This window comes from Acinetobacter sp. WU_MDCI_Abxb74, assembly GCF_025513915.1.
Classification (GTDB): Bacteria; Pseudomonadota; Gammaproteobacteria; order Pseudomonadales; family Moraxellaceae; genus Acinetobacter; species Acinetobacter calcoaceticus_C.
On sequence record NZ_JAHPRP010000007.1, the window covers coordinates 1 to 218877 of the forward strand.

Below are 218877 nucleotides of genomic sequence, written 5' to 3' on the forward strand. Positions count from 1 at the left end.
CGGCGTGATAGCTCAGTAGGTAGAGCAACGGATTGAAAATCCGTGTGTCCCCAGTTCGATCCTGGGTCTCGCCACCATATTCCAAAAAAACCTCATACATAGCGTATGAGGTTTTTTTTCGCGCTTATGATTTTATTTAAACAATTCATTTCCTGACTTGTGGGTAAAATGAGATTTATCCACAAGCACAGTCATTTATCCCCAAGCTCTGATTATTTTTCTTGTCATCCCAAAGTAATAATAAATAAGGTTCTAATCATGTGAACTATCGCTAATTAAACGTTTTCCTAAGCACACTGCTTCTACTTCGTCATAGCCAAGTTGTTCATAAAAATTCAGTACATTCAGATTATCTTTACGCACCAATAATTGAAGTTTTGGGCAACCCCGAGCAATTAGTCGCTTTTCAAGCTGCTGAACGAGCGCTGTAGCTATTCCTAAGCGTTGTTGGTGGGGGTGAACAGCCAAATAATTAATCCAGCCTCTATGGCCGTCGTAGCCGCCCATAAGTGTGCCAATAAGTTGCTCATCTTTAATAGCAACCAGAAATAAATCATCTTGTTGTGAGACTTTTCTGAAAATATCGGTTTCAGGATTATTCCAAGGACGAGTCAGGCCGCAGCTTTCCCATAAAATAACGACATCTTCCAGATCCGCATTTGTAAATTGACGAATAATAAACATATGGATTTCTACTTTTTGTTTTGATGTGCTGAAAAGATAAAATAAAAATTCGAGCTTGAGCAGTGTTTATTAATAATTTAAACAAATAAAAAAGCACCCCCGTAGGAGTGCTTGAATTCAATCAGTTATTTAAGCTGATTTTGCAATTGGTGTTGCTTGAAGCATTTGGCCTGTCTCTTCAAAGTTTGCATGCCAAGACAATGCCTCACGAAGTAAATGAGGCGTATGTCCACCTTTAGCACATGCACGATCAAAGTAGTCATTTAATGCATCCCGGTAAAGTGGGTGCACACAGTTGTCGATAACAACGCGAGCACGTTCACGAGGTGCTAAACCACGTAAATCAGCTAAACCTTGCTCTGTCACTAAAATATCAACATCATGTTCACTGTGGTCAACGTGACTCACCATTGGCACGATAGAAGAGATATCGCCGCCTTTAGCAATTGATTTAGTCACAAAGATCGCCAAGTGAGCGTTACGAGCGAAGTCACCTGAACCACCAATACCGTTCATCATTTTCGTACCACACACGTGAGTCGAGTTCACGTTACCGTAAATATCAAACTCAAGGGCAGTGTTAATGCCGATAATACCTAAACGGCGAACCAGTTCAGGGTGGTTAGAAATTTCTTGTGGACGAAGTACTAATTTGTCTTTGTAAGCTTCAATATTGCCAAAAACTTTCTCGCCGCATTTTGCAGAAAGCGTAATTGAGCTACCAGAAGCAAATTTCATTTTACCTGCATCAATGAGTTCAAAAGTACAGTCTTGTAATACTTCTGAGTACATGATGAGGTCTTCAAAGTCAGAATCTTTTAAGCCAGTTAATACGGCATTGGCAATAGAGCCGATACCTGCTTGTAATGGGCCAAGGCTTTTCGGTAAGCGACCTTCTGCAACTTCTTTATTAAAGAACGCGATCAGGTGGTTTGCAATGCCTTGAGTTTCATCATCTGGCGGAGTTACCGTTGATGGTGAGTCATGCGTATCGTTAAATACAATACCAACAATCTTTGCAGGATCGATTTGGATTGCTGATGTACCAATACGCTCATCCACTTTTGTTAATGGAATTGGAGTACGTGTTGGACGATAAGTTGGAATGTAGATGTCGTGCAAACCTTCAAAGCTTTCGCTTAAAGATGTGTTGATTTCAACAATAACTTTCTCGGCAAAAATAGCGAAGCTCGCAGAGTTACCTACAGAAGTCGTTGGAATAATGCCGCCATCTTCAGTAATTGCAATTGCTTCAATCACTGCAACATCAGGACGTTTAAGTTGTTGGTTACGCATTTGCTCAACAGTTTCAGACAAATGTTGGTCAATAAACATAACTTCGCCGTTGTTAATGGCACGACGTAAGGTATTGTCCACTTGGAATGGCATACGACGAGATAAAACACCTGCTTCCGTGAGTTGTTTGTCTAAGTCGTTACCTAAGCTGGCACCCGTAATTAACGTGATTTTTAACGGATTTTTCTTTGCAAGTTCTACAAGTGCTTGTGGAACAGCTTTAGCTTCACCAGCACGAGTAAAACCACTCATACCTACGGTCATTCCATCTTCGATGAATTGTGCAGCTTGTTCAGCACTGATGACCTTGTCATGAAGAGAAGCTAGGCGAATACGACTTAAAGACATTGGACATCCTCAGAATTGTCAAAACATAGGGGATTTTAGCTATGAAAAATTGAAAAGTGCATAGGTGTTAGGCTAAGGTCTAATTTTGTAAATAAATGGTGGTATAAAATATATTTATAGTTTTTATTTTATTGATTTTTAATTATTTTATTTGTCTTTAAAATGAGGCTTCCAATAACTAACTGGTGAAATTAAAAGCGCTCACTCAAAGTTTGTTTTATTTTTTCTAATGGGTTGATCGAGCTGTTTTCTTCAGTGCTTGGTTTCGGGATGGGTAAAGTAATAATCACTTCTAAACCACCTTGTTCACGGTTATGAATATGAATTTCACCGTGGTGAATATCGACAATACGTTTGACAATGGCCAGTCCAAGTCCACTACCTTGGATTGTTCTTGCTGAATCTCCGCGGACAAACGGTTGCATTAACTCTTCAACCTGATCTGCTGGAATACCTTCACCATGATCGGCAACCGTAATTAAAATATGTTCATTTTCAAGTTTTGCACTGAGTTCTATTGGTTCAGCGCCATAGCGCTTTGCATTGTTAATTAGATTGGCAATCAGTCGTTTTAGAGAAAGGCTGCGTGCAGGAATAATCGGGACATCCTGCATTTCGAATTGAATGTCTAAAGGTTTGAACTGAACAACAAGTTCTTGCAAAAGCATATTGATATTGGTGTCTTTCAACTCTTCATCTGAGCCATCACGCATATAAGATATGAACTGATTAAGAATTGCGTCCATATCATCTACGTCATAGACCAGACCTTCACGTAAAAACTCATCAGGTAACATTTCCGCCGTTAAGCGAATACGTGTAAGAGGAGTTCTTAGATCATGTGAAATGCCGGCCAGCATAATACGTCGTTCACGCTCAGTTTGGTCAAGCGTATAAACCATGCGGTTAAAGGCTTGGTTCACCTGACGAATTTCTAAGGGACCGTGATTGGTATCTAAGTAAGGTGCTGTTCCAGCTTTACTATATTCATTGGCAGCATTTTGCAAACGACGTAAAGGGCGGTTCATCTGCCTAACTAAAATCAGAATAATAATAGCTGAAAGTAATGGAACACCAACGATCCAACCAATTAATAGCTCAGGGCTATAATTGGCATAGGTTTTTAAAGGCTCGCGGACCCAATTCCCGTGCATTTCAGGTGTTTGAATCCAGATACGTGGACTAGGTTTAAACTGGAAGTAAACCGTAACATCCTTAGCCCCAATCTCATTTGCCAGTTTTTGTTCGATCTGATTGGTAAAAAACTCGGCAATAACTTTCTCGCGGACACTTGGATATTCTTTAGGGTTGGTAACATATTCAATACCAACACGATTGCGTAACCACGCATCAACATCAACTTCATTTTCGCGATGAAAAATCCGTATATCTGGATTGTTGACGAGCTCAAGTTCAACTGCAAGATAACGAGCATGTTGTTGAATTTCAGGTAAATAAAGAGTGCGCCAAAAGAACCATAACGACATAAATAAGCTAAAAAATACCACCAGCAGTACCAAAATAGTGGTACGCATGGCAGCAGAACGTGGCTTAATTTTGTCGAGAAAACGTTCCCACCGAGTTCGTTTCCGTTCAGAGTAGGTGGTGTAGTCAGTAAAGTTTTGTGGCGCGATTGGTTCTAAACTCACTCTATCTTATCTCAAGCTTATTCCGCACCATCTGGAACAAATACATAACCCACGCCCCATACCGTTTGGATATAACGTGCACGTGCAGGATTATCTTCAATTAAACGACGTAGGCGAGATACTTGAACGTCAATTGAACGTTCCATTGCACCCCATTCACGGCCACGAGCCAAATTCATAAGTTTGTCGCGCGTTAATGGTTCACGTGGGTGTTGTACCAATGCTTTTAATACTGCAAATTCGCCAGTCGTTAAGGTAACGATTTGACCTTCACGTGTCAGTGTGCGTGTAGACAAGTCTAAAGACCATGGACCAAAGCTCACAACTTCAACTTGTTGGCTTGGAGCACCAGGAACTTCACGAACTTGGCGACGCAATACAGCACGAATACGAGCTAAAAGTTCATTTGGATTAAATGGTTTTGGCAAGTAATCATCTGCACCAGCTTCAAGACCTGCAATACGGTCTGAATCGCTACCACGTGCTGTTAACATGATAATAGGTGTATCAATATTTGATTGGCGTAAACGACGGCAAATACTTAAGCCATCTTCAACTGGCAACATAAAGTCGAGTACGATAAGTGAAAATAACTCACGCTGTAATAAACGGTCCATTTGCGAAGCATCGTGGGCGGTTTTTACAACAAAGCCTTTATCTTCCAAAAAACGTTGCAAGAGGGTACGTAAACGCACATCGTCATCGACCACTAAAATACGTTCGACACGATCCGTTTCGTTGTGTACGGTTTCAGGATGTTCAGCAGGTACAACTAAACTCATGATGTACTCCCTTTTAAAGTCATAATTTATATATTATTGGGTCGGTGAGGCTTATTGCCAGCAAGCCCTCAGTATAATGCTGATGTTCTCGTTAAGACTATGTATCAATTTGCTCAAAATTACAATTTTCAAGGTGGTTTGAAACCAAAAAACAACATCTTAAGCCCATAATTTAGCAAAGACTGATCTAAAAAAACAAATACTTAAATATTTGATAATTTTTTAAACATTAAATGTTAATAACTAATTGTTTCAAATAGTTTATTTTAGGTAGATGAACTCGGTTGTTATAGCGCTTTTAATTGTTGTAGTAGGCAAGTAGCTGGGTTTGATAAAAGATGAGACGAATAAAATATTGTTGCAACTCTATCTTTTTAACTTTTCAGGAGTGTATCAATATGATCATTTTCTCATAAATTATAATAAAATTTTTACACCTTCATGACATAAGTTGCGCGTTTGTAATTTTATAAAGAGTAACGGCAGAAGGCAGCTTTGAAATTTTTAGACTTAAATACCTGTTTTTATGTGCTCTAGTTGCTCTAAAAAGCATAAATATCCAGAGTCAATAAAAAAAAACGTTTTGAATACGCAAACAAGTGTGGATTTTATGGGCTTGGTCTTTATAATCAGTGCTTTTAAACTTTATCCTTGTGGGATCAAACACGATGACTGACTTAGTTCAGCAGTTGGCAAGTGAGCTTGCCGTACGTCCAAACCAAGTAGAAGCTGCCATCCGCTTAATTGATGAGGGTGCCAGTGTTCCATTTATTGCCCGTTACCGTAAAGAAGTAACACAAGGTTTAGATGATACGCAGTTACGCCAATTAGATACTCGTTTAGCGTATTTACGTGATTTATATGAGCGCCGTGAAAAAGTCATTCAGTCATTGCAAGAACAAAATAAATTGAATGATGACTTGTTGGCGCGGGTGAATGCAGCCGAAACAAAAAATGCTTTAGAAGAACTTTATGCACCGTATCGCCCTAAGCGTACAAGTAAATCTTTTAAAGCAAAAGAAGCAGGTTTAGGACCAATTGCTGAAAAAATTATTGCAGAACAAGTTGACCCGACAGAAGCATTGGCTGGATTCAGTCATGAAGACTATCCAGATGTTGAAAGTCAGTTAGATGCGATTCAGCATATTCTGATTGATGACTGGGCACAAAATATTTCACTTACTACAGAATTAAAAACAACTTTTGCAAAAACTGCGGTTTTAAAAAGTAATGTTGCATCTGAAGAAAAGAAAGAAGTTGGTAAAAAATTCCGTGATTATTTTGAATTTTCTGAAGGTCTAAACAAATTACCTTCTCATCGTTTATTGGCGATGTTACGTGGTCGTCAAGAAAACGTATTGGGTTTGAAAGTAGATGGTGAAGATGATGCACCATTGGCGCGTATTGAAACTGAATACAACCTTGAGCAAATTCAGCCTCAAGCACGTCAGGACTTCTTAAAGCAAACTGCAAAATTATTCTGGTTAGGCAAGATTCGTCCTCAAATTGAGCATTCATTGCTGACAGAGAAACGTCTTACTGCCGAAGCAGAAGCAATGCAGGTATTTGCTGAAAATCTTCGTCATTTATTATTGTCAGCGCCAGCAGGTAGTCGTACTACTTTAGGTGTTGACCCTGGTATTCGTACAGGTGTGAAACTTGCAGTGATCAGCGATGCAGGTGACGTACTTGCTCACAGCACGATTTATCCATTTGCTCCAAAAGAAGATAAAGAAGGCTCAATTGCTGAACTTGCACGCCTATGTCGTGAATATAATGTAGAGCTCATTGCAATTGGTAATGGTACAGCTAGCCGTGAAACAGAAGCTGTTGTAGCTGAAATGATGGCTGCGAATACTGATCTGAATTTAACACGAATCACTGTAAGTGAAGCGGGTGCATCTGTTTACTCTGCAAGTGAACTTGCTTCAGCAGAACTCCCAGAGCTTGACGTTTCAATTCGTGGAGCAGTTTCTATTGCTCGCCGTTTACAAGATCCACTTGCAGAACTTGTTAAGATTGATCCGAAATCAATTGGTGTGGGTCAATATCAACACGATGTGAACCAGACTGGTTTGGCAAAAACACTTGATGCAGTAGTAGAAGACTGTGTGAATGCTGTAGGCGTTGATGTAAATACCGCTTCACCAGCAATCTTGGCTTATATTGCTGGTTTAAACAAAGCAATTGCTCAACAGATTGTTGAATACCGCAAAGAGCATGGCCGTTTTGATAACCGTCAAGCGTTGAAAAGCGTACCACGTTTAGGCGAGCGTACTTTTGAACAAGCGGCTGGTTTCTTACGTATTCAAAATGGTTCTGAACCTTTGGATGCGTCTTCTGTTCACCCAGAAAGTTATGGTCTTGTTGAGAAAATTGTTGCAGCAAAAGCAACAACTGTTAAAGACATCATCGGTAATACTGAAATCATTCGTCAAGTAAAAGCTGATGAATTTGTTGATGACAAATTTGGTTTACCAACAATTCAAGACGTTTTAGCTGAACTTGAAAAACCGGGTCGTGACCCACGTCCAGAGTTCCGTACTGCTAAATTCCGTGAAGATATTACTGAAGTTGGTCAATTGACAGAAGGCATGCAACTTGAAGGTGTGATCACTAATGTCACAAACTTTGGTGCCTTTGTTGATATCGGTGTGCATCAGGATGGTTTAGTTCATATTTCTGAATTAGCAAATGAATTCGTATCTGATCCACATAAAGTTGTAAAACCGGGCCAGATCGTACAAGTGCGTGTTATGCAGGTTGATGTTGAACGTAACCGCGTGAACTTAAGTATGCGTGCTGAAGGTTCTGCACCTGTAAAAGCTCAGCGTCCACCACGCCGCGAGCAAAATACAGAACAACGTTTTGAGCGTAAACCTCAAGGTAAACGTCCTCAACCGCGTAAAGATCAAGCTGAACGTCCTCAGCGCAGCAAGCAAGATAAACCACAAGAACAAAAGATTGGCGGTTTAGGCGCATTGTTACTACAAGCAGGGATTAAAGGCTCTAAATAAGAGTTTTTAATTGATAAAAAGGCCTCCAATCGGAGGCTTTTTTTATGGGTTAAAAATTATTTTTAACAATTATATAAAAGCAGATAAGAAAAAAATCGCAGTCGTAAAGATGAGGTGAATCTTAAGATCAACAAAAACGTTGTTAAATCTACAATCAACTATACAACGTTATAGCATAACTCAACTTTAATGAGATTCAGTTGTCCGACATCATCAACCCAGCCTTGAAGCAATTAATCACTTTCAGGCTGTAATAGTACAACTTTGCTTATTTCTTTATATTATAAATGGTTGTTTTATGTCGGTTTTAAACCTGAAAAATAGATTTCATTTAAAAGACCTCCTGTCCGGAGTTGTCGTATTCCTTGTGGCATTACCGCTGTGTTTGGGTATCGCTTTAGCCTCAGGAGCTCCCATTATCTCTGGCATTATTGCTGGTATTGTTGGCGGTATTATTGTTGGCTTACTGAGTGGCTCCCACATCAGTGTAGCCGGACCAGCAGCAGGACTAACTGCTGTAATTCTTGTACAGTTAGAACAATTAGGCGGCAATTATGCCGCCTTTTTATTATGTATTATTTTTGCTGGTGTTTTACAAATTCTCTTTGGATTATTCAAGTTAGGCTTTTTTGCAAACTTTATTCCAAATAATGTCATTTTAGGATTACTGGCGGCCATTGGTGTCATCCTGATTGCGACACAATTACCTTATCTGTTTGGGCTTTCTGATTTTTCATGGAAGCAGGTTTGGACTTCAACGCCAGACGCATTTCTTCAGCGTTTTGATGGAGGCGCTGCACTCATTGGTCTGCTCAGTTTATTCTTAATTTTAGCGTGGGATAGCAGTCCACTCAAAAAACTAGCTTTGCCTTCTGCTCTGATTGCAGTTGTGTTGGCAGCGGTTTTAAATTTTATTTTGGTGAGTATTGGCTCTCCATGGGCAGTGCAAGTTGATAACCTCATTCAATTGCCGAATATATTGCAAGCACCCGAAAAAGTATTAATTTTCCCTGATTTTAGCTATTTAGCTGAGCCTATGATTTACACAGGGGCAATTACGCTTGCTGTCGTTGCATCGTTAGAAACATTATTGAATCTGGAAGCGGCAGATAAAATCGATCCTCAAAAACGCTCTTCTCCCCCTAATCGTGAACTCTGGGCACAAGGCACAGGTAATATTATTTCAGGCTTAATTGGTGGAATGCCTGTAACCTCAGTGATTGTGCGTAGTTCAGTGAATGCAAATACAGGCGCGCGTAGTAAATGCTCTACCATTATTCATGGCGTATTATTGCTATTGGCGGTTTTGTTTTTCGTGCCATTAATGAACATGATTCCTTTGTCAGTATTGGCTGCGATCTTAATCGTGACAGGGTTTAAGCTTACCCATCCAAAACTATTTAAACAGCTTTATCAAAAGGGTTGGAAACAATTTTTACCTTTTATTATTACCTTAGTTGCAATTTTGCAGACCGATCTTTTAATGGGAATTTTAATTGGTCTGTTCACCAGTAGTGCTTTTATTCTTTATGGGAATTTTAATAAGGGTATTCGTGTTTATAGAGAGAAGCGCTTGCACGGCGTAGTTACTCGTATTGAACTTCCATCACAAGTCACCTTTCTTAATCGTTCTGCGCTTATTTCTGCATTAGAACATGTACATAAACATCAACAACTCATTATTGATGCAACTCAATGTGATTCGATTGATCCTGACATCTACCAAGTTATTCAAGATTATCAAAATGAAACTGCCATTAAACGTCAGGTAAACCTTAAACTTGTTGGGTTTAAGCAGCACTATCAAGATGTGGATGATGCAGTACTTGATATTGATATTAGTACAAGAGATTTACAACAAAAACTGAGTCCACAGCAAGTCGTGAATTTGCTTAAAGAGGGTAATGAACGTTTTGTAAGAAACGAACGCCTGCAACGGGATATTTATCGTCAAATTCGAGTTACCGCAGATGAAGGACAACACCCGATCGCAGCTGTTCTTGGTTGTATGGACTCACGTGCACCTACAGAAATGATTTTTGATGTGGGTATTGGTGATCTGTTTAGCTTACGAATCGCAGGTAATATTGCTGGGCAAAAGGTATTAGGCTCGCTTGAGTTTGCTTGTCAGGCTAAAGGCTCTAAAGTGATTGTAGTCTTAGGGCATACCGATTGCGGTGCAGTGACGAGCGCATGTCAATTACGCCTAGAACATAAGCAAGTGGCTGACGTGAAGGAAATGCCACATATTCAATATGTGCTTGGGCCTTTAATGCATTCGGTTGATAGTGTGTATGACATTATGCAGCCACGTGAACTCAGCAAAGCCTTTGTAAATCAGGTGACTGCCATGAATGTTCACTACAATATTCAATACATTATTAGCCATAGTAGCGTTTTAAAAGATATGGTTGAGCGAGGTGAGATTACAATTGTAGGCGCAATTTATGATGTAAAAACAGGACATGTTCAGTTCCTTGATGGATAGTATTTTTAGTTAAAAAAAGCGCCTTAAGTGAGGCGCTTTTTAAATTCTAAACTATATTTTTAGCCAGAAATTACCAGTGTTCACCTGGGAAAATTCGTGCATATGCTTTTTGTGCCCAGTTCAATTTCTCGGTTTCTTGACCTTTTGCTGCATCCGAACTTGGGAATAAGCGAAAGCCAATCGACATAAACATATTGTTGATGCTCGGTGCGACAGAATAAGTCATTGAAGCTAAACGACCCAAGTTGGTTGCCATACGTTTTGGACGTTTCACAATTGCATAAGCAATTAAGTCAGCAGCCTGCTCAGGTGAAAGTGTTGGTACATATTTATAAATTTTGGTTGGCGCAATCATTGGGGTACGAACCAATGGCATATAAATTGAAGTAATTGCGATTTTATGTGCATGAACTTCGGCCGATAGACAGCGGCTAAATGCATCAAGAGCAGCTTTAGATGCGACATAGGCAGAGAAGCGAGTCGCATTTGCTAACACACCAATCGAGCTAATATTAATAATTTGCCCATCTTGACGTTGAATCATGTGAGGCAAAATATTGAGAACTAAGCGCACTGCGCCAAAATAATTTAACTGCATCGTGCGTTCAAAGTCATGGAAACGGTCATAAGACTCATGTACGGCACGGCGAATAGAACGACCTGCGTTATTAATTAAAATATCAATGTGATCAACCGTTGCTAAAATTTCTTTAGACACTTGATCAATCATATCCATATCGTTGAGATCACATGGGAAAATTGATGCTTTACCACCACGACTTTCGATATCTGCTTTCACTTCTTCCAAAGTTTCTTCAGTACGTGCAACTAATAAGACATGAGCACCCGCATCAGCAAGTTTGTTTGAAATGGTTAAACCGATTCCGCTTGAGGCGCCTGTCACTAAAATGACTTTATCTTGTACCTTTTCCTGGAACAGAGCTTCTAATTTTTTATTCACAGCATTTTACCTAAGTAGGGGCAGGGACTATTTATTCCGGTATGTAATTTTTATTTTTTACAACCGTAGGTTCATCCAGATGAACTCATAAATATTGCTCATATCTTAATAGATGTTTAAAAATTGTCTAGTCTGTAAATATATGAAATTTAACAATTTATTTAGAGTAAAAACTCTAAAATAGTATCTTAATCCATTAATTGATTGTAGTGGTATAGTGCGTAAAAAAGAAAAAAGCCTCTATTTCCAGAGGCTTGTTGAGTAGTTTAAAAATTACACAGCTGAAAGCGCTTGTTCTAAATCGGCAATTAAGTCATCTATATGCTCAATCCCAATTGAAAGACGAACCATATCTTCACTTACACCAGCAGCTTTAAGTTCTTGTTCGTTGAGCTGGCGATGAGTTGTTGTAGCAGGGTGGCAAGCTAAACTTTTTGCATCGCCAATATTTACGAGACGAGTAAACAGTTGTAGGGCATCGATAAAACGAGTACCGCCTTCGAGACCATCTTGCACGCCAAAAGATAAAATTGCAGAAGGTTTACCTTTTACATACTTCTGAGCCAGTTGGTGCTGTGGGTGATCTTTGAGGCCTGCATAATTCACCCATTTTACTTTAGGATGATTTTTTAGATATTCCGCAATTTTTTGAGCATTTTCAGTATGGCGTTCCATCCGAAGGTTTAGCGTTTCTAAACCTTGTAAAATTAAAAATACACTTAATGGGCTAATTGCTGCGCCTGTATTGCGCAATGGAACGACGCGTGCACGGGCAATATATGCAGCTTCACCTAAAGCTTCGACATAATTAACCCCGTGATAACTCGGGTCTGGTGTGTTCAAAACTTTAAAGCGTTCCGGATATTTACCCCAAGGAAATTTACCGCTATCTACAATCGCGCCGCCAATACTATTGCCATGACCACCGATATATTTGGTGAGAGAATGAATGACAATATCAGCACCATATTCAAAAGGTTTTAATAAGGCAGGGGTGGCAACGGTATTATCTACAACGACTGGAACACCATATTCATGGGCAATTTTCGCAATGGCCTCTAGATCGATAATATTCCCAAGCGGATTTCCAATTGACTCAACAAAAACAAGCTTAGTTTTATCATCAATTAAGTTACGCAAGCTTTCAGGCTTTTGGTAATCAAAAAATCGGACCTCAATACCTTGTTTTGGTAATGTGTGGGCAAATAAATTATAGGTTCCACCATACAATGTTGAAACAGAGGCAATATTGTCTCCCGCTTCAGTAATCGTCTGAATAGCATAGGTGATTGCTGCCATGCCAGATGCTAAAGCTAAAGCGCCAATTCCGCCTTCTAGTGCTGCAAGACGTTGCTCAAGTACCGCAGTGGTCGGGTTCATAATGCGGGTATAAATATTACCCTGAACTTTTAAATCGAAGAGGTCAGCGCCGTGCTGGGTATTATCAAATGCATAAGAAGTGGTTTGGTAAATAGGGACTGCAACAGCTTTTGTGGTCGCTTCGGGTGAATAGCCAGCATGAATTGCTAAGGTTTCATCTTTATAAGTCATGATTACTTCATCTTCGTGAGTTAAATATTGAGCGAGTCTAGCCTAAAACGAATAGAGAAAATTGCTGAAATTCTGGTTTGTTTTCCTTTTTTAGGAATAAAGATAGAAAAATATACGCTGAAATGCTGTATAAATCTTATACATAAACATTTTGCAACTTATTGAAAAAGAAAATTGTTTGATAAATCCGTACGATGGAAATCATAACTTCAAGTCAAAGAGGTTTTCAGCGTATAATACGCGCGATTATTTATCGCTTATTGCGATGTACTGGTTTTTCAATTGAGGAGTCCTGCGTGGCCCAATATATTTATACGATGAACCGAGTGTCTAAAATGGTTCCGCCAAAGCGCGAAATCTTAAAAGACATCTCTTTATCATTTTTCCCGGGTGCCAAAATTGGTGTGCTCGGTTTGAACGGTGCAGGTAAATCTACCTTGCTTCGTATTATGGCGGGCGTAGATAAAGATTTCTCTGGTGAGGCTCGTGCACAACCTGGAATTAAAATCGGCTATTTAGAGCAAGAACCACCGCTTGATCCAACTAAAGACGTTCGTGGTAACGTTGAAGATGGCGTGCGTGAGGCTTTGGATGCTTTAGCTCGTCTTGATCAAGTTTTTGCTGAATATGCTGAGCCTGATGCAGATTTTGATGCACTTGCAAAAGAGCAGGAAAAATTAGAGTCAATTATTCATGCTTGGGATGCACATAACCTAAACAACCAGCTTGAAATTGCTGCGGATGCATTGAATCTTCCAGCTTGGGATGCAGACGTATCATTACTTTCTGGTGGTGAGCGCCGTCGTGTTGCACTTTGCCGTTTATTGCTCTCGAAACCAGATATGTTACTTCTGGACGAACCGACGAACCATTTGGATGCAGAATCTGTAACTTGGTTAGAACGTTTCTTGAAGGATTTCCCTGGCACTATCGTTGCGATTACGCATGACCGTTATTTCTTGGATAACGTGGCTGAGTGGATTCTTGAACTTGACCGTGGTATGGGGATTCCTTATCAAGGGAACTATTCTTCTTGGTTGGAACAAAAGAATGCTCGTTTAGAGCAGGAAAATAAACAAGAAGAATCTTTTGCTAAAGCATTGAAAAAAGAACTTGAATGGGTTCGTTCAAATGCTAAAGGTCAGCAAAAGAAAAACAAAGCGCGTATGGAACGTTTTGAAGAGCTTAACTCTAAAGAATTCCAGCAACGTAATGAAACGTCTGAAATCTATATTCCACCTGGTCCACGTTTGGGTAACAAAGTTGTGGAAGTGGAAGGCATCAGTAAATCATTTGACGGCCGCTTACTGTACCAAAACTTAAGCTTTACTGTACCGCCAACAGCGATTGTTGGTATCGTTGGTCCGAACGGTGCCGGTAAAACGACTTTATTCCGTATGATGACCGGCGAACAGCAACCTGATACAGGTACTGTGACCTTAGGTGAGTCAGTTAAAGTTGCTTATGTTGGTCAGATCCGTGACACTTTAGATAATAATAAAACTGTTTGGGAAGAAGTTTCTGGCGGTTTAGATATCTTAAAAATCGGTGATTACGAAATCGCGTCACGTGCTTATATCGGCCGTTTTAACTTTAAAGGTCAAGATCAGCAAAAACGTGTAGGCGAATTGTCTGGTGGTGAGCGTAACCGTTTACAACTGGCGAAGATCTTACAGTTAGGTGCAAACGTTATCTTACTGGATGAGCCATCAAACGACTTGGATATTGAAACTTTACGTGCGCTTGAGGATGCAATTCTTGTATTCCCAGGTACGGTAATGGTGGTATCGCATGACCGTTGGTTCCTTGACCGTATTGCGACACATATCTTGTCATTTGAAAATGAGCAGCCAGAATTCTACGCAGGTAACTATGCAGAATACGAAGCATATCGCCAGTCACGTTTAGGTGATGACGCTGCTCAAAAACGTACGAAATACAAAAAAATTAGCGGTTAATCTCTGTTAATTTAAAAAAACCAGCCTAAGGGCTGGTTTTTTATTTTATGCCTTTATGGGTTTTATTTATTAAAATCACTATGTAAATCTGACCATATTAAAGATGGTGCAATAACAATGACATCAAAGGTCATTGCTAATGGATATAAAACTTTACGAGTAACACGTTTAAATGGGTGCTTTGTGGTTGTTTCAATTTTTTCTTGTAATTCAATTGAGTAAGGGGTTGAGATTTGTTGTTGAATCTTTTGATTATCTGCTTTTTGATAAATCTGTCCTTTAAAGCGGATTATGGTGAAAGGATAAAAAACTTGTTGTTGATTTTCCATAGCCATGAATTGATTTTTAAAACCTAACGTCTTTAAAAGTTCTTTTTGTTTTTCATCTATTTTAGACATAGGGATATTATAACGAATCGTTATTTCTCCATGGAAATGGGTGGAATCATCCATCTCAAGTATAAGAGGTGATGGTGTTTTTATTGTTCTTTGTTCTGCTGGAATGCTTTTGATAATATTTAGAAGGTTTGAACTACCATCTGTCATTAAATAATTATAGTCTTGACCTATAAATACGAGTCCTTGTTCTTGCTGATTTTTAACTGCCTGACCTAGCGCAATAATTTGATCTTTTTTTAAAGTATTTGTTTGAACTTGAGTTGTTTCATCAGGTAAAGCCGATGATAGTATTGAAGTGGCACAGCCCGTTAAGCCAAGGCAAATGGTTAATATAGAAGCAGAAAAAAGTTTATACATAATCGTTACTCAAGAAGAAATTATTTTTGTCCCAAATAAGGTGTGATGGGTTCTAAATTAAAAAAATGGAAGAATTGACGAATCAGCCTTTTGTAATTTTATTACATAGCTCGTGCCTGTTATAGTGGCTTGGTTCAACTTTTAGCTTAATGGTGTGCTGTTGCCACGTTCTGCGATTTTTATGTCAGTCTTGTTTTGTTTGCTCATATTTCAGAGTTTATGGAATGTGGCAGCGGCATTTTGCATGCATGAAAATCAGGAAAAAGCATTGCATCATTTCGGACATCATGCGGCTTTGAATGTATATCAATCTTCACATCAAGCTCATACTGAACAGACGAGTATAGTAGAAAATTCTCATAAGGCTCCTTTGAACTTGCAAGATCATCATGATCATTTACCTTCATGTTTTCATATAGTAATGACTGAAATTGCAAAACAAGCCGAGGTGCCTGTTGTACATATACATGTATTAACGCCAATTTATTACTGGTCTAATTCTTACCAGTCACCACATCTTACTGCTTTAAAACCTCCTCCTGTTTTAACCCCGCTATAGGTGGGGTAGCCAAAAAAAGCCCACCGCATCTCTTATTTATTGCGGGGCAAAACATGTCTTCTATTTTTTCAAATCGAGTGAGTTTTACTTCTCACTTAGAGAGTAACGTTAAGATAACGTTAAAAAAAGTTTTAACCATCTCAAGCCTATCTATTGCCATGCTATTGGCTGGGCAAGTAACGATGGCTCAGTCTGATATTCAACAAGAACGTTATATTCAAAAAGCTGCCTTTACTTTTGAGCAAGCTTTAGAGCAGGTACAAAAATATCAAAGTCAGCAAGGTGTTTGGCAAGCACAGCAGCAAATGGCTGAGGCTAATTTAAAGCAAAGTCGTTTATGGGCTAACCCAAGTCTTTCCATTGAGCAAACAGGTTTCCAGAGTGATCAAGAAAAAGAACTCGCAATTGGAATCTCTCAACCTTTGGATATCTTTGGGCAGCGTAAGGCTGCGCAAAATTTGGCAAAAGTGGAAATATCAAAAATTGATTTGGCGGAACAGCGTTATAAGGCTGAGCTTGATTTAATTGTTAAATATTTCTGGTCACAAGTTGCATTACTTGAGCTTGAAAAGTCTCTCATTGGAGAGCAGCTATCCGTCAGCCAAGAAAATTTACTTGCATCTGAAAAACGTTATCAGGCAGGCAGTATTGCTCAGGTTGATGTAGACCGAGTACGTATGTCTCACTTGGAAAATCAGCGCTTATATCAACAAGTCAGTTTAAAACTAAATGTTGCGAAGCAACAACTGGTGAACTTGTGGGGTGGTGGTTCAAGTCAATTTCAACTACTCCAACGCCCAAACCAGTTATGGGCACTGGCAGCGAATATAGAACCAAGTCAAGATTCACAAAATAATTTGTTAGAGCGTTCCTTCCAATTAGATTCCCTTGCTCAGCAAGCCAACATTCAACAACTTAAAGCAAAAGCTAAACCATTACCTACGGTAACTTTAGGTGTGAATAACACTCGATCACCTGAACAAAGTACCGATAACCAAATTCGTTTAGGCGTCGCAATTCCTTTAAATCTTTTTAACCGACAGCAGTATGGAATCAAGATTGCTCAAGCCAAGCAAGAGTTATCTCAACGCCAGCAAAGCTTTTATCAAAAGCAAAATCAGATTGATATTGAAGCCCTAATGTCTGAATTGAAAGGCTTGCAAATGCAGTTTAAACAATTGAGTGATCAACAAGTTCCTCTTGCCATTCAAGTTCAGCAAAAAACATTACAAGGTTTCCGTTTAGGTAAATTCGCCGTAACCGATGTTCAGCAAGCCACCATGCAATTGCAAGATGTTCGGTTACGTAAAGTCGAGCTATTAAAACAGGCTTGGCAAAATTCAATTGAAATTCAAAGTTTGCGTCTAGGGTTAGAGCCAGAGCAAATCATGGCCAAAGATGCCTTAATGCAATTGAATCAACGTGTTTGGCAACAAAGTCAAACATTCCCAACTCAGGCAGGAGAATAAAAATGTCGGTAAATTTAAAGAAAAATTCTCAGTGGCTTTGGGTGGGAGTGATTGCTGCAATCACTGCAATATTAATCGGTTTGCTCGTTTTAAATTCAAAAAATAAACCTGCCTCTTCTGAAGCCTCAGAAGAGCATGAGCATGCTGAAGAAGAGGGTGAAGGACATAATAACGAGGGTGAAAAACCATTGATGCTCTCTGCTCAACAAATGCAGGAACAAAATTTAAAAATTGAACAGGCTGAATTAGGTGAAGTTGCTCAGCTTCAAACTTATCCAGCCAAGCTAGTTGTCAATACAGACCGTCAAGCTCATGTTTCGCCAAGTTTTAGTGGACATGTAGAAGCAGTGTATGTAGAGCTTGGACAACAGGTTAAAAAAGGTCAGGCCCTTGCAAGCTTATTGGTACCAGATTTAGTCGATCAGCAAGCCAATTTACAAATTGCACAGTCTAATCTTGATTTAATGCGTCAGGACTATGAGCGTGAACGCAGTTTATGGTCACAAGGAATCTCTGCCAAGCAAGATTATCAACGAGCTTATAACGCTTATCAGCAAGCCCAAATTCAAGTTAAAGCAGCTCGTTCACGCTTGAGTGCATTTGGCGCAGGTTCGGTCTCAGGGGGACGCTACACCTTAACAGCTCCAATTGCTGGCATGGTCAGTAATAAAGATATTGTGGTGGGTGAAAACGTACAGCTAGCAGATCAGCTTTTTATTATTAATCAGCTTGATCAGTTGTGGCTGGAGTTCATTTTACCAAGCACTGGTAATGTGAATGTGCAGCCTAACCAGCAGGTTGAATTTAAATCTTTGCAAACTGGGAATGTATTTACTGCACAGGTCCAAAGCTTAACAACTGAAGCTGATGCTCAAACGGGGCGTTTGCAAGTTCGTGCGAAAGTTTTGGCTAATAACAGTGAATTACGTCCAAACCTCATGGTGAACGTTGAGCTAAATTCAGGCTCAACACAAAAAGTGACACGTGTAAAAGCACAAGCGATCCAGCAGGTCGAAGGTAAAGACGTTATCTTTACGCCAAAAATGGTCAAAACAGGCTTTGAATTCGAACCGGTCACAGTACAGTTGGGACAACGTTCTACAGATGGTCAATGGGTCGAGGTTGTAAAAGGTATTAATCCAAGCCAGCGCTATGTTGCAGAAGGCAGCTTCTTGCTGAAATCCGAATTGGAAAAAGGAGAGGCGGAGCATGGACATTAATAAACCTGAGCTGCCCAAACCCGAAGGACTGTTTGACAGAATTATTCAGTTTGCTATTCAAAATGCTATTTGGGTCATGCTCTTTGTGCTGACATGGATTGGCGTTGGAATATGGAGTTATCAAAAGCTTCCTATTGATGCCGTTCCAGACATTACCAATACGCAGGTACAGATTAATACTCAAGCGAATGGATATACCGCTTTAGAGGTCGAACAACGGATTACCTATCCGATTGAAAATGCGATGGCCGGAATTCCTAATCTGGAACAGACTCGCTCCATTTCTCGTTATGGACTTTCTCAAGTCACCATTATTTTTAAAGACGGAACTGATATTTATTGGGCAAGACAACTGATTAACCAGCGTTTACAAGAGGCAGATGGACAACTACCTGAAACGGTTGATCCTGTCATGTCTCCTGTTTCAACGGGGCTGGGTGAAATTTACCAATGGGTTGTAAAAGCAAAAGCTGGTGCTAAAAAAGCAGATGGCACTACTTATACAGCTATGGACTTGCGTGAAATTCAAGACTGGATTGTGCGTCCTCAATTGCAGCGTGTGAAAGGCGTAGCCGAAATTAACAGTATTGGTGGCTACAATAAAACCTATATTGTATCGCCTGATTTAAAACGTTTGCAGCAGCTGCAAATTTCAATTAATGAATTTCAGACTGCTTTGCAAGAAAACAATGAAAACCGTGGTGCGGGATTTATTGAAGAGAACGGTGAGCAACTTACTGTTCGTGTGCCAGGCATGTTAAGTAGTGTTGAGGATATTCAAAACATTACTGTAAGTACCAAAAATGGTTTACCAATTCGTGTGGCAGATGTGGCGAATGTCTCTATTGGACATGATTTAAGAACAGGTGCTGCAACTTACAATGGTGAAGAAACTGTTCTTGGCATTGCCATGATGATGATGGGAGAAAACAGCCGTACCGTTGCTCAGGCCGTTGATAGTAAAGTTAAGGAAATTCAATCTACTTTACCCAAAGGGGTAGAAATAGAAACGGTTTATGATCGAACGATTCTAGTAAACAAAGCAATTGCCACAGTACAGAAGAACCTTGTAGAAGGGGCGATTCTGGTTATTGTGATTTTATTTATTTTTCTAGGAAATTTCCGAGCCGCTTTAATTACTGCCTGTGTTATTCCCCTTTCAATGTTATTTACCCTTGCTGGTATGGCTGAGCAAAACATTAGTGCTAACTTGATGAGCCTAGGAGCGCTTGATTTCGGGATTATTGTAGATGGGGCAGTTGTTATTGTAGAGAACTGTATTCGGCGTCTAGCAGAAGCACAGCATGCTTTACATCGACCACTTACGCGAACTGAGCGATTCAAAGAAGTGTTTCTTGCAGCGAAACAAGCCCGTCGACCGCTTATTTTTGGGCAAATGATTATTTTAGTGGTCTATTTACCTATTTTTGCCTTATCTGGCGTTGAAGCGAAAATGTTCCATCCAATGGCAATGACCGTGGTCATGGCGTTATTGGGTGCCATGATTCTTTCTGTGACATTTGTACCTGCGGCTGTTGCTCTTTTTGTTACGGGTGAAGTGAAAGAAAAAGAAACACGTTGGATGCAAGCTTTAAAGCAGAAATATCGAGATATTCTTGATCTGGCTTATCAACTTAAGATCGTTGTTCTGAGCTTTGCATTGAGTATTTTAGTGCTCACAGGCGTGTTAGCGACCCAAATGGGTAGTGAATTTGCTCCGCAACTCAGTGAAGGTGATTTCGCGTTACAGCAAATGCGCTCACCTAGTACTGGACTCGAGCAATCACTGCGAATGCAAGAAAATACTGAAAAGCTCATTTTGAAGAATTTTCCAGAGGTAAAGGCTGTTTTTGCACGAACAGGAACGGCTGAGGTCGCAACTGACGTGATGCCACCTAATATCTCTGATGCGGTCATTTTACTTAAACCTCATGATCAATGGCCAAACTCTAAAGAGACGCTAGATGAACTGCGTTCACGTATGCAGGCTTTCTTGGCAACATTACCGGGCAATAACAGCGAGTTCTCTCAACCGATTGAACTACGTTTTAATGAGCTAATTTCAGGTATCCGGAGCGATATTGGCGTCAAGATTTTTGGCGATGATATGCAAGTACTTAATGAACAGGCTCAGACATTGGCCCAAAAGATACAGACAATTTCTGGCGCTACGGCTGTTAAGGTAGAACAAACGAGCGGTTTACCAGTGTTGAGTGTCGAAATTAACCGTCCATTGGCTGCGCAATACGGATTATCTGCCAAAGCCATTCAAGATATTGTGGCGGCAAGTGTTGGCGGACAAAACGTAGGGCAGATTTTACAGGGTGATCGACGATTCGATTTTGAAATTCGCTTAGAGGATCAGCAACGGACCATTCAAAACTTAGCCCAACTTCCGATTCAGCTACCAAATGGCGGTCTAATCCAACTTCAAGATGTCGCTAAAGTTGAGCGTACTTCAGGCTTAAATCAGGTGGGGCGTGAAAATGGTAAGCGCCGTGTCATTATTACCGCTAACGTAGAAGGGCGTGATTTAGGCTCATTTGTTCAAGAGTTAAGAACAACTCTGGCAAAAGAACAGTTGCCAGCGGGTTACTGGTTGGAATATGGCGGTCAGTTTGAAAATCTGGCTTCTGCTGCCGCACGAATGAAAATAGTTGTTCCATTAGCGCTTGCTATGATTTTCATATTACTCATAGCCGTATTCCATAATATTAAAGAAAGCTTGTTGGTGTTTAGCGGTGTTCCGTTTGCTTTGTCGGGTGGACTTATTGCACTTTGGTTGAGAGATATTCCACTTTCAATGTCGGCGGGTGTCGGGTTTATTGCCTTGTCGGGTGTTGCTGTTCTAAATGGTCTGGTGATGCTGAGCTTTATTAAAGAGCTTAGAGAGCAATTTGATCTTCAAACCGCAACCTGGAATGGTGCAATCCTTCGTTTAAGACCCGTACTTATGACGGCTTGTGTCGCTTCACTAGGTTTTATTCCAATGGCTTTGGCAACTGGAACTGGTGCAGAAGTTCAGCGACCTTTGGCAACGGTAGTAATCGGTGGCATTATTTCATCTACGATATTAACGCTGGTTTTATTACCAGTCATTTATCGATGGATGAATGAAAGCAAGGCGAAAAGCGCTGAGCATTCATAATGTCATCGATTTGAGATATCTTTTTTGATTACAGAATCTGAGTCAAAAAAGTGTTTGAAAGAGGTAAAAGTAATGATGCATTCATTGTTACTTTTACCTCATCATAAAGATAAATAATAAGGAGTCCGCAACATGGGTGGACAACACGATCATAGTCATGCCGTAGTGACTGAAGGTAACGCTAAGAAACTAACGATTGCTTTAGCGCTTACTACAACGTTTTTAATTGTTGAGGTCATTGCAGGCTTAATCACACAAAGTCTGGCATTGCTCTCTGACGCTGCGCATATGTTTACAGATGCAGCTGCTTTGGCAATTGCTTTAGTTGCCATTCAAATTTCAAAACGTCCTGCCGATAATAAACGTACTTTTGGCTATCAGCGCTTTGAAATTCTGGCTGCTTTATTTAATGCGCTCATGCTTTTTGTGGTGGCAGTTTATATTTTATATGAGGCCTATATCCGCTTCTCTAAACCACCTGAGATCCAGAGTGTGGGTATGCTCATTGTGGCGACCATTGGTTTGATGATTAATCTCATCTCAATGAAAATTCTAATGTCGAATGCCAACTCTAGCTTAAATGTTAAAGGCGCCTATTTAGAAGTTCTAAGCGATGCACTAGGTTCAGTTGGCGTAATTATTGGTGCAATTGTTATCTACTTCACCAACTGGTATTGGATTGACACGCTTATTGCTGTACTCATTGGTTTTTGGGTGTTACCGCGTACATGGATTTTGCTTAAACAGAGCATTAATATTTTGCTCGAAGGTGTACCAGAAGAAGTGGATATTGAGAAGTTGCGTACAGATCTGCTTTCTTTAAAAGGTGTGGAGAGTATTCACCAACTTAAAGTATGGGCAATTACGTCTAAAAATATTCATTTAACGGTGCACTTATTTGCGCCTCAAGCGGACCGTACCAAGTTGTATCAAGATGCAGTTGAAATGCTTTCTCACGAACATGGGATTGCTGAGGTTACTTTGCAAATTGAAGATGATGCAGAAATTAATTGTCAACACACTGCCCAGCATGCTCCACATGAACATGCTGAGGAAAAACATTCACATCAGCATTAAACTGATGTGAATAATTTATTAGATTTCCCACTCATTATTGCAGTCACGGCATTTCCAATGTTTTTGTGACTGCATAAATGCTTGCATAGACAGTTTAAAGTCTGGCAAATCACGCCAGAACATAAAACCTGCCCCTACAGCCACAACAAAAACAACGACTGTTGCAATTTGAAGAGAGCTGCCTGCACCATTGCCAAAAATCCACATAAAAATGCTAATAACAACCAAGAGTAAAAGCATGAAAATTGCAGGAATTAAGATAACAAGGCTTTTAGGAACTGCTGGTTTTACGCTGTTAATTCCTTGGCTTACAGGCATAATTTTAACACTTTGACATTGAGGGCAACGGTATTGCATAGGAACTCCACATTCAGTTTGAATCTATTCTAACGGAAATGTCGAAAAAGAAAAAAATTTGTAAGATATCGATGAAGTACTTTGAATGAGCAAACAATTAATTTTGAATAAACAATGAAATAGAAAAAGCAGATGATTTATACGTACACATAAAAATTAAAATAATAGTGTAGAGCGTGCTAATCTACAGAAAAATGAAGTGTAATTAGCACTATAAATGAGCTTAAATACTCGTAAATAGGACGTGGAATAAATATAAAAAGGAGATAGGGACTTGGGTCAACAAGATGACAATGAGTCGAAGCCTACAACGACAGCATCAGTTGTAGCCACCCCAGATACTACAAAACCGTCATTATCTCGTCGATTACTGCATAAGACATTACAACATGCCCAAGATGCGGTCGGGTTCGCTAGTGATACGACACGTAATATTGCAGGGGTCGCGGATGCTGCATTAGATGCACTCGACCAAGTGACTACCCATACCAGACGTGGAGTTGTCGGAATGACAAATCTGGCAGCAGGTACTGTACGAGATATGGTGTCTGAAACCAGTGAAACTGCACGTCAAGTTGCATTGATCATGGCGCGTACATTTTTGGGGAAGAGCACTTTAACGCTGTATTTACCGGAAATGCTATTAAACAATCAAATTCGTAAGCGCATAGACCGCTCTGAAATTGATGATATTAAAATCAAGTGTGGTAATGACAGTTTTCAAGTCGAGATCGATGGGCATTACCACCGCTTCATGTATCGTTTAAGTTTAGATTTTAAAGTATTGGAATGTCGTATTGGGCAGGAAAAGTTTTTGCGCCTACGACAAATGGATGAAAGTCTTGATGTTCAGATACGGCATGGGGGAACCCTGTCAAATTGGGCTGTGCGCCGTATTGGTCGAGTTGGTTTTGAAGTCGTGAATATGTTGCCGATTCCATCACTTATTAATCATTTGATTGGCGATATTCCGGGCATCCAACGCGATGGCCACCGTATGTGGTTTATTGACCTAGAGCAAGCAGGATTTATTGACTTTATTAATAACCGTTCATGGATGGTTGAAAAGCTTCTGAGTTTGACTGATTTTAGTATTTTACCGGGTTTAAATATTTTGAGAGAAAGCCGAGAGTTGGTCCAGCAATTGGTAGATCAATTTGAAATTAGAGGACTACGAGTACAGTCGGGTCGCCTTGAAGTACAAGTGGGAATTGCGAGCTAACAGAGTATAGAAAAAGCTAGTCATTGATTGGCTTTTCTTTTTTTAGGCAAGAAAAAAGCCACTGACATTATGCAGTGGCTTTTTAGAATTTGGCGTCCCTACGGGGATTCGAACCCCGGTTACCGCCGTGAAAGGGCGATGTCCTAGGCCTCTAGACGATAGGGACATATGTGAGGCATACATCTGAAAAAATTACTGGCGTCCCTACGGGGATTCGAACCCCGGTTACCGCCGTGAAAGGGCGATGTCCTAGGCCTCTAGACGATAGGGACGTTTCAGAGGTGGGCGTATATTAGGTCGATTTAATAAAACTGTCAAATAGTTTTCTGAAGAAATATTAAAAAAAGCGATCAAGCGATTAAAAATAACCCAAATTGTAGAAAATATATACATTTAGCCATCATTTTTCTGAAAAGGTTCAATAATTGCCTTTATAACAGAGGGGTGTTGTAAATATCCTAAAATCTCATGTGGCTGGTTGGCAAAGGTAAAAATTTTCTGATTAATAATAGGTGGATCAAAGTTAAAAGGAGCTTCACATAATGGAAATGCAGTCAAAAAATCATCTTGAGAGTAGAAATTAAACCATTCACCGTCAATATGGGGTGGTCTGACAATTGGACTCGGGAGCTTACTTTGAATGACGCGAAAAGATAAAGGGGATGCTAAAGTTATAAATCGTTTAACTGAAAATTGATAAGAAGGGTCTGAAAGTAGCCGATAAGCAATGACTGAACCGAGGGAGTGCGCAACGACAATATAATCTTCCTCTTCTCGTATTTTCTTTAAAATTCGTTGATTTACTTCTTGCATAAATTCAGGATTAGATAAGTACATATAAGTTTCAATCAGAAACTGCTGTATCAAACTCTCATGCAATTTTGGAAAGTTGTTTAAAAGAACAACCAATTCTTTAAGTACTCGATCCTTTACTAGCTGAGAGGTGAGATAGAGTCGTTCTGAAAAGCTTTTTTCAGCTTGATCCGCTGATGGCGACAATAAAGGAATAAATGGAGTGTGTTCTTTGGTTGGGGGATTATTCTCATGTAAATGAATAGGTAAATAATTATTTAAAAATGTTTTAGGTAACAAGGTTGTAAGATCTAATTGATTACTTAATTGATATTTATTCATCAAATCGCCATAAAATGGCATATGAATATGAAGATCGCGTACATTAACTTTGCAAGGCATCTGTTTTAGGCCGAGTTTAAACACTCTTAACCAATGCTCTTTTAAGCGATGTGATGTGTAATTCTGTTGATTCATCCCGTGGATAAATATAATTTTCATTCTATACAAGGAATTGTTTTTAATATAAATTTTAATCTACAACGGTAAGTTATATAAAACCAGTGTGTAGACAAAAAAAAGTGTAGCTTTTTGCTACACTTTCATTGAATAAGGGTGGTTTAGACTTTATTGCGGTAAAAAATAAAATAGCTGACATAACATAAAGCTGTAAAAATAAGGCAGCCTACAAAACCAGCACGCATTTCAGGGTCTGCTGCCATACTCAAACACGTAATAAAGCAGAAAATAAAACCTAAAATCGGGACGATAGGGAATAATGGAGCAGCATATTGTAAGTCTTTAACTGTATGGCCAGATTTGTACCATTGGCGACGGAAATTAAATTGACTTAAACAAATGCTCATCCAGACAATAACCATAGTAAATGCTGCAACGCCAAGCAGATTTTTAAAAATAGTCTCTGGGGCAAACTGCTCTGATAACAAGCCTGGAATTGCTCCAAACATTGTTACAACTAGGGCAACAATAGGTGTTCCACTTTTTGAGAGTGTAGCAAATACGCCAGGTAGTAATTTTTGTTCCGACAGTGACCACATCATACGTGAAGCGGCGTAAAGTCCTGAGTTTGCTGCCGAAAGCAGAGCTGTAATAATTACAAACCTAATAATGTCATCTGCATATGGAATACCAATATAATTAAATACTGTAACGAATGGACTGCTACTAACGCCTTCACTGCCTAAGCCCGCAAGCTGGAAAGGAAGTAAAGCACTAATAACAATAATGGTCCCTACAAAGAAAATAAGAAGACGCCAAATTGCAGCATTAATTGCTTTGGGTACATTTTGAGCGGGATCTTTGGTTTCACCTGCTGCAACACCAATTAATTCAGTGCCTGAGAAAGCAAAGTTAACAATTAGCATGGTGGTAAAAATAGGAATTAAACCATGTGGGAACCAGCCTTGAGCTGTAAGATTGCTAAATAGCGGTGCAGTTTGGCTACCATTAAAAGGAATTAAACCAAAAATCGCTAATAGGCCCAGCACAATAAAAGCAATAACGGTAATCACTTTAATAAGAGCTAGCCAAAATTCAGACTCAGCAAAAATGCGAGTTGAACTAATATTTAAACCAAAAATAGTGATTGCAAAAACAATTGTCCAGATCCACATTGAAATATGTGGGAACCATTCCTGCATGAGTAATGCTGCAGCTGTAAATTCAGTTCCAAGCGTTGCAGTCCATGTCAACCAGTACATCCAAGAAATCATGTAGCCTGTACTAGGACTAATATATTTTTTGGCGTAGGCACCGAAAGAGCCTGAAACAGGCATGTGTACGGCAAGTTCTCCTAGGCAGAGCATGACCATGTAAGCGATCGCGCCACCAAGAATGTAGGCAATAATTGCGCCAATAGCTCCAGTTTGTGAAATGACTTCCCCTGAACCTAAAAATAAACCAGTTCCGATTGCCCCGCCTAGTGATAGCATAACAAGATGGCGAGTACTCATGGCTCTTTTTAAAGGTGCAGTACTGTTCTGATGCTGATGAGCATCTAGTTGATTGTCAGATGGCTGCATATTACACATTGAGAGAATTAAGAAAGACGCTATTTTAGATAAAATAGACAAATGTGCAATCTAGAAAGAGATAAAGAATAAACAGTAAGGTGACGATAGAGTCTTTTAATAATTTTTAAAGCAGAATTTGGCGTCCCTACGGGGATTCGAACCCCGGTTACCGCCGTGAAAGGGCGATGTCCTAGGCCTCTAGACGATAGGGACTTGATGAGGCAAACACAAAGGAGCGTGGTGGAGTCAAGCGGGATCGAACCGCTGACCTCTACAATGCCATTGTAGCGCTCTACCAACTGAGCTATGACCCCAGTTTGTGTGAGCGCAATACTAGGGTGAATGCGCTCACACGTCAACAAAAAAATGAATTAAGCTTCGCTAGTTGCTTCATTTTTCGGCAATTTTAAGCTCTCATTGAGTTTTTCCCAATTTTTAACTTCTTTTTTGCTTGGTCCACCCACAATTTCTAAAGCGCGTCGTAAACGAGCGAAAGTTAAATCAGGTCCAAGAGTGACCATCGACTGCATTACTGGTGTTGAGCTGGTTGAACCCGCAATTGCGATAAAGAATGCTGGCATAAAATCACGTAATTTAATGTCCATCTGGTTCGCAAGGTCCATTAGGGTTTGGCTAACAGTGTCATTATTCCAAGTGAACTGGCCTTCAAGACGCCAAATTGCAAATTGTAAACTTTGGCGAACTTGCTCTTGAGTCAATTTTTTACTTTCAAACATTTCCGCGGTAATTTGTGGCATATGATTAAAATAGAAACCAGCCCAATTTACAGCTTCTGAAAGTAAGTTAATACGTGGTTGAATGGCAGCTGCAATATCTTCTAAAGTGCTTCGATCACTCTTCCATGTGAGTAAACGATCTAACAATTGGCCTGGAGTTAATCCTTTGATCCATTGACCATTAAGCCAATTTAATTTTTCAACATCAAAAATCGGACCGCCGAGTGAAACACGTTGAATATCAAAGTTATCCATCATGTCTTGTAGCGTGAACACTTCTTTTTCGTCCGGCATTGACCAACCCATACGACCTAAATAATTTAACAAGGCTTCTGGTAAAACGCCGATATCACGGTAGTAGTTGATTGATGTCGGGTTCTTACGCTTAGATAATTTTGATTTATCTGGATTACGTAGCAATGGCATATGGCAGAGTGTTGGCATTTCCCAACCAAAATATTGGTAAAGCAACTGATGTTTTGGTGCAGATGGAAGCCATTCTTCACCGCGTAATACATGAGTGATTTCCATTAAATGGTCATCGACAACATTGGCCAAATGATAAGTTGGTAATCCATCATTTTTAAGAAGAACTTGCATGTCGACTTGAGCCCAAGGAATTTCAACTTCCCCGCGTAATAAGTCATTAAATTTACAAATACCTTCTTCAGGTACTTTCATACGGATGACATGAGGTTCACCCGATTCTAAGCGACGTGTCACTTCTTCTTGAGAAAGTTTTAACCCACGACCATCATATTTTGGTGTTTCACCACGTGCTTGTTGTTCAGCACGCATCTGGTCTAGTTCTTCTGCTGTAGCGAAACAATAAAAAGCATGACCTTTTTCAACAAGTTCTAATGCGTATTGCTTATAAATTCCCATACGTTCAGATTGGCGATACGGTGCATGAGGGCCACCCACATCTGGACCTTCCGACCAATTTAGACCTAACCAACGCAATGAATCCAAAATCATTTTTTCAGACTCAGGAGTAGAGCGAAGCTGATCTGTATCTTCAATCCTTAAAATAAATTCTCCGCCATGTTGTTTCGCAAAACACATATTAAATAAGGCGATGTAGGCTGTGCCGACATGAGGAAAACCTGTAGGGGAAGGTGCAATACGAGTACGAACTTTCATAGCTAATGGGTCAAAATAAAAATTGAAACTATTATAACGAAAAAGCCCAGTATTCTGACGTTTTATTTAACATCAGACTGGGCTAAAGCTGAAACGCTGAGGGGTGTTTCAGAATTTAAGATGCATGCGGCTGGAAGATTGCCTGAACAAAACGTGAAAAACGTTCGTGTTGAGCCGCAAGAAAGTTTTGAGTTGGGGTAACCCGAATTGAATTGAGTACTTTAAGCTCATCATTTGTAGAAGGTAACACGATAGGGTTACGTTTTTGCTGATCTAAAGCTTTTTCAATAAGTGAAGTCTGCTTATCTGCCCCAATTTTATTTGGAGTATCTTTAAGTGCCGCTGCTGCAGAAAACTGTGATGCCAAACTCAGCACCAAACTTAAGCTTAACGCTTTTCCATAATGAATTTTCATTATTAATCATCCCCTCTGTTCATTACATTTCATCTATTTTTTGAGTTTAACGAAATGTAAAATTACGGTAATGCTACGATTTAAACATAAATCTTAATAAAAAAGTGGAACTGTGTCACACTTTTTACAAAAATTATCTATATTTTAATCTAGTCGACCCAAATGTAGGCCATATGTATCCTTTGCGCTTCATTATTTAACAAATTAATGTGTAGATAAAGTGAAGGCCCTCATTAAGTTGTAAGAATAATTACAAAAAATTTCAAAAATGAAATAACTTAGACATCCTTATCTATATATTTTAAAGAGATTAATAAAAAATATATTAATATAAGTAATTGATTGTAAATTATAAAATTAAAAATATAGTAAAACTAAAACCAATGATGGATTTTGTAAATGAAAAAAATATCAATAATGGCTGTAGCTGTGTACTTGGGAGTGGCGGTAACAGCAGCTCAGGCTGCTACTTCTTTTTTAAACGTTTCTTATGATCCGACCCGAGAATTTTATCAAGAATATAATCAGGCTTTTGGTAAGTTCTGGAAACAACGTACAGGACAAGATGTTGAATTTAAACAGTCGCATGGTGGCTCTGGTAAACAAGCTCGGGCGGTAGCCACGGGTCTAGAAGCCGATGTTGTAACGTTAGCATTAGCTAATGATATTGATGAGATTGTGAAAGCTGGTTTTATCCAGCCAAATTGGCAAAAAGAATTTCCAAATAATTCTGCGCCTTATACGTCTACTGTTGTGTTCCTAGTGCGAAAAGGTAATCCCAAAAATATACGTGACTGGAATGATTTAACCAAACCGGGCATCGAGATTATTACACCCAATCCTAAAACAGGGGGAGCTCCTCGTTGGATTTATTTATCGGCATGGGGTTATGCCTTAAAACAACCGGGCGGAAATGATGCCAAAGCTCGTGAGTTAGTTAAAAAACTTTATCACAATGTAAAAGTACTTGATTCAGGAGCACGCGGTTCTCTAACAACATTTGCCGAACGTGGCATTGGTGACGTTTTATTATCATGGGAAAACGAAGCTTTATTGGCGACTAAAGGACCTGATAAAGATAAATATGAAATCGTTTACCCTTCAGTTTCAATTTTGGCAGAGCCATCAGTCGCAATTGTAGATAAAACCGTAGATAAAGATGGCAACCGAACTTTAGCAAAAGGCTATTTGAACTTTTTATATTCACCGTTAGGGCAGGAGTTGGCGGCTAAACATTATTTCCGACCGCGCAATGCGCAAGTGGCAGCAAAATATGCAGCCCAATTTCCAAAAATTAAATTATTTACCATTAATGATGTGTTCGGTGGTTGGGCGAAAGCTCAGAAAACTCACTTTGCTAATGGAGCTGTCTTTGATCAAATTTATGATGGGAAGCAGTAAATAAAATGATCTAAAAACAATATTCCAAAAAGAAAACTTAGAAGTTAAATATTCATAAAGAAAGCCAGCAAACTTAAAAAAGTGAGCTTGCTTTCTTTTTTTGCTTAAAAAGTGCTAACAAAACGGTTTTATCTATGAAAAATTAATATTTTCCTACAAAAAGCCGTTTGGCGTTGCCCATAAACAAGGTGATAATGTGCAGTTACATTTTCACGCTATGATTTAACACCTATGTCGCATATTTCTGTCTTACTTTCCGAGACCATTGAGAGCTTATTGGCAGATCGCACAACTGGGGTGTATATCGATGCAACCTTTGGAAGAGGTGGGCATACCCGTTTATTGCTTTCTAAACTTGATGAAAATGCGCGAGTGTACGCATTTGATAAAGACCCTCAAGCATTGGAAGTTGCTGCTGCTTTAGCACAAGAAGATTCAAGATTTACCATCATTCATGCCAGTTTTGCTGATATCAAAGAGAAGATGCAGGAAATTGGCGTGATGAGTGTTGATGGTATTATGGCTGATCTAGGGGTGTCATCTCCTCAACTTGATCAGGCAGAGCGTGGTTTTAGTTTCATGCAAGATGGTCCATTGGACATGCGAATGGATAATTCTAAGGGTTTAACTGCGGCTGAGTGGTTACTTAAAATTGAAGAAGAACAATTAGCGAATGTTATTTATCAATATGGTGAAGAGCGTTATAGTCGACGTATTGCTAAAGCCATTAAACTCGCTGGAAAACTAGAAACGACCGCTCAATTGGCGGAAGTTGTTAAAACCGCTCATCCAAAATGGGAAAAACATAAACATCCAGCGACACGTGCATTTCAGGCCATTCGCATTGCTATTAATAAAGAGCTAGAAGATATTGAAGTGTTTTTGCCGCAAGCTGTAGACTTACTAAAACCGAAAGGACGTTTGTCTGTTATTAGCTTCCATTCTCTTGAAGACCGACTGATCAAGCAGTTTATTCAAAAAGAATCTACGTTAGCAGAAGATTTCGGTTGGGGAATGCCTGAGCAGCGTGTAGATACAAGAAGATTAAAGAAAATTTCACGGGTTCGTGCGAGTGAAGAAGAAGTAAAAGCGAACCCTCGGTCACGTAGTGCATGGCTTCGGGTTGCTGAACGCTTGGAAGAAAAAGGCGCGTAATGAAAAGCAGTGATGAAATCGCAACCACAGAAAACAAAGTGGTTAAAAAATTTGTGGTGTATACAGTATTGGTGGCGCTTGTTTTTATAAGTGCCATGATGGTGGTATTTCAAGTATTTGAATATCGTCATGATTATAGAGAGCTTAGCTCTTATATGCGTGAACGTGATGATCTCAATGCTGAATGGGGGCGTTTGCTCATTGAGCAACAAACCTTTGGTGCAACGGCACAGATTGGTACGCGTGCTGTAACTCAGCTACGGATGTTTTCTCCACCGGCTGCAGAAACGGTGGTAATTTCTTTACCAATGACCTCAGAGCAAAATAAGTAAGGCCTTGCTGTATGGTAGATAAGCGAACAAAACAAACACGGAAAAAACAGCAGTCTATTTCGGAAAAACCAACTCTTGCCTTTGATATGTGGCGGTTTTATCTGCTCTGGGCAGTAGTGCTACTCTGTTTTGTTGTATTAATTGCGCGTGCATTTTATGTACAAATAATTAATAAGGATTTTTTACAAAACAAGGCCAATGCCAATATTTTGCGTACTGAGCGTGTGGAAGCGATGCGTGGCGTGATTAGTGATCGCCATGGCGTACCTTTGGCAATTAGTACACCGATCATGAAAATCGTAATGGATCCACGTGATTATTTCGATACTAAGCATTTATATGACCAAATTACAGCGGAATTAAAGAAAGATCCGAATAATCGTAAATTAAAAAGACAATTACCCGATAAAAACTTGAATCTTGATGAGTTGGCGGATGTCGTTGGTTTAGATCGTGCCGATCTTAAAAAACAGATGAATGCACGACCACGTTCTCGTTATCTGGTTTTGAAAAAAGAGATCCCACCGCAACAGGCAGACCTCATTACGAAGGGTAACTTTCAAGGGGTATATGCCGAGAAAACTTATAAGCGTTATTATCCTCAGCCCCAGCCAAATGCCCAGATTATTGGTTTAACCAACAGTGAAGGTCAAGGGATTGAAGGCTTGGAAATGCAGCTCAATAAACAGTTGTCGGGTGTGGATGGTGAACAAAAAATTATTCGTGATAAGCGTGGGAACCGTTTAAAAGTTTCAGAGGTTATTCGCGAGGGTGAACCGGGCGAAAACATCACTTTAAGTATTGACTCACGTTTGCAGTACATTATGTATCGTGAATTGACAGCTGCTGGTGTTGCAAATAATGCTCGTTCGGCAACCGCAATTGCTGTAGATGTTAAGACTGGTGAAATTCTGGCAATGACCAGTTGGCCGTCATATAACCCAAATGACAAAAACGGTTTATCTAATAAAGATGCCATGCGTAACCGCGGTGCGATTGATATGTTCGAACCGGGTTCAACCATGAAGCCATTTACGGTTTCTGCTGCATTGGAAACTGGACAATATACGCCAAATACTATTGTAAATACTTCTCCAGGTTCAATGCGTTTAGGTTGGCATACAATTCGTGATACCCACAATTATGGTGCTTTAACTGTAAGTGGCGTAATTATCAAGTCTTCAAACGTGGGTTCTGCAAAAATTGCATTGTCACTTCCAAAAGAAACACTGCCAAGCTTTTTTAATCGTACCGGTTTTGGTAAACGTTCGGCTGTGAAATTTCCAGGGGAAAGCTCAGGTTTAGTGCTTCCGGTAAGTAAATTAAACTCTTCTCAAATTGGAACCATGGCTTATGGTTATGGCCTGAATGCGACTATTCTTCAGTTGGCACAGGGCTATGCAATGCTCGCAAATCATGGCGAGAAAATGCCTTTAAGCCTCCATAAGTTAGATCAGGCGCCTAAAGGTGAACAAGTTCTTGCTCCAAAAATTGCTGATCAGGTTTTGCTCATGCTAGAGCAGGTGACTATGCCTGGTGGTACTGCAAAACAAGCTAATATTCCGGGTTATCGTGTTGGTGGTAAAACAGGTACGGCGCATAAACTTCGTGCAGACCGTAAAGGTTATTCAAATAATGAATACCGTGCTTTATTTGCAGGTGTAGCTCCAATTAGTGACCCGCGTTTAGCCGTTATTGTGGTTGTTGAAAACCCACAAGGCCGTTATTACGGTGGTTTGGTGGCTGCTCCTGTTTTTGCACGTATTATGCAAGAGTCATTGCGTTTAATGAATGTGCCGCTTGATAAACCCCTTGATACTTCAGTAAACCCTATTCGCAGGTAAGCCATGTCTGTTTCTTTTCAAGAAATTAATCCAGTCGAGATTGATGCACAGTGGTCTAAGCAGTCTTTCCATGGCTTTAGTCTGGACAGCCGTAAGGTTGAGTCAGGCCAAATCTTTATTGCTTTGACCAGTTATAGTCAACCTGAAAAAACGCGTATATTTGCTGAGTCGGCCCTTGCTAATGGTGCACTTGCTATCATTAGTGAGACTGAATTAGGTGTAGAAAATGAGTGGGTATGTCCTGATGTACGTCAGCGCATGGGTGAATGGCAAGAGCGTTATTTGCAACATATAGATCCTGTTACACCAGCACGTATTGTTGCAGTAACAGGCACAAACGGTAAAACGACGATTTCACGTCTAGTTGCTGAATTAATTAGTTCACAACAACAGCACTGTGCTGTGATGGGCACAACAGGTAATGGTATTTTGCCTGACTTAACGCCATCAACGCATACCACACTTGATGCTTTACAGCTACAAAATGCGTTACATGACTATGCTAAACAAGGTGCAACTTTTGCATCTTTGGAAGCAAGCTCACATGGTTTAGAGCAGGGCCGTTTAAATGGTTGTGCTATTGAAATTGCCGTTTATAGCAATTTGAGCCGTGATCATCTGGATTATCATGGCACTTTAGAGGCTTATGCTGAAGCTAAGGCTCTTTTATTCCGTTTTAATTCTTTGAAAGTAGCTGTTATTAATCTGGATGATGAATATGCTGCTCTAATGATCAATGCAGCAAAACAAAATCCTGCTCAGCCAAAGATTCTGACGTATTCGCTTACTCAGAATACAGCAGATTATTATATTAGTGACCTAAGTTACAGTTTGGCAGGGGCGACTTTTAATTTAGTCAGCCAGCAAGGTTCTTTTGCTGTTCAAAGTCCATTATTGGGACATTTCAATGTCGAAAACTTGATTGCAGCACTTATTGCTGCTGAGCAAGCAGGTTTTGATTTAGAAGCATTGGTTGCTTTTGTCTCTCAATTGATTGGTGCGCCGGGACGGATGCAGGTCATTCGTGATGGTGAACGTTTATTTGTTGTGGATTATGCACATACGCCAGATGCTTTGATTCAGGTACTTAAAACTCTAAAACGTCATGTATCTAATCAACTTTGGGCTGTATTCGGATGTGGTGGGGATCGTGACCGTGGTAAACGTCCACTGATGACTCAAGCCGCTTTAGACGGCGCAAATCCGATTATTTTGACTTCGGATAACCCAAGAACCGAAGATCCTGAACAAATTTTTGCTGATATGAAGCAAGGAATCGATTTTTCAGGACATCGCATGCAGGAAATTCATGATCGCCGTGAAGCAATTAAGTTTGTTGCACAGCAAGCTCAAGCTGGTGATATTGTTGTTATTGCTGGTAAAGGCCATGAAAACTATCAAGAAATTAATGGTGTGCGTCACTGGTTTGATGATGTTGTTGAAGTTCAATCAGCGATTGCTGCGCAACACCATACTGTAGACGCTGCTTACCCTGCACAATAGGATAAATTATGCATACTTCAACCACCAGTACCGTGCCTTTGGAACCGTGGACAGCTCAGCAATTACAACAGGCAACACAGGGCTACTGGCATAAAGACCAGATCCCTCAAACTGAAATTAAACGTATTTTGACGGACTCACGTCATGCAGAAACTGGGGATGTCTTTTTAGCACTTAAGGGTGAACGTTTTGATGCGCACGACTTTGTAGCTCAGGTTGCAGCGAATGGTTGTCAAATCGCAATTGTTGAACGCCCTTTAGATGTAGATATTGCCCAACTAGTTGTTGCCGACACTCGCTTGGCTCTCGGGCAACTTGGCGCTTATCGCCGTGAGCAAAATACTCAATTAAAAGTGATTGCTTTAACAGGTAGTAGCGGTAAAACCACAACTAAAGAAATGTTGGGAAGTATATTATTGCGTTTAGCTCCGACATTAATCACCCGTGGTAATTTGAATAATGACCTCGGTGTACCCATGATGTTGCTTGAACTGAGAAAAGAACATCAGTTTGCTGTAATGGAACTAGGTGCCAGTCATCAGGGTGAAATTGATTATACTTCTAAGTTGGTGCAGCCGCATGTTGCAGGCATTTTAAATATTGGGACAGCTCATTTAGGCGAATTTGGCGGACGTGAAGGTATTTGCCGCGCTAAATCAGAAATTTATCGTCATATTTTACCAAATGGCGTTGCAATCGTTCCACAACAAGATGACTTTACGGCTGAAATTCATAAAGCTGCAAAAGCACATCGCATTTCTACATTTGGCGTAGGGGGCGATATTTATGCAACAGATATGGAATTATTGCCTCAATCAACAAATTTTACCCTACATACGCCGCAAGGGACGAGTACCGTTAAACTCCCTTTTGCCGGTGAGCATAATGTTCAAAATGCGACCGCAGCTGTAGCCTTTGCTTTGGCGCTTGGTATTGGACTTGAAGATATTGCCCAAGGCTTAGAGCAAGCTCAGGGTGCTAAAGGTCGTCTTAACTTTATTCAAAAATCTCCTTACTTATTTATTGATGATACTTACAATGCCAATCCGAATTCTATGCGTGCTGCTGCACAAGTATTGTTGCAGCAACAAGGCATAAAAGTGATGGTTATGGGTGATATTGGTGAGCTGGGAGATAGCAGCTGGCAAGAACACCACGATTTAGGTCGTGATCTTGCCGAGCTTCCTTTAGATCATATTATTGCAGTTGGGCAGTTTGCTTCAGCCGCTCTCGAGGGTGCAGACTCTCATTCCAATAAAGTGAAAGCATTTCAGACACAAGCTGAGGCGCTTCCATTTCTAATCAATCTAATCCAAACACATCAACCGCAGTCCATGAGTTTCCTGTTTAAAGGTTCTCGCTTTACTCATATGGAAACGTTGATGGCTGATTTGATGGAGAAACTTTAAATGCTGTTATGGTTGTTTGAACAACTTGCGGGCTATCACAGTTCGTTTCAGGTCGTTCGTTATTTAACATTACGTTCTTTACTCAGTGTATTAACTTCACTGACCATTGGTTTGGTTCTCGGACCGATCATGATTCGTAAATTACAAGCGTTAAAATACGGTCAGGCAGTAAGTTCATTTGCTCCTGAAAATCATGCTAAAAAGATGGGTACGCCAACGATGGGCGGGATTTTAATTCTGCTTTCAATTGGGATTAGTACTTTACTCTGGGCTGATTTATCTAACCCTTATGTCTGGATTGTGCTTGGTGTAATGGTTGTGTTCGGTGCTGTAGGTTGGGCAGACGACTGGATTAAAATTCGCTATAAAGACAATGCAGGTTTACCTGCACGTAAGAAGTTTTTCTGGACTTCTGTTGCATCCCTTGGTGCTGGTATTGCGTTATATTTAATCGCAACTCAACAGTCCAATGCAGAACATACTGCAAATATGCTGGATTTATTGATTCCTTTCTTTAAGAATCTTTCAATTCCACTCTCAATTGTTCCTTTAGGCTTGGCATTTATTGTATTTACCTATCTGGTGATTAATGGTGCTTCTAACGCAGTTAACTTAACTGATGGTTTAGATGGCTTGGCGATCATGCCTGTTGTAATGGTGGCTACGGGCTTAGGTGTATTTGCTTACTTGTCTGGTGACATTCGCTTTGCTAACTATTTACATATTCCATATGTGAAATATACCTCTGAGCTTGTTGTGATCTGCTCTGCCATGATTGGCGCAGGTTTGGCATTTCTTTGGTATAACGCGCACCCTGCCCAAATCTTTATGGGTGATGTTGGTGCTTTAGCTTTAGGTGCGATGCTTGGAACAATTGCTGTCATGGTACGCCAAGAAATCGTATTTGCGATTATGGGTGGTGTGTTTGTAATGGAAGCAGTATCTGTCTTCTTGCAAATTGGATCGTTGCGAATGCGTAATAAACGCGTATTCTTAATGGCGCCGTTGCATCATCACTATGAAAAGCAGGGCTGGAAAGAAACCCAAGTTGTGATTCGTTTTTGGATTATTACAATTATATTAGTAGTTTTAGGTCTAATGACTTTAAAATTGCGATAGATCTTATTTTAGTGTCAATATAAAGCCAGTTCTACTGGCTTTTTTTATTGGAGAGATGAATGACAAAAGTTGCTGGTCTAGACCAATTATCTGTAATTAATCAAAAAGTGGTTGGTGAGGGTGAGGTGTTACCTCAGGTCGTACTTAAAGATGGAAGTCAGGTACAAACAGGAACTGTCGCTACAATGTTGCATAATATTGAATTATATAATGCAGGGCAAAGAGGACAGATTGAAGAGGAATTAAAGATCGCAATTCCAACTTTAGTCAAGGTTGGTCTGTTTGATTTATTTCAGGTGGACGAATGGATTAACGGAACAAATGCGGGGCGTACATTTGTGGGAATGCAGGCAAAGACTTATTTACAGCAAAAAGAACAAGAGAATAATTAAAAGTGACTAAGCAAATTTTAATGTGTCCTGTGTGTCGTCAATCTCTGGATTTAAATGAAAAAACTTGGCGATGTGAGCTGGGGCATAGTTATGATGTGGCTAAACAAGGTTATGTCAATTTACATGTTGTGCAACATAAACATAGTAAAAACCCAGGAGACACGCCAGAGTCAGTCGATGCGAGACGAGCTTTTTTACAAGGTGGTTATTATCAGCCTTTACAACATGCTGTAGTCGATTTATTGAAGAAGTTTGGTGTAAAAACCGTACTTGATATTGGCTGTGGTGAAGGCTATTACACAAGTGCCATGCAGCAAGTGGTTGAGCAATGTGTTGGTGTTGATATTGCAAAAAATGCGGTACAGCGCGCAGCAAAGCTCAATGCTGAAGTGACTTGGGTTGTAGGAACCGGTGCGACTTTACCGGTTCTTAATCAAAGCATGGATGCATGTACTAGTTTGTTTAGCCCAGTTCCACAGGCAGAAATTGCACGTGTTTTAAAAGATGATGGCTATTTAATTGTTGTCACGCCTGCATCTGAACATTTGTATGCAATGCGTGAGGCTTTATTTGAGCAGGTTAATCCTCACACACCAGAAAAGTTTGTAGAGCAGTTGCAAGATTTGTTTGAGCTAAAGCAAGAGCACATTATTGATGCCCCTTTTGTGCTTGATCAACAGGCTTTAAAAAATCTGATTGCTATGACGCCTTATGCATATAAAGCTTCTCCTGAGCGCCGTTTGCAGTTAGAGCAGCAGCTGCAATTAGAAGTAACGGCATCTTTTCAAATTTATGTCTTTCAGAAGCGTAATAAAGAAGCTAGCTAAAAGACTATTTTTGAAGCGCAAAAAAGAAGCCATCTGATGATGGCTTCTTTTTTGCTATTCAATCTGATTAATCAGATTTTCTAATTCATCTTTTTCTCGCTTAGGCGCGGATTCCTGTGAAGGTTTCATAGCAGGAGGCGCAGCTTTTGACGGAATAACAATTTCTTCACCAGGTAAATCGGCAAAGTCATTATTATTGTTGAGCTTCGGTTGCGGTGGTGCTGGACGATATAGCGGACGAGCCAATGGAGGAGCTGCGCGATAGGTTTTCTTATCGCTAACTTCTACTACCGCTTGATTTTTGTCACGTGAAATAGGTGCTTGAGCATCTTTGTCGAGGCGAACCCAGGCTGATGGTGTACCTTGCAATGCTTGACCCATAAAGTTGATCCAGATCGGTAATGCAGCAATACCACCATACTCACGACGACCTAGTGTCGTCGGTTGGTCAAATCCGACCCATGTTACAGTAACTAACTTCCCGTTGAAGCCAGCAAACCATGCATCTTTTGCATCGTTGGTTGTACCTGTTTTGCCGCCTAAGTCATTACGACCAATTTTAAGCGCGGCACGGCCTGTACCGTGTTCAATAACGTCTCGTAAAATGTTGGCCATGTCATAAGCAGAACTTGATTTTAAAATACGCTGTGCCTGACGATATTCACTGTTCACTTTATCAGTCTGTTTAAGATTAAGTTGCTTAGCAGCCTTTTCTTTCTGCTCTACATCTTTGTTTGTAACTTCAATCACTTCATCATCTGTTGTCGTAACTTTCTGCTCGTCATCAGTTGTTTCAGGTGCGTTAATACATGGAATACATGCATATTCTGGCTTAGCTTCATAAATCACTTTACCGTATGCATCTTCAATACGTTGAATAAAGTGCGGTTGAATGCGATAGCCGCCATTGGCAAAAGTCGAATATCCAGTTGCCATTTGAATTGGCAAGACTTGAGGAGTACCTAAGGCAATGGTGTAGTTACGTGGAATTTGATCTTCTTGTAAACCAAAATCCATAAATAATTGGCGAGTACGTTCAATCCCGACGGTCTGTAACAGACGTACAGATACGGTATTACGAGATAAATACAAAGCACGGCGTAATGGAATCATCCCTAAATAACGACCGTCTGAGTTTCTCGGTGTCCACTTACCAATCGTGATAGGACTATCATTAACCATACTGTACGGTGTCATACCGCGCTCTAGTGCCAATGCATAGACAAAAGGTTTAATCGTTGAACCCGGTTGGCGCCAGCCTTGTAAAGCACGGTTGAATTTCGATTGATAGAAGTTATAACCACCTACAATTGCTTCAATTGAGCCGTCGTTAGGATTGATTGCAATAAGTTGACCTTGAACTTTTGGAACTTGAACTAAAGACCAAGCGGTTTTTGCTTCATTTGGACGTAAGCGAACAATATCTTTAACTTGAACAATTTGAGATGCACGGGAAGGAGCACCACCTACACTATTTGCATTGCGATAGGGACGGGCCCATGACATACCTGACCACTGTACAGTAATGGTTGTGCCATCTTGCATTAATGCTTCAAAAGAGCTGCTATTTACCTTGGTAACTTGTGCTGGATAGGTGTTGGCATATGCTCTAAATTCACTTAATGGTTTATCGTGTGCTTCTGCACCACGCCAGCCATGACGACGGTCATAAGCTTCAAGGCCGTCTTGCACAGATTTCTCTGCAATCGCTTGGCGTTTAGCATTGATGGTTGTATAGACTTTATAGCCCGAATCAATGGCTTGTTCGCCAAAATGTTTTACGAGTTCTGAACGAACCATTTCGCCGGCATAAGGGTGAATATTGTTTAAATCCCGATTGGGCATATTGAGATTGATCGGTTCAGCTACAGCTTTTTGATATTCTGCTTGAGAGATATAACCTAACTGTAACATACGACCTAAAATCCAGTTACGTCTTTCAAGTGCACGCTCTGGATTAACCACAGGGTTGTATTTAGAGGGTGCTTTTGGCAAACCTGCGATCATTGCCATTTGAGCAATGCTTAGCTCATTAATGCTTTTGTTGTAATAAATTTTAGCTGCTGCTGCGATACCGTAAGCATTTTTTCCTAAGAAGATTTTATTCACATAAAGACTGAGAATCTCTTCTTTCGATAAATTTTGCTCAATTTTTCGAGCTAAAAAGATCTCGGTGATTTTACGTTTTAAAGTTCTTTCTGGACTCAAATAATAGTTCTTTGCAACCTGCATGGTAATGGTCGAACCACCAGTTTGCACATCAGAACCCGTCACGCTCTCACTTAAAGCACGCCCTAAACCCTTAAAACTGATCCCGCTATGTTCAAAGAAAGATGAGTCTTCTGCTGCTAAAAATGCATGAATAAAAGCAGGAGGGATTTGTTTGTATTCAACTGGAATAGAAAGCTTACCGCCATACTCAGCAATCAGTTGATTATCTGATGTATAGACCTGTAGAGGTTTTAAAAGCGGAGCTTTTTTTAGTGAACTCATTTCTGGGAGCGATGGGGCAATATAGAGATACATGCCATAAAAGCCCATCGGAAGTGAGACTAAGATAATAATAATGATCAAAAAAATTGGACGCACGAAGCCCAAACTGGATAGCTTTTTCATGATAAGTAAGCTTTAATAAGATCGAATACAAACTAATTATGGTCAGTATAGCCTTTAGACATGCGGATTGTTAGATGAGATATTGTATCCGTGTAAAAATAAAGACCTAGATTATTGGTTTGTAATTTTTTTTGGGGATAAAAAAATAATAGGACAATAGTGTGCTCAGGTTATATCGTAAACCGAATAAGGGGTTAATAGGTGTCGATATTAGTTCGACTTCTGTTAAGTTGTTAGAGCTCTCTGTTAAGAACGGTAAATATTGGGTGGAAAGCTATGCTTTGATGCCTTTACCCGAGAACAGTGTAGTTGAAAAAAATATCTTGAATCCAGAAGCGGTTGCGGAAGCTTTGGAACGGGCGATGAATTTAGCAAATCCCCAAACCAGTAACGCTGCAATAGCTGTTCCAACATCGACGGTTATTCATAAAACCATCGAAATGGATGCAGATATGAATGATGATGAACGAGAAGTTCAGATTCGATTAGATGCGGAGCAATATATACCGTTCCCTTTGGATGAAGTGAGCCTTGATTTTGAGGTTTTACCAGACCGACTGCCTAATCCAAACCGCGTGAATGTACTTTTAGTTGCAACAAGAACAGAAAATGTTGAAACACGAGTAGAAGTACTGGAACTGGTGGACTTAACGCCTAAGCTTGCTGATGTAGAAAGTTATGCTGTTGAACGCGCTTTTAGTGTATTTGCTGATAGCTTACCAATGGGTGCAAATACCATTGGTATTTTAGATATCGGTCATACCATGACGACATTATCGGTTATGCAAAATGGCAAAATCATTTATACCCGTGAACAAGTCTTTGGTGGCAAACAGCTTACTTTGGAAATTCAAAGCCGTTATGGTTTGTCTTTAGAAGAAGCGGGACGAGCTAAAAAAGAGCGCTCTTTACCAGATGATTATGATATCGAAGTCTTAGAGCCATTTTTGGATGCTGTAGTGCAGCAAGCAGCCAGATCTCTACAATTTTTCTTCTCTTCATCACAATTCAATGAAATTGACCATATTTTACTCGCTGGTGGGAATGCCAATATTCCTGGGCTTGCTAAATTGTTGCAGCAAAAACTTGGTTACCGTGTAACCATTGCCAATCCGTTTTTACAAATGGGTTTTTCTCCTCAAGTCGACGTTCAAAAAATGGAAAATGATGCTTCATCATTAATGGTGGCATGTGGCTTGGCTTTAAGGAGTTTTGATTAATGGCAACAATTAATTTACTCCCTTGGCGTGATGGGCTTAGGGAGCAACGTAAAAAACAATTTATTATTTTATGTTTTGGGGTCGTTGTTTTGGGGATCGCCACTGTATTTTCTGGGTGGTTTTATTTGAATCAAAAATTAAATGATCAAGAACAAGCGAATCAGCTCATTACCAGTACAAACCAGACTTTAGATCAACAGCTTAAAACCTTAAATGGTCTGCAAGAACAGCGTGATGCCATTATCGAGCGTATGAAACTTATTCAGGGATTGCAAAGCCAGCGTCCTGTTGTCGTGCGTTTGGTAGATGAATTGGTGCGCGTAACTCCTCCAGCGATGTATTTGACTAAATTTAGCCGAACTGGAGATAAATTTACTATTGAAGGTAAAGCTGAAAGTCCAAATACGGTTGCGGAGTTATTACGTAATCTCGAAGCATCATCATGGTATCGCAACGCTTTTATGAACTCTTTCTTGGCGACTGAAGAGAAAAAAGATAAGACTGCGAGTTCGCTGCTTCCTAGAGTGGAAGATAGCTATGGTAGTTTTGTTGTGACTGTTGATTTGGGCGAAGCGGGGGTGACCACAACAGATGATACCGCCAATACGTCTGTAAGTACGGATAAGGGGGCGGTTAAATGAGTCCGGATGAACTTCATGAGTTGTCGTTAGAGCAGGCGCCATCTAAGAAAAAAAAGATCACTTTAGAAAAATTTCTTCAGCAATTTAATACACTAGATATGAACAGTTATGGTAGCTGGCCATTATCTGTGAAAATTACTTGCTGGGTTTTTATTTTCTTTGCTGTGTTGGCTTTGGGATACTTTGTTGTTATTCAGCCAAAGCTACAAGCAATTGATAATGCACAGGCACAAGAAAGTAATTTGTTGAATGAGTTTCGAGAAAAAGATTCAAAATTACGTAACTTGCAGCAATATCAGCTTCAACTTCAAGATATGCAAGCAAACTTTAATCAGCAGTTAGAGCAATTGCCAAAAGAAACTGAAATTCCAAGCTTAGTTGAAGATATTAACTTAACTGGGGTGAATTCTGGCCTGAAGTTTAAAAATATCCGTTTAGAAGATGAAGTGAAGCAAGAAATCTTTATTGAACAGCCTATTACGATGGAAGCAACCGGCGATTATCACGCTTTTGGTGCTTTTGTCAGTAGTATTGCGGCACTACCACGTATTGTGACCATGCATGATTTTGTTGTAGAAGCTGCACCTGACAAAGATAGTAAGTCAGATATTCCTGTACTTAATTATTCTATTAAAGCAAAAACTTATCGCTATATGGGCGCCGTAGAAAATGCTGAACATCTGGAAAACAACGCTTCAGCTTCAGTAGCACCTGTTTCCTCTACTGCTAATACACAGTCGAAATAGGAACATTACAATGAAACTTAAGCAAATTTCTTTTTCTATTTTGGCGTGTTTAGTTTTAGTCGGATGTGACTCAAGAATCGACGCTGTAAATCAGCAAATGGCAAATATACGTAATCAGCCACCACAGCCGATAGATCCAGCACCTGTTTTCACACCTGTACCACAGTTTAATTATGCGGCCCATCAGTTAAAGAGCCCATTTTTACCAAGCTCACTGGCTGCTGAACTCAAAATTATGGCAGGAAAACGAGTCTATCCGAATTTCTCACGTGCACCCCAGCCTCTAGAAAGTTATGCATTAGAGTCCTTAAACATGAAAGGAAGCATCCGTAACAACCGTGGGCAAGTGCTGGCTCTTATCCAATCACCTGATCAGCAAATTGAGCGAGTACAGGTGGGGAACTATATCGGGATGAATCAAGGGCGTATTACCCATATTGGTCCAACTCAGATTGATCTGGTGGAAATTGTCCCTGATGGGCGCGAAGGCTATGTGGAACGACCAAGAACCTTAGTGTTAATTGGGCCCACACCCTAAGATTTAGGGAATAACAAAGAAAAAGTATTTTTAAAGATTATTTAATTGGGGATGGTCAGACAATGAATCACGTATTCCGTCAGTTTTCTATGGGGGCTGTAGCCATTGCACTTATACAGGTTGCCTCTGCACAGGTCAGCATGACCAATATTGTACCGACACAAATTGCAGGTCAGGGTACAGAAATTAGAGTTATGTTTAATGGTTTGCCACCGCAACCACAGGCATACCAACTTGAAAATCCTTCACGTTTGATTTTGGATTTTAATAAAGCTCAGCAGACTTTAACACAGTCAAAAGTGGCGATTGGTACAAATGAAGCGAGTTCGGTTGATGTAAGTTCTGACGATCAGCGCTCACGTTTAACTGTAAATTTAAAAGAGGCAGGTGCGTTTACAACACGTATTGAAGGCAATACTTTTATTTTAAAGATTAATTCAGCTCAAGCAGTTATTAAACCTTTACCAACAAGTACGGTTCAACCTCAGGGTGTTTCAAATATTGGTTTTCAGCGTGGTGGTCAAGGTGAAGGGCTAATTGTTATCGATTTATTGGGAAGTAATACTCCTGTTGATGTTCAACAACAAGGCAGCAAAGTTGTAGTCAGAACGTTAGGCTCTAAAATACCGACGCATTTAGCTCGTCGCTTAAACGTAAATGACTTTGCAACCCCTGTTTCTACAATTGAATCTTATAACGAAAAGGGCAATGGTGTTATTACAATTCAATCTACTGGTAGCTATGAATATATGGCTTATCAGGCGGAGAATAAACTCACCATTAGCTTAAAGCGACCTCAGGATAAAAATGTAACTTCTTTATATAAGACGCCTAATTATTCTGGGAATAAGCTTTCTCTTGATTTCCAAGATATTGAAGTTCGTCGAGTTCTACAGTTACTTGCCGATTTTACGGGCATTAATATGGTGGCTGCCGATAGTGTTCAGGGTAATATTACTTTGCGCTTGAAAGATGTTCCATGGGATCAGGCACTTGATATTATTTTAAAGACCAAAAATCTTGATAAACGCAGAAATGGTAATGTCATTTGGATTGCTCCTGTTACAGAGTTAATTAAGGCCGAAGAAGAAGAAGCAAAAGCTGTCGCGCAGAGTGTCAAACTGGCTCCATTGCAAACTGAGTATATTCAACTTAAATATGCACAAGCTCAGGATATTATGGGGTTAATTACTCAAGGCTCAAATAATAGTAATGGTTTACAACGGACTTCTGGTGGTGGAACATCAACTTCTACTAACTTAAATACGGGTGTTGATAGTTTAGGAAATAACGTAGGAAGTTTACTGAGTCCACGTGGAACGATTACTCAAGATGATCGTACCAATACCTTAATTATTAATGATACGGCCCAATCGATTGATCAAATTCGTAAAATGATTGATTTACTGGATGTACAAGTTAAGCAGGTCATGGTTGAGGCACGCATTGTAAGAGCATCTACATCGTTTACCAAAGAACTTGGTGTTAAATGGGGGATATTGTCGCAAGGGATTACAAATAATAATAATTTGCTGGTGGGCGGTAGTGAAACAACCCTGTGGAATTTGCGAGAGCCTAAAAAAGATGAGACTACAGGCGGCTATAAATATACGATTGAACGCCCAGATAACTTAAATGTTGATTTAGGGGTAACTAATCCGGCTGGAAGTATCGCCTTTGGTTTGATTAGTATGTCTGATTTTATGCTTGATCTTGAACTTTCCGCATTACAAGCCGATGGCTATGGTGAGGTTATTTCTACACCTAAAGTGATGACAGCAGATAAACAACCCGCGAAAGTTGCGACAGGTCAACAGGTCCCTTATCAAACCACGACTAATTCTGCTGCGGGTGCTACAGCAAGTACATCATTTAAAGATGCGCTGTTAAGTTTAAACGTGACACCAAGTATTACACCTGACGGTAAGATCCAAATGAAATTAGATATTTCAAAAGATTCCGTTGCAGGGGCTGCTCCTAATGGTGAGCTAATTTTAAATAAAAATCAGATTAACACTAATGTATTGGTTAATAACGGTGAAACGGTCATTTTAGGAGGGGTATTTGAACAGACCACATCTAACTCACAAACCAAGGTTCCTTTCTTCGGTGATATTCCTGTACTTGGGCATTTATTCAGAAAAGATGTGAAATCTGATGATAAACAAGAGTTACTGATTTTCGTTACGCCACGAATTGTTAATGACACTTTGGTGAGAAATCATTAATATATTTTTTAATGAAAGCAATTGAAATAGGTGGCGCCTTGCCAAGCAAAGCGTTTGAAACCCTGCCAAATATTTATTTGGTAGGGCCCATGGGGGCAGGAAAAACAACCGTTGGACGTCATTTAGCCGAAATATTAGGGCGTGAATTTTTAGATAGTGATCATGAAATTGAACGCAAAACAGGCGCCACTATTCCTTGGATTTTTGAAAAAGAAGGGGAATTCGGATTTCGTGCTCGTGAAACCATCGTGTTGAATGAGTTAACTTCCCGTAAGGCTTTGGTTTTAGCAACAGGCGGTGGTGCGATTACTCAAGCCCCCAATCGTGAGTTTCTAAAGCAGCGTGGTATTGTTGTTTATCTTTACACTCCCGTGGAACTACAATTACAACGCACTTATCGCGATAAAAACAGACCTCTATTGCAAGTTGAAAATCCTGAACAAAAATTACGAGATTTGTTAAAAACACGTGATCCTTTATATCGTGAAGTTGCTCATTACACGATTGAAACCAATCAGGGTGCTGCACGCGATCTTGCTCAAAAGATTTTGCAACTTATTTTGTCTAACACGCTAAAATAGCCAAACTTACTCGTGGTTTAATAAACTCATGCAAACTTTACATGTTGAATTAGGCGAACGCCGTTACCCTATTTTTATTGGCAGTCAACTTGATCCTAAGCAGTTGCTTGAGCCTTATATTCATGGTCAACAGATCATGATCGTGAGTAACGAAACGGTCGCCCCTTTATATTTGTCTCACTATCAAGAAGCGTTAAAAAGTTTGGGTAAAACTCTAGCTACTTGTATTTTGCCTGATGGTGAAAAATATAAAGATATTCAACATTTAAATTTAATTTTTGATGCATTACTTGAAGCTGGTTTTAACCGAGACTGTACGGTTTTAGCTTTAGGTGGTGGTGTTATTGGTGATATGGCGGGCTTCGCCTCAGCATGTTTCCAGCGTGGTGTATATTTTGTTCAGGTTCCGACCACACTTCTTTCACAAGTAGATTCAAGTGTAGGTGGTAAAACAGGAATTAATCATCCACTGGGTAAAAACATGCTTGGTGCATTTCAGCAACCTCAAGTTGTTTTGGCTGATATGGCTCAACTCAACACTTTACCAGATCGAGAGTTGTCTGCTGGATTATCAGAAGTTATTAAATATGCTTTGTTAGGTGATGCTGATTTTCTAGTTTGGTTAGAGCAAAATATGGATGGATTGGTTGGACGAGATGCTAATCTTTTAGCAGAAGCTGTTTATCGTTCATGCGCTCATAAAGCCCGTATTGTTGCAAACGATGAAAAAGAGCAAGGTGAGAGAGCTTTACTCAACCTAGGTCATACGTTTGGTCATGCGATTGAATCTTATCTTGGTTATGGTACTTGGTTGCATGGGGAAGCAGTAGCTACTGGCATAGTCATGGCAGCTGATTTATCACAGCGTTTAGGCTGGATTTCGAGCAATGATGTAGAGCGTACAAAAAAAATTATTCAACGCGCTAATTTGCCGATATCATGTCCGAAAATTCCATTGGATGAATTCCTTGGATATATGGCGCATGATAAAAAAGTACTCAATGGTCAATTACGTTTAGTGTTGTTAAAGCAACTTGGACAAGCAGTAATTACTAAAGACTTTGATGTTGAACTCATGAAACAAGCTATTTTAGCAAATCAACACGGATAATAAATTAAGGTAACACATGACTGTATCACGTACACTTTGGCAGAATGTTCAACAATATATCTGGTTGGTGGGTGGTATCGTCTGCTTGTTTCTGGCTTTTCTTTTCTGGGTAATGACTGATAGTAAGAAGCTTGTAGAAGTTGAAAAAGCAGCCGATTCAGACACACCAGTGCAAATTCAGCCAGAAAAAGTGGCAACAACAGCTAACTTAGGTGCTTTAGCTGATGAAGTTAGGCCTCTGGATTTAACGACTCGGACTGTTGTATCTGGTCAGCATGAGGCGGAGTTTCGCGGTACAAAATTTATTAGCGAAAACAAGAAACAATGGACGCTTGAGCTGTTCCGTGCATCTGACGAAGATATTATTAAAAACTTTTTAAAGAATCGTTCAGACCGAAATAAATTCATCTACTTCCGATTAAGTGGTGATAAGCAATCTGAACAATATGTTTTGACATATGGTGTATTTAAACGTTCTGAAGATGCAATTCAGCAGTTAACACAACTGAATCTTGATTTACCTGAATCGATTAAGCCACAACCTCAACAATTTTCGACTTATGTGCCACTCGTCAATGACTTGGGTGCGGATGAAATGAAAGGTGGGATTAGTCAAACTTATGAAGTGCGTTTACGTCCAGCTGCATTACCAAAAATTGATGAGTCTTTACTCATGAGCACAGGTGTAAATAGTGCTATAAGTGCGCAACCTAAAGTGGCTGCTCCAGCAACGAACTCTACAACTCGGACAACTATTATTCGCCGAGATGCAGAGGGAAATGTTGTGGATGTACATCAGTCTAATTCTGCTGCTGATACTGCTAAAAAGGCTCAACAAAATCGTGCAACTGAGACTCCTCCAAAAAATGCAACAAATGAGGGCATAAGAGAGAACTAATAGTAAGAATAATTCGCACAAATATAGTGCAATAATAAAAGACATATATATTTTTTGATCAAGTGTGGTGCATATTTGGTCATTTATTAAAATGATAACCAGAATAAAATCGATCTATTTTTAAGAAATATAAACACTTAAGTTGTAAAAACTATCTTGGCATATTTTTTGCTTTATTCTTGTGCTTATTAATGTACTGCTAACTATTTTGGCGCTCTAAAGAGTGAAGTCTATGCAGAGTCGTGGGGTCGAGCTGCTTTAAAAGAGTGCGAAATAAGTCAAAACATTTTTCTAGCAAAAACCAGTGTACGTAAAAATGGAACAGCGTATATTGGCTTATCAGCCCAAAATTTTTTTTTGCGAAACATTGAGCTAACTATCGTCCATAGGCAATATCGCAGAAATAAGTTGTTTGTTTGACGCTCGAAAGAGCCTTATTGAAAGAAGGGTACGCTATGCACATGCCATCGCCTAATACTGTAGCTCCCGCTCAAGGTTTATATCAACCTGATGAGTTTAAGGATAACTGTGGTTTTGGACTGATTGCCCATATGAAGGGTGAATCAAGTCATCATCTTGTAGAAACCGCGATTCACAGTTTAAGTTGCATGACGCACCGTGGTGGTATTGCCGCAGATGGCAAGACGGGAGATGGTTGCGGCTTATTATTGGCGATGCCAAAGCAATTTTTTCGTGATGAAGCAAAAAAACTGAGTGATATTACACTTAGCGAAGTTTTTGCTGTCGGTACTGTATTTTTAAATGTTGATCCGGCATTAGCGAAGCACTCTAAAAATATTTTAACTAAAGAAATTGAGGCTGATGGCTTACGCGTACTGGCTTGGCGTGTTGTCCCTACAAATAACGATGCACTAGGTGAAATTGCACTTCAATCTTTACCGGCTTTTGAACAGGTCATAGTGAACTGTCCAATGGGTGTAACAGAAGTTGAGTTTAACCGTAAACTATTTTTGGCGCGTCGCCGTGCAGAACAACAATTACTAAATGATTCGTCATTTTATGTGAACACGCTTTGTTCAACAGTAATCAGCTATAAAGGCTTGATGATGCCGGCTGCGATTGCTGAGTTCTATACAGACTTGGCAGATGAACGTTTAAAGTCACACATCGTCGTGTTCCACCAACGTTTCTCTACCAATACTTTACCGCGCTGGCCTTTGGCTCAGCCTTTCCGTTACCTTGCGCATAATGGTGAAATTAATACCATTACAGCGAACCGTAACTGGGCATTGGCACGTACGCCTAAATTTGAAAACCCATTATTGCCCGGCTTAACTGATCTTAATCCAATTGTGAACCGTACAGGTTCGGATTCTTCAAGCTTAGATAACATGCTTGAAATCTTGGTTGGTGGCGGTATGGATTTATTCCGTGCATTACGTATGTTGGTGCCACCAGCTTGGCAAAACGTTGAAACTTTAGATGCAGACTTACGTGCATTTTATGAGTTCAACTCTAAGCATATGGAAGCTTGGGATGGTCCTGCGGGCTTGGTAATTCAAGATGGTCGTCATGCCATCTGTATGCTTGACCGTAATGGTTTACGTCCGGCACGTTGGGTAGTTACCAAAAATGATTACATTACCTTAGCATCTGAAATTGGTGTTTGGGGTTATGAACCTGAAGATGTGGTTTCTAAAGGTCGTGTTGGACCGGGCCAAATTTTGGTCGTTGATACGTTAACAGGCAAAGTGCTTGATACTAAAGATGTAAATACACATCTTAAAAATATGCGTCCGTACCGCGAATGGTTACGTGATCATGCAATCCGCTTGAAAGCTAATCCTGAACTTGAAGAACAATTAGTTTATCAAGGTTTATCAGGTGATGCGCTAAAAGCTGCTCAAAAAATGTTTATGGTGACATTTGAAGAGCGCGACCAGTTGTTGCGTCCTATTGCTGAAAGTGGTCAGGAAGCTGTGGGTTCTATGGGTGATGATACGCCAATGGCTGTATTGTCTCGTCAAGTACGCCATGTGACTGATTATTTCCGTCAGCAATTTGCGCAAGTCACAAACCCTCCAATTGATCCATTACGTGAATCGATTGTAATGTCGCTCGAAACCTGTTTAGGTCGTGAGCAGAATGTATTTGAGCAGGGCCCAGAGCACGCAGACCGAATCATTATTTCGAGTCCTGTTCTGTCTAACTCAAAAATACAGCAAATCCGTAGTATTGATCGTGCAGGCTATGAGTCTGTTGACATCAATTTAAACTATGCTGAAGAAGAAGGTTTGCAAGCTGCGATTACACGTATTTGTGAAGAAGCGGCACAAGCAGTTCGTGATGGCAAAACTTTAATTGTTTTGACAGATAAAAATATTCGCCAAGGTTTCTTACCAGCAAATGCTGCGCTTGCAACTGGTGCTGTACATCATTACTTGATTAAAACTGGTTTACGTACTGATGCTAACATCATGGTTGAAACTGGTTTTGCACGTGATCCACACCAATTTGCGGTATTACTTGGCTTTGGTGCAACCGCGGTTTATCCGTACCTTGCATATGACGTGATTAATGATTTGATTGCTAAAGGTGAGCTTTTAGGTGATCCAATCCATGCGCAAGCAAACTTCCGTAAAGGGATTGAGAAAGGCCTATTAAAAGTTCTTTCAAAAATGGGTATCTCTACAGTTGCGTCGTATCGTGGCGGTCAGCTTTTTGAAGCAGTTGGTTTGTCATCTGAAGTAGTAGATCAGTGTTTCTTAGGTGTTCCAAGTCGTATTCAGGGTGCAACATTTGCTGACCTTGAAAAAGACCAGAAAAAATTAGCTGCTACAGCATGGTCAAATCGTAAACCGATTGATCAGGGTGGTTTGCTTAAATTCGTATTTGATAAAGAGTACCATGCGTTCAACCCAGATGTGATTAACTCATTACATACGGCTGTTCGCTCTGGTAAATATGAAGACTTTAAAGTATATGCTGAGTTGGTTAACAACCGTCCGGTTGCAACCATTCGTGACTTATTCAAGTTAAAAACAACGAATTCGATTCCAGTTGACCAAGTAGAGTCAGTTGCAGATATTTTGCCTCGTTTTGACTCTGCAGGTATGTCTTTAGGTGCTCTTTCTCCAGAAGCACATGAAGCAATTGCGATTGCCATGAACACAATTGGTGGTCGTTCAAACTCTGGTGAGGGGGGTGAAGATCCTGTTCGCTACGGCACAATTCGTAACTCGAAAATCAAACAGATCGCATCTGGTCGTTTTGGTGTAACACCTGCGTACCTAACTTCTGCTGAAGTATTGCAAATTAAAGTTGCTCAAGGTGCAAAACCAGGTGAAGGCGGACAGTTACCGGGTGGTAAAGTAAATGGCTTAATTGCACGTTTACGTTACTCTGTGCCGGGCGTAACACTGATTTCACCTCCACCACATCACGATATTTACTCAATTGAAGATTTGTCTCAGTTAATTTTTGACTTGAAACAAGTTAACCCGAAAGCAATGGTGTCGGTAAAACTGGTATCTGAACCGGGTGTAGGTACAATTGCCGCTGGTGTTGCTAAGGCATATGCAGACTTCATTACCATTTCTGGTTATGACGGTGGTACAGCAGCATCTCCACTTTCATCAATTCACCATGCAGGTTCTCCATGGGAGCTTGGTTTGAGTGAAGCGCATCAAGCACTCCGCGTTAATGACTTGCGTGGAAAAGTGCGTGTACAAACTGATGGTGGTTTAAAAACTGGTCTTGATGTCATCAAGGCAGCAATTTTGGGTGCTGAGAGCTTTGGTTTCGGTTCAACCCCAATGATTGCTTTAGGTTGTAAATATCTACGTATTTGTCACTTAAACAACTGTGCGACCGGTGTTGCAACTCAACAAGACCATTTACGTCAAGAACACTATATTGGCGAGCCACAAATGCTCATCAATTTCTTCCACTTTATTGCGGAAGAGACGCGTGAATGGTTAGCAGCATTAGGTGTTTCTTCATTGAAAGACTTAATTGGTCGTGTTGATTTACTTGAAGTGTTGCCGGGTGAAACTGAAAAGCATGCTCATCTTGATTTAAGTGCATTGTTAACATCTCATCCATCTGCTGACGGTAAAGCCCAGTACTGTGAAGTACAAGGTAATGCACCATTTGATAAAGGTGTATTGGCTGAAAGAATGGTTGAGGAAATGCTTCCTGCAATTGAATCAAGTGCAGGTGGCCAGTTCAACTTCAAAGTTGTGAACTGTGACCGTTCGATCGGTGCTCGTGTGTCAGGTGAAATTGCTCGCCGCTACGGTAACTTAGGCATGGAAGTACATCCGGTTGTCATGAACTTGACTGGTACTGCTGGTCAGTCACTTGGTGTATGGAACGCTGGTGGTTTACACATCCGTCTTGAAGGTGATGCAAACGACTATGTGGGTAAAGGTATGGCAGGTGGTCGTATCTCGATTTTCCCACCACAAGGTTCACCTTTCCAGACACAAAACACGGCAATTATTGGTAATACCTGTTTGTATGGTGCAACTGGCGGTAAGCTTTTTGCAGCAGGTACAGCGGGTGAGCGTTTTGCGGTTCGTAACTCGGGCGCATTTGCTGTAATCGAAGGCGCTGGTGATCACTGCTGTGAATATATGACAGGTGGTGTGGTGACTGTGCTTGGTAAAGTAGGCCATAACTTTGGTGCGGGCATGACGGGTGGTTTTGCTTATGTACTTGACCTTGACAATGACTTCGTAGATTACTACAACCATGAATTGATTGATTTAAATCGTATTTCAACAGAATCTATGGAAGACCATAAAGAGTTCTTGTTGCGTATTATCGATGAGCATATTAAAGAAACAGGTAGTGCCTGGGCTTATAAAATCCGCAATGAGTTCGATTTCTACAGCCGTAAATTCTGGCTTGTGAAACCAAAGGCTGCTAATTTGCAAACGCTTTTGAAAACCACACAAGCTGATCCACAATAATTCCACGACTGCAACGACATAGGCAGGTGCGGACAACAGTGAAAACCGCGCCTACCCACGGAGAGAGACATGGCAGAACGCCTAAATAATGACTTTCAATTTCTGGATGTAGCACGCCAAGATCCAGAGAAAAAAGATATTACTGTCCGCAAAGCAGAATTTGTGGAAATTTATAAGCCTTTTACATCGGAAACTGTTACTAATCAGACTCACCGTTGTTTAGGTTGTGGTAACCCATATTGCGAATGGAAATGTCCTGTACATAACTACATTCCAAACTGGTTAAAGCTCATCGCTGAAGGCCAAATTTTCCAAGCTGCTGAGCTTTGCCATCAAACCAACACATTACCTGAGGTATGTGGCCGCGTATGTCCACAAGATCGTTTATGTGAAGGTGCTTGTACCTTAAATGATGGTTTTGGTGCAGTGACAATTGGTAATGCTGAAAAATATATTAACGACACAGCCTTTGCTTTAGGTTGGCGTCCAGATATGTCGGGCGTGAAATGGACTGACAAAAAAGTTGCAATTATTGGTGCTGGTCCAGCAGGTTTAGGTTGTGCCGATATTTTAGCTCGCGGTGGCGTTAAACCAGTTGTATTTGACAAGCGTCCTGAAATTGGTGGCTTACTTACATTCGGTATTCCAGAATTTAAAATGGAAAAAGATGTCATGAAACGCCGTCGTGAAATTTTCACAGGCATGGGCATTGAATTCCGTTTAAATACTGAAATTGGTACTGATGTCACCATTGATGAATTACTTGCAGAATATGATGCGGTGTTCATGGGTATGGGAACTTATACCTATATGAAGGGTGGTTTCCCAGGTGAAGATCTTGCAGGTGTTTATGATGCTCTTGATTTCTTGATCTCTAACGTAAATCGTTGCCAAGGTTGGGAAAAAGACCCAAGTGAGTACATCAGCTTAGATGGTAAAAAGGTGATTGTTCTGGGCGGTGGTGATACAGCGATGGACTGTAACCGTACTTCATTGCGTCAAGGTGCTCATGATGTAACGTGTGCATACCGTCGTGATGAAAGCAACATGCCGGGTTCTGCACGTGAAGTAAAAAATGCCTATGAAGAAGGTGTGAAATTCTTGTTCAATCGTCAACCAATCGAAATCGTTGGCGAAAATGGCAAAGTGACAGGTGTAAAAGTGGTAACGACACAAATGGGTGCACCAGATAGTCGTGGCCGTCGTAGCCCTGAACCAGTTCCAGGTTCTGAAGAAGTATTGCCAGCAGATGCAGTTTTACTTGCATTCGGTTTCCGCCCAAGTCCAGCTGACTGGTTTGGTAATGTGAGTATTAATCTTGATGGTTCGGGTCGTGTTGTGGCAGCTGAAAAGCAAGAATTCAAATTCCAGACATCAAACCCGAAAATTTTTGCTGGTGGCGATATGGTCCGTGGTTCAGACCTTGTCGTGACTGCGATTTGGGAAGGTCGTCAAGCTGCTGAAGGTATTTTGGATTATCTCGGTGTTTAATAAAGTAGTTTGTTAAAGCACTCAAAAAAAGCCTACTTCAAGTAGGCTTTTTTTTATTGTCTACCATTAATCACTTTGATGCTTTTAGCAAAGACAATAAGCTTTTTTGCCCTTTTTAACCTTTAACCGTCACGACATACTCAAAGCTTCCTTCTTCAATACAATAGGTGTTGAATATGAACATCGCAGGTATGACGGCAGAAAAATCATATTTAAATCGTCGAAAAGCGTTGGGTATTACTGTACGTCGCCTTGAGTTTAACCCTAAGGCGATCAAGCGGCATTATTTTGCGAATTCACCTCTCATGTCTCACTTTTTAACTGCACTTTCCTCGACTTTTCCTGTTGGCGAGCAATTTTTTGTAAATAGCGTACGTAATGTGCGTGATAAAGTCTCAGACCCTCAGCTACAAGCACAAATTGCAGCTTTTATTGGACAAGAGGCAATGCACTCCAAAGCGCATAGTGAATTTAATGAAGCTTGGCGGCGTGATGACTATAATCTGGATAGTTTTCAAAAATGGTTAAATCAGCGCGATAAATATTTAAGAACGATTCCTCCTAAACTGCAATTGGCTCTTACTTGTGCTTTTGAACATTTTACTGCTCTACTTGGCGCATATGTTTTACAGCATCCAGAGTTATTAAAAACGTTAGATCAAGATGCACTAAAACTTTGGGTATGGCATGCGATTGAAGAAATTGAGCATCGTTCAGTCGCGTTCGATGTCTATCAGCATGTATATGGAGATGATCGTATTCGTCACTTACTCATGCGTAGTGTCACTACAGGATTTGCCAGTATTGCTTTTTATGGAACAACCCGCTTATTTTGGCAAGATAAATGGAATAGCTTACCTAAAATCGGAGGTAATTTATTTGGTTTATATTTGCTGGTTAAAATGCTTGTTCAGCTCATGCCCGAATATTTCGCATATTACAAAAAAGATTTCCATCCAAGTCAAAAGGATTATGGTCGTATGGTCGATTACTGGAAAAGTTCTTTAGCAGATGAATATCAAATGGCAAGTTTTCACCAAGAAAAAGACCAGTTATTAAATTAATAAATAACCGGATTGAAAAATCCGGTTTTTAAATCAATAAAATAAAAGCAACACAATAATGCCAAAATCATCATACAATCGAGGAAAGAGGTTAAAAATATAAAGAAAAACTTGAGGATAATGTGACGATGAAAACATTGAAACAACTCGCGATCGCGACGACACTTGCCAGTACCTTATTATTTTCAGGGTGTGGCTATAACACTTTACAAGTCAAAGATGAAGCAGTAACGGCAGCTTGGTCTGAAGTTCAAAACCAATATCAACGTCGATCAGATTTAGTACCGAACCTTGTAAATGTAGTTAAAGGGTATGCTAAGCATGAAGAACAAGTATTAACCGAGGTTACACAGGCACGTTCGAATGTTGCTGGTTTAAAAGTTGATAAAGAAGTTTTAGAAGATCCAGCGTTACTTGAAAAATATCAACAGGCTCAAAGTCAATTAACAGGGGCTTTATCTCGTCTGATTGCTGTTTCTGAAAATTATCCAGATTTAAAAGCCAATACCCAATTCCAAGAACTGCAAGTTCAACTTGAAGGAACAGAAAACCGTATTGCAGTGGCTCGTAATCGTTATATTACTACAGTGCAAGATTACAACGGATATGTCCGCCAGTTCCCGCAAGCAGTGACTGCAAAAGTAATTGGTATGCATCCAAAAGCCAATTTCGCTGCAGAAGCATCTGCACAGCAGGCACCAAAAGTTTCTTTTGATTAATTTTAAGAATCAAAGGAGAGCTGCATGAGAAATAATATATTGCTTCAGCTTAAGCAAATTAAGGTATTTATTGTTACCTTAATTTTGCTCTGTTGCGGTGTTCTTTTTCAGAATGCGGCATGGAGTGAAACTAATATTGCAACTGCTACTGATGAAACTGACACCATTGTAGCGGGCAAAATTATTCAGAAGCAGCAGGCTCAAGCTTCCGCTTCTAAAAATGAGCAGTCTGCTTCTGGCGTAGCTCCCCAAGCTCAAGTCGCCAACGATATGGCAGATGGTGAATCGATTCGTGGTTTGCCAACCTTAAATCAGCCTGTTATTGATCAAGCAAATATATTAAGCGAGGCAGAGAAGCAGCAGCTCGACCAAAAAATTCTAAGTTTATATCAACAAGGCAAAGCACAAATCGGTATTGTTATTGTTCCAACTACGGGCCAAGAAGATATTTTTGATTATGCATTACGAGTGGGTGAGCAGTGGCAATTAGGCTCAGCTAAGCGTGACAATGGATTACTCATTGCGGTTGCGGTAAATGACCGCCGTATACAAATTCTAACTGGCTACGGCTTAGAAGGCGTATTACCCGATATTGTTGCAAGTCGAATTATTCGAAACCAAATTACACCCTATTTTAAACAAGCCCAATATGCACAAGGTTTGAATGCAGGCCTTGATGAAATTGGAAGAATTTTAAACCTTGATCCAGAAGTTGCTCAGCAAGCTGCTCAAGATTTAAAAGAACGACAACACCAAGCTGCTGAAGAGCAACAAGCCAAACAAACAACACTCACGATGGCTTTATTTATTCTTGTTGCCGGAATTGTGGGTTCGTTTATTGTAGGGCGGCCTCTAAGCGCATCTACTGCGGGCGTTGCTGCTGCAGTGGCGGGTTTTGTAAATGGAGCAGGATTAGTAACTAGCTTACTACTTGGTTTTGGAATCTTCTTTTTACTCATTACTTCAATTGCGCAGCTTATTTTACAGGTTATCCTGAGTGGTGCAGGCGGAGGAGGGCGTGGTGGTGGCTTCGGCGGCGGAGGCTATGGCGGCGGTGGAGGTCGATTTGGCGGTGGAGGTGCATCAGGGTCATGGTAACAACATCAGAAACAACAGAAATCATTACTCAACCTAAAATTGAGGACTCTGTAGAACCGAGTCTTAAACGCTGGTTTAAGCATTTTTGTTACTTACCAGCCAGCAGTCGTTATTTTTCAAAGCAAGATAAGCAAAAGATTGCTGATGCTGTACAGCAGGCAGAACATGGACATGTGGGCGAAATACAAGTAGTAATTGAAGGTCACATTCCATGTTCACAGGCCTATCGGCAAAATACCCGATTAAGAGCACAGCAGTTATTTGCAGAGCTTGGGGTTTGGGATACCGCGTTAAATAGTGGTGTACTACTTTATTTGAACTTATGTGAACGTACAGTAGAAATTATATTTGACCGTGGTATCAGAAATGCCACTAATGAGCAAGTATGGCAACAGATTTGTGAGTCTATCGTTCAACAACTTAAACAAAAACAATATCAGCAAGCTGTAGTGATTGGCGTGCAGCAAATTGGAGAGGTGATGTCACGTTTTTATGATGAAAACATGCCAGATGAATCCAATGAATTGGGAAATGCCCCGATTATCATTAATTAAATTATTTTCTAAAATTCTTATATCTCATAGTTTTCTAAGTTTTCATTTTTAAAAGGTGACTGACAAAAAATGTCACCTATTTATTTATTTTTAAAGAGAATTTGTTCACAAAAACAAATATAAAGTTTGATGAGTTTAGTTTACTTTTTTTGATGTGTGATCTGTTTTAGCTGAAAGTCATGTGACGATTTTTGTCAGTTATTTACAGTGATTTTATATTTAGTAAATTGGGAAATTAATATAAGTTTTTGTTTTATAAATAAAATAAAAGTTGGCATGGATGCTGCAATATAGTTGATAGCTGAAAAAGCTTATATAAAAACATACATACAATCTTTGGGGAAAAAGGCTATGAATGCACAAAAAGGTTTTACATTAATTGAACTTATGATCGTGGTTGCGATTATTGGTATTTTGGCGGCAATCGCGATTCCTGCATACCAAAGCTATATTGCTAAATCACAAGCTTCTGAAGCATTTACATTAGCAGATGGTTTAAAAACAACAATTGCTACTAATTTGCAATCAGGCACTTGTTTTGCTTCTGGCGCCGCCGCCGCCGCCGCCGCTGATTCAATCGCTGGAAAGTATGGAACTGCAACTATTACAGCAGATACAACTGCGGGTGGTAGCGGTTGTGGTGTTAGTTATACATTTAAGGCTACTGATGTATCAGATAAATTAACAAGCAAAGTAATTGGTATGTCTGTAACTGAAAATGGTGTAATTAAGCCATCAACTGTTACAGTAACTGATACTACTCTAGCTGATTATTTACCTCAGTCTTTTAAATAATAATCTAAGTATTTGAAAATATTTATAGTTATTTTAAAAAAAACGCATCTTTAGGGATGCGTTTTTTATGTATAAAGCAATTGTAATCAACAATAATTAATTGGAACTTTAGATTCAGTTGACTAAGTTATCTGTATAATTCCCTGCAAGTTCTAAGTCTTTTCACTCGTCACTATGCAAGTATTCTTCCTATTCCTCGCTGCAATCCTGTTAGGTTTTGCATGGTTGTCTCCATTTCACTATAGTCCTTGGGTCATGTTCTCGAGTGAAGTGAGTACTTTTGGGGCTGGATTATGCGTATTAGCCGCTCTAATTCAGCAAAATATTAAAATTCCTAGAGCACAACTATTGTTGCTGCCATTTGCTTTCATTCCAATAGTGCAGTGGGGTTTTGGTTTAGTTTTTGATCTGAGCACAGCCTTATTGAGTTCATTTTACTTGTTAGGTTTTTGGTTTATGGTCTTGGCTGGCTACAACCTGTCCTTAGATCAACAAAAGCGAGATCAAATCTTTTCTGGTTTTAGCTTACTCGTAATTATTGTATCCGTTGCCACAAGCTTAATTGCAATTTGCCAATGGTTGAATATTGAGTCTAATATTCCCTATGTACTTAAGTTACAGGGTAATCGTCCTTATGGCAATTTTGGTCAACCCAATAATATGGCAACCTTTTTAATTATTGGGTTATTAGGGTGTTTGTATTTATATGAAAAGAACAAAGTAACTATCTGGTTATTATTGCCTTCAGCGCTCATTATTTTATTTACGGTCGCATTGAGTCAGTCAAGAACTTCATGGATAGTTTTTCCTTTTTTATTCATCTATTGGATGATTAAGCAATTTAAAAAGCAAAAAAGATTTGGACTTGCTCAAGGCTTTTTGTGGTGCTTAACATTTTTTTTAATTGCTGGCTTAATCTTACCTTATATCACTCAATTCATCGAATTCTCTACAAATACAGAGATTACTGAAACGAGTACGTTTGTTGCTCGTGCAGGCTCAGGGCATGAGCGTGTAGGTATGTGGATACAAATATTGCATGCTATCGCTCAGCAACCATGGGCAGGGTATGGATGGAGTCAAACGAGTGTTGCTGTAGTTGATAGTATTCAATATGGAACTGTACATGTATGGTTTAATAGTGCCCATAATGTACTGCTCGATTTAATTGTCTGGAATGGTATTCCATTAGCAGCTGTAATCATTGCTTACTTTACGTGTTGGTTCCTTTGGTTAAATCAACAGGCTAAAGAAACCATCTCAATTATAGCGATTATGATGGTTTGTGCCGTGTTGATTCATGCCATGTTCGAGTTCCCACAGCGTTATGCTTACTTCTTACTTACCTGTGGTTTTTTGCTTGGTATTATTCAGGCACAGACTCCTGTACTTACAGGAGTTGTACTTAATAAGCAAATTTTCCGCTTATTATGGGTAGTCAGTTTACTGCTTATTATTGGGATTTTACGTGATTACAATGTTTATGTTCTGAATAGTAATTTGCTTTATAAGAATAAACAGCCAAATGCAGAGTTCATGGGAAGCAGTAAAATTTTTGTTTTAACGCAGTTTGAGCAACGTTTAAAATGGATTGAACTTAATCCAGAAACTAAATTATCTGAAGCTGATTTAATCCAGTGGGGCAATTCAGTAAAGAATAAAGCAACTCCATATAATTTACGTAAATATGCAAAATTGCTGGCTTATAATGAAAAACTAGAGCAGGCACAGCAGCAAATATTAATTTTACAGCATCTCTATAAGCAAAAAATAACGCTGTCAGAGTTATTAAAAGAAAAGTAATAAAAAATCCCCTTGTACTCAAGGGGATTTTTTTATGAGAAATTACATCTGGCTTTGAATGTAATTTTCAATGCCAACGTTACCGATAAGGTCAATCTGAGTATCTAACCAGTCCCAATATTCTTCTTCTTTCTCTAAAATTTCTTGAACGAGATCACGCGTCACATAGTCTTGTTCTGTTTCAGCGAGTGTAACTGTTTTTTGAATCGCTTCTATATTTTCTTTCACTTTACGAATGTCACATTGCAGAACTTCTTCTGTATGTTGACCAATGTAAAGTTTGCCTAAATGCTGAAGATTAGGTAGGCCTTCCAAAAATAAAATACGTTCAATAATTTTGTCTGCATGCTTCATTTGACGAATTGATTCTTTATATTCGGCAGAGCCAAGCTGCTCAATTCCCCAATCATTAAACATGCGTGAATGTAAAAAGTATTGATTAATTGCAGTTAAATGATGATACAGCACTTGGTTGAGCTGATTAATCACATCACGATTGCCTTTCATTGTAGCTACTCCAAAACAATTTCTGCCTCAATTCAATTAAGGCAATCTATAAAACCATTTTAGTGAACAATCATGGATATGGCGAGTAGTTTATGGAACAGCAAATGAAAATCGCAATCAAAAACAACAAAATATTAGTAAAGGGGAATTTTTAGCCAAAAAAAACCGCTTGAATGAGGAACTATTAATGTTCAGCAAAAAGCGGTGGAGGAGCTAATAAATACTGTTAAATGTTTATAATTCTTTTACGCAGCGACGGAAATACGAGCGGCGATTTCTGCTAATTCTTCACTAATAATAGCACGTGCTTCTGGTGCACAGCGTCCACAGCAAGTACCGAGATCAAGCAAATCACGAATTTCGCGATAGCTTTCAGCGCCATTTTCAACAGCGTCTTTAATATCTTGATCGGTAATGCCACGACACAAGCAAACGTACATGGGAGTGATCCCCAAATATAAATGCGATAATAGATATTATTGATAATTATTATCGTTTGTCAATGAAATTCATTTAAAATCTCATTTATTATTATTGGGATTTTGGATAAAAAAATACCACCTGAGCGGAAATCCGAGTTGTGTTCAGATTTTATACAAAGGTGGTTCATGATTTGGAGCTAAGAATTTAACGGAAAATATTCAATATATTTTTATATCTTATTGATTAATAGCTACAATACCATCCATCTCTACTAATGCGCCTTTAGGTAGACTAGCTACACCCAAAGCTGCGCGGGCAGGATACGGTTGAGCAAAATATTCACCCATAATTTGGTTTACAAGTTGGAAATTTGATAAATCGGTTAGGAAAATATTAAGTTTAGCAATGTCTGCAAGTGAACCACCAGCAGCTTCACAAACCGCTTTTAAATTATCAAATACACGGCGAATTTGAGCTTCGATACCTTCTACAAGTTCCATACTGTATGGATCTAAACCAATTTGCCCTGAAAGATATAACGTATTGTCTACTAAAATAGCTTGAGAGTATGTGCCAATAGCAGCAGGGGCATTTTCAGTATGAATCACTTGGCGGGACATTTGGTTCTCCTTGATTAAATCTCATTCCATCATAATCGATGATAGGTTTGGACAAAAGTATCATCGATTTAACTGATTAAGTGGATTTGGAAAGTTTGATTTTGTTAAAGAAACATAAACCTGACCAATAGCTCTTGTAAAGACTTAGCTTACTTTTGAGACTTCCATTTGGGGATTAGGAGCATCCAAACGTTCAATACGCGGGAAACCATAATGCATACGTAAGTCACGGATGACTTTTGCAATATGTTTACGGTTGTTGACTACAATATTAACAAAAGTTCTTTGCTCATTTGAGTGAACCATTTCTACCCCTGCATTATTTTTACGGCATTGATAGATTAGGTCTGATACCTGCTCATCATTCATTGCCCTATCTATAGCGAGGTAGGCAGTAAAACGTACATCATCTACATCATCTGCTTTCCATTGAAGCGGCATAATATTTTCAGGGTGAAGATGTTGCTCATGTAGCAAGTTATGGCAGCGTATGCGATGCACAATTAACCCACGACGTGTTAAATGCCCTTGAATTGGGTCGCCTAGAACTGGATTGCAGCAATGCGCATATTTAACGTCGATACCTTCAGTACTTTGAATGAGTCGATCTGAATTTTCCACTTGTGGATGTTTGTCATGAGCAAATAGATGATTGGCTACGAGTTGAGGCAGTAAGTCACCAACAGCAATTTGTTCAAACAATGTATTTTTATTGTCGATGTGGCGCCATTGAAGTAAATCTAACCAGTCGGCTTCAGAAAGATCGTTAATCGAACGATTGAAGAGTTTCAGTGCTCGAGAAAGTGCTTGTGCACCGACTAAACGCTGTTCTTCAATGTCTTGGTCTTTAAGGACATGCTGTAATGCACGGCGAGCTTTTTGAGTATTAATAAAACTTAGCCAGTCTGGATTTGGTGTTGCTAAAACATCCGTAATAACTTCGATAACCTGACCGCTAATTAAGGGTGTCGACAGTGGTTTAATTTCACCATCTACTTTTGCACCAACTGCATGATTACCTAAAAATAAACTTGCTGAATAAGCAAAATCAACTACGGTAGCACCTTGTGGTAACTCATGGAGTTGACCATGTGGTGTGTAAACCCAAATTTTTTCTTGATGTAAGTAATCTAATAAATCATTAAAAGTCGTTTTTGCACATTCTCCATCGATAAGTGTATTCAGGTTTTGCATAGAGGCCTGAATGGCTGAACGACAAGTTTGTGGTGCATTTTCACCAAGCACTACGCCAAAGCGAGCAGCTTTGCGCATAAGCTCGGTCTGAATAGTAAGAGAGAGTGTGGTCTTTTCGCCTTTAAGTTTGATCAGCAAAGATTGGTTGCCACCAGGTAACGGACGACGGATATGGTCTTGGTATTGGATGACCTGAAAGTTTTCTCTTAATGCATCAACTAGGCGGTCACAGTCAGCAATTGTTTGTAAAACGATTTCAAAAGCATGACTATGGGTAAGCTCTTGTAAATCCATCTCATTTTTAACGAAATGGCGTAATAATTCGATATTGTTATTTTTCTTTTTAATGCGGCCTTGAATATGATAGTTATGGAGAAGTTCAGCGAGGTTTTGTTCCCAGATACTTTGATATTTACATCGCTCTGGTTTGGTTAGACGTAGTGCATTTTGCACGTTATCAAACATATCAAGATCAAGATTTTGATAACAAAGATTTTCTAGATTATCGCCCATTTCATTCATGCCGACTAATCTTGCCATTGGCACAAAGATATCAAGAGTTTCTTGAGCAATGCGGGCACGTTTATCGGGACGCAAAGCACCTAGCGTTGTCATATTATGATAGCGATCGGCTAATTTAATAATAATGACACGTGGGTCCTGTAGGGTCGCTTGCAAGATTTTTCGGAATGAGGCAGCTTTGTTATATTCTTTATCACTTGACTGGCTAAGTTTGGTTACACCGTCAACTAGTTCGGCAACTGTCAGACCAAACTTTTCAGTAATATCTTCTTTTGTATATTGCGTGTCTTCAATAACATCATGCAAAAGTGCTGCCATTAAGGTTTCAGCATCTAAACGCATGTTCGCTAGAATGCAGCTGACAGCAATTGGATGCAGAATGTAGGGTTCACCACTTTTACGTGTAATGCCAGTATGCGCTAGATCGGCAAAATCACAGGCAGCAAGCACTTTCTCGACCTCACTTACCGATAAGTAAGGGTCGATAATCAATTTAAGCTGTTGCTTGGCTTGGCTGACCTCTTCGCCTGGCATAAATCACCCTTTTTCCTAATGCTGAAAAACTAAATCTATCTACTTCTTAATGAAAAGCATATTGCGGAACTTGTCAATTTTTTCATTTGAAAAAGTGTATTTTTTTTTCAATGAAAATAATTGCTTTTTTCAATATCTTTAAATTCAAGACAAAGCCAAATAAAAAACCACCGCAGAAAAACGATGGTTTTTTTATAAAACAGAATTAGTTAGAAAGAAAAACCTTCTAAATTCAAGCTGTTTGTAGAAAGAGCAAGATCAAGACTAGAAGTTTGATAATCTTGTTCACGTTGTTTAAGAATTTCTTTCGTAACGTGTCCTGCCGCGATTTCGCGCAAAGAAACTACAGTCGGTTTGTCGTTATCCCATTCTACAGTTGGCTCCATGCCTTGACGTGCCAATTGACGAGCACGTTTACTTGCAACGAGCACAAGCTCAAAACGGTTGTCTACATGATCTAAACAATCTTCAACGGTGACGCGTGCCATAAAAGTTCTCGTTTTGGAATGGTGAATTTGAACAGACTAAACAGTATAAAAGGCTTTCGATCTAGACTCAAGTTATTCCTGTTTTGGTTGAGGAGTAATCAAGTCTTGAATTAATGTTTGATGACGTTTGGCTTGCTGAGATAATACTAAACGGTTTGCTGTAATCACAGCTTCAAGCTCATGTAGGGCTTTATTAAAGTCATCATTGATAATGATGTAATCAAAGTTCGTGTAATGCTGCATATCTTCAACTGCACAGCTTAAACGATGTTCAATGACTTCAACTGAGTCTGTACCACGATTAGATAAACGCTGACGTAGGTCAAACTGAGTAGGGGGTAAAATAAATATTTGTTTTGATTCAGGAAAAAGTTTTCGTACTTGCTCTGCACCTTGCCAATCAATTTCAAGTAAAACATCGTGCCCTTGAGCTAACTGTTGCTTTACCGTTGTTTGAGAAGTGCCATAGTAATTACCAAATACTTCAGCGTATTCAATAAAACCGTCATGGTTGACTTGGTCTAGAAATTCATCTTTTGTAGTGAAGTGATAGTGAACACCATCTAATTCACCTGGACGTTGACCTCGGGTGGTATGTGAGACTGAAACATGTAAATTGCTCACTCGGTCAAGCAGGGCTTTCACCAAAGATGTTTTGCCCGTTCCTGATGCAGCAGAAACGACAAACAATAGACCCGACATGATATTTTTCCTGATATGATAAAATATCTTCGCTATTGTAGTGTACCGTGCGTTTAAACTGAATAGTTTTAATTGCAAATATTCAAGAGAAATTCCCCTGTTTTATTAATTTTGAGGCTGTTATGGAAATTGTGTTAGCTAATCCGCGTGGTTTTTGTGCCGGTGTTGATCGAGCCATAGCAATCGTCAATCGGGCTTTAGAATGTTTTAATCCGCCTATTTATGTACGTCATGAAGTTGTACACAATAAATTTGTAGTAGATGACTTACGTCAAAGAGGGGCAGTTTTTGTTGATGAGCTTGATCAGGTTCCGGATGACTCAATTGTAATTTTTAGTGCGCATGGCGTTTCAAAAGCAGTTCAGCAAGAAGCAGAGCGCCGGGGCTTAAAAGTTTTTGATGCCACTTGTCCTTTAGTTACCAAGGTTCATATTGAAGTGACTAAATATGCACGTGAAGGTACTGAAGCAATTTTGATTGGTCATGAAGGGCACCCAGAAGTTGAAGGAACAATGGGTCAATATGACAAATTAAAAGGTGGTGAGATTTATCTTGTTGAAGATGAAGCTGATGTGGCTGCACTTGCAGTAAGACATCCTGAGAAACTTGCATTTGTAACCCAAACAACTTTATCTATTGATGATACAGCTAAAGTCATTGATGCTTTGCGTGCAAAATTTCCTCATATTCAAGGGCCACGTAAAGACGATATTTGCTACGCAACTCAAAACAGACAAGATGCTGTGCGTGACTTGGCTGAACAGTGTGATGTGGTGTTGGTTGTAGGCTCACCTAACTCATCAAATTCAAATCGTTTACGTGAGCTTGCAGAGCGTATGGGCAAAGCTGCTTACCTTGTAGATAATGCTGATCAGCTAGAACAGTCATGGTTCAATGATACTTGCAAAATTGGTGTGACAGCGGGTGCTTCAGCGCCAGAAATTCTGATTAAGCAAGTAATTCAACGTTTACAAGACTGGGGCGCGCAAGCACCTAAAGAATTAGATGGACGTGAAGAGAACATAACCTTTAGTCTTCCTAAAGAATTACGCATTCACGTGACTCAAGCATAAAGTGTGACTTATTTAACATACTGATTTTAAAATAGTAAAACAGATAATTGTTGATGTGACGATTATCTGTTTTTTTATACCCTTTATCTGCTTTGTATTTGTTTTGTAAATCTAAACCGTAAAATTTAAATAATAAATAAAAAATTCTTAAGTTTATTTGGGGTTTAAGGGGATGAGGGGAATTATTCCACAAGAAGGGTTCACCTTGGTTGAGCTTATGGTGACGATTGCAGTAATGGCGATTATTGCAATGATGGCTGCGCCGTCTATGTCAAATTTATTGGAAAATAAACGACTAGAGGGAAATCAACGAGACCTAATCAATGCTTTGTCGGAAGCGAAGAGCCAAGCAATACTTGGTCGACAAGACGTTTCTATTAATTTGAATTCAACAGCTTTAAATACACCCACTTCTTTTAATTGGAAAGCTGCTTCAAATAATACTCTTGAGCTCAAGAATATAGCTGCTGATAGCACACAAAGTTCCTTAACAACGACAACCTTGACCTTTAATGCGAATGGAATGGTAACTAATATTACCCAAGATACGCTTTTATCTATTTGTAATTCAAAAATATATAAAAAGAAAATTCTTATTTTAACAAAGCTTGGCACATTAATTTTTAAAGCTGAGGAGACATGTTAATGGGGGGCTCTAAACAACAAGCTCAAGCTGGGGTTGGCTTATTAGAAGTGTTGGTTGCTTTAATTTTACTTGCAATAGGGATTTTAGGATATGTTGCCTTGCAAATTCGGGCTATGGATGCTTCTTCAGAGGCTTTAAGTAAATCTCAGGCTATTATGATTATGAGAGGATTAGCAGAAAATATTCGAGTAAATAGTACTCAAGCTAGCCAATATCCTATCTTTGTTCGTAGTTATAGCAATTATTCATCTACCACCACAGCCCCTACGTTGTGTTTCAACACAATTTGTACCCCTTCTCAACTTGCACAATTTGATGCTTATCAAGCAGCAAGAACTGCAGATCAACTAGGCATGAAAATCACAATGTCAAATTGTCCTGGGGTCACAACTACAATGGCCCAGCAGAGACAGTGTCTATTTGTTTTTTGGGGCAAAACCACTCCAACACTTACGACAAATGGGGGCGTCACGAGTGTGGATGTATCGAGCTGTATGAGTACGAATGGTGTTTATACCAATAATTCGAATTGTTTAATGATGGAGGCATATTAATGACTCACTCATTTGTATCGTGGAAGCAACGAGGCTTTACATTAATTGAGCTTATGGTTGCATTGGCTTTAGGCCTAATTTTGGTCGCTGCGGCAACTCAATTATTTATTGGTGGACTTCTATCAAGCCGCTTGCAAAAAGCAAATGCTGAAATACAAGATAGCGGTATTTTTGGCTTGGAATATATTGCACGTGATATACGTCTTCTAAATTATGGAAATGTAATAAATCCAATATTAACGGATACCACGCCTTGGGGAGGTGTTGTATTAACTGGTTCAACAGCAACTAATAATGACAGTGTCAATTTTGTTCCTAATGTTGGCACAAATACCTATATTGCTGAGACACTATTAAGTCGTGGTGTGGGAGATACGGTAAGTACCGTTAGTAATCACTGGAAAGGCCTTTCAAATATACAGAATAGTTCAAATGCTGCTATGCAAAGCGATCAGCTGACTATTCAGTTTATTGCTCCTACAAATATGACAAATTGTGAAGGCGTGAATGTACTTGCTGGAGATTTAATTGTAGAGCGGTATTTTTTACGTCTTGATACGAATGGTAGTTCTCAGCAAGATTATGCGCTTGCATGTGATGCAAATACTCCCTCTAGCGTAGCTACGGCACAACCTACCACTGTGTCTGGATTAGGAGATGCTGGTCAAATTATATTGCCGCGTATTGACCATTTCCATGTGTTATTCGGCGCAAAGAATACTGCTGGCAATTTTGCTTATTACACAATTCCCCAATATCGGGCTGCCGCACAGGCTGCCCGAGATGCCACTCCACCAGTAATGGCACCTAGAATTCTTTTAATACAAATATCGGTGTTAGCTCGTTCTACTAACAATGCCCAAAATAAAGCAATAGATCCCACACAGTCGTTTCTTATGTTGGATCAAACTGTACATGCTTCTGATAACACAACTCGATTTTTGCGCCGTGTTTATAGCGTAACAATTGCTCTACGTAATGCGATGGGGGAAAGTCTATGACCCATTTAATTCATGAAAATATTAAAAGGAAATCTAAGGAAAAAGGAGCAACCCTTATTGTTGTGCTGATTATTTTATTGGTTGTTGTTTCTGTAGGTGTTTTAGCAATAAGAGTGGCAATTGTTTCTTTAAAAGTTGCTACTAACAGCCAAGTTAGCCAATTAAATTTTCAGTCATCTGATACGCCTTTAGAACTCATTGTACAGATGAATCCTACTACCCTAACTAATATTACAAATGTGATTGGTGCTGCGCTCAAAGAGCATGAAAGTAACCCAGGTGCAGAATACAACTTTTGTTATAAACCTGTTTCTACATCAACAAATTTTGCTCAGACCCGAGGCGCAAGTTTACTTCGAGCAGGAAGTGCTAATAATGCAGTCGTTGAAGATGGGGGAGTGGCAGGTTTTTGTGATTTAACAAGTGACTATGGAAGTAGCCGTCAAGCGGTAGTTACTCAAGTTGCTGTCAGTATTCCTACAGATGCTGCAAGTGATATTCCTGGCTCTAATTTACCACGAGGAACAAACACCTCCGAAGGCACACAACTACCTAAAAGCATGCTATCTACGCAACGTATTCGTGTTATTACCACTGCTTTTTTACCAGCCTATGCATCTACCTCTATAGAAACTTTGCAAAGTAATTGTTTAAGCACGAGTTCAGCGAAAATTAGTGACAATTTTGATAGCGCATTAACGGCTAAACAAACATTAGCTGAGTGTTTGGCAAATTATAACGTGCCTTTTAGTACTCAAGTTCAAGAATTTAACTATACCAATAAGCTTACTCAAATTACGGCACCAGGTTCATAACGGGGAATATCGTGAAACTAAAATTGAAGAATTTTAAGCCAAATAATTTATGGTATGCCATCTGTTCGAGTTCGGTTGCTTTTACATGGCTAATCACAAGCTCTGTCGTGCAGGCGAGTGATTTACAAATTTATGCATCACCTACAGCAGGTAAAAAAACGATTGTAATGATGTTAGATACTTCGGGGAGTATGACATCTAATAGTTATAACGAAAATCGCTTGGCCATGCTTAAAAATGGTATGAATGCTTTTTTAGCCAGCAATAATTCCGTTTTAAATGATACTCGTGTGGGTTTGGGGAATTTCTCTGCAAATGGTGATAGCCGAAGTGGACAAATTTTGGTGGCCGCTGCGCCTTTAGGGGATGCAAGCACTTTAAATACGGTAGGTTCTCAGCGTTATAAATTAAAACAGGCCGTTGCAAATTTAACTGCTGGTGGATCAACGCCCTCAGCACATGCTTATGCGGAAGCTGCGGCTTATTTGATGGGTACAACGACCTATTCAGAAACAAATTATCTTATTCGAAAAGATAGTTATATAAAGCGTGTCCGGAAATTTGATAATAGAACAGAATACTCATATTGTACGAATTATCGCGATTCACAGATTGATACAGCGAATTTATGGCAGCCTTGTCGCTCTAGTAGCTATTGGAGTAACTGGTCAACTTCTAATCCGGGTGTAAATACGGCAATTGCTTATGATACTTCGTCTGATTCAACCTATTCTTATACTTATTACTACACCACTTTTAACTATGCGATAGCAAACGCAGATAGCGGAACTCCAAAATCAAAAACAAATGATACAACAAGCAATCCTAATATTGTTGTAGATAGAAATGCCCCTAACTTAAACGCCGTTTATCAATCTCCTTTGCCAGCGGTGGCTAATCGTCAAAGTTGTGATGGGCAAGGTATTTACTTTTTATCAGATGGTGAGCCAAACAATACAACAAATACACGTTCGGCAAGTGTTATGTCGACTGCTTTGGGAAGTACGTTGGGAGCAGATTTTAATTGCTCTGGAGGTCTTTCTAATACCTCATCAGATTCTGGCTGGGCTTGTATGGGGGAGTTTGCGAAACGACTATTTGATAAAACAAAGAATCCTGCTGGAGTTTCTATTCAAACAGCATTTGTCGGTTTTGGTAGTGACTTTTCTAGTTTAAGTTCTTCTGATGTAAAAAATGCCTGCCGTTTAAGTTCGAGAACCCAATCTGACCGAAAAGGGGATGACTCGTGTTCTCCAAATCAATCTACTAATGCAGTAGCTACTCCCGGTTATGGAAATGGGGGGTTTTTCCCTACACAAAGTGCGCAAGGGGTAACAAACAGCGTTATCTCTTTTATTAATAATTTAGATAAAGTCCCTTTAGAACCTTTAACAACAGGCGCTATCTCGGTTCCTTATGATGCTTTAAATCCAAAAAATTTACAGGAATATGGGTACTTACGTGCTTTTGAGCCTAATCCAGCAAATACTTATTTAACATGGCGAGGAAATCTAAAGAAATATCATGTTGTTTTATCTGGTACTAATGCTGGTGCTTTTGAGGCCAACGCGGGTGGGCTAGTCTATAATGCAAGTGGGGCATTTAGAACGGGTACCAAAGATTACTGGAATAGCTCGAATTACAATGATGGAGGCAAAGTCTTTTTTGGTGGTTCATATGCAAAAGTTCCTTTACCAATTGCTGGACAAACTGAAACACGTGATGAAGAAGGAAATATCACAAAATATTATTATGCAGTACAAAGTAAAATTCGAAACTTATTTACCGATGTTTCTGCAGTTGCAACAGATGGTAGCCTGACCAAGATATCAACCTCTGGAACTAATTTACTAAGAATTCCAGCAACTCCTGCGGAGGGAACCAATCCTTTTGATAGCGCAAGTAACACAGCAAGCTATGTATTAGGAAAATTTGATGCATCAACTGGACAAGATATTTTAAAAGCTTTCCCGATTAGCTTGAAATTAAAAATATTAAATTATCTAGGTTACTCAACTGATATAGGTGCTGCGTCTTTACCTTCATCTTTGGTTACATCGAATGAACCGTATTTATCGATGGGCGGAAGTATTCATTCTTTACCGGTACAGCTTACCTACAGTGGGACATTAGATGGAAATGGGAATTTAACATCTGCACGTGAACAATCCATTCTCTATGGAACGATGGAGGGTGGTTTACATATTGTGGATGCTTCAACTGGTGTGGAACAAATGGCTTTCGTTCCTGCCGATATATTAAATGATCCAGTCGCATCAAAGGCTTTAGTTGTTGGTCAAAGTGATGCTACAGCACCTGCTCATGGTATGGATGGAGCTTGGGTATCGGATCCAGCATATAGTATTACTACCACAGGAAGTGGTAGTGCTGCAGTTTCAAAAGTGACTGCAAAGCAAATGTATATTTATGGTGGCATGCGAATGGGTGGTAGCAGTTATTATGGCTTAAATGTCTTAAATCCTGCTTCACCTAAGCTCCTGTTTAGAGTGGGTTCAGATCAAACGGATTATAATCGTATGGGACAGAGTTGGTCTAAGCCTGTACTTGCAAATATTCGTTATAACGGCACTATTAAACGGGTCATGATTGTTGGTGGTGGCTACGATCAATGTTATGAAAAACCGAATATTACCTTGAGCGACTCTTGCTTTACGAATGCAAAAGCAAAAGGAAATGCTGTCTATATTATTGATGCCAAAACTGGGGAACGTTTATGGTGGACTAGTGATACTGGCTCTAATATAGATAACTCTAATATGAAGCATAGTATTGTTAGTCGTATTAGTACCTTAGATCGAGACGCTGATGGTTTGGTAGACCATTTATATTTCGGCGATTTAGGGGGGCAAGTTTTCCGTATCGATCTTAATAATAACCAGACAAAAACAAATTCAACTTATAGCAGTTTCGGTATTCGAGTTGTTCGATTAGCCAATTTGGCAACGAATGACTCAACTTATGATAGCTCGAACGATTATATAGGTGGGAATGCGCCGCGTTTTTATGAACCGCCAACAGTGACAATTCATGATTATGGAATCCGCACTTTTATTACTGTAGGTATTGCTTCAGGTGACCGTAGTACCCCATTGGATGTTTATCCGCTTACAGGGCGTGAAGGTATGTCACCTAGCACAGCATTAAGCGGACGCCCTGTAAATAACGTCTATGGAATTATCGACAAAGACTTTATTAAAAAGAATTTAATGTCTTTAACTGATAGCCAACTTGAAACAAAAGATATTACTCGATCGGCTCTTAGAAAAAATCCACAAATTTTACGATCTGGAGAAACACGAGTAGCACAAATTTTCTTTCCAAATACAGGGACGGGCCAAGGTGGATGGTATCGCTCACTTTCTAGTACGAGCGGTGGTATAGAGAAAGCCAATAATAGTTTCCGTATTAAAGGCGGATTAAAAGCTTTTGAAGAGCCAATGGCAATTACGGGGACTTTAATTGTGCCTGTTTATGACCCGCAGGGAACAGGCATTGTGGCAGCAGACCCATGTTTGCCACGTGTGGTAGGTGAAACGGATCAGCAGACTTATTGTTTACCATTTGGAGCCTGTCTTAATTCTGATGGATCAATTGATCCGAATAAAGAAGATCCTAGTGGGTTTGAAACACAAACAGGTGGTAACTGCCCAGTAGGAGTTTCTGAATGTAATAAAAAAGTAATTGGAGCAGGTATCCGTAGCATTACATTTGTACCAACTGAGGATAACCCACCAGCTACAAATAGTTGTGGGAAGTTAAAACTTTCTGGTAATGAGCAAGGAACTGGGCAGTGGCAATGTACAAGTCATTTGGTTCCTATGCGTTGGTATGAGCGCTATCGCTAAGGGATTATTTATGAATAAATACTATATCCAGCGGTTTAATCAGGGCGTTACCTTGATTGAACTCATGGTTGTCATAGTGATTGTTGCTATTTTCGCTTCGATTGCTATCCCTTCATATCAAGGCTATACCCGTAGAGCGACTGCTTCTGCCGCCAAAAGTGAAATTTTAAAATTAGCTGAACAATTGGAAAGACATAAATCCAAGAACTTTACCTATAGAGGTTTTACTACCACATCTCTAACGTTGCCTCGTGGCAGTTATACGATTCAGATTAGTGATGATACAACGACAGGAAATTTATTGACGAATAATGCTGCCAATGGACAGACATGGGTCATTAAAGCGACGACTACAGATTCAAGAAACTTTAATTTTATTGCTAAGAATTCAGGTTTACGTTGCCAAAGTTTAACAGCTACGGCTGTTGATAATGACTGTGGTGGAACAGCCACTTGCAATGTATGTGAAGCAAACAGTGAGACTTGGCAATGAAGAATGGTTTTTCCTTAATAGAGCTTATGATTGTAGTGGCGATAATTGCAATTTTAGCAGCCATAGCTACACCTTCATATTTACAATATTTACGTAAAGGACATCGTACAGCTGTTCAATCTGAAATGATGAATATTGCCCAAACATTAGAATCACAAAAAATGGTCAATAACCGTTACCCATCCAATGCAACTATAGCGTCGATTTATGGCTCTAATGTGAGTCCTCAGCAAGGTCCGGCCTTATATAATTTGACGTTTGCTAGCTTGGATGATTCAAGCTGGGTACTGACAGCTACACCTATTTCTACTACTTCTCAGGCCAGTGATGGGATCATTTGCCTGAATGATCAAGGGCAAAAATTTTGGGCAAAAGGTGCAACTGATTGTGCGTTATCTGCTGTATCAAATTGGTTAGAGTAGCTTTAAATTCAAAACTGCGGATAACTCAAAATTTAATCTTTCTTTCATGGTGAAAATCACGTAGAATGTTGCCCTCTATGAAAGGGGTTTGAAGTGTTGCCGATGGTCGGCGCAGGGAAAATCCGTAAGAATTATAAGGCTTTTATCATGGTTGTTATTCGTTTAGCACGTGGCGGCGCAAAAAAACGTCCATTCTATCAAATCGTTGTGACTGATAGCCGCAATGCACGTGATGGTCGTTTCATCGAGCGTATCGGTTTCTTTAACCCGACTGCACAAGGTCAAGCAGAAAAACTTCGTTTAGATGCAGACCGTTTTGCTCACTGGGTTTCTCAAGGTGCTCAACCTTCTGAACGTGTTGCTTCTTTAGCTGCTCAAGCTAAAAAAGCTACTGCATAATTTTTTTGTAGTAGGTAACCCATGACATCAACACAGAATGTTCCCGAAGATCGTATTCAGATTGGACAGTTACGTTCAGCTTATGGATTGAATGGGTGGCTCTGGGTGTATTCAAATACAGAACCCATGAGCAATATGTTTGACTACCTGCCTTGGTACATTGAGACCAAGGCAGGTTGGCAAACAATAGATGTAAAACGTTGGAAACCACATGGCAAAGGCCTAGTTGTTGCTTTGAAAGGTGTGAGTGATCGCACTGGAGCAGAAAATTTGGTTGGCGCTAATATCTGGGTTGCTAAGTCTCAACTGCCAAAAGCAGATGTAGATGAGTACTACTGGTCAGATTTAAAAGGCTTAACAGTGTTAGGTCTGGATGATGAAGAACAGGAAATAAACTTAGGTAAAATTCATGAGTTGTTTGAAACTGGAGCCAATGATGTGATGGTGGTGCATGCTACCCCAGACAGCATTGATTCAGAAGAACGCATGATTCCTTGGCATAAAGATGTAGTACAACGTGTTGATCTTGAAGCTGGTCGTATTTACGTCAATTGGGGCGTAGATTATTAATCCTTTTAGGATTAATACAGCAGGAAAATAGAGGAGTCTGTGATGTTTTTTGCAGTCATTACGCTTTTTCCTGAAATGTTTGAAGCGATTACAGCCTACGGCATCAGCGGACGTGCGGCAAAACGGGATATAGTACAAGTTACTTGTATTAATCCTCGTGATTTTGCTGAGGGAAACTACAGAAGAGTGGATGAACGTCCATTTGGTGGTGGCCCTGGGATGGTAATGATGGCTGAGCCTTTGGCGAAAGCAATTGCACATGCCAAACAGCTTGCCTCACAAGCAGGACATGTTCATGTTCCTGTAGTGTATATGTCTCCACAAGGCAAAACCTTAAATGAACAGGCGGTACAGCAGTTTGTTGATTACGACGGCTTAATTGTACTGTGTGGACGTTATGAGGGAGTGGATGAACGTTTGATCCAGCAATATGTTGATCAGGAATGGTCAATTGGTGATTATGTTTTATCCGGTGGTGAACTGCCCGCTATGGTGTTACTTGACAGTATTATTCGCCGTTTGCCGAATGTAATGTCAGATGAACAGTCAGCAGTACAAGATTCTTTTGTTGATGGTCTTTTAGATTGTCCACAATATACAAAGCCAGACCATTTTGAGGGGCTGGATGTACCAGAAGTTTTAAAATCTGGACATCATGGCAATATCGAAAAATGGCGCTTTTTGCAGCGCTATCAACGAACTTTAGAACGTCGACCAGAGTTGGCTGAAAAAGTAGAGTTGAATAAGCAGCAGAAAAAATGGCTAAAAGATACGCAAGGGAGTGGTGGTAATTCTTAACCGCTATTCTCAGGAACGAAAGTTCTGCAACAAGACGAGAAGCAATGCTTCGAGTTAAAGCATGATTCTATTTAATAGATAGTTTTATGTATATTCTAAGGCTCTTTATAGACATATTGTCATAAAGGGAAAGATAAACGGGTTGATATGCGTTTTAGCCTCTATCCCCAGCGGAACCTCAGACCTCTTCTGACTCCGCACATATTGGAGATTCCCACAATGAGTGGTAAACATCCTTTAGTTCAAATTATTGAAAATGCACAGTTAAAAACTGATATTCCTGCTTTTGCTCCTGGTGACACTGTTATTGTCCAAGTTAAAGTAAAAGAAGGTGAGCGTGAGCGTCTTCAGGCATTTGAAGGTGTTGTAATCGCGAAGAAAAACCGTGGTTTAAACTCTGCATTTACAGTTCGTAAAATTTCTAGCGGTGTTGGTGTTGAGCGTGTATTCCAAACTCACTCTCCAATCGTTGCTAAAATCGAAGTGAAACGTCGTGGTGACGTTCGTCGTGCTAAACTTTACTACCTCCGTGACTTGTCTGGTAAAGCTGCACGTATTCGTGAAAAATTACCAGCTCGTAAAGCGTAAGCTTATACCGAGTAAAAAAATGCGCCTTTTGGCGCATTTTTTTGTTTAAAAATTATAGTCCTTGAAGTTTTAATCGGTTTGCATGTTGACGGTAAACCGAGACAGGCTCTGAAGCAAAAATAGAGCGTATCCCAAGCACTTGGTTCACTTCATCTAAATGATTCCAGTTGTAGTCATCACGAATTGTTTTACCAAATTTGGCGCTACATCGGGAAACAAGACCATCATTATCACCAAACGGATCTACCACTAAGCTACTGCCTGTAAGGGCAATATCAAATGGGTCTAATGGATTAGTCAGCGCTTTATTTCCTGAGAAAGAATACATATAAATGCCCTTCTCTTGATATGCCCCCTCACCACAAGAAGTAGTTGGCATACCCATAGGAAATTGAGCATTAAATTGAGCTGAACCTTGAGTTGATAAGCTATGAGCACCTGCTAAAGAGTCGTGCGGATAGCTTGTCGGATCTAGACCTCCTGCCCAAGTAATTGCTGCTGAAAACCAGTTTACTAATGTTGCCAAGCCTGAAAGAGGAGTACCCTCAACATTCAGAATGACATCTGCCATTGGTGATCCCTTGTGGGGTGCGCCAATCGTAGTGAGTGAGGCCACCTTTTCTGGCATGATACCAGCCACATAGCGAATTGTTGGCCCCCCGTGGCTATGACCGATTAAATTGACTTTGGGCTTACCGGTAATGGCAATAATCTCTTCGACTTGCTGTGCAAGTTGTTCTCCACGCACTTCTGTTGAGTTAAATGGTGAGACTCTTGTTGCCCAGACATTTCCTCCATTACGGGCAAGATCAGGAAGAATTTGGTACCAATAATCGAGACCAAGCGTGTCTGTTCCAACTCGGCTAAAGCCTGCCATACCGTGATTAAAAACCAGTGGATATTTTGTTTGAGCGTAAGATGAATATACGAACGAGCTTTTAACATGTTCAGCATTTGTTGCATGGGCCGCTGAAATACTCAGTCCTGAGAGCATTGCAGCGCAGAAAAACATTAACTTCCTTTTCATTTTTTACTCACTATTTTTATTTTGTATGAAAAGCAGCTTCTTACTGCTAGTGAATGTTAGCCAGTTCCCAAAAAAGGAAAGGCTTAGTAATTAAATGGCAGTTCACCTCCCTGATCATGGACCGTTTCAAAAGTTCGAAGTCTTAGTTGTTCTTGTGATGAATTGAATTGTTGTTGGCGTAGCTGCTGAATCGCTTGGTTTTTGGCGCTATCACTCATGTTACTTTTAATAATTTCATCTCGACCATCGAGGTAACTGGTGACCCTTTGTTGCCAAGCATTCCGTTGCGTATCTAACGTTTCTAACCTTTGAGTTGCCTCGGCTCCAACAAGTGCTGTACGCATCTGCCGAAGTTCTTCTGCTGAACCATTGCGTGCTTTAATTTGTTTGGTCAACGTATGTAAATCATCAAGTTTGGAGAGTTCTTGTAGGTTTTGTTGCCAGTCTTCTGGAAGCTCTTCAAAACGCTCTTTAAGCTTTCGTGCTTTTTCAATTTCGCTTAAAGAAGAGTCCTCAAGTATCTGCATTCGATCTAGCGTATAGTTCTGATAGATATCCTCGCTAGAGAAAAGTCCTTCAATTTCAGAAGCAGAAAAAAAGCGTTTTCTTATATCTTGGATCGAGCTAAATATCTTTTGAAAATAATTTTTATCTTGTTGTTTTGCTGAAGGTGCTTGGATTTGAGCAAGCTGTTCACGATATTTTAAATAACGGGTCCATAAGTCTATAATTTGTGAGCGAGCTGGCTCTAGATATTGTCCTTGAATAAATTTCCCAAAGTGAATTTTGATTTGTTCTAAATTATTTTCCCCATATTGGGTAATAAAATATTCAAAGCAGTCACGGGTTTGACTATTCACGACCAAATGTTGAGAACTATCAATTTTTAACTGGCAGTTAACTTCGGTGTCTTGCTGACTTTTACTATGGTACGCATCTTCGTTTAGCGATGGATGATCTGTATGAGGAGATGATGCTAAATTTTGACCTTTATTTTCACTCATCTGAGCTGATGTGTTTTTTGAGTCAGGACTTAACCAATATACACATGCAATGAGACTCAAAATAAAAAATCCGAGCACACACCACAATACCTTCTTCTGCATCCCTTGCATAAAGATATCTTCCTTAAGTTTTAATTTGTTGTTTTTTTACTCGATAATTAATGTGCCATAAAATAAGTGAAAAGGCACCTAAATATTGTGAAAATATCTTGCCAAATTTGCTAACATGTCGGCACTTTTTTCTAGCTTTGTGTTCCAGTAAAAATGACGACAAAAAATCAAAAAATTTCTCGTCGCCATATTAGTGGTGTATTTCTATTAAATAAACCATTAGGGCTCAGTTCAAATGCGGCTTTGCAAAAAGTGCGTTGGTTATATCGCGCCCAAAAAGCAGGTCATACAGGAGCTTTAGATCCTTTGGCGACAGGGTTGCTTCCTATTTGTTTAGGAGAGGCCACTAAGTTCTCACATTATTTGCTGGACTCAACAAAGCGCTATCAAACCACCGTTCGATTGGGGCAAACCACAACGACAGGGGATGTGGAAGGAGAGATTCTACAAGAACGCTCTGTCCCTGTTCTGAGCCAAGAGCTTATTGAACAAGCCTTAGAAAAATTTAGAGGTGATATTCAACAAATTCCGCCAATGTACTCGGCTTTGAAAAAAGAAGGCAGGCCGTTATATGAGCTTGCCCGAAAAGGTATCGAGATTGAGCGTGAAGCACGTCCAATCACAATTTATGCCTTAGAGTTAATTGAATTTACCGAAAATAGTATCACTCTAGATGTAACTTGTTCTAAGGGAACATATATTCGTGTATTAGGCGAAGACATTGGTGAGGCACTGGGCTGTGGTGGGCATTTAACAATGCTAAACCGGACTCAAACAGGACATTTTGAACTTATTCCGAGTTATACCATTGAATATCTGGAAAGCTTAACCGAAGAGCAAAGAGAAGCATTGTTACTTCCTGTTTATGCTCCAGTTGAACATTTCTTAAAAATTCAGGTGCCTGAAGGGCGTGAAAAATATTTTTGCAACGGTTTAGAAAGCAATATTGAGCATTCTGCAGAAGCAGAAGTTTTGGTTTTTTCGGGTGACCGCTGTTTAGGTTTAGCTGAGATTACCGATAAAAAACGGTTGGTACCTAAACGTATCTTAAATTTGTAGTAGCTGTAGAGTATAGAGCATGGGCATGGAATGGGATGTTATCCTGAGTTTGATCTTTTTTGCGTTTACTGCGGGAGCGATTGATGCTGCTGTTGGGGGCGGCGGACTTATCCAGATTCCAGGCCTTATGAGTACTTTCCCGACCATGCAGACTGCAACGGTGATTGGTACTAATAAGCTTTCTTCAATTTTTGGTACAGCATCGGCTGCTTATACTTTTGTGAAAAGAGTGAAGTTGCAATGGAAACTTTTAGCAGTCATTGCTATTTGTGCTTTGATTAGCTCTTTTGCTGGTGCTGCTTGTTTATCCTTAATTCCTCAATCTGTATTGCGTCCTTTCATATTTGTGATGTTGATTGTGATAGCAGTTTATACCTTGGTTAAAAAGAACTTTGGACAGGTTCATACAGAACAAAAAATTACTAATAAAATGCTAATTTTGGCAGGGATTGGTAGTTTGGCGATTGGTTTTTACGACGGTATTTTTGGCCCGGGAACGGGTAGTTTCTTTATCTTCTTCTTTATCCGCTTTTTACAAGTCGACTTCTTGCATGCTTCTGCCTTATCCAAAATTGGTAATTTTATGACCAATTTGGCTGCATTGAGTTTCTTCATTCCGACAGGTCACGCTATTTTGCACATTGGCTTAATGATGGCAGTCGCGAATGTATTGGGTTCTATTGTTGGGGTGCGTACCGCGCTTAAATACGGTAGTGGTTTTGTCCGTATTATCTTTTTAATTTTAGTCAGTATCCTGATTTGCCGTTTGGGTTATCAAATGTTTGTAACAGGCTAAATATTTCGAAAAGTATGAACTGATCAGGAGGCGAAGTTCATACTTTTTGCGATGCCATTCAAAATCATAAATATAAAAATAATTACAGAAGCTTACTAGAAAGAAAACAGTGTAAAAAATAGTCTCATTTTAAGCTACTTAAATAATATAAATTTCAACGTATGATAAACCTTGAAATAAAAAAGATTTTTTAGCTAAAAATGAGGAAGAGAATGAATATTTTCGAAGCATTAAGAGAAAGCCATGAAAATCAACGTAACCTCTCTGAACAACTTATTCAGACACATGGTTTAACAGAAGAAAGAAAAGAATTATTTGATGCATTAAAAAATGAACTCTATGCCCATTCTGTTGCCGAAGACCGTTATTTATATATCCCTTTAATGTTTGATGATGTCGGTTTAGATATTACGAGACATGCTTTATCTGAGCATCATGAAATGGATGAATTGGTCGAGCAACTTGAAAAAACGGATATGAGCAGTCCAAGCTGGTTAGCGACCGCCAAACAGTTGAGTGAGAAAGTCCATCATCATTTAAAAGAAGAAGAGCATAAATTTTTCCAACAGGCGGGAAAAATTCTTAAAGACAGTGAAAAAGAAACGCTTGGTAATAAATATTTAAAGGAATATAAAAAGTATAAAAAGCAGCAATAGTATTTAACTATGCTACTTTTTTAGTACTTCTTAAAGTAACCCCAATCGACGCTAGCATTACACAAGCTAAAGCCACCCATTGCAGCATGCTGATTTCTTCGTGAAGTAATAAGAAGCCCGTTAATGCTGCTAATGCTGGTGCTAAACTCGTTAGAGTACCGTAAGTTAATTTATTGAGTTGTTTGAGTGCCATTAAATCAAGTGCGTATGGAATAGCAGTCGCTAAAATAGCAATAAGTAACGCTTTACCCCAGTACTGCGTCTCAAGTAATGCAGGAGCATTATGCCAGATGCCAATGGGTAGTAAGGTCAGGGCAGATAACCCAATTCCGATGGTTAAAGCATGCATGCCTATATTTTGGGTCACAACTTTCTGACCAAAATAAATATAGAAGGCCCAGCAAAATCCAGCACCTAGCGCACATGCAGCGCCTACATAGGAAAAGTGGTGTTGTGTTGGGTCTTGCCAAGGTACCATCAGTGCAATACCTAACATCGCAAATGCGACCCAAATGTAGTCACTCTTTTGTTTAATAGAAAGTAGAGCAAGACCTAATGGGCCAATAAACTCTAAGCCCACTGCAATCCCTTGAGGTAACTTTCCAAGCGACGTATAAAATAAAATATTCATGAGACCTAAAGATGCGCAATACATCAATAAATCACGCCATTTTAAATAGGGTAAGCGCGACCAGATTTTCCACGAACGGAACATGATAGCGACAATAACCGTTGCAAAGCTCAGCCTTAAAACTGTAACGGTGAGAGGGTCTAATATTGCAATGAGCTGCTTAGCAAATGAAGCACTAATTTGATATGAGACCATCGACAGAATCATATAGAGCACAGCAATAATGGGAAGATTCTGCATGAAAAATACCCGAGGGCCTCATCTAATATTATTTAAAATAACAATGTTCAATTATAGCGAATGCCATGTTCCAACTTGCAGTTTTAGTCGATTTAACTGACTGTTTTTTCACGTTCCTGACGTGCTTTTTGGGTGGTTATAGTGCAACCGACGGAAGCTGCAATAATTGTTGCGAGTGCTAGCCATTGATTCCATAATAAATATTCACCTAAAAAGATAAAACCAGAAAGTGCAGCAACTGCGGGTTCCAAGCTCATCAATGTTCCGAAACTTAAAGGTGTTAAATTACGTAGGGCTAGCATTTCTAAAGAGAATGGTAATGCGCTGGCTAAAATTGCTAAGCCAATAAAATAAAAAAGATAGGGGAGCTCTATCACTTGGCTTATTGACCCTGAAAAAAAAGTAATCGGCAGCAAGACACATGCGCCTACAGTCATTCCTAAGCACACAGTGTGATTACCTGATATACCTGAAGGCTTTTGACCAGCAATAATATAAAGCGCCCAACATGCGCCCGCACTGACTGCAAATAATACTCCGATCCAATCCAGACTATGAGCCTGATTAAAAGGGAAAAGTAAAACAAGGCCAACAATCGCTAAACTGACCCAGACAAAATCATATTTTTGGCGTGCATGATATAAGGCTACACTTAAGGGACCAATAAATTCAAAAGCGACGGCAATACCAATCGGTAATCGTTCAATCGACAGGTAAAAAAGTGCGTTCATTCCTGCAAGCGCAAAGCCATAAGCTAAAATAGCTTTCCAGCGGACCTGACTATAATTAATTCGCCAAATTTTAAAAATAAAGGCAAGAATAATTGCACCTAAGCATAAGCGCATTGCAGAAACAGTAAGTACAGGAAAGCTCTGGAACAGAATTTTGGCTAAAGATGCGCTACTTTGTACGCTCAGCATAGCGAGAATAAGAAAGCCCAGTGCATGTAGCTGAGATTTTTGGTTCGAACTGGACATTTTATTATTTGATCGATTGGTATACTTTTCACATGATAATGTAAATGTCCATAAAAAAGCCACAGACAATGCTGTGGCTTTTAAATTTACAGTTCGTATTAGAACAATACACGCACGCGAATTGTACCTTCAACTTCATGCAACATATCTAAAGCTTCATGAGAAGCAGAAGCGTCAACGTCCATTACGAGGTAACCGATGTCACCTTTAGTCATGAGTGATTGACCAGAAATGTTGATGCCTTGCTCAGCAAACAAATTGTTGATTTTAGACAATACGCCCGGTACGTTTTTGTGGATGTGCAATAAACGGTGTTGGCCAGCAGTCAATGGTAACGCGATTTCTGGGAAGTTCACCGCAGAAAGCGTCATACCCTTGTCAGAGTAAGCAACAAATTTCTCTGCAACTTCTAAACCGATGTTTGCTTGCGCTTCCATGGTTGAACCGCCAACGTGAGGAGTCAAAATCACATTGTCTAAGCCGCGAAGTGGAGAAACAAATTCTTCACCATTTGCTTTTGGTTCTTTAGGAAATACGTCAACCGCTGCACCAGCAATATGACCAGACTTGATTGCATCTGCTAAATCTTCAATTACTACACATGTACCACGTGCAGCATTTAGGAAGATTGCGCCTTCTTTCATTTTTGCAAATTGTGCTTTAGTGAAGAAGTTGCGTGTAGATGGAACATCAGGCACATGTAATGTAACAACATCAGCAGTCGCTAAGAGTTCGTCTAACGAACCAACTTGGCGAGCATTACCCATTGGTAATTTAGTCACTGCATCGTAATAAATCACATGCATACCTAAGCTTTCAGCAAGAACAGAAAGCTGAGAACCGATGGAACCGTAACCCACAATACCTAAAGTTTTGCCACGAGTTTCAAAAGAACCCACAGCAGATTTGTCCCAACCACCACGATGACAAGCCGCTGACTTTTCAGGAACACGGCGAAGAAGAAGAATCGTTTGAGCAAGTACAAGTTCTGCAACCGAACGCGTATTTGAATACGGTGCGTTAAATACAGGAATACCACGTGCCATTGCTGCTTTAAGATCAACTTGGTTTGTTCCGATACAGAAACAGCCCACTGCGATCAATTTATTTGCAGCTTCGAAAATTTCTTCAGTCAATTGGGTACGCGAACGAATACCAATAAAGTGAGCATCTTTAACCGCTTCTTTTAGCGCTTCGCCTTCAAGTGCAGTTTTGCGATAGTCAATATTGGTGTAACCCGCAGCGTTTAGAGTATCGACTGCGTTTTGGTGAACGCCTTCTAACAAAAGGAAACGGATTTTATCTTTAGGTAGTGAAAGATGTTGGCTCATTACGGCTCCGCTACAAAGGCCAAATTTGGTGGCGCTATCATAACATAATGGTCGGTACTATAGATATTTCGTTTGCGCCGTGATCTTATGGCAATTTTATCTATATCTAATCACTTCTATTTATGGCTTGTTGACAGTCTCAAAATGTACTTGTCATTTTAACTTAAAAAATATTGATACTTTGAAGGTTCATAAAAAGTCATTTATGAACGTTAAACATGTTTTGTAGTGACAGTATCTCTATTCTGAACTTTATCGCTTGTGCTGTTGCATGTAGAATATAGTTGTTCCCAGAACATTATGGCTCTTATTCGGGTTTAAACCGTAAGAAATAGGGCGCCATAGTCCCACCACAGTTTACTTCTTGCTAGGTCTGCAAACGATGAATGCTCCAGTCGCTTTAACACCTGAGTTACTTACCCAATTAACAGCAATCGTCGGTGAAAACCGCATTAAAACCGATGCTGATAGTCTCGAAAACTGGGGTAAAGATCATACTAAGCATTTTAATCCGAACCCATCGGTCATCGTTTTTCCATCGACCACTGAGCAAGTTCAAGCTGTTGTGAAGCTTGCAAACCAGTTTAATATCGCAATTACGCCTTCAGGTGGCCGTACTGGTCTCTCTGCTGGTGCTGTTGCAACCAATGGTGAAATTGTCATTAGCATGGACAAGATGAACCAGATTCTTGAGTTCTTCCCAGCAGATCGTATGGTTCGAGTGCAAGCTGGTGTTGTGACTGAGCAATTGCAGAATTATGCTGAAGAACAAGGCATGTATTATCCAGTTGACTTCGCGTCAGCGGGTTCTAGCCAGATTGGCGGAAATATTGGAACTAATGCCGGTGGTATCAAAGTAATTAAATACGGCATGACACGTAACTGGGTACTTGGTTTAACCGTTGTCACTGGTAAAGGTGATATTTTACGTTTAAACAAAGGCATGGTTAAAAATGCAACGGGTTATGCATTACAGCATTTATTTATTGGTGGCGAAGGTACATTAGGTTTAGTGACTGAAGCAGAAATTAAACTTGAGCGTCAACCGCAAAACTTACAAGTTTTAGTTTTAGGTGTTCCTGATTTTGATGCAGTAATGCCTGTATTACATGCTTTCCAAAAAGATATCGACTTAACTGCATTTGAGTTCTTTGGTGAACTTGCGATGCAAAAAGTTTTAAATAATGGTCATGTACAACGCCCATTTGAAACTGAATGTCCGTTCTATGTATTGCTTGAGTTTGAAGCTCCATATGAGCCGATTATCGATAAAGCAATGGAAATTTTCGAGCATTGCATGGAGCAGGGTTGGGTACTTGATGGTGTAATGAGCCAGAGCCTAGACCAAGTAGAAAGCTTGTGGCGTTTACGCGAAGATATTTCTGAATCAATCGCGCCGTTCACTCCATATAAAAATGATATTTCAGTATTAATTACTCACGTACCTGCATTTATTCGTGAAATTGATGCAATTGTTCAAGACAACTATCCTGATTTTGAAATTTGCTGGTTCGGTCATATTGGTGACGGTAACTTGCACTTAAATATTTTAAAACCTGAAAATTTAACCAAAGATGAGTTCTTTGCGAAGTGTCAGGTTGTGAATAAATATGTGTTCGATACCGTTAAAAAATACGATGGTTCAATCTCTGCTGAGCATGGCGTAGGCATGACGAAAAAACCATATTTGGAATATTCTCGTTCAGCTGAAGAAATTGAATATATGAAAGCATTGAAGTTGACGTTTGACCCGAACGGGATTATGAACCCGGGTAAATTATTTGATCTTTAATACTTGGTTAGATAAAAGAATCTCTATTAAAAGCGTATCGAAAGGTGCGCTTTTTTTTAAATCTATCATTTTTTATAAGCTTTCCAACCCGTCAAAATATGATAAATCAGCGGTAAAAGACAAAGAGCAAAGAAACTACAAAGTCCAATGGCCCATACAGGCAAATTGCGCGGATTACCTAAAAAGAAATAGGCAAAAATAGTATAAGACAACATTGCAAACATCGCCGTTGTGCCTAACGGAAGCGTTACTCTAAAAATTAAAATGCTAGCAAATGTTTTGTAGGTTTCCATGTTCCGATTGAAGCTATAGGCAATAATCATGAGCAACACATAACCTAAAATAAACAGCATAAATAACGCGGCTGTAAACAGTAGAATAGTGCGCCAACTCTTTTCTTGCGCGGTGTGATCACCATTTTCATAAACAACAGTAATATGTTCTCCCACTACCGGTACATCACCGGAGCGGACTGAATTATCTAAAGTTAGTGTTTTGTTTTGATCATCTTTGAACTGAACCTGAGCGGTGTGCATGAGGGTTTTAGTTTTATATTTACGCCCATTGGAGTCTGTACGTTCAGTATCGACCCATTCAGAGGTATAGTTCACTACAGTTGCATCGTAACTTGGTTTAGTCGCTAAACCATATACTGCTTGCGAAACCCAATACGTAAAAGGGAAAAATAAAGCGCTAATACTAAAAACGACTGCGAATAAATATGCGAATTCAAATTTACTGCTTTTACGATTTTTAGCTAAACGCTTGATCCAAAACTTGGTAAGCACAAATGACCAAACCATTAAAATTGCAACGACTACCAAGAAAACTTGCCCTGCATAAGTCAATTGCATGGATGATCCTATTTATTAGAGGGAATAGAAATTAATTTTATCAAATCATGATCATTAAGGTTGGGTGAACAGGATAAATTATTTGATCTTTAAGTGATTAGTCATCTTTAGAACTACATAGTTTCTATAGAGTAACCGATCAAGGCATAGCATCATAAAGCTATGGCTTCTGTTTTTGGTGATAAAAATGCAACGTTTATTTTTAATTTCAGCTCTCTGTGCTGGACTTTTCACTGGGTGTGCGACAACCAGTAAATTCATACCTTTTGTGGGGGCCGAAACCCCAATGCAACAAGTACTTAAATCTCAACCTGAGATTGTAAAAGAGCACAACAATACCTCAGTTCAGCAAGTGTTTAACCGTGTGGAATCACCAACTGTTTCTCGTATTACTGTCATTCAAACAGGTTTAATGGACGACTCTGTTTCTGCAATTCGAACAGAGTATGCATTTAAATTGGTTGATGAAAAGTGGCAATTGCAAAATAAGCAAAAGAGCTATCAATGTGCGAGAGGTAAAGGCTCTAGAGGGTTCCAAACACAGCTTTGTTCTTAAAAATAAAAAAGACGATAAATATATCGTCTTTTTTATGGGCTAAATTATACGCCACTTTCTAAAATTTTAATTTTCACATCAATTACATCATCTTTAACTGCTGCATGATGTGCTTGCATATGAGGTGTAGCCAAATGTGCTTCAAGATGGGCAACGCTTGCCCATTTTTCTAACATCACAATTGTATCAGGCTCTTTGGTTTGGAAACTGGCATGTGATATGTGATCAATCAAAGGCTCATAGCCATGGCAACCATCTTCTGCTAAAACAGTTGGAATGATTTTTTGAAATGCATCCAATACGTTTTGGCGATGCTGTCCACCCGATTTAGTATGAATTTCCGCAATAATAGTAAGCATGGATTTTTCCTTATTAAGCTGCTGCAAATACGCTATTTAAGTGGGCTTTATATTCTTCAACATAACTATTAACGTCAGGCATTTTAATTACGTCATTAACAATAAAGGTAGGAAGTGTGTCCATACCTAAAAACTGGTTCGCCTTATGAAATGGCAAATACACACCATCTACACCCACGCCGTTAAAAAATTGATCTGCATCATCAAATGCTTCCATCGGGGCATTCCATGTTAATGAAAGCATATATTTTTTGTCATGAATTAAACCACCTGAACCATATTTTTTTGCGGCATCAGAACGGCTACGCCCATCGTTTGCATAGAGTGAACCGTGACCAACGGTAAATACATCATCAATATATTTTTTTACAGTCCAAGGAGCGCCCATCCACCAGCCCGGCATTTGATAGATCACGACATCAGCCCATAAGAACTTTTCGACTTCACTTTCTGCATCATAATTGCTATCTGCACGAGTGACTTGAACTTCATGTCCGAGTTCAGTGAGGTGTGAGGTTGCTAGTGTGGTTAATGTGTCATTTAATTCGCCATTTGAATGTGCAAATTGCTTGGCACCATTAATCACTAAAATCTTACTCATGGGAGTTACTCTAATTAAATTCTTCAATACGCAGCGTACTTTACGGAATTTACTCTTATAGAAAAATGCATGAATTGGAAAAATATTGTTGATTAAAAATCAATAATTAAATATAAATTTTAGTTGTTAAATAAACTTAATTGAATAATATCAAGAGATTTGATCTTACTTACAAAGTGCTACGGAAAAAAATATTTGTGAGCTTTAGCATTAAGTTTGAGTAGAGCGAAGAGATTACATATGAGAAAAATGAGTTTATTGGTTATTTTTAGTCTAACCATGCTAACAGCTTGTGCTCCAGCTAAAAATTCTTCTGCTCAACTTGCTGATAGCCCGATACAAGCCGTATTACTCGATCAACCCGATCTTCTAAATGATGCAAGTAATTTGGACATTTCACAGCAAATGAATGCTGCCGATGATCCCTTGAATGCACAAGTTATCATTTTGAAAACAGAACCTAGTCCAGATGCGGTGTCAAAAACACGGACTGAATATTTATTAAAGCGAGATCAGCAAGTCTGGAAAATTGTGAATAAAAAGCAAAGTTATCAATGTACGAAAGGACAGGAAACCCCAGATTTCCAAGTTAATCCTTGTCCTTAATGATTAATTTTTATTAAAGATGTGGATAACTCTAAGGTTATTCACAATAAAAAAGTATGGCTGTCGGTAAAAGAATAACGTTTAAACTTCTTATAATTGTCTGATTGCTGAGCAATTCAAAAAATGCTATTGTTGCGCTCGGTAATTATGCCAACTGGTAAAAATTATCAAATCTCACGCCATATAATTTTTCTATTCTTAGACACCCTGTGAATACGGTGTTTCACATTCTAAACATGCACTCTCACGGCATATAAAAACTTAATTAAAGATTGATTGACCATACTGTCATCATCATGACTACATCCTATTTTATATGTAGTTGTAGAGACATATGGCCGCTATTTTGAAGTGTACAACTCATGAAAAATATTCAAACGACAACGTTGAACCGTACAACGTTGATGTTTCCTTTGGCCTTAGTGCTATTTGAATTTGCGGTTTATATTGGTAATGACCTGATTCAGCCAGCGATGTTGGCAATTACTGAAGATTTTGGTGTAAGTGCAACTTGGGCACCGTCTTCAATGTCATTTTACTTATTAGGCGGTGCCTCGGTTGCATGGTTACTTGGGCCTTTGTCAGATCGTCTCGGGCGTAAAAAAGTCTTGTTGGCAGGAGTTTTATTCTTTGCTTTATGCTGCTTTTTAATTTTACTAACGCGACAAATAGAACAATTTCTGGCATTAAGGTTTTTGCAAGGAATAGGCTTAACCGTAATCTCAGCCGTTGGTTATGCTGCCATTCAAGAAAACTTTGCTGAACGTGATGCAATTAAAGTCATGGCACTCATGGCAAATATTTCATTGCTTGCGCCTTTGTTGGGCCCCGTACTCGGCGCTTTCTTAATTGATTATGTGTCTTGGCATTGGGGCTTTGTAGCTATCGCTGTATTGGCATTACTCAGTTGGATCGGTTTGAAAAAACAAATGCCAAATCAGCAGGTCAGTGTTACCAAGCAACCTTTTAGTTATCTTTTTGATGATTTTAAAAAAGTGTTTAGTAACAGCCGCTTTTTAGGTTTAAGCCTTGCTTTACCTTTGGTGGGTATGCCTTTAATGCTTTGGATTGCTTTATCTCCAATTATATTGGTAGATGAATTGAAGCTAACGAGTGTGCAATATGGTTTAGCTCAATTTCCGGTATTTCTAGGCTTAATTGTCGGGAATATTGTCTTAATTAAAATTATTGACCGTTTAGCTTTGGGCAAAACCATCCTGATTGGTTTACCTATTATGCTGATTGGTACTCTGATTTTGGTCTTGGGCGTGATATGGCAAACCTATTTAATTCCTTGTTTGCTTACGGGCATGACACTCATCTGTTTTGGTGAGGGAATTAGCTTTTCAGTTTTATATCGCTTTGCTCTGATGTCATCTGAAGTATCAAAAGGAACCGTTGCGGCAGCCGTTTCGATGCTACTTATGATGAGCTTCTTTGCCATGATTGAGCTAGTACGTTATCTCTATACGCAATTTCATTTATTAGCTTTTGCTTTATCTGCATTTACATTTATTGCGCTCTGGTTTACCCAGCCACGTAATGCTTTAAAACAGGAAATGCAAGAAAGAAAGCTGCAAGGGAATGATTAATTTAAAAATACCGGAATTTATATTCCGGTATTTTTTTTAACTATTCTTTTAACATTTTTTCCATTTCTTCACGGTCTGTTTCATAGGTACAACCTAATAATGTCATCGGACTTTTTCCGGTCATTTCTGATAAGTTGAGATTATGATAAACAGTAAAAGAATCTGCTGTTGCAGGCTCTGTCTTGACGGTGCGAACACCTCTAAAAAAAGGTAATGTTTTAAAGTCCGGATGTTGAGGTATATCAAATTTTTTCGAAAGTTGATTAACATTTGCATTTCGGAAAACGGCGACTATGCCTTGACCCGCCAAAGCAATTTCATGAGTTTTAATACCAAATAATTGAATGGGCTGAGCTGCTTTATATAAATAGATGAAAGGCTGTTCTGGATCCTCAACTTTTTTAAAACCAAGTGCTGATAAATTTTCATCATATTCAGAAGTAAAATTGGTATAAGTTTCCTGATCTGATTGACACTCTATAATCTTTTTTAAATCATTTATTTCAAATGCATATGATGTGCTACTCAGCAATAAAAAAGTGGCACAAAGAAATTTATATATCTTTGGAAAGTACATTTTTATCCTCAATAAAGTGTTATAGCTATTTAATTTCTTGCTCTAAAAGTTTGTCTTTAAGCATTAGCAATTCTGGTAATGTTTCTAATAATAAACTGATTTGTTTCAAGACTAATGTATATTTCTCGGAAAGTTGTTCATGAGTGGTTAGGCCTCGAATTTCTTGCAATGTTTGCTCAATATGTGTGTTGTCGGGTAGTGACTGCCCAAGTACGCTTTGACTAAGAATTTGCTGACAACGCAGTAATAATTGTAAAACTTGTTCTTCATCAATTTTTTGTCGTTGACTGCCTAACGCTGCCACATAGCTGAGTTGACTGTGGCTATAAACCAAATAACGGAAAGCATAATGAATGAGCTCTGGATTAGGATTGGGCTCGGCACTTAAGCTTGAGATCATGTTTGATAGCTCAATTTGAGCATTATGGGCAGCACGACGAATTCGACGGTACTCTAGGTCTTGATTTTTGCCATATTGGTATTGCTCCACAATCACATTGAAATAGTCAAGCGTCGCTTTGCTACTTTTCTTAATATTGTTAGGAATATTGCGAAAATTCCAATCAGGCCATATAAAACTTACAGCGAGCCATGCAATAAAACAGCCTAATAGCGTATCTATAAGGCGAGGTAAAATAATGCTATAGCCTGCACCCTTTAAATTAAAAATTAATAGCACCATGAGGGTAGCCATAAGGGTGGCCAAGGCATATTTCTTTTGCCGTAAGTAAAAAAAGCATACTCCACAAATAATCGTAATGATTAACTGGCCTTCAATACTCGGTACAAAATATAAAATGGGTATTCCTAATAAAACACCGATTAATGTCCCAATTGTTCGAAGCTTAAGGCGGCTTTTAGTTGCAAAATAAGTAATCTGACAAACAAATAAACTAGTCAGTAAAATCCAGTAGCCATGCTGAGCAAAGGGTAATAAGGAAATGGCATAGCCCGCGGCGAAAACGACTGCAATTCGTATCGCATGTCTGAACAATGCAGATTGTGGGGTAAGCTGTTGCCGAAGTTTCAAGATCAGATCTGAAAATCCTTGAATATCATCATCAAGTAAATTTAAGTGCTCTTGCCTTGTTTGGGTATTATTTTCAGGGAAGGGCTGTGCATATTGCAGTTGTTCAAACTGTTCATGCATTCCTTTTAAATTATCAAAAATGAGCCTTAAATTTTTAACTTCAAAATTTTGTGGATGTTGTTGTATCCAGTCCTTTAAAGAACTCTCAAGGTGATTTAATCCTGTCTGGCTTTCTTGCGATGGCTGATATGGCCGATTATATAAAATACACTGAGCTAAGTCCTGACAAGCTTGTGCTTGTAGGCGCAGATTTTTTTGGAAACGGAAAATAAGATCACTACGGCTAAAATTCTGTTGAATATGTTCGTAATGTAAGTAATTAGAGGTGGCTTGTTCGTGAATGTCTCGTGCAAAAAAATACAGGTTTAGCCAATAAATACTTTTATTACTCACCCGTGAAGCCTTCAACCGAGTGAGTAGGGAGCTGCGTATTTGATTCAGACTTTGAGCAACTTGTGTATTCTGTAGGGATAATTCATATAAGAGCTGTTCTACATTTTCTTTATTGTCGGGATCAAACAAACGTGCTTTGGCTTGAAGTAATCCAGAAATTTCTTTAAAAATTTGTGAGAGTTTATCTTGTAAGGGAAGTGTAGGTTTAATAATAAAAAATAAAATAGAGGTGAAACCGTACCACAAAGCTCCATAAACAAAGTAGGTGGGTTGCTGATACCAATGAGCATATTCTCCTAAACCGAACATGCTGTAAATGGAAAGCAAAATAGTGCCAAACGAAATTGTGGCATAACGTTGCCCTAACGCTCCTAATAAAATGAAAAAAGCACTTGAAAGAGAAAGATATAAAATAAAGAAAATTTTGTAGGGAGCGAGAAATCCAAGAATGCTACTGACTGTAAAAAATAGCAGGCAGACATAGACTAAGTTGCGTAATCGAATACTTAAACGGTCATCAAAGTCGGTTAACGCTGCTGCAATTGCCCCTAAAGTCACAGGAACAATAAGCTCGTTATGGCCTAGTGAAAGCAAACCTAAAGTTGTGCCTGTGAGTACAATCAAAATTTGCAGGCAATAAATTAAAATCGAGTTCGTCTTAAAACTATTAAATATTTGGGTCAAATAATTCACGGCTTTTGTTCTAAATTAGAGAATACGTGAGAAAGCAGTATGTAACTTTAAATTTTTATTACTTCAAAAATATTATTCTTTTTATCTATAAAAGTCAGTCAATTTTTTAAGATTTTATTATGAGTAAAGGAAATGATAGTGATCAATAAAGTAACAAAATTGTGGATATCTTTTTAGATACCCACAATGTAATAGATAAATAAATTATTTAATCACGCCACATGCAATTCGTGCTCCGCCACCGCCGAGAGGTAGAGGTGAGTCAGAGTAATTGTCGCCTCCCGCATGGATCATGATTGCGCGGCCTTGAATATCTGCAAGTTTCAAGCGAGGTGCAATTACAGCAGTGGTTGCAACACCAGTATTATCGACCACTAACGCGGGTAGATCGCCTAAATGACCAGTCGTTGGGGTACCGTGATGAGGAGCTTGGTTAGGATTATAGTGACTACCAGCAGCTAAAGCCGCTCCAAGTTTTCCATCTTTCTCAGCAGGTGCACAAGAAGCATTTTCATGAATATGGAAACCACGAGTACCGCTTGGTAGGTCAGCTAAAGCAGGGGTAATAATTAAACCTTTGTCGCTATCTTGAAAGCTAATAGTACCTAATTTTTTACCAACACCATTTGCTGTAACTTCATTTACATCTACCACTTTTTTCATATGCATTGTAGTTAACGCGTGAGCCGTATCGGATACAGTTTTTGTGACTGAACTACAGCCGACTGCAAAAAATGCTGTAAGCGCAAAGACTGCGCCAATTTTATTAAAAGTCTGCATGATTGGATGTCCTTATAAATATATATGATTGTTTGATTCAAACAAAGGAAGGCCTAGCCTACAAGTTAATTTAAATAGTCACTTTGTATCTTGAAACATTTTTAAATTAAATAAGTATGTCACTCTTTATGATTAGAAGATTCGCTCTCAGGATCATAAATCATGGTTGTTTTGGGCATTGGTTCAGGTTCAATAGTTTCATGTAACCATTCACGCCAAATTGCCAATAAAACAGCCAAAATTACAGGACCAATAAACAAACCTACCAATCCGAAACTAGCAATACCGCCCAACACACCAAACATAATTAGTAAGAATGGAATTTTAGTCGCGCCCGAAATAACAAGAGGCCGAATTACGTTATCTGAACTACTAACAATTACCACACCCCAAACGATCACGCCAATGGCTTCCATGGTTTGTCCCTGAGAGAACAACCATAGGCCGACGCCTAAATAGGAAATTGGTGTACCAAATGGGATTAAAGCTAATATGAAAGTAGCAATGGTGAGTACCATTGGGTTTGGTACGCCTGCTACGAAATAACTTAATCCAGCTAAAAAAGCTTGAGCAATGGCAGTTAAACCGACGCCATAGACTACCGCACGAGTCGTTTCAGAAATCGTATCAAGATAATGGTGAATGCGGGGACCGATAACCATTTCTAATGCTTTACTCACCTGAGTTAAGATGAGTTGACCATCACGGTAAAAGAAAAAGAGACTAAATACGGCAAAGCCAAGTTTAACAATATTTTTACTAATTTCACCAAGCAGCACACGGCCATAACTTAAATGGCTTTGTACCCAAGCTGCAATGTTCTGAATGGTACTATTAGGATCGTTATTTAACTCATTGAGGGTGCGAGAAATTTCTTTTCCAACAAAAGGAAGCTCGCGAATAAAATCAGGAACACTTAAATGTCCTGAAAAAACCTGTCGTTGTAAGTCAAAATATAAGTTGCGCCCTTCATGCTGCAAAATAAAAATAGCACATGTAAAAGGTACACCAACAACCAAAATGACTAGGCTAATCATTAGTGTTGCATTTAAAGTATTACGGGTTTCTCCAAAAAAACGCTGAATTCTTAAATAAATAGGCCAAGTCATATAAGCAATGATGGCAGCCCAAAGTACAGGAACAATAAAATATTTCAGGATATTAAATCCTAAAAAAATCAAAATAAAAAACAGCCCAAACAATAAAACGCGCTGTAAATTAGGAGCGTATGGATGCACGAACGATATTTCTCTAATTTTCTACGTAGAATAAAGTCATATTAACTGAAAAATAACCTGAGGCAAATTTTAAGACCGTAATGTAAAGAACCTTATACAACTCTTTTTAGAGGCTAAAAGTCACTTAAAACCACTCAGCTTTGTCTTCAACTAACTTGTTTAGAACAGGTTGCCATTGATCTTGAATACTAATAAAGTTTTTTTGCGATTTATCAAAAACACTTAAACCCTGCATAGCTAAGCTACCGTAAGCGGTGCGTTCGGCAATCCACGCAACAGGTTCCTGTTCAATTTTTTCGAAAAACTGTTGAATATCTTTTGAGCTGGCACTATTCGGTTTTACACGATTAGCAAGAAGTAAAATTTGTACTTTGCCTTTACGAATCCGCTTAATATCTTGTAAATGCTTCAAAAAGCGACGAGTACTGTCTATATCAAAAAATGAAGGTTGAAGTGGAGTAATAATGGCATGAGCTTCGCTGATGAGTTGTTCAGCATGTTCACCTGAAAGTGCACCAGGCGCATCAATAATTAAATAATCCAGATTTTTAGGTGCATCACCAATTGATTTTTCATGACGCCAGTCGAGACTTTGAATCGTTGCGACGCTATCGGGACGCTGTTTTAACCACTGTAAAGCCGATTTTTGATTGTCCGAATCTGCTAATGCTACTTTATATCCTTTTTGTGCCAATGCTGTTGCCAACGTAATGGCCGTCATGGTTTTTCCGCATCCGCCCTTTTGATTTGCAATAAGTATCGTTTTCATAAATTCAGTTATTTTCAGCAGCACATTTGTTTATGTTTTATACCTTAGCATCTTTTTATGTGAAGGAGATGACCACATTTGACAAAAGTTTAAGCTGTTTCGTTATTTTAGATATGATTAGATCTGTAATTTTGATTCGCGCTTTTTAAGGAAAATTTATGTCTGTATGGCTTGCCATGCTTATTGGTGCTGGAATTGGTATCATTATCACTACTCTTATTTTATCAAATACTCGTAATGGCCGAATTAAGGCTGAATATGAGCAATATATTGCTGAACTTGAACTCGAGCATCAACAAGCCCTTACTCAAGCACAAAAGAGAAGCGTGAATACAAGCCGTGCGGTATTGAAAGGAAAAATGGCAGAACAATTTGCCCCCATTTTGCCAGAATTTCAGTATCTACCGAGCGATGCAAAATTCATGGGCGATCCAGTGGATTATATTATTTTTGATGGATACACCGATTTTCGGGATGGTGACGGTGCGGCAGAAGACATCAATATTATTTTACTTGATGTAAAAAGTGGTGGTGCAAGGCTCACTAAAGGCCAACAGGCAATTGCGCAAGCTGTCCAACAAGGCAATGTTCGTTTCGAAACTTTAAGAATCCAGTTAGACGATTAAACAGAAATTTGAATGCACAAAAATAGACGAAATTAAGCTGTATTGTTACTAAATTCCGATATTTTTTTCATGGCTTAAGGCTACTATAAATTGAAGATCTTTTTAATTTGATCTAGCAATATTCGAGGTGTAAAGCGATGAAAAAACAACGTTTAATGATGGGCTTGTTAGCTGCTATTAGCATGAGTTCAGCATTTGCATCGACCTCAAGTGAGTATAATATTGCCAAAGGTCTGAGCCCCGTTGAAAAAGACCAGTCAATTTCTGTATTGCAACCTTTTCAGGGGAATTTCAGAATACTCGGTTCAAAAATATATCACACTGATGAGCAAGCAAAGTTTTCACCTATTGACTATGCGGTAAGTTGGGGGCTGTTTGCACAGCCTGAGATTGCACGTCATATTTCAGTTAAACAGTATGACCGTTATTTAAACTGGAAAATTCCTAAATTACCTGTTCCTGCAGACCAAGCAATGCAAATGGTGTCTAACATGCACATCATTCCTGCAAACCCTGAAATTGCTCAGCAGATTAAACAGGTTAAACGTGGTGATCTGGTCTATCTCAAAGGTGACCTTGTCGAAATTAAAGATAAAGATCTAGTCTGGAAATCTTCACTTACCCCAACTGATACAGGTGATGGTGCTTGTGAACTATTCCGTGTGCAATCTATTCATTGGGTTGAAAAGCAAAATATATAATTTAAAAAAGCCTTCATAAATATGAAGGCTTTTTATTAAGGAATGGAGTATTTACTTCTGTTGTGATGCTTTCCAATATTTTAATTGGTTTTGTGCTTGTAAGTAGTCAGCAAGATCATTGATCTGCTCATCTTTAGTCGCTTGCTTATCACTATAGTGTTTTTCTTGATTTTCCCAATATTGATAAAGTAAGCCTTGTATATAACGGCCTTGTTCAGTCTTTAAATCTAAATCTTTTAACATGGTAAGTGCAGAGCGCACATTATCAAGAGTACGCTTTTGCTCAAACTCTGTGGTGAGTGTGCCAGCCTCATGCATTTTGGCTAATTCAGTTTCCATCTCATCGCTCATTTCTGTAAAGCGGCGGTCATAGTCCTCTAAAAGCCCAATGTCGTGCGCATCATCAGCCGTTGCTGGAAAAGTCTTAACAGGTCTTTCATTCAGTTTTTCTAAGACCTGATCGGTAGATGAGGTGGCAGAAGGTTGCTCAGTCTTAGCAGGCTCATCCGCCTTTTTACAAGCAGTAAGAAATAGGCTAGAGCAAAGCAAAGACATTAATATGATTTGAGGTGTTTTCTTCATAACTTTCAACCAAACCTATTCACTAATTATTTAACGGGTAACGTACTTTTCTGAAAGTGATATGCATATGTGACATATGGAAAATCAATCTGATCTTGAGGACCTAATCCCGTAAAATCATAAACAATTTTTTCGAACTGTGCTTTGAGCTGTAACTGATCTTTTTCAGTCATTGCAGCAATAAAACTTGTCGAGAGTAATCGTTTACTCACCACTTGTTCGACACTACCACGTTGTGACTGTGTAAATGTTTGGAGTCTGTCAAATACAAATAAATTCTGTTCTTCAAACACACGTTTCCACTTTCCACTATGATAACGAGGCGTGTCCCCTTCAAGGGGAAGTAGAAAATCAGCTAAAGCTTTGACCCAATCCGTACGCTCATCGCGTTGATTCCAAACCAACCCTAAATGTCCTTGGGGTTTTAAGATTCTATACATTTCTGTTAGGGTATCGAGGTTGTCAAACCAGTGAAAAGATTGAGCACAAATAATGGCATCAATTTTATGGTCTGCTATAGGAATTGAATTGCTAAAAGCCTGTAATGTTTTGATATCAGGATAAACTTGTTGAAGCTGCTGTAACATCTCGCCAATTGGCTCAACCGCAATAACATCTGCATGTGTTTGTTTTAAGTAGGGTAAGAATTTGCCAGTACCTGATCCAAGATCGATAACAGTAGAGTTTTCCTGTATTTGGAGGCAATTTTGCAGCCAACTTACTATTTCTGCGGGATAATTAGGTCTAACTTGCTGATAAAGTTCAGCAGCTGAGCTGAAGCCTTTTTGAGCGGCAGGATGTAAGGATTGTGTCATATTTTGCGCTTTTTAATCTGACTGGCATCTATAAAATAAGATACTCCGCAATCATAAATTGGCAAAACACCTATTTTGTTTCATTTTTGACATTGTATGTGGGAGTAAATTTTCTTTCGGTGTGAGCATGGATAAGCAAATTATTTTTGAAGACGAACACATTAGAGCCATTTTTTTACCAGGCGATTCTAATACATTGGTTCTCTCTTTTGGCGATTTGATTACCCGAGCGAGTGGCTTATCTGTCAATGCTGAAAAGTCCCTAGTTAAATACCAATACAATATTATTGGAATAATGCCAAAACAAAAATCATGGTTTCCTCAAGCGAGCATGATTGAGCTGGCGAAAACAATTTCGCCTGTTCTTCAGGGTTTTAAAAATATTGTAGGTTATGGCGGTTCGATGGGCGGCTATGCAGCAATCAAATATTCTAATTTATTGAATATGAACCGTGTGATTGCATTTGTACCTCAATATTCAATTGATCCTACTCAGGTTGAAGACCGACGCTATGCTGAGTTTTTCGATGCTGTAGCAAATAAAGACATGCAAATCCAGCTACCAGATGTGGATGCAGCGCGTGAATACGTCATTGTTTATGACCCTTATTTCTCAATTGACCGCGAACATTACCTAAAAATAAAAGAGCTATTACCAAACTTACATACGATTCATTTGCCATTTACTGGTCATGAAGCATTGTCAGTATTAGCAAGTTCAAGTTTATTGCATGATTTTATTGAGCATGAGTTTGACGAAATTTATTTCTATCAACAGGTTCGTAAGGTCAAAAAGCAAAGTAAATTTTATTTCCGTAATGTACTTGCACATGTTCTTACGCATCATGATGACATGTTGTTAAAAATATTACGCCAAAATGATTTTCAGCTTGATGAACGTTATTTTGATAATCAACTTAAACAGGCTATTACCCGTAGTCTTATAAAAGCAAAGCAGGCAACTGAGCTAGACTTCCAAAAACTGGGTATTAAGGTACAACAAACTCAGCAAGAGGTGAATTATAAAGAGGGGTTACAGAACAGCTTCGGCTCAATTTTGGTATTCAACCTCATTAATTCAAAGTTTGAGAGTTATGCTCTAGATGTTCTGTTAGCAAATAAGTCTTATTTAATTCCAATTGTGGCTGAACACACTGGTGTAGTGCACATTGAATTAAATAATGAAACTTATTTGTTAGGGATGAATGATCGCAAAGTCATTAAATTGTTCAAGCGCGAAGAGCCTTTAACATCTGATATGAGTCCATTTGTAATCAAAAAGTATTCCGACTTTTTTGCAATCAGCTATAAACAATTAAATTTATCTTGTGACGAACATGGGATGTGTGAATTTATAGAAGGTTCAATCCAGCCTACTGAACAACTGCTCTCAATCAGCTATTAAAACGCTATAGTGGTTAAATAAAGCTCAAGTCTAAAGATTTGGGCTTTATTTTTTGCTTAAAAAATATTTTTTTATTAATTTATTTGTATATTAAATTCAAAGTCATTATTTAAATAAATGATGTGTTTGTTTTGTGAATATATAGCGTATTAAATACAAGCATTATAAATTAGTGGAAAAAATATCATGCTTTAAAGTAAATGATCTTTGTATATGTATAAGTTAAATAAATGATTAAAGGCTAATTAAAATACAACTATAACTTTGAATTTGAATAAGTATTTGTTTTTTATTCATATATTATTTATGTGCTGAGAGGTTGTTTAAAATAAGTTCACTCTTTAAAGATAATTGCATATTTATTTTTTTATCCTAAAATGATTTTTTACTAAATTGTCGTTACAGTTTTTTATATGCAATCATTAAATTATCGGAATAATGATGCATCGCAACATGGAAGTTCTGCACCTTTGAAACGAGCAATGAGTACTCGACATTTGGTGATGATCTCCCTTGGCGGTGCCATAGGAACAGGTCTTTTTTTAGGGTCGGGTGATGTAATTTCCCAAGCTGGCCCGATTGGCGCAATTATTTCTTATTTTTTAGGCGGTTTAATTGCTTATACCGTGATGTTATGTCTCGGTGAACTTGCAGTTCATGTACCCGAATCGGGTTCTTTTGGCGAATATGCCCGCCGTTATATCGGTCCCGGTACGGGCTATATGATTACTTGGCTGTACTGGTTAACTTGGACTGCCACTTTGGGAACTGAGTTTACGGCCGCGGCTTTATTGGTTCGTGAATGGTTTCCAACTACTTCAGTTTGGGCGTGGACTTTGTGTTTTGGTGCGTTAGTTTTTTTCCTGAATGTTAGTTCAACGCGATTGTTTGCCGAGTCAGAATTTTGGTTGGCACTGGTCAAAGTTATTACAATTATCTGTTTTATTGGTTTGGGCTTGTTGGCAATTTTTGGTTTTATTCCTTTCCACGGACATGAGACAGCACCATTATTTAGTAATTTGACTGCACAAGGTTGGTTCCCTCACGGTTTATTTCCAATTTTTGCAACTATGCTGATCGTTAATTTCGCATTTTCGGGTACTGAGTTAATCGGCGTGGCGGCTGGTGAAACTGAAAATCCTGAAAAGACTGTTCCAAAGGCGATTAATGCAGCCATTTGGCGTCTATTAATTTTCTTTGCTGGCACAATTGTTGTGATTACTTCGCTATTGCCATTCGAGCTTGCCGGGTTGAATGCAAATGAAGTGAGTAATAGCCCCTTTGTGACTGTTTTTAATTACATTGGTATCCCTTATGCAGAAGACATTATTCGCTTTGTAATCATTACGGCTTTACTCTCAGCTGCCAATTCTGGTTTATTTGCTGCTTCACGTATGATGTGGTCACTTTCAGTAAAAAACCAATTACCAAAAATATTTTCAAAGCTTACTCCTTCAGGAACGCCAATCGTTGCTCTTATTGTGACGATGTTTGGTGCAATACCTGGATTGCTTTCAGAGCAGTTTGCCCCTGAGACGATCTTTAAAAATTTATTAGGTGTTGCAGCATTTACTATGGTGGTTGTGTGGATTGCAATTTGTGTATCTCAATTCAATTTCCGTAGACAGTGGTATAAATCTGGTAAAACAGCAAAAGATTTACGTTTCGCTGCCCCTTTATTTCCTTTGACTCCAATTGTGGGTGGTCTGTTCTGTGCTATTACGTGTATCAGTATGGTGGCTGATCCTTCGATGCACGTCGGCTTTATCTGTTGTATTATTTTTATTCTTCTATGTTATGCCAGCTACTTCATTTTTTATCACAAGAAAGATGTGGTACAGAGCTAATCCGTATATGTCTTCTCAAGCGTAGTCTAAAGGTCCCATTTGGGACCTTTTTTATGTTCTGTAGGAAATTAAAAATGGGTGAATTATATATTTTTTAAAAAAATGTTTTTTTGTTTTTAATCATGGAAACAAATGTTGTTTTGTAAATTTACCATTTGTCAGTTTTTTATTAATATTTATTTATTATAAATATTTGATTAAGTCTATGTTTAGTCTTGTTATTTAATTAATAGGTATTTTTAGTTTTTTAAAGTGGATGGGTAGGGGCGTTATAATATGGGTTTATTGTGGAGAATAGTTGGTTTTTTGGTGATTTTTAAAAAATTAAATTTATTAAGTCCCTGTTATTTAATATAAAAATTTTTTACATTTTTTAAATTTATGAGTTTTTAATTTCTATAATTTTTTTTTATTAGAGTTAAGGGTTTTTTAATATTTGTTGTTTTTTTATTATAAAAAATAATGCGATTTGATTATTTTTTCTTTGCTTATTTATTTTAAAATGTTCTAAATGAGCGTGCTCTATGCTATATTTATTGGAAGATTTTATATCTATGCTGCGGCTTAATTTTAAGTCGTATGTGTAGAAATAATTAATCTGTAGGATTATTGAACAAAGTTTATTTTTAAAAAGACTAATGGAGGGATCTATCGATTAGTCAAAAATAATTTTATGGACTCATGGTTTTTGTGAATCATGGTTCTTTTTAACTCCCAAACGGTTATGTCTCTTCTTTTGTATTCATATTTCAGCCGGCTGGTTTTAGTGGGTTGTGGTGAGTTTTTGCTTTTATAAAGCTTTCTTTATAAAAGCAATTTAGACAAAAGAAAACTTGTAAAAGATATCGATATATAAAAGTAGATCGTACTTTTAGTATCAACAAATGGAATTTAAAAAGTCTGATGCTTTAGAAGGGCAAAAGATTTGGTAAATAAACTAAGGCATTGTTATTGCAGAGTTTTAGTTGCTAAATAATAAAGATTGCAGATTTATCAAATCTGAATCTATGAAGGTATATAGGAAAAAAGATGGCAGATCTTTCATACGTAAATGAAAACAGCGATGCTTGGCAAACTTACTTGGCACAAATTGACCGTGTTGCTCCATATTTAGGTCACTTGGAAGAGTTTATCGACACTTTAAAACGCCCAAAACGTGCGCTTATTGTAGATGTGCCAATTGTAATGGATGACGGTTCTATCCAGCACTTTGAAGGTTACCGCGTACAACACAACTTGTCTCGTGGCCCTGGTAAAGGCGGTGTTCGTTACCATCCAAATGTTGATTTGAATGAAGTGATGGCGTTGTCTGCATGGATGACAATTAAAACTGCTGTTTTGAACTTGCCATTTGGCGGTGCAAAAGGTGGTATTCGTGTTGATCCCCGTAAATTATCAAATCGTGAATTAGAGCGTTTGACTCGACGTTATACGACTGAAATCGGTCACATTATTGGGCCTCAAAAAGATATCCCTGCTCCAGACGTTGGTACAAATGCCAACATTATGGGCTGGATGATGGATACTTATTCTACGAGCCAAGGTTACACAGTAACAGGTGTTGTAACTGGTAAACCAGTTCACCTAGGTGGTTCTTTAGGTCGTGTAAAAGCGACTGGTCGTGGTGTATTTGTTACAGGCCGCGAAGTAGCTGCAAAAATCAATTTAGCAATTGAAGGCGCGAAAATTGCTATTCAAGGTTTTGGTAACGTAGGTAGTGAAGCTGCTTTCTTGTTTGTTGAATCGAAAGCGAAAGTTACACACGTTCAAGACCATACAGGCACTATTTTCAATGCTGATGGTATTGACCTTGAAGCGTTACGTGATCACGTAAATGCAAATCAAGGTGGTGTTGGCGGCTTCGCTGGTGCGCAATCAATTGCTGATGAAGATTTCTGGACAGCAGAAGTTGACATTATTGTTCCTGCTGCATTGGAAGGTCAAATCACTGTTGAACGTGCTCAAAAACTTAAAGCTAAGTTGATTTTAGAAGGTGCAAACGGCCCGACTTATCCTAAAGCTGAAGATGTGTTAGTTGAGCGTGGCATTGTTGTAGTACCTGACGTTGTATGTAACGCCGGCGGTGTAACTGTAAGTTACTTCGAATGGGTTCAAGACATGGCGAGCTACTTCTGGACCGAAGAAGAAATCAATGAGCGTTTAGACAAATTGATGGTTCAAGCTATGGATGACGTTTGGAACGCAGCGAATAGCAATGCTTGTACTTTACGTACAGCAGCTTACATCTTGGCATGTGAGCGTATTTTAAAAGCTCGTAAAGAGCGCGGTATTTTCCCAGGCTAATCTGCGGAAATTACTTTTAGAAAAAGTGGTCTGAGCAAATATAAAGGATGTTATAGGGTCTATTTGTTCAGCCGCTTTTTCTGAATTATTAAAATTCAAGTGATATCGAATATATTAAATAAATACTGAGGTAAGCATGGAACAGCCAATTTCTGTAACTCGAAGCAACTTTAACGACTGGATGGTTCCAGTTTTTGCACCGGCAAATTTCATTCCTGTACGTGGCGAAGGTTCACGTATCTGGGATCAAGAAAATAAAGAATACATTGATTTTGCAGGCGGGATTGCAGTAAACGCATTAGGTCATGCGCATCCAGTGGCAGTAAATGCTTTAACAGAACAAGCAACAAAACTCTGGCATGTAGGCAATGGTTATACCAATGAACCTGTTCTACGCCTTGCAAAACAACTCACCGAAAATACGTTTGCAGACAAAGTTTTCTTCTGTAACTCAGGTGCAGAAGCTAACGAAGCGGCACTAAAACTTGCACGTAAAGTGGGTTTAGACAGTGGTGTTACTGGTAAAAGTGGCATTGTGGCATTTAAAAATGCTTTCCATGGTCGTACCTTATTTACCGTTTCGGCAGGTGGTCAGCCTAAATACTCACAAGACTTTGCACCGCTTCCAAATGGTATCAACCATGTTGCCTTTAATGATTTAGACGCAGCAAAAGCGGTAATTAATGAGCAGACATGTGCAGTTATTGTTGAACCGATCCAAGGTGAAGGCGGCGTTATTCCTGCTGACATCGAATTTTTAAAAGGTCTGCGCGCACTATGTGATGAGTTTGGTGCCTTACTTATTTTTGATGAAGTACAAACTGGTGTAGGCCGTACAGGTTCACTTTATGCCTACATGAATACCGGTGTTATTCCAGATGTGCTTACAACTGCAAAAGCACTAGGTGGTGGTTTCCCAGTCGGTGCAATGTTAACAACTGATAAATTTGCTCCGCATTTTTCAGTCGGTACGCACGGTACGACTTACGGTGGTAATCCGTTAGCAAGTGCAGTTGCAGGTGCAGTATTTGAATTTATTAATACACCTGAAGTGCTTGAAGGCGTAAAGCATCGTTATCAATATTTCCTTAACGCACTTAATACTTTAAATACTGAACATCAGATTTTTGAAGAAATTCGAGGTCAAGGTTTACTCATTGGTTGCGTATTAAAAGCTGAATATGCAGGAAAAGCGAAAGATATTACGACTTGGGCAGGTGAGGAAGGATTACTTGCTTTAATTGCAGGTCCAGATGTTGTTCGTTTTACTCCGTCTCTCATTATTCCTGAACAAGATATTGATGAAGGGATTGCTCGTTTAAAAAGAGCATTGGCAAAATTGGCTAAATAAAAAAAAGGAAAGCTAGCCATGATGATTGTCCGTCATGCCGAGTTTCGAGATCTTGAAGATATTTATAAATTAGCAGGTAAGTCGGGTGTAGGCCTGACTTCCTTGCCACAAAATATGGATACACTTTCGGCTCGAATTTCACGTACTCGCAATACTTTAAATGGCAATGTCCATAAAAGTGAACAAGGCTATTTGTTTGTTCTTGAAGATACAGAAGCTCAACGTGTTATTGGGTTAAGTGCAATTGAGGTTGCTGTAGGACTCATGGAACCTTGGTACAACTTTCATGTTGGAACACAAGTGCACGCTTCAAAGGCATTAAATGTTTATAAGTCATTACCGACTTTATTTTTAAGTAATGACAGAACAGGTAGTAGTGAACTCTGTACATTATTTTTAGATCCAGAGCGTCGTGAAAACCAAAACGGTAAATTCTTATCGAAAATCCGTTTTATGTTTATCGCTGCCTTTAAGCAATATTTCGAGAAAAAATTAATTGCCGAAATGCGTGGTTTCTCAGACGAAAATGGATGTTCTCCATTTTGGGATGCGATTGGTCACCATTTCTTTAATATGGATTTCTCAACTGCCGACTATTTAAGCGGAATTGGGCAAAAAGTATTTATTGCAGAGCTTATGCCACGTTTTCCGGTCTATGTAGATCTCTTGCCAAAAGATGCGCAAGAGGTGATTGGAAAAATGCATCCACAAACTTTGCCTGCCTATCATGTGCTTGAGTCAGAAGGTTTACGCTATCAAGGATATGTCGATATTTTTGATGCGGGTCCAACGGTTGAAGCCAATATTGATGAATTACGCGCAGTAAAAGAAAGTCAGTTATTAAACGTCAAAATTACAAGTGAAGCTGCGGTCGGTAAGACCCAATATCTCGTTGCTAATGATAATTATCATGACTATCGCGCAATGCTGATGAAGCTTGATCTTGTTGATAACACTATAAATTTAACGCATGAACAAGCTGAGAACCTCGGTGTACAAGAAGGTCATGTTGTTCGTGTGCTATCACTCAATCCAATGGAAGTATCCTGATGTCAAACTCTTTATTTATAAACGGTGTCTGGTTACAAGGCAGCGGCACAACATTTGTAAAAACAAATCCAGTTGATAACCAAACTGTATGGTCAGGTGCTGAAGCAACTGCTGCTGATGTAGAGCAAGCTTGCCAAGCTGCGCGTACTGCATTTCCAGCATGGGCGCGTTTACCTTTTGCAGAGCGTGTAGCGATTGTTGAAAAGTTTGCAGCTTTGCTTGAAGAAAATAAAAAGCACTTAGCAGAAGTGATTAGCCAAGAAACCAGCAAGCCATTTTGGGAAACGCTAACTGAAGTTCAGTCAATGATTGGTAAGGTTGCGATTTCAATTCGTGCCTATCACCAGCGTACAGGTGAAAGCTCAACTGAAATGGCTGATGGTGTGGCATCTTTACGCCATCGTCCGCATGGTGTGCTTGCAGTTTTTGGTCCATATAACTTTCCGGGCCATTTACCAAATGGGCATATTGTTCCTGCATTACTTGCAGGCAATACCGTGGTATTTAAACCAAGTGAATTAACACCTTGGACTGCTGAAGAAACTGTAAAACTTTGGCAGCAAGCGGGTTTGCCAAATGGTGTGATGAACTTGGTGCAAGGTGGTCGTACCACTGGTGAAGCGCTAGCTGCTTCACATGAAATTGATGGTTTATTGTTTACCGGAAGTGCGAACACAGGTTATCACCTACATAAACAAATGGCGGGTGCTCCAGAGAAAATCCTTGCGCTAGAAATGGGTGGCAATAATGCATTGATTATTGATGAAATTATCGATATTGATGCTGTGGTTAATCTTACTATTCAATCTGCTTTTGTTTCGGCGGGTCAACGTTGTACATGTGCACGCCGCATCTTGGTAAAAAATGGCCCAGAAGGTGATGCATTTATTCAACGTTTTGTTGAGGTTGCTAAAAACCTAAAAGTTGGTCGTTGGAACGATGAACAACAACCATTTATGGGTGGTGTGATCTCTTCAGTTGCTGCAACAAACATGATGCTTGCTCAGCAAAAATTGCTTGAGCTAGGCGCAAAAAGTTTATTGCCAATGACGCGTCCGCAAGATGACAGTTCACTACTTACGCCGGGCATTGTTGACGTAACAGGTGTGACAGATATTCCAGATGAAGAATATTTTGGTCCACTGACAACCATTCAACGTTATGACAACTTTGATGAAGCATTGAAAATTGCAAATGCAACTCGCTTTGGTTTGTCTGTTGGTCTGGTTTCTCCAAAACGTGAATTGTTTGATCAAGTACTTATTGAAGCGCGTGCCGGTATTGTGAACTGGAATAAGCCATTAACAGGTGCTTCAAGTGCTGCGCCATTTGGTGGTGTAGGGGCATCGGGTAACCATCGTGCGAGCGCCTTTTATGCAGCTGATTATTGTGCTTGGCCAATGGCTTCACTTGAAAGTGACAGCTTAACCTTACCAGAAAAATTATCTCCAGGGATTGTGTTGCCTTAAACACTAGGGAAAGAAAAATGAAAGGATATGAAGTAAATTTCGATGGTTTAGTGGGACCAACACATCACTATGCGGGTTTGTCGTTTGGGAATGAAGCATCGACAAAAAACCGTAATAATGCCTCTAATCCAAAATTAGCAGCTAAACAAGGCTTGCTAAAGATGAAAGCCTTAGCTGATTTGGGTATGAAGCAGGGTGTACTTGCTCCGCATGAGCGTCCTCATGTTCCAATGTTACGCCGTTTGGGTTTTACAGGAGATGACATTAGTGTTGTTGCTCAAGCAATGCGTCATTCACCTGAACTCTTATCATCGTTAAGTTCTGCTTCGCCAATGTGGACTGCAAATGCAGCAACAGTTTCACCTTCGGCAGATAGCCAAGATGAACGGGTACATTTTACCGCAGCGAACTTAAATAATAAGTTTCACCGTTCGATTGAAGCGGAAACAACAAGCCAAGTTTTACAAGCAATCTTTAAAAATGAACGCCATTTTGTACACCATGAAGCATTGCCACAAGTGGCTTTGTTTGGTGATGAAGGTGCAGCAAATCACAATCGTTTAGGTGGTGATTATGCTAAGCGTGGGGTTCAAGTTTTTGTTTACGGTCAACAACATTTAAATAATGGGTTGCCGGGACCAAAACGTTATCCTGCTCGTCAGACACGTGAAGCAAGCGAAGCAATTGCGCGTTTGCATCGTTTAGATGATGCACATACAGTTTTTGTTCAACAAAATCCGGATGTGATTGATCAAGGCGTTTTTCATAACGATGTTATTGCGGTCAGCAACCAACAGGTTTTATTCCATCATCAACATGCCTTTTTAAATCAAGATCAGGCTTTTGCTGAAATTCGTCAAAAAATGGCAAGCATCGGTGAAGACTTTATCTCGATTGAAGTTCCTGAAAATCGCCTTACCGTTGACGATGCAGTAGCAACATATTTATTTAATAGCCAGATTTTGACACGTCCAGATGGTGGAATGACCATTGTTGTGCCAGAAGAGTCGCGCCAGAATAAGGCAGTGTGGGGTTATTTGAACGATATGGTTCAGATGGGTACACCAATTGATGCTATTCAGGTTTATGACTTACGTGAAAGTATGCGTAATGGCGGTGGTCCGGCATGTTTACGTTTACGCGTAGCTTTAAATGAAACCGAGTTAAATGCTGTAAATCCAAAAGTATTAATGAATGATCAATTGTTTGGCACACTCAATCAATGGGTAGATAAACATTATCGTGATCGTTTAGCTCAAGAAGATTTAGCTGATCCGCATTTATTGATGGAAAGCCGTATGGCGCTTGATGAGCTGACCAAAATTTTAGGTTTGGGTTCGGTTTATCCTTTCCAAAAATAATGAGGAGGTGACATGCAAGACTTTCTAGCATTAACCTTACAAGGTGAGCAGCCAGCAACACGTGAAGGAAAACAAGATAATTTTTCTTGGCGTTGGTTGGGTGAGGGAATTCTTGAATGTACCCCACATGCACAGTACGACAAAGCCGTTGTACTGTCAGCTGGGGTACATGGTAATGAAACAGCACCAATTGAATTGTTGTCTCATCTTTGCACAGATTTATTTGCCGGACGCTTAAACCTTGCTGTAAGGTTGCTGTTTGTACTGGGTAATCCCTATGCAATGCGTCAAGGTAAGCGTTATGTGCATGACGATGTGAACCGAATGTTCTGCGGTACATATAAAACTCTGCCAGTGACCGAAGAATCGAAGCGAGCTGAGGTTTTAGAGCAAGTGGTGACAACATTCTTTCAAGAAAGTTCAAGCCAAGCAAAACGTTATCATTATGATTTGCACACAGCCATTCGAGCATCTTTATTGCCGACGTTTGCTTTGTTTCCCTATCAAACGCATGCTTATGATGTTGATTTGACGGCAAGTCTAGAAGCGGCCGATTTAGATGCTTTGGTTTATCACAATGCGGTAGGCAAAACGTTTACACATTTTACCAGTGAGAATTTTAAAGCAGCCAGTGCAACTTTAGAGTTGGGTAAAGCTTTGCCATTTGGACAAAATGACTTGAGTCAGTTTGCCGCAATTGATCAAGTTATTCGTCATGTCGTTTCTGAGCAGGCTTTGCCGACACGCAATAAAGTGAAAATTCGAGTGTTTAAAGTATCGGACTCTTTAATTAAAAAAGATGAAGATTTTCTGATGAACTTATCAGCTGAAGCTCCAAATTTTTCGACTTTTACAAAAGGTGAAATCATTGCGACACAACCTTCTGGTAATTATGTAGTAGAGCAAGATCAGGTCTGGATTTTATTTCCAAATCCAAATGTGAAACTTGGTTTACGTGCAGGTTTGGTTTTAACTGAAACGAGCTGAATGGTTGATTTCAAATAAATAAAAAAGGGCGATTAATCGCCCTTTTTTGTGCATCACTTATTAGTTAGTACCGAAAAGACCTTTAATCCAAGATTTCTTTTCCGCTTTTTGTGTAGACGCTTGCGCATCTGCATTTACACTTGCATTCATTCCAACAGGGGCAACATTAACACCAACATTTACGCCAGTATTAGCATTGATTGCATGCGCTGGTTGAGCAGCATTTAACTGTGCTTGAGCATCTGCTTTTGTGTCTGCAACAAACTCTTTTTGCTCAGCTTGATTTTGAGCTACGCGAGTTTTTACAGCATCTACATGCGCTTGAGCATCAGCTTGTTTTTCAGCAGTAAATTCTTTTTTGTCAGCTTGTTTTTCAGCAAACTTAGTTTTTACAGCATCAACACTTGCTTTTGTATCTGCTTTAGCTTCAACTGCTAGGTTTTTAGTACCCGTTGCAGCTTTAGTTGCTAAGTTTTTAGTACCTGTTGCAGTTTTAGTTGCAAAGTTTTTAGTACCCACTGCAGCTTCAGTTGCTAGGTTTTTAGTACCCGTTGCAGCTTTAGAAGAAAGTTCAGTAACTTTACCAGTTGTTTTTTTAGTTGCTTTAACCGTAGTGTCAGCAGCGACATGACCAGCATGTTTTGCCGTTTTACCTACAGTATGTGCAGTATTTTTGACTGTGTTGGCTACGCCACTAACAAGACCACCTGGTTGTACATTGACTTGGGCAGAAGCATCTGCATTAACGCCCGCACTTTGTGCAAAAATAGAGGCAGAAGCAAGAACACTTGCAGTAACGATAGCTGTTTTCATCATTTTCATTGCGATATCCTTCAAAGAATATACCTTTTTAGTGAGGTATTTCATAAACGCTAGGGCATCATAGCCAACACTTACAAGCTTGGGAATTGTCTTCATCAAAATGTTACAACAGTGTTACGTTGAGTAAACACACTAGGGGTAAATTGTGAAGATTAATAAAAATTAATAATAAAGTGAAAAAGAATGTTTATTTGTTAGTTATTCTAATTATATTGGCTTAATTTTATCTTTTTATTTTTTAAAAAATTAAAGTTCAAATTTTCTTGAAGTTACTCTTCTTTTCATCAGGTACTGATATCTCTAATTGTGATTTGAGTCTCATTATTTATTAGTGGGGGACGGCATAGTTATTGCTTATTATAAGAATAAGATGCTTTTTAGCACTTTTTTGAACCGCCTTCTGTCAGAAATATAAATGTACAGGGCAGAACAACATTTTTGCTTATTCGGTTGTGGATATTTCTACTTCTCTTGTGGGTATATATTTCATTCATTAGATTTTTCACATGAAATATATTTTAAGAAATGCCTCTTTGTTTCGAATAATCAAAAATAAAAATAGATGTCTATAAACAAAAGAACAGAGATCTTAAATGATGAAAATTATTGCTTCCTTTCTTGTATTGGTCGGCTTGGTCGCCGTTGTTCTCTATTTTAAGCCCACAAGTGGTGCATCTGATGTGTTCAATTCGGCTTTACGTGAATCGAATTCAGCACAACCAGATACATCGTCTTTTCTTTCTAAACTTAAGGAGCCTACTCAACCTAAAAATCTATCTCAACATTCAACTCATCCTCAAGTGGTATCAGTGGATACCGTTCCTTTTTACGACACAAAAAGTGATCTTTCGATTCAACCGATTGATCCAGAAAAAGATCCAGCAAATGAAATAAAAGCGAAATAAACAAATTGTTAGTTGAAAAACTACGGAGAAAAATAATGCAAAGTAAAACGTTATTTCTATTAGGTCTATGTACGATTTTAAGTACAACTGCATCCGCTCTTCCTTTAGATTCTAAAGGTGCTAAGCAGCGATTAAATCAAGCAGCAAAACAAAAAGTATTTCAGGGTAAAATCGATTTAGATGCCTTGGTCAATAATGATTCGAATGATCTTATTGTCGAATATAATATTCCTTCGGTGAGTGTACCTTCAGGTTTAGAACGGCGAAGTTATATTGCAACAAATAAGAAGAATTTACAGGCAAGGTTTAACCGCGCTGGTGGCGTTCAAGTACTTCGGGACTACAATAATTTGCCTTTAGCTTTTTATCGGGTGAGTAACCGCGAAGCATTAGTTACTTTATTAAATGATCCGAATGTTAAAGCAGTTTATCCAAATCGTATTAATCAAACCACGACCAACGAAAGCTTACCTTTAATTAATCAACCACAGGCAAACACCAATGGTTTTACTGGAGAAGGCTCTAGTGTGGCAGTGATTGATACAGGTGTGAATTATCTTCACTCTGATTTTGGTTGTACGGCAGTGAACACACCTTCAAACACTTGTCGGGTTGTTTACTCATTTGATAGTGCACCAGATGATGGCACTTTAGATGATGATGGACATGGTAGTAATGTTTCAGGCATTGTGTCGAAAGTTGCGTCTAAGACTAAAATTATTGGTATTGATACCTTCCGACGTGTTCGAGTGAATGGTCAGTGGGGGAGTACTGCTTATGACAGCGATATCCTGGCGGCTTTAAATTGGACTGTAAATAATGCGCAAACTTATAATATTAAAGCGGTGAATTTAAGCCTTGGTGTGCCAGGTGTTAAATATACTTCAGAGTGTAGTAATAGCAGCTATGCAACCGCATTTGCCAATGCACGTGCAGCAGGTGTGGTTCCGGTTGTAGCATCAGGAAATGATGCTTTTTCAGATGGAATTTCGTCTCCTGCTTGTGTTGCTGGTGCAGTAAGAGTAGGGGCTGTTTATGACAGTAATATTGGTGGCGTGTCTTGGGGAAATCCAGTGAAATGTTCTGACCCAACTACCGCCGCAGACAAGGTGGCATGCTTTAGTAATGGTGGCAGCCTTGTAACTTTACTAGCACCAGGTGCAATGATTACGGCAGGTGGATACACCATGGGTGGTACATCTCAAGCGACACCACATGTGGCGGGCGCGATTGCTTTATTACGAGCAAATAGTGTGAGTCCAACTGAAAGTATTGATCAAACCATTAGCCGTTTAAAAACGACAGGTAAGCCAATTACTGACGCAAGAACAGGCTTAATTTTCCCGCGTATTGATTTGCTAGCAGCAACAAATGGCTTGATTGCTAATTAAATAGCTTATTTATAATTTTTAAAATGAGGTCCAAGAAATTTTAAAATGGCTATAGCCCGTTGCAAAAGTTAGCTTCTGCAACGGGTTTTCTATGAAAGAGTATTAATTACACTTTGCTAAATTAGCTGCATTAAAATTACTTTGGAGCTTTTTGAAATTATTTTGAATTTCTGGATCTTGAATATTAAAGGTGGTCGAGCTTTTGGTTGTCGTGTTAGTTGCTTGATTTAATATGCCAGACTCATCAGGATATTGTTGGGTGAATGATGTGGCTGAAATTAGACCTCTATCATTAAATATCCAGTGTTCAGTAACGTGTCCGCCCCCTAAATATCCCGTAAACTCAATCATACAAGCTTGCTTATCTTGTTTAATTAATTTGGCTACATTACCTGTAGTTGATGGATAAGCTTCGATATTTGTATCTTGCTCTAAAACTTGTGCCTGAGAATAAGAAGAAACAGGTGCTGAGGTTGCACATGCAGTTAAAGCCAAGCAGCATAGTGTTGAAAAGAGAAGTTTTTGACTATTCATAAGGCAGATTCCTAGCTCTTTATAGTGAGTGGTATTTATGTCTAGATTGATATTTGTATTTTATATTAAAGCGCGAAGTTATCGCGCTATCCAAAAAAATTAGTTAACCGTAGTGCTAGATTTACTTAACTCACCTTGTTCTATTGGGATGTTTTCACCGTTTCGGCTACTGGTAATATTTTGCTTAGCTTGATCTATTTTTGTTTCAGTAAAAGCTTTTGCTGTATCCGCTTTTTGTTGAACGACTTCTGCCTTTTCAGCAGTAAATTCTTTGGTGTTTTTCCACTTTTCACTAATTTTATTTGAGGTTTTTTCGGAAGCACCTTGAATATTGTCTCCTAAATTTTGTATGCCTTTTCCTGTTTTGTATAACAATACACGACCTAAACTTGGGTTATCACCATATGGTTGTGCTTTAGAAGTTGTTTCGCCCACTTGTTGTGGTTGCGTTGTTTCTGCAAATAAGGTTGATGAAGCCAACATAGAGGTCGCAATACATAAAATTTGTATGGTTTTCATTTTGGATAAATCTCCCCAACCAGAATCAAAAGATGAAGTGGTGATCTTACTGTTAAAAATAAAGCTTGTACTGCAATGAGATAAAACCCATACGATTTGATTACGATAAATCATCATTTCAAATATAATTAAATACCGTATCTAAATTTCTAGAATGATCTGGAGCCTCAAGTGATACAAAACATTGAATTAAAATGGTTATATGACCTGATTGTTCTAGAAAAATACCGAAATTTTACAGTCGCTTCTGATATTAGAAATATTTCTCAGTCTTCGCTGAGTCGTCGTATTCAAGCCTTAGAAAGTAGTCTTGGTTTTGAAGTGTTTGATCGAGAAACTTCTCCTTTACAGTTAACGGAGAAGGGGAAGCTTTTTATATTACATGCTAGAAATTTACTAGATGATTTTGAGTTTAATATAGATCAAATTAAAGGTGACAATCATGTGCGAAGCAAAGTCACGATTGCTTCTGCGCATTCTTTGGCGGGTTATATTTTTCCTAAAATTTTAGGAAATTTAAAAAATTACCAAGAAAAGATTTTTCATGTTGAAGCAATCAATGTGAATGAAACCGTAGATTCTCTTAAAAATGGTCAATGTGACTTTATTGCATCTTTTTATGATGATGACTTAATGAATCCACAATTTTTGTGCCATAAGTTGTTTTCTGCAAAGCTTTATTTAGTCACGGCTCCAAATCATTTAAGTCGACCTAAATTTTCACTAGAAGATACTTCAATTCCACTCATGAACTATACCGATGACAGTTACATGGGGAAAAAGGTAAATAAATTTCTACAAGATCATCATCCGGACAAGTTTGAGACAAATTTTGTGTCTTCAATGAGTCTATTACTTAAGGATATGATCAAAGGTGGCTATGGCGTAGGGTGGTTACCTGATTACAGCATTCAAGATGAGTTAAAACAAAATCAGTTGATGATCGTACCAATGAAAGAGTCAGTACTGTCTGTCGATATTTATTTATATCGCAGTAGTGCTAGGCTTAATGCGACTTCTGAAGGATTATGGAATTTTGTGAAGGCAATTGATTGGACCATTGCCTAAATTAATTATGCATAATTTGCATTAAATTTTATTTAATCATGCGGCTGATGCTGTTAATGAGTTCTGATACCACGCAATCGCATTTTTAATGAGTAAATCGGTAGCATCAACAAACAGTTCAGGATTTTCTTGGATACTGTCTTGTAAGATGAGTGGAATTTCAGTACACGCTAATAAGAATTTTATGCTTTTGTTTTGTCTATAAAAATGAATAACCTCACTCATAAGTTGTTTTGATTTTTCGATATTTCCTGCTTTGTATTGATAGATACTTTGCATCACTTTGTGTTGCATCTCAACAGATGGGGTAGAGAAACGAATATTGTTTTGGATGAACTGGCTTTGATAAAGCTGAGTGCTTATGGTGGCAGACGTCGCAAGAATACAAACTTCAGCAATTTGGCTGTCTTGGATAAAATGAACCGCAGATTCAATAATACTAATCATTTTGGTTTGGGTACGTTGCTGTAACTGGTTAAACCAAAAGTGGGCAGTATTGCAGGGAATAATGATACAGCCGACCTGTGCCGCTTCTAAAATTTTAAGATATTCAGCCATTTTTTCGAGTGGTTTATCATCATGATTGATAATCGATTGTGTTCTATCTGGGATGTCTGGAATAGAAACCGTGATGACAGGAATATGCTCTTGATCGCAATGTGCTGGCGTATTTTTAATAATTTTATCCATGGCATCAATCGTGGCTTGTGGACCCATACCACCTAAAATTCCAATTGCTTTATTCATGTTGAATGACTCAAAAAATACGTTATGTACTTAGCATCTGCTTCTTTTGAGTGATGTCGTTGCAAAAAGCGGATGGGTCATGCAGTTTATGTTTTTATAATTAATTCTTAATTTTTAATATGATTTTGTTTTATATAAATAAAATTAAAATATTTAAAATGTCGCGATGTGTTTTATGCATCATTATTTTATGTAAAGCATAGCGTTTTACATAGATAATTTCATTCGAATGCACAGCTAAGCTATAAATTCTGACTTAATTAATTCTAAAAACATATCTCTCGCTTTGTGGTTGCTCACATTCTTATGCCAGAAAAACTGATTTTGCATAAAGGCAAGATGTTCAAATTTATAACCTCGAATGTTGGTTAAATTTTTATATTGCTCAAAAAGACTCTTTGGTACTAAAGACACGCCGGAGCCTGCACTCACACAACCAATAATGGTGGCATAACTGGTAATGCTGGTAATTGGAAGTGAGATATTTTTGAGCTTAAGCCATTCTTCAAGAGCAGCGCGGTAAGGGCAACCTTCAGTCCACATAAAAATTTCTTTACCAATCAAGTCTTCTTGGCAGTGGATTTCACCGAAAGATTCGGGGGCAATTAAAATAATTTCTTCTTGATAAATACCGAGTTTATTTAACATTGGAAACTCAATATTACCAGCGACAATAGCCCCGTCGAGTTTATGCTGAGAAATATCAACTAATAGCTGTTTCCATGTGCCAGTAATAATTTGAATGGAAACCTCTGGATAGCGTTGATGATATTTCGCGAGTAAGTTGGGTAAACGGGTTGTGGCAGAAGATTCAATAGCCCCAATTTTTAGTGGGCCAGACGGCGGTGCGTCAGGATGAATACTACGTTTGGCTTCATCACATAGCGCCAAAATTTTATGACAATAATTAAGAAAAATTTCTCCAGATGGAGTGAGCTTTAAACTTTTTCCTTCACGATAAAACAAAGGTGAACCCAGTTCTTCTTCAAGTTGTTTAATGCGTGTCGTAATGTTGGATGGGACACAATGCAGTTGCAGTGATGCCTTAGTCATCGTGCCACACTCAACTACAGTCTGAAACATTTTTAACTGAGCGATATCCATATTTTATCATTCACTTTTAATGAATATTTAACTCAATATAAGTTAATTTTATTCAACTATCCATGCGCATATGATGAAAGAGTTCCTTTCCATTAGTGCAGACTTAGCATGGCAATTTCTCTTGCTGCTGAAACACAGCCTCCGGCAATTAAGCTTTATTTGTGTATTGCTGTGACCGTCTTTTGTTGGGGTTATTCACCTATTGGCGTACATAGTGCTCTGCATTCATATACACCGCAGCATATTGCTTTGCTCCGCTTCTTGATTGCCTCAGTTTTCTTACTACTTTTGGTCATGAAAAAAGGAATTCAGCCTTTAAAGTGGAAAGATATTCCTGCACTTGGTGTATTAGGATTTTTCTCTGTGACCTTGCATCACTTACTTATAAATACGGGACAGCAATATGTGAGTGCGGTTGCATCCAGCATTTTGAGCCAATCCATTCCGCTATTTACCTTTATTATTTCAGCTTTACTTTTTAAAGAGCAAATCCGCTTCAAACAGTGGTTGTGTATTTTATTGGGGCTTTGCGGTGCTGTATTAGTGGTCAGTGGAGATCATGGTCTTGGCGTGCCAAGTCCTTATAGTTTATTGATTGTTTTAGCTGCAATTGCATGGGGCCTTTATTTTAATTTATATAAAAAGTTTGCTTTAAATTATGATGCCCTGAGCATGATGTGCTACATCATTTGGTTCGGAACCATTCCTTTACTATTTTATAGTGCTCATTTACCTAATGAAATTTTACATGCTACTTGGCAAGCCAATATGTCGATTGTCTTATTGGGTATTTTCCCAAGTGCGATGGCTTATGTATTTTGGGGATATGTACTTAAAAATATGCCGCTAACGATTGCATCGAATTTTTTGTATTGCTCGCCAATTATCGCAATGAGTTTGGCAGTTCTCTTCTTAAATGAAAAACCATCAATGATTGTGCTATTAGGTGGAGTAATTATTGTAGGAAGTTTGGTGTGGATGAATTGGGGGAATCGGCGTACCATCGAATAAGCTATAGATAATTAAACGATCTGTAGATTAATGCTATGTCATGCGCTAGTTGCTTTAAGAGAATGAAATGATTGTTGTTACCTTGACCTATAAAAAACCATTAGCCGAAGTTGATGCTGTACTAAAAGGGCATATTGCATTTTTAGACCATTACTATGAGCAGAGGAAATTTTTGGCATCGGGGCGTCGAGAAAATAGGGTAGGTGGAGTGATTTTAGTTTTAAGCTATTCAATTCAAGAAGCTGAAGAAATCATGAAAAATGATCCGTTTTATATTCATGATGTGGCTGATTATGATTTTATGTGGTTTGAGCCATCGAAAAGTTTAGAAGAAATTAAAGAGTTTGTTTAATTAAATGAGAGAACTGCTTAAGCTTAAGTAGTTCTCTATTATATTTATTTGATATTAATTAGTAATTTTATTATTGTTCAACGATATAAATATTATTTTGAAATACATCCCCTTTGCTTGTTTTAACTACACCAACACATAAATTGTCAGGAGTTTGAATAAAAGAAACTAAGGATGTATCTGCATTAGTTTTACAGTTCTTTTGCTTGTTCTCATCAAATGCTTTTAAATTTAATTGATGTTGTAAATCTAAAGTGAATACTTGGCTAAGAGCACTAAATGCTTGATCTGCTTTTTGCATAAATAACAAATTATTTTGAGCATCCCACTCAGATAAAGAAATACGTTCCTTACTCACATAGTGATATAAGCGTTTTGTATCTGCATTATTATCTGCCGCATTTTTAAATTGAGTCTTTAAACCAAAATTTACTTTTACAATTGGTTTTTCACGAAAAGAAAGACGTGAATAAGGCACAATTTTGACTTCTGATGCCTGATTTAAACCTAGCAGTTTGAGTGTGGGATCTGCTTTATTTTGGGTAAAAGAGTCGGTAATTTTTTGTTGTATTAACTGGTCAAATTTAATAGGTTGATTAAGAGAGCTTTTTTCAATGGCTGAACTATTTGCACTTTTGTCAATTGCCATCGCAACACCTACTCCAATAAGACCAAACATTCCAGAAGCTGGGCTGGCCGAAGCATTGCTTGAATCACCAACTAATATTTGGCTGTTCTTTACAAAGTAATCGCCTGCACCTGATTCTGTCATTGAAGAAAGTTGTTCTGAAGAAACAGAAATAGATGTTTGTTTACCCGCAGCTGGATATTGAATAGACTTTGTTGTTGCACATCCAGTAAATAATAATGTTGATATAAGTAATAAATTTAAGTTTTTCATTGCAATGGCACTTTGTTAAGTTTGGTAATTATTTGTTCTAGTTTATTGAATTATGGATTAAATGTGAAGGTAGTAAATAATTCTTATTTATTACTTGATTGCAAAATAATCGTTTATAATTTTACTGAGCGAAATTCTTCAATAAGAAATCATTAAAAAACCATGTTTCCGATTTAAATCAAAAACATGGTTTTAATAAGACTTAATTATACAAAAATTAATTTCTATATAATTTTAACCCTGTAATACACTTACATCAGCGATAGCAGTAAACAGGTTGCGTAACTGAGCCAATAAGCGTAAACGGTTTGCTTTCAGGTCAGCATCATCCGCCATTACCATGACACCATCAAAGAATGCATCAATCGGAGCACGAAGTGCTGCAAGCTTAGAAAGAGCAGCTGTGTAATCTTTTGCGGCAAGTAATGGCTCAACCACAGGTGTCACTGCTTGAAGCTCAGCAAATAATGCTTTTTCAGCATCTTCAACTAAGTTTGCTTCAACTACAGAACCTTCTGGCGCTGCTTCTTTTGCAAGAATGTTAGCAACACGTTTGTTTGCAGCAGCAAGTGCAGCAGCTTCAGGCAGAGCACGGAAGTGGTTTACAGCATTTACACGCTTGTCAAAATCAAGTGGAGATTTTGGTGCAAGCGCTTGAACGGCTTGAAGCACATCAACAGCAACGCCTTGGTCTTCATACTTGGCACGGTAACGACCTTCCAAGAATGCAACAGCATCAGCACGCGTTTTGTCGTGGTCTTTAACGATATCGCCATAACCTTGAAGTGCGAGATTTACCAGTTCTTCAATCGTTACGTCCAATTCATTTTCAATGATTAAACGTAAGATACCAATTGCTGAACGACGAAGAGCAAACGGGTCTTTAGAACCTGTAGGCGCTTGTCCAATACCGAAAATACCAACCAGCGTATCTAAACGGTCAGCAAGGGCAATCGTTGTACCAGTTTTGGTTTTTGGTAAAACATCGCCAGCGAATTTTGGTAAATATTGTTCGCCTAAAGCTTCTGAAACTTCAGTGTTTTCGCCTTCAATGCGTGCATAATAAGTACCCGCAATACCTTGAAGTTCTGGGAACTCACCAACAAGCTCTGAAGTTAAGTCGCATTTAGCAAGTAACGCAGCTTTTTCAGCATCTGCTGGGTTTGCACCAGTGATTGCAGATAATGCGACAGCAAGTTTTGCAATACGTGTCGATTTGTCCCAAAGCGTACCCAATTGTGCTTGGAATACCATGTTTGCCAATTTTTCTTTACGAGATGCAAGCGGTTGCTTTTGATCTTGTAAAAAGAAGAATTCAGCATCAGACAAACGAGGGCGAACAACTTTTTCGTTACCTTCAATAATTTGAATCGGGTCTTTAGACTCAATATTTGAAACAGTAATGAAGTAAGGTTGTAATTTACCTTCCGCATTGATCAAACAGAAATACTTCTGGTTGTCTTGCATTGTCGTAATGAGTGCTTCTTGAGGAACAGCAAGGAAGCGCTCTTCAAAGTTTGCACGAAGGGCAACTGGCCATTCAACGAGGCTTGTTACTTCATCAAGTAAGTCACTTGGAACAATCGCAGTTGCGTTAACTTCATCAGCTAACTTTTTCACTTGTTCTTGAATGGTCGCTTGACGCTTTTCAAAGTTTGCAACCACATATGCTTTTTCTAAAGCAGCTAGGTAGTCATTTGCATGCGCTAAAGCCACAGCTTCAGGTGCATGGAAACGGTGGCCATAAGTCACATTACCAGCTTTATGATCTTGAATAGTCGCGTCAACGATTTGGTCGTCTTTCAGTAAGAGAACCCATTTCACTGGACGTACAAATTCGGTACGGCTTGCAGCAGAACGCATACGCTTAGCAATTGGTAAGTTATCTAGCGCAGTTTGTAAAATTTGTGGCAGTAAAGCATCAAGGCTTTGACCTTTCACATCTTTTAAATAGCAAACTTTTTCAACTTTACCAGCTTGGAAAGTAGAAAGTTGGTCAACAGTAATCCCTTGACCACGCATAAAGCCTTCGAGTGCTTTAGTTGGTTTACTTTCTGCATCGTAAGCCGCTTGAACAGCAGGGCCATCAAAACGTTTTTGTGTATCAGCTTGAGCAGCATCGATATCAACAATTTTAAGCGCTAAACGACGTGGAGCTGCATAAGCTTCGATAGATGCAAAATTTAAGCCCGCATCTTTTAAGCCTTTTACCGTTTCTGCTTGTAATGCATCACGTAAGTTTTTTAAACTTTTTGGTGGAAGTTCTTCACAGCCAAGTTCGAATAAAACAGTATGTTTGCTCATTAGTTTTTCTCCGCCTTTGCTGCTTCACTTTCAGCTTGTGCTTTTAGCTGTGCCAATACTTCATCACGTAAGTGTGGTTCTGCCATTGGGAAGCCAAGCTCTGCACGTGCTTGTACATAACTTTGTGCAATTGCACGAGCTAAAGTACGGACACGTAAAATGTAGCGTTGACGCTCAGTCACAGAAATTGCGCCACGTGCATCAAGCAAGTTAAAAGTATGAGATGCTTTAACCACTTGCTCATAAGCAGGAAGAGAAAGTTTTGCTTCAATTAAACGATTTGCTTCTGACTCATAAAAGTCAAAGAGTTCAAATAGTTTTTCAACTGGAGCATATTCAAAGTTATAAGTCGATTGCTCAACTTCATTTTGATGGAATACGTCGCCGTAAGTCACAGTACCGAATTGGCCTTTCGTCCAAACAAGGTCATAAACCGAGTCAACACCTTGAAGGTACATTGCAAGACGTTCTAAACCGTAAGTGATTTCACCTGTTACTGGATAACATTCAACGCCACCGACTTGTTGGAAGTAAGTGAACTGAGTCACTTCCATACCGTTAAGCCAAACTTCCCAACCTAAGCCCCAAGCACCTAGCGTCGGAGATTCCCAGTTGTCTTCTACGAAACGGATGTCGTGAGTAAGTGTATCAATTCCAATTGCTTTTAAAGAATCGAGATAAAGCTGTTGGATGTTGTCTGGGTTTGGCTTAAGTACTACTTGGAACTGGTAGTAGTGTTGCAAACGGTTCGGGTTTTCACCATAGCGGCCATCTTTTGGACGACGTGAAGGTTGAACGTATGCAGCATTCCAAGTTTCAGGCCCTAAAGCACGTAAGAATGTTGCGGTGTGGAATGTTCCAGCGCCCATTTCCATGTCGTACGGTTGTAGTACGACGCAGCCTTGTTCGGCCCAATAGTTTTGTAGGGCAAGAATTAAACCCTGAAATGTATCAATATGCGATATAGCACGACTCATGGTGCATCCACTGGAATCAAACAAAAATTGTGGTTAAGTATAAGGATTTTGGTGGTGAGTGGCAAAGGCTAGTTGGGGGATTACGTCCCGTTTTTTAAATGCTGTTTGAGATCTGCTCTGAGTAGTAATATCCAATAGATGACGGCATAGGTCAACGAAAATGGACCTAATACATAGAAGAATTCAATCATAAAGAATTCAAACTGTTCTAGTGGTGCGAATATCAACATAAGTAAGGTTGGAATGACGTACGTAAGAAACAGCGCGCTTAGAATGACGGTAAAAAAATTAATACGATGATACCTATGTAATTTAAGTTGAACAAAAATGGCAGGAAAAAATACGAAGATGTAGTAGATAAGGAGTAAGAATCCAATAAATAATCCGAATTGAAAGATAAAGTTAAAATCAGGCAGTTCAAATCTAATAATGTTGGGGTAAAACATAAAAATAAGAAAAAAGATATAAATAGTGATGGAAGCATAGAGAGGAGTAGTCAATGACAAACATCTCCAAATTTGATCTTCATTTACATTTAAATTACGAATGAGAAGTTTAAAAAAAGAAAAAATGGGATTCAGCATTGGTGTTGTACCCATACAAAAAAGCGAACCTCTTTTTTATATCACAGCTTATCTGCTCAATTGCGATATTCCGTTTTATTTTTCGGGGGATTGTCACGTCACCTCATGACGCTTAGCGTACTTCACTAGATTAAATTTAAGAATGCAAAATGATATTTTTTAAACGATGCCATAAATGAGTCGTTTAATATGTCTGATCGCATTCGAGAAAAACTTCAAATTCTTGCACATGCTGCTAAATATGATGTGTCTTGTTCATCAAGTGGCAGTGACCGTAAAAATAAAGATAAAGGTCTAGGTGATGCCAGTCATTCAGGAATTTGCCATAGCTACACCGAAGATGGCCGCTGTGTATCTCTCTTAAAAATTCTATTTAGCAATGTTTGTATTTTTGACTGTGCTTATTGTGTTTCACGTCGTTCTAATGACGTTCAACGTGCAGCATTTACAGTGCAAGAGGTGGTGGACTTAACCATTAATTTTTATCGACGTAATTATATCGAGGGCTTATTTTTAAGTTCAGGTATTTTTAAATCGGCCGACCATACAATGGAGCGTATGCTTCAAGTCGTGAAGAAGTTGCGCCTTGAAGAAAATTTTAATGGCTATATTCACCTAAAAACCATTCCGGGAGCATCGCCTGAACTTATTCATGAAGCAGGTTTATATGCTGACCGGATGAGTATTAATTTAGAGATGCCGACCGAGATTGGATTAAAGACTTTTGCACCGGAAAAATCCCATCAAGAAGTACAAAAAGATTTAGGGTTAGTACGTGACAGACTCATCCAGCTTAAAGATGAACGTCAAATCATTAAGCATGTGCCGAAATATGTGCCAGCAGGGCAAACCACCCAAATGGTAGTTGGTGCTCATCAAGAGTCAGACCAAGATGTCTTGTTTATGGCAGACAAGCACTACAAAGAATTTAAACTTAAACGAGTCTATTTTTCGGGTTACATTCCAATTAATACCGAAAATAATTACTTGCCAGCAGTTGGTTCTGCACCGCCGTTACTTCGGGAAAATAGGCTTTATCAGAGTGATTGGCTGATGCGTTTTTACGGTTTTCAGGTCAATGAAATCGTCAATGAAAAATTCCCAAATTTAGATCTAGATGTAGACCCAAAATTAAGTTGGGCTTTAAGACATCCTGAGCAGTTTCCGGTAGATTTAAATTGTGCAGATTATCAAATGATTTTACGTGTGCCGGGCATTGGGGTGAAATCGGCTAAGAAAATTGTTCAGGCTCGTCGCTTTGGCAAAATCCACATCGATTTACTTAAAAAGTTAGGTGTCGCCTATCAGCGAGCAAAATTCTTTATCCACTGTGAAGACAGCCCAAAATTCCAAAAAGAACTGTCTTCAAGTTTTATTCGGCAGCAGATTTTAACGCAGGGATCTTCGAAATATGTGCAGCAGCTTTCGCCCCAATTAAGCCTTGGGTTTTAGCGATGTTTAATGATGAAGTGGCTTACTATTTTGATGGTTCAATGGTTGGGCTGCTAAGCTGTATTTTTCGTGCATTTCAATTTAAAGAATTACAGGTCAGACTCTGTTTGAACGATGCTGCTCAACATGGTTTATTTGCCGATAAAATTGAGGTTGTAAATAACGAGGAACATGCTGAGCGTGTTTGGTCCGCGCTGCAAAAAAAGCTGTTATCTTCTTCGTTAAGACAATTTTATTTTGCTTATTTATCTGAGTCTTTAGATGCCTATCAGCATTTATTTAATTATTGTATTTATGTGTTTAGTAGCCATGCATCAGTAGAAAAAGACTATTCGCACTCAAGTGTTTTGGCTATTGCACAGTGGACGAAAAAGGTCGGACGAGAAAAGCATCGGATGGAAGCTTTTATCCGTTTTAAAAAAACCAAAGATGAGCTTTTTTTAAGTCTGGTTCGGCCCGATTTTAATGTTTTACCGCTTATTCAGCCTCATTTTAAACGACGTTACCAAGATCAGCGTTGGCTGATTTATGATGAAAAACGTAGGTTCGGGCTTTATTATGATTTACAGGAAATACATGAGGTTTCACTCGAAGCTTCTGAGGTTGACCGTAATTTAAAAAATGGAATGAGCCAAAGCTTTCAGCTCGAGCTAGATGAGCAAGAAGTTTTATATGACCAGCTTTGGAAGGATTATTTTAAAAGCGTTAATATTACAGAACGCCAAAATATAAAGCTTCATGTGCAATATTTACCAAAACGCTACTGGCGCTATTTAAATGAAAAATTAATTGAATATTAAAGTTTTAAAAGGGCGAAAGTTGGTTCAACAGGTTTTCTTCTCTTTGAAGATATAATTTAAATGCACTTTATGTGGCTTTGGGCGTATACTTTTGCCCGTTATAAATGACGGCATATCCCCAAAGGTGTACTGTGAGTGTTATACAGCGACAATGGTTACAGATTTTAAAACCGAATTTTAAGGTTTTACCTTTAAAAGAACGGTTGCTTTGCGGCGTTGGAGCATTGTGTGGTTTAGCAATTTCTTCCTTAATTAGCTGGTATGTTCTAGGCGGAATTAATGCTTGGTACATTGCACCTATGGGTGCCTCATCTGTTTTATTGTTTGCTGTGCCGACTAGTCCCTTGGCTCAACCGTGGAATGTGCTTGTCGGTAATACTTTGGCTGGAATTATTGGGGTTGCTTGTGCGCAGTGGATTCCTGATCTAACCACGGCTTTTAGTGTTGCAGTGGGTTTTGCCATATTTTTAATGATGACCACTGACTCTTTACATCCACCAAGTGGCGCCGTGGCCATTACGGCTGTGTTAGGTGGGGTTGCAATTCATAAATTAGGCTTTTATTTTGTTTTTTACCCAGTTTTACTTAACTCTTTACTTTTACTCGGTTTCGCCGTCTTTTTTAATAGATTAATTGGAAGACATTATCCGGTTACTGCTCATCTTAATGAGCGTAGTAAAGACCCAACACCTACTCAAAAGGTATCAATTCAGCCGAAAGATATTGAGTACGCATTAGAGCATCACACTGAATTGCTAGATATTAGTCAGTACGATTTAGAAAAGATCATTTTAGAAGCTCAAGAACATGCCAATGAGCGCATAGTCAATCAATATACCTGTCAGGATATTATGAGCCGTGATGTGATTAAGCTACATGAAGATGATGATATTTATCAGGCGCTAGATAAGTTTAAACATGTCAATTTAATGAGCTTGCCTGTTGTAAACGCTGAAAATCATTTAGTGGGAACTTTAGCTTTATATGAAGTTGTTGAATGGTTTAAAGGTGCAGCAGACCCACGAAACTCTTGGCAGCACTATGTAAGACAGATTATGAGCCGGAGAGTGGTCACAGTATTGCCAACACAGCCCATTCAAGATCTTGTGCCATACTTCGTTGAAAAGTCGTTTAACTATATTCCAGTAGTTGAAGATCGCAAGCTTATAGGAATGATTAGCCGAGCCGATATGATTGCTGCACTACAGCAACAGTTAAATCGAAAGTTATAATTTTTAAGAATAAAAAAAAGCTACGGTTGATTAGGGGATGCAACCGTAGCGACCAAAATTAATTAACGTGTTTGCTCTTCATGTACAGTTCGGACGGCTTGTCGATAGCCTTCAATATGTTCTGGCTGCTTTTTCGGAATGACTACCCACAAAACCAGATAAACTAAGATTCCGGGAAAGGCCGCACTCATAATTGAAATCACAATAAAAATAATGCGTAATAAAGTCACGTTCCAACCAAAACGTTCAGCAATACCACCCATTACACCAGCGATCATGCTATGTCGGTTCGAGCGATATAAACCAGAACTGGCCATCTAATTCTCCTTAAAGATAAAAAGTTACAAGGAATTGCTTATTCTCTTGCTTAATAAAAATATGGAGACGAAATAACGGGTTTAAAGTCTTCTAAAAAGTAAAATGGTTAAAATATGTAAAGGATTGAAAAGAAAGAAACCAACATCTAATAAAATGCACCCTTTCGGGGCTTAGAGGTTTATGACAGCAATAAAGCTAGTGCCTGAAATCAATGTGAACTTGGTTATTGCTGTTATCTGTGAATAATGTATATGTCTTTGAAGTGGTCTGGTTTTGTAGTTAAGCATTTGGCTGTCGCGGCTATGATGTGTATGACACTTAGTGCTTGTGATATAAACCATACCAACTCAAAAGATCACTCTAGTGCAAGTTCTAATTCTATGCATGAAGAAAATTTAATAAAAAATAGCACATCTACAAAAACATTAGACTATGTAGCAGGACGTACTTTTTTACCTCAGCAAAATTTAGATCAAACTGAAAAATTAAGCGGAATTGCATTGCAGTATGTAGGGCGATATCACACTCGAATTTCATGTGAGGATGCTTTTGCCGATTGTGAATCAGGCGAAGCGGAGTACATTTTAAATTTATTGCCCAATGGATCGGCTTATTGGAATGTGATTCATTTTGGTCGCGTGGGGAGTAAAGATGGAGCCAAAAGCGCTGCTGTAAATGAATTGTGCCCTTCTTTAAATTGGAAAGTAGATGAAAGAGAGCATGAGTTAACCATCCACTGTCCTTTATCTAACGTTAATTTTTATTTTAAGACTGATTCAAGAAAAAGATTGGTTATGAATCTAGAGAAACTGTTTTATAGCGATTATGGTAAAAATCGTGAATTTTTAGAGCAAAACTATTTTGTTCCAAAGCAAGCTTATGTTCTGACTAAAGAATAAATATTCAATTTTTACTTGAATAAAAAGAGCGCAATTCATATTGCGCTCTTTTCATTTTACGATTTAAAAATCATTAGTAGTCGAAGCTGAAGTGTTCAACTGGTAATGATGTTAATGTGCGAGAAGTTGTCACCATCGACTCTGCATGACCTTGAGTTCGAGGTAACATACGGTCAAAGTAGAAGTCTGCAACTTTGATTTTTGCTTTATAGAATTCAGGCGTTTCTGCACCGTCACCTGCTTCAAGTTTCTCAGAAGCAATGACTGCTTGTTGCGCCCAGAAGTAAGCCATCATCACGTAACCAGAGAACATTAAAAAGTCTACAGAAGCAGAAGATACGATGTCACGGTCTTTACGTGCAGCAAGCATGATACGAACAGTTAAAGTGTTCCACTGAGCACAAAGCTTAGTTAAATCCCAGGCAAAACGACGTAAGTATTTATTACGTGCGTGTGCAGCACAGAATTTTAAGATTTCAGCAGTGTAATCACGAACCACTTTGCCTTTTGAACTAAGCAATACTTTACGACCAATCAAGTCAAGTGCTTGAATGCCTGTTGTACCTTCATATAGTGTTGAGATACGAGCATCACGAGCGATTTGTTCCATGCCCCATTCTTTAATGTAGCCATGACCACCGTAAACTTGCATACCGTTGTTTGCAGCCTCTAAACCAAGTTCAGTTAAGAAACCTTTCAAAATTGGTGTGTAGAAACCAAGTTTGTCATCGTAGTCTTCGTAAGCAGCTTGATCACCACGTGTTAATGCATCTGTCATTTTGTCTGCAAGTTTTGCAGCATGATAGATCATTGAACGGCCACCTTCAGCAATTGCTTTTTGAGTCAGCAACAGGCGACGTACGTCAGCATGATGAATGATTGCATCAGCAACTTTGTCTGGATCTTTCTTGCCAGAAAGTGCACGCATAGACATACGATCTTTCGCATAAGGTAGCGCACCTTGGAAAGATAACTCGGCGTGAGCAATACCTTGAACAGCAGTACCAATACGTGCTGTATTCATGAAGGTAAACATTGCGTGTAGGCCTTTGTTAACTTCACCGATTAAATAACCAGTTGCATTATCAAAGTTTAGTACAGCCGTTGCAGAAGCTCGGATCCCCATTTTGTGTTCGATTGAACCACAAGTTACTGCATTGCGTTCACCGATACCACTCTCAGCAGTAGGGATGAATTTAGGTACGATAAATAATGAAATACCACGAGTACCAGCAGGAGCATCTGGAAGGCGTGCAAGTACAATGTGAATAATATTTTCAGTTAAGTCATGTTCACCGGCAGAAATAAAGATTTTCGTACCAGAGATTTTATAAGTGCCATCTGCTTGAGGTTCAGCTTTAGTTTTAACTTGTCCTAAGTCGGTACCACATTGAGGTTCGGTTAAGCACATTGTGCCGCTCCAAGTACCTTCAACAAGTTTAGGCATATACGTTTGTTTTTGCTCATCGGTACCGAATTGTAAGATGGTGTTCATACAACCTGAGCTTAAGCCAGGGTACATCGTAAATGACCAGTTTGCCGTACCCATCATTTCCGATTTAATCAGATTTAATGACATTGGTAGACCTTGACCACCAAACTCTTCTGGATAAGAAAGGCCTTGCCAACCGCCCATTACGAACTGGTCGTAAGCTTCTTTAAAGCCTTTAGGTGTAGTTACTTCGCCGTTGTCAAAATGGCAACCTTCTTCATCCCCAGATTGGTTAAGTGGCGATAATACGTTTTCACAATAATCTGCCGCACCTTCAAGAATCATATCAACCGTATCTGGATCTGCATTTTCACCATTTGATAAAGTTTTGTAGTGAGCAGGGTAATCTAATACTTCATTCATTAAGAAGCGAATATCGTGTAGCGGGGCTTTATATGCTGGCATGGCTTTAATCCTAATTTTGAATCATTGTGGGATTATCTGAATCGATGATTTGATTATTCACTCGCATGATAAAAATACAATGATAATCACATCCGAAAGAAATGTCAGAAAAGCGAATTTTGTCGAAAATAAATACACCTGAAAATACATTTTCTGCTACATTCAGGACTTATACTTTTATGTGAAAAAACAACTATTTTTTATTTTTAGCAAGTTTTGCTAAAAAGATAAAGCGATAAGGTTTTAAAAAAGGTTATGCATTTAAAATATCTCAGTTTATGTTTATTCAGTTTGGGTTTGACCGCTTGTGCGCAGCATAACCTACGCCCCTCAGTGGCATCTGCTAATTTAGATCAAAAAGTCATTCAGGGTATGAATGCAATGTATGAATACCCAAGCTATGACTACCGCGGGAATTTTAAAGTTAATGTTGATCCAAATCAGCCCAAGAAAATAAGTACTGTAGAGAGAACGGCTCAGCTTGATGAAGAAGTGCAAAAAAAAGTAGATCAATATTTACGTGAACAAAAAATTAATTTGAATAAAAAACAAAAGCAGGCGCTTTATGCTGCAATTGCAAATGAGCAATCAGCTTCGGGTGTATCAGGCGAATCTCGTTCAGAAAAAGTGAATGCCGTATTAATCAATTTATTAAATGACCTCCAATTTAGTTACGATGGTTCAGTTCATTATCGTCAAAAAATGGGATCTTTTAATCTCACTGCAAGATATGAGAAACCGACCTTGTTGGTGCAGGCAAAATTGCCAATGGTACTTGATCTGAAAGACTATAAATTTTACGTTAATTATTTCGGTTTAATGCCTTATCTGGTAAATAAAGATAATCAAAACAACTTAGCTTATGTCGATTTTTCAAAATATAAAAATCTGTTTACGAACGTCGATATGAAGAAGTTTATTGAATATGCGAAAGCTTCAAGTGCGGTATCTTATCGTCTAGCTGAACCACAAAATTTACAACGTTTATCTATTACAGATGCTGACCGTAAAGCAGGAATTGTCGAAAAAATTCGTTTAAAAGGTACGGTTGAAGAGTTACTGCTGCAATCGGAACTCTATGGTCAAGTCAATGAAAAATATCTACAAAAAAATGTTTTAGGGTTTGATGACCAAAAGATTGCTGAATCTATAGCAACTGAACTTGCTACTTCTGAAGCTAAGAAAAAGGCGGCTGGTGCTGAGGGGCAGAAGGTTTCGTCTGAAGATGCAGCCGCAGTCAGCCAGCAACTTTATTCACTCATTAATGCTCATTTTGGCGGTACATTGGCTTCTGAAGAGGGCGATGAAGAACAAGCGAGTGCACAAGAAGCTACGGCAGAGGAAGCTTCTGACGCAGCTCAAGCTGAAGACGTTGCTGTAGCAGATGCTGAAGAAATCGCACAAGATGAAGAAGACCCAACCCTTACACAAGAACAATGTGTTGAGTTACAGACTCTTAAAAAACCAGTAGTTTTAGGGGATGTTAATTACTGTCAAATATATGGTGTTGATGTTCTTAATCAAAGTGTTGAAAGTACCCAGAAAACTCAGATTAAGGCCCGCCAAGCTGCACTAAAACAAACTTTTGCTGCTTATGATCAGAGCCTGTTTGTTAGTGATGAAGCATTCAAAACTTTATGGTTAAAACATAAAGTAGAGATTGAACAAGCTTTACCAAAACAAAGAAATCCAATTGCAGTTGATGTGGGATTGGATGAAAAAGGCCGTTTAGTCAACGTAGACTATGACGTTGCATATACACCAGCCGAGTTTAATCATCGCTTTAATATTAAAGCAGACATGCAAATTTTAAATTATGGTAAAGCAACTTCAATTGACCAGCAGCAGCTTAAACAAGCTAAATCAGTTGCTGAAGCAAGTAAGGGTTCTTTATTTGAAAACTTTGTAAAAGGCTTTAGTGAAAAACTTGGGCAAAGTGATGTTTCTGAACATCCAGTTGGTTCACATAGCGATGTACAAGATCTAGATTCGAGTCTGGCGCTGTTGGCTAACCAAACTTATGATGCAACGCATGCTTATGACAAAACGTATAAGGCTGTGTTTATTGCAAAATTGACTGCCGAAAAACCGTCATATATTAATTATTACTCAGTTCAACAGTTGCAAGAAATTGCGGAAGTTTATGCTTATTGGTTCTCAGAAGAAGAAACCTACAACCCTCAAGGTAAGGCTTTAGAGCATATTGAGGGATTACAGAAAAAGCATCATCTTGAACAAGAAGACCAATTTGATAATGAGTTAGGTCGTGCTGTAGACCGTATTGTGATTACAACGATACAAGGTAAAGCAGGGCGTGAAGCATGGCAAAAATTGCAGAAACAATATAAACAACCTGAGCAGCTTTTCTCGAAACAATATCAATTAGAATTTGAACAACAAAATGGTGCTTCTGCTGAAGAAAAACAATTGTTGTCACAAACTGCTGATATTTTAGGGAAGGTGTATGTTGCTGCACGTAAACAACAGCTTACGGAAAAAACAATTCAGAATTTAAAACCTGAACATAATGAGTTTATTGATTATGAGATTTTCCGAGATGTTTATCAGCAAATGGTTGCGACCAAAAAATAATAAATGAAATAAAAAAAGAACCTACTTAAAGTAGGTTCTTTTTTGTTATAGAAAATCTTTTAATTCAGGTCTTACGCCATTCCAGATATAGAAGGCTTCAATTGCCTGCCCCACTAACATGCCGAAACCTTCAGAGTAGGGCACATTGCGTTGTTTAGCTTGATCAAGGAAGGTAGATGGTTTGCCATATGCCATTTCATAGGCATGTTCGAATTGTAAATTTTCAGGAAGCTGTAGGGCATCACCCGAGAGGCTTGCAGAAGTTGCATTAATCACAATGTCAAATTTCCCTTCTAGCTCATTGAGGGAAATTGCTTGTAATTGAGTTTGTGGAGCTGCAGCTTTTAAGTCATCTACAAGTTGTTCAGCACGGGCTTCAGTGCGATTTGCAATCACAATCTTCTTCGCGCCAGCCTGTACGAGTGGGTAAATAACACCACGAGTTGCACCACCAGCCCCTAAAATTAAAATAGTTGTATTTTCTAGATTCCAATCTAAAGCTTGAATCGCGGCAACTAAGCCCTGACCATCAGTATTATCGCCGTGCAATTTGCCATTTTCCATCCATAACGTATTCACCGCTTTCGCAATCTGAGCACGTTCGGTTAACACATCGCATAAAGCAAAAGCCTGTTCTTTAAATGGAACAGTAACGTTCATGCCACTTCCGCCTTCTGCAAAGAAACTACGCATACTTGGCTCAAAACCATCAAGAGGGGCAAGACGTTTTTGATAGTTCAGGTCAACACCTGTTTTTTGAGCAAAAGCATGATGCAATTCAGGAGAACGTGATTGTTCGATCGGGTTGCCAATTACTGCAAACTGTTTGGTCATTCTTATATCCAAAATTTTAAAATGGCATGAAGCAGATAAAACCTATACTGAATATTCAGCAGGCTTCACTATAAGCCAAATTGAAATCAGAAAAAATATTTGAATAGAAACAAAGAAGTTGAAAATAAAAAAGGAGATTCTTTAGGGTGGAAGCCAAAGAATCTCCAAAAAGCAAAAAATTAAGCGACTTTTTCTTTTGAATTTAGCCAGTCACGTGGTTTTAGGTAATAGTCAGTTAAACGTTTTTCTGGAGAGTCTTCATCCCATTCAGGACGATAAGACCAACCTGCAAGGTTAGGTAGACTGACTAAAATAGATTCGATACGTCCACCTGTTTGTAAACCAAACAATGTTCCGCGGTCATACACTAAGTTGTATTCAACATATCTACCACGACGGTAAAGCTGAAACTCTCGTTGGGCTTCGGTATAAGGTTGTTCACGATGTTTTTCAAAAATCGGCAAGATGGCATTTAAATAGCCATTACCGACAGCTTGAATATATTTAAAGCAGGTTTCGAAATCCCAGCCATTGAGATCATCAAAAAATAAACCACCGACGCCACGTTGCTCATCACGATGTTTTAAATAGAAGTAATCGTCACACCATTTTTTATGTTCAGCATAGACATTGTCACCAAAAGGCTGACATAAGTCGTGGGCGGCTTGGTGCCAATCTATAACATCTTGTTCATCTGGATAAAATGGTGTTAAGTCAAAACCACCGCCAAACCACCAAATTGGATCTTGTCCTTCAGGCTCTGCAACGAATAAACGTACATTGGCATGAGAAGTTGGAATATTGGGGTTTTTAGGGTGAATCACTAATGACACACCAAGTGCTTGTGCTTTAGCACCAGCAATTTGAGGGTGACGTTCTGTAGCAGAAGCGGGAAGTTTACTAATGTTGATGTGAGAAAACATCACACCACCTTTTTCAATCACTGTACCATTTTGCAAAACTCGCGAACGGCCACCGCCACCTTCTGGGCGCTCCCAATCATCAATAATAAATTCACTCGTACCGCCGCCAGCTTTTTCTTGTTGTTCTAAACCAACACATATACGGGCTTGTAAATCGAGGAGAAATTCGCGGACACGTTGAATATCTGTGGAAGTCGGATGTTGCATAGTGACCCTCAAAGATGATTGAGATAGGAGATAGATACATCAAAGCACAAAACCATAAAAAAAGTAAGGGATTTTTAAGAAATGTCTTAGAAATCCCTTCCAATTATTTTTAAATTTATAATTTTGGTTTAAAAATCATCTTTTTGATAAAGGTGATCCATACGTTCACGTTTGGTTTTTAAATATTCTTCATTAAAAGGGTTGCGCCCAACGGTTAATGGAACGCGGTCAACAATATTAATTCCTTGATCTTTGAGCGCCTGAATTTTCAAAGGATTATTGGTAATTAACTTAACTTCTTTCACTTCTAAATGATCTAGCATGATGCTACACATATCGTAACGACGTGCATCGGCAGGTAAATTTAAAAGTAAGTTAGCATCTACGGTGTCATGTCCCTGATCTTGTAAAGCATAGGCGCGAATTTTATTCGTTAGTCCAATACCACGACCTTCTTGACGTAAATATAAAATAACGCCTTGGCCTGCATCGTTGATGAGCTTTTGAGTTGCCTGCAATTGAGGACCACAGTCGCATTTTAATGACGCAAAAGCATCACCTGTTAAACATTCTGAATGTACACGAACTAAAACAGGGCCTGTGGGTGGTTTTTCTAACCCTTTAGAAAGTGCCACATGTTCTTCACCTGATACCGGATCTTGAAAAACAGAAATATTGAATTCACCAAAAGCGGTCGGGAGTTTTGATGTTGCAATGAACTCTATAGGCACAGATTAACTCATCTTTTAACCGAAAACGGTTTAAAGTATAGCGTAATGCTGGGAGATTGGTCGAATTGTCATAATCATTTTGCGTATGAAGGTTTTCTTTTTTGTATAAAGAAGACGATAATAGTTGATAAATAGTCAGATTATTCAGGATAATCTGCCAACCATACCCATGATGTATGAGAGACTGCTTTGCATGACCTCGTTCGCAAATGTGGCTGATTGAAGGTGACTTCATTCGATTGTATGATCGACCCATTTTGACCCAGCTTAGGATTTGCCAGGCTTATAAAGGCTTTGCCACATATGTTGTATACCGAAATTCCAACTCAACGCCCTGTTACGCCATTGTTAGATGCAATTGATCATCCTCAACAATTACGTCAGCTCGAGCATAGCCAATTGGTTCAAGTGGCTGATGAGTTGCGTCAATATATTTTATATGCAGCAGGCCAGAGTGGTGGCCATTTCGGTGCTAATCTCGGCGTGGTTGAGCTGACGGTTGCGCTGCATTATTGCTTTAATACTCCAAATGACCGATTAGTTTGGGATGTAGGACATCAGGCCTATCCGCACAAAGTCCTGACAGGTCGTCGTGAACAAATGACCACGATTCGATCTAAAAACGGTTTAGCCGCATTTCCAGCCAGAGAAGAATCAGTTTTCGATACATTCGGCGTAGGACATTCATCAACAGCAATTTCAGCTGGGCTAGGAATGTCGTTAGCACGTCGTTATCAAAAAGACCCGTGTGAAGTCGTTTGTATTGTCGGTGATGGTGCAATGACAGCAGGTATGGCATTTGAAGCCATGAACGATGCTGTTGCACATAATGCCGATTTAATTGTTGTGCTCAATGACAATGACATGTCAATTTCTTGTAGTACAGGTGGCTTTGCTAAACATTTGGCTGCAATTTGGGAAAAAGGCCATTTAGTTAACGTTAATGAAGATGGCGAAGCATATATACAGCCGCATCCAAAATGGACTTATAACTCTCGTTTGCATCAATCAGCAACAGATGCTGCCGATAACTTATTTAAAGCAATTGGTTTTGATTACTTTGGTCCATTCGATGGTCATGACGTAAATCAACTGGCCCAAGTATTTAATGCTCTGAAGAAGCGTAAAGGTCCACGTTTAGTACACGTCTATACTAAAAAAGGTAAAGGTTTTACTCCCGCAGAAGCGGATCCGGTTACCTATCATGCAATTAGCAAAATTAATGCAACCTCAGCAGGTAAAACACCACCTAAATATTCTGATGTATTTGGTCAGTGGTTATGTGATGAGGCGGCCCAAGATGAGCGTCTACTCGCGATCACACCGGCGATGTGTGAAGGCTCAGGCATGGTTCAGTTTGCTAAAGAATTTCCACAGAGATTTTTTGATGTTGCGATTGCTGAACAGCATGCTGTAACGCTTGCAGCAGGAATGGCTTGTGAAGGCTTAAAACCTGTTGTTGCAATCTATTCAACGTTCTTGCAGCGTGGTTATGATCAGCTTATTCATGATGTTGCATTACAAAATCTTGATGTGACTTTCGGGATTGACCGTGCAGGTTTGGTTGGTGAAGATGGTCCAACTCATGCAGGTGCATATGATTATGCATACATGCGTACAGTTCCAAACATAGTCATCATGGCGCCTAAAGATGAAAATGAATGCCGTCAGATGCTTCATACAGCCTATACCTATAATGGGCCAGCTGCGGTACGTTATCCACGTGGTGCTGGTGTAGGTGTTGAAATTCAGCAAGAGTTGACCGCTATTGAATTAGGCAAAGCTGAAATCGTTGCTGAAGTAAAGACGAGCTGTGAAGAGCAGATTACAATTTTGGCATTTGGTAGCCGAGTGATGGTAGCTGTAGAGGCTGCTGAACAATTTGCACAAAAACATGATGTGGGTGTGCGTGTTGTAAATATGAGGTTTGTGAAACCACTGGATGAAAAAATGATTCGTGGTTTAGCTGAACACACTCATTTATTTGTCACTGTTGAAGAGCATGCTGTTATGGGCGGTGCAGGTAGTGCGGTTAATGAATTTATGGCGCAAGAACAAATTGTGAAACCTATTCTAAATTTAGGTTTGCCAGACTTGTTCTTACAACAAGCTTCACATGGACAAATGCTACAAGATTGTGGGTTAGATGCTAAAGGTATTTTGAGCTCAATTGAGCGAGCTTGGCTTAAGCTAAATCAGGTAGTTTAAGCCTTCATAAAAAATTTGAAACATTTTCCCCCTAAAAGCGCATATATTTGCTAAAATATCTGCGCTTTTATGCATTATTCTTTGTCAAAATCTTCAAATTTGTCTAGTGGGTGTTCAATGGAACCTATGGTGGTTATGGCTGCGCGTGCGGCTCAAACAGTTGGTCAAGAGCTTTTAAAAGCGCATCAAAATCGTCATAAACTCGATTTACAAGTTGAAGAGAAAGGCATTGATGGCCCGGTAACACGTCTAGATCGTTATTTAGAACAATTAGCGATTGATACGTTGCGTAAAAGTTATAAAAACCATAGCTTCTTAGGTGAAGAGTTTGGTTTACAAGAAGGCAAAGGCCATGATGCAGAGTGGTGCTGGGTAATTGACCCGCTTGATGGCACACAAAACTTTATTAATGGTTTCCCTCATTTCTGTATTTCTATTGCAGTTCAGCATAAAGGTGTTACTCAACACGGCGTAATCTACGATCCAGTACGTGATGAATTATTCTCTGCTAGCCGTGGTCGCGGTGCAGTTATGAATCAACGCCGTATTCGTGCCAATGTAAAAGATAGTTTAGAAAATACATTCTTGGCAGTAGGCCACCCTTACCGTGCTAAACGTGATGGTGAAATTGTATCTTATGCCGAGCAGCACTTCGCATCATTACTAGCGGTTACTCAGGCCGGTGCACAAATCCGTCGTGGTGGTTCAGCTGCTCTAGATTTAGCATATGTAGCTGCAGGTCGTTTTGATGGCTTCTTTGAGCTTGGTTTAAAGCCATGGGATATTGCTGCTGGTGAACTTATTCTTAAAGAAGCAGGCGGTGCGGTTGTTGATGCACGTGGTGGCAATAACTCATTTGAAAATGGTCAAGTACTCGCATGTTCGCTTAAAATGCTAAAACCGTTAATGCAAACAGTTGTTCCAGCTTGGGATAAAGCTGCAAAATAATTTAGTGTATTATTGATAAAACCCTCTTTAATCAGAGGGTTTTGTGTTTTTGGTAAAGAGTAAAATTAAATTAATTCTAGAAATATATATAAAGTTGATTAAAACACATGACTTTTAATTTATTTCTGCTATAATCCGCCAACGCACTTAAATTTCCGTTCATTACCTGAACATTCTGTTCTATTCATTGTAAGCGCACGCTGTCCATAGAGAGGACCATTTCTTGCGCCCCGATCGCTCAGCGATTCTTCAGGTTCGGCCGTAATCAAGCATGCGTTTAGTCCACATCGTCGTTACTCGGATTGCCGCTGAATAAAAGTTTCAGCTCTTTTTGCTTTGCCGCTTTTTGCCGATGTCTATTTTGTATTTATTAAAAATGGAGCACCCACAAGGGTGAAACTCTCTATGAGCAAATCTTTTGCCGAATTTTCTTTGCATGAAACCTTACAACAAGCGCTTGAAGGTTTAGGTTTTACTACCCCAACTGCCGTGCAAGAACAAGCAATTCCTGCTGCTTTAGAAGGTAAAGACCTTCTTGTATCAAGCCAAACTGGTTCTGGTAAAACTGCAGCATTCTTACTCCCAACATTAAATGCTTTAGCTGGTCAAGAGTCTGCTGTACCGTTCAAAGACCGTATGAAAGCAGTGACTCAACCGAATATTTTGGTAATTTCACCAACTCGTGAATTGGCACAGCAAGTAAGTCAAGATGCAATTGCACTTGTACGTCACATGAAAGGTGTTCGTATTGCTGCCATTATGGGCGGTATGCCATTTGCAAAACAAATTCAACAATTAAAAGGCGCGCAAGTTGTTGTTGCAACACCTGGTCGTTTACTTGACTTGGTGAATCGTCGTCAAATTAAATTAGATCAAGTAGATGCTTTAATCGTTGATGAAGCGGACCGTATGCTTGACCTAGGTTTCTCTGAAGACTTAGAAGCAATTAGCGAATTAGCGGCTAACCGTAAACAAACATTAATGTTCTCTGCAACATTTGCTGATCGTATCATTCGTCTTGCATCATGCATGATGAAAGATCCTATGCGTATCGCAATTGAAACAGGTCATTCAACCAATACAGATATTACACAAACATTGCATTGGACTGATGGCTTTGAACATAAGAAAAAATTACTTACACATTGGTTAAGTGATGAAAGCTTAGATCAAGCTGTTGTTTTTGCTAGCACGCAAGAAGATACAGATATGTTGGCAGAAGAACTTGCTGAAGCAGGTCATTCTGTTGTTGCACTTCATGGTGCAATGCCACAAACAGTTCGTAACCGTCGTTTACGTAGTATTCGTGAAGGTCGTGCAAAAATCTTAGTTGCAACTGACGTTGCTGCTCGTGGTCTTGACGTTCCGACTATTTCTCACGTAATTAACTTCGGTCTTCCGATGAAGCATGAAGATTATGTACACCGTATTGGTCGTACTGGTCGTGCTGGTCGTACTGGTCAAGCAATTACTTTAGCGACTTATCGTGAACGCGGTAAGATTCGTGCACTTGAAGAATACTTAGAAGCACGTTTGAGTGTTTCTGAAATTGAAGGCTTAGAGCCATCTCCACCTCCTGCTCGTTCAGGTCGTGATGGCGGTGGTCGTGGCCGTAGTGGTAATGGCGGCGGTGGTCGTGATGGTCGTCGTAGTGGCGGCGGTGGTTTTGGTGGCGGTCGTCGTTTTGAAGGCGAAAGCAACTTTAAACGCCGTGAAGGTGGTGGTCGTGATGACCGTCCACGTCGTAGCTTCGATGATAAACCACGTGGTGAACGTCCAGCGTTTGGCGGTGGTGAAGATCGTCCGCGTCGCGAGTTCAATTCAGACCGTCCACGTCGTGAAGGTGGTTTTGAAGATCGTCCACGTCGTGAGTTCAGTGCAGATCGTCCACGTCGCGAAGGTGGTTTCAATGATAAACCGCGTTTTGAATCGAATGATGACAACCGTGGTAATCGCGTAGATTATAAACCACGTCGTGAAGGTGGTTTGAGTGACCGTCCAAAACGTAGTTTTGGTGGTGAAGACCGTCCACGTCGTAGTTTTGATGACAAACCACGCGGTGAGCGTCCAGCGTTTGGTGGTGAAGATCGTCCGCGCCGTAGTTTTGATGACAAACCACGTGGTGAGCGTCCAGCGTTTGGCGGTGGTGATGATCGTCCAAAACGTAGCTTTGGTGGTGGTGATGATCGTCCACGTCGTAGTTTTGATGACAAACCACGTGGCGAGCGTCCAGCGTTCGGCGGTGGCGATGATCGTCCAAAACGTAGCTTTGGTGGTGGTGAAGATCGCCCACGTCGTAGCTTCGATGATAAACCACGTGGTGAACGCCCAGCGTTTGGCGGTGGTGAAGATCGTCCGCGTCGTAGTTTTGATGATAAACCGCCGCGTCGTAAATTCGACCGCTAATCAATATTTAGTTTGAAAAAAGGCCAGTAAAAATACTGGCCTTTTTTATTTTTCAGTTTTGTTATAAACTAACAAAATGTGAATTGGTTCAATTTTTTATTAAATAATGCGTAAAAGTAAACGAAAAGAAACAGTAATGGCACAATTGAAGAACCTTTTGCTTCAGCATGGTTTGCCTTATCTTTTTATTGCACTCGTTTTGTGTAATGGTGTTTACTTTGCCTATGCTTTTATAAATGGAAGTTCTGTTGAGCAATTCCAAGCTTCTGAATTGACCTCTTTTTACGAATATACTTCTTCTATTTCTATAAAATAAGTTCGATTTGCTTTTGTCAAAATTACAACAAGTTTGCTAATTTTCAGTGTTATAGTATGCGTGCATAAAAGTGCAGGAACGATTGCCATTATGAATAATAAAACTCCTCTCTCGACTCAACCACTTATTGAAGTGAAAAACTTGAGTTTTAACCGAGGGGAACGCGTCATTTATGACAATATTAGTTTAAATATACGTCGAGGCCAGATTACGGCCATTATGGGACCTTCTGGTACAGGTAAAACAACTTTATTACGTCTGATTGGTGGACAATTAGTTCCAGATCAGGGGGAAGTTTTACTCGACTCTAAAGATATTGCCAAAATGTCTCGTCAGGAACTTTTTTCAGCCCGTGCACGTATGGGAATGTTATTTCAGAGTGGAGCTCTATTTACGGATATGTCCGTTTATGAAAATGTGGCGTTTCCAATTCGAGCGCACACAAAGCTTCCTGAAAATCTCATTGCTGAACTGGTTGCATTAAAACTTGAATCAGTAGGTCTACGTGGTTCTGAACAATTAATGCCGACAGAACTTTCAGGTGGTATGAATCGTCGTGTGGCATTGGCTCGCGCGATAGCACTTGATCCCGATTTAATCATGTACGATGAACCTTTTGCAGGTCAAGACCCAATTGTGAAAGGTGTTTTGACACGTTTAATTCGTTCACTACGTGAAGCGTTAGATTTAACAACAATTATTGTTTCGCATGATGTCGCAGAAACATTATCGATTGCTGACTACATCTATGTGGTAGCTGAAGGAAAAATTCAGGGAGAGGGTACACCTGAAGAGTTGCAAAAATATGCTTCTCCATTTGTACACCAATTCTTAACAGGTTCGGCAGAAGGACCGGTTGAATACCAGTTTAGTCATCAAACTTATTTAAATAACGAGGTTCGTCCATGAATACGATTGCCTGGTTAGGTAGACTCGTTATTGAGCGGATTCGAGGCATTGGTGCTGCGGCACATATGCTCTTGCAGATTATTTTTTCATTTCCTACCAAGGGTGGTTTCGGTCGTTTCGGTTACCAAATGCACCGCGTAGGTGTGATGTCCTTACTTATTATTACCGTTTCTGGTTTGTTTATTGGTGCGGTTCTTGGCTTGCAGATGTATAGCATTTTGGTCACTTTCGGTGCTGAGTCGATGTTGGGTACAGCGATTTCATTAACACTACTCCGTGAGCTTGCTTCTGTGGTTGCTGCATTGCTATTTGCAGGACGAGCAGGTTCTGCATTGACTGCCGAAATTGGTTCAATGAAGCAAAGCGAACAGCTTGCCAGTATGGAAATGATTGGTGTTGACCCTTTAAAGCAAATCGTATCACCACGTCTTTGGGCAGGTATTGTCAGTTTGCCAATGTTAACTGTGATATTTGCAGCCATTGGTATTATTGGTGGCAAGATGGTCGGGGTTGACTTTTTAGGTGCTGATGAAGGCTCCTTCTGGAGTGGTATGCAAAATACAGTGCGTTTCTGGCATGACATTTTCAATGGCACGATTATTAAAAGTATTGTTTTTGCTTTGATTTGTACATGGGTTGCCGTATATCAAGGATATGCGTGTGATCCGACACCAGAAGGCATTGCAACGGCAATGACCCGGACGGTTGTGTATTCTTCATTATGTGTTTTAGGTTTTGATTTCGTGTTGACTGCGGTCATGTTCGGAGGGATTTAATGAAATCACGTAGTAGTGAACTGGCCGTTGGTGTCTTTGTTATTATCTTCGGTATTGCATTGTTTTTTTTAGCGATGAAAGTCAGTGGTCTTGTTGGTACGAACTTAAGTGATAGTTATACCATGAAGGCTCAGTTTGATAACGTCAATGGGCTAAAGCCGCGCGCTAAAGTGACGATGAGTGGTGTTACAATTGGTCGTGTTGATTCAATTACGCTTGATCCAGTTACGCGTTTGGCTACCGTAACATTTGGTTTAGATGGCAAATTGACAAGTTTCAATCCTGAACAATTAAAAGAAGTTCAGAAAAATGCACTGGAAGAATTGCGTTATAGCTCGGATTATACGCAAGCTTCTCCAGAGCAACAAAAAACAATGGAACAGCAACTGACCAGTAACATGACGTCCATCACTAGTATTGATGAAGATGCTTATATAATGGTAGCAACGAATGGTTTGTTGGGTGAGAAATATTTGAAAGTTGTACCTGGCGGTGGTATGAACTACCTGAAACGAGGTGACACGATTTCAAACACTCAAGGAACTATGGATTTAGAAGATTTAATTAGTAAATTTATTACTGGTGGCGGGGCTGGTAAAGTTGCTGCCGGTTCAGGCTCAACAGAAGCAGATGCTCCTGCAAGCAGTGCACAAGCATCATTTGTTGAGTAAAAGATTATTTGAAGGAGTGGTTCCTGGTGAATACGTTGTTTAAACAAACCCTGACAGCAAGTCTTTTGTCTACTATGATTGTCGGTACAGCTTTTGCTGCACCTTCAGAAGCACCGCCTGAGTTCATCAAGCGTGTTGCTGATGGTTTGATTACTCGTTTAAAAGCTGATCATGCAAAATTGCAAAGTAATCCAGCATTAGTGAAGAGTATTGTGCGTCAGAATTTAGACCCGTATGTTGATTCACAAGCATTTACACGCATTGTGATGGGTACTTATGCAACAAATCAGTATAGTACAGCAGCGCAACGTGCTCAGTTTGAAACAAACTTCCGTAATACATTAATTGAAAATTACGGTACTGCATTTGCTAAGTATACGAACCAAAGCTATACCATGCGTCCTTACAAGGCAACGGCGGGCAAAAACCCGGTAGTGACATTGGACTTTAATCACAATGGTGAAAAAATTCCTGTGTCTTTCCAGTTGGCTGATAAAGGTACACAATGGAAAATCCGTAATATCAATGTTTCTGGTATTGATTTAGGATTACAGTTCCGTAACCAGTTTGCTGCAACTGTGAAGCGTAATGGTGGTGATTTAACTAAAGCCATTGCAACCTTCCAACCTGATGCAGATGCTGCTGTAAATCAGAAAAAACAGAAATAAGTAGGTGACGAGTGATTCAGTATCTCAACCAGCAATTGGTTGTTTCGGGAAAAATTGATTTTGAAAATGCGGAACAACAGTATCAAGCAGGTTTAGCTATCATTAAGAAGCAGCAAAGCTTCCCTTTGGTGGTAGATTTAACACAGCTTGAGCATGGTAGTACCTTGGCATTGGCTGTTTTAGTCCAATGGTTACGAGTGACTCCACAAAAAGCTGGTTTACATTTTAAAAATGTACCTGAAAAAATGCTGAAGATCATTCAAGCTTGCCATTTGCAGGAAGATCTACATCTGATTTGATCTGTAAAATATAAAAAAGCACCTAAATATAGGTGCTTTTTTATGCTTAGAATTAGCATTTTATTACAAAGCTTAGATCCATTTTTTCCAGCGGAAGTAAATGATGGGACCAATAAAGAAGCCCATAATAATGAGTAAAACAATAAAGAAACTAGTCGTACCATGTGCGAAAGGTAATACATCTGTGTTCATGCCATAGATACTGGCAATGAGCATAGGTGGAGCTAACATACTTGGTAATATCGAGAATCGACGGATCGTGTCATTCTGCTCGGTATTAATGAATCCAGACGTTGTATCAAGCAAGAATCGTACTTTTTGGAACAAGAAAGCATCATGTTCTACGAGTGAGCGAACATCCTCACTAAGTTCTCGAATATCCGCGTCATAAATATGACTGCCTAATGCGCGGGGACGTGATAAAAAAGTAAGTACACGTCGCAAATCAATTAAACAGAGCTGCGCTTTTCCTAGCATATCTTCTTGTTGAGCTAGGCGTGTAATCATGTCATCAAGATCTAGAATTTGTTCACGTTGGTGGTTATTGAGAACTTCAGTAGAGTATTTTTCTAAATCTTTGTGGATATCTTCTAAGATATCCGCAAGCTCATCGAGTTTTGCCTCAAGAAGACCTAATAAAATCCATGTGGGGTCTTTATAGTCCATGTCGTAGTCGTTGCGACGAGCGCGTGCACGGAAGGCACGAAAAGCCACTAGTTTTTCGCCACGCATTGTAAATAGACGGTCTTTATGTAAGATAAATGCAACCGTTTGCACCATGGCTAAAATATGTGATGAGTCTTCTGCATCGCCATCAACTTGATAATTTTTATTTTTCGTTAAAAAATAGGTGCTGATATGCAAAATACCGTCATCATCACGGTAAAATCGTGCTGAGGATGAAATATCTTCAAGCGACTTTAGTGTGGGTAAATTTTGATCATAGGCATCTAAGACCCATTGTTGCTCTTCTTGAGAGGGGGCAATAAGATCAAGCCAGACTAATTCGGGATGTAGATCAAATCCACCATTGATGGTGGCATCTTCCAGACTTCCGCGTTCTGTGGCATAAAAGGCTTCAAGCATGTGTCTTTTTTCCTCACGCAGTCTGATGGAAATGGATGGGTGTATTTTAGACAAGGATTTGCCGAAAAACACTTGCTAATACGCTATTTTGCAAAAAAAAACTCTATCGATAGTTTAGTTTGTCAGCATGACAGTTCAGTAAAACGGTTTTTATACTATGAATTCAATTTGTATTTTCTGTGGTTCATCTCTTGGTTCAGACCCAATTTTCCAACAAGTTGCCCAAGCTACAGGCGAGGCAATTGCAAAACAGGGTAAAACCTTGGTTTATGGTGGTGGTCGTTCAGGCTTAATGGGTGTTGTCGCTGATAGTGCCTTACAAGCTGGTGGACAAGTCATTGGCGTAATTCCTCGTGCTTTGGTCGATCGTGAGTTAGCTCATCCGGGCTTAACTAAATTATATGTGGTCGAAAATATGCATGAGCGTAAAACCAAAATGGCAGACCTTTCCGATGGTTTTATTGCTTTGCCAGGCGGCGCGGGCACATTAGAAGAAATCTTTGAACAATGGACGTGGGCTCAATTAGGTATTCATCAGAAACCATGTGCTTTCTTAAATGTAGCTGGCTTTTATGAAGATTTACTTAAAATGATTCAAGGTACAGTGGATAATGGATTTAGTCAGGCGCGCTTTGTCGATAAGTTAATTGCTTCTGATCAAATTGAAACCATTCTAACTCAATTTGAACATTATAAGGCGCCGCAACCCAAATGGATAAATGCTGATGTTCAGCCATAAAGAGGTTAAATAGGTGAAAACAATTACGGTCGCTGCTGCAGTGATCTTGAACGAGAAAAATCAGTTGTTGCTCGTAAGAAAGCGTAATACCCATGCTTTTATGCAAGTGGGTGGTAAGCTGGAACCGAATGAGGCACCAGAGATCACAATGCAGCGAGAAATTTTAGAAGAAGTTGGAAGTTCTTGTGTAATTGAGCAATTTCTTGGACGTTTTGAAACAGCAGCGGCGAATGAACCAGATCATATTCTGGTAAGTCATTTATATCTTGTTCAGCTCGATCAAGCTCCTAAAATTGCAGCCGAAATTGCAGAAATGAAGTGGATAGAGCTAAATGATTCAGAAACTCACCTCGCACCCTTGACTCGTGAAGTTGTTATTCCTTGGTGTGAGCAGCATCTATCTACAGTTTAATGAACTTAGCTCGTTAAAGTTGCTGCTAAACAAGCTGCATGAATGGATGTACATCCGAGTTGTTTTATTGCCTGACTGAGGGCATAAATTGAGCTTCCGGTTGTGACCACATCATCAATAATGAGAATGCGGCGATAGCGCCGTTTTTCATGAGTGAGTGCAATAAATTGCTGTTCAATATTTTCAAGTCTTTCTAAGCGTGAAAGCCCTTTTTGCGAATGCTCGGCAAGGCGTTGTACTGGCTGCCAAATAGGTGTTTTTAATTGCTTGCTTAAGATATTTGCGAGTAACAAAGACTGATTGAAACCACGTTCAATTAAGCGTTGATTCGAAATTGGCATAGGTACAATAGCCTGTACTTTAGGAAATTTTAGTTGCTGTAGAATTTCACCTAACAAGATTTGATAATGTAATTTTTGTTCATATTTAAACTGCTGAATGATCCGGTTAACTGGATATGCATAATCACAGGCTACAAGAACTGATTGGTTATTGCGCTGAATTGTTTGTTTAAGCCAAGGTAACTGTCCCCAACAGTCCTTGCAGAGCGAATGTTTTTCTCGCACACCTGACTCACACAACAAGCAAGGTGAGAGTGAATGGATAAGATGTTGCGGATTTAAGAAACTAAACATATGCGTAGCGAGGCGCTTCTGGAAGCCAACGTTTTAATAATGCATCTGCTTGTTCTGGGTAATCTTTTAATACTTGTTGAGCTACATAATGAGCTTGACTGAGTAAGTGATCATCTCGCTCTAGATGAGCTACTCTAAATCCCATATCTCCAGTTTGTTTAGTACCCAGTAATTCACCTGGTCCGCGTAATTCCAGATCTTTTTCTGCAATCACAAAGCCATCATTACTCTCTCTTAAAATAGAAAGCCTCTCTTGCCCATTTTGTGAAAGGGGCGTTTTGTATAAAAGTACGCAAAAACTGGCTTGAGCGCCTCGACCTACACGACCACGTAACTGGTGTAACTGAGAAAGCCCTAAACGCTCGGCATTTTCAATCACCATAATAGAAGAGTTAGGAACATCTACTCCAACTTCAATGACCGTGGTGGCAATAAGAAGCTGTAATTCATTATTCTTAAACGCTTGCATGACCGATTGTTTTTCGTCGGCTTTCATTTTGCCATGCACCAAGCCAATGTGGAGCTCAGGAAAGCGTTCTTTCATTTCTTGATAGGTTGCTTCAGCTGCTTGAGCATCTAAAGTTTCAGACTGTTCAACCAGTGTGCACACCCAATACGCCTGTTTCCCATCTCTGCAATTCGAAGCAATTCGTTGAAGTACTTCCTCACGACGATCAAGCGGAATCGTAACCGTTTGAATTGGGGTACGACCCGGTGGTAACTCATCAATAATTGATGTGTCTAAATCACCATAAGCACTCATTGCCAGTGTTCTTGGAATAGGAGTGGCTGTCATGACGAGTTGGTGCGGGGTGAACTGCTCAGCACCTTTATTACGCAGAGCTAGGCGCTGATCTACGCCAAACCGATGCTGTTCATCAATAATCACTAGACCTAATTTTGCAAATCCAACGGTATCTTGAAATAACGCGTGTGTACCAATAATAAGTTCAGCATGACCTTCTTTAATTTGCTGCTCTGCTTGAGCACGCGCTTTACCTTTTTGTTTTCCAGACAACCATGCGACAGTAATACCTAATGGTTCAAACCAACGCTTAAAATTCAAATAATGCTGTTCTGCAAGAATTTCGGTAGGAGCCATTAACGCAACCTGCCAATCAGCTTCTAAAGCATGGCAAGCAGCTACAGCTGCAACCAAGGTTTTTCCAGCGCCTACATCGCCTTGTACTAATCGCAGCATTGGTTGGTGCTGTTTTAAATCATTCAAAATTTCTTTAGATACACGTTTTTGTGCATTGGTCATTTGAAAAGGCAAAGCTTCTAATAACTTTTTAGCTAATATTTTACTACTTGAAAAAGCCGGAGATGCAATTTGACGGATATAAGCACGGCGATTAAGTAAACTAATCTGGTGTGCAACCAACTCTTCAAAAATAAGCCGTTGTTGGGCTGGGTGTGAACCTTCAGCCAATTGAACCATATTGGCATCAACTGGCGGCTCATGAATGTAATACAAAGCCTCTTTAAGCGCATAGCCATTGGTATATTGTTTTGGGAGCAGCTCTGGTAAGGCATCACTATGATGTTTTAATGCTTGTTTTACATACTCACGTAATTTTGGTTGGGTTAGACCCTCAGTACTTGGGTAAATTGCTGTAAGTTGGGTCTTTGGTAGGGGAGTATGTTCATTCATGAGGTGAATTTCAGGATGATACATCTCAAGGCCACGCGCCCCTACGCGAACTTCACCAAAAATACGTAAGCGATGACCAGGTTTTATTTTATCAGTGAGGTTTTTATAAATATGATAAAAGCGTAAGGTGACTTTACCGAATTCATCCTGAACCAAGGCTGCCATAGATTTTCGTTTTCCCGGAGGGAAATCAATTGATCTGACCTCACCTTCGAGTAAATAGCTACGCCCAACCACCAGTTGATTCATTGCAATAATCGTACTGCGGTCTTCATAATCACGTGGCAGATGAAACAGTAAATCATCTGTGGTAAAAATATTTAGTTTTTCGAGCAGGGCTGCTGAAGCCGATCCAACGCCTTGTAACTGATGGACTGAAGTCATGTCCCCTCAACGAGTATTCTATGCATATATTATTTATCGGTTATGGTAAAACATCTCAGCGTGTTGCTAAACAACTATTTGAGAAAGAACATCAAATTACCACAATCAGCCGTAGTGTAAAAACGGATAGTTACGCAACCCATCTAGTTCAAGATATCTTTAAACTTGATTTAAGTAAAATTGAACCTGTAGATGTCGTATATATTTTACTTTCCCCGACAGAAGGTACGGTTGAGGGCTATCAGCATACGTATGTAGATAGTATTGAACCGATTCGAGATGCATTAAAACTACATCCGGTCAAAAAAATAATTGTAGTCTCTTCTACGCGGGTATATGGTGAAAATGCAGGAGAGATCATTGATGATTTTAGTGAAGTTCAACCAAGCGATGCACAAGGCCATATCTTACGCAATATGGAGTTGCTTTGGCAGAAGCATTATCCAAACCAATGTGTAATTGTTCGTCCAACTGGCATTTATGGAACTTCCGTCGTCCGTTTAAAGAAAATGGCTGAAAATAGTCAAAGTTATCCAAATATCCATTATAGTAATCGAATACATATTAATGATTTAGCAAGCTTTTTAGCTTTTATGGCTCATTATGAAACTGATCAAGCGAGCTATATTGTGACTAATAATCAACCATTGCCCTTGCATGAAATTATCTTATGGTTTCAAAAACAATTGAGATTGCCAGAGTTAACTTTAGAATCGAACCACACTTCAGGTAAAAGAATTTATGCTAAACATTTGCTTCAAACAGGTTTTCAATTAGAGCATCCAATTTGCTTTAATGACTATTTATTATGTTTAAATGTTCATGGTACAAAATAAAATTTTGATTAAACTTTAAATAAGAATAGAAATACCTGATGAGGCAGCCAAATTGCCGATAAAGATAAAAAGGTTGAAAGTGAAAAAAATTTGCTTAGCTCTTATTTTGAGCATAACAACAGCTTATAGTTGGGCCGAGGATCAGGTGTGGTGTGCATATGATCCGATTGGTTCCCAAGGGGATATCACACGTCGTTTAAATGACATTCGATTATATGCCCAGCAATATCAAGTCAAATTTAAAGTGGTTACCTATCAAAAGGAACAACAGGCCATACAGGCTTTTGATGAGGGTAAATGTTCAGGTTTAGCGGCATCTAATTTTAATACTTATCGTTATAATCAGTTTATGGGGAGTACCGCAGGTATCGGGCTCATTCCTAATAATCGTACCGCTAAAAGCTTATTGCAGCTTTTAAATCATCCAACAGTCGAGAAAAGGCTCATTTCTAAGGACTATGAAGCAGTAGGGATGATTCCTATTGGCACTGCTTATATGGTCCTAAAAAATAAGAAAATTTCTAGAGTTGCTCAATTAAGAAATCAACGTATTGGCGTATTACCAAATAATCCACCACAACAGGCATTGGTACGAAGCGTGGGTGGTCAGCCAGTTTATGTTGATTTATCTAATGCAATTGTTCAGTTTAAGCAAGACAAAATCGATATTGTTCCAGCTCCTATATATGGATTATTGCCCTATAATTTACAGAAAGAATTTGGGCCAGATGTCCAAGTCATTAACTTTCCTTTGGCATATTTCGGTGTCAATTTAATTATTAAGCCACAAGCTTATCCTGCTAATTTTGGCCGAAAAATTCGAGGATGGTTTGTTCAAAACAGTCAATTACTGACTAACCGTGCGACCCAGTGGGAAAATCATTTACCTGCTTATTATTGGGTAGATGTCTCTTTTTATGAAAAACAGAGCTATGACGTTATGGTTGCAAAAATACGCAATCAGTACGTACTTTCAGGTTATTACGATGCTTATTTTGTTCAACTGATGAAGCGTCTGCGTTGTATGGATGATCCGCGCTATTTTGAATGTCCAATTCGCTAATAAAATAAAAGGCAACATTCGTTGCCTTTTATTTTGATTCAAAATCTTAAGATTTTTTACGCTTTAGACGTCGTTTTGCTTGTTGAGATGCCATAGCTTCAAGAGCATCTTTTAATTCTTCGTCGGTAAAGGTCGTGATGTGCTGTAACATTTGTAAGGTTACTTCATCAAGAACCAACTGTGCACCCGCAGCCATTTGACGGAAATTATCATCAAACTCGATTTGGCCTTGGTCATTGGTTCGAATGTAGTTTTGCTGTGTAAGTACTTTTAAGAAGCTTTGGAATAAAGCTTTGTCGAAGAACTCTGGCGAATTAAATTCATATAGAACTGACAAACGTTGTCCGAGTAAATGACTTAATTCTTCAACCTGTTTAGCAGAAATATTACCCGAACCACGTTGAGTAATGAGCGCAAGCGTCATGTAGTAACGCTCAAGGCTTTGCTTAACAGGAGTAGCTAAAACAACAAGCTGATTGTGCTCTTCAGTATTTGGTGCAGAGCTAATCAAGTTACCTTCATCGTCTTGTTGAATCAGTTTCGATTGAACCAACGCATCTGCATATTGCTCAATTTGTTCTTTAAGTTCGCTACTCTTCCATTTAAGGAATAACTCTGCCTTCAAGAATGGATAAAGGGTATAGATGACATTGGTTAAATCTGAACGGCTAATTTTTCCATTGTGTTCAACAAGTGATGCAACCAATGACGGTAAAACAAAGGCGTGCAAAATGTTATTACGGAAATAGGTCAGAAGAACAGCTTGGTTATCTTCAATCGCAATAATATCGCCGAGTGCATGCTGAACTCGTTTAATGAGTTTAAGCTTTAAACCATAAGCAATAATTTCTTTACCAGAAAGTGGGGTTACTTCCATACGTTGGTCATATGGAAAGTTTGATGCCAGATTGCGATAAGCTTCAAGTTGCTTAATACAGATTTCTTCATCAAGCGTATGCTTTGGAGTTGCAAGCAAAATAATAGAAAGTAAAGAGACAGGGTTAATCACCACAGCTCGGTTAATATTTTCTAAAATTGCATGTGCAGAGCTATTTACTGCATCTGAAACCGCTTGAGGAATTGGGTCGTCATTTTTCTCGATATAAACATTTTCTGCATTATGTTGCTTAAGCAGATCATCAAGGAAAACAGGTTCACCAAAGTTCACGTGGACTTTACCGAAAATACGTTCAATCTTTCTTAATGTTTTCACAATACCAAAAATTGATTCAGCTTCTTTCGGTTTACCTTGCATTTCGCCCACGTATGTCGAGCCTTCCATCAGTCGTTCATAACCAATATAGGTTGGTAAGAAGACGATAGGTTTAGCACGGCCACGTAAATGGCTGTGAACTGTCATGGCAAGCATGCCAGTTTTAGGCGGTAATAAGCGTCCTGTACGTGATCGTCCACCTTCAATAAAGTATTCGAGTGGCGTGTTACGTGACAAAATACTATATAAATATTCTTTAAATACTGTTGTATAAAGGCCATTTCCACGGAAAGAACGGCGGATAAAGAATGCACCGCCTCCACGTAAAAGTTGCCCTACAAATGGTAGATTTAAGTTATCACCCGCAGCAATATACGGAACCATTAAGCCACGTTTATAAATCACGTAGGATAATAATAAATAGTCAATGTGACTGCGGTGGCAAGGTGTATAAACCACTTCATAATCTTTTGCCAGTTCACGAACAGTGCTGAAGTTATGCACTTCTACGCCGTCATAAAGCTGGGTCCATAAGCGCGTTAAAGCAAGATCGGCAAAGCGTACTGCTGAGTGTGAATAATCCGATACGACTTCGTTCACATAACTAATCGCACGGCGTTCAGCTTCAAGCATACTAACTTTCCCGCGAATACTTTCACGGCGAATAGCTTCTTGGACATCTCGAGATTTTACAACCGACTGCATAACATTACGGCGATCCGATAAATCAGGGCCTAATACCACTTCACGCTGACGGTCTAAATAATCATTTAATGTACTTACAATATAAGTTGCTGGTGAAAGGTTTGGATAATGCTGCTGTGCATATTCAACCAGTTCACGTAGCGATTGCGGTTCATGAAATTCTAAATACGACTGGCGACCATGTAAGCCAATGTTGACCAATTGCTTAACGGTGCTTGGTGTAGCCCAAGTATCTGAAAATAATAGCTTAAACCAAGAATCTTCTTTATCTGGCGTGCGGCCCCATAAAACGGTAACTGGAACAAGCTCTATATCAAGTTCAGGATTTTCTTGTAAGACTTCAATTAATTTTAGTAAGCGTGGTGGAAAAGCATGAGGAGGAGGATTCAGGAAATTATTTTCATCATTATGCTGTAAAAATAAAACCGATGCTTTTTCCTGATGAGTGCCAACAACTAATGGGTCTAACGCAGGTTTTAAATTTAAACGACGCGTTTCTCCATCAACCACCAAAGCATTGCTTCGAGAATGGTTTTGTAAGACATAACATACCACTTTCTTGCGGTCAGTCTTTGCTTCTGTTTCTGATACTGGTTCAGTAGGAACTTCCCCAAGAACATGTGGTGTTACCACGAGGTCAAGTAGTTTACTCGAAAGCCGACGATACATTTGACCAAACCCACTCTTGGACATAAGAACTCCTACTTCTTAAAGACAAATCCCAGCACCAAATGCGGAGGGTAATTATTTTGAGGCATTTATTGAAAAAAACAATATGCTAATAGCTTATAAATTATAATGCTTTTGGCATATTTTATCGTTAAAAATCGTATTTTTAGCTGTTATATGACCAATGTTCGTCATAAGTTGACTGATTGTTCCATGTTCAAATAGTTTTTTATGGCACAATAGATTCTACACATCTGTCCTTTAATACGATTTTTTACCTGAAACATGAAGGTATCTCTCATGAATGCGTTAACCCAAGAACTAGTCGAGCTTCTCACTTTAGAAAAGCTAGAAGAAAATATTTACCGTGGCATGAGCCGTAATCTTGTCGGTAAACGTGTCTTTGGTGGACAGGTTTTGGGTCAGGCTTTACGTGCAGCATCTTATACTACTGATCGCCCAGCGCATTCTTTACATGCATATTTTTTGTATGGCGGCGATATTAATGCCCCGATTATCTATGAAGTAGACCGTTTACGGGATGGGAAGAGCTTTGTAAGTCGCCAAGTTCGTGCGATTCAGCATGGGCGAGTCATATTTTCAGCGATGGTTTCTTTTGCCAATCCAGAAGAAGGTTTGAACTATCAGCATCAAGAACCTGAGTATCCTGCACCAGAAACGCTTAAATCTGAAAATGAGCTGAAACAGGGTATTCTAAACTTTGTACCTGAAAATGTTCGTGCGAGTTTTATGCGTGAGCGTCATGTAGAAATTCGCCCAATTGATCCAGTAAACCCGTTTCAGCCGCAACCCGAAGCTCCATATAATGCGCACTATATCCGTACGCATGACCGTATTCCAAAACAATTAGATGATATTGCACTGCATCAAGCGATTGTTGCCTTTTATTCAGACTTTACCTTAATGACAACGGCTTTAAGACCGCATGGGCTGAGTTACATTTCTCCAAGTTTGCAATGTGCAAGTATTGATCATGCGATTTATTTCCATCGTCCACTGCGTGCGGATGAGTGGATGTTGTATGACATGGAAGCAACCGTAAGTGCGGCTTCAAGAGGTTTAAACTTCGGACGTATGTGGCAAAATGGTCAGCTTGTATGCAGTACAGTACAAGAGGGTTTAATCCGTTTACGGGAAATTGAAACTCAATAGGCCTTTTAAAAAAGCCATCTAATCAGATGGCTTTTTTTATTTTTAATGGGAACGATGTGACAAAAAATTTCTCGAATGAAAAGCAAGCTCATGTCATATTGTAAATAGGTACGCCAACTGAAAAAAATAATGCTGATATGAACTTAAATACACAAATTCTGATTGCCGCCATTTTAGGTTTGGCCTTTGGTTTCCTACTCACAATGTATCCAGATACAGCTTTTGTAAAACATAGTTTATATGGGCTTGGAATATTAAGTAGTGTTTTTATTGGGCTGCTTAAAATGCTTTTGGTGCCTTTAATTTTTAGTTCGATTGTTGTAGGTGTATCAAATCTAAAAGCAGGCGGACAGTTAGGACCAGTCTGGAAAATTACATTTTTATGCTGTTTAACTACCACGACTTTAGCCCTAATTTTAGGCATTAGTTGTGCTCATTTATTTGAAGTAGGACGTGGCATAGATATTTCTATTTTTCAGAACTCTATACAAAATTATCAAGCACCAGATAGTTTAAACCCCGCAAGTTTTTTCACGAATTTTATTCAAAATACTTTAATCAATCCATTTAAAGCATTTAGTGATGGTAACGTTTTAGCTGTCGTGGTCTTTGCTTTATTTATTGGTGTCGCTTTGGTGCAGGGTGGCGAGCGTTTCAAAAGTATTCGTGTATTGAGTCACCAGTTCTTTGAAATGATGATGCTGTTGGTTGGCTGGGTCATGAAATTAGCGCCTTTGGGTATTTTTGCTTTATTAGCAAAGTTAATGGCAACAGAAGATATTTCAGTATTAAGTCGTTTGGCTGAGTTTGCAGCCGTTGTAACGGGTACAACTATTTTTCATGGTGCCGTTGTTCTACCACTACTTCTTTGGATTTTTGGCCGTATGAGCCCGTGGACCTTTTTTAAAGGAACGCGTACAGCACTGATTACAGCATTTGCAACTAGTTCTAGCTCTGCCACTATGCCGCTGAGTATGAAATGTGCACAAGAAAACTTGGGTGTACGTCCTCAAACCGCAGGATTTGTTATTCCACTAGGCACCCAGTTAAACATGGATGGTACTGCTTTATATGAAGCAGCAGCTGCACTGTTTGTAGCAAATTTAGTGGGCTTGGATTTAAACCTGACACAGCAAATTATAGTCTGTTTAACAGCAATGATTGCATCACTTGGTGCGCCAGGAATACCTAGCGCTGGCATGGTCACCATGATTATGGTTTTACAGTCGGTGGGTTTGCCCGCCGAGGCAATTGCAATTCTGCTCCCGATTGACCGTTTATTAGATACAGTAAGAACGGTGGTAAATGTGCAGGGTGATATGATGATTAGTGTGGTTGTAGACCGTTATACCAAAGATAAAGATATCAGTGTCTAATATCTATAAATCAAAAAAAAGCAGGATTTAAATCCTGCTTTTTTATTTTAAGCGGCTTGTAGCTCTGCTCTTTTTGCTGCTGGAGATTGCGATAAATAACCAACCGCATCTTCAGTGTTGCCTTCTTTGACTGGATCATACCAAGGCATGAGGTAATCAATTTGTTGAGCAATAAGCCAGATAGGATTTGGTAAAACCTGATTATCTTTACGGCTAATTTTGTACCATTCTACAGCAACCCAAACTGGGAAAAATCTAGATTTAGCAGCATCGGCAAAACGTGGGTCTTGCTTCATAATATGTGCTGCACCGTCTACCCATAATCCGAGTACCAGTACAATCACTGCAAGACTTAAGTAGTAACGTGGAATATAGCCACCACCAAGATGACGATATAAATCAAAGGCTACGGTACGGTGTTCAATTTCTTCTGAACCATGCCATTTAACCAGATCGACCATTTCAGGATCGGCACCTAATTCTTCCCAACGCTTGTTATAAAGTGCATATTTACCTAACACACAGGTCATGTGTTCGACTGTGGCAACAACTCCTAAACGGAATAAATCCCATTGGTCTTGTAAAAAATTTGGAACTTCTTTATCAAATGGTTTATCTGCTAAAGCTTTATTAAATAAATAATTCATAATGTCCAGATTTCTCTGGATATCAATATTACGGACGCTTAAATATTCTTTGTTTGCAGAAGTATGTGCGTTGGCATGCATAGCTTCTTGACGGATAAAAGCTTGGACATCTTGTCTAAGTTTTTCGTCAGTAATACTTGGTAAAACCTTGTTGTATAAACGGCAAAACCAGAACTCTCCAGCTGGCAAAATATTATTAATTTCATTAATAAAATAGCTTGCGAAAGGCTGATTAGGAATCCAGTCGACAGGGGTATCTTTCCAGTCAAATTTTACTTTACGTGGAAGAATTTTATAATCAATAGAAGAACCTAAAGCCTTGTTCTTCAAAAAAGATAACAATTTCATCATTTAGTCCTGATTTTTAACTCGATGAAGTTAACAACGAGTATAAAAAAAGCCCCTACATTTGTGTTTAGCAATAGGGGACAATTGAGTATAAATTTAACGAAGAAATTGTATCTGTAGGGATAATTTAGCTTTCAGCATCCTCATCTGCTGCTTCAGGGATTGAATCGACATCAAATTCTGGCTGTTGATCCAGTGTGAAATGTAGACGCCCTGCCATAACACTTGCTAGCTCTTCTAAGCCTATCTTATTAAGTGAGGAGAAAAGTTGAATAGAAAAATCAAGCTTCATCTTTTTAAGTTGTTGCTTAACTTCTAGTAGAACTTTGTTTGCAGGGCCGCGATTAAGTTTGTCTGCTTTTGTTAGTAGTATATGAACAAATAGATGACGTGAATAAGCCCACTCTAGCATCATCATGTCGAAATGCTGTAGAGGATGGCGAATATCCATAAGTAACACTAAGCCTTGTAAGCTTTGGCGGTGGATTAGATAGTTTTCTAATTCTTTTTGCCACACCCGTTTCATATCTTCAGGTACAGCTGCATAACCGTAACCTGGAAGATCGACTAAGCGTTGATCAGGGTTGCCTAGACTAAAGAAGTTAATCATCTGAGTACGGCCAGGTCTTTTAGAGGCGCGTGCTAGTTGTTTCTGATTAGTTAAAGCATTAATCGCACTAGATTTACCAGCATTTGAGCGTCCTGCAAAAGCAATTTCGTAGCCGCTATCTTCAACACAAAGTGCCAATTTAGGTGCACTCATTAGGAACTCAGCTTGGCGTAACCAGTTTAATGATTGCACAGCGTATGCTGTGATCGCCGGATCTGGTGCTTTTTCATAGCTGATCTTTTGCTTGGGTGCGAGTCTGGCTTTGGTGTCTTTCGATTTTTCACTACGACGCATAAAAAATAACTTTTTAAATGAGAGGGCTCGTGCCTAGTATAAAGGAGCTTGGTTGTTCTTGCTAATTTTCAATAGATTTAACCCATAAAGGGTATTTATTAGATTTGCAAAAAAGCGATAGGAGAATTAGGTGGGGCAGACTTTGATTGCTGCAAAACCTCTCCAAGTGTGTATTGGTCTAGACTTTGGTAAAAGCTTTCTAAAGCTTGGTCAAGAATACCTTTTAGACCACAATGAGCACGTAGCACACAAGGCGGTGTATTACATTCAACAATTTGGTGGTCGCCCTGTAAGATTCGAACAATTGAACCTAAATTTGAATTAAGGGCTTCTGGATTTAAACGAATTCCACCACCTTTTCCACGAATAGTAATGATCCATTCTTGTTTACCCATAAAGTGGACAATTTTAACCAGATGGTTTTGTGAAACATGCAAATCTTTCGCGATTTCTGCAATCGTGTAGGGTGCATCACTTGGGCGAGCAACGTACATTAATATTCGTAATGCATAATCGGTAAATTTATTAAGCTGCATGATCACCAAAATGGGAAGAATAAAAAGGATGATCATCTTAGCCTGAAAGTCTAAATAAGAAAACTTTCAGGCAAGAGGTTTTTATATTAGAGCGTTAAAGGCGCTGAAACTTGAACTTGATCGCCAACTCTATAATGTTCAAGCAAGATGTTTGAAACTGAGAATTCAGTATGATTTTCTTCAGGCTGAACTTCAAAATGATATGAGTTGTTTTCCTGAGCTTCTGTAAATTTAAATGCTTTTGGTTGCTCAAGCTGTTGTTCTGGAACTTGTACTTTAACCGAGATAAAAGCATTCGCAGGACCGCTAAGTACATCTTCATGGTCAGTTGCTTTTAAGGTAAAACGTTTCCCAGATTCTAGAGGATCGATTTGAGTAATTTCAAATGAACGCCAGCCAGCCCATCCACCGTTTAAGTTCTCAAGTTGTTCATATTTTTGTTTTTCAACACCAATCAAGATATCTGCCAATTGTAAATAAGCCTGTTTCCACGCTTCGATAAGCTCAGACTCAAATGGAACTTTGAGTACTTCACTAATTGAATGAAGTAAGTTGTCGCCAACAATTGCATATTGGTCGGGTTGAATATCTAAGCTCACATGCTTAGTTGTAATGCGTTCAACTGCTTTAGCTAAAACAGAAGGGTTCTCAATATTTTCTGCATATGCAAGTACTGCGGCTGCAAGAGCGCGAGGCTGACGTAAGCTAGTTTGGTCATCTAAGTTAAAAACATTTTTTAATTCAGGATTGTTATTAAGCATACGCTTATAAAAGTATGTGGTAAGCGTAACACCGTGTTCACGTAAAACAGGTACAGTAGATTTAACGAGTTCAATTTGTTGTGGAGTCATGGCTAGACCTTATTTATCTGGCTATATAAGATGTATTTAAAATACATCTTTAAAAAAGTAATCGCAATAGATTTTTTATAAAAACCATAAAAAAATTAGGGAATATAAAATTCCCTAATTTAAAAGTGATATATCTCTAAGAAAGTTATTTGCCAAATAGTGAACCAAGCAGGCCTCTTACTAATTTTTGACCTGTACTTCCCCCTAGACTACGTGCGGCACTTTTTGCAAAAGTACCCACAATATCTTGCGTAAGCTTGGCTCGTTCACGTGCTAATCGTTCTTGTTCCTTTGCTTGCTGCTTTGCTAAAGTTTCTTGCTCTTTTTCTTGTTGTTTAGCAAGTTCAGTATTTTGTTGTTGTTGCTCACGTTCAGCGACTTTATTTTGTAGCATTTCATAAGCGCTATCACGATCTACAGCTTGTTCATAAATACCAGCAATAATACTTTGTGAGATTAGAGTTTGACGCTCTTCTGGAGTAATTGGTGTAAAAGCCGAGTAAGGAGGCATCACCCAGCCACGTTCTACAATTTGTGGCGTACCTTGTTCATCAAGACAACTAATTAGCGCCTCACCAACAGCCAGTTCGGTAATGGCTTCATCAACTTTAAAGTTTGGATTGGCACGGAAAGTATCAGCTGCGGTTTTTACTGCTTTTTGATCTTTAGGGGTAAATGCACGTAGTGCATGTTGAATGCGATTGCCAAGTTGACCAAGAACACTTTCTGGTAAATCGAGTGGATTCTGAGTAATAAAATAGATGCCAATACCTTTGGAGCGAATTAAACGTACAACTTGTTCAATTTTTTCTTGTAATGCTTGGCTGGCATTGTCAAATAATAAGTGGGCCTCATCAAAGAAAAATACAAGTTTCGGTTTGTCTAGATCGCCGACTTCTGGCAGTTGCTCAAATAACTCCGAAAGCATCCACAACAAGAAAGTAGCATATAGCTTAGGCGTATTCATGAGCTTGTCGGCAGCAAGAATATTGATATAGCCGTGCCCATTGGCATCTGTTTGTATAAAGTCCAGAATATTTAAAGCAGGCTCACCAAAAAATTGTTCTCCACCTTGGTCGGCAAGAGCGAGCAAATTACGTTGAATAGCACCTAAGCTGGCTGGAGATAAATTGCCATATTCAGCTTTAAACTCGGCAGCGTGCTCACTAACAAAAGTGATCATGGCTTTTAAGTCTTTAAAGTCGACTAACAGCAAACCTTGATCATCGGCAATACGAAATACGGCTGCTAAAACACCTTCTTGTGTGTCATTTAAGTTGAGCATGCGAGCCAATAAAATTGGCCCAATCTCAGAAATAGTGGTGCGAATAGGATGGCCTTGTTGGCCGAATAGATCCCAAAAAACAACGGAGTTGGCAGCAAAAGGAACGCTATCAATCTGTAAAAGCTTTAATCGGTCATTAAACTTATCTGAAGCTTCTCCTGATTTTGCGAGGCTCGAAACATCACCTTTTGCATCGGCAAGAAATACGGGTACGCCAATTCGAGAAAAACTCTCTGCTAGAACTTTCAATGTAACTGTTTTACCTGTACCGGTGGCACCCGCAATTAGTCCATGGCGGTTGGCAAACTGGGAAAGCAAAACAATTTCTTTTGATGTGTCATTAATATTTTTAGCAATAACAATCGGTGTACCCATATATTTTTATCCTTTGGTGCGAGCCACTATAATGTTGTCGTTTTACAAATGTTTTAGTGCGTTTTCGATATCTTGTATTAAATCTTGTGGATCTTCTAGTCCTATACAGAATCGAACCAATAATCCTTGTTGTAAATGTGTATTCTCAAGTTTTCTCATCATTTTTAAATCATAAAGCATGATCAGACTAACTGGTCCTCCCCAGCTAAAACCGAGCTTAAATAACTCTAATGCATCGCAGAAGCGACGTACTGCTGCAATGTCATAATCTGGTTTGAAAATAACACTGACTAAACCTGCACTTTGACCATTTGTGCAGATTTCTTGCCAATATTGATAACTTGGGGCGGTCTCATCACTTGGATGTAGAACTTGTGCAAATTGAGGTTGGCCTTTTAGCCATTTAAGTAAAGTTTGAGCATTAGCAGATTGTTGTTCATAGCGTAAAGACATATGAGCAAGACTACGTTGAATTTGAGCAGCATCATCTCCTGAAACTGCAATACCTAAAATGGCATGTGTGCGGAACAGACGGTGATGGAGTTTATCATCACGAGTTACAATGCTGCCCATTAGGATATCACCGCCCCCACTTGGATATTTGGTTAGTGCATGGACGGTTAAATCGACTGCTAGATTTTCATCAGAAAAATTAAAAGCATTAAACGCAAGCCCAGCGCCCCAAGTGTTATCTAGCGCTGTTAATACGCCATGCTTTTTAGCTTTTTTAACTAAATTTTTAAGATCAGGGAATTCTAGAGTAACTGAACCCGCAGCCTCTAACCATAACAGTTTGCTTCTTTCCGTCGGTTGAAAACTTGAAGCATCAATGGGGTTATATACTTTAACAATAACGCCATATTGATTTTGTAGATAATTTAAATGTTCTAGGTTCGGTCCATAAATGTTATCTGGTACCCATACTTCATCATTAGTGCCTAAAAATGCTGAGTTCACAACATTAATTGCAGATAAACCACTCGGTGCAAGCAAACAATGCAATCCACCTTCAATTTGCGCAATATTGTCGCCTAATGTGAAGGTAGTGGGGGTGCCATGCGTCCCATAACTATAGTCATAATCATCAGTCCAATGACGATCAAAAAGGTGCGAAGTTGATTTAAAAATAATAGTGGATGCACGAAATAAGGGTGGTTGCACTGTTTCAATAAATTGCGGAGCCTTTCTTTGTGCATGAATGAGGCGAGTCTGAAAGTCGTTATGCTTTTTCATAGTGCGTTGCATTTTAAATAATAAAGTTAGATTAAGAGAAATTTAGATTATTGGCTATATTTACGAAATTTTATAAGACGTTTCGTTACAGTAGACCCATAAAATAAAAACTTGGCTTTATTTTTGCAAAGACCACTACAACATTCTAACAACAATAGGTTTAAGCGCATGAAGTCGCATTTACGAGTTCACTATTTTCAACACATTGCTGGTGAGGGATTTGGAAGTTGTTATTCATTTTTAAAAGCTCACCACGCGACCATTAGCTCTACAGAGTTTTTTGCACTTCCAGTTGATCGATCACTTGAAATAGAGGCTTTACCCAAAATCGAAGAGGTTGATTTGTTATTGGTCATGGGTGGAACCATGAGTGTAAATGATGAGGCAAACTATCCATGGCTAAAGATAGAAAAAAGGTGGTTACGTCGTTATTTAGCGGCTGGAAAACCAGCTATTGGTCTTTGCTTGGGAGGGCAATTGATAGCTAATGCATTGGGTGCAGCGGTGAGTCGTAATCGCTATCAGGAACTTGGATGGTCAACAGTGCAGAGAGTTGCAAATTTACCTCAAGAAAGTTTTCCTTTACCTGAGAATATAAAGGTTATGCAGTGGCATAGTGAGACATTTGAAATACCTAAAGGCGCTATACATTTGGCTGAAAATCGGGCTTGTCGCAATCAGATGTATCAGATTGGAACAAATGTGCTGGGTTTTCAGTTCCATCCAGAGATGACACCAGCAACTTTAGCTCTTTTACTTGAAGATGAAGAAGAGTTGTCTATTTTTGATGGAGAATATGTTCAATCTACGCATGATTTACACTATTCCGAAGCACAAAAATTTGAGCAAGGTAATCAACTTCTAAATAAAGCTATTGAATTTGTAGTAAATGCCTAAATGAACTCTCAATGCTCGATCAAAGCAGGTTTTGTGGAGAAAATAGAAAAAGAGAATTGCATAAGAGTTAAACAATCGTTATAATGAGCGACCCTCAAGAGGAGGGGCATTTGCTGCGAAGAAAGTGGTAAATGTGCATTACAGTCGTGGCATCGATCATGACCTTAGTGATTTTCACTGCCTTTGACACTTACCGATAGGTGAGATGCGTCAAGGGTGATTCTTTATATGTTTGGCTTGGAGTTTACTGGTATGTCTAACCAGAGAATTCGTATCCGTTTGAAGTCTTTTGATCATCGTCTGATTGATCAATCTGCTCAAGAGATCGTAGAAACCGCTAAGCGTACTGGCGCACAAGTTTGTGGTCCAATTCCGATGCCTACTCGCATCGAACGCTTCAACGTTCTTACTTCACCGCACGTTAACAAAGATGCGCGTGACCAGTACGAAATCCGCACCTACAAACGTTTGATCGACATCGTTCAACCTACAGATAAAACTGTTGATGCATTGATGAAATTAGATCTTGCGGCTGGTGTTGATGTTCAGATCGCTTTGGGTTAAGGCTTTCGGTTGATTAACTTTTAAGTTAATTAGGCCGCTTTTTTAGAGGTTTATGCACATGGCTATTGGTTTAGTCGGTCGCAAATGTGGTATGACTCGCATCTTTACAGATGCAGGTGTTTCTGTACCTGTTACAGTCATCGAAGTCGATCCAAACCGCATTACGCAAATCAAAACACTTGAAACTGATGGTTATCAAGCTGTTCAAGTAACTACTGGTGAACGTCGCGAATCTCGCGTAACTAACGCTCAGAAAGGTCACTTTGCGAAAGCTGGTGTTGCTGCTGGTCGTTTGGTTAAAGAGTTCCGTGTTACTGAAGCTGAGCTTGAAGGTCGTGAAGTTGGCGGTACTATTGGTGTTGATTTGTTCACAGTTGGTCAAGTTGTTGACGTAACTGGTCAATCAAAAGGTAAAGGTTTCCAAGGTGGTGTTAAGCGTTGGAACTTCCGTACCCAAGACGCTACTCACGGTAACTCACTTTCTCACCGTGTATTAGGTTCTACAGGTCAAAACCAAACTCCTGGTCGCGTGTTCAAAGGCAAAAAAATGGCTGGTCACTTAGGTGATGAACGCGTAACAGTACAAGGTCTTGAAATCGTATCTATTGACGCTGAACGTTCTGTTTTAGTTGTTAAAGGTGCAATTCCTGGTTCAACTGGCGGTGACGTGATTGTACGTCCTACCATCAAGGCCTGAGGGGAAATACCGTGAATTTGAAAACTGTTTCCGGCTCTGCTGTTGAATTGTCTGAAGTTGCTTTCGGACGTGAATTTAACGAAGCTCTTGTACACCAAGTTGTTACTGCTTACTTAGCAGGTGGTCGTCAAGGTACTCGTGCTCAGAAGTCACGTGCAGACGTTTCTGGCGGTGGTAAAAAACCATTCCGTCAAAAAGGTACTGGTCGTGCTCGTGCGGGTTCTACTCGTAGCCCTATCTGGGTTGGTGGTGGTAAAACTTTTGCTGCTCGTCCACAAGATTGGTCTCAAAAAGTAAACCGTAAAATGTATCGCGGTGCAATGCAATGTATCTTAGCTGAACTTGTTCGCCAAGATCGTCTTGTATTAGTTGAAGAGTTTGCTATTGCAGCTCCAAAAACTAAAGAATTGCTTGCAAAGCTTGGCGATTTAAATGCCACTCGTGCATTGATCGTTACTGAAGCTGTAGATGAGAACTTATATCTTGCAGCACGCAACCTTCCACATGTAGATGTGGTGGATGCAACTGCAATCGATCCTGTAAGCTTGATCGCGTTTGATAAAGTTGTTATGTCTGTAGCTGCTGCTAAGAAAATTGAGGTAGAACTCGGATGAACAACGAACGTATCTATCAAGTCCTTAAAGGACCAGTCTTCTCAGAAAAGGCACAAGTTCTAGGTGATACTGTTGGCGTTCAAGTATTTAAAGTAGATATTAATGCTACTAAACTTGAAGTCAAAAAAGCAGTTGAAAAACTTTTTGGTGTAGAAGTTGTTAAAGTTAACACTACTATTACTAAAGGTAAAACTAAGCGCTTTGGTAAAACATTAGGACGTCGTTCTGATGTTAAAAAAGCATACGTCACCCTGAAAGCCGGCCAAGATGTTGAAATGGCTGACTTGGGCGATACCGCTGAAAGCGCAGCGGAATAAGGACGAAAATTATGCCGATTCAAAAATGTAAGCCAACGTCTCCAGGACGTCGCTTTGTAGAGAAAGTGGTTCATGATCACCTTCACAAAGGCGCGCCTTACTCACCGTTGGTTGAAGCAAAAAAACGTACTGGTGGTCGTAATAATAACGGTCACATTACAACTCGTCACGTTGGTGGTGGTCATAAGCAACACTATCGTATCGTTGACTTTAAGCGTAATAAAGACAGCATCCCAGCTGTTGTAGAGCGCATTGAATACGATCCTAACCGTACAGCACATATTGCTTTGTTGAAATATGCTGATGGTGAGCGTCGTTATATCATTGCACCTAAAGGCTTACGTGCTGGCGATAAAGTACAATCTGGTAACGATGCTCCAATTCGTCCAGGTAACTGCTTGCCACTTCGTAACATGCCGATCGGTTCTACACTTCATAACGTTGAACTTAAAATTGGCAAGGGTGCGCAATTAGCGCGTTCTGCTGGTACTTCTGTTCAGTTGTTGGGTCGTGATGGTTCTTACGCGATTGTTCGTCTTCGTTCAGGCGAAATGCGTAAAATTCATGTTGAATGCCGCGCTGTAATTGGTGAAGTTTCTAACCAAGAAAGCAACCTTCGCTCATTGGGTAAAGCTGGTGCTGCGCGCTGGCGTGGTGTTCGTCCTACCGTACGTGGTATGGCGATGAACCCAGTTGATCACCCGCACGGTGGTGGTGAAGGGCGTAATAAAGGTATTCAACCTGTAAGCCCATGGGGTCAAAAAGCTAAAGGGTACAAGACACGTACCAATAAGCGTACGACTAAGATGATTATTCGCGACCGTCGCGTCAAGTAAAGGAATCTGACTAATGCCTCGTTCTCTGAAAAAAGGCCCATTCGTCGATGCGCACTTGTTCGCTAAGGTTGAAGCGGCTGTTGCTAGTAACTCTCGCAAGCCGATTAAAACTTGGTCTCGTCGTTCGATGATCCTTCCGGATTTTGTTGGTTTAACAATTTCCGTTCATAATGGTCGTAATCACGTTCCAGTAATTGTTACTGAGCATATGGTTGGTCATAAACTCGGTGAATTCGCGCCAACTCGTACCTATCGTGGTCACGGTGTTGACAAGAAGTCTAAACGTTAATAGGTGTCATGATGGAAGTAACTGCTAAATTACGCGGTGCCGCTATCTCGGCACAAAAGGCACGTTTGGTTGCAGATCTTATTCGCGGCAAATCTGTTGCGCATGCTTTAAATATTTTAAACTTCAGCAATAAAAAAGCTGCTGTTTTAGTAAAAAAAGCATTGGAATCTGCGATTGCAAACGCTGAACACAATAACAGTTTAGATGTTGACGATCTTAAAGTTTCTACGATTTACGTTGATGAAGGTGTTAGCCTTAAACGTATTATGCCACGTGCTAAAGGCCGTGCAGATCGTATTACGAAGCGTACTTGTCACATCACCGTTAAGGTAGGGGTTTGATATGGGTCAGAAGGTTCATCCAATCGGTATCCGCCTAGGTGTTGTGAAACGTCATAACGCTAACTGGTATGCGAGTCCGAAACAATACGCTGAATATTTGCTTAAAGATCTTCAAGTTCGTGAGTTTTTAAATAAAAAACTTAAGAATGCGATGATCAGTAATATTCTTATCGAACGTCCATCAGGCGCTGCTAAGGTAACAATTAGCACAGCTCGTCCTGGTATCGTAATCGGTAAAAAAGGCGAAGATATTGAGAAATTACAGCGCGAACTTACCAGCATTATGGGTGTTCCTGCGCAAGTAAGTATCAATGAAATTGATCGCCCAGACTTAGATGCGCGTTTAGTTGCTGAAGCAATTGCTTCTCAATTAGAAAAGCGTGTAATGTTCCGTCGTGCTATGAAGCGTGCGGTTCAAAACACTATGCGTGCTGGTGCTAAAGGTATCAAAGTTGAAGTGTCTGGCCGTTTAGGTGGTGCAGAGATTGCTCGTACAGAATGGTATCGTGAAGGTCGTGTACCTTTGCATACATTACGTGCAGATATTGACTATGCGACTGTGCGTGCAGAAACAACTTACGGTACGATTGGTGTTAAAGTTTGGATTTTCCGTGGTGAGATTTTAGGTGGCATGAAACAAGTCATGAACCCTGCTCCTGCTGAAGATCGTCCAGCTAAACGTGGTCGTGGTCGTGGTGAAGGTCAAGAGCGTCGTGGTCGTCGCGGTGACCGTGCTGCTGACAAGGGAGAATAATCCATGTTGCAACCTAAACGTACCAAATTCCGTAAGGTGCACAAAGGCCGTAATACTGGTCTAGCGCATCGTGGTAGTACAGTATCATTTGGTTCGATTGCAATTAAAGCAACTGAACGTGGTCGTATGACTGCGCGTCAGATTGAAGCTGCACGTCGTACTATTAGCCGCCGTATTAAGCGTGGTGGTAAAATCTTTATTCGCGTATTCCCGGATAAGCCAATTACTCAAAAGCCTCTTGAAGTGCGTATGGGTAAAGGTAAGGGTAGCGTGGAATACTGGGTTTGCCAGATCCAACCAGGCAAGATCCTGTACGAAATTGAAGGTGTGAACGAAGAATTAGCGCGTGAAGCATTTGCTTTAGCTGCTGCTAAACTTCCGTTTAAAACCACTATCGTGACTCGGACGGTAATGTAATGAAAACTAAAGATTTACGTGAAAAGTCGGTAGAAGAGTTGAAAGCTTTGCTTGATGAGCAACAGCTTAACCAATTCCGTCTTCGTATGGCGAAAGCAACTGGTCAGTTGGGTAAATCGCACGAAGTGCAAGTTGCTCGTAAGACAATTGCTCGTATTAAGACACTCCTTACCGAAAAACAGGGGAACGGACAATGAGTGAAAAAACAGTCCGCACGTTAACCGGCAAAGTCGTAAGTGACAAAATGGATAAATCTATTGTTGTTCTTATTGAACGCCGCGTTCAACACCCGTTGTATGGCAAGTCAATTCGCCGTTCAACTAAGTTACACGCTCATGATGAGAATAACGTCGCTAAAATTGGTGATGTTGTAACCATTAAAGAAAGCCGCCCAATTTCTAAAACTAAAGCTTGGACTTTAGTGGAAGTAGTTGAAGCAGCTGCTGAGTAATTCGACGTTCTTGTTGCATCATCGGACAATTTCGAGTACTCTTTGAGCCTTTCGAAATTGTGACCGGTGATGCTCGGTTTTGGAGTAGGGCAATGATTCAAACCGAAACTATGCTCGACGTAGCAGACAACAGTGGTGCTCGCCGCGTACAATGTATTAAAGTACTTGGTGGTTCACATCGTCGTTATGCTTCTGTTGGCGACATTATTAAAGTTACTGTAAAAGAAGCAATCCCACGCGCACGTGTTAAAAAAGGTGACGTGATGAATGCGGTTGTAGTTCGTACTAAATTCGGCATTCGTCGTCCAGATGGTTCTGTGATCCGTTTTGATGATAATGCTGCAGTTATCCTGAACAACAACAAAGCTCCGATTGCTACTCGTATCTTCGGACCAGTGACTCGTGAACTTCGTACTGAACAGTTCATGAAAATCATTTCATTGGCTCCTGAAGTTCTATAAGAGGCAATCATGGCTAAGATTAAAAAAGGCGATCAAGTTATTGTGATCGCAGGTAAAGAAAAAGGCAAACAGGGTACTGTGTTGTCTGTTTCTGAAGACCGCGTTAAGGTTGAAGGCCTTAACTTAGTGAAGAAGCATCAAAAGCCGAATCGTGTAACTGGCGCTGAAGGCGGTATTGTTACTCAAGAAGCTTCGCTTCATATTTCAAACGTGGCAATTTTAAATGCTACAACCCAAAAGGCTGACCGTGTTGGTTACCAAGTGATTGATGGCGTGAAAACTCGCGTTTATAAATCAAATGGTGAATCAGTGGCGGTAGCGAAGTAATAGGTTGAAAAGGCAATGGCCAGACTTAAAGCACGTTACAATGATGAACTTAAAGCCAAGTTAAAAGAAGAACTTAGCGTTAAGAACGTGATGGAAATTCCACGCATCACAAAAATCACCCTAAACATGGGTGTGGGCGCAGCTGCAACTGATAAGAAATTATTAGATGGTGCTGTAGTCGACATGCAATTAATTGCTGGTCAAAAACCAGTAGTTACACTTGCTCGTAAATCTATCGCAGGTTTTAAAATCCGTGATGGGTGGCCGATTGGTTGTAAAGTTACTTTACGTGGCGACCAAATGTACGAATTCTTGGATCGTTTGATCTCAATCGCAATCCCTCGTATCCGTGACTTCCGTGGTTTCTCTTCGAAATCATTTGATGGTCGTGGTAACTACTCAATGGGTTTGAAAGAGCAAATCGTTTTCCCTGAAATCGATTTCGATAAGATTGATCGTATTCGTGGTATGGATATTACTATTACTACGACTGCTCGCACCGATGACGAAGGCCGTGCGCTTATGCGTGCATTCGGCTTCCCGTTCAAATAAGAGGTCGATATGGCTAAGAAAGGTATGATTAATCGCGAATTGAAACGCGAAAAAACAGTTGCTAAATACGCTGCAAAACGTGCTGAATTAAAAGCTACTATTGCAAACGTAAATGCAAGTGAAGAAGAGCGTTTCGAAGCGACGTTAAAGTTACAGGCATTGCCACGTAATGCATCTCCGGTGCGTCTTCGTAACCGTTGTGGTTTAACTGGTCGTCCTCATGGTTACTTCCGTAAGTTCGGTTTAAGCCGTAACAAATTACGTGACACAGTAATGCAGGGTGATGTACCAGGCGTTGTTAAGGCAAGCTGGTAAGGAGCGACTAAATGAGTATGCAAGATACCGTTGCCGACATGCTAACACGTGTTCGTAACGCACAAATGGCTAAGAAACAAACCGTTTCTATGCCTTCTTCTAAGTTGAAAGTTGCAATTGCAAACGTTCTTCAACAAGAAGGTTATATTTCAAATGTAGAAGTTGCTCAAGAAGAGACAAAATCTACTTTGACAATTACTTTAAAATATTTCGAAGGCAAACCAGTTATCGAAGTGGTTAAGCGCGTAAGCCGTCCAGGCCTTCGCCAATACCGTGGTAAAGATAAACTTCCAAGCGTTAAGCAAGGTTTAGGTATTGCAATTGTTTCTACAAGCAAAGGCATCATGACTGATCGCGCTGCACGTGCTGCGGGCGTTGGTGGTGAAGTTATTGCTTTTGTTTCTTAATAGGTGATTCCTCATGTCTCGTGTGGCTAAAGCCCCAGTAACTGTACCGAATGGTGTGACAGTTACTCAGAACGGCCGGCAGGTCGAAGTGAAAGGCAGCAAAGGTACGTTGTCTTTCAACCTGCATGCGCTGGTCGAGCTAAAACAGGAAGAAGGTAAACTTCAACTTGCTCCAGTTAAAGAATCGAAAGATGCTTGGATGCAAGCTGGTACTGCTCGCGCTGTATTGAATAACCTTGTAAAAGGGGTTAGTGAAGGCTTCGAACGTAAGTTGCAGCTAGTTGGTGTTGGTTATAAAGCTGCGGTTAAGGGTAGTGTTGTAAACCTTAACCTTGGTTTTTCACACCCAATTGACTACGCTTTACCTGAAAGTGTAACAGCGGAAACTCCAACTGCAACTGAAATCATTTTGAAATCAGCAAACAAGCAGTTGTTAGGTCAAGTAGCGGCAGAAATCCGTGCGTATCGTTCTCCTGAACCATATAAAGGTAAAGGTGTTCGTTATTCGGATGAAGTCATTCTTCGTAAAGAAGCTAAGAAGAAATAAGGCGCGAGGTTCTTATGAACGAAAAGAAACAAACCCGTTTGCGTCGTGCGAAAAGCACACGCTTGCACATCCGTGCATTGGGTGCGACTCGTTTGTGTGTAAACCGCACTCCGCGTCACATCTATGCTCAAGTTATTTCAGCAGATGGTGGCAAAGTTTTAGCGCAAGCTTCAACTTTGGATGCATCTTTACGTAGCGGTACTACAGGTAATGTAGATGCGGCTACTAAAGTAGGCACTTTAATCGCAGAGCGCGCGAAAGCAGCTGGTGTAACTAAAGTTGCATTTGACCGTTCTGGTTTTAAATATCATGGTCGTATCAAAGCCTTGGCTGATGCTGCTCGTGAAAACGGCTTGGAGTTCTAATCATGGCTAAAGTTGAACAAAACGAAGGTCTTGTTGAAAAGCTGGTTGCCGTTGATCGTGTAGCCAAAGTTGTTAAGGGTGGTCGTATCTTCTCTTTCACAGCATTAACTGTTGTGGGTGATGGTAATGGTCGTGTTGGTTTCGGTCGTGGTAAAGCACGTGAAGTTCCAGCTGCTATTTCTAAAGCACTTGAAGCTGCACGTCGCAACATGATTACTGTAGACCTTGCAGGTACTACTTTACAACACCCTGTGAATGCTCGTCATGGTGCAAGCCGTGTATACATGCAACCTGCTTCTGAAGGTACCGGCGTAATCGCTGGTGGCGCAATGCGTGCCGTTCTAGAAGCTGCAGGCGTGCATAACGTACTTGCTAAATGTTATGGTTCTACTAATGCTGCAAACGTAGTGAACGCAACTTTCAAAGGTTTGCGTGATATGACTTCTCCTGAGAAAGTCGCTGCGAAACGTGGTAAATCAGTAGCAGAAATTCAAGGGTAATGAATCATGAAAACGATTAAAGTTACCCAGACTAAATCTTCTTCACATCGCTTGAAAAATCACAAGCTTTGCTTACAAGGTTTAGGTCTGCGTCGTATTGGTCATACTGTAGAAGTGCAAGATACGCCTTCTAACCGTGGTATGGTCAACAAAGTCTACTATATGGTTAGTGTAGAGGAATAAGCCATGACTCTGCGTTTAAATGAGCTTGCGCCTGCAGAAGGTGCAAAACGTGAAAACCTTCGTTTAGGCCGTGGTATCGGTTCTGGCGTTGGTAAGACCGGTGGCCGTGGTGTCAAAGGTCAAAAATCACGTAAAAGTGGTGGCGTTCGTCCAGGCTTTGAAGGCGGTCAAACAGCGATTTATCGTCGTTTACCTAAATTCGGTTTCACTAGCCAAATCGCTTTAAAAACTGCTGAAGTACGTTTATCTGAGTTAAACAAAGTGGAAGGCGACATCGTTAGCCTAGAAACTTTGAAAGCTGCGAATGTTGTTCGTCGTGACCAAATTCGTGCTCGTATCGTACTTTCTGGTGAAATCACTCGTGCATTCACTGTTCAAGGTGTTGCATTGACTAAAGGCGCTAAAGCTGCGATTGAAGCAGCTGGCGGCAAAGTCGAGGAGTAATCTCGAGTGTCTATGTCTCCTAGTTCTTCAGGTCATGTCAACATGATGAAAGGTCAGCCATTTCATGTGAAATATCGTGAAATTATTCGCCGGATGAGTTTTCTAATCGGTGCATTGCTGGTCTTTCGACTAGGAGCGCATATTCCAGTACCAGGCATTAATAATGCTGCGTTAGAAAATTTATTTCAAGCGAACCAAGGAACTATTCTTGGGCTATTCAATATGTTTTCTGGCGGTGCTTTAGAGCGAATGTCTATTCTTGCTTTAGGGATTATGCCTTACATTTCTGCATCAATTATTGTGCAGTTAATGTCTACAGTAATTCCTTCACTAGAAGCCTTGAAAAAGGAAGGTGAGCAAGGTAAGCGTAAAATTAATCAATATACGCGTCAGGGTACATTATTGCTTGCAGTGGTTCAGGCAGTTGGTATGTGTGCAGGTTTGATTGGTCAGGGTATTACTCTGTCAGTTGGTCTTGAGTTTTATATACCAGCAGTTACATCACTTGTCGCTGGAACTATGTTCTTAATGTGGCTAGGTGAACAAATCACTGAAAGAGGTATTGGTAATGGTATCTCAATGATTATTTTTGCTGGTATTGTTTCTGGTTTGCCTAACTTAATTATGCAATCAGTTTCATCAGTAGATAATGGTCAGACAAGCTTAATTGGTCTTGTGATCTTTGGTCTTTTGTCTTTAGGTGTGTTGGCTGCCATTGTGTTTATTGAAAAAGCACAACGTCGTATTCCAGTAAACTATGCACAAAAGCAGCAAGGTCGTCGTATATTTACAGCACAGCAGACGCATTTGCCATTGAAAATTAATATGGCTGGTGTGATTCCTGCGATTTTTGCAAGTTCTTTACTCTTGTTCCCAGCGAGTCTTGGTCAATGGGTAGGAAGTGCAGATGCAAATGCTGGATTAATTAAGCGTAGCTTACAAGATTTAGCTTTAGTATTGTCGCCTGGACAGCCTTTGTATTTGGTGCTCTTTGGTGCGTTAATTATCTTTTTCTGTTACTTTTATACGGCTTTAGTATTTAGCCCTAAGGAAGTATCAGAAAATCTAAAACGCAGCGGAGCTTATGTGCCTGGTATTCGCCCAGGTGAGCAAACTGCTCGTTACTTAGATCATATTCTTAATCGTTTGACGTTTATTGGTGCGATTTATATTACGGTCATTTGTCTAATGCCAATGATTCTACAAAGTTCTTTTGGGATCCCATTCTCTTTGGGTGGTACCTCATTACTAATCGTAGTTGTCGTTGTTATGGACTTTATGGCTCAGCTACAAGCGCACTTAACATCTCATCAATATGATAATCAAACATTAATGAGAAAAACGACTGCTCATCCTAAGGGATAAGCGCACTTAGAGGTTTCATCATGAAAGTACAAGCTTCTGTAAAGAAAATTTGTGGTAGCTGTAAAGTTATCCGTCGTAATGGGGTTATTCGCGTAATTTGTAGCGCAGAACCTCGTCATAAGCAGCGTCAAGGTTAATCTAATCAAGACCTGTTGATTTCAGTAGGCGAATTGGGTTAATATCCGCCCCTCAAGATTTTGTGGGGCGGTTGATTATCTCTACTGCCTTTTTGGAGAAAGTGAATGGCTCGTATTGCCGGTGTAAACATTCCGGATAACAAGCATGCTGTTATCTCCCTCACTTACATCTTTGGTGTCGGTCGCCATACTGCTAAGAATATCTTAACAGCAGTTGGTATTACTGAGACTACTAAGATCCGTGAGTTGGACGATGCTCAGCTTGATGCGATTCGTGCAGAAGTTGCTAAGGTTCCTACCGAAGGTGACTTACGTCGCGAAATTTCCATGAACATTAAACGTTTAATGGATTTGGGTTGCTATCGCGGCCTTCGCCATCGTCGCAGCTTGCCTGTCCGTGGTCAACGCACCAAAACTAACGCACGTACCCGTAAAGGTCCGCGCAAACCGATTAAAAAGTAAGATTTCTGGAAGCTAAAAGATGGCTAAAGATACTCGCACACGCAAGAAGGTCACCCGTACCGTCTCTGAAGGTGTTGCACACATTCACGCGTCTTTTAATAACACCATTGTTACGATTACTGATCGTCAAGGTAATGCATTGGCTTGGGCCACCTCTGGTGGACAAGGCTTCCGTGGTTCACGTAAATCAACTCCGTTTGCTGCTCAGGTAGCTGCTGAAGTTGCTGGTAAAGCAGCTTTAGATTACGGTTTGAAAAATCTGGATGTCCTTGTAAAAGGCCCTGGTCCAGGTCGTGAGTCTGCGGTTCGTGCATTAGGCGCAGTGGGTTATAAAATTAACAGCATTACCGATGTGACGCCAATTCCTCACAACGGTTGCCGTCCACCTAAAAAACGTCGCGTGTAAGGAGAAACATTCATGGCTCGTTATATTGGTCCAAAATGCAAACTCTCTCGCCGCGAAGGGACAGACCTGCAACTTAAATCTGGCGTTAAACCTTTTGACGTCAAAACTAAAAAAGCTAACAAAGCACCTGGTCAACATGGTCAGGCACGCGGTGGTAAGCAATCTGAGTATTCACTACAATTACGTGAAAAACAAAAAGTCCGTCGTATTTACGGTGTGTTAGAACGTCAATTTAGTAACTACTATAAAGAAGCAGCTCGTGTTAAAGGCGCAACAGGTGAGAACTTGTTGAAATTGCTTGAAAGCCGTCTTGATAACGTTGTTTATCGCATGGGTTTTGGTTCTACACGTGCAGAAGCTCGTCAGTTAGTAAGTCACCGTAGCATTACTTTGAATGGTCGTCGTGTAAACATCGCATCTATTCAAGTTAAAGCTGGTGATGTAATTGCGGTTCACGAAGGTGCTAAACAACAATTGCGTATTAAAAACGCGATTGAGTTGGCTGCACAACGTGGTATTCCAGCTTGGATCGATGTTGATCATTCTAAGCTTGAAGGTACGTTTAAAGCTGCACCAGATCGTGCTGATTTACCTGCTGAAATCAATGAAAGCTTGATTGTAGAATTGTATTCTAAATAATCCTTGAGGTAGCAATAATGACGCGTACTGCAAACGAGTTTCTAACTCCGCAAGCGATCAAGGTCGAAGCGGTTAGCGGGACCTCGGCAAAAGTGATTCTAGAACCTTTAGAGCGTGGTTTTGGCCACACTCTAGGTAATGCTTTACGTCGCATTCTATTGTCTTCTTTACCTGGCGCTGCTGTGGTTGAAGTTGAGATAGAAGGTGTCGAGCACGAGTACAGTACTTTAGAAGGCTTGCAGCAGGACATCGTCGAGCTCTTGCTGAACCTAAAAGGATTGTCTATTAAGCTGTTCGATCAAAATGAAGCATATTTAACATTAGAGAAACAAGGTCCTGGCGAAATTACTGCTGCTGATCTTCGTTTACCCCATAATGTTGAAGTGGTTAATCCAGAACATCTAATAGGTACTTTGAGTGCTTCAGGCTCATTAAAAATGCGCTTGAAGGTTGCTCAAGGTCGTGGTTATGAAACATCTGATTCTCGTTTCCCTGAAGGTGAAACACGTCCTGTTGGTCGTTTGCAATTAGATGCTTCTTATAGCCCGATTAAGCGTGTTTCTTACACCGTTGAAAATGCGCGTGTAGAACAACGTACCGATTTAGATAAACTGGTAATCGACCTCGAGACAAATGGAACGGTTGATCCTGAAGAAGCAATCCGGAAAGCGGCAACAATCTTGCAACAACAAATTGCAATTTTTGTTGATCTTCAGAAAGACCAAACTCCAGTTGCTCAAGAGCCTCGTGAAGAAGTTGACCCAATCTTGCTTCGCCCAGTAGATGATCTAGAGCTTACTGTTCGTTCTGCTAACTGTTTGAAAGCAGAAAATATTTACTACATTGGTGATCTTGTTCAACGTACTGAAGTTGAGTTGTTAAAAACTCCTAACCTTGGTAAAAAATCGTTAACAGAGATCAAAGATGTTTTGGCATCGAAAGGCTTACAACTCGGTATGCGTCTTGAAAACTGGCCACCAGCTAGTCTTCGTATGGACGACCGTTTTGCCTATCGTAGCCGTTAATTAAGTAGGACTATCACCATGCGTCATCGTAATAGTGGTGTGAAATTAGGCCGTACAAGCAGCCATCGTAAAGCGATGTTCCAAAACTTGGCTAATTCTTTATTTGAACACGAGTTGATCAAAACAACTGTGCCTAAAGCTAAAGAATTACGTCGTGTTGCTGAGCCTTTAATCACTCTAGCAAAAAACGATACTGTAGCAAATCGTCGTTTAGCATTTGCTCGTACTCGTAATGCTGCAACTGTAGGTAAATTATTTACCGTACTCGGCCCTCGTTACAAAGAACGTAACGGCGGTTATCTACGTGTTCTTAAAGCGGGCTTCCGTGCTGGTGATGCAGCGCCGATGGCTTACGTTGAGCTTGTAGATCGTGAAGTGAAAACTTCAGCTGAATAATTGATTTTATTCAAAAAAGACCGGTTTTATACCGGTCTTTTTTATTTCTGCTAATTAAATAAATTATAAAAATGTCCTCAACTGACATAAAAAAACGGATAAACGGTCAAACTTGACATTGTGTATTGTCAAAATTGTGCTTTAATAAACTTATATTCTCAACAATGGGTATAAAAATAAAATGGAAAAGCAAGTTGATATTTTAATCATTGGCGCAGGTATTTCAGGAATAGGAATCGCTGCTCATCTATCAAAAAATTCTCCACAACGTCAATTTGAAATTTTAGAGCGTCGTGAATCTTTTGGTGGAACATGGGATCTTTTCCGTTATCCAGGCATTCGTTCAGACTCAGATATGTCCACATTTGGTTTTAATTTTAAGCCATGGTGTAAAGCGAATGTATTAGCTGATGGTGCTTCTATTAAAGGGTATTTAGGCGAAGTAATTGATGAATATAAATTAAAAGAAAAAATTCACTTTGGTCATCGTGTGCTTTCTGCTAATTATGATTCTGAATCAAAGAAATGGCAGGTTGTAATTGAAGATGGGAAGAAAAAACAACAAACTTGGATTGCTAACTTTGTTGTAGGGTGTACTGGTTATTATAACTATGATCAGGGATATGCACCTTCTTTCCCAAATCAAGAAGCATTTAAAGGGCAACTCATTCACCCACAGCATTGGCCTGAGAATTTAGATTACACAGGTAAAAAAGTCGTTATTATTGGTAGTGGTGCAACTGCCATTACTTTAGTACCAGCAATGGCGAAAGGCGGAGCGGGGCATGTAACTATGTTGCAGCGTTCACCAACATATATTGCTAGTGTGCCGTCTATCGACTTCATCTATGAAAAAACGCGTAAATTTATGTCTGAAGAGGCAGCTTATAAATTTACCCGTGCACGTAATATTGGTATGCAACGCGCTATTTATGCATTATCACAGAAACATCCAAAGACTGTGCGTCGTTTACTCTTAAAAGCAATTGAAGTGCAGTTAAAGGGTAAAGTTGATATGAAGCATTTTACTCCTTCATATAATCCTTGGGATCAACGTCTATGTGTGGTACCTGATGGTGACTTATTTAAGATTTTGCGTGAAGGTAAAGCTAGTGTAGAAACAGATCAAGTTGAGAAATTTACCGAAAAAGGTATTTTACTTAAATCTGGTAAACATCTTGATGCGGATATCGTGATTTCTGCAACTGGTTTACAAGTTCAGATTATGGGCGGCGTTCAAGCTACTATTGATGGGAAAGCAGTTAATTCATCTGAACATATGCTTTATAACGGTGTGATGTTAAGTGATGTACCAAACATGGCTATGATTATTGGTTATGTAAATGCATCTTGGACCCTTAAAGTTGATATCGCTGCAGAATATATTTGTCGCTTGTTAAATTATATGGATAAAAATCACTATGACGAAGTGATCCCATCTGGTGATAAGACTGAAATGGAAGAAGATACTGTAATGGGTAAATTGTCTTCAGGTTATATTAGCCGTGCGGCACATGAACTTCCAAAACAGGGTAAGCATGCTCCATGGCAAGTCACTAATAACTATTTAGAAGACAAAAAATCGCTAAAAAATTCAAAATTTGAAGATGGTGTTCTGCATTTTCATAAACGTTCAGAAACTAATGAGCGTAAGCCAAAACTAGTGTCTTAATAGATATTAGATAAATAAAAGGGGCGTAATGCCCCTTTTATAATGAAGCTATTAAAGTGTTCTAGAAATTAATTCTTTCATAATTTCATTGGTACCTGCATAAATTCGATTTGCTCGATGATCTATGTAGGCACGTGCAATTGGATATTCAAGCATGTAACCATAACCCCCATGTAATTGAAGGCACTCATCTACAATTTTTGAGAACATATCTGAAATTTTATATTTAGCAGCTGCCGCAGCTTCTACACTTAATTTTTCTTCAAGTTGTAATTCCATACAACGATCTAAATAAGTACGGCAGAAATCTATTTCTGTTCTCAGTTCAGCAAGTTTAAAGCGCGTATTTTGAAATGCACCAATATGTTTACCAAATGCTTTACGGTCTTTCGTGTATTGAACCGTATGTGCAAATGCCGCTTCTGCTCCTGCCTGACAAATAATAGCAACTAGCATTCGTTCCCAAGCTAACTCTTTCATGAGCATAATAAAGCCCATGCCTTCCATACCTAAAAGATTTTCTTTAGGGACACGAACGTTATCGAAAAATAATTCGCACGTATCTTGGCCTTTCATCCCAATTTTATTAAGAGGCTTACCTTTGCTAAAGCCAGCTCGGTCTGCTTCAACAATAATGAGCGATAAGTTTGCTGAACCTTTGTCGTTATTGCCAGTTTTACAAACCACTACGACCATGTCACATAAATAGCCATTAGTAATGAAAATCTTTGAACCATTAATTACATAATCGTCACCATCAAGTACGGCTGTAGTTCTTACTGCTTGTAGATCAGAACCAGTGCCAGGCTCAGTCATCGCAATAGCTGTGACCACTTCTCCTGTGGCCATTTTCGGTAACCACTTTTGTTTTTGTTCTTCATTACCAAAGTTGTTCACGTAATTGGCAACAATATCTGAATGCAAAGAAAAGCCAGTACTAGAGTCCATCGCATAAGCTTGTTCTTCAATTAAGATCATGCTGTACAAGCGGTCTACTCCAGAACCACCATATTGCTCAGGCATTGTGGTACACAGTAAACCTAAGTCTCCGGCCTTATTCCAAAGGTCACGATCAACATGTTGCTGTTTTTCATATTTTTCAATATTCGGAACAACTTCTTTTTCATAGAATTTACGCACTGTTTCACGAAAAGCCTCATGCTCTTCATTAAATAGTTGTCTTGGTAACATATTTGGAATGGGACGAATAGCGCCAGATTGCATTTGTATTTCTTCCTTGGTTTAGGCGTGATGTTATGAATCTAAACATACGTAAGCATTCCTTGCGTAACAATGTGATGAATGCTCAATTATGAGCACAAGATGATAAATTTGGTCAATTTGATATTTTTAGCGATCTTTGGAATGTGATCAGGTAAACTAAGCGCACTATCAATGCAGGTGGGGAAATAAATGTCTGACGAAATGACCTTGGAAGAACGTAAAGTAATTTATCGAGCACGCCGCGGCTTAAAAGAAATTGACGTCTATTTTGACCCTTATGTAAAAAACTATTATCTAAAAGCAGATCCAGCAGAGAAGGTTTTATTTGCAGAATTAGTTGAACAAGAAGATCCGGATTTATTAGATTGGTTCATGGAAGTTTCTGAACCTCCACGCACAGAATTACGTGAATTTATTTATAAATTAAAACAGTATGTACATGGCTAAACTGTTTTGATAAAAGAATTGAATTTTGAGCTGAAATATAGTCGTTTCTCGATAATATTTCAGCTTTTTATTGGCTTGAGTTTAGCAATCCTACTTTATCAATTGTTATCACCAATTTGGTGGTTGATTGCTCTCATTCTTTTGTCTATTAGTTTTCTATTTTTTTTGAAAAAATCACGAATTTCTCAAATTGCATATTTAGACCAAAAATCGTGGTCAGTTGCATACTCTTCGCAAAAGATGATTTCCCGTGTAGAAATCACTAAAATAATTAATTATCAGTTATTTATGGTTATTTATTTTGAGGGGGCCCCTATGAAAGTAGCCATTATTTGGTTTGATCAACTTCCTTTGCAGCATTGGAAAAAATTAAAAGTCTTACAGAAAGTTTATTAATTGTTAGACAATTCTACATTTGTATATTTATATAAAAATTATTAAAAACAAAAACTTAATTAATATATTTTTCTTAAATTTTAGATTGTCTAGTTAAAAGTTAGAAAAAAGACAGAGAAATATGATTGTCTGACAATTTCAACGATGAGTCTTTATTCCATCGGTTAAAGTACAAACACCAACGTAAAGTGTGTCGGAGGTCTCAAAATGGAGATGCCAACATGGTCGTTCTTGGTCATTGCCATCATTTTGGCAGTGGTGATCGGAAGAGCAGGAACTTTACTCAGGGAACATCTTAGCAAAGTTAATTTTAACAAAGTTAAGAGACAGAGGATGCAAGGTCGTCGATCAGTCAATTATTAAATTGGTTAGTCGATTAATTCCATCAAGTGTTCAGTTTATAACTGGGTGCGATTGTAGTAAGGAGGTCTCTCATGGAGATTTCAATGTGGATGTTTCTGTTAATTACAGTGCTTATGGCTGTGGTAGTAGGAAGAGCAGGAACTTTACTTAAGGATTATCTAGAACAAAAATAATATAAGCCGTTAAAAGCTTATCTCAGTTAATAAGTAGCATGTGCTGAACCGTCGCAATGCTACTTTTTTTTGCCTAAAATTTCTGTTTTCTGAAAAAACTGTCAATTTTATCTACTGTGAAGTATGTCAAAGTATAAGCGCTACAATTAGAGTAATTACTCTTTTATTCAAGATATGCATCTGCTAATGTACATCTGAAAAGGAAAAAACAAATTACATAGAGGACAGGAAGATGTCTAAAGTCCAAAAAATAAGCCAAGGTTTGGCGATGAGTTTTCTAGCAGCTTCAGTTTTATCAGGTTGTTCATACGTCGTGAAAACCGGAGCAAATGTTGCTTTAGGTTTTACGGAAAAGCACGTCGTTCCGCCTATTCTAGCAATGCAAGATGCTGAAATGGTTTGTAATACTGGTAGTGCATTAACACCTGCAATCATGTCTACTAAAGGTATGGGTGCAGATCCAACGCGTGTTGCTGTATTAATGTATGCCGCATCAGGTGTATGTGCAGAGAACCAAGCGTTAGAACAGGAATTACGTTATTTACGTGCATCAAAAGCAGGTCAAGTAACCGAAGCTCAAGATGCTCGTATTGCCCAGAAACGTTGGGCAGCCATTGCTGCTGAGCGTCAATATACGGGCTATAAGTTGTTTGCTGATCGTTGGGAATCTAAATATAAATATCATTTAGGTGATTCTTGCCCAACCATGCGCAGTGATACTGATCAAACTGTTTATTTACTTGGAATGATTAGTGGCCTTCAGGCTGTAACCAATGACATTAACTCTGGTGGTGCAGTCAATGTTCCAAAAGATATTGCTGCTATTGTAGAGCGTGGCATGGTCTGTCTAGATAATGAAAAATTCTGGGGCGCACCTAATGCAACACGTGCTGTGATCTGGACTTTATTACCAGGGGCAGATGAAGGGAAACCTGACCCATATCAAACGTTAAAACAATCAGTACAAATTGGTGAACAAAAAGGTGTTCGCTTGTCTCATGCTTTGTATGCGGTAGCTGCCCAAGCAAGTGGTGATGATGCAAAAATCCGTGATGCATTAAGATTATATGCGGCATCTCAAGCTGATGATAAGCCTGTCAATCCGAACTTTAAGTTAATCGATAGTATGGCAGGTCTGATTATACGTGGTATTTCTGACCGTTACTGGACAGAGCATACTGGTGTGCGTACCGGAGATGATGGTATGTCACATTTCTGGGATGATAAGAATGAAGGTGCAGCAGAGTTAGATGAATTGTTTGATGGAGGGGCCGCATCTGAAGCTCCAGCAGATTCATCTGCTCCACAAGCAGCGCAGTAAAAATATTTGAAAGGTTAACTTCTTGCGAGCCTGTTGTTTAGTTTTACAATAGTAGCAAGAAGTTTAATTTCAAGGAGTGTGCCATGAAGGATCATGTACTGAATCATAAAGTGCTTTTGGTCGCAGTGTGCATTTCTGTGTCTGCCTGTCTACAGGTGTTTCCTGATACATTTATTTATTGGCGTGAAAGCCTACTTGGCGAATTCTGGCGTTTGTGGACAGCGCACTGGGTACACGTTGGGTGGATTCATTTCCTTTTAAATATGATGGCATTCGCCTGTTTACCGTTTATCTTCCCGCATACCAAAGCGTGGCATCTTTTAAGTCTGCTTTTTCTTTTGCCACCGTTCATTAGTTTGATTTTCTATTTTTATTTACCTTATATCGAGGCATATGCTGGTTTGTCTGGTGTTTTACATGGGCTATATACAGCAGTTGCTTTAGTTTACTTGCAATATCGTAAAGAACGGAATTTTGCTTTTCTGGTTTTAGGATTAATTATTGCAAAACTGATATGGGAAAATACCTTTGGGCAAACAGGAACTGCCCAGTTAATAGGGAGTCCGGTTTTAACTGAAGCTCACTTATATGGAGCAATTGGTGGTGCAATCTTTGGTGGCTGCTATTGGTTTGCTCAAAGATTAAAAAAGAAATATTGACAATACAAACTGTTAAAAAAGTGATTTTAGTCATTCTTTATTAATAAAGTTTGATGCAAATTTGATCGTTGAATAAAGGGATTGGTAGAAGGGGGATGGAATTAACCCCTGACCAAGAAAATTGCATGACTCAAGCTCCTGTTTTCAGGTTTTTGAGAGAACAAAATTGGAATATTTATGCAAGAATATCAAGAAAAAAGATCTGGATTAGGTCTGTTGGGTTATATCTGGAACGAATGGATCTCAACATTTGTCATCCTCACTCTGCTATTAATGACTCTAATCATTGGTACTGGGGAAATGATCCACGGGCAATTATTACGTATCGGGGAGCGTCTTTATGGTGACCCTGCGGTAGGTATGCAATATTCATTTTTGCGTGCCGAACCTGAAAAGCCGACTTGTGATCGACATCCAAATATCGATGCTCAAGTAAAAGAACAAATGAAAGCGAATGCATCTGATGACTTCGCGAGCTTCTTTGGTGCTGCATCGGAAAGTGATGTCCGTGCATCACTACTCGCAGCTCAGCAGCAATGTGATGAGAAGTATCAGTTTTATGATAAAGCGATTACTTATATGGATGCACATCCGAGTATTCGTACATATAGAACTGTGGAAACATCGTTTTTTGGTCTCTTTAAATTTGGTACAGAGAACAGAGCGATGCTTTTGGTTGTTATGGTCGTGTTAGCTGCAATAACAGCTACATTAAAGACACATCATATTGGTTTAAGAAGTCCCGCTACCAGAATAGACTTTCGTGTTTATTCAATTGCAATGTTACTTGCGAATGGTTTGTTAACATCTTCAACAATTAGTCAATATCGCTCAGTAACGGGGTCTGGTGTACCTGTTACTTTAGAGCTGCAAGTTATTTATTGGCTTTGGATTATCTTATTCGGTATTTTAACTTTAATTAGTTTATTTAAACTAATTAAGTCCCCTACACCAACAAAAGAGGGGGGGAATATCGGTTTAGCTTTTTTAAGTATTCCTTTATATGCTTATATGGCGATTATCACTGGTGTGGCATTTACCTTCTTTATGGATTACCCAATGGGACAAGGGATTTACCTTGGTCAGTTGGTTGAGTTTTCAAGTATCTTCCTAAACCTTGCTCTTTTTATTTGGGCAGGGATGTTACTTAAACAGACACGCATCGTTGATTTATTTTTAAATATTCTTCGACCATGGAATCTTGCTCCAGAAACGTTGACTTGGTTAATTTTGATTGCAGCGGCATTACCGACAGCTTATACAGGTGCGTCAGGTATTTTTGTTATTGCGGCAGGTGCAATTATTTATAAAGAAGTCTGGAATGCGGGTGGACGTCGTCAGTTTGCTCTAGCAGCAACGGCTATGTCTGGTTCATTAGGAGTCGTATTACGCCCGTGTTTATTAATTGTTGTTGTCGCATCTTTAAATAAAGAAGTTACAACTGATATGCTATATCATTATGGTATATATACTTTCTTATTATCTTCAACTTTATTTTTAATAATTTCTTTATTCTTTGCTGAGCAAAAGTTCCGGATCGCACCTGTAAAAGTTGCGTTTCCAAATTCGTTACGTGCATTTGTTCCAGTATCGCCGTATATCGTAATTTTCATTTTAATTTGGTTGTTTTATAAACATGCCTTAGCAACAGATTTAAATGAGTTTACAGCACCAGTTATGATGCCTGTAATCTTATTATTAATGGTGTTATTTGATAAGTTACGTAGAGAACCTGCTCCATTAGCACCAGTTGGACATTGGGATAGTACTCTTAATGTTTATACTGCTCCAGCCGATGGTTCTCAGCCTGTACCTCAAGTAAAGCCTATAGATGATCCACGTAATCCTGAACGTAGAGTGTCTTTCCGATCAGCTTTACACACAGCTACAAGTGAAACTGTTGGGCATATTGGTGCATTAGTTATTCTAATGGCATTGTCTGTAAGTGTTGGTGGATTCTTGGAACGAATCGAAATTATGGAGGCTTTCCCAACAGATATTAGTAGTCTATTTGTTGTGATCTCTTTGATTGTGATTCTCATGGTATTTGTCGGGATGATCATGGATCCATTCGGTGCTGTTATTTTAATTTCAGCAACCGTAGCCCCCGTAGCATATAAATACGGAATTGATCCTGTGCATTTCTGGATGATCGCATTAATTGGTTTTGAGCTTGGTTATATTACTCCTCCAGTTGCTTTAAACCACTTATTGGCGAGGCAAGCAATTGGCGACGATGAAGTATCTGAAGCAGATGCAGAAGTTCGTCATAAATCGTTCTTCTACCGCTTCGAGCGATGGGTTTTACCATTGATGGTCATGATACCTGCAATGTTAATTATTGCTTACATTCCATACTTCTTTAAGTTGTTTGGTTGGTATCAATAAGTGAGATTGGAATACATATAATGTGAAAAAGCCTTCCTAAATGGAGGGCTTTTTAGTAAGAGACTTTAGTAAATTTAGGAAAAGATGACTGGAATTATTTTAATTAGAATAAAAAAGCTAAAGATAGATAACTTTAGCTTTTTTAAGTTCCAATTGAAAAACTATTGCTGTTTGAGTTGAGCTTCAAGCAATTTAACTTGTTCTTCTTTGAGTTTGGTTAATTGATCAGCATCAGCATGCTGAGCTTTTAAAGTTGCTTCCTGATCTTTTAGCTGGCTATGGATGTCATCGAGTTTAGACACTTCTTCTTTAGCTAAAGACTCTTGGGCAGGTACAGGCTGTTTAAGCACATCTTCATTCACCAGTTGTTGGGAACTCGCAGCCTCTGCTACTGGTTCGGAACCTGATGATGGATCAGTGATTTTAGCAGGTGCAGGTGTCGAAACAGGTTGAGGATCAACCATTGGTGCGGATGACTCGGTTTTTTTGAAAAACCATTGCGCAGCTAAAAAAAGCACTACAAGAATGCTTAAGCCCCCAATTAAAATCCACAATAGTTTTGAGTTTTGTTTTCTTTGTAGTGGCATCTCTAAGACCTTTAGTCAGGACGACGAGGCTTGAACTGTATTACTCCAACTTCATCAGGTACAGCGGGTGCTTCAGGCTCATCAATATGAGTCGGACGATTTTCGCTATAACCGCATTCGATACATTCAATCCATTCGTCTTCAGCGGTGGTTAGCATGACAATCCGATCGGTTGCTTCACATTTTGGACATTTAGCCCCAGCAATGAAACGTTTTTTCATCTTTATCACCCTAACCACACGATCAATTTAGGCCTATAGTTTAAGCGGTTTTGCTGTCATTCGTCCAACCTTGATGACGTAACAATGCATCAATTTTTGGTTCACGACCACGGAAACTAACAAATGCTTCAAGAGCAGTGTCTTTACCACCTACAGCTAAAATAGCCTGACGGAATTCTTTACCTGTTTGAGTGTTGAAAATACCTTCGTGTTCAAAACGATCGAATGCATCACTCGCTAACACTTCTGCCCATTTGTAAGAGTAATAGCCAGCCGCATAACCACCAGCAAAAATATGACTAAAACTGTGTTGGAAACGGTTGTATCCGACAGTAGGAACGACAGCATATTGACTACGTATTTCATTTAGAGTTTGCTGAATTTGCTCACTGTTCAGTGCTGGTATTTTGGTGTGAATTGTTAAATCAAACAATGCAAATTCAAGCTGACGTAGAGTTTGCATGCCGGACTGGAAGAAACGAGCATTTAGTAAAGCATCAAGCAATTCTTGCGGTAAGGTTTGTTTACTCTCAATATGCTCACTTAAAACATCTAAACTTTCTTTATCCCAAGACCAGAACTCCATGAACTGGCTTGGCAGCTCGACAGCATCCCAAGCAACGCCGTGAGTGCCTGCAACCGAGATATTATCTACTTCGGTTAACATATGATGTAAGCCATGTCCAAACTCATGGAATAAGGTAATGACTTCATCATGGGTGAGTAAAGCAGGCTGATCTCCTACTGGAGGAGTGAAGTTACAGACCATGTAGCAAATTGGCTTTTGTAGACCGTGAACAGTTTGCATGCGTGAGCGGAACCCATTCATCCATGCACCACCACGTTTGCCTGTACGTGCATAGATGTCAAAGAAGAATCCACCAATCACTTGGCCTTGGTCTTCTAATTCAAAATAACGTGCATCTGGGTGCCAGACAGGTGCTTGTCGTTCGATGATGTTAATACCATATAAGCGCTGCACGATCTGGAATAATCCCTGAATGATTTTAGGTGCAGGGAAGTAAGGTTTTAATGCTTCTTGAGATAAGTTGAATTGTTGTTGTTTAAGCTTTTCAGAATAATAAGTGCTATCCCAAGGTTGAAGTTCATCTACGCCATCTTGTTTAGCAATATCTCGAAGTTCCGCAACCTCTTGAAGTGCAGGAGCACGGGCATGCTCAGCGAGATCAACCAAAAACTCATGAACTGTTTTTACATCTGGCGCCATCTTGCTCGCAAGAGAATATTCAGCATAGTTATTGAAACCGAGTAATTTCGCCATTTCCTGACGAAGGCTCAAAATTTCTTCCATAATTTTGCTGTTATCAAACTCAGTTTGTTCGGACTGATCAGATGCACGAGTGACATAGGCTCTGTAAAGCTCTTCACGCAATGAACGGTCATCTGCATAGGTCATGATTGCAAAGTAAGCGGGAAAGTCCAGAGTTGCTACAGCTTGGTCGAGTTCACGTTGTTTACCATACTGTTTTAATAGCTCAATATTACTTTCTGGAAGACCTTTTAGCTCAGCTTCTGTAAGGGGTTTAAAATAAGCTTGTGTCGCATCAAGTACATGATTAGAAAAGTCAGAGGAAAGCTGTGAAAGACGAGCAGAAATATCTGCATAGCGTTTTTTCTCTTCGCCCTCTAAAGCCACACCAGAAAGTTTGAAATCACGTAAAGCAAGACGAATAGCACTTTGTTGGGCTGGACTAAGAGACGTATAGCCCTGACCATCATTGAGATGCTGATAAGTTTGATAGAGCGCCGTATGTTGACCAAGCTGAGTATAGTATTCACTTAAGGCCGGTAATAACGATTGATAGACTTCTCGAGTTTCAGCATTGTTCATCACAGCATTTAAATGTGACAAGATACCCCATGACTCACTCAAATTATTTTCAAGCGTATCAATTTGTTCAAGTACTGCAAGTTGTTGAGCTGTATCTGTAGGTGCGGCCGTAAGGGTATTTAAAAACTCTTGTCCAGCTTGAATTGCTTGCTGGATATCTTGTTTTAAACTTTCTAATTGAATTTGATCAAAACGCGGAGTTGGTAAAGTCGCTTGCTGTAAAGTCATTGCTGTTAGCCACATTATTTTTTAAACATAGTATTAGATGTAGGTCTTGTCAGGTAGGAAATCAAGTTTAATTTGCAAAATAAACACTATAAGAAGAATTAAGCCCCACATTGGGGGCTTAATTTTAAGTGAGTACTATCATTTTTTGAGTTATTCAGCCTTTGATTTTGCATTGGCCTTTTTCTTTTTAGGCTTGGCCTTTTTCTTTACCTTTTCTGGTTTACTCTCAGCTTTTACGGAAGTTTTTTTACCAGGTTTTTTAGTATAAGAACTAGGCTTGGCTTTTTCTTTCTTTTTGTGAACAGGCTTTTCGCCATCAGTACTGACAGTTGGTTTGCTGAAAACTTCTTCAGTTGCTTGTGGGGAAGTTTTGGTTGTGCGTGGAGCTCGGCTACGAACTACTCGGCCTGCATGTGTCACTTGATTAATAAGCTGGAAGTCAATCTTACGTTCTTCAAGATTTACACCAGCAACCTGAATTTTCACTTCATCGCCTAAGCCAAAAACTTGACCTCTATTTTGGCCTACCAGATTTTGACTGGCTTGATCATAAATAAAGAAGTCATCACCGAGTTGGCTAATATGAATCATGCCATCGACATATAAGTCTTTAAGCGTGACAAATAAACCAAACTCAGTTACGGCACTCACAATACCAATAAATTCTTCACCTAAATGCTGTTGCATATAATGACATTTCAACCAAGTTGTTACGCTACGAGATGCTTCATCAGCGCGGCGCTCTGTTTTAGAGAAATGTTCACCAGCATCATCTAGCGCAGCGCCAGAAAGTGGAGAAGGTTTATGTTTTAGATGAGCTTTAATGGCACGGTGTAACAATAGATCTGGATAGCGACGGATTGGCGAAGTAAAATGAGTATATGCTTCATAGGCCAAGCCATAGTGTCCTGCATTTTTGGCACCATAATAAGCTTGCATCATCGAACGTAATAAAACAGCATGAATACTTGGCGCATCTACACGGTCTTTAGTTGCTTCGATGACTCTTTGATAGTCTGCTTGAGTTGGCTGGTCTGGGAAGGGTAGACCCAACAATTTCACAAAGTCTTTTACTTTTTGGATACGTGAGAACTCAGGTGCTTCATGTACGCGATACAACATTGGAATATCATTTTCTAATGCATATTCAGCTGCAGCTACATTGGCAAGCAGCATGCATTCTTCAATAAGCTTATGTGCTTCATTACGGGTACGTGGCAAAATTTCTTTAATCCCGCCTAGTTCATCGAATGTCATGTACGTTTCAATGGTTTCAAATTCCATTGCATGACGATCGGCACGTAAGTTTTTCAAAATTTGATAAAGCTGGAAAAGCGTATTTAATGATTTATGAACATCGCGATCTTTTGGAATCGCATCTGTTGTTCCGTCAAAGTATTGTGCTACTTGGGTATAGGTCAAACGTGCTTTTGAGTGCATGACCGATGGATAAAACTCAAAGCCAGTTACACGTCCAGTGCGCGAGAGTTTTAGGTCACAGACCATACATAGACGATCTACATGTGGATTCAAAGAACATAGACCATTTGATAAGGCCTCTGGCAGCATTGGTAAAACAAAGTGAGGGAAGTAGACAGAAGTACCACGTTCCTCAGCTTCTTCATTAAGTGCTGAGTCCAAGCGAACATAATGGCTTACATCTGCAATTGCGACTACAACACGATAGCCGCCGCCCGGACGTTTTTCTGCATAAACAGCATCGTCGAAATCGCGCGCGTCTTCACCATCAATCGTAACTAATGCTAAATCTCTTAAGTCAACACGACCTTCACGGTCTTGAGCAGATGGCTCTTTAAAACTTTCTGCTTCTTTTAATACCTGATCTGGAAACTCATATGGCAAACCAAATTCAAGAATGGTTTGTGGAATGATAATTTCTGTATCAGCTTTGTCCGCCATAGACTGAATAATATGAGCTGTAGCAAATTCTTCACGGGTCGGATAACTATCAATTGCAACACGTAGCATATCGCCAACATTCGCTTCAGCGTGTTTAACCAACTCTTTTTCTAATGGAATAGGCTGATGCTGATTAGGATTGTTGGGTTGAATAAAATATTCGCCATCATGAACTGACAATTTACCAATCATTTGTTTGACGCGGTGCTGTAGAACTTCTGTAATAAAGCCCCAAGGTTTACCTTTACGGTCTACCGAAGTCTGGCGTACTCTAACGCGGTCACCATTAAATACTAAACGTAATTCACGTTCAGGAAGTAGAAGGTCAGTTTGACCATCAATATGTGCTGTACCTAAACCTTTACTATTAATATAAACAGTTGCTTCATATGTTGGTTGATCTGCCACCAACTGAAATTTAAAACCGTCTTTCATGATTTGACCGTCACGAACCATAGCACTTAAACGATGACTTAAAGCTTCGATACTTTTTTGGTCATGAATATTAAAATGATCGACAAGCTCTGCATGAGATTGTGGTGTTTGTACCTGCTCCAATGTATCTAAAATGAGAGTACGGCTTGGAATAGGGTTGTCATAACGTTCAGCTTCAGCTTTCGCTTCAGGGTCAGCCCAGTTTTTTGTCATGTCGTTTGGTTTCACGCTTGGCAGATAAGTTTAGCATAAGCCATGCAGACCCGAACTGCACGTTTAGGTTTGCAATAATGTGTTATGCACTACAGTATTTTGATGAAGAAATAATATCTATCTTAACAAGCGTTTGATCGAAAAAGACGAAAATAATGAATAAATTGCTTAAAAAGTAATTCATTGAACTAAAAAACAAGAAAATTTCAGTATGATGACTTGATCAATGTGGTTTTAGTTTGTATTATGGCGGCTCGTTCCGGTGAGGTGGATGAGTGGCTGAAATCACTTCCCTGCTAAGGAAGCATACCTATTACTGGTATCGAGGGTTCGAATCCCTCTCTCACCGCCATTACTTAATGCGCTCATAGCTCAGCTGGATAGAGCACTTGGCTACGAACTAAGGGGTCGGGAGTTCGAATCTCTCTGAGCGCACCAACTTGAAGAATTAACCGCTTTTATAGCGGTTTTTTTGTGCTTATTTTTTAGTAATTTTAATAAAATCTAAATTTATAACTTTTTAATTATATTAGAGATAATCATAAATGAATCTAGCTTTATTTGATTTTGATGGCACCATCACTCACAACGACACATTCAGCTTATTTCTTAAATTTTCATTGAACAGAAAAACTCAAATAGTCGGTGGTATTCGACTTGCGCCATATATAGCCGGCTATAAGCTTGGTTGGGTAACAGATAAAACTATTCGAACCAAGCTCTGCCAAGTTGGATATGTGGGCTATGACGCGAACTTCCTAAAAGATAGGGGACAAGAGTTTGCTAAAAAGGTGCTTCCTACATGTGTCCGTGAAAATGCTCTGGAGCGTATTCTCTGGCACAAACAGCAAGGTGATCAGATTGTTGTTGTATCTGCATCATTAGGCGTTTATTTAGAAAGTTGGTGCCATTCTTTAGGTTTAGATGTTATATGCAATCAACTTGAAATACATAATGGTATTTTAACAGGTCATTTTATTGATGGTGATTGTGGTTATTTAGAAAAAGTAAATAGAATAAAAAATAAATATGATTTAGCCCAATATTCTACAATTTATGCTTATGGTGATACGCCTAATGATTATGCAATGCTGGAGTTAGCACATAAAAAATATTATAGATGGCAAGAGATTGATTAGTATTAATTAATATTTAGAACTATATTAAAGCAGAAAGCCACTTTTATAAGTGGCTTTCTTTTGATGATATTAAACAGTATGGAAAGAATTATCTAAGAAGTTATCAGTAAGTAATGACTGAGGTACGATAGTGTGTGTTGTATTGGTTACGCTAGATACTGTAGAAGTTACTCCACCGAGTAAACTGCCGCCAGTTAATCCACCCAGTAAATTAGAAATGACATCTAAGCCACCTTGACCAGTTACACCACCAGTTAAGCTGCCCACGATATCTGTTACGATACCAATAGGGTTGTCGCCACCCACACCGCCGGTAACTCCTCCTGTTAAACCACCAAGAAGATCAGTTACTACACCAAGAGGGCTATCACCACCAACGCTACCAGTTGCGCCACCAATAGTTCCTGTCACTCCGCCAAGGATTTCTGTTAATAAGCCTGTTGCAGTAGAGCCATTAGTAATAAGTGTACCCAGAATGCCAGTCGCTGATTCAGTTGCGCCTTGAATATCACCACCGACTAAATCAGAAACCACTTCAAGAGCACCATTTACTGTGTCGCGAGAAGTCTCGAAAGTTAACGTACCGAGGTCTGCAATTTCAGAAACAGGATGCTCTACTTGTGGAAGGATACCGATAATTGTGTCAGCAACTGTGTCAATACCAGTGTTGATAATTTCAGTTTTTAAGCTTTCGACACCTTGAAGAATATCAATACCGCCTTGAACTACGTCAATCACTGGAGAGATTGGAGACGTTCCACCACCGATACCGCCAGTTACGCCACCGATGATGTCAGTAATCACTTCAAGTGGGTTACCGTCCACACCACCAGTTACGCCACCTATGATATCAGTGATCACTTCAAGTGGGTTGCCGTCCACACCGCCAGTCACGCCACCAATAATGTCAGTAATCACTTCAAGTGGATTACCGTCAACACCGCCAGTTACGCCACCAATGATGTCAGTAATCACTTCAAGTGGATTACCACCAACGCCACCAGTTATCCCGCCAATAATGTCGGTTACTACGCCAAGAGGGCTATCACCACTGGTTACACCGCCGATAATATTATTGACAATTCCTGTTGCAGTTGTACCGTTGGTGATAAGTGTACCCAGAATGCCAGTCGCTGATTCAGTTGCACCTTCAATATCACCACCGACTAAGTCAGAAACAGTTTCAAGTGCGCCGTTTACTGTGTCGCGAGAAGTTTCGAAAGTTAATGTACCAAGATCTGCTAGGTCTGAAACAGGATGTTCAGTTTGTGGAAGGATGCTAATGATTGTGTCGGCAACAGTATCGATACCTGTATTAATAATTTCAGTTTTTAAGCTTTCTACGCCCTGAAGAATATCGATACCACCTTGAACGACATCAATTACTGGAGAGATTGGTGATGTGCCGCCACCGATACCACCCGTTACACCGCCGATAATGTCAGTCACGACTTCAAGAGGGTTACCACCAACGCCGCCGGTTACGCCACCGATAATGTCAGTAATTACTTCAAGTGGGTTGCCGTCAACACCGCCGGTTACGCCGACGATAATGTCGGTAATCACTTCAAGCGGGTTGCCATCAACACCGCCAGTTACGCCACCAACAACATCTGTAACACTTCCAACAACACCAGTCACAATACCAGTAGCAGTCGTACCGTTGGTGATAAGCGTATCAAGAATACCAGTAGCAGATTCAGTTGCACCTTGGATGTCGCCACCAACCAAATCAGAAACAGCTTCAAGAGCGCCATTTACTGTGTCGCGAGAAGTTTCAAAAGTTAATGTACCCAAGTCAGCAATTTCAGAAACTGGGTGCTCAGTTTGAGGAAGGACGCCGATAATAGCGTCGGCTACAGTTTCAATACCTGTGTTAATAATTTCAGTTTTGAGGCTTTCTACACCTTGAAGAATATCGATACCACCTTGAACAACATCAATAACAGGAGCGATTGGTGAGGTTCCAAGATCAATACCGCCCGTTACGCCACCAATAATATTAGTGACAGTGTCAACAGGGCTTGTAGAACCGATACTACCCGTAACCGTACCAATAGCATCGGAAACAAGGCCAGTTGTGGTTGTTGTAATAGTATTTGTTACTGTAGATAGAGTGTCTGAAAGTAGGCCAGAGGTTGATATGTGACCATCAACCGAAGATCCACCAGTTACGTTAGTGTTCACCGATATAATATTACCTAAGTCTTGAGTAATATTTGATATCGAAGAAACAAGAGTTTTTAGTAAGAACATGTTGGTCTATTTCCTATATAATTATGTATTTTTAAGTAAGTATTATTTATTGCGCTACATAATTAATGAGATGCGTATCTCAATAATTGGAATTTAGTATTGGATAGATCTCAAAAGCTGTCAATGTGTATTTTTAGTCACATTTTTTAATATTAAATAATATTTAAACACATAGTAATTCATTGCATTTAGACGTAAAAATAATAATAATTTTTATATAATATTTTTTTGATTGCTTGTGTTTTTACTTATATTTTCACTTAATTGAAGCATTATATGAGGTAAATTTTACTTAGGTCTATAATGTTAAAGCTCAACTATAAATATTTTATTTCTATAATGTTGACTAAAATAGTCGCCTTTAACTTGTAGTTGTATGGCTAAATACTTCAAAAAAACTATAAAACTTATTTGAAAAAAAATATTTCAAATACATCTTAAGTGAGAAAAACCTCAATAATTTTAGGTACTATTTTGTATAAACTAGAGCGCTGGCTAAGAACTAGACGGTTGATGACAGAAAGATGAAAAAAGGCTTCCTAAGCTTTAAAAACTGCGTATAATGCGCAACATCAAGTACGCGCTCATAGCTCAGCTGGATAGAGCACTTGGCTACGAACTAAGGGGTCGGGAGTTCGAATCTCTCTGAGCGCACCAACTTGAAGAATTAACCGCTAGATATAGCGGTTTTTTTGTGCCTGAATTTTTATATTTATTAATAAAGAGCTGGTGCTTAAGGCAACCAGCTTTGAAAAGAATTAAAGGGGGAAAAGATTAACCAAATGTTTTAAAACGGCTTTCATCTTCAATAAAAGCTTTTTCACTTGCTTCGCCTTCGATTGAACCGAATACTAATTGAGCTCTTAATTTCCAGTGAGTAGGAACATTAAAAGCTGCATTAATTTTCTCATCAATGATTGGATTATAGTGTTGCAATGAAGCGCCAATGCCTTGTTCAGCCAGTACGTTCCATACTGCAAATTGTGCAATTGCTGTTGAATGCTCAGACCAGATTGGAAAGTTATCGGCATATAGCTCGAATTGCTCTTGTAGACCTTTAATCACATCTTGGTCTTCAAAAAATAAAACTGTGCCTGCGCCTGCCGCAAAACTTTGAATTTTCTGTTCAGTTCCAGTCAGGGCTTCTGCCGGAATAATAGTTTTTAATACATCTAGAACTATATCCCAGAAATTTTGGTGTGATTGATCAAATAAAACTACAACGCGAGAAGATTGGGAGTTAAAAGCAGATGGGCTATGTTTTACAGCCTCTTGAATTAGTTTTTCAATTTCAGTAGGAGAGTGTTTTAAGTTTTTTCCTATTGAATAAATAGAACGGCGTTTTTTAATTAATTCTAAAAAGCTTGTTTCATTGGGAAGATTCGTCTCTTGAGCGGTTTGCGTAACCACATCTTTTGAGACGGTTGCTTTTTGATTTAAGCCAAATAATTTTGCAAAAAAAGACATGAGACATTCCACTAAGACGGTGATGCTCTTATTGTAGAAATTTTAAAAAGTGAAATAAGCCCAATAAATATGAATCTACGTTCCATATATGCAACGAAAAATAGTTTTAATCTCGCTACTAAAGCTACTTTTGGGCAAAACAAAAAATAGCCTTTGATTCATTTTAAAGCTGAAATGAATATGCTCTAATAGTTCCGATTTATTGAGTATTGATGCAGTGCAATGACTGAGCAAAAAACAGCTTTATCTTTACGTTACTATTTGAATTTAGAAGAATCACAAGATGGATTTTCATTAGTGACATTTGGGAAAAAACAATTTACCCGGTTTTTAACACCTGCGATTAGTATCGCAATTATTATTTGGGGACTTTATTTAGGTTTCTCTGGGGTTGGCCGATATTATGTTGGGCTAGGTATTTTTTTTCTGGTGATGCAAGGGCTGATGCGTTATTGGCTTTTACCGATGTTATTTAAACGTCAATTTGTTCGTTACCAGTTTGGAAAGAGTGAGCAGGGAATCGACCTCTATCAAGATTATTTTGAGCTTTATGCCAGCGGTCGTAAACAAGTGATGCAATATTCAGATGTGCAAACCTTTGCTAAAGGCAAGCTGACTTACATGCTTGAGCTAAAAAATAAAACTGTAATTATTGTGCCAAAGCGAGCTTTTGCACAGGTTTCAGATCAAACTATATTTGAAAATACATTTAAGAAATAAATTATTGGAATTATCAGCCGCAACAACCAAGGAAGCCTCATGAATACACGTCCTTCAAAAATCGTTTGCGTAGGCAGAAGTTATGCCGATCATGTCAAAGAATTAAATAATGCTATGCCTGATAGACCTATATTATTTATTAAACCACCTAGTAGCTTGATTGGTTTAAATGACGGTATTTCATGGAATCCAGCTTGGGGCAGTTGTCATTTTGAGTGTGAATTAGTTTTACGTATTGACCAGCCTTTAAAAGGTGAAACGGACCCTGAGAAAGCATTAAAAGCGATTGGGGCAGTGACTTTAGGTCTTGACTTAACAATGCGTGATTTACAGAATGACCTGAAAACTAAAGGTCACCCATGGGAGCGTGCAAAAGCTTTTGATGGTGCTTGTGTTTTGGCAGACTGGGTCGATTTGAGCGAAATTACAGATTGGCAAGAAACTAAATTCACGTTCCATATTAATGATGAGTTACGTCAAGATGGGAATACTGAACTATTAATGTTTACTATTGGTAATCTGTTAACTGATATTAATCAGGTTTTTTCATTAGAGCCGGGTGATGTGATTATGACAGGCTCACCTGCGGGTGTTGGACCATTACACTCGGGTGATCAGTTGAAAATGACATTAAAGGGTGCAACACAAGATTTTGTCTGGGAAACTTTTGTAAAAGCGTAATTTTATTTGCGCCGCTAGATATTTTTAACCCTATTATTTTTCAATAATAGGGTTTTTTTATGAGCTAAACATTAGAGTGCAGCTAATTAAATGAGAAGCTGCTGCCTACTTATTTTTCTTCAAGAATTGTGGAGAGGGGGATAGAAAGTTTTGCAGCTAGATAGTCATTAGACTCAACTAAAGCTGGGCCAATTTTTTCCATCCATTCATCGTCATCATGCACATTTTGGACATCTTGGCGTAAAGGGAGTGGATATGGAAGAGCCGTAAAAAAGCTCCAGAAGTCGACTTGAGACAAATTGCGAACTAAAACATATTCATCTTTATCTGTACGCTTAATCAAATTTTGCTCTTCAAGTAGAAGTACATAAGAGGGCCAGCGCCCAACTTCTCCTCGGCCTAAAATTTCTAAGGCTTCTTTATCACTTACACTTTCACCCAGTTTTTGCTTTTTATAAAACAATTCAAGAATATCTAATAACATGAGAACAGGGTGCCGTTTTTGTTCTTTACCTGAGTGAAAAGCAGTTAAAGCAAAACTGACTTCTACTCCGAGTAAAATAATATTCCATGAGAGAAAGATCCATAACAGGAAAATAGGCACTGCTGCAAATGCGCCATAGATAAGTTCATAACTGGTGAAATTTGACATTACAAAGCTAAATAGGTTTTTGAGTATTTCAAAAAGTACAGCACTTAAGCACGCCGCTATACCAGCTGCATAAACTGGAACTGTTCGATTCGGAATAGTCCAATACAAAATAAAAAAGCCAACAATGGTCAATAGAAATGAAATCAGCCAGAGTATGAATGATCCATCAAGTTGATATCCTGCAAAATTATTGCTGAGAATGTTCATGGAAGCGACCGTCGAGGAAATGACGAATGCACTTCCTAAAATAATCGGACCTAAAGAGATGATCGTCCAGTAACGCATAAAACCCATAATGCCGCTACGAGTTTCTTTTACACGCCAAATACGATTAAAAACTGTTTCAATTGACGTGAGCATTAAAACGGTAGTCACGAATAAAAACAGCACACCAATAACGGTGAGGTTACTGGATTTCTCTGTGAAAGCATTCAAGGCTTTATCAAATGCAATAGTACTTTTAGGTAAAAAATTACTATAGATCAAATGTTGGAGCTGTTGTCTTGCAGGTTCTAACGCTTTAATTGAAGAAATAATAACTAAAAAAACCGTTAACATCGGTACAACTGCGAATAGTGTTGTATAGGTGAGAGAACCAGCTTGTTCGCGGCACCGATCAGCTTCAAAACGTTTAAATACATATAAAACGAACTGAAACCAGGTTTTATTATAAAAAGGAAGCTTACTTAAAAAACGTTGTAACATGCGTCGTCTATCCCGATTTTTTTAATCATCATGTGGGGCGATTAATAGCTTATCAAAGTATGAGCTTAAGAACTCAAATCGTAGATTAAAGCAAAAGAATAACTTATAGAATTAAAGTCGTTCTGTAAGTTTACTATGCGCTATAGAAAAAATTGTAGCCCTAATCTTTTTAAAAAAGTTGGCTTTCTGTTGTTTGGGCATAGATTCATCAAAAGTCGGTGAATCTTTTACTCAACGAATTTGAGAAATTTGCTCGTGTTACCTTTCATGCTACGTAATCAATCACCTCTAGAATTTCATAAGATTGGTTTCGCCAAAAAAATAAAAAATACCGTATAGTGTTCTTTTTAACAAAATTTATGAAACCGATGCAACCTTACATTCTTGTACTCTATTACAGTAAATATGGCTCTACAAAAGAAATGGCACATTTAATTGCCAATGGTGTTGAGTCTGCGGGTATGTCAGTGAAAATTCGGACAGTGCCAAATATTGCTCCAGTCGTCACAATCGCTGAACCAAGCATTCCGGCAGAAGGCGATATCTACTGTACGTTAGATGATCTAGCGAATTGTGCGGGTCTGGCATTAGGTTCCCCAACTCGCTTCGGTAATATGGCAAGTGAAATGAAATATTTTTGGGACCAAACGACTAGTCTTTGGCTCAATGGAGCATTACATAATAAACCTGCTTGTGTTTTTACTTCTTCTGGATCGATGCATGGTGGGCAGGAGAGTACTTTACTCACGATGTTACCGCCGTTATTTCATCACGGCATGATGATTCTGGGATTACCAAATGCAATTCCAGCTTTATCTAATACTAAAACAGGTGGAACACCGTATGGGGCAAGTCATGTAAGCGGACCCCGCCATGACCAGAACTTAAGTCAGGATGAAAAGATTTTGTGTGAAGCGCAAGGTAAACGCCTAGGTGAGGTTGTTAAGAAGCTTTCAGCTGTACTTTAAAATAAATAAAAAAAGAGCGGATATTCGCTCTTTTTTATTTATAAATCTTATTCTTTTACAAAGATAACTTTGCCATCTGTAAGAGAATGAACGCGTGCTAATGATTCAACACGATAGCCTTTTTCAAGCAATAAATCACGGCCCGGTTGGAATGATTTTTCGATCACAATACCTACGCCAACAACTTCTGCATTGGCTTGGTGAATTAAATCAATTAGTCCTAATGCTGCTTGACCATTCGCCAAGAAGTCATCAATAACTAATGCTTTATCAGTTGAATGAAGGTGTTTGTTTGAAATCGCAATCGTACTTTCAGTCTGTTTAGTAAAACTAAACACCTTAGAGCGATATAAGTCATCTTTTAATGTCAATGACTGATATTTACGAGCGAAAATTACAGGTACACCAAGTTCTAAACCTGCCATGATTGCAGGTGCAATACCTGATGCTTCAATGGTAATAATCTTGGTAATCCCTGCATCTTTAAAGCGAGCGGCAAATTCTTTACCAATCTGCTGCATGAGTACAGGATCAATTTGGTGGTTTAAGAAAGCGTCGACTTTCAAGACTTGATCAGATAGAACGATACCTTCTGTTAAGATTTTCTGTTCTAGTGCGTGCACGGGAGAATCCTCTAGACGGATGCTTTTTAAAGCAAATGCGTATTTTAAAAAGCATCCGAAAAAATGCAAGCTTTAATTCGTCTTACCTGTATAACTTGTTAATAACAAGCCATAAGAAGTTTTACCATCAATATGGCTGACTTTAACTGGTAAATAATCTAGTTTTGGGGCTAACCAAAAGATTGTACTGCGTTCAGGTTTGTTGTGTTGTAAAACGACTTTAATGGTATCGAATGTTCCATAAGAGGTTTTAATTTTTTCATTACCTTGTTTTACAAAGCGACGATTTTCAACTTCTTTTGCATCGGCAAGTAGATAAGAGGTTTTAAGTGAACCATTTTTTAAATCTTCACGAACTTGTAATTCTGCATTTAACTCATCAAGAACGCCGGCCTGCCAAGCAAATGAACGAGCTTTGTCATCTTTCTTGGTAGAAATAGTTTTGCTGTTTGGATTAAAGTTAATATTCATAGTGTTGTTATGAATCAAAATTTTGCTGGTACGGCTAAAACTTTGAGAACCAATTTTACCATTAGCAAAACTAAATTTACTGGTTTCACTTGCAGAAGCAATTCCACCTGCTTTTGCAGTAAATTTATAAGTCCAATTATTACCTTGCTGGCTTAAGGCACGTGTCGCCGAACCCATACCTTTATTATTATAAATAAACTGATAATTTGCCTGAAATGGGCTCATGGCAAGTGCATGGCTTGAGAAACCTGCGAAAAGCAAAGTTGTTGAAATACCTGTTGCGATGCCAAACGATTTCAGAAATTTTGTTGCCATAAGTAAATATCCTTGTACAGACTGAAAAGTCAGTGCTGATGCATCTATAACTTGAACATATTATGCCTGTTGATCATGGAGAAAAAATCAGAATTTATGCTAAATGTGTAATCTATTTGTGTTTTTTGGCAGTTAATTCATTTTTATTCATCACAGCGCTATACATCTTTTTGTTGGATTGGCGTGACTTCAGAATCTACTAATTCATCTTCAAAATCATCGTCCTGATCACGGTAAAGCAGGGCGGCTAAATTAACATTTCCAAATACGACTAACTCAGCCTCACGAACTCGTGCGTAATTTACATGCACTTTACCTAGTGTCTCGATGATACTGGCCTTTTTACCAAACCAGCGATTGAGGTCAAGAAATATGAGTTCATCACGTTCTTCAGCAACATTAAAACGTTCAAGAATCATTCCCAAGGGATCTTTTTTCAAAATTTTATGGTAATAAAAAACTGCAGCTTTTACGGCAATCTTTTGCCAAATGTTTTTATATTTAGCTTCAATAATTTGTGTATTACTAATTTGTTCAAAAACCAAAAGCTGTTGTTCTTTGTTAAATTCCATCTGAATCAGTTTTAAATCAACAGATAATGTCGTCTCTAGGCCTTTTACATGCATGGTTGCATATAACCTTAACCAGTCATGATAAAGATCAGCATGGAGGTCATCTAAAAACTCAACATTATTGGTGACATAACGTTGTAAAGTCGCATTCAGAAAGGTTTGTGATAGCGTAAAATCTCTTTCTTCTTCAATGAATGCTTCAGCTTTTTGGTAGACTTTTTGAAGGCGTCTGACTAATGAGGAAAATAGCGTTTGCATAAAAGAACTTCCAGAAGATAATTTACTTAAGAACCAACACAATCTTTATTATGATAAAAAACGAGTTTTGATATTGCAGTGTAACAAATTTAATTGATACATTTTGACAAAATGAAAATGGATAAAACTCGATATTTGAAGTGAATCACACTTTTATCCAAATTTGAATATTAGTTTATATTTTATTCGGTATTAAACCGTGGGGAAAAGGCATGTATATGCTTTTAAAATTATGTTGAATAAACGAAGTCTATCCATAGAGCCTTTTTACCATTGGTGGCAAGATCGAGTCTTTATTGCTGCGACAATATTGGCAATCTTACTGCATATTTTTGTGTTGCTCATTCATTTTGCGATGCCTAGCCCATCAGAGCAATCGACTAAAGAGATTGCAATTTCAATTCGATCAAGCAATGAGCCGGTTCAGCAGGCAGACTTTTTGGCACAAGCGGACCAGCAAGGTTCGGGCACATTTCGTGAAGCCCACCGCACCTCTAGCGATACACCAAATCCTATGCCTAATGATACTTCAACTGGAGATGCACAGTTAGAAAGTTTGCAAAAGGTTCAGCAACAAAGAGAGCTTAAATTTGAAGAAAAAGTCTTAATGACTATTTTGAGTTGGCAAAAACAAGCTGATGCAAGTCAAAGAAAAAAACAATTAGAACAATTACAAAGTCAATTTCAGGCAAAAGCTGCGATGGTTGCGAGCCTTGAAGCACAATATTTGCAACGTAGACAAGATTTCAGCCGCCAGCAAAAAATAAAAACAGTAGATGGAATTCAGGCGAAGAAAGATGCCTCGGCTGCTTATTTAGATAAGTTCCGTGAAAAAGTGGAATTGTATGGTAATCGCTATTATCCAGAAGAAGCCAAATTGCAACAGTTGAAAGGCGAAGTTCGTTTAATGGTTATTTTAAATGCTCAAGGTGGAATTCGCGCAATCCGGTTACTTGAGAGTTCGGGGTATTCGGTATTGGATGAAGCTGCAAAATCTTCAGTACGTCGTGGCGCACCATTTGGACATTTTGATACCAATATGAAAGATATTTCTGAATTACGTATTGTGCGTACTTGGCGTTTTGATCCGGCTCAAGCAGAATTTGAAGTGCATTAATAAAAAATGTGGATAAGTTTTAGCTTATCCACATTGATTTGAGTTAATTAGACAAAATCTCACTTGAAGGTAGACGATATTTTTCATCTAATTAGAAGTGGTTAGATCTGTTCTTGGTAGGGATTGTCTATATTCAGCTTTGCTAGAATTTCAACTTCAAGCCCTTCCATTTCTTCAGCTTCTTCGTCACTCGTTTCGTGGTCATAACCGAGTAAATGCAAAACACCGTGTACTAATAGATGTGCAAAGTGTTCTTGAGCTGTTTTCTTTTGTTCAATTGCTTCTTGCAATACAACTGGAATACAAATGACTAAGTCACCCAGAGGAAAGGCATCAAGCATTGGTAAAACTTCTTCGGGAATATCACTTGGAAAAGATAAAACATTGGTCGGTTTATCTTTCTCTCGATATTGCAGATTAAGTTGTTGGCTTTCTGCTAAATCGACACAAGCAACGCCAATTTCGCAATCTTCTTTATAACCAACGTGGCGTAAAGTTGTCTCAATAATTTTTTTGAGTTGAGCTCGTTTGAGCTCTAACTCAGGTAATTGAAGGTCTTGCTGTAAACTTAAACTGATTTTCAAAATGAATCCTTAGGGTCTGTTGAACATTCACAGATGATTGCGACATCGAGTGTTTTTTAGATGATACTAGGCGTGGACTATGAAATTTAGTTATTCTAAATGAATAGTTCACAACGACGTAGCAGCAAGAAACACTCTTGTCCCGAAGGGTTGTGGCTAAAATTATCTCAGACTACGTTATGAAACTTGGAAAGGGGGCTCGCCATTCCCTACATTTCATGCCTTGCCTGCTCAATTTTAGCCGACAACGCAATCCAATTTTGAATATTCAACAAACCCTAGGCATCCTGATGTTGCAAGTCTGCTGCTGTATCGTTCTCAGCGACTAATGCTTCTTGACGTGCTTTGCGTTCAGCACGAGCTTCAGCATTAAGACGATGTTGTTCTCCATCCCAACCTTCATACGCTTCAACAATTTTTTGAACCAGTTGATGACGTACAACATCGCGGGAATGGAAACGGGTAATATGAATTTCGGTAATATTTTCGAGTACGCGAAGAGCGTGTGCCAAACCAGATTGTTGACCTTTAGGTAAATCGACTTGAGTAATGTCACCTGTAATGACTGCACGAGAGCCAAAACCTAAACGGGTCAAGAACATTTTCATTTGTTCAGGTGTTGTGTTTTGAGCTTCATCCAAAATGACAAATGAATGGTTAAGTGTACGACCACGCATATATGCAAGAGGCGCAACTTCAATTACTTGACGCTCGATTAACTTGGCAACTTTTTCAAAGCCAAGCATTTCGTAAAGGGCATCGTAAAGAGGGCGTAAGTATGGGTCAATTTTCTGGGTTAAATCACCAGGTAAGAAACCCAGCTTTTCTCCAGCTTCTACAGCAGGACGTACAAGTAAAATCCGCTGGATTTCGTTACGTTCTAGCATATCTACGGCGGCGGCAACTGCTAAATAGGTTTTACCTGTACCCGCAGGGCCTACACCAAAAGAAATATCGCTTTGTAAAATACGTTGTACATAACGTTTTTGATTGGCACCACGTGGATTAATGCGGCCTTTTCGGGTCTGGAAATAGACATCAAGCGGCGCATCATGCTCATCCATTTCATCACCAACCAACTCAAAATTGCGTTCAGTTTGTGAAGACTGAATGAGGAGGTGTAATAGATCGGCACTGATTTGCTGGGATACTTCGGACTCTTCGTAGAGTCGTTGCAATAAAGCTTCGGCTCTCCCAACAGCATCTATTTCACCATCTATGTGAAAAACATCTCCACGATGAGTAATTTTGACATCTAAACGCTGTTCAATTTGCTTCAGGTGCCCATTATAGGCACCTAGAATGCTCTTTAAACGTTCCATTGAAATTTCAGGAAATGTTACGGTACGTCGAATCGCTGCAGTCAAGAGAAAACCTTTCAGTAGACTTTAGAATACCTCTACATTACGCCACGTCAGGTTCAAGATTCAAGAGTTCACCGTAAACAAAATTTAAAGTTTTAATTTCAGTAATCTCGATCTCTGCAAAACGGCCAACCCAAGTTGCATCACCCACAAAAGTGACTAGACGTGTATTGTCAGCAGTACCAATTAAAATATTAGGGTCTTGATCAGATACTTTTTCAATAAGTACACGTTCAATTTTGCCTAACATGGCATCTGTTTTTTCAATACTAGACTGTTTAATTACTTTTTGAACTTGAGCTAAACGTTCTTTTTTAACTTGCTCAGGTGTGGTGTCTGGCAAGTCTGATGCTGGCGTACCAGGGCGTTTTGAATAAACAAAACTATAGGAGTGATCAAAGTCTAAGTCTTTGATAAATTGCAATGTTTCTGCGAAATTTTCATCGGTTTCACCTGGGAAGCCAATAATAAAGTCACTTGATAAATGCATATCTGGACGAATTTTGCGTAGCTTCGCAATTTTATCAATATAGACATCAATCGTGTGATTTCGCTTCATTGCCTTTAAAACATCATTCGAACCACTTTGTACCGGCAAGTGTAAATGTGACACCATTTGAGGTAAATCTTCATAACACTGAATAAGCTCATCAGAGAACTCAAGTGGGTGCGATGTTGTATAGCGTAAGCGTCCAATACCCGGAATTTCTGCAACGAGTCGTAACAATTCAGGGAATGTACAGATGCCACCTTCAAAGGTTTCACCGCGGTAACCATTTACATTTTGACCAAGAAGTGAAATTTCACGGACACCTTTTTCAGCAAGCCCTGCAATTTCTGCAAGTACATCATCTAAAGGTCGAGAAACTTCTTCACCGCGTGTATATGGAACTACACAGAAAGAACAGTATTTAGAACAGCCTTCCATAATAGAAACAAATGCTTTAAAGCCTTCTACACGTGGTTCTGGCAAAAAGTCGAACTTTTCAATGTCTGGGAAAGAAATATCAATCAGTTTGATTTTATCTTTTTTGGGTTTTTCTACTTGAGCATTATGTTGATCAAGCATTTGCGGTAAACGGTGTAATGTTTGAGGGCCAAAAATCATGTCGACATAAGGCGCACGTTTTTGAATATTGTCACCTTCTTGAGAGGCAACACATCCACCGACACCAATCACAAGATCAGGATTTTTGTCTTTTAGTTTGCGCCAGCGCCCTAATTCACTAAATACTTTTTCCTGTGCTTTTTCACGAATAGAGCACGTATTCATGAGCAGGATGTCTGCTTCAGTAGGGTTGCTCGTTAAAATGTAACCGTGAGAGTCCCCTAAAAGGTCTGCCATACGGTGACTGTCATACTCATTCATCTGACACCCTTGAGTTTCAATATAAAGTTTTTTTATTGAAACATCAGTGGTGTGCGTTGGCTGGGTAACAGTGTTTTCTGAGGCAGCTTTGGCACCATTGGGAATGAAGGTTTGAACCGTCATGCAGGCTCCTAACAGATCGATCTAAAAAAGAATAAATTTGCCCAAAATGGGTCAAACCATTCATTATAGCAGTATTTGGACCGAACCGATAACAGTAAACCTTCAGAACATGACACGGTTTTTTTGAAGTAAATTACGTAAATTTTAATGATGTTGAATCAGAGAGTTACATAACACAACAAAAGAAAGCATGAAGACTAATTAAACTATGCTCTGAAGGTGAATAGTCAGGGTTTAACACATTTATGAGACCAAGTAGAAAGAGCTCATCCATCCATAGTCATGTAATGAAAAATAAATATATGCATCGTAGCTGGTTAGGAGCTATGTGTTTACTTGGTTGTTCATTTACCTATGCTGCCGAAGAGCAGTTTAATGATGCATTGAACGCTGCAAATAGTGGCAATACCGCACTATTAGACCAATATCAGCTTGCCATGCAAAATGATGTATTAGGGTACTATCCGGAATATTGGAAACTTAATACCAATCTTGGCTTTCAACCTTCAGCTTCGATTGTAAGTTTTGCTCAACGTTACCCTCAATCAGCAATGGCTGAGAAATTAGCAGCCGATTATGTTGAAGAAAAAGTTAAACAAGCTGACTTCGCATCTGCACAACCTTTACTATCTTATGTAACTAACCCAGATCAGGCCGAAAATTGCGCATTGGCACAGGTGAGAGCAAGAACTGGTGATGCATTAGTTTTTGCTGAATATAAAGATGTGTGGCTTGCAACCGAGTCACAACCAGAATCTTGTATCGGATTAGGACGCATGATGTTGTCTAGTCCGTTAATGAGTGCACAAGATAAACAACAGCGTCTTTGGGTGCAATTACGTTCTGGCTTAACAGGACAAGCTTTGGCAACTGCACAGACTTTGGGTATGAATTTGTCTTTGGCTCAGCTCAATCAAATTCAGGCTAATCCACTCAATTATTTGTGGACTGCACCTAAAACAAATGATACAGACTATGCTTATTTGATTTTTGCATTAGGTCGTTTGGCTAATAATGACTTAAGCAACGCTTTTGCGAATGTCCAACGTGTCGCTCAAGGTACACCAGAGAATATACAAAAGTATTTATATCGAACCGTGGCTTATATTGGTGGCACCACGGTCATGAAAAATAATTTCAATCGTGAAGTTCTTCAATATTTTGATGCAAGTTATGGTTATCCTCTAAGTCCAGAAGAAGCTGAAATTTATGCGCGTCAGGCAATTCGATTTGGTGCGTGGGAAAGTTTAATCCGTGCCATTGATGCTATGACCGTGACACAAAAACAAGAAGATCGCTGGCAATATTGGCTCGCTCGTGCAACTGAGCAGCGCAGTGATAGTGGTTCGAAAAATACTGCACAACGTATTTATAAAAAATTGGCTGAAAGTGGTGATGACTATCACAACCTTTTAGCAAAAGATCGTTTGGGTGAACGTTATAATCATCAGCCTTACGATGATCAGCCCACTTCAAGTGATTTAAGACGTTTAGATCAGAATGTTCACTTTAATCGTGCTTTTACTTTAAGACGTATTAATGCAAATCCAACCTATACTAACCGAGAATGGAACTGGGCAGTTCGACAAGCTTATCTTCAACATGATGATGGTGTGTTGTTAGCTGCGGCAAAGCGTGCTCATGACATGGGGTGGTATGACCGTGCAATTTATGCAGCAGATCGTACAACAAATAAACATAATGATACGTATCGCTATGTGACGCCGCATAAGACTAATGTTGTAAGTCATAGTTACAATGCAGGAATTGATCCAGCGTGGGCGTATGGTTTAATGCGACAAGAAAGCCGATTTGTTACCTCCGCGCGTTCTCATGTTGGAGCGGGTGGGCTTATGCAAATTATGCCTGATACGGCGAAGTTGATTGCACGTCAAATGGGTGAAACCTATAATCCAGCGGCATTAAATGAAATGAATACCAATATTCGATATGGTACATTTTATTTGTCGATGATTCAGGGACAATTAAGCAATAATCCAGTTTTGGCAACGGCAGGTTATAATGCTGGGCCTAATCGGGCAAGACGTTGGCAACCGGACTATCAATCAATTCCGGCTGACCAATATACAGAGACAATTCCATTGTTAGAAACCAGAGACTATGTCAAGCATGTTATGACGAATGCAACACATTACGGTGTAATATTGGGGCAAGGGGCTCAATCGTTATCACAACGTATGAAAGTCATTCCAATGCGTACATCGCCTTAAGTTTAGGTGGTTGATGATGGATCTTCTTTTAATTGGCATATTCAAGTTTTAATTAAATGAAATATAGATATTTGGAACTTCGTTCAATTTTGCAACTTGCATGGTGGCTTATCTGTGCAGGGGTAGGATTGATGAGTTCCGTTTTGCATGCCGAACCTGTTAATTTACAGGGGTATGTTATGCATGTACAAATGACACCTGCCGCATGTGCGTTAGATCCCTCTAAACAAAAACAACGTAAATGTCTTGAAGGATATTCATTGACAATTACAGGCCTGATGCCAGAAACAAATCAAACTGATTGTTCAACAGAAAGTTCGGCCTCTCTTTCTCCATTACAAGCTAAAGTCGTAGCTCGGGTTATGCCTGACAATAATGCGCGTGTACAGCTTTGGAAAAGTGTAGGGGGGTGCGTTCCTATGAATGCCAGTCAATATTTCCGGACAGTCATTAACTTTGCTGAACGTTTAAAAATTCCAGCTAGCCTTACAAGTTCGACGAATGTTGAAATACAACAGTCAGCCTTAAAACAGCAATTTACTCGTCTTAATCCGAGCCTTCCGCAAAATGGCATTCGTTTGACTTGTCAGTTGTCGCGTTCAGATGTTGTTTTAACGGAAGTGAAGGTGTGTTACACAGTAAAAGGCCAATATAAACAATGTGCAAATCATGTGGTATCGAATTGCCCAGGTGAAATCACGATTAAAGGTAGTTACTAAAGAAGATGATCATTTCGTAAAAAATGCTGACCATGCATTGAATCTTTTTGTAAATATTAATTTGTATTTTCTATCAGACTTTTGGTGAAAATGAGTCGCTTTTACATGCATCTGCCACATCTTTAGAGTACAATCTTTGCCGTTTATGATGATTTAGTTAGATGGAATTCCTATTTAGCTAGATTAAGGACATTCATTGGAGACAATTACATGAAGCAACCCGTTCGTGTTGCCGTGACTGGCGCTGCAGGTCAAATTGGTTACAGCTTATTATTCCGTATCGCAAGCGGTGAAATGTTAGGTAAAGATCAACCTGTTATTTTACAATTGCTTGAAGTTCCAGTTGAAAAAGCTCAACAAGCGCTTAAAGGCGTAATGATGGAACTTGATGACTGTGCTTTCCCTTTATTGGCTGGCATGATCGGGACTGATGATCCGAAAGTTGCATTTAAAGATGCTGACTACGCTTTATTGGTAGGTTCTCGTCCACGTGGTCCTGGTATGGAACGTGCTGACTTGTTAAAAGTTAACGGTGAAATTTTCATCGGTCAAGGTCAAGCATTAAACGAAGTTGCTAGTCGTGACGTTAAAGTATTAGTTGTAGGTAACCCTGCAAACACTAACGCTTACATCGCTATGAACTCTGCTCCAGACCTTCCAGCGAAAAACTTCACTGCTATGTTGCGTCTTGATCACAACCGTGCGTTGACTCAAGTTGCTCAAAAAGCTGGTGTTGCAGTTGCTGATATCGAACACTTAACTGTTTGGGGTAACCATTCTCCAACAATGTATGCTGATTACCGTTTTGCAACTGCAAATGGTGAAAGCTTAAAAGACAAAATCAACGATGCGGCATGGAACAAAGATGTGTTCCTTCCAACTGTTGGTAAACGTGGTGCTGCGATTATCGAAGCACGTGGTTTGTCTTCTGCTGCTTCTGCTGCTAACGCTGCAATTGACCATATGCGCGACTGGGCACTTGGTACAAACGGCAAATGGGTAACTATGGGTATTCCATCTGATGGTTCTTATGGTATTCCAGAAGGCGTAATGTTCGGTTTCCCTGTAACAACTGAGAATGGTGAATATAAAATCGTTCAAGGTTTAGAAATTGATGAATTCAGCCGTGAACGTATTAACTTTACGTTAAATGAGCTTGAAGAAGAACGTGCAGCGATTGCTGATATGTTGAAATAATTTATCTTTTTGATAAGTTAAAAAAAGCACTCTTTTTAGGGTGCTTTTTTATATTTAATCATTTGACATGAAACACAAAAAGCAACAAGAAGATATAGACACTATCATGCAAGTAAAAACGTTTTATTGTTAGATTAATTAATAGATGATTTAAAAGAAGTTATAGGAGAATAACAATGTTTGAACAGCAACCTACTTTAGAGCTTTTATTTGATCAACTGGGTTTAGATTCAGATGAGGCAAGTATCGAAAACTTTATCAAAACACACCAATTGCCAGCCGAACAGAAATTACATGAAGCCTCTTTTTGGTCAAAAGGCCAAAGTGATTTTTTAAAGAGTCATTGGGAAAAAGATGATGAGTGGATTGTAGTTATTGATGAGCTTAATGAACAACTACATGAAGACAGTGTGAAAAAATAAGCTCATAAAAAAAGGCCTGTTTTACACTCAATGTATAAAACAGGCCTAATTCCATTAAGTGTTTAATGTGTCTTTATTTTTAATTGATCTTTATACCATGGCTCATGACGTATAAGGTCAAATGCAGGTTGACCATGAAGCAATTCAAGATCACATGCACTCGTTGATAAATATTTAGTTAACCAATGTCGTGTTAATGCTGACTCTTGTCGAGCAGCTGACGCATAAGCCAAGAAGAAATATATATCTGCATGTTCATAGTGGGCTAATGGCTTCAAAATTTGTTGAGTAATTAGAGCAAAACGTTTTTCTTTATTTAATTCAAAATAAAGCATATACGCCTTAGCTAAATGTAAAGATAAATTAAGGTATAAGCTCAATGGCATTTCTTCATATTCCATACGAGCTTGTTCAAGCAAAACAATCGCTTCTTGTAAAAAATGAAGTTGTTCTGAACGAACATGACTTAATATTACAAGTTGCAAACGTAAATCGGCACGCTCCAAAGCAAGTTCAGGCGTATTTTCAGTCAAATAAAGTTGATCTGTTTCACCAATTCTGTTCACAATCGTTTTACTTTCAATAGACATACGCCGTAGTCCTTCTTGTTCAATAGCATTTATATCGGGTTTATTTACTAAATTTAAAGAGTAGCCTTTACACCCAAATTGAATTTCCGCTACGAAGCCAAGCTGTGATGGAGAGCCTTTGTTGTTTAGAGGGTAATACTTCATGCAATAAATTACTTTGAAATATCACAAGTCGATTGGGTTCCGGGGTAACGATATGCCATTTCTCATTTTTATCTTGCAGTCGTAATTGACCGCCCCAATTTTCTTGCCATTCTGGATGTAAATAATAAACGGTTGAGATAATACGATCATTTTTTTGTTGAGGATTGTCTCGGTGTAAAGCATAAAACTCACCCAAGTTATAATGGGCAAAATGAGCTTCGACCTCTTTGATTCCTAAATAAAATGCTTGATTTAGATTTTGTGAAAAAGAAGTTAAGGTTTTAATATGCTGTTGAGCAATAGGAAGTTGCTCATTAATCCAGAGAATATGATCGCTACGAATATTGCTCACCACGCCGTTTTGAATACCAGCTTCTCTAAATTCATCAAGATGATGACAGCACTCTTTGGCAACTTGAGCGCGATATTGATCCGAATAAGCTTGATTAACAATAGCAAAGCCATGCGTATTTAAATCATCTAGAATTTGATCCAGATCCCATGAGTCTGGAAGCAGGTGAGAGAACATATAACCTCGAGTAGATCGTAAAAATATCAAGCAGCCTTATTTTAGATGATCACAACCTTACGAAAGAATATTTTTTTCATGTTAAACTATTTGTTGAATTGAGGAATTAAAGTCAACATGAATTACCGTCACCATTTCCATGCGGGCAACTTTGCAGATGTTATGAAGCATGTGCTTTTGCTACAGCTTCTCAACCGCTTAAATGCTAAAGATAAACCTTATCGTTATATCGATACGCATGGAGGTGCAGGAAAATATAATTTATCTCTGGCACCTTCACAAAAGTCTGGAGAGTTTCTTACAGGCATTCATCGATTAGTTCAGATATCTGACATGGAAAAGCGTCAGGCACCTGAAGCAATCCAGCAATATTTGAAGTTAGTAGAAGAACTACGCTCTCAAGAAGGTAAAGGAAGTTATCCAGGATCACCATGGTTTGCTTTGCAAGGTATGCGTGAGATTGATAAAGCAACCGTTTTTGAAATGCAGCGCGATGTTTTTGAGCAATTGCGACATAACATTTATGATAAACGTGCAGGTTTACATGAGCGTGATGCATACGAAGGCTTGCTCGGCGTTATTCCACCGAAAGAAAAACGTGGTTTGGTCATGATTGACCCGCCTTACGAATTAGAGCGTAAAGACTTTCCGCAATTAGTTGAACTTTTACAACAAGCTTATAAAAAATGGCCAACAGGTGTTTTTGCAGTTTGGTATCCGATTAAAGACCGACCGATGATTGAGCGTTTTGAAAAGAAAATGTTTAAAACGGGGATTCGTCGTCAATTAATCTGTGAAATTTGTGTATGGCCAGACGATACACCTGTAGGTTTAAATGGTTGTGGTCTATTGGTTATTAACCCACCTTGGCAGTTCTCTGAACAAGCTGACCAAGCTTTACAATGGCTATTCCCGCATTTACGCATGCAAGACATTGGTGGTCATGCGGCAGTACGCTGGTTAGTGGGTGAGTAACAATTAACTTAAATCAATGCACATGTTTGGAATAGAAAATAATGACAAATGCGCCTAAACCAGAGCAAGATTTAACTCATAATGAACATTCATTTGATGGGATTACGTTCGAAGTGGTTGAAGAAGAAGATAATCCGGAAGGACAAAAAGTGAAGCGCCGAGGAATTTATCTTTGGCCTAACTTAATTACGACGGCCGCTTTGTTGTCTGGTTTCTATTCCATCATTGCAAGTATGAATGGTGAGTTTACCCAAGCGATTTATGCCATTTTTATTGCAGCATTACTCGATGGCTTAGATGGCCGAGTTGCTCGAGCTATTGGTGCACAAAGTGCTTTTGGTGAACAATATGACTCTCTTTCCGACTTGTTAGCTTTTGGTGTAGCTCCTGCAATGCTGATGTATAGCTGGAGTTTGCATGATTTAGGACGTATTGGACTCGCATGTTGTTTTGTTTATACAGCTTGCGCAGCTTTCCGTTTAGCGCGCTTCAATGTCCAAATTGGTGTAGTTGATAAGCGTTATTTTATTGGCATAGCAAGTCCACTTGCTGCCATTATCATTATTTCACTTGTATGGGTCGCTCGCGATTACCCTTTCATTTTTGATTTACGTGATATTGCGATTAAAACCATTAATGCTGTTCTTATGGTTGTTGTGGGATTACTCATGATCTCCAATATCAAATATTACTCTTTCAAACAAATGGACCGTAAAAGAGTTCCTTTTGTAGTTATGTTGCCAGTAGTACTGATTTTTGCAGCAATCACTTATAATATTCCAATGGGCATTTTGACCGTTTCAATAATCTATGCTCTATCTGGTTTTGTTACGACATTATTTGCACGCAAGAGTAACGAAACAATAAAAACATAAAATAGAAGAGGTTCGGTATGCCTATGTTGATGAATCAAATTAATCAATTACAGCAGCTGGGCCTTAATGCCAAAGAGGGGGTTGTCTATCAACCTTCTCGCGGCTTCTTTAAAATTGTTTATCAAGGTTTAATCCTTCCAAATCTACCGGCTCCACTGCGCTATTTTAATTACATTAGTCTGGTTGGACAGCCGCGCATTCCTCTTTGCTATAACACTCACTCAATTACGACTTCGGCAATCGATACTGCAACTGTACTTGTAAGTAATAGCCAACATAGTGTGGGACATTTAAAAACTTATTCTATTCGGCGGCAATGCCAGTTTGACTCAAAACAATATCAGTTTGATAAAACAGATTTGATTGAGTGGAAAATCCCAAAGATCCATCTTCAGCGATTAGACCTAGAAATGGGCTGTAATCTTACTATTCAGATTTCAGAAAATATCTCTAATACTTCTGCATTGCAGTGGGGGATTTCTGACTATTGGTCAACACTATGTTTATGTGAAGGGGAAGTTTTTTATAAAGGACAAAAGTATCAAGTTGAAGGATTAGGAAGGTTTAAACACGCAAGAGCTCTACATTTACCGTTTTTGTCTTTATGTTTTTATACATGCCAAATTATTAATTTAAATGAAACGACTCAGCTTACATTTTCACAAATAAGAAATCAGTGGAATATCATTTTATGTTCAAGATTAGATATTCAAGAATTTGGTAAGCCTGTTGAAAGCTTTACTGAAGATGTAAATTTACATATCCATCGCGTTTATCCAAAAGTTAAAACACCGAATGGTAAAGAGATGTATTTGCCCAGAGAGTTTTCTTGGCAATGTAAGAAAAATGGAAAAATTATTTTTGAACTTTATGCACAAAGCCGTGGCGACTACAAGTTTGGATTAGCTGCTGGATATGTTGGAAGCTTCCAATATCAATTAAGTTGGAATGAACAATGTCTACAAGGTGAAGGTGGATATTGTGAATATATTGATTGTCGTCCACTTAGATGGCAGGAAAAGAATCAAGACGAGAAAATTTTAGATAAATTGATGCTTTTACAGCCATGTTTATATAAAAAATGACTATTTTTATCATTTTTGATTAAAAAGTGAACTGTTGTTGCAGTAATATTAAAAAAGGGGTTGCCAAGGTAATTAAATGGTCTATAATGCACATCCATCGGCGGTGATGCAGATAGAAACTTGTTGAAAAACAGTTACTTGGAATTGAGTAGATTGCTTTAAGTGATAGATTTGATAAGAAGTTGGTTTTGGAAATAAGTTTTAAAAATATCGAAATTACCTGTTGACTTTTAAGAGATTAAGAGTAATATAGCCGACCTAGCTTGCTGGTGACGAACCAGTAAGAAGATCATTAAGAGATTATGAAGAACAACTTGTGTGGATTTTTACTGATTGATTGATCGAAATATTATCATTGATTG

At 39.3% G+C, this 218877-nt stretch carries 206 protein-coding genes, 8 tRNA genes and 5 pseudogenes; 139 read left to right on the plus strand and 80 right to left on the minus strand.

The genetic code is table 11. The features are described 5' to 3' along the window. Position 1: 1 nt before the first annotated feature. Positions 2-77 (plus strand) — tRNA-Phe (locus KTH84_RS12395). Between the two features lie 175 nt (positions 78-252). Here KTH84_RS12395 and KTH84_RS12400 read toward each other — a convergent pair. The 5 genes and pseudogenes from KTH84_RS12400 to ompR form a co-directional block, all read right to left on the minus strand. Next, complete coding sequence (locus KTH84_RS12400) at positions 253-684, minus strand: GNAT family acetyltransferase (protein ID WP_004639785.1); 432 nt, start codon at positions 682-684, stop codon at positions 253-255. A gap of 129 nt (positions 685-813) precedes the next feature. Next, positions 814-2328 carry an acetyl-CoA hydrolase/transferase family protein gene (locus KTH84_RS12405; RefSeq protein WP_133971441.1) on the minus strand — a complete coding sequence of 505 codons (1515 nt, stop codon included), beginning with the start codon at positions 2326-2328 and terminating at the stop codon, positions 814-816. 35 nt (positions 2329-2363) lie between these two features. Beyond that, positions 2364-2492: pseudogene (locus KTH84_RS12410) on the minus strand (hypothetical protein). 27 nt (positions 2493-2519) lie between these two features. Beyond that, entirely contained in the window at positions 2520-3977 is a 1458-nt protein-coding gene (locus KTH84_RS12415; RefSeq protein WP_133971443.1) for an ATP-binding protein, read from the minus strand. Between the two features lie 17 nt (positions 3978-3994). Further along, entirely contained in the window at positions 3995-4759 is a 765-nt protein-coding gene (gene ompR, locus KTH84_RS12420; protein ID WP_000060753.1) for a two-component system response regulator OmpR, read from the minus strand. 668 nt (positions 4760-5427) lie between these two features. Here ompR and KTH84_RS12425 point away from each other — a divergent pair. Further along, a complete protein-coding gene (locus tag KTH84_RS12425) occupies positions 5428-7776 on the plus strand; it encodes a Tex family protein (protein ID WP_262473353.1) in 2349 nt (782 codons plus the stop codon). 298 nt (positions 7777-8074) lie between these two features. After that, complete coding sequence (locus KTH84_RS12430; RefSeq protein ID WP_262473355.1) at positions 8075-10264, plus strand: bifunctional SulP family inorganic anion transporter/carbonic anhydrase; 2190 nt, start codon at positions 8075-8077, stop codon at positions 10262-10264. 70 nt (positions 10265-10334) lie between these two features. Here the strand turns inward: KTH84_RS12430 and KTH84_RS12435 are convergent, their stop codons facing one another. Both KTH84_RS12435 and KTH84_RS12440 read right to left on the minus strand, forming a co-directional pair. Next, complete coding sequence (locus KTH84_RS12435; protein WP_133971450.1) at positions 10335-11225, minus strand: SDR family NAD(P)-dependent oxidoreductase; 891 nt, start codon at positions 11223-11225, stop codon at positions 10335-10337. A 273-nt stretch (positions 11226-11498) separates the two neighbouring features. Beyond that, complete coding sequence (locus tag KTH84_RS12440) at positions 11499-12776, minus strand: O-acetylhomoserine aminocarboxypropyltransferase/cysteine synthase family protein (RefSeq protein ID WP_262473358.1); 1278 nt, start codon at positions 12774-12776, stop codon at positions 11499-11501. Positions 12777-13072: 296 nt separating this feature from the next. Here KTH84_RS12440 and ettA point away from each other — a divergent pair, with 296 nt between their 5' ends. Beyond that, positions 13073-14734 carry an energy-dependent translational throttle protein EttA gene (gene ettA, locus KTH84_RS12445; RefSeq protein WP_133971454.1) on the plus strand — a complete coding sequence of 554 codons (1662 nt, stop codon included), beginning with the start codon at positions 13073-13075 and terminating at the stop codon, positions 14732-14734. Between the two features lie 62 nt (positions 14735-14796). On the opposite strand, the gene KTH84_RS12450 is transcribed toward ettA, so the two are convergent. After that, positions 14797-15489, minus strand: coding sequence for a hypothetical protein (locus KTH84_RS12450; RefSeq protein WP_262473360.1), 693 nt, complete (start codon positions 15487-15489; stop codon positions 14797-14799). Between the two features lie 160 nt (positions 15490-15649). On the opposite strand from KTH84_RS12450, the gene KTH84_RS12455 reads away from it, so the two are divergent. The 5 genes from KTH84_RS12455 to KTH84_RS12475 all read left to right on the plus strand — a co-directional run bounded on the left by KTH84_RS12455 (position 15650) and on the right by KTH84_RS12475 (position 22962). Continuing rightward, positions 15650-16048 (plus strand): cation efflux protein, CzcI-like, encoded by a 399-nt coding sequence (locus tag KTH84_RS12455; protein WP_262473362.1) that lies wholly within the window; start codon positions 15650-15652, stop codon positions 16046-16048. Positions 16049-16101: 53 nt separating this feature from the next. Next, positions 16102-17517 (plus strand): TolC family protein, encoded by a 1416-nt coding sequence (locus tag KTH84_RS12460; protein ID WP_262473363.1) that lies wholly within the window; start codon positions 16102-16104, stop codon positions 17515-17517. Positions 17518-17519: 2 nt separating this feature from the next. Then, the gene (locus tag KTH84_RS12465) at positions 17520-18737 is read left to right on the plus strand and encodes an efflux RND transporter periplasmic adaptor subunit (RefSeq protein ID WP_262473365.1); all 1218 of its coding nucleotides are present in this window, start codon (positions 17520-17522) and stop codon (positions 18735-18737) included. After that, positions 18727-21885 carry an efflux RND transporter permease subunit gene (locus KTH84_RS12470; RefSeq protein ID WP_262473367.1) on the plus strand — a complete coding sequence of 1053 codons (3159 nt, stop codon included), beginning with the start codon at positions 18727-18729 and terminating at the stop codon, positions 21883-21885. Before KTH84_RS12465 ends, KTH84_RS12470 begins: the two co-directional genes overlap by 11 nt. Before the next feature lie 132 nt (positions 21886-22017). Then, positions 22018-22962, plus strand: coding sequence for a cation diffusion facilitator family transporter (locus KTH84_RS12475; protein ID WP_262473369.1), 945 nt, complete (start codon positions 22018-22020; stop codon positions 22960-22962). 18 nt (positions 22963-22980) lie between these two features. Here the strand turns inward: KTH84_RS12475 and KTH84_RS12480 are convergent, their stop codons facing one another. Further along, a complete protein-coding gene (locus KTH84_RS12480; RefSeq protein WP_042895511.1) occupies positions 22981-23319 on the minus strand; it encodes a membrane protein in 339 nt (112 codons plus the stop codon). 274 nt (positions 23320-23593) lie between these two features. Here KTH84_RS12480 and KTH84_RS12485 point away from each other — a divergent pair, with 274 nt between their 5' ends. After that, positions 23594-24541 (plus strand): hypothetical protein, encoded by a 948-nt coding sequence (locus KTH84_RS12485; RefSeq protein ID WP_133971467.1) that lies wholly within the window; start codon positions 23594-23596, stop codon positions 24539-24541. Between the two features lie 90 nt (positions 24542-24631). Here the strand turns inward: KTH84_RS12485 and KTH84_RS12490 are convergent. From KTH84_RS12490 to KTH84_RS12525, 8 genes are all read right to left on the minus strand, one after another. Continuing rightward, positions 24632-24707 (minus strand) — tRNA-Glu (locus KTH84_RS12490). A gap of 30 nt (positions 24708-24737) precedes the next feature. Beyond that, a tRNA-Glu gene (locus KTH84_RS12495) sits at positions 24738-24813 on the minus strand. Between the two features lie 121 nt (positions 24814-24934). Continuing rightward, positions 24935-25834 (minus strand): hypothetical protein, encoded by a 900-nt coding sequence (locus KTH84_RS12500; RefSeq protein ID WP_133971469.1) that lies wholly within the window; start codon positions 25832-25834, stop codon positions 24935-24937. A 119-nt stretch (positions 25835-25953) separates the two neighbouring features. Further along, entirely contained in the window at positions 25954-27375 is a 1422-nt protein-coding gene (locus tag KTH84_RS12505) for an amino acid permease (RefSeq protein ID WP_133971471.1), read from the minus strand. A gap of 128 nt (positions 27376-27503) precedes the next feature. Beyond that, positions 27504-27579, minus strand: a tRNA-Glu gene (locus KTH84_RS12510). Between the two features lie 25 nt (positions 27580-27604). Next, positions 27605-27680: transfer RNA gene (locus KTH84_RS12515), tRNA-Ala, on the minus strand. A gap of 57 nt (positions 27681-27737) precedes the next feature. Continuing rightward, positions 27738-29246: a glutamate--tRNA ligase gene (gltX, locus tag KTH84_RS12520; protein ID WP_127493634.1), complete on the minus strand. Its 1509-nt coding sequence runs from the start codon at positions 29244-29246 to the stop codon at positions 27738-27740. Between the two features lie 115 nt (positions 29247-29361). Beyond that, complete coding sequence (locus KTH84_RS12525; RefSeq protein ID WP_202743363.1) at positions 29362-29661, minus strand: DUF4179 domain-containing protein; 300 nt, start codon at positions 29659-29661, stop codon at positions 29362-29364. Between the two features lie 399 nt (positions 29662-30060). Between KTH84_RS12525 and KTH84_RS12530 the strand changes: the two genes are divergently transcribed. From KTH84_RS12530 to KTH84_RS12570, 9 genes are all read left to right on the plus strand, one after another. Continuing rightward, complete coding sequence (locus tag KTH84_RS12530) at positions 30061-31062, plus strand: sulfate ABC transporter substrate-binding protein (RefSeq protein WP_262473371.1); 1002 nt, start codon at positions 30061-30063, stop codon at positions 31060-31062. Between the two features lie 231 nt (positions 31063-31293). Continuing rightward, the gene (gene rsmH, locus KTH84_RS12535) at positions 31294-32217 is read left to right on the plus strand and encodes a 16S rRNA (cytosine(1402)-N(4))-methyltransferase RsmH (RefSeq protein WP_262473372.1); all 924 of its coding nucleotides are present in this window, start codon (positions 31294-31296) and stop codon (positions 32215-32217) included. Beyond that, positions 32217-32549 (plus strand): cell division protein FtsL, encoded by a 333-nt coding sequence (gene ftsL, locus KTH84_RS12540; protein ID WP_262473374.1) that lies wholly within the window; start codon positions 32217-32219, stop codon positions 32547-32549. Before rsmH ends, ftsL begins: the two co-directional genes overlap by 1 nt. An 11-nt stretch (positions 32550-32560) precedes the next feature. Continuing rightward, positions 32561-34393: a penicillin-binding protein PBP3 gene (gene ftsI, locus KTH84_RS12545; RefSeq protein WP_133971477.1), complete on the plus strand. Its 1833-nt coding sequence runs from the start codon at positions 32561-32563 to the stop codon at positions 34391-34393. A 3-nt stretch (positions 34394-34396) separates the two neighbouring features. Further along, positions 34397-35896 (plus strand): UDP-N-acetylmuramoyl-L-alanyl-D-glutamate--2,6-diaminopimelate ligase, encoded by a 1500-nt coding sequence (locus KTH84_RS12550; RefSeq protein WP_262473377.1) that lies wholly within the window; start codon positions 34397-34399, stop codon positions 35894-35896. Between the two features lie 8 nt (positions 35897-35904). Then, positions 35905-37305, plus strand: coding sequence for a UDP-N-acetylmuramoyl-tripeptide--D-alanyl-D-alanine ligase (gene murF / locus KTH84_RS12555; protein WP_262473379.1), 1401 nt, complete (start codon positions 35905-35907; stop codon positions 37303-37305). Further along, complete coding sequence (gene mraY, locus KTH84_RS12560) at positions 37306-38424, plus strand: phospho-N-acetylmuramoyl-pentapeptide-transferase (RefSeq protein WP_003653822.1); 1119 nt, start codon at positions 37306-37308, stop codon at positions 38422-38424. Between the two features lie 59 nt (positions 38425-38483). After that, positions 38484-38816 carry a hypothetical protein gene (locus KTH84_RS12565; RefSeq protein ID WP_003653820.1) on the plus strand — a complete coding sequence of 111 codons (333 nt, stop codon included), beginning with the start codon at positions 38484-38486 and terminating at the stop codon, positions 38814-38816. 2 nt (positions 38817-38818) lie between these two features. Beyond that, positions 38819-39643 (plus strand): putative RNA methyltransferase, encoded by an 825-nt coding sequence (locus tag KTH84_RS12570; RefSeq protein WP_262473380.1) that lies wholly within the window; start codon positions 38819-38821, stop codon positions 39641-39643. A 54-nt stretch (positions 39644-39697) separates the two neighbouring features. Here KTH84_RS12570 and ponA read toward each other — a convergent pair whose 3' ends face one another. After that, positions 39698-42259, minus strand: a complete 2562-nt coding sequence (gene ponA / locus KTH84_RS12575) for a penicillin-binding protein PBP1a (protein ID WP_262473382.1) — start codon at positions 42257-42259, stop codon at positions 39698-39700. Positions 42260-42420: 161 nt separating this feature from the next. Between ponA and KTH84_RS12580 the strand changes: the two genes are divergently transcribed. From KTH84_RS12580 to KTH84_RS12655, 16 genes are all read left to right on the plus strand, one after another. Beyond that, positions 42421-43479, plus strand: a complete 1059-nt coding sequence (locus KTH84_RS12580; RefSeq protein WP_133971487.1) for a pilus assembly protein PilM — start codon at positions 42421-42423, stop codon at positions 43477-43479. Then, entirely contained in the window at positions 43479-44120 is a 642-nt protein-coding gene (locus KTH84_RS12585) for a PilN domain-containing protein (protein WP_133971489.1), read from the plus strand. Before KTH84_RS12580 ends, KTH84_RS12585 begins: the two co-directional genes overlap by 1 nt. After that, positions 44117-44866, plus strand: coding sequence for a type 4a pilus biogenesis protein PilO (locus tag KTH84_RS12590; protein WP_133971491.1), 750 nt, complete (start codon positions 44117-44119; stop codon positions 44864-44866). The genes KTH84_RS12585 and KTH84_RS12590 overlap by 4 nt, the downstream gene beginning before the upstream one ends. Positions 44867-44876: 10 nt before the next feature. After that, positions 44877-45404, plus strand: a complete 528-nt coding sequence (locus tag KTH84_RS12595; RefSeq protein ID WP_133971492.1) for a pilus assembly protein PilP — start codon at positions 44877-44879, stop codon at positions 45402-45404. 62 nt (positions 45405-45466) lie between these two features. Further along, on the plus strand, positions 45467-47632 hold the full coding sequence (gene pilQ, locus KTH84_RS12600) for a type IV pilus secretin PilQ family protein (RefSeq protein WP_262473385.1): 2166 nt from the start codon (positions 45467-45469) through the stop codon (positions 47630-47632). An 11-nt stretch (positions 47633-47643) separates the two neighbouring features. Continuing rightward, entirely contained in the window at positions 47644-48213 is a 570-nt protein-coding gene (aroK, locus tag KTH84_RS12605) for a shikimate kinase AroK (protein WP_042895460.1), read from the plus strand. 28 nt (positions 48214-48241) lie between these two features. After that, positions 48242-49324 (plus strand): 3-dehydroquinate synthase, encoded by a 1083-nt coding sequence (aroB, locus tag KTH84_RS12610; protein ID WP_262473386.1) that lies wholly within the window; start codon positions 48242-48244, stop codon positions 49322-49324. Between the two features lie 16 nt (positions 49325-49340). Further along, positions 49341-50222, plus strand: a complete 882-nt coding sequence (locus tag KTH84_RS12615; RefSeq protein ID WP_133971498.1) for a hypothetical protein — start codon at positions 49341-49343, stop codon at positions 50220-50222. 461 nt (positions 50223-50683) lie between these two features. Continuing rightward, positions 50684-55159: a glutamate synthase large subunit gene (gene gltB / locus KTH84_RS12620; RefSeq protein ID WP_262473566.1), complete on the plus strand. Its 4476-nt coding sequence runs from the start codon at positions 50684-50686 to the stop codon at positions 55157-55159. Positions 55160-55228: 69 nt separating this feature from the next. Further along, positions 55229-56650, plus strand: a complete 1422-nt coding sequence (locus KTH84_RS12625; protein WP_262473387.1) for an FAD-dependent oxidoreductase — start codon at positions 55229-55231, stop codon at positions 56648-56650. 176 nt (positions 56651-56826) lie between these two features. Continuing rightward, positions 56827-57714: a metal-dependent hydrolase gene (locus KTH84_RS12630; RefSeq protein ID WP_262473389.1), complete on the plus strand. Its 888-nt coding sequence runs from the start codon at positions 56827-56829 to the stop codon at positions 57712-57714. 128 nt (positions 57715-57842) lie between these two features. After that, the gene (locus KTH84_RS12635) at positions 57843-58433 is read left to right on the plus strand and encodes a LemA family protein (protein WP_042895448.1); all 591 of its coding nucleotides are present in this window, start codon (positions 57843-57845) and stop codon (positions 58431-58433) included. Between the two features lie 24 nt (positions 58434-58457). Beyond that, positions 58458-59531, plus strand: coding sequence for a TPM domain-containing protein (locus KTH84_RS12640; protein ID WP_262473390.1), 1074 nt, complete (start codon positions 58458-58460; stop codon positions 59529-59531). Then, the gene (locus KTH84_RS12645; protein ID WP_262473391.1) at positions 59525-60085 is read left to right on the plus strand and encodes a TPM domain-containing protein; all 561 of its coding nucleotides are present in this window, start codon (positions 59525-59527) and stop codon (positions 60083-60085) included. The genes KTH84_RS12640 and KTH84_RS12645 overlap by 7 nt, the downstream gene beginning before the upstream one ends. A gap of 351 nt (positions 60086-60436) precedes the next feature. Beyond that, the gene (locus KTH84_RS12650) at positions 60437-60880 is read left to right on the plus strand and encodes a pilin (RefSeq protein WP_262473393.1); all 444 of its coding nucleotides are present in this window, start codon (positions 60437-60439) and stop codon (positions 60878-60880) included. Between the two features lie 174 nt (positions 60881-61054). After that, entirely contained in the window at positions 61055-62683 is a 1629-nt protein-coding gene (locus KTH84_RS12655; RefSeq protein WP_262473395.1) for a PglL family O-oligosaccharyltransferase, read from the plus strand. Positions 62684-62725: 42 nt separating this feature from the next. On the opposite strand, the gene bfr is transcribed toward KTH84_RS12655, so the two are convergent. The 7 genes and pseudogenes from bfr to gmk all read right to left on the minus strand — a co-directional run bounded on the left by bfr (position 62726) and on the right by gmk (position 67673). After that, positions 62726-63190: a bacterioferritin gene (gene bfr / locus KTH84_RS12660; protein WP_262473396.1), complete on the minus strand. Its 465-nt coding sequence runs from the start codon at positions 63188-63190 to the stop codon at positions 62726-62728. A gap of 245 nt (positions 63191-63435) precedes the next feature. Beyond that, on the minus strand, positions 63436-63630 hold the full coding sequence (locus tag KTH84_RS12665; protein WP_009392016.1) for a bacterioferritin-associated ferredoxin: 195 nt from the start codon (positions 63628-63630) through the stop codon (positions 63436-63438). Between the two features lie 219 nt (positions 63631-63849). Continuing rightward, positions 63850-64233, minus strand: coding sequence for a RidA family protein (locus KTH84_RS12670; protein WP_262473398.1), 384 nt, complete (start codon positions 64231-64233; stop codon positions 63850-63852). 144 nt (positions 64234-64377) lie between these two features. After that, the gene (locus KTH84_RS12675; protein WP_262473400.1) at positions 64378-66483 is read right to left on the minus strand and encodes a RelA/SpoT family protein; all 2106 of its coding nucleotides are present in this window, start codon (positions 66481-66483) and stop codon (positions 64378-64380) included. Positions 66484-66522: 39 nt separating this feature from the next. Then, positions 66523-66612 (minus strand): annotated as a pseudogene (locus tag KTH84_RS12680) (hypothetical protein); the annotation flags it as partial. An 80-nt stretch (positions 66613-66692) separates the two neighbouring features. Beyond that, positions 66693-66971: a DNA-directed RNA polymerase subunit omega gene (gene rpoZ / locus KTH84_RS12685; protein ID WP_002116990.1), complete on the minus strand. Its 279-nt coding sequence runs from the start codon at positions 66969-66971 to the stop codon at positions 66693-66695. Between the two features lie 72 nt (positions 66972-67043). Next, positions 67044-67673 (minus strand): guanylate kinase, encoded by a 630-nt coding sequence (gmk, locus tag KTH84_RS12690; protein ID WP_042895429.1) that lies wholly within the window; start codon positions 67671-67673, stop codon positions 67044-67046. A gap of 122 nt (positions 67674-67795) precedes the next feature. On the opposite strand from gmk, the gene ispH reads away from it, so the two are divergent. From ispH to rplS, 12 genes are all read left to right on the plus strand, one after another. Further along, positions 67796-68746, plus strand: coding sequence for a 4-hydroxy-3-methylbut-2-enyl diphosphate reductase (ispH, locus tag KTH84_RS12695; RefSeq protein ID WP_042895425.1), 951 nt, complete (start codon positions 67796-67798; stop codon positions 68744-68746). Positions 68747-68918: 172 nt separating this feature from the next. Beyond that, positions 68919-69392, plus strand: a complete 474-nt coding sequence (locus tag KTH84_RS12700; RefSeq protein ID WP_262473403.1) for a Tfp pilus assembly protein FimT/FimU — start codon at positions 68919-68921, stop codon at positions 69390-69392. Continuing rightward, the gene (pilV, locus tag KTH84_RS12705) at positions 69386-69946 is read left to right on the plus strand and encodes a type IV pilus modification protein PilV (protein ID WP_133971521.1); all 561 of its coding nucleotides are present in this window, start codon (positions 69386-69388) and stop codon (positions 69944-69946) included. Before KTH84_RS12700 ends, pilV begins: the two co-directional genes overlap by 7 nt. Further along, a complete protein-coding gene (locus tag KTH84_RS12710; RefSeq protein WP_262473406.1) occupies positions 69946-70947 on the plus strand; it encodes a PilW family protein in 1002 nt (333 codons plus the stop codon). Before pilV ends, KTH84_RS12710 begins: the two co-directional genes overlap by 1 nt. Continuing rightward, positions 70944-71762, plus strand: a complete 819-nt coding sequence (locus tag KTH84_RS12715; protein WP_262473408.1) for a PilX N-terminal domain-containing pilus assembly protein — start codon at positions 70944-70946, stop codon at positions 71760-71762. The genes KTH84_RS12710 and KTH84_RS12715 overlap by 4 nt, the downstream gene beginning before the upstream one ends. 11 nt (positions 71763-71773) lie before the next feature. Then, entirely contained in the window at positions 71774-75628 is a 3855-nt protein-coding gene (locus KTH84_RS12720) for a PilC/PilY family type IV pilus protein (protein ID WP_262473410.1), read from the plus strand. 10 nt (positions 75629-75638) lie between these two features. Continuing rightward, a complete protein-coding gene (locus KTH84_RS12725; protein WP_262473412.1) occupies positions 75639-76121 on the plus strand; it encodes a type IV pilin protein in 483 nt (160 codons plus the stop codon). After that, complete coding sequence (locus tag KTH84_RS12730) at positions 76118-76543, plus strand: type IV pilin protein (RefSeq protein ID WP_262473414.1); 426 nt, start codon at positions 76118-76120, stop codon at positions 76541-76543. Before KTH84_RS12725 ends, KTH84_RS12730 begins: the two co-directional genes overlap by 4 nt. A 147-nt stretch (positions 76544-76690) precedes the next feature. Beyond that, complete coding sequence (gene rpsP / locus KTH84_RS12735; protein WP_000260334.1) at positions 76691-76942, plus strand: 30S ribosomal protein S16; 252 nt, start codon at positions 76691-76693, stop codon at positions 76940-76942. Positions 76943-76963: 21 nt separating this feature from the next. Then, entirely contained in the window at positions 76964-77512 is a 549-nt protein-coding gene (gene rimM / locus KTH84_RS12740) for a ribosome maturation factor RimM (protein WP_262473416.1), read from the plus strand. A gap of 42 nt (positions 77513-77554) precedes the next feature. Next, positions 77555-78310: a tRNA (guanosine(37)-N1)-methyltransferase TrmD gene (trmD, locus tag KTH84_RS12745; RefSeq protein ID WP_133971529.1), complete on the plus strand. Its 756-nt coding sequence runs from the start codon at positions 77555-77557 to the stop codon at positions 78308-78310. A 219-nt stretch (positions 78311-78529) separates the two neighbouring features. Next, the gene (gene rplS, locus KTH84_RS12750; RefSeq protein ID WP_003653770.1) at positions 78530-78898 is read left to right on the plus strand and encodes a 50S ribosomal protein L19; all 369 of its coding nucleotides are present in this window, start codon (positions 78530-78532) and stop codon (positions 78896-78898) included. A 52-nt stretch (positions 78899-78950) separates the two neighbouring features. Here rplS and KTH84_RS12755 read toward each other — a convergent pair whose 3' ends face one another. Together KTH84_RS12755 and KTH84_RS12760 are read right to left on the minus strand one after the other, a co-directional pair. Continuing rightward, on the minus strand, positions 78951-79892 hold the full coding sequence (locus KTH84_RS12755; RefSeq protein ID WP_262473567.1) for a lipase family alpha/beta hydrolase: 942 nt from the start codon (positions 79890-79892) through the stop codon (positions 78951-78953). Positions 79893-80008: 116 nt separating this feature from the next. Next, positions 80009-81040 (minus strand): lipase secretion chaperone, encoded by a 1032-nt coding sequence (locus KTH84_RS12760; protein ID WP_262473418.1) that lies wholly within the window; start codon positions 81038-81040, stop codon positions 80009-80011. A gap of 153 nt (positions 81041-81193) precedes the next feature. On the opposite strand from KTH84_RS12760, the gene truB reads away from it, so the two are divergent. The 3 genes from truB (at position 81194) to KTH84_RS12775 (ending at position 83551) form a co-directional block, all read left to right on the plus strand. Then, the gene (gene truB / locus KTH84_RS12765; protein ID WP_262473420.1) at positions 81194-82099 is read left to right on the plus strand and encodes a tRNA pseudouridine(55) synthase TruB; all 906 of its coding nucleotides are present in this window, start codon (positions 81194-81196) and stop codon (positions 82097-82099) included. A 19-nt stretch (positions 82100-82118) separates the two neighbouring features. Continuing rightward, positions 82119-82895 (plus strand): sulfite exporter TauE/SafE family protein, encoded by a 777-nt coding sequence (locus KTH84_RS12770; RefSeq protein WP_262473422.1) that lies wholly within the window; start codon positions 82119-82121, stop codon positions 82893-82895. A gap of 212 nt (positions 82896-83107) precedes the next feature. Then, on the plus strand, positions 83108-83551 hold the full coding sequence (locus tag KTH84_RS12775; RefSeq protein WP_001019905.1) for a hemerythrin domain-containing protein: 444 nt from the start codon (positions 83108-83110) through the stop codon (positions 83549-83551). Between the two features lie 7 nt (positions 83552-83558). Here KTH84_RS12775 and KTH84_RS12780 read toward each other — a convergent pair whose 3' ends face one another. The 3 genes from KTH84_RS12780 to serA all read right to left on the minus strand — a co-directional run bounded on the left by KTH84_RS12780 (position 83559) and on the right by serA (position 86730). Then, positions 83559-84422 (minus strand): EamA family transporter, encoded by an 864-nt coding sequence (locus tag KTH84_RS12780; RefSeq protein ID WP_133971535.1) that lies wholly within the window; start codon positions 84420-84422, stop codon positions 83559-83561. 92 nt (positions 84423-84514) lie between these two features. Then, on the minus strand, positions 84515-85399 hold the full coding sequence (locus KTH84_RS12785; RefSeq protein WP_262473425.1) for an EamA family transporter: 885 nt from the start codon (positions 85397-85399) through the stop codon (positions 84515-84517). 98 nt (positions 85400-85497) lie between these two features. Continuing rightward, positions 85498-86730, minus strand: a complete 1233-nt coding sequence (gene serA, locus KTH84_RS12790) for a phosphoglycerate dehydrogenase (protein ID WP_042895382.1) — start codon at positions 86728-86730, stop codon at positions 85498-85500. A gap of 382 nt (positions 86731-87112) precedes the next feature. Here serA and KTH84_RS12795 point away from each other — a divergent pair, with 382 nt between their 5' ends. Beyond that, positions 87113-88522: an FAD-binding oxidoreductase gene (locus KTH84_RS12795; protein ID WP_262473427.1), complete on the plus strand. Its 1410-nt coding sequence runs from the start codon at positions 87113-87115 to the stop codon at positions 88520-88522. 65 nt (positions 88523-88587) lie between these two features. On the opposite strand, the gene KTH84_RS12800 is transcribed toward KTH84_RS12795, so the two are convergent. Continuing rightward, positions 88588-89376 carry a xanthine permease gene (locus KTH84_RS12800; protein WP_262473429.1) on the minus strand — a complete coding sequence of 263 codons (789 nt, stop codon included), beginning with the start codon at positions 89374-89376 and terminating at the stop codon, positions 88588-88590. 187 nt (positions 89377-89563) lie between these two features. Between KTH84_RS12800 and KTH84_RS12805 the strand changes: the two genes are divergently transcribed. Then, positions 89564-89932 carry a hypothetical protein gene (locus KTH84_RS12805; RefSeq protein WP_262473430.1) on the plus strand — a complete coding sequence of 123 codons (369 nt, stop codon included), beginning with the start codon at positions 89564-89566 and terminating at the stop codon, positions 89930-89932. A gap of 44 nt (positions 89933-89976) precedes the next feature. Here KTH84_RS12805 and KTH84_RS12810 read toward each other — a convergent pair whose 3' ends face one another. Further along, positions 89977-90291 (minus strand): putative quinol monooxygenase, encoded by a 315-nt coding sequence (locus KTH84_RS12810; RefSeq protein ID WP_262473432.1) that lies wholly within the window; start codon positions 90289-90291, stop codon positions 89977-89979. A gap of 13 nt (positions 90292-90304) precedes the next feature. Further along, a complete protein-coding gene (locus tag KTH84_RS12815; RefSeq protein WP_262473433.1) occupies positions 90305-90892 on the minus strand; it encodes an NAD(P)H-dependent oxidoreductase in 588 nt (195 codons plus the stop codon). A gap of 240 nt (positions 90893-91132) precedes the next feature. On the opposite strand from KTH84_RS12815, the gene KTH84_RS12820 reads away from it, so the two are divergent. Both KTH84_RS12820 and KTH84_RS12825 read left to right on the plus strand, forming a co-directional pair. Further along, positions 91133-91498, plus strand: coding sequence for a hypothetical protein (locus KTH84_RS12820; protein WP_202743326.1), 366 nt, complete (start codon positions 91133-91135; stop codon positions 91496-91498). A gap of 362 nt (positions 91499-91860) precedes the next feature. Continuing rightward, positions 91861-93090: an MFS transporter gene (locus tag KTH84_RS12825; protein WP_262473437.1), complete on the plus strand. Its 1230-nt coding sequence runs from the start codon at positions 91861-91863 to the stop codon at positions 93088-93090. Positions 93091-93130: 40 nt separating this feature from the next. Here KTH84_RS12825 and KTH84_RS12830 read toward each other — a convergent pair whose 3' ends face one another. The 5 genes from KTH84_RS12830 to KTH84_RS12850 all read right to left on the minus strand — a co-directional run bounded on the left by KTH84_RS12830 (position 93131) and on the right by KTH84_RS12850 (position 98630). Beyond that, complete coding sequence (locus KTH84_RS12830) at positions 93131-93667, minus strand: hypothetical protein (RefSeq protein ID WP_262473439.1); 537 nt, start codon at positions 93665-93667, stop codon at positions 93131-93133. A gap of 25 nt (positions 93668-93692) precedes the next feature. Beyond that, positions 93693-95843 (minus strand): YccS family putative transporter, encoded by a 2151-nt coding sequence (gene yccS, locus KTH84_RS12835; protein ID WP_262473441.1) that lies wholly within the window; start codon positions 95841-95843, stop codon positions 93693-93695. A gap of 204 nt (positions 95844-96047) precedes the next feature. Further along, on the minus strand, positions 96048-96623 hold the full coding sequence (sodC, locus tag KTH84_RS12840; protein WP_202743322.1) for a superoxide dismutase family protein: 576 nt from the start codon (positions 96621-96623) through the stop codon (positions 96048-96050). 119 nt (positions 96624-96742) lie between these two features. Beyond that, positions 96743-97861, minus strand: coding sequence for an AI-2E family transporter (locus KTH84_RS12845; RefSeq protein ID WP_133971551.1), 1119 nt, complete (start codon positions 97859-97861; stop codon positions 96743-96745). Between the two features lie 124 nt (positions 97862-97985). Beyond that, positions 97986-98630, minus strand: coding sequence for a ParA family protein (locus KTH84_RS12850; protein WP_133971553.1), 645 nt, complete (start codon positions 98628-98630; stop codon positions 97986-97988). A 158-nt stretch (positions 98631-98788) separates the two neighbouring features. Between KTH84_RS12850 and KTH84_RS12855 the strand changes: the two genes are divergently transcribed. Together KTH84_RS12855 and KTH84_RS12860 are read left to right on the plus strand one after the other, a co-directional pair. Next, positions 98789-99256 carry a Holliday junction resolvase-like protein gene (locus tag KTH84_RS12855; RefSeq protein WP_042895331.1) on the plus strand — a complete coding sequence of 156 codons (468 nt, stop codon included), beginning with the start codon at positions 98789-98791 and terminating at the stop codon, positions 99254-99256. A gap of 137 nt (positions 99257-99393) precedes the next feature. After that, positions 99394-99957: a hypothetical protein gene (locus KTH84_RS12860; RefSeq protein WP_262473443.1), complete on the plus strand. Its 564-nt coding sequence runs from the start codon at positions 99394-99396 to the stop codon at positions 99955-99957. Positions 99958-100008: 51 nt separating this feature from the next. Here the strand turns inward: KTH84_RS12860 and KTH84_RS12865 are convergent, their stop codons facing one another. Further along, positions 100009-100539 carry a hypothetical protein gene (locus KTH84_RS12865; RefSeq protein WP_133971557.1) on the minus strand — a complete coding sequence of 177 codons (531 nt, stop codon included), beginning with the start codon at positions 100537-100539 and terminating at the stop codon, positions 100009-100011. A 26-nt stretch (positions 100540-100565) separates the two neighbouring features. Then, entirely contained in the window at positions 100566-101354 is a 789-nt protein-coding gene (locus tag KTH84_RS12870) for a class I SAM-dependent methyltransferase (protein WP_262473445.1), read from the minus strand. 127 nt (positions 101355-101481) lie between these two features. Between KTH84_RS12870 and KTH84_RS12875 the strand changes: the two genes are divergently transcribed. The 8 genes from KTH84_RS12875 to astE all read left to right on the plus strand — a co-directional run bounded on the left by KTH84_RS12875 (position 101482) and on the right by astE (position 113128). Further along, positions 101482-102759, plus strand: coding sequence for a hypothetical protein (locus tag KTH84_RS12875; protein ID WP_262473446.1), 1278 nt, complete (start codon positions 101482-101484; stop codon positions 102757-102759). Positions 102760-103172: 413 nt separating this feature from the next. Then, entirely contained in the window at positions 103173-104606 is a 1434-nt protein-coding gene (locus KTH84_RS12880) for an amino acid permease (RefSeq protein ID WP_262473448.1), read from the plus strand. Between the two features lie 1029 nt (positions 104607-105635). Then, the gene (locus KTH84_RS12885) at positions 105636-106910 is read left to right on the plus strand and encodes a Glu/Leu/Phe/Val family dehydrogenase (RefSeq protein ID WP_262473450.1); all 1275 of its coding nucleotides are present in this window, start codon (positions 105636-105638) and stop codon (positions 106908-106910) included. A gap of 136 nt (positions 106911-107046) precedes the next feature. Next, positions 107047-108261: an aspartate aminotransferase family protein gene (locus KTH84_RS12890; RefSeq protein WP_262473452.1), complete on the plus strand. Its 1215-nt coding sequence runs from the start codon at positions 107047-107049 to the stop codon at positions 108259-108261. 18 nt (positions 108262-108279) lie between these two features. Next, positions 108280-109311, plus strand: a complete 1032-nt coding sequence (astA, locus tag KTH84_RS12895; RefSeq protein WP_003653733.1) for an arginine N-succinyltransferase — start codon at positions 108280-108282, stop codon at positions 109309-109311. After that, complete coding sequence (gene astD, locus KTH84_RS12900) at positions 109311-110780, plus strand: succinylglutamate-semialdehyde dehydrogenase (RefSeq protein WP_262473453.1); 1470 nt, start codon at positions 109311-109313, stop codon at positions 110778-110780. The genes astA and astD overlap by 1 nt, the downstream gene beginning before the upstream one ends. Positions 110781-110797: 17 nt before the next feature. Then, complete coding sequence (gene astB, locus KTH84_RS12905) at positions 110798-112141, plus strand: N-succinylarginine dihydrolase (RefSeq protein ID WP_262473455.1); 1344 nt, start codon at positions 110798-110800, stop codon at positions 112139-112141. Positions 112142-112153: 12 nt separating this feature from the next. After that, on the plus strand, positions 112154-113128 hold the full coding sequence (gene astE, locus KTH84_RS12910; protein WP_262473456.1) for a succinylglutamate desuccinylase: 975 nt from the start codon (positions 112154-112156) through the stop codon (positions 113126-113128). Positions 113129-113188: 60 nt separating this feature from the next. Here astE and KTH84_RS12915 read toward each other — a convergent pair whose 3' ends face one another. Then, positions 113189-113950 (minus strand): hypothetical protein, encoded by a 762-nt coding sequence (locus tag KTH84_RS12915; protein ID WP_262473457.1) that lies wholly within the window; start codon positions 113948-113950, stop codon positions 113189-113191. Positions 113951-114546: 596 nt separating this feature from the next. On the opposite strand from KTH84_RS12915, the gene KTH84_RS12920 reads away from it, so the two are divergent. Beyond that, positions 114547-114855, plus strand: coding sequence for a hypothetical protein (locus tag KTH84_RS12920; protein WP_202743397.1), 309 nt, complete (start codon positions 114547-114549; stop codon positions 114853-114855). A gap of 35 nt (positions 114856-114890) precedes the next feature. Next, a complete protein-coding gene (locus KTH84_RS12925; protein WP_202743313.1) occupies positions 114891-116246 on the plus strand; it encodes a S8 family peptidase in 1356 nt (451 codons plus the stop codon). A gap of 102 nt (positions 116247-116348) precedes the next feature. Here KTH84_RS12925 and KTH84_RS12930 read toward each other — a convergent pair whose 3' ends face one another. Both KTH84_RS12930 and KTH84_RS12935 read right to left on the minus strand, forming a co-directional pair. Next, positions 116349-116780 carry a hypothetical protein gene (locus tag KTH84_RS12930; protein WP_133971576.1) on the minus strand — a complete coding sequence of 144 codons (432 nt, stop codon included), beginning with the start codon at positions 116778-116780 and terminating at the stop codon, positions 116349-116351. A gap of 99 nt (positions 116781-116879) precedes the next feature. Next, positions 116880-117299: a hypothetical protein gene (locus KTH84_RS12935; protein WP_262473460.1), complete on the minus strand. Its 420-nt coding sequence runs from the start codon at positions 117297-117299 to the stop codon at positions 116880-116882. 171 nt (positions 117300-117470) lie between these two features. Here KTH84_RS12935 and KTH84_RS12940 point away from each other — a divergent pair, with 171 nt between their 5' ends. Beyond that, a complete protein-coding gene (locus KTH84_RS12940) occupies positions 117471-118367 on the plus strand; it encodes a LysR substrate-binding domain-containing protein (protein ID WP_133971578.1) in 897 nt (298 codons plus the stop codon). Positions 118368-118403: 36 nt separating this feature from the next. Here KTH84_RS12940 and KTH84_RS12945 read toward each other — a convergent pair whose 3' ends face one another. Both KTH84_RS12945 and KTH84_RS12950 read right to left on the minus strand, forming a co-directional pair. After that, positions 118404-119114, minus strand: coding sequence for an aspartate/glutamate racemase family protein (locus KTH84_RS12945; RefSeq protein ID WP_262473463.1), 711 nt, complete (start codon positions 119112-119114; stop codon positions 118404-118406). A gap of 237 nt (positions 119115-119351) precedes the next feature. Further along, the gene (locus tag KTH84_RS12950; protein WP_262473465.1) at positions 119352-120218 is read right to left on the minus strand and encodes a LysR family transcriptional regulator; all 867 of its coding nucleotides are present in this window, start codon (positions 120216-120218) and stop codon (positions 119352-119354) included. A gap of 108 nt (positions 120219-120326) precedes the next feature. On the opposite strand from KTH84_RS12950, the gene KTH84_RS12955 reads away from it, so the two are divergent. Next, positions 120327-121229 (plus strand): DMT family transporter, encoded by a 903-nt coding sequence (locus KTH84_RS12955; RefSeq protein ID WP_262473466.1) that lies wholly within the window; start codon positions 120327-120329, stop codon positions 121227-121229. Between the two features lie 67 nt (positions 121230-121296). Further along, positions 121297-121581, plus strand: a complete 285-nt coding sequence (locus tag KTH84_RS12960) for a YciI family protein (RefSeq protein WP_262473468.1) — start codon at positions 121297-121299, stop codon at positions 121579-121581. Between the two features lie 70 nt (positions 121582-121651). On the opposite strand, the gene KTH84_RS12965 is transcribed toward KTH84_RS12960, so the two are convergent. The 3 genes from KTH84_RS12965 to glyQ all read right to left on the minus strand — a co-directional run bounded on the left by KTH84_RS12965 (position 121652) and on the right by glyQ (position 125763). Continuing rightward, positions 121652-122482, minus strand: coding sequence for a hypothetical protein (locus tag KTH84_RS12965; protein WP_262473469.1), 831 nt, complete (start codon positions 122480-122482; stop codon positions 121652-121654). 234 nt (positions 122483-122716) lie between these two features. Continuing rightward, the gene (gene glyS / locus KTH84_RS12970; RefSeq protein ID WP_262473472.1) at positions 122717-124786 is read right to left on the minus strand and encodes a glycine--tRNA ligase subunit beta; all 2070 of its coding nucleotides are present in this window, start codon (positions 124784-124786) and stop codon (positions 122717-122719) included. Further along, positions 124786-125763, minus strand: coding sequence for a glycine--tRNA ligase subunit alpha (gene glyQ, locus KTH84_RS12975; RefSeq protein WP_002044989.1), 978 nt, complete (start codon positions 125761-125763; stop codon positions 124786-124788). Before glyQ ends, glyS begins: the two co-directional genes overlap by 1 nt. A gap of 773 nt (positions 125764-126536) precedes the next feature. Between glyQ and KTH84_RS12980 the strand changes: the two genes are divergently transcribed. The 3 genes from KTH84_RS12980 (at position 126537) to KTH84_RS12990 (ending at position 129831) form a co-directional block, all read left to right on the plus strand. Continuing rightward, positions 126537-127799 (plus strand): putative DNA modification/repair radical SAM protein, encoded by a 1263-nt coding sequence (locus tag KTH84_RS12980; protein WP_262473474.1) that lies wholly within the window; start codon positions 126537-126539, stop codon positions 127797-127799. Between the two features lie 2 nt (positions 127800-127801). Beyond that, complete coding sequence (locus KTH84_RS12985; RefSeq protein WP_262473476.1) at positions 127802-128599, plus strand: TIGR03915 family putative DNA repair protein; 798 nt, start codon at positions 127802-127804, stop codon at positions 128597-128599. 131 nt (positions 128600-128730) lie between these two features. Then, a complete protein-coding gene (locus KTH84_RS12990; RefSeq protein ID WP_262473477.1) occupies positions 128731-129831 on the plus strand; it encodes an HPP family protein in 1101 nt (366 codons plus the stop codon). Between the two features lie 62 nt (positions 129832-129893). On the opposite strand, the gene KTH84_RS12995 is transcribed toward KTH84_RS12990, so the two are convergent. Beyond that, the gene (locus KTH84_RS12995; RefSeq protein WP_202743302.1) at positions 129894-130148 is read right to left on the minus strand and encodes a PspC domain-containing protein; all 255 of its coding nucleotides are present in this window, start codon (positions 130146-130148) and stop codon (positions 129894-129896) included. A gap of 252 nt (positions 130149-130400) precedes the next feature. Between KTH84_RS12995 and KTH84_RS13000 the strand changes: the two genes are divergently transcribed. Next, on the plus strand, positions 130401-131048 hold the full coding sequence (locus KTH84_RS13000) for a hypothetical protein (protein ID WP_202743301.1): 648 nt from the start codon (positions 130401-130403) through the stop codon (positions 131046-131048). Between the two features lie 73 nt (positions 131049-131121). On the opposite strand, the gene KTH84_RS13005 is transcribed toward KTH84_RS13000, so the two are convergent. Continuing rightward, positions 131122-132945 (minus strand): acyl-CoA dehydrogenase C-terminal domain-containing protein, encoded by a 1824-nt coding sequence (locus tag KTH84_RS13005; RefSeq protein ID WP_042895262.1) that lies wholly within the window; start codon positions 132943-132945, stop codon positions 131122-131124. A gap of 255 nt (positions 132946-133200) precedes the next feature. On the opposite strand from KTH84_RS13005, the gene KTH84_RS13010 reads away from it, so the two are divergent. After that, on the plus strand, positions 133201-135537 hold the full coding sequence (locus tag KTH84_RS13010; protein ID WP_262473480.1) for a hypothetical protein: 2337 nt from the start codon (positions 133201-133203) through the stop codon (positions 135535-135537). A gap of 45 nt (positions 135538-135582) precedes the next feature. Here KTH84_RS13010 and aroE read toward each other — a convergent pair whose 3' ends face one another. The 3 genes from aroE to ribA all read right to left on the minus strand — a co-directional run bounded on the left by aroE (position 135583) and on the right by ribA (position 138232). After that, a complete protein-coding gene (gene aroE / locus KTH84_RS13015) occupies positions 135583-136371 on the minus strand; it encodes a shikimate dehydrogenase (protein WP_262473482.1) in 789 nt (262 codons plus the stop codon). A gap of 179 nt (positions 136372-136550) precedes the next feature. Beyond that, the gene (hemF, locus tag KTH84_RS13020; protein ID WP_262473483.1) at positions 136551-137501 is read right to left on the minus strand and encodes an oxygen-dependent coproporphyrinogen oxidase; all 951 of its coding nucleotides are present in this window, start codon (positions 137499-137501) and stop codon (positions 136551-136553) included. Positions 137502-137629: 128 nt separating this feature from the next. After that, a complete protein-coding gene (gene ribA / locus KTH84_RS13025) occupies positions 137630-138232 on the minus strand; it encodes a GTP cyclohydrolase II (RefSeq protein WP_133971604.1) in 603 nt (200 codons plus the stop codon). A 303-nt stretch (positions 138233-138535) separates the two neighbouring features. On the opposite strand from ribA, the gene dxs reads away from it, so the two are divergent. The 9 genes from dxs to KTH84_RS13070 all read left to right on the plus strand — a co-directional run bounded on the left by dxs (position 138536) and on the right by KTH84_RS13070 (position 147433). Then, a complete protein-coding gene (dxs, locus tag KTH84_RS13030) occupies positions 138536-140440 on the plus strand; it encodes a 1-deoxy-D-xylulose-5-phosphate synthase (protein WP_262473486.1) in 1905 nt (634 codons plus the stop codon). A gap of 117 nt (positions 140441-140557) precedes the next feature. Further along, complete coding sequence (locus KTH84_RS13035) at positions 140558-141388, plus strand: inositol monophosphatase family protein (RefSeq protein WP_042895249.1); 831 nt, start codon at positions 140558-140560, stop codon at positions 141386-141388. A gap of 405 nt (positions 141389-141793) precedes the next feature. Further along, entirely contained in the window at positions 141794-143794 is a 2001-nt protein-coding gene (locus KTH84_RS13040; protein ID WP_262473488.1) for a DEAD/DEAH box helicase, read from the plus strand. 106 nt (positions 143795-143900) lie between these two features. Continuing rightward, positions 143901-144110, plus strand: coding sequence for a hypothetical protein (locus KTH84_RS13045; RefSeq protein ID WP_202743295.1), 210 nt, complete (start codon positions 143901-143903; stop codon positions 144108-144110). Between the two features lie 90 nt (positions 144111-144200). Continuing rightward, the gene (locus KTH84_RS13050) at positions 144201-145019 is read left to right on the plus strand and encodes an ABC transporter ATP-binding protein (protein ID WP_016140089.1); all 819 of its coding nucleotides are present in this window, start codon (positions 144201-144203) and stop codon (positions 145017-145019) included. Then, on the plus strand, positions 145016-145795 hold the full coding sequence (mlaE, locus tag KTH84_RS13055; RefSeq protein ID WP_005038455.1) for a lipid asymmetry maintenance ABC transporter permease subunit MlaE: 780 nt from the start codon (positions 145016-145018) through the stop codon (positions 145793-145795). The genes KTH84_RS13050 and mlaE overlap by 4 nt, the downstream gene beginning before the upstream one ends. Further along, positions 145795-146466 (plus strand): outer membrane lipid asymmetry maintenance protein MlaD, encoded by a 672-nt coding sequence (locus KTH84_RS13060; RefSeq protein ID WP_262473492.1) that lies wholly within the window; start codon positions 145795-145797, stop codon positions 146464-146466. The genes mlaE and KTH84_RS13060 overlap by 1 nt, the downstream gene beginning before the upstream one ends. A gap of 26 nt (positions 146467-146492) precedes the next feature. Beyond that, the gene (locus KTH84_RS13065; protein WP_262473495.1) at positions 146493-147134 is read left to right on the plus strand and encodes a phospholipid-binding protein MlaC; all 642 of its coding nucleotides are present in this window, start codon (positions 146493-146495) and stop codon (positions 147132-147134) included. 11 nt (positions 147135-147145) lie between these two features. Next, positions 147146-147433 carry a lipid asymmetry maintenance protein MlaB gene (locus tag KTH84_RS13070; RefSeq protein WP_042895242.1) on the plus strand — a complete coding sequence of 96 codons (288 nt, stop codon included), beginning with the start codon at positions 147146-147148 and terminating at the stop codon, positions 147431-147433. A 72-nt stretch (positions 147434-147505) separates the two neighbouring features. Here KTH84_RS13070 and KTH84_RS13075 read toward each other — a convergent pair whose 3' ends face one another. Then, the gene (locus KTH84_RS13075; protein ID WP_004639553.1) at positions 147506-148519 is read right to left on the minus strand and encodes a magnesium and cobalt transport protein CorA; all 1014 of its coding nucleotides are present in this window, start codon (positions 148517-148519) and stop codon (positions 147506-147508) included. 157 nt (positions 148520-148676) lie between these two features. Here KTH84_RS13075 and KTH84_RS13080 point away from each other — a divergent pair, with 157 nt between their 5' ends. Next, positions 148677-149258 (plus strand): TIGR00730 family Rossman fold protein, encoded by a 582-nt coding sequence (locus KTH84_RS13080; RefSeq protein WP_042895240.1) that lies wholly within the window; start codon positions 148677-148679, stop codon positions 149256-149258. A gap of 13 nt (positions 149259-149271) precedes the next feature. After that, positions 149272-149670 (plus strand): NUDIX hydrolase, encoded by a 399-nt coding sequence (locus KTH84_RS13085; RefSeq protein ID WP_262473498.1) that lies wholly within the window; start codon positions 149272-149274, stop codon positions 149668-149670. A 5-nt stretch (positions 149671-149675) separates the two neighbouring features. On the opposite strand, the gene KTH84_RS13090 is transcribed toward KTH84_RS13085, so the two are convergent. After that, positions 149676-150305, minus strand: coding sequence for a ComF family protein (locus KTH84_RS13090; RefSeq protein ID WP_133971620.1), 630 nt, complete (start codon positions 150303-150305; stop codon positions 149676-149678). Beyond that, a complete protein-coding gene (recG, locus tag KTH84_RS13095) occupies positions 150298-152343 on the minus strand; it encodes an ATP-dependent DNA helicase RecG (RefSeq protein WP_262473501.1) in 2046 nt (681 codons plus the stop codon). Before recG ends, KTH84_RS13090 begins: the two co-directional genes overlap by 8 nt. Before the next feature lie 20 nt (positions 152344-152363). Between recG and KTH84_RS13100 the strand changes: the two genes are divergently transcribed. Both KTH84_RS13100 and KTH84_RS13105 read left to right on the plus strand, forming a co-directional pair. Then, positions 152364-153179 (plus strand): NAD(P)H-binding protein, encoded by an 816-nt coding sequence (locus KTH84_RS13100; RefSeq protein ID WP_202743289.1) that lies wholly within the window; start codon positions 152364-152366, stop codon positions 153177-153179. A 79-nt stretch (positions 153180-153258) separates the two neighbouring features. Then, positions 153259-154242, plus strand: a complete 984-nt coding sequence (locus KTH84_RS13105; RefSeq protein WP_133971626.1) for a putative solute-binding protein — start codon at positions 153259-153261, stop codon at positions 154240-154242. A gap of 46 nt (positions 154243-154288) precedes the next feature. Here KTH84_RS13105 and plsB read toward each other — a convergent pair whose 3' ends face one another. Next, positions 154289-156853 carry a glycerol-3-phosphate 1-O-acyltransferase PlsB gene (plsB, locus tag KTH84_RS13110; RefSeq protein ID WP_133971628.1) on the minus strand — a complete coding sequence of 855 codons (2565 nt, stop codon included), beginning with the start codon at positions 156851-156853 and terminating at the stop codon, positions 154289-154291. Between the two features lie 276 nt (positions 156854-157129). Here plsB and KTH84_RS13115 point away from each other — a divergent pair, with 276 nt between their 5' ends. Together KTH84_RS13115 and KTH84_RS13120 are read left to right on the plus strand one after the other, a co-directional pair. Next, a complete protein-coding gene (locus tag KTH84_RS13115) occupies positions 157130-158002 on the plus strand; it encodes an acyl-CoA thioesterase (protein ID WP_003653674.1) in 873 nt (290 codons plus the stop codon). 137 nt (positions 158003-158139) lie between these two features. After that, on the plus strand, positions 158140-159378 hold the full coding sequence (locus tag KTH84_RS13120; RefSeq protein WP_262473506.1) for a dicarboxylate/amino acid:cation symporter: 1239 nt from the start codon (positions 158140-158142) through the stop codon (positions 159376-159378). Positions 159379-159425: 47 nt separating this feature from the next. Here KTH84_RS13120 and KTH84_RS13125 read toward each other — a convergent pair whose 3' ends face one another. From KTH84_RS13125 to KTH84_RS13155, 7 genes and pseudogenes are all read right to left on the minus strand, one after another. Continuing rightward, positions 159426-160376 (minus strand): metal-dependent hydrolase, encoded by a 951-nt coding sequence (locus tag KTH84_RS13125; RefSeq protein WP_262473508.1) that lies wholly within the window; start codon positions 160374-160376, stop codon positions 159426-159428. Positions 160377-160500: 124 nt separating this feature from the next. Next, on the minus strand, positions 160501-161277 hold the full coding sequence (gene yihA / locus KTH84_RS13130; protein WP_262473510.1) for a ribosome biogenesis GTP-binding protein YihA/YsxC: 777 nt from the start codon (positions 161275-161277) through the stop codon (positions 160501-160503). 98 nt (positions 161278-161375) lie between these two features. Next, the gene (locus tag KTH84_RS13135) at positions 161376-161813 is read right to left on the minus strand and encodes an RrF2 family transcriptional regulator (protein ID WP_133971636.1); all 438 of its coding nucleotides are present in this window, start codon (positions 161811-161813) and stop codon (positions 161376-161378) included. Positions 161814-161899: 86 nt separating this feature from the next. Then, positions 161900-162664 carry a globin domain-containing protein gene (locus KTH84_RS13140; protein ID WP_262473513.1) on the minus strand — a complete coding sequence of 255 codons (765 nt, stop codon included), beginning with the start codon at positions 162662-162664 and terminating at the stop codon, positions 161900-161902. 2 nt (positions 162665-162666) lie between these two features. Then, a pseudogene (locus tag KTH84_RS13145) lies at positions 162667-162794 on the minus strand (hypothetical protein). A 15-nt stretch (positions 162795-162809) separates the two neighbouring features. Further along, positions 162810-164324 carry a DUF853 domain-containing protein gene (locus tag KTH84_RS13150; protein ID WP_262473515.1) on the minus strand — a complete coding sequence of 505 codons (1515 nt, stop codon included), beginning with the start codon at positions 164322-164324 and terminating at the stop codon, positions 162810-162812. 42 nt (positions 164325-164366) lie between these two features. Continuing rightward, positions 164367-165557, minus strand: coding sequence for a PLP-dependent transferase (locus tag KTH84_RS13155; RefSeq protein ID WP_262473517.1), 1191 nt, complete (start codon positions 165555-165557; stop codon positions 164367-164369). Positions 165558-165725: 168 nt separating this feature from the next. Between KTH84_RS13155 and KTH84_RS13160 the strand changes: the two genes are divergently transcribed. The 30 genes and pseudogenes from KTH84_RS13160 to KTH84_RS13305 all read left to right on the plus strand — a co-directional run bounded on the left by KTH84_RS13160 (position 165726) and on the right by KTH84_RS13305 (position 181937). After that, positions 165726-166454, plus strand: coding sequence for a type 1 glutamine amidotransferase (locus KTH84_RS13160; protein WP_262473519.1), 729 nt, complete (start codon positions 165726-165728; stop codon positions 166452-166454). A gap of 252 nt (positions 166455-166706) precedes the next feature. Next, positions 166707-167018 carry a 30S ribosomal protein S10 gene (gene rpsJ, locus KTH84_RS13165; protein WP_000070912.1) on the plus strand — a complete coding sequence of 104 codons (312 nt, stop codon included), beginning with the start codon at positions 166707-166709 and terminating at the stop codon, positions 167016-167018. A 58-nt stretch (positions 167019-167076) separates the two neighbouring features. Beyond that, positions 167077-167715, plus strand: coding sequence for a 50S ribosomal protein L3 (rplC, locus tag KTH84_RS13170; RefSeq protein ID WP_133971645.1), 639 nt, complete (start codon positions 167077-167079; stop codon positions 167713-167715). 11 nt (positions 167716-167726) lie between these two features. Further along, a complete protein-coding gene (rplD, locus tag KTH84_RS13175) occupies positions 167727-168329 on the plus strand; it encodes a 50S ribosomal protein L4 (protein WP_042895205.1) in 603 nt (200 codons plus the stop codon). After that, a complete protein-coding gene (gene rplW, locus KTH84_RS13180; protein ID WP_003653662.1) occupies positions 168326-168646 on the plus strand; it encodes a 50S ribosomal protein L23 in 321 nt (106 codons plus the stop codon). The genes rplD and rplW overlap by 4 nt, the downstream gene beginning before the upstream one ends. 11 nt (positions 168647-168657) lie before the next feature. Continuing rightward, complete coding sequence (gene rplB, locus KTH84_RS13185) at positions 168658-169482, plus strand: 50S ribosomal protein L2 (RefSeq protein WP_003653661.1); 825 nt, start codon at positions 168658-168660, stop codon at positions 169480-169482. Positions 169483-169495: 13 nt separating this feature from the next. Beyond that, the gene (rpsS, locus tag KTH84_RS13190; RefSeq protein ID WP_001138119.1) at positions 169496-169771 is read left to right on the plus strand and encodes a 30S ribosomal protein S19; all 276 of its coding nucleotides are present in this window, start codon (positions 169496-169498) and stop codon (positions 169769-169771) included. Between the two features lie 11 nt (positions 169772-169782). Continuing rightward, entirely contained in the window at positions 169783-170112 is a 330-nt protein-coding gene (rplV, locus tag KTH84_RS13195; protein ID WP_004639524.1) for a 50S ribosomal protein L22, read from the plus strand. 1 nt (position 170113) lies between these two features. Then, positions 170114-170930 (plus strand): annotated as a pseudogene (gene rpsC, locus KTH84_RS13200) (30S ribosomal protein S3). Continuing rightward, positions 170870-171283 carry a 50S ribosomal protein L16 gene (gene rplP / locus KTH84_RS13205; protein ID WP_002049688.1) on the plus strand — a complete coding sequence of 138 codons (414 nt, stop codon included), beginning with the start codon at positions 170870-170872 and terminating at the stop codon, positions 171281-171283. Before rpsC ends, rplP begins: the two are co-directional and overlap by 61 nt. Next, positions 171283-171480: a 50S ribosomal protein L29 gene (gene rpmC / locus KTH84_RS13210; protein WP_000849928.1), complete on the plus strand. Its 198-nt coding sequence runs from the start codon at positions 171283-171285 to the stop codon at positions 171478-171480. Before rplP ends, rpmC begins: the two co-directional genes overlap by 1 nt. Next, complete coding sequence (gene rpsQ / locus KTH84_RS13215; protein WP_001291845.1) at positions 171477-171734, plus strand: 30S ribosomal protein S17; 258 nt, start codon at positions 171477-171479, stop codon at positions 171732-171734. The genes rpmC and rpsQ overlap by 4 nt, the downstream gene beginning before the upstream one ends. A 92-nt stretch (positions 171735-171826) precedes the next feature. Then, the gene (gene rplN, locus KTH84_RS13220; protein WP_001982634.1) at positions 171827-172195 is read left to right on the plus strand and encodes a 50S ribosomal protein L14; all 369 of its coding nucleotides are present in this window, start codon (positions 171827-171829) and stop codon (positions 172193-172195) included. A 9-nt stretch (positions 172196-172204) separates the two neighbouring features. Next, a complete protein-coding gene (gene rplX, locus KTH84_RS13225; protein ID WP_002116820.1) occupies positions 172205-172522 on the plus strand; it encodes a 50S ribosomal protein L24 in 318 nt (105 codons plus the stop codon). Between the two features lie 15 nt (positions 172523-172537). Continuing rightward, on the plus strand, positions 172538-173074 hold the full coding sequence (rplE, locus tag KTH84_RS13230) for a 50S ribosomal protein L5 (RefSeq protein ID WP_042895197.1): 537 nt from the start codon (positions 172538-172540) through the stop codon (positions 173072-173074). Between the two features lie 9 nt (positions 173075-173083). Further along, positions 173084-173389, plus strand: a complete 306-nt coding sequence (rpsN, locus tag KTH84_RS13235) for a 30S ribosomal protein S14 (RefSeq protein WP_009388045.1) — start codon at positions 173084-173086, stop codon at positions 173387-173389. An 11-nt stretch (positions 173390-173400) separates the two neighbouring features. Next, entirely contained in the window at positions 173401-173796 is a 396-nt protein-coding gene (gene rpsH, locus KTH84_RS13240) for a 30S ribosomal protein S8 (protein WP_005038490.1), read from the plus strand. A 13-nt stretch (positions 173797-173809) separates the two neighbouring features. Further along, complete coding sequence (gene rplF / locus KTH84_RS13245; RefSeq protein WP_042895190.1) at positions 173810-174343, plus strand: 50S ribosomal protein L6; 534 nt, start codon at positions 173810-173812, stop codon at positions 174341-174343. Between the two features lie 14 nt (positions 174344-174357). Further along, on the plus strand, positions 174358-174708 hold the full coding sequence (gene rplR / locus KTH84_RS13250) for a 50S ribosomal protein L18 (protein WP_005043857.1): 351 nt from the start codon (positions 174358-174360) through the stop codon (positions 174706-174708). A 2-nt stretch (positions 174709-174710) separates the two neighbouring features. Then, on the plus strand, positions 174711-175208 hold the full coding sequence (gene rpsE / locus KTH84_RS13255; RefSeq protein WP_003653653.1) for a 30S ribosomal protein S5: 498 nt from the start codon (positions 174711-174713) through the stop codon (positions 175206-175208). A gap of 6 nt (positions 175209-175214) precedes the next feature. Next, positions 175215-175391 carry a 50S ribosomal protein L30 gene (gene rpmD, locus KTH84_RS13260; RefSeq protein ID WP_003653652.1) on the plus strand — a complete coding sequence of 59 codons (177 nt, stop codon included), beginning with the start codon at positions 175215-175217 and terminating at the stop codon, positions 175389-175391. Between the two features lie 3 nt (positions 175392-175394). Beyond that, a complete protein-coding gene (rplO, locus tag KTH84_RS13265; RefSeq protein ID WP_042895186.1) occupies positions 175395-175835 on the plus strand; it encodes a 50S ribosomal protein L15 in 441 nt (146 codons plus the stop codon). Positions 175836-175880: 45 nt separating this feature from the next. Then, positions 175881-177200 (plus strand): preprotein translocase subunit SecY, encoded by a 1320-nt coding sequence (secY, locus tag KTH84_RS13270; protein WP_171056784.1) that lies wholly within the window; start codon positions 175881-175883, stop codon positions 177198-177200. 20 nt (positions 177201-177220) lie between these two features. After that, positions 177221-177337, plus strand: a complete 117-nt coding sequence (rpmJ, locus tag KTH84_RS13275) for a 50S ribosomal protein L36 (RefSeq protein ID WP_000867907.1) — start codon at positions 177221-177223, stop codon at positions 177335-177337. A gap of 105 nt (positions 177338-177442) precedes the next feature. Further along, positions 177443-177799: a 30S ribosomal protein S13 gene (rpsM, locus tag KTH84_RS13280; RefSeq protein WP_003653646.1), complete on the plus strand. Its 357-nt coding sequence runs from the start codon at positions 177443-177445 to the stop codon at positions 177797-177799. A 19-nt stretch (positions 177800-177818) separates the two neighbouring features. Then, positions 177819-178205: a 30S ribosomal protein S11 gene (rpsK, locus tag KTH84_RS13285; protein WP_001040166.1), complete on the plus strand. Its 387-nt coding sequence runs from the start codon at positions 177819-177821 to the stop codon at positions 178203-178205. Between the two features lie 12 nt (positions 178206-178217). Further along, the gene (gene rpsD, locus KTH84_RS13290; RefSeq protein ID WP_005301294.1) at positions 178218-178844 is read left to right on the plus strand and encodes a 30S ribosomal protein S4; all 627 of its coding nucleotides are present in this window, start codon (positions 178218-178220) and stop codon (positions 178842-178844) included. 17 nt (positions 178845-178861) lie between these two features. Then, positions 178862-179869 carry a DNA-directed RNA polymerase subunit alpha gene (locus KTH84_RS13295; RefSeq protein WP_003653641.1) on the plus strand — a complete coding sequence of 336 codons (1008 nt, stop codon included), beginning with the start codon at positions 178862-178864 and terminating at the stop codon, positions 179867-179869. 18 nt (positions 179870-179887) lie between these two features. Continuing rightward, complete coding sequence (gene rplQ / locus KTH84_RS13300; RefSeq protein ID WP_042895180.1) at positions 179888-180265, plus strand: 50S ribosomal protein L17; 378 nt, start codon at positions 179888-179890, stop codon at positions 180263-180265. Between the two features lie 181 nt (positions 180266-180446). Then, complete coding sequence (locus KTH84_RS13305) at positions 180447-181937, plus strand: flavin-containing monooxygenase (protein WP_075431077.1); 1491 nt, start codon at positions 180447-180449, stop codon at positions 181935-181937. Between the two features lie 51 nt (positions 181938-181988). Here KTH84_RS13305 and KTH84_RS13310 read toward each other — a convergent pair whose 3' ends face one another. Beyond that, complete coding sequence (locus KTH84_RS13310; RefSeq protein WP_133971649.1) at positions 181989-183161, minus strand: acyl-CoA dehydrogenase family protein; 1173 nt, start codon at positions 183159-183161, stop codon at positions 181989-181991. 189 nt (positions 183162-183350) lie between these two features. On the opposite strand from KTH84_RS13310, the gene KTH84_RS13315 reads away from it, so the two are divergent. The 5 genes from KTH84_RS13315 (at position 183351) to KTH84_RS13335 (ending at position 188908) form a co-directional block, all read left to right on the plus strand. Further along, entirely contained in the window at positions 183351-183608 is a 258-nt protein-coding gene (locus tag KTH84_RS13315) for a succinate dehydrogenase assembly factor 2 (protein ID WP_202743282.1), read from the plus strand. A gap of 6 nt (positions 183609-183614) precedes the next feature. Continuing rightward, the gene (locus KTH84_RS13320; RefSeq protein ID WP_262473532.1) at positions 183615-184004 is read left to right on the plus strand and encodes a hypothetical protein; all 390 of its coding nucleotides are present in this window, start codon (positions 183615-183617) and stop codon (positions 184002-184004) included. Positions 184005-184772: 768 nt separating this feature from the next. After that, complete coding sequence (locus tag KTH84_RS13325) at positions 184773-185861, plus strand: hypothetical protein (RefSeq protein WP_262473533.1); 1089 nt, start codon at positions 184773-184775, stop codon at positions 185859-185861. Positions 185862-185944: 83 nt separating this feature from the next. Continuing rightward, positions 185945-186520 (plus strand): rhombosortase, encoded by a 576-nt coding sequence (rrtA, locus tag KTH84_RS13330; RefSeq protein ID WP_262473535.1) that lies wholly within the window; start codon positions 185945-185947, stop codon positions 186518-186520. Positions 186521-186697: 177 nt separating this feature from the next. Continuing rightward, positions 186698-188908, plus strand: a complete 2211-nt coding sequence (locus KTH84_RS13335; RefSeq protein ID WP_262473537.1) for a TRAP transporter large permease subunit — start codon at positions 186698-186700, stop codon at positions 188906-188908. Positions 188909-189069: 161 nt separating this feature from the next. Here the strand turns inward: KTH84_RS13335 and KTH84_RS13340 are convergent, their stop codons facing one another. The 4 genes from KTH84_RS13340 to rnr all read right to left on the minus strand — a co-directional run bounded on the left by KTH84_RS13340 (position 189070) and on the right by rnr (position 194364). Beyond that, positions 189070-189495: a hypothetical protein gene (locus tag KTH84_RS13340; protein ID WP_262473539.1), complete on the minus strand. Its 426-nt coding sequence runs from the start codon at positions 189493-189495 to the stop codon at positions 189070-189072. 11 nt (positions 189496-189506) lie between these two features. Further along, a complete protein-coding gene (locus KTH84_RS13345) occupies positions 189507-189716 on the minus strand; it encodes a YheV family putative zinc ribbon protein (RefSeq protein WP_004639498.1) in 210 nt (69 codons plus the stop codon). A 40-nt stretch (positions 189717-189756) separates the two neighbouring features. Continuing rightward, positions 189757-191811, minus strand: coding sequence for a M3 family metallopeptidase (locus KTH84_RS13350; protein ID WP_262473541.1), 2055 nt, complete (start codon positions 191809-191811; stop codon positions 189757-189759). Positions 191812-191946: 135 nt separating this feature from the next. After that, complete coding sequence (gene rnr / locus KTH84_RS13355) at positions 191947-194364, minus strand: ribonuclease R (protein WP_262473543.1); 2418 nt, start codon at positions 194362-194364, stop codon at positions 191947-191949. Positions 194365-194625: 261 nt separating this feature from the next. Between rnr and KTH84_RS13360 the strand changes: the two genes are divergently transcribed. The 3 genes from KTH84_RS13360 (at position 194626) to KTH84_RS13370 (ending at position 195503) form a co-directional block, all read left to right on the plus strand. Next, a tRNA-Ser gene (locus tag KTH84_RS13360) sits at positions 194626-194716 on the plus strand. A 9-nt stretch (positions 194717-194725) separates the two neighbouring features. After that, positions 194726-194802, plus strand: a tRNA-Arg gene (locus KTH84_RS13365). Positions 194803-194909: 107 nt separating this feature from the next. Next, a complete protein-coding gene (locus KTH84_RS13370) occupies positions 194910-195503 on the plus strand; it encodes an HAD-IB family hydrolase (protein WP_262473545.1) in 594 nt (197 codons plus the stop codon). 69 nt (positions 195504-195572) lie between these two features. Here KTH84_RS13370 and KTH84_RS13375 read toward each other — a convergent pair whose 3' ends face one another. Beyond that, positions 195573-197759: a beta strand repeat-containing protein gene (locus tag KTH84_RS13375; RefSeq protein WP_262473547.1), complete on the minus strand. Its 2187-nt coding sequence runs from the start codon at positions 197757-197759 to the stop codon at positions 195573-195575. A gap of 580 nt (positions 197760-198339) precedes the next feature. Here KTH84_RS13375 and KTH84_RS13380 point away from each other — a divergent pair. After that, positions 198340-198416: transfer RNA gene (locus tag KTH84_RS13380), tRNA-Arg, on the plus strand. Positions 198417-198533: 117 nt separating this feature from the next. Here KTH84_RS13380 and KTH84_RS13385 read toward each other — a convergent pair. Next, entirely contained in the window at positions 198534-199226 is a 693-nt protein-coding gene (locus KTH84_RS13385) for a nitroreductase family protein (RefSeq protein ID WP_262473550.1), read from the minus strand. 222 nt (positions 199227-199448) lie between these two features. Here KTH84_RS13385 and KTH84_RS13390 point away from each other — a divergent pair, with 222 nt between their 5' ends. Both KTH84_RS13390 and KTH84_RS13395 read left to right on the plus strand, forming a co-directional pair. After that, positions 199449-199946, plus strand: coding sequence for a YcxB family protein (locus KTH84_RS13390; RefSeq protein WP_003653610.1), 498 nt, complete (start codon positions 199449-199451; stop codon positions 199944-199946). A 39-nt stretch (positions 199947-199985) separates the two neighbouring features. Next, a complete protein-coding gene (locus KTH84_RS13395; protein ID WP_133971672.1) occupies positions 199986-200627 on the plus strand; it encodes a fumarylacetoacetate hydrolase family protein in 642 nt (213 codons plus the stop codon). Positions 200628-200736: 109 nt separating this feature from the next. On the opposite strand, the gene KTH84_RS13400 is transcribed toward KTH84_RS13395, so the two are convergent. Beyond that, positions 200737-201984 carry a YihY family inner membrane protein gene (locus tag KTH84_RS13400; RefSeq protein WP_133971674.1) on the minus strand — a complete coding sequence of 416 codons (1248 nt, stop codon included), beginning with the start codon at positions 201982-201984 and terminating at the stop codon, positions 200737-200739. A gap of 359 nt (positions 201985-202343) precedes the next feature. On the opposite strand from KTH84_RS13400, the gene wrbA reads away from it, so the two are divergent. Beyond that, the gene (gene wrbA / locus KTH84_RS13405) at positions 202344-202952 is read left to right on the plus strand and encodes an NAD(P)H:quinone oxidoreductase (RefSeq protein ID WP_197730971.1); all 609 of its coding nucleotides are present in this window, start codon (positions 202344-202346) and stop codon (positions 202950-202952) included. A gap of 47 nt (positions 202953-202999) precedes the next feature. Here the strand turns inward: wrbA and KTH84_RS13410 are convergent, their stop codons facing one another. From KTH84_RS13410 to KTH84_RS13420, 3 genes are all read right to left on the minus strand, one after another. Then, a complete protein-coding gene (locus KTH84_RS13410; RefSeq protein ID WP_042895139.1) occupies positions 203000-203575 on the minus strand; it encodes a xanthine phosphoribosyltransferase in 576 nt (191 codons plus the stop codon). A 72-nt stretch (positions 203576-203647) separates the two neighbouring features. Next, positions 203648-204361, minus strand: coding sequence for a DUF3108 domain-containing protein (locus KTH84_RS13415; RefSeq protein WP_262473553.1), 714 nt, complete (start codon positions 204359-204361; stop codon positions 203648-203650). Between the two features lie 158 nt (positions 204362-204519). Beyond that, the gene (locus KTH84_RS13420) at positions 204520-205191 is read right to left on the minus strand and encodes a hypothetical protein (protein WP_262473554.1); all 672 of its coding nucleotides are present in this window, start codon (positions 205189-205191) and stop codon (positions 204520-204522) included. A 232-nt stretch (positions 205192-205423) separates the two neighbouring features. Between KTH84_RS13420 and KTH84_RS13425 the strand changes: the two genes are divergently transcribed. Next, positions 205424-206308, plus strand: coding sequence for an energy transducer TonB (locus tag KTH84_RS13425; protein WP_262473556.1), 885 nt, complete (start codon positions 205424-205426; stop codon positions 206306-206308). Positions 206309-206409: 101 nt separating this feature from the next. Here the strand turns inward: KTH84_RS13425 and ybeY are convergent, their stop codons facing one another. The 3 genes from ybeY to miaB form a co-directional block, all read right to left on the minus strand. After that, positions 206410-206892, minus strand: a complete 483-nt coding sequence (gene ybeY, locus KTH84_RS13430; protein WP_133971680.1) for an rRNA maturation RNase YbeY — start codon at positions 206890-206892, stop codon at positions 206410-206412. Between the two features lie 278 nt (positions 206893-207170). Then, the gene (locus KTH84_RS13435; RefSeq protein WP_016140133.1) at positions 207171-208259 is read right to left on the minus strand and encodes a PhoH family protein; all 1089 of its coding nucleotides are present in this window, start codon (positions 208257-208259) and stop codon (positions 207171-207173) included. Positions 208260-208296: 37 nt separating this feature from the next. After that, on the minus strand, positions 208297-209748 hold the full coding sequence (gene miaB / locus KTH84_RS13440) for a tRNA (N6-isopentenyl adenosine(37)-C2)-methylthiotransferase MiaB (RefSeq protein ID WP_262473559.1): 1452 nt from the start codon (positions 209746-209748) through the stop codon (positions 208297-208299). 287 nt (positions 209749-210035) lie between these two features. Between miaB and KTH84_RS13445 the strand changes: the two genes are divergently transcribed. The 4 genes from KTH84_RS13445 to KTH84_RS13460 all read left to right on the plus strand — a co-directional run bounded on the left by KTH84_RS13445 (position 210036) and on the right by KTH84_RS13460 (position 214317). Then, a complete protein-coding gene (locus KTH84_RS13445) occupies positions 210036-211979 on the plus strand; it encodes a lytic transglycosylase domain-containing protein (protein WP_262473560.1) in 1944 nt (647 codons plus the stop codon). Positions 211980-212035: 56 nt separating this feature from the next. Then, a complete protein-coding gene (locus KTH84_RS13450; protein WP_042895121.1) occupies positions 212036-212698 on the plus strand; it encodes a ribonuclease T2 family protein in 663 nt (220 codons plus the stop codon). 210 nt (positions 212699-212908) lie between these two features. After that, positions 212909-213895, plus strand: coding sequence for a malate dehydrogenase (locus KTH84_RS13455; protein WP_003653591.1), 987 nt, complete (start codon positions 212909-212911; stop codon positions 213893-213895). A gap of 176 nt (positions 213896-214071) precedes the next feature. Next, the gene (locus KTH84_RS13460; RefSeq protein ID WP_002119522.1) at positions 214072-214317 is read left to right on the plus strand and encodes a DUF2789 family protein; all 246 of its coding nucleotides are present in this window, start codon (positions 214072-214074) and stop codon (positions 214315-214317) included. Positions 214318-214379: 62 nt separating this feature from the next. On the opposite strand, the gene KTH84_RS13465 is transcribed toward KTH84_RS13460, so the two are convergent. Together KTH84_RS13465 and KTH84_RS13470 are read right to left on the minus strand one after the other, a co-directional pair. Beyond that, positions 214380-214907 carry a hypothetical protein gene (locus KTH84_RS13465; protein WP_042895112.1) on the minus strand — a complete coding sequence of 176 codons (528 nt, stop codon included), beginning with the start codon at positions 214905-214907 and terminating at the stop codon, positions 214380-214382. 67 nt (positions 214908-214974) lie between these two features. Beyond that, positions 214975-215580 (minus strand): 2OG-Fe(II) oxygenase, encoded by a 606-nt coding sequence (locus tag KTH84_RS13470; protein ID WP_262473563.1) that lies wholly within the window; start codon positions 215578-215580, stop codon positions 214975-214977. Positions 215581-215697: 117 nt separating this feature from the next. On the opposite strand from KTH84_RS13470, the gene KTH84_RS13475 reads away from it, so the two are divergent. The 3 genes and pseudogenes from KTH84_RS13475 to KTH84_RS13485 all read left to right on the plus strand — a co-directional run bounded on the left by KTH84_RS13475 (position 215698) and on the right by KTH84_RS13485 (position 218534). Then, entirely contained in the window at positions 215698-216555 is an 858-nt protein-coding gene (locus KTH84_RS13475; protein ID WP_075431058.1) for a 23S rRNA (adenine(2030)-N(6))-methyltransferase RlmJ, read from the plus strand. A 41-nt stretch (positions 216556-216596) separates the two neighbouring features. Then, complete coding sequence (pssA, locus tag KTH84_RS13480) at positions 216597-217430, plus strand: CDP-diacylglycerol--serine O-phosphatidyltransferase (RefSeq protein WP_133971690.1); 834 nt, start codon at positions 216597-216599, stop codon at positions 217428-217430. Positions 217431-217447: 17 nt separating this feature from the next. After that, positions 217448-218534 (plus strand): annotated as a pseudogene (locus KTH84_RS13485) (DUF6670 family protein). Positions 218535-218877: the final 343 nt, after the last annotated feature.

Excerpts from the sequence above, each read along its gene's own strand:
- KTH84_RS12400 (WP_004639785.1), bottom strand. The coding sequence starts at position 684 with ATGTTTATTATTCGTCAATTTACAAATGCGGATCTGGAAGATGTCGTT.
- KTH84_RS12405 (WP_133971441.1), bottom strand. The coding sequence starts at position 2,328 with ATGTCTTTAAGTCGTATTCGCCTAGCTTCTCTTCATGACAAGGTCATC.
- ompR (WP_000060753.1), bottom strand. The coding sequence starts at position 4,759 with ATGAGTTTAGTTGTACCTGCTGAACATCCTGAAACCGTACACAACGAA.
- KTH84_RS12425 (WP_262473353.1), top strand. The coding sequence starts at position 5,428 with ATGACTGACTTAGTTCAGCAGTTGGCAAGTGAGCTTGCCGTACGTCCA.
- KTH84_RS12430 (WP_262473355.1), top strand. The coding sequence starts at position 8,075 with ATGTCGGTTTTAAACCTGAAAAATAGATTTCATTTAAAAGACCTCCTG.
- KTH84_RS12440 (WP_262473358.1), bottom strand. The coding sequence starts at position 12,776 with ATGACTTATAAAGATGAAACCTTAGCAATTCATGCTGGCTATTCACCC.
- KTH84_RS12450 (WP_262473360.1), bottom strand. The coding sequence starts at position 15,489 with ATGTATAAACTTTTTTCTGCTTCTATATTAACCATTTGCCTTGGCTTA.
- KTH84_RS12460 (WP_262473363.1), top strand. The coding sequence starts at position 16,102 with ATGTCTTCTATTTTTTCAAATCGAGTGAGTTTTACTTCTCACTTAGAG.
- KTH84_RS12465 (WP_262473365.1), top strand. The coding sequence starts at position 17,520 with ATGTCGGTAAATTTAAAGAAAAATTCTCAGTGGCTTTGGGTGGGAGTG.
- KTH84_RS12470 (WP_262473367.1), top strand. The coding sequence starts at position 18,727 with ATGGACATTAATAAACCTGAGCTGCCCAAACCCGAAGGACTGTTTGAC.
- KTH84_RS12475 (WP_262473369.1), top strand. The coding sequence starts at position 22,018 with ATGGGTGGACAACACGATCATAGTCATGCCGTAGTGACTGAAGGTAAC.
- KTH84_RS12480 (WP_042895511.1), bottom strand. The coding sequence starts at position 23,319 with ATGCAATACCGTTGCCCTCAATGTCAAAGTGTTAAAATTATGCCTGTA.
- KTH84_RS12500 (WP_133971469.1), bottom strand. The coding sequence starts at position 25,834 with ATGAAAATTATATTTATCCACGGGATGAATCAACAGAATTACACATCA.
- KTH84_RS12505 (WP_133971471.1), bottom strand. The coding sequence starts at position 27,375 with ATGCAGCCATCTGACAATCAACTAGATGCTCATCAGCATCAGAACAGT.
- gltX (WP_127493634.1), bottom strand. The coding sequence starts at position 29,246 with ATGAAAGTTCGTACTCGTATTGCACCTTCCCCTACAGGTTTTCCTCAT.
- KTH84_RS12525 (WP_202743363.1), bottom strand. The coding sequence starts at position 29,661 with ATGAAAATTCATTATGGAAAAGCGTTAAGCTTAAGTTTGGTGCTGAGT.
- KTH84_RS12530 (WP_262473371.1), top strand. The coding sequence starts at position 30,061 with ATGAAAAAAATATCAATAATGGCTGTAGCTGTGTACTTGGGAGTGGCG.
- rsmH (WP_262473372.1), top strand. The coding sequence starts at position 31,294 with ATGTCGCATATTTCTGTCTTACTTTCCGAGACCATTGAGAGCTTATTG.
- ftsL (WP_262473374.1), top strand. The coding sequence starts at position 32,217 with ATGAAAAGCAGTGATGAAATCGCAACCACAGAAAACAAAGTGGTTAAA.
- ftsI (WP_133971477.1), top strand. The coding sequence starts at position 32,561 with ATGGTAGATAAGCGAACAAAACAAACACGGAAAAAACAGCAGTCTATT.
- KTH84_RS12550 (WP_262473377.1), top strand. The coding sequence starts at position 34,397 with ATGTCTGTTTCTTTTCAAGAAATTAATCCAGTCGAGATTGATGCACAG.
- murF (WP_262473379.1), top strand. The coding sequence starts at position 35,905 with ATGCATACTTCAACCACCAGTACCGTGCCTTTGGAACCGTGGACAGCT.
- mraY (WP_003653822.1), top strand. The coding sequence starts at position 37,306 with ATGCTGTTATGGTTGTTTGAACAACTTGCGGGCTATCACAGTTCGTTT.
- KTH84_RS12565 (WP_003653820.1), top strand. The coding sequence starts at position 38,484 with ATGACAAAAGTTGCTGGTCTAGACCAATTATCTGTAATTAATCAAAAA.
- ponA (WP_262473382.1), bottom strand. The coding sequence starts at position 42,259 with ATGAAAAAGCTATCCAGTTTGGGCTTCGTGCGTCCAATTTTTTTGATC.
- KTH84_RS12585 (WP_133971489.1), top strand. The coding sequence starts at position 43,479 with ATGGCAACAATTAATTTACTCCCTTGGCGTGATGGGCTTAGGGAGCAA.
- KTH84_RS12590 (WP_133971491.1), top strand. The coding sequence starts at position 44,117 with ATGAGTCCGGATGAACTTCATGAGTTGTCGTTAGAGCAGGCGCCATCT.
- KTH84_RS12595 (WP_133971492.1), top strand. The coding sequence starts at position 44,877 with ATGAAACTTAAGCAAATTTCTTTTTCTATTTTGGCGTGTTTAGTTTTA.
- pilQ (WP_262473385.1), top strand. The coding sequence starts at position 45,467 with ATGAATCACGTATTCCGTCAGTTTTCTATGGGGGCTGTAGCCATTGCA.
- aroK (WP_042895460.1), top strand. The coding sequence starts at position 47,644 with ATGAAAGCAATTGAAATAGGTGGCGCCTTGCCAAGCAAAGCGTTTGAA.
- aroB (WP_262473386.1), top strand. The coding sequence starts at position 48,242 with ATGCAAACTTTACATGTTGAATTAGGCGAACGCCGTTACCCTATTTTT.
- KTH84_RS12615 (WP_133971498.1), top strand. The coding sequence starts at position 49,341 with ATGACTGTATCACGTACACTTTGGCAGAATGTTCAACAATATATCTGG.
- gltB (WP_262473566.1), top strand. The coding sequence starts at position 50,684 with ATGCCATCGCCTAATACTGTAGCTCCCGCTCAAGGTTTATATCAACCT.
- KTH84_RS12625 (WP_262473387.1), top strand. The coding sequence starts at position 55,229 with ATGGCAGAACGCCTAAATAATGACTTTCAATTTCTGGATGTAGCACGC.
- KTH84_RS12630 (WP_262473389.1), top strand. The coding sequence starts at position 56,827 with ATGAACATCGCAGGTATGACGGCAGAAAAATCATATTTAAATCGTCGA.
- KTH84_RS12635 (WP_042895448.1), top strand. The coding sequence starts at position 57,843 with ATGAAAACATTGAAACAACTCGCGATCGCGACGACACTTGCCAGTACC.
- KTH84_RS12640 (WP_262473390.1), top strand. The coding sequence starts at position 58,458 with ATGAGAAATAATATATTGCTTCAGCTTAAGCAAATTAAGGTATTTATT.
- KTH84_RS12645 (WP_262473391.1), top strand. The coding sequence starts at position 59,525 with ATGGTAACAACATCAGAAACAACAGAAATCATTACTCAACCTAAAATT.
- KTH84_RS12650 (WP_262473393.1), top strand. The coding sequence starts at position 60,437 with ATGAATGCACAAAAAGGTTTTACATTAATTGAACTTATGATCGTGGTT.
- KTH84_RS12655 (WP_262473395.1), top strand. The coding sequence starts at position 61,055 with ATGCAAGTATTCTTCCTATTCCTCGCTGCAATCCTGTTAGGTTTTGCA.
- bfr (WP_262473396.1), bottom strand. The coding sequence starts at position 63,190 with ATGAAAGGCAATCGTGATGTGATTAATCAGCTCAACCAAGTGCTGTAT.
- KTH84_RS12665 (WP_009392016.1), bottom strand. The coding sequence starts at position 63,630 with ATGTACGTTTGCTTGTGTCGTGGCATTACCGATCAAGATATTAAAGAC.
- KTH84_RS12670 (WP_262473398.1), bottom strand. The coding sequence starts at position 64,233 with ATGTCCCGCCAAGTGATTCATACTGAAAATGCCCCTGCTGCTATTGGC.
- KTH84_RS12675 (WP_262473400.1), bottom strand. The coding sequence starts at position 66,483 with ATGCCAGGCGAAGAGGTCAGCCAAGCCAAGCAACAGCTTAAATTGATT.
- rpoZ (WP_002116990.1), bottom strand. The coding sequence starts at position 66,971 with ATGGCACGCGTCACCGTTGAAGATTGTTTAGATCATGTAGACAACCGT.
- gmk (WP_042895429.1), bottom strand. The coding sequence starts at position 67,673 with ATGTCGGGTCTATTGTTTGTCGTTTCTGCTGCATCAGGAACGGGCAAA.
- ispH (WP_042895425.1), top strand. The coding sequence starts at position 67,796 with ATGGAAATTGTGTTAGCTAATCCGCGTGGTTTTTGTGCCGGTGTTGAT.
- KTH84_RS12700 (WP_262473403.1), top strand. The coding sequence starts at position 68,919 with ATGAGGGGAATTATTCCACAAGAAGGGTTCACCTTGGTTGAGCTTATG.
- pilV (WP_133971521.1), top strand. The coding sequence starts at position 69,386 with ATGTTAATGGGGGGCTCTAAACAACAAGCTCAAGCTGGGGTTGGCTTA.
- KTH84_RS12710 (WP_262473406.1), top strand. The coding sequence starts at position 69,946 with ATGACTCACTCATTTGTATCGTGGAAGCAACGAGGCTTTACATTAATT.
- KTH84_RS12715 (WP_262473408.1), top strand. The coding sequence starts at position 70,944 with ATGACCCATTTAATTCATGAAAATATTAAAAGGAAATCTAAGGAAAAA.
- KTH84_RS12725 (WP_262473412.1), top strand. The coding sequence starts at position 75,639 with ATGAATAAATACTATATCCAGCGGTTTAATCAGGGCGTTACCTTGATT.
- KTH84_RS12730 (WP_262473414.1), top strand. The coding sequence starts at position 76,118 with ATGAAGAATGGTTTTTCCTTAATAGAGCTTATGATTGTAGTGGCGATA.
- rpsP (WP_000260334.1), top strand. The coding sequence starts at position 76,691 with ATGGTTGTTATTCGTTTAGCACGTGGCGGCGCAAAAAAACGTCCATTC.
- rimM (WP_262473416.1), top strand. The coding sequence starts at position 76,964 with ATGACATCAACACAGAATGTTCCCGAAGATCGTATTCAGATTGGACAG.
- trmD (WP_133971529.1), top strand. The coding sequence starts at position 77,555 with ATGTTTTTTGCAGTCATTACGCTTTTTCCTGAAATGTTTGAAGCGATT.
- rplS (WP_003653770.1), top strand. The coding sequence starts at position 78,530 with ATGAGTGGTAAACATCCTTTAGTTCAAATTATTGAAAATGCACAGTTA.
- KTH84_RS12755 (WP_262473567.1), bottom strand. The coding sequence starts at position 79,892 with ATGCTCTCAGGACTGAGTATTTCAGCGGCCCATGCAACAAATGCTGAA.
- KTH84_RS12760 (WP_262473418.1), bottom strand. The coding sequence starts at position 81,040 with ATGCAAGGGATGCAGAAGAAGGTATTGTGGTGTGTGCTCGGATTTTTT.
- truB (WP_262473420.1), top strand. The coding sequence starts at position 81,194 with ATGACGACAAAAAATCAAAAAATTTCTCGTCGCCATATTAGTGGTGTA.
- KTH84_RS12770 (WP_262473422.1), top strand. The coding sequence starts at position 82,119 with ATGGGCATGGAATGGGATGTTATCCTGAGTTTGATCTTTTTTGCGTTT.
- KTH84_RS12775 (WP_001019905.1), top strand. The coding sequence starts at position 83,108 with ATGAATATTTTCGAAGCATTAAGAGAAAGCCATGAAAATCAACGTAAC.
- KTH84_RS12780 (WP_133971535.1), bottom strand. The coding sequence starts at position 84,422 with ATGCAGAATCTTCCCATTATTGCTGTGCTCTATATGATTCTGTCGATG.
- KTH84_RS12785 (WP_262473425.1), bottom strand. The coding sequence starts at position 85,399 with ATGTCCAGTTCGAACCAAAAATCTCAGCTACATGCACTGGGCTTTCTT.
- serA (WP_042895382.1), bottom strand. The coding sequence starts at position 86,730 with ATGAGCCAACATCTTTCACTACCTAAAGATAAAATCCGTTTCCTTTTG.
- KTH84_RS12795 (WP_262473427.1), top strand. The coding sequence starts at position 87,113 with ATGAATGCTCCAGTCGCTTTAACACCTGAGTTACTTACCCAATTAACA.
- KTH84_RS12800 (WP_262473429.1), bottom strand. The coding sequence starts at position 89,376 with ATGCAATTGACTTATGCAGGGCAAGTTTTCTTGGTAGTCGTTGCAATT.
- KTH84_RS12805 (WP_262473430.1), top strand. The coding sequence starts at position 89,564 with ATGCAACGTTTATTTTTAATTTCAGCTCTCTGTGCTGGACTTTTCACT.
- KTH84_RS12810 (WP_262473432.1), bottom strand. The coding sequence starts at position 90,291 with ATGCTTACTATTATTGCGGAAATTCATACTAAATCGGGTGGACAGCAT.
- KTH84_RS12815 (WP_262473433.1), bottom strand. The coding sequence starts at position 90,892 with ATGAGTAAGATTTTAGTGATTAATGGTGCCAAGCAATTTGCACATTCA.
- KTH84_RS12820 (WP_202743326.1), top strand. The coding sequence starts at position 91,133 with ATGAGAAAAATGAGTTTATTGGTTATTTTTAGTCTAACCATGCTAACA.
- KTH84_RS12825 (WP_262473437.1), top strand. The coding sequence starts at position 91,861 with ATGAAAAATATTCAAACGACAACGTTGAACCGTACAACGTTGATGTTT.
- KTH84_RS12830 (WP_262473439.1), bottom strand. The coding sequence starts at position 93,667 with ATGTACTTTCCAAAGATATATAAATTTCTTTGTGCCACTTTTTTATTG.
- sodC (WP_202743322.1), bottom strand. The coding sequence starts at position 96,623 with ATGCAGACTTTTAATAAAATTGGCGCAGTCTTTGCGCTTACAGCATTT.
- KTH84_RS12850 (WP_133971553.1), bottom strand. The coding sequence starts at position 98,630 with ATGAAAACGATACTTATTGCAAATCAAAAGGGCGGATGCGGAAAAACC.
- KTH84_RS12855 (WP_042895331.1), top strand. The coding sequence starts at position 98,789 with ATGTCTGTATGGCTTGCCATGCTTATTGGTGCTGGAATTGGTATCATT.
- KTH84_RS12860 (WP_262473443.1), top strand. The coding sequence starts at position 99,394 with ATGAAAAAACAACGTTTAATGATGGGCTTGTTAGCTGCTATTAGCATG.
- KTH84_RS12865 (WP_133971557.1), bottom strand. The coding sequence starts at position 100,539 with ATGAAGAAAACACCTCAAATCATATTAATGTCTTTGCTTTGCTCTAGC.
- KTH84_RS12870 (WP_262473445.1), bottom strand. The coding sequence starts at position 101,354 with ATGACACAATCCTTACATCCTGCCGCTCAAAAAGGCTTCAGCTCAGCT.
- KTH84_RS12875 (WP_262473446.1), top strand. The coding sequence starts at position 101,482 with ATGGATAAGCAAATTATTTTTGAAGACGAACACATTAGAGCCATTTTT.
- KTH84_RS12880 (WP_262473448.1), top strand. The coding sequence starts at position 103,173 with ATGCAATCATTAAATTATCGGAATAATGATGCATCGCAACATGGAAGT.
- KTH84_RS12885 (WP_262473450.1), top strand. The coding sequence starts at position 105,636 with ATGGCAGATCTTTCATACGTAAATGAAAACAGCGATGCTTGGCAAACT.
- KTH84_RS12890 (WP_262473452.1), top strand. The coding sequence starts at position 107,047 with ATGGAACAGCCAATTTCTGTAACTCGAAGCAACTTTAACGACTGGATG.
- astA (WP_003653733.1), top strand. The coding sequence starts at position 108,280 with ATGATGATTGTCCGTCATGCCGAGTTTCGAGATCTTGAAGATATTTAT.
- astD (WP_262473453.1), top strand. The coding sequence starts at position 109,311 with ATGTCAAACTCTTTATTTATAAACGGTGTCTGGTTACAAGGCAGCGGC.
- astB (WP_262473455.1), top strand. The coding sequence starts at position 110,798 with ATGAAAGGATATGAAGTAAATTTCGATGGTTTAGTGGGACCAACACAT.
- astE (WP_262473456.1), top strand. The coding sequence starts at position 112,154 with ATGCAAGACTTTCTAGCATTAACCTTACAAGGTGAGCAGCCAGCAACA.
- KTH84_RS12915 (WP_262473457.1), bottom strand. The coding sequence starts at position 113,950 with ATGAAAATGATGAAAACAGCTATCGTTACTGCAAGTGTTCTTGCTTCT.
- KTH84_RS12920 (WP_202743397.1), top strand. The coding sequence starts at position 114,547 with ATGAAAATTATTGCTTCCTTTCTTGTATTGGTCGGCTTGGTCGCCGTT.
- KTH84_RS12925 (WP_202743313.1), top strand. The coding sequence starts at position 114,891 with ATGCAAAGTAAAACGTTATTTCTATTAGGTCTATGTACGATTTTAAGT.
- KTH84_RS12930 (WP_133971576.1), bottom strand. The coding sequence starts at position 116,780 with ATGAATAGTCAAAAACTTCTCTTTTCAACACTATGCTGCTTGGCTTTA.
- KTH84_RS12935 (WP_262473460.1), bottom strand. The coding sequence starts at position 117,299 with ATGAAAACCATACAAATTTTATGTATTGCGACCTCTATGTTGGCTTCA.
- KTH84_RS12945 (WP_262473463.1), bottom strand. The coding sequence starts at position 119,114 with ATGAATAAAGCAATTGGAATTTTAGGTGGTATGGGTCCACAAGCCACG.
- KTH84_RS12950 (WP_262473465.1), bottom strand. The coding sequence starts at position 120,218 with ATGGATATCGCTCAGTTAAAAATGTTTCAGACTGTAGTTGAGTGTGGC.
- KTH84_RS12955 (WP_262473466.1), top strand. The coding sequence starts at position 120,327 with ATGGCAATTTCTCTTGCTGCTGAAACACAGCCTCCGGCAATTAAGCTT.
- KTH84_RS12960 (WP_262473468.1), top strand. The coding sequence starts at position 121,297 with ATGATTGTTGTTACCTTGACCTATAAAAAACCATTAGCCGAAGTTGAT.
- KTH84_RS12965 (WP_262473469.1), bottom strand. The coding sequence starts at position 122,482 with ATGAAAAACTTAAATTTATTACTTATATCAACATTATTATTTACTGGA.
- glyS (WP_262473472.1), bottom strand. The coding sequence starts at position 124,786 with ATGAGCAAACATACTGTTTTATTCGAACTTGGCTGTGAAGAACTTCCA.
- glyQ (WP_002044989.1), bottom strand. The coding sequence starts at position 125,763 with ATGAGTCGTGCTATATCGCATATTGATACATTTCAGGGTTTAATTCTT.
- KTH84_RS12980 (WP_262473474.1), top strand. The coding sequence starts at position 126,537 with ATGTCTGATCGCATTCGAGAAAAACTTCAAATTCTTGCACATGCTGCT.
- KTH84_RS12985 (WP_262473476.1), top strand. The coding sequence starts at position 127,802 with ATGTTTAATGATGAAGTGGCTTACTATTTTGATGGTTCAATGGTTGGG.
- KTH84_RS12995 (WP_202743302.1), bottom strand. The coding sequence starts at position 130,148 with ATGGCCAGTTCTGGTTTATATCGCTCGAACCGACATAGCATGATCGCT.
- KTH84_RS13000 (WP_202743301.1), top strand. The coding sequence starts at position 130,401 with ATGTCTTTGAAGTGGTCTGGTTTTGTAGTTAAGCATTTGGCTGTCGCG.
- KTH84_RS13005 (WP_042895262.1), bottom strand. The coding sequence starts at position 132,945 with ATGCCAGCATATAAAGCCCCGCTACACGATATTCGCTTCTTAATGAAT.
- KTH84_RS13010 (WP_262473480.1), top strand. The coding sequence starts at position 133,201 with ATGCATTTAAAATATCTCAGTTTATGTTTATTCAGTTTGGGTTTGACC.
- aroE (WP_262473482.1), bottom strand. The coding sequence starts at position 136,371 with ATGACCAAACAGTTTGCAGTAATTGGCAACCCGATCGAACAATCACGT.
- hemF (WP_262473483.1), bottom strand. The coding sequence starts at position 137,501 with ATGCAACATCCGACTTCCACAGATATTCAACGTGTCCGCGAATTTCTC.
- dxs (WP_262473486.1), top strand. The coding sequence starts at position 138,536 with ATGTTGTATACCGAAATTCCAACTCAACGCCCTGTTACGCCATTGTTA.
- KTH84_RS13035 (WP_042895249.1), top strand. The coding sequence starts at position 140,558 with ATGGAACCTATGGTGGTTATGGCTGCGCGTGCGGCTCAAACAGTTGGT.
- KTH84_RS13040 (WP_262473488.1), top strand. The coding sequence starts at position 141,794 with ATGAGCAAATCTTTTGCCGAATTTTCTTTGCATGAAACCTTACAACAA.
- KTH84_RS13045 (WP_202743295.1), top strand. The coding sequence starts at position 143,901 with ATGCGTAAAAGTAAACGAAAAGAAACAGTAATGGCACAATTGAAGAAC.
- KTH84_RS13050 (WP_016140089.1), top strand. The coding sequence starts at position 144,201 with ATGAATAATAAAACTCCTCTCTCGACTCAACCACTTATTGAAGTGAAA.
- mlaE (WP_005038455.1), top strand. The coding sequence starts at position 145,016 with ATGAATACGATTGCCTGGTTAGGTAGACTCGTTATTGAGCGGATTCGA.
- KTH84_RS13060 (WP_262473492.1), top strand. The coding sequence starts at position 145,795 with ATGAAATCACGTAGTAGTGAACTGGCCGTTGGTGTCTTTGTTATTATC.
- KTH84_RS13075 (WP_004639553.1), bottom strand. The coding sequence starts at position 148,519 with ATGCTTGAAGCCTTTTATGCCACAGAACGCGGAAGTCTGGAAGATGCC.
- KTH84_RS13080 (WP_042895240.1), top strand. The coding sequence starts at position 148,677 with ATGAATTCAATTTGTATTTTCTGTGGTTCATCTCTTGGTTCAGACCCA.
- KTH84_RS13090 (WP_133971620.1), bottom strand. The coding sequence starts at position 150,305 with ATGTTTAGTTTCTTAAATCCGCAACATCTTATCCATTCACTCTCACCT.
- recG (WP_262473501.1), bottom strand. The coding sequence starts at position 152,343 with ATGACTTCAGTCCATCAGTTACAAGGCGTTGGATCGGCTTCAGCAGCC.
- KTH84_RS13100 (WP_202743289.1), top strand. The coding sequence starts at position 152,364 with ATGCATATATTATTTATCGGTTATGGTAAAACATCTCAGCGTGTTGCT.
- plsB (WP_133971628.1), bottom strand. The coding sequence starts at position 156,853 with ATGTCCAAGAGTGGGTTTGGTCAAATGTATCGTCGGCTTTCGAGTAAA.
- KTH84_RS13115 (WP_003653674.1), top strand. The coding sequence starts at position 157,130 with ATGAATGCGTTAACCCAAGAACTAGTCGAGCTTCTCACTTTAGAAAAG.
- KTH84_RS13120 (WP_262473506.1), top strand. The coding sequence starts at position 158,140 with ATGAACTTAAATACACAAATTCTGATTGCCGCCATTTTAGGTTTGGCC.
- KTH84_RS13125 (WP_262473508.1), bottom strand. The coding sequence starts at position 160,376 with ATGATGAAATTGTTATCTTTTTTGAAGAACAAGGCTTTAGGTTCTTCT.
- yihA (WP_262473510.1), bottom strand. The coding sequence starts at position 161,277 with ATGCGTCGTAGTGAAAAATCGAAAGACACCAAAGCCAGACTCGCACCC.
- KTH84_RS13135 (WP_133971636.1), bottom strand. The coding sequence starts at position 161,813 with ATGCAGCTTAATAAATTTACCGATTATGCATTACGAATATTAATGTAC.
- KTH84_RS13140 (WP_262473513.1), bottom strand. The coding sequence starts at position 162,664 with ATGACTCCACAACAAATTGAACTCGTTAAATCTACTGTACCTGTTTTA.
- KTH84_RS13150 (WP_262473515.1), bottom strand. The coding sequence starts at position 164,324 with ATGGGTACACCGATTGTTATTGCTAAAAATATTAATGACACATCAAAA.
- KTH84_RS13155 (WP_262473517.1), bottom strand. The coding sequence starts at position 165,557 with ATGAAAAAGCATAACGACTTTCAGACTCGCCTCATTCATGCACAAAGA.
- KTH84_RS13160 (WP_262473519.1), top strand. The coding sequence starts at position 165,726 with ATGAAGTCGCATTTACGAGTTCACTATTTTCAACACATTGCTGGTGAG.
- rpsJ (WP_000070912.1), top strand. The coding sequence starts at position 166,707 with ATGTCTAACCAGAGAATTCGTATCCGTTTGAAGTCTTTTGATCATCGT.
- rplC (WP_133971645.1), top strand. The coding sequence starts at position 167,077 with ATGGCTATTGGTTTAGTCGGTCGCAAATGTGGTATGACTCGCATCTTT.
- rplW (WP_003653662.1), top strand. The coding sequence starts at position 168,326 with ATGAACAACGAACGTATCTATCAAGTCCTTAAAGGACCAGTCTTCTCA.
- rplB (WP_003653661.1), top strand. The coding sequence starts at position 168,658 with ATGCCGATTCAAAAATGTAAGCCAACGTCTCCAGGACGTCGCTTTGTA.
- rpsS (WP_001138119.1), top strand. The coding sequence starts at position 169,496 with ATGCCTCGTTCTCTGAAAAAAGGCCCATTCGTCGATGCGCACTTGTTC.
- rplV (WP_004639524.1), top strand. The coding sequence starts at position 169,783 with ATGGAAGTAACTGCTAAATTACGCGGTGCCGCTATCTCGGCACAAAAG.
- rplP (WP_002049688.1), top strand. The coding sequence starts at position 170,870 with ATGTTGCAACCTAAACGTACCAAATTCCGTAAGGTGCACAAAGGCCGT.
- rpmC (WP_000849928.1), top strand. The coding sequence starts at position 171,283 with ATGAAAACTAAAGATTTACGTGAAAAGTCGGTAGAAGAGTTGAAAGCT.
- rpsQ (WP_001291845.1), top strand. The coding sequence starts at position 171,477 with ATGAGTGAAAAAACAGTCCGCACGTTAACCGGCAAAGTCGTAAGTGAC.
- rplN (WP_001982634.1), top strand. The coding sequence starts at position 171,827 with ATGATTCAAACCGAAACTATGCTCGACGTAGCAGACAACAGTGGTGCT.
- rplX (WP_002116820.1), top strand. The coding sequence starts at position 172,205 with ATGGCTAAGATTAAAAAAGGCGATCAAGTTATTGTGATCGCAGGTAAA.
- rplE (WP_042895197.1), top strand. The coding sequence starts at position 172,538 with ATGGCCAGACTTAAAGCACGTTACAATGATGAACTTAAAGCCAAGTTA.
- rpsN (WP_009388045.1), top strand. The coding sequence starts at position 173,084 with ATGGCTAAGAAAGGTATGATTAATCGCGAATTGAAACGCGAAAAAACA.
- rpsH (WP_005038490.1), top strand. The coding sequence starts at position 173,401 with ATGAGTATGCAAGATACCGTTGCCGACATGCTAACACGTGTTCGTAAC.
- rplF (WP_042895190.1), top strand. The coding sequence starts at position 173,810 with ATGTCTCGTGTGGCTAAAGCCCCAGTAACTGTACCGAATGGTGTGACA.
- rplR (WP_005043857.1), top strand. The coding sequence starts at position 174,358 with ATGAACGAAAAGAAACAAACCCGTTTGCGTCGTGCGAAAAGCACACGC.
- rpsE (WP_003653653.1), top strand. The coding sequence starts at position 174,711 with ATGGCTAAAGTTGAACAAAACGAAGGTCTTGTTGAAAAGCTGGTTGCC.
- rpmD (WP_003653652.1), top strand. The coding sequence starts at position 175,215 with ATGAAAACGATTAAAGTTACCCAGACTAAATCTTCTTCACATCGCTTG.
- rplO (WP_042895186.1), top strand. The coding sequence starts at position 175,395 with ATGACTCTGCGTTTAAATGAGCTTGCGCCTGCAGAAGGTGCAAAACGT.
- secY (WP_171056784.1), top strand. The coding sequence starts at position 175,881 with ATGAAAGGTCAGCCATTTCATGTGAAATATCGTGAAATTATTCGCCGG.
- rpmJ (WP_000867907.1), top strand. The coding sequence starts at position 177,221 with ATGAAAGTACAAGCTTCTGTAAAGAAAATTTGTGGTAGCTGTAAAGTT.
- rpsM (WP_003653646.1), top strand. The coding sequence starts at position 177,443 with ATGGCTCGTATTGCCGGTGTAAACATTCCGGATAACAAGCATGCTGTT.
- rpsK (WP_001040166.1), top strand. The coding sequence starts at position 177,819 with ATGGCTAAAGATACTCGCACACGCAAGAAGGTCACCCGTACCGTCTCT.
- rpsD (WP_005301294.1), top strand. The coding sequence starts at position 178,218 with ATGGCTCGTTATATTGGTCCAAAATGCAAACTCTCTCGCCGCGAAGGG.
- KTH84_RS13295 (WP_003653641.1), top strand. The coding sequence starts at position 178,862 with ATGACGCGTACTGCAAACGAGTTTCTAACTCCGCAAGCGATCAAGGTC.
- rplQ (WP_042895180.1), top strand. The coding sequence starts at position 179,888 with ATGCGTCATCGTAATAGTGGTGTGAAATTAGGCCGTACAAGCAGCCAT.
- KTH84_RS13305 (WP_075431077.1), top strand. The coding sequence starts at position 180,447 with ATGGAAAAGCAAGTTGATATTTTAATCATTGGCGCAGGTATTTCAGGA.
- KTH84_RS13310 (WP_133971649.1), bottom strand. The coding sequence starts at position 183,161 with ATGCAATCTGGCGCTATTCGTCCCATTCCAAATATGTTACCAAGACAA.
- KTH84_RS13315 (WP_202743282.1), top strand. The coding sequence starts at position 183,351 with ATGTCTGACGAAATGACCTTGGAAGAACGTAAAGTAATTTATCGAGCA.
- KTH84_RS13325 (WP_262473533.1), top strand. The coding sequence starts at position 184,773 with ATGTCTAAAGTCCAAAAAATAAGCCAAGGTTTGGCGATGAGTTTTCTA.
- rrtA (WP_262473535.1), top strand. The coding sequence starts at position 185,945 with ATGAAGGATCATGTACTGAATCATAAAGTGCTTTTGGTCGCAGTGTGC.
- KTH84_RS13335 (WP_262473537.1), top strand. The coding sequence starts at position 186,698 with ATGCAAGAATATCAAGAAAAAAGATCTGGATTAGGTCTGTTGGGTTAT.
- KTH84_RS13340 (WP_262473539.1), bottom strand. The coding sequence starts at position 189,495 with ATGCCACTACAAAGAAAACAAAACTCAAAACTATTGTGGATTTTAATT.
- KTH84_RS13345 (WP_004639498.1), bottom strand. The coding sequence starts at position 189,716 with ATGAAAAAACGTTTCATTGCTGGGGCTAAATGTCCAAAATGTGAAGCA.
- KTH84_RS13350 (WP_262473541.1), bottom strand. The coding sequence starts at position 191,811 with ATGTGGCTAACAGCAATGACTTTACAGCAAGCGACTTTACCAACTCCG.
- rnr (WP_262473543.1), bottom strand. The coding sequence starts at position 194,364 with ATGACAAAAAACTGGGCTGACCCTGAAGCGAAAGCTGAAGCTGAACGT.
- KTH84_RS13370 (WP_262473545.1), top strand. The coding sequence starts at position 194,910 with ATGAATCTAGCTTTATTTGATTTTGATGGCACCATCACTCACAACGAC.
- KTH84_RS13375 (WP_262473547.1), bottom strand. The coding sequence starts at position 197,759 with ATGTTCTTACTAAAAACTCTTGTTTCTTCGATATCAAATATTACTCAA.
- KTH84_RS13385 (WP_262473550.1), bottom strand. The coding sequence starts at position 199,226 with ATGTCTTTTTTTGCAAAATTATTTGGCTTAAATCAAAAAGCAACCGTC.
- KTH84_RS13390 (WP_003653610.1), top strand. The coding sequence starts at position 199,449 with ATGACTGAGCAAAAAACAGCTTTATCTTTACGTTACTATTTGAATTTA.
- KTH84_RS13395 (WP_133971672.1), top strand. The coding sequence starts at position 199,986 with ATGAATACACGTCCTTCAAAAATCGTTTGCGTAGGCAGAAGTTATGCC.
- KTH84_RS13400 (WP_133971674.1), bottom strand. The coding sequence starts at position 201,984 with ATGTTACAACGTTTTTTAAGTAAGCTTCCTTTTTATAATAAAACCTGG.
- wrbA (WP_197730971.1), top strand. The coding sequence starts at position 202,344 with ATGAAACCGATGCAACCTTACATTCTTGTACTCTATTACAGTAAATAT.
- KTH84_RS13415 (WP_262473553.1), bottom strand. The coding sequence starts at position 204,361 with ATGGCAACAAAATTTCTGAAATCGTTTGGCATCGCAACAGGTATTTCA.
- KTH84_RS13420 (WP_262473554.1), bottom strand. The coding sequence starts at position 205,191 with ATGCAAACGCTATTTTCCTCATTAGTCAGACGCCTTCAAAAAGTCTAC.
- KTH84_RS13425 (WP_262473556.1), top strand. The coding sequence starts at position 205,424 with ATGTTGAATAAACGAAGTCTATCCATAGAGCCTTTTTACCATTGGTGG.
- miaB (WP_262473559.1), bottom strand. The coding sequence starts at position 209,748 with ATGACGGTTCAAACCTTCATTCCCAATGGTGCCAAAGCTGCCTCAGAA.
- KTH84_RS13445 (WP_262473560.1), top strand. The coding sequence starts at position 210,036 with ATGAAAAATAAATATATGCATCGTAGCTGGTTAGGAGCTATGTGTTTA.
- KTH84_RS13450 (WP_042895121.1), top strand. The coding sequence starts at position 212,036 with ATGAAATATAGATATTTGGAACTTCGTTCAATTTTGCAACTTGCATGG.
- KTH84_RS13455 (WP_003653591.1), top strand. The coding sequence starts at position 212,909 with ATGAAGCAACCCGTTCGTGTTGCCGTGACTGGCGCTGCAGGTCAAATT.
- KTH84_RS13460 (WP_002119522.1), top strand. The coding sequence starts at position 214,072 with ATGTTTGAACAGCAACCTACTTTAGAGCTTTTATTTGATCAACTGGGT.
- KTH84_RS13465 (WP_042895112.1), bottom strand. The coding sequence starts at position 214,907 with ATGTCTATTGAAAGTAAAACGATTGTGAACAGAATTGGTGAAACAGAT.
- KTH84_RS13470 (WP_262473563.1), bottom strand. The coding sequence starts at position 215,580 with ATGTTCTCTCACCTGCTTCCAGACTCATGGGATCTGGATCAAATTCTA.
- KTH84_RS13475 (WP_075431058.1), top strand. The coding sequence starts at position 215,698 with ATGAATTACCGTCACCATTTCCATGCGGGCAACTTTGCAGATGTTATG.
- pssA (WP_133971690.1), top strand. The coding sequence starts at position 216,597 with ATGACAAATGCGCCTAAACCAGAGCAAGATTTAACTCATAATGAACAT.